Here is a 230,686-nt window from a genome sequence, read left to right as displayed (position 1 = left end):
ACAGCTTTTGACGAAGTCTTTCTTAAAAAACCAGCAGAACTGCGAAGATGAACTGCTTGATTACAATATGCTCAGCATTATGGCTGCGGTTGCGGAATACCGCGAACAGCTGGAGCATCTCGATACGTTAATCACGAGTTTTCAGACATACCACCCGAAAGACAGCGAATTAGAAACAGACGATGAGTAACCCGGTGCTTCAGCAGAACCGGGTTTTTTGTATAAAAAAACTTATGCCGCCAAATCGGACGGCATAAGTTTTTCGGTCAGTTTAAATTCTGGATCGTAAATAAGTGTCTGTACTGGCCTTCCCGCGCCATTAATTCCTCATGCGTGCCGGTTTCAATGACGGCGCCGTTTTCCATAACGACAATTTTATCCGCGTGCGTAATCGTGGACAGCCTGTGAGCGACGATAAATGTCGTCCGGTTTTTCGCAAGCTTGTCCATCGCTTCCTGAATGTAGTGTTCACTTTCAAGATCAAGAGCGGATGTCGCTTCATCCAAAATTAACAGCGGCGGATTTTTTAAGAAAACACGGGCGATGGAGATCCGCTGTTTCTGTCCGCCTGACAATTTGACGCCCCGTTCGCCGACTTTGGTCTCATAGCCTTCTGGGAAGCCCATAATAAATTCATGGGCATTTGCCGCTTTCGCAGCCGCAACCACCTCATCCAAAGACGCTCCCGGTTTACCGATGGCGATATTTTCACGAATCGTCTCACTGAACAGAAATGTATCCTGAAGCACCATTCCGACTTGATTGCGGAGGCTTCTCGCTTCATAATCGCGAATATCGGTGCCGTCAATGAGCAGGCTGCCGCCGGACACATCATAAAAACGCGGTATAAGGCTGACAAGTGTCGATTTACCGCCGCCGCTCATCCCGACGAGTGCCACGGTTTCCCCTTTTGTCACCTTTAAAGAAACGTCCCGCAATATCGATTCTTTCCCTTCTTCGTAACGGAAGGAGACATTTCGAAATTCAACCTCGCCTTTAATGCCGTCAGCTTTTACCGCATTCGGTTTATCAGTCAGTTCATACGGTTCGTCGATAAATTCAAATATGCGGTCCATTGAAGCGATCGACTGGGTCAGCGTCGTCGATGAGTTGATCAGTCTTCTGACCGGATTGTACATTCTGTCAATGTAGCCGACGAACGCAACCATCGTCCCTACGGTCAGCGGGCCGTTTATGACAAAATAGCCCGCAAACGCGATAACGAGCAGCGGCGCCAAATCCGTAATGGTATTTACGACCGCAAACGTTTTGGCGTTCCAATTCGTATGACGGATCGCTTTGTCAAGAAAATGTCCGTTCTTTTCATCAAAATTGGCTTGCTCATATTCTTCAATCGCGAAGCTTCTGATAACGGGCATTCCCTGAACTCTTTCGTGCAAATGCCCCTGCACCTGAGCGAGTGCCTGAGAGCGCTCGCGTGTCAGTTTCCGGAGACGGCCGTAAAAGTATTTCACTGAAATGCCGTATAACGGGAACAAAATGACAGAAATCAATGTCAGTTTGACATCCAATGTGAACATAATGCAGATGACGATCAGCACTGTCATCATATCAAGCCAGATATTCATCAGTCCCGTTATGACAAAGTCTTTTGTCTGTTCGACATCATTTATCACCCGGGAAATGACTTCGCCCGTTCTCGTGTTGGCATAAAACCGCAGGCTCAGTTTTTGAATATGGTCAAACAATACTCCCCTGATATCGTAGAGCACCCGGCTTCCCGTCCATTGCGCGAAATATTGCCGATAATACTCTACCGGGGGACGCAGAACTAAAAACAGCACGAACATGATGCCCATAATCGTGAATAGTGTCGATGTTTTAGCGCTTGCCGTTCCGCTCCCTTGAATAATGTCATCGACCACGTATTTTAACAGAAGCGGGAGAGCCAGCGGGATGGAGAATTTTATGATACCGATTAACACTGTGATAAAGATTTGTTTTTTATAGGGTTTTACAAATTGCATATAGCGTCTGATTACGCCCACACTTTATCCCCCTCTCTCTTTAAGGCGTGTGAGCCCATGTGAAAAACCTGTTGACACCCCAACAGGTTTTTATTGTATTCTTTATTTTGTATAGCGCAGATACCGTTCATACCACATATCAACAAATTCAGGAGCAAAAGGGCCTTTCCGCTGATGAATCCAGTGCAGCAGCGTATTCAGATACTCCTTCAGAATGCTGTCGATCTCTTTAGGATAATTCATTGATTTGCGGTGATCATCGTATTCATCCTCGTCCAGAATGTTATATGTCATATCCGGAAACACTTTGACATCCAAATCGTAATCAATATATTTGATGGCCTCTCCGTCATAAGCGAACGGCGAGCTGATGTTGCAATAATAGTGAACTCCGTCATCTCTCAGCATTCCGATGACGTTAAACCACTGACGGGCATGAAAGTAGCATATCGCCGGTTCTCTGGTCACCCACGTCCGTCCGTCGGATTCCGTCACCATTGTCCGGTCGTTAGCTCCGATGATACACAATTCCGTACTTTTTAAAATCGTCGTTTCGTTCCAAATTCGATGAAGCAGCCCGTTATGCTTATAGCTGTGAATTTGAATCGTTTCTCCTTCCTTGGGATATCCCATATTTCTCCCCTACTTTCTGTAAAGCCCTGCAGTCAATGCAGCCGCAATTGCTTTCCGACAAGTCTTTTCACTATTATAACGTTACGAATTAAAAAATGAAAATAAAAGAACCACTCCGCTTCCGGAATGGCACATTCATTTCTGCACATAGGAAGACGGCTTTTCCGTGCTGCGATAAGACTGGATGACTTGCTCTGTCTGCCTTTGGAATAACTCCTGTATGCCGGCCAGATCTTTTCGCTTTGTCGCAATTTCGTCCTGTACATTGTCCAGCTTTGCATCTCTTTCCAGACTGATGAGTTCCGCTTCCACCTGCCGGCAGCGGTCAAGTTCTGACTGCAGCTCGAGAAGCTGATCCATGATCTTCATCTGTTCACTTACAAGCTTTTCAAACTCTGACATCGGGTTCCTCCTTAGGCTTTTAGGTTGATACTACTTACCATTTCGAGTTTCTGCCGGAAAACCCTTTGACTCATTCTGTAGAGGAATCACAAGTTTTGTCGTTTTGATAAAAGAAAAAAGCACTTCCACCCGAAGATGAAGTGCTTTTTTGTTTCAGTGATTAGCTGTTTTGTTGTTTGTTTTGCTCAGCAGATTGGTTTTGCTTTCTCACCTGCTGCGCATCAGTTTCACTTCCGAATTCAGTACCGTATTGACCTTGGCCGGAAGCTGATTGCTGGTTTTGTTTTTTCACCTGCTGAACGTCAGTTTTGCTGTATTTTGAGTTTTCCATTGTTATCACCTCCACGCAATTTAGAATGCGCAGGAGACGATCAGGCTATTCATCTTTTTAAAAAAACTTACACGAGCAGAGAGCGTCCGCCGTCAATAATGATGGTCTGACCGCGGATCATGTCCGCTTTTGAAGAAACTAAAAACTCCACCGTGTCGATCATGTCTTTAATTTCGACCATTCTTCCGGCCGGCGTATTTTGACGGGCATCTTCAAGCAATTCTTCTCTGTTAGGGAAATGCTTCAGCGCGTCTGTATCAATCGCTCCGCCTGAAACGGCATTCACGATGATATTTCTCGGCGAAAGCTCAACCGCCAGATAACGGGTTAATGATTCTAAAGCGGCTTTTGAGACACCGACCGTCGTATAGTTCTCAAGATAGCGGATGCTGCCAAGTGAGCTGATGCTGACGATGTGGCCGCCTCCGGTTTTTTCCATCAGCTTTGCCGCTTCCTGGGCGCAGAAAAGCAATGCTTTTGCGTTAATATTCATTGTCCAGTCCCAATGCGTTTCTTCAAGTTCCATGACCGGTCTCAGCACGCCTGAAGCCGCGTTATTGACGAACACGTCGAGTCTGCCGAAGGCTTCGTCGATCTGACGGAACATGTCTTTGATTTTTGCCGGCTGGCCGACATTGGCTTTAACGACGAGCGTTTTGACGCCAAGTTTTTCAATTTCTTCAGCTGTTTCTAACGCCGCTTTTTTACTGCGGGCGTAATTGATTACGATATTGTAGCCTTTTTCCGCGAGTCTGATGGCTGCTGCTTTCCCGACGCCGCGGCTGCTTCCCGTGATTAATGCGCATTTATTTTGTTCCATTTTTCCTCAGCTCCTTGCTGCGTATAGTTCTTTTCATTCAACAAACAATAAAAGCATTACCTGTTGAAAGGGGTCTTTTCATATGTATGTCGGACGTGATATGGGCGAATTGGCCATGATGCCAAAAAAAGATTGGAAGGATTCAGAGCTCGCCTATTTCCATCATGCCTTCCAGCAAATTATGCCGTATTTAAACGAAGAAGGCCAGTCCAAATACCGGGAGCTGATTCAGGAAATTGAAGCCCGGGGCGGACTGAAACGGAATGAGGCGGATTACGGCCACGGCACACGCGTCAGCTATGACTGACGCTTCTTACCGGCGGCCGCCTTCGTCCGCCATTTTCCAAATCTTTTGATGGGAAACGGGAAAAGCGTATTCTTCGAGTTCCCCTTTTGTGACCCGTATTAATTCTGATGTGTCCGACACTTGTTTTACTTTACCGAAAAAGACCGAAATATTCCAGACGAGATGAGTGAAAACATGTTCTACGATGCCTTCCAGCTCTCCGATTTCAGCGGTTGCTCCCATTTCTTTTTCTAAAAAGGCTTCGAGCTGCTCTCGTTCGGTTTTGGTTCCTTTTTGGGTTTCGGTATTCGGAAACTCCCACAGATTGGCGAGCAATCCTTTTGGCGGCCGTTTATGAATATAGACATTGTCTTGGTCGTCTGTCAGCACAACGGCGGCCATTGTTTTTACTCCGGGTTTTTTCTTTTTGCTTTTAACGGGCAGCTCCCTCTCTGTCCCTTCTGCAAATGCCGAGCAGTGCTTTTGCACGGGACACAGCAGGCAGGACGGAGATTTCGGGGTGCAGATGATCGCGCCGAGCTCCATTAAACCCTGATTGAATTCAGATGGTTTTTCATGAGAAATGAAAGCTGATACCGCCTGTTCGAAAATCGTTCTGGTTTTAGGTTTTGCGATATCGTCCCATATGGAAAGAATTCTCGACATGACACGCATCACATTGCCGTCTACGGCGGGAATCGGTTTGTTGTATGCGATGCTGAGCACGGCGCCTTTTGTATAAGGGCCGACGCCTTTCAGTCCGCCGAATTCCTTTTCCTCAGCAGGAACGATTCCGCCATACCGCTCGTGCACTTCCTGTACGGCGCTTTGCAGATTTCTCACACGGGAGTAATAGCCTAACCCTTCCCAGGCTTTGAGCACTTTTTCCTCATCGGCCTCAGCAAGCGCCGAGACGGTCGGAAACTGCTCAACAAACCGCCGGAAATAAGGAATGACGGTTTCTACCCGCGTCTGCTGCAGCATGACCTCTGACACCCACACCCGATACGGGTCCTGATTTTCTCTCCATGGCAGAATTCTTTGTTCTCTTTCGAACCATGTAATTAAGTCCTCGCGAAATTTGTCTATATCTTTTTGTTTCATTTTTTCTTCAAGTGCGTTCATATCTTCTCCTCAGATGTTTCGGGTCCCGCTTTTCTTGACACTGTATTTTGGTGTAAACTAAGGGCACGTTACGATAATATGTTACATTAAATAGAGATAAAGAAAAAGCGGAAACATATGAAAACGGCTGATACACGCCATGATTGGGCAAACAGAAAATGGGGAATATCTTATAATGGAAATATGCGGGCGGACTGATTTTTAACGCCTGCTAGGAGGTCACCAATGGATACTGGCACTCACGTTGTCATGGGCATCGCGCTTGGCGGAATCGCAACTCTTGATCCTGCCGTCGGCATGCATACCCCCATGTCTCAGGCAGTTATGATCGCCGCTCTTGCCGGCTCTCAGGCACCTGATATTGATACCATATTGAAGCTGAAAAATAATGCTGTTTATATTCGAAATCATAGAGGGTTCACACACTCCATTCCCGCCGTTTTATTTTGGTCCATTCTGATTCCGGGCATTTTGTTTATATTTTACCCGGAAGCGAACTTGCTGCACCTGTGGCTGTGGACGCTTCTGGCTGTCGTTTTGCATGTATTTGTGGACATTTTTAACGCGTACGGAACGCAGGCCATCCGCCCGTTTTCGCGAAAATGGGTCGCTCTCGGTATAATCAATACCTTTGACCCGTTTATTTTCATCAGTCATTTGGCCGCGATTGCCGTGTGGTATATCGGAGGTCATCCGGGCGTGACATTTTTGACGCTGTATATCATCCTTGCGGGTTATTACGCCGTCCGGATTATCATGCAGCTGCGGATAAAGCTGCGGCTGCGCGAGATGATTGAAGAGGAGATTGAAACCATCATCATTTCGCCGACGATGAAATTCAGGCAGTGGCGTATCGCCGTAACGACGGCCCATGCCTTTTATGTCGGCAGAAGCCTTGACGGTCATGTTGTGATATTGGATACATTCAACCGTGTGCCCGTTCCGGAAACCGATGTGATGAAGGCGGCGAAACAAGATGAAAATATTGCAGCTTTTCTTTCGTTTTCCCCCGTTTACAGGTGGGAGGTCGATACCTTTAAAGATCATTATGAGGTGCGCTTTATTGATTTGCGCTACCGGAGCAAAGGCCACTATCCTTTTGTCGCCATCGTCCACCTCAGTCATGATTTAGAGGTTCTTTCTTCTTACACGGGCTGGATTTTCAGCGAGGAAAAACTGCAGAAAAAATTAAAGCTCGGCTCTGTTTAAGAGCCGGGCTTTTTTTGTCTTCTCACATATATAACGGCAAACACGAGACTGATCACCGATATAGCGGCCGCCGGTTTAAAATACGGCGGATAATACGTTAATTGAATATCATTTTTTCCTTTTTGCGCTTTAAATCCGATAAAGGAATAATCCGCTTTTTCAATCTGTTCTTGTCTGCCGTTTATTTTCAGCTCCCAGCCTTTTTCATATGGAATCGGAAGCATGATATACGGCGCGCGGGTTTTGTTTTCATACGAAATATGAAGCGTATTTCCGCGCCAGCTGAGGTCGGCTGGCGGTTCTTTTTCCGCTTTTCGGTATGCGCTTTTCAGCGTCGCGTACCGTTCTTCGTAAAGCGCCAGTCTGTCGAGCTGATACGATCCTTTCGGCAGCCGGATTTGGATGTTTTTTGTTTTCGGCACTCTGACGGTGAGATCGTTGACACCTGTTTTGTAAATGGATTGATTCGATTTTCTCGTTGTCGTGTAATCGTTCACTTTTAATGTAAAGCCCTGGTCCTTCGCTTTGTTCATTAAATAAAAGCTGACGTAATAATCTCCGCCGTCAGCCGCGGCGCCGTGCGGCGTAATGATCAGGCCGCCTCCGTCTTCGTTTACCGTCAGGATGCCGTCACGATAATCCGCATGTTCGGGGGCTATCTCTGCCTGACGGATGATATTTTCCGCTTCTGGCGGTTTTTTCGTTTTTGTTGTGTTCGATTCCGTGACGATCCCGTCAAGCATTGCCCGTTCCCTGGCTAGGGCGGGCGCTTTTTTCAGGTCGTCCTCGTTATATACTCGATCGGCTGTCCGTACGAACGGAAGTACATATTGATTTTGATAAACCGCATAGCGGGATGATTCCATGATCTTTTTGAACCCGTACGGCACGCCGGCCTCGTTTGTTTTTTCCGTCATATAATATTTTCCGTAAAGCAGGCTGTATAAATTAGCCCTGTTTCCTAATGTCGCATAGCGGCTTACGCTTTCTCTGCCCATGTCAATCTGGAGGTCATTCCAGTAGAAGGACAGCAGATTGCGGTTCAGGATGCTTGAGTAAACGCTGAATCCGTTGAACCCGTATATGATCGGGGTATTATTGAATACGCCGTTCATCCAATCTAAACGGGCAAAGGGGTCCGGGTCTTTTTCTTTCAGACGCTGAATGAGCTCTGCTTGTTCTTTGCCTTTATAGTCAGGACCCGTCATAAATGTATGTGATACCGTATAAATCTTCCCGCCTTCTGATAAAGCATATTTTTCATATGTATTGGCCGTCAGCACCGCAGTCAGCAGAATGACGCCATAAACGGCGGGCACCGCGCCTTTCAGTCTTGCCTTTGCTGCAAAAAAAGCGGCAATGGTCAGCCCCAGAAGAAGCAGGATGGGCAGGTAGGCGTGATCAGAAATATCCAGGCTGAACCGCCTCACCTGGCTCCAATAGAGCAGAACGGCGAGTATGGCGGACATCAGCATACTCTTCCTGCTGATATCCGAAAGCTTAGAAAGCCCTACTGCAACCGTTCCTGCAACCGTGAAGCACAGGACGTATTCAAACCTGTTTTGCGGAGCTGAAAAACCGTTAAAGGCGCTTGCCGCAAACGGACTGAAGTGAAACAGAATATACAGCAGACTGATTCCCGCAAACAGCCGGAACAACCGGTTTTTGTATAAAGAAAATGTAAATAGAAAAAGCAAAAAAGCCGCCGGCAGGATGATAATCCGGCTTGAAAATAAAATGTTGTCGGAAAAATCAAGCCAATCAATATGCTGTGAATACGGCGGCCGCAGATTATGAAGATATCCGTAAACGACAGGGATAAAGGAGACCGCGCTTATACCGAAGCCGAGCAGGCCTGACAGAATAAACATCCGGCATTGAGTGAGCCTTTTCGCCTCATTGTCTTCAAGACGGATGATCCACCGGAATAAGATGTAAATGCCGATGAAAATCAGATTAATATACGCAAAATAAAAGTTGTTGATCAATGTCAGCGCACAGGCGAAGATAAACCACGCCGGCTTTTTTTCCCTAATGATCTTTTCCGCGCCGAACACGAGCAGCGGCAGCCACACCATACTGTCAGTGAAAAAGTCCCAATACACCTCATGCCGGAAGTAAATAATCGAACTCCCATACAAAACGGCTCCAACAAAAGCAGGCACCGGCCGTTTGACGAAATAGCGGAACACACAGGCCGCCGTGAATATGATGAAACTCTGCTTGGCGATGCTGATAAAAACGGAGGCCTGAGCCCAAAACAGTGCATCTGCCTCGCCCGACAGCTGAATAAGCTGCAGAATGCGGACAGCGGCGGAAATAAACAGAAAAAGAAAAGAAGTAGAGAAATAATAGCCGAGCTGACTGTACACTCCCCCGCCCAGTCCGAACGAATAGCTGTAAAACAGCCTGCCGTTCATATATTGGTCAAACAGCAGCTTTTTGAAGACCGCCATTTGGGCGATCCCGTCTCCAGACCCCGTCATATAGCGGCCTGCCGACCACTCTTTTAAGAAAAAGACATGAGCGGCTGCCGCAGCCAGCACACAGGCAGCCGGCAAGATCCATTTATTTTTTTTCATACAACGTCTCCATACCCTGCGCACAGCGGCGGCTGTTTAATGGTTCCACTTGCGCTTTTTTGTATAATTCGTTTCATTTTGTTCTCCGTACGTAATATTCGCTTCTTTAATTAAATAGTGCGGGCGTTTTTTTGTTTCATAGTAAATCCGGCCGATGTACTCCCCGATGATGCCGAGACTCAAAAGCTGGATGCCTCCTAAAAACAGCACGGCGGAAATAATCGTGAAGTAGCCGGGTACGGACACGCCGTGTGTCAGAATATGAATAAATGTCGTGACAATATAAACCATCGACAGAAGCAATATCAGAATGCCGGTGAAAAAGCAAACCCTCAGCGGCTTGTTGTTAAAGGAGACGACGCCGTCCATTCCGTAGTTGAACAGATTGCTGAATGACCATTTGGACGTGCCGTTCTGCCTTTCGACATTTTCATAAAATACGATTTTCTGGTCAAACCCGATCCAGCAGAACAGCCCTTTTGAGAAACGGTTCCCTTCACTCAGCTTCAAAAGGGCATCAACGGCCTGCCGGCTCAGCAGGCGGAAATCTCCGACCCCGTCACTCAGATCCACTTCGACGGCTTTGTTGATAAATTTATAATACAGGGAAGAAAGCACGGAACGCACGGGGCTGTCCCCTTTTCGGTTGCGCTGCGCAATGACTTGGTCATACCCTTCTTCATAGCCTTGAATGAAGTCTTTCAGCAGATGCGTCGGATGCTGCAGGTCGGCGTCCATCACGATTACCGCTTCGCCCTGCACGTGTTCAAATCCTGCCAAGATGGCCGCTTCTTTTCCGAAGTTGCGGGAAAAAGATATGTATTTGACGCGATGGTTTCTGGCGGCCAGTTCTTTAATCTGCTGAAGCGTATCATCCGCGCTTCCGTCATTGATGTAGAAAATCTCATAGTCATAATGAATCGTCTGAAACTCTTTTTTTAAAGATTCATGAATGAGCTTGACGTTATTCCCTTCATTGTAAGACGGAATAATAATTGAGATTAACCTTTGTTTCATGAAGGCACCTTCTTTGTATTATTCTTTTTTAGTACGGCCTTAAAGGCATAGTCCGCAAAACTTCAGTAAGGCTTTTCCTTTTTTTAATGTCGTTTAAACCCATTTTTCGTTACAAGGGTAAGAAAGATGCGCGGTTTTTCGTGAATGACCCAATGGGAGGCATCATCGATGAATATTAGTTCGCCGTTTGGAATCATCCGTTTTGTTTCCGCGGCGAGCTTTTTGCTTAGCGCGCGGTCATTGACGCCCCATATCAATCGGTACGGAACGGGCATTTTAAACGGTACGGCAGGTCCTAAACCGCCGGCTCTGATCGCCCGGTACCAGTTCAGCATAGCTGTGAGCGCTCCTTTTCTGTCCCACGCCTGTTTGTAGCTGTCGACATCTTCCCGTGAAAAAAGCTCTGGTCGTTCGGATAAGCCGATCGCGTGATCCAATACCCGGTAATTGTCTTCAGATAATCTCCGTTCCGGCTTTTCGGGAAGCTGAAAGTAAGCGATATAAGAGCTTTTCTTCCATTGCGGCGGGTAGAACGGGGTGACCTTCCGCATAACCGCCGGATGCGGAATATTGACCGTGATCAACTTTTCAACATATTGCGGCCGGGTGGATGCCAAGTGCCAGGCCACGGCTCCTCCCCAATCGTGCCCGATGACGACGGCCTTGTCATTTGTAAAATGAGTGATCAGCCCGATAATATCGTCTCTGAGCGTATCAATGGTATAATTTTCAATACCCTCAGGTTTATCACTGAGATTATAGCCGCGCTGATCAGGCACGACAACATGGTATCCGGCATCGGCAAGCGGTTTGATCTAGCTCTTCCAGCCGTACCAAAACTCCGGAAACCCGTGCAGCAGCACCGCCAAAGGGCCGTCTTTCGGACCGGCTGAAGCGTGTGCAGCGTCACCCCGTTTGTTTCGATCATATGAAAAGTGATGTCATTCAATCGGTTCTCCTCCCCTTTGTTTTAATCTTCTTTCTGTTAAGGCTATGATCAGGGCGCTGATCGCGATCAATAATACGGCTTGAACGATCAGGCTGTACGGCTGAGTGAGCTGAATAAGCAGGCTGCCCGCAAATCCGGCTGCAGCCATCAGAAAGCCGAACAAAATCATGAGGAGCGCACTGAAACGGTTGCCTTCTCTCCACTGGGATTCATCCGCCATAGAGCGTTTCGTCCGATATCCGTACAGGCTGTTAATTGACTTCGGCGGGAAAAGTGTGACTAAAATGCCGGCCGCAGCCATCAGAAGGCCGCCGATTATCATTATCATATCCGTCACTCTCCTTTTCATTTCATACGAAAGGAAAGGCGGAAAGTTTCAGAAAAAAAGCATGCTCATCCGCCTGCCTGAATCTTTATTTTTGAGCTAAGTCGGCCGTCTTCACATAACCTGCTTTCCCGTCGTATGTGACGTACGCCCATTTACGGTCAAATCCTCCGTCATGGCTGAATCCCCAGCCGAGCACATTGACGGTTTCCCCCGCTTTAACGGAGCTTTTTTTGCCGGTTTCCAAAGTCGGCGTATAAAAAACGGTTTGTTTCGCGGTCACTGCCTTCATCGGCTGCTTCATCAGAAAATGGGTGGAGATATAGGCTTTCTGACCTTTGTAGTCAATCTCGGCCCAATCTGCCCCTTCAAGCTGTTTAACCTTTACGGCATCTTCTGAACGGAGCGTACCGACAATCACCCCTTGTTTATTTGGTTCTTTACGGACGTTAAGTTCTCCTGCTTTCACGATATATGTATCTGCTGCGGTGTCCAGTTTTGTCTGTTGAGCTGGTGCGGCATTCGCTGCCGGATCAAAAAAAACGGTGCCTGCGGCTAAAAATAAGCAAAGTCCTGCGGCCGGAATAAATGCGGTTAACCCTTTTTTCATGTTCATTGTGGTTCCTCCCCGCTATTTTATAAGTTATTACACATTTCCACACTCCGCGGGTTATCAAACATGTTTTTCCTATTTCTTTTATCAAAAGAAAAAACCGCCGGACTGTATCCGGCGGACGCACTGGTATGTTAATGCAGGAGACCCCTGCTTTGATCCAAATAATGAGAAACGTCTTCCCGCATGCTTTGGAACATATGGAGCTTGCTGCCGTATGATTCAATCCATTCCTTGACAACGCGTTCTGTCATTTGCTCTCCTTGATACGGGCGGCCGGCTTTTGCGTAAGTCGCTTCGAAATCTCCCCATAAGAGCTCAACCCAAGTTCGCGCTTGCAAATAGCTGATCATGTCATTTTTCTCAAGCAGCAAATTCGTCAGTTTGTCGATATATGTATTCATGTCTCTGTCTCCTTTCCTTGGGAAAACCTGCTGCTTTTACACAGCTTGTCACAGGCATATACTAACTTTACGTCTTCAGTCCAGAAGGCGCAACCTTTTGATATTGGCCGAGGGGGAAAACAAATGGTCCGGAACAAGGCAAAAGGATTTCCAAATCAGAACAACAATAAGTTTGAAGGCGAACCGCGGGCAAAGGATGACTACGCTTCTAAACGGGCCGACGGTTCAATTAATTCGCACCCGCAAGAGCGCATGAGAGCTTCAGGCAGACGATAACACATAACGTAAAGAGACCGGGAATGGCCCGGTCTCTTTTTTGCGGCGAAAAAAGGTCATAACGCCAAACAGATTCCATAATATGTTAAATGTTAAACCGAAAGCCGGTAGACAAAAAAGGAGGGGGTTTTATACAATGAAGACAGTTTCAAAACGATTGCTGAGCTTTACCGCATTCTTTCTGTCCGTTTCATTATTTGCTGTTTCAGCAGAAGCCCAAGGCAGTCCGCAGACATCTGTTTCAAGCAGCGGTGAGGAGTTTGACGCAAGTCCGAATCAGCCTGTAAAAACAACACAAACATCTCCCGCTTATGAAGGATCGTGCCTCACCAAAAGACAGCCTGCACAAAACAACGGCATAGCCGACATCAAGTCATTAAAGCCTTCCAGTATTATAGGGACAGACGAACGAATCAGAATTTCTCCGACAACATCATTTCCTTATCGCGCGACAGCACAGCTGACCGTTACATACAGCGGCAGCACAAGCACTTACGGATGCACCGGTTTTTTTGTCAATCCCGACACGATCGTCACAGCCGGACATTGTGTGTATGATCAGAAAAATGGATGGGCATCGAAAATCACGGCAGCTCCCGGCCGCAACGGCTCATCGTATCCGTACGGATCATATTCAGGCAAGACATTCTACAGTGTCAAAGGATGGACAGAAAACGGTGATACCAACTATGATTACGGGGCAATCAAAGTAGACGGATCGCCCGGGAATACTGTCGGCTGGTACGGCTACCGGACGACCAACAGTTCCAGTCCGGCCGGGCTGTCTTCAACTGTGACGGGATATCCGTGCGACAAAGTGTCCGGTTCCATGTGGTCTGACAGCAAGCCGATACGTTCGGCCGAGACATATAAACTCACTTACACGACAGATACGTTCGGCTGCCAGAGCGGATCGCCCGTTTATCACGATTACAGCGATACCGGCCAGACCGCCATTGCCGTTCATACAAACGGCGGGTCGACTTACAATCTGGGAACAAGGGTGACAAATAGTGTTTTCGACAACATTCAATATTGGTCAAATCAATAAAGTTTTTATTTTCTTTCTCGCCGCGGCTGTTTTATGCGGATGCGGCAAAGCGGATGATTCCGCCGCCGGCAAAAAAACACTGCCCGTCACTCTCCATTTTGAGGATGCTGACGGCTCACCTGCTGACGGTGTGACGGTAACAGTGATGAAAGCGGCGGAGTCAGATCATCAGCCGAATATAGACCGCGGAGAGACAATAGGCAAGACCGATCACCACGGCAATATTGCCTGGAAAAGCGGGACGGAAGGAACCTATGCCGTCGTTTTTGAAAAAGACGGCATACCGGAAACCCGGAATATTTCCTTAGTTGAGAGCGATAAACATACGGTGATCAGCTTTACATTGAAACATTAAAAAAGCTTGCAGGCGGATTATCCGCTGCAAGCTTTTTGTTATCCTTTATGCACTTGGTATTCATAGACATCTTTCTTCTCAGACAGATGAGCGAATGTGGAAAGCACAAGGCCGAGAGCGGTCATCAGCGCACCGCCTGCAAACAGCCATGAGTAAGATCCCGTTCCGCCGAGAATCAATCCGCCGAGCCAAGCGCCGAGCGCGTTTGCAAGGTTAAATGCGGAAACGCTCACCGCGGCGGCAATTGTCGTGCCGTTTTCAGATGAAGAAATAACCTTTGTCTGTAAAAGCGGCGGCGTGCCGAACGCGCATGCGCCGAATAAAAATGTCGCGGAAACGGCCGCGGCAGGAAAAACAGCGATATAAGGGAAGATCGCCAAGACGCCGATCAAGCCGATCATCACACCGATCATTGTGCGCGTCAGCAGTTTGAGCGGCACTTTCCCTGCGAAGAAATTCCCCGCCACTCCGCCGAGACCGTAGGCAAATAATGCGCCTGTAATGCCGACCGTGCCGAATCCCGCTGAATCTCTTAAAATCGGCTCAATAAACGTGTAAGCAATAAATACGCCGGAGTAGCCGAGAATGGTGATCGCAAAGGAGAAGATCACTTGCTTATGCTTAAAGACACTCCATTCATTCATCAGCATCGGAATCACTTTCGGTTTTCGATTCGGTACGACCAGCATCAGGCCGATCAGCCCGATCATGCCTAAAACGGAAATAATGAAAAAGACGGCCCGCCAGTTAAGAACATCCCCTAAATAAGAGCCGAACGGAACGCCGAGCATCAGCGCCACGGTTAATCCCCCGTTCATGGACGCAGCTGCGGCGGAACGTTTTTCAGGCGGCACCATTTCACTCGCAAACACCATGGCGATCGCAAAAAAGGCTCCGTGGATGGATGCGGATAAAATTCTTGAAATCGCCAGCACGGCGAAGTTTGGCGCAAAGACGCTCATCAGGTTGGCAAGGACAAAGATGCCCATCAAGCTGAGCAGCACCGGCTTTCTCGGAAGTTTAACCGCGATAATCGTTACAATCGGGCCCGTCAGGCAGACGCTTGCCGCATACGCGGTAACAAGCATACCCGCTGAAGAAACATGTATATGAAAGTCATCGGCAATCTACGTCAGAATACCCATGACAGCATATTCCGTATAACCGATGGAAAAAGTGCAAATCATTAAAACAAAAATCATTAATTTCACAGATGGCTGTTTCATTTTGATATTCAACGCTAATCGCCTCCTTTTACTAAAAAACAACGAATTCCATCTTAAAAGATATCGAAAATGAATTCAAACATTTTTTACTGAAAGTGTGAAACGAATGTGCCCGAAAATAAAAAGAGACCGGATCCGGTCTCTTTCGTTAACTTTTTTCTTTTAAAACGGAAATCGGCAGTGCTTCTTCCTGATCAGGCGACGAAGATCTGTGTCCCCAGGCGAATACGCCGTTCATGTAATCAATGCGGAACGTATCATCAGTACCTTCTATCTGATACTCCGCGCCCGGCAGAAAGTCTTCCGGGTTCTGCATGTAGGCTTTGGCCATCGTGATTTTCCGTTCAAGCACGGCCAGTTCATTTACAATGCCCATCTGTTCTGCTTTTCGCGCTTTTTCCGTCAGGCCCGCAATTTCCGTCTGTAGTTCATGAGGCGTCATTTGACTGTATCGTTTGTCCATTTCAGCTTACTCCTCTTCCTGCAAAAATTGTTCAATGTCGTCAATCGAGAATCCTTTTCTGAATAAGTACTGCTTGACCTTCATTCCGCTTTCATAGCTGCCGTCATAGCGGTATTTCCTGATTGCTTTTTCCGCATGAGTCTTCAAAGCTTCCATCTCAGCTTCGTCATCATTCTCATACTCCGTCTGCTCCAGAGCGGCATTGATGACGTCGAAAGGGAAGCCTTTTCGCTGAAGCTGCATCTGGGCCCGCTGTCTGATCTCTTTTGTGGACAGCTTTTTGTCTTTTTTCAGGATTTTTCCGATATGTTTCAGCGCTTCCTGTATCTGCTCATCAAACGTAAACGCACTGAGCGTCTCCTTAATGGTATACTCGTCTATTCCTTTCGCTTTCAGCTCGCGAAACAGGACGTCAGGCCCTTTGCCGTTTGTTTTTTTGTGGGTGCTCGCATAGGCTTCGGCAAATTCTTTGTCATTTAAGTAGCGGTAATCGTACAGTTTGTGGATGACTTCAGAAATAACCATCTCAGGTGTTTCTTTTTTTTTCAAATGGTCCCGGACTTCTTTTTCAGAGCGCATCCGGTATGATAAAAATTCGACGGCGCGGTTAAAGGCTTTTTTCACTTCATCGCCGTGACTGATTTCAAGAATGTCAAGCTCGTCCAGTTCTTTCCCTTTTTTCAGGTCAAAACGAACAAGCACGTCGGCGTCGACGCTGAATGCATATTTCTCATCAAGGAAGATGTTGAAGCGTTCGGTATTTTTCTTTTGGGTCGATATTTTTGTAATAAACGGCATCCCGATCTCCTTTCCCGCCCCGATTTTCAGGCGTTTTTCTTTTAGGCAAATGAGGTAAAGTATATTTATCAACGTGTAAGGAGAGATGGATATGAATATCGCGATGACAGGCGGCACGGGTTTTCTGGGCCGGCATCTGACAGGTGTGTTTACCCGCCAGGGACATCATGTCTATATTTTATCAAGAAAACAAAGAGAAACCGAACAAAAAAATGTGACATATGTTCAATGGCTGGCCGAAAACGCGGCGCCTGAGCGCGAGCTTCCCCCTATTGATGTATGGGTGAACCTCGCGGGCAAATCCATCTTTGACCGCTGGACGGACACAACGAAGGAACAAATCATCTCAAGCCGGGTAGAAGCGACGAGAGAAGTCAGACGGATTATCCGGCAGCAGGCAAAAAAACCCCGGGCTTTAATTCAGGCAAGCGCCGTCGGCATTTACGGCACAAGCACAGAGAAAACGTTCACTGAGCAGTCAGATACGTCAAATGAAGACTTCCTCAGTCATACGGCTCATATGTGGGAGCGTGAAGGCCAGAAAATTGAAGCGCTCGGCATTCGGACGGTATATGCCAGATTCGGCGTGATGCTCGGTGAAAAAGGCGCCCTGCCGCTCATGGTTCTCCCTTATAAGCTGTTGGCGGGCGGCACCGTCGGCTCAGGACGGCAATGGCTGTCATGGGTTCATGTCGATGATGCGGCGGAACTCATCGCTTATGCGGCGGAGCATGATGACTTGTCCGGCCCGATGAATGTGACCTCGCCGAACCCTGTTGAAATGAAGCAATTCGGTAAGACGATCGCAACCGTCCTGCACCGCCCCCACTGGATTCCCGTACCGGAATTTTTTCTGGAGAAGGCATTGGGAGAAATGAGCCTGCTGATCGTAAAAGGGCAGCGCGCCCTGCCTAAGCAGGCGCTGACATCCGGTTTTCAATTTACGTATGAAGAGCTTGATTTCGCTTTAAAGGATCTCTTACCTGCATAAAAACGGAAATAAAAGCCAATCCTATTGGTATTCTGTTTTGAAGGAGGATCTTCTTTTATGGAAAAGAAGCGCGAAAAACATCAGCAGGGAGCCAACCTGAAAAAAATGCAGGAAGTCCTTTATTCCGGTGAATTCAAAAAAGCGGAAAAAGCAGCCAAACGGAAATAAGCTGAATAAAGATCGGGACTGGGCAGATACTATGTTTGTTTGATATCACTTTTTTCAGGGGGCGATTGATATGGGCAGAAATCATACTCACAAAAACCGTGATAAAAACAAACAAAAGCTTCCTCAAGTTCCGGACGCTTTGAAACGCGAAACGGACGGCACATATGAGGAATATTCAAGCGAGCTTGCTGATTCCGCTGACCGCGAAGCGCAGGCGCGGATGAAAGCCGCTGACAACAGAGCTAAAAGCAAAAACCGCTAATACAAAATCCCCGCCTCTTGAAGGACGGGGATTTTTTTACAGTTCGGTAAACAGGCTTTTTGCCGGCGTCCGTTCTTTCGCCTTAGGCTGTTCATCCGGATAGCCCGTTTGAATGATCGCCGCAAAGCGCTCATTGTCTGCAAGGCCGAAGTCTTGATGCATCTGTTTGTCATACATGATACGGCCGCTTTTCCAAACCATGCCGATGCCGTTTTCATGTGCGAGAAGCTGAAGGTTTTGAATCATGCCGCTCAGCGCAGCGAAATCATCGTTTCTCGTAAATTCATTTTCATCTTCTTTTAAGACGACCAATAAAAATCCCGGAACGGCGCTGAGGTTTTTTCTCATGTTCTGCTCTTTTTCCTCGTTGAAATCATCTTTTATCTTCTTGAAAAATGAGACGTAGCTGTCCGCAAGCTTTGCTTTTCCCGCTTCGCTTGCCGCGTAAATAAAACGCCACGGCTCCGTCAGCCTGTGGTTCGGTGCGTAAACGGCCGTTTCAAGCATATCTAATATGACTTCAGAAGGTACGGTTTCCGGTTTAAACGACCGGATGGATCTTCTGTTTCTGATCGTATGTTTAAGTCTCTCGTTTTGCTGTGATTGTTCGGTTTTCGGCATGCCGATTCACCTTCCTATTCAATTGAAAATGATTATCATTTATAATATAACGGATAGAACCGTCTTTTGTAAACCGTTACGGAAGCTGAAGATTGATTGATTCGGCATACACAGCCGTTCCCGTCATCTGGATATTCATCTCTCCGTCTTCCTCCGTGATCCTGATTTCCACTTTTCCGTCTTTCCCTATTTCCTGACCTTGTTCAATCGTCAGCCATTCGGCACCGGAGCCTCCGTATTGCCGCATATAGGCTGCCATGACGCCTGAAGCGGTTCCCGTGACGGGATCTTCGGTCGTTCCGGAAAAGGGGGAAGAAAAATGGCGTCCGTGCAGATCGCTTTCAGAATGCACGGTTTCCAGAGAAAAAGGATGAACGCTCGCTTTCGGGAGATCGTGCAAAATGGCGGGAAATTGTGTGTTGTCCGGCACCATATTTCGTGATGCTTCCAGTGATCTCAGCGGAACAATCAGTGTCCAAATTCCCGTTGATCCGTAAACAATCGGAAGCTCATCGTGAAAATCCTCCGCCGTAATGCCGAGAGAGGCCGCAAGCTTTTCTTTGTCTCCCGTAAACGGCAGAAATTGCGGGGAAGCCTGTTTGAGCGTGATGTACACCCGCCCTTTTCGTTCAGCGGCTTTTACAGGAAGAATGCCGGCTTTCGTTTCAATTTGATACGTCTGATCAGCCTGAAGCTTTCCCTTTTCAATTAATGCATACAGAGAGGCAACGGTAGCATGTCCGCATAAATTCATTTCATGGCCGGGTGTAAAATAGCGGATTTTCAAATCGGCTTCTCCGCTTTTGCAGAGAAATGATGTTTCATTGTATCCTGCCATTTCGGCGATCATCTGCATTTCTTCATCTGAATAATCATCTCCGTTAAGAACGATTCCCGCGGGATTTCCCAAATCAGGAACATCGGTAAACGCTTCGTATTTCAATACGTCCGCCTGTTTCATTCATCAATCTTCCTTTCGCCTTATGATCATGTTATTCAGTATAACAAAAGAAGCGGGAATTTTCGGTTAATTACCCAGAAAAAAAGACGCCTTTTTAACGGCGTCTTTTTTTGGTTTTTCCGATCAGGCGGGTGACGAGAATCATCGTGACGGACAGCGATCTGTTTTTGCGGTACGCCAAGTATTTCCCGCGCCACTCCGGTTTGTATTTTTCTTTAAAGGCCCGCAGACCGCTGAAGCTGTACATATACCGGACGTTGTTAAAGATGACGGCCGCGATTCTTTCCGACCAGAAGGATGAAAAGGCCGTTCCTACGTTTGACAAAGGCGCCATGCCCATATTAAAGGTGGTGTACCCTTGTTCCTGCGCCCAGAGAAACAGACGGATGAAAAGCGCGTCCATGATACCGTTCGGCGCGTTTTTCCGATAACGCATTAAGTCGACTGATATCTCGCCTTCCTGATACATCGGCATAAGGTTGGCAAAAGCGATGATCTCCCCTTCTGTGTCTTTCACGTAAGCAATCGGGGCCTGTTCCAAATAATCCCGGTCGAAGAAACCGAGAGAAAAGCCTTTCTCTTTTTTCGGTCCGAGCCATTCGTCCGAAATATCTTTCAGTTTGGCGATAAACTCTGAGGAAAACGGCGGTTCCCCGACATGAAACGTGTAGCCTTCGCGGTCAAATTTGTTGTTAATCGCCCGCAGACCCGCTTTTTTCTTTCCTGACAGCGTAAATGCCTCCATATCCACGAGCGCCTCTTCTCCAAGCTTGAAGAAGTTATAGCCGAAGTCATGATACAGCGCCATGTCTTCACGTTCAATCTGATAGAACATGACACTCAGGCCCTGCTTATGCGCCTCATTCAGAAATTCCTCAATTACAAGCGGAAAAGAGTCTTTCTGGCCTGACGGATCACCGAGCACGACAAGCCTTCTGGAAATCTGGCCGAACAATAAAAGTGCTTTGCCGTCGCTTGAGAAATAAAACCGCTTATCCCCGAGAAAGCCGAGGTGGCTGAGCGCGTTTCCGCCTTCTTCCGCCAAAAAGGACTTCAGCCGCTCAGGATCGGCCTCTTCCCCGATCGGCTTCGATCTTTTATGATAAATTGCCGTAAACACAAGGAAAAACAAAGGCACAACAATAATGGCCGTCATCGTGGCGTATGTAATGTGCGAATTGTTATGGACGAAATAATCGTGGCGCAGCAGCCGATTCATTTTATCCCAGATAAAGCCGGCAATGAGATTGTAGTTGAACAAGGCGATAATAAACAGAGCGGCCGCAAAAATCATCTGGCCGAGCGTATACGATGCCTGTTCTCTGATAAACTGCCTCTTTAACAGCACAAGCAATACGATAACGACAGGCAGAATAAAGATCGCGCTGATGTTCAACCCTTTTAAGAAACTGAACACAAAACCGCCGACAAGCGCGGCGACCGCCATTGAATAAGAGCGTTTCGTCCGTTTGTATAGTTCAATCGGCAAAATTAAAAGAATCAAAGCCGCGCTTAACGATAACGCGTTAAACGCAAGAAGCGCCGGATGCGGAATATGCGGAATGACCGTCTCCCTGTCGATCGGCAAGGCGACAGACGCAAGCACGACGACTCCCGACACGAAAACCAAAAGCGCCAGCGAACCGTAAAGCATTCTGATTAAGATGGCGCGCTGCAATACGAGAAGCACGTTCGTCGTTTCCACGGCAGGAGCCATCTTCGGATTTGATTCCAGCCGTTTAAGCGTATTTTCCGTTAAGTCGCCGGCCGCAAAGAACAGCCCGAACACAAACGGAATAAATGAATACACAATCCGGTAGATGACGATGGATGTCACAACCGCCTCCTGCGGAAAGCCCATATTCTGCATGCCGAGCAGAAACAGAAGGTCAAACGAGCCGAATCCTCCCGGCACAAGGCTGATGATTCCCCCGATAGCGGCAATGGCAAATACACCGAATACATGGCGGACATCTGCTTGAATGCCCATGACATACAGTGAATAATACATGACGACGGCTGCCGCAAACCATTCGGCAAACGATGCTCCGATGTATGAAAAAACCGGATGCCTCGGCTTGGCTTCACCATCTTCTGTGTCAGCTTTTTTATTGTTGATCCGGGCGGCGATTAAAGCTGCCGGCACAATCAGCGCCACACCGGCGATGACAGCCCACAGCCACGGCTTCTCGCTTGTGATTTCACCCACCGGGAGCACCCGGGCGACGGTCAGAATACTGAAGACCGACAGCCCGAGCAGAGCTGAAGAAGTAAGCCAAGCGATTCCTGCGACAAGACGTTTTACGTCATTCGTGTGCTCTTTGTAAAGCATCGTCCGCAGTCCGACACCCGCCAGACCGCCGAATCCAAGGACATTGTTAAAGGAATTGGCGATAAAGGAAACCCTGAACACTTTCCAATTCGGAATGTTGAGACGCAGCGTCCGTTTCAGCACAAAATCATAAAAGGACATCGCACTGACGGCAAGGAGGCCGAGCAGAACGAGAATAAATAAATCGTAACGCTCAATCCCATTAATAATGTACAGCGTGCGTTTAAAAGAAAGATCTGTCAATTCCTTTTTGGACTGATAAATGACTAAAAGCAAAACTGCAATAGGAAATAATACTTTTAATATCGATAAGGCATTCTTTTTAGTCAGCAATGTTCTCTCCAATCATCATAAAATAGCTTATTTATTATAATTCCCCCAATAATCTCCAACATATTATACACTACCACCTCATATTCAAACAAAACTCGTCTGCAACTTTCTTTCTCAGATTAAAATCAGTAATATGGTATGCAGGAGTATTAACGAGGAAGTGAGACGATGGATTATAATCTGCATGATACAACGGTATTAGGCGGCGATATTTTTTCTCCTGAGGAACGGGATATTTGGGTTTTGTATATGAAAGTGATGACATCGGCGGGACTCGGCGATGTGTCGGAGTGGATGAAGCTTGATATGAGCATGCCGCAAATGAAAGTGCTGATGCTTCTGAACAACCACGGGACACTGAAGGTGAGTGAAATCGCGGAAAAAATGGGCGCTTCTCTTTCAAATACGACGGGGCTGCTTGACCGTTTGGAAAAATCAAGTTTCATTACACGCGCTCCGTCAGAAGAAGACCGCCGTTCAGTCGTCGTTCAATTAACGGAAAATGCAAAAGATATTTTCCGCAGCCTTTATCAAAAAGGACATGTAAAATTGAAGCGTTCATTGGAAACGCTGACCGTCGAAGAAAAACAAACGGTCAATCAAGGGCTCGCCATTTTGGCAAGAGCGCTTGAATCTTCCAATCAGGCATAGAGATGAAAAAGGCCTGCCGGGATCGGCGGCCTTTTTTTGTTTGACATTTAATTCATTCAAAATGAATAATATATTCAAAGTGAATTAAAAATAGGAGGATTGATCAATATGCCGGAACCATTGCAAACAGAAAAAAACCAGAGCTGGGCGATCACTCTCTTTACGATCGGTGTGTTCATGGCGGCGCTGGACAACGGAATTATTTCCGCTGCTCTGACGACGATTAACAGCTCTTTTGGTGTTTCCCCTTCATGGGGCTCGTGGGGAGTAACCCTTTACACCTTGGGACTCAGTGTCAGTGTGCCGATTGTCGGCAAGCTGTCTGACCGTTACGGGCGGAAAAAGCTGTTTATGATTGAAGTCGGGGTGTTCGGTCTCGGCTCTTTGCTTGTCGCACTCAGTCAAAGCTTCCCGATGTTTTTGGCAGCGCGGCTCATTCAGGCGCTTGGCGGCGGAGGGATTTTTATTATCGGCAGTTCGCATGTCTTGGCTGTGCTTCCGAAGGAGAAACAGGGAAAAGCTCTCGGGCTTTTAGGAGCGATGAACGGTATGGCGGCCGTCCTCGGACCGAATATCGGAAGCTTTTTGCTTGATGTAACCGGGTCGTGGCATTGGCTGTTTTTGATTAATCTGCCGATTGCCGCCGCTTTGGTTGTGTGCGGCGGTTTGTTTATCGCTGAAACGAAAGAGCCTGAGGTGAAAAAGCTTGATCTCGCCGGCACGATGATGCTGTCTCTAGCGATCTTATCCTGCATGATCGGTATTACGAATCTCGATGGGGCGAAGCTGTCAGAAAGCATAATGGACGTAAAGGTGTACGGGTATCTGTTGGGGGCGGGACTTCTCTTTGCGGCGCTGCTTAAAGTCGAAAAACGGGTTGAAAACCGCGGGGGCGATCCGATTCTCGCCTGCTCGCTCCTGCAGAATAAAGTGTTTCAATGGACGCTCGTCATCGGATTTTTATCAGGCGGGCTGCTCGCTGCGGTGATTTTTATTCCTTCTTACGCGGAGCAGTATTTGCATGTATCGGCGGAAAAAGCAGGTTATTGGATGACGCCGCTCGCTTTGGCGTCAGGCATCGGGGCATGGCTCGGCGGGGCGGTCACGGATAAAAAAGGGCCGGTCTTCTCTGCGGTTGTATCAGGCGTCATTGCCTTTACCGGATTCAGCCTGTTTCCGTTATGGGTGACGGATAAATGGGAATTTGTCACGGCGAGTGTGATTGCGGGGATCGGTTTCGGATTTCTGCTCGGAGCTCCGCTGAATGTGCTTGTATCAGAAACGGCGGGTCAAAACAAAGGGACAGCGCTCGGCACGCTGTCACTCGTGAGGCAGGTCGGGCTGACGCTCGCTCCGGCCTTATATGCCGGCTTCATTACAGGCGGCTTTGACCGGATCGGAGATGACATCAAAAAACGTTTAGCGAAAAGCGGCATTCCCGCTGATCAGGCGCAAATGCCCGATATCGGCGGCGGACTTTCTTCGTTGCAGGAACAGGTAAGCCGAATCCCCGTCCCCGCCGTCAAAAAAGCGGTTTCTGATGCGATTGAAGCGGGCGTTGCCAGCGGCTACCACCATCTTTATACGGCAGCCGCCGTCATTTCGTTATGCACGATTGTGTCTGCGGCTGTTTTGGCGTATTTCCGGAAGCCGGCATCCTCTAAGAAAAATGCCAGTCCATCCGCCGGGAAAGCTCAGTAATATGGGCGATGTGATGTTCAGAGTGCCAGACATATAATCCGAGCGCCTGTTCCAGCGTAACCGTCTCCTTAGATACAGGATGGAAAAATGTCCGTTTGAATTGAGCTTCCGTCATGGAGCGCAAAAGAGCGGCCCACCTTCTGTGCAGGATCGTTAACAGCTCAAGCGTATCCCCGCAAGCGGCGGTTTTGGAATCATGGAGATCGGCCCAGCCTTTTTCATCATAAGGACGGATTTCCGGTTCATCCTCCGTTAAGCTCAATTTAAACCGGATATAGCTGTTCATGTGGCTGTCCGCCAGATGGTGAACCACTTGGCGCACAGTCCATCCCCCTTCGCGGTACGGCGTATCGAGCTGACTGTCCGACATCTCTCTGACAGCTTGTTTCAGTTTGGCCGGAGCGTGTTCCAGCGTATTGATCCATTCTTGTTTCTGTCCGGCTGAAATCGATTCAGGCGGCTGATATTCTCCAATCGGATAGCTGAGGGTTTGTGTTTCCATATTGTTCATCTCCCATTGATCGTATTAAGAAAGTATGATGGTGATGTCGCAGCCTTCCGCTTTCGCTTCACGGAAAACCTGAAGCACACTCTCGGCGCCATTTTCAGTCAGCTGCTTGCTTTGTTCAAACTGCCTCCATTCCAAAACGAGCGGGTACTCCACCCATCCGGTCAGACAATCCCATAAAGCGTCCAGGTTTTCACCGTAGTATTCCGGAAGGGCAAGCTCCTTTTTCAATGTCTGGTGGAGGTCGCTGATACTTCTGATTTGTTCCCCGTTAATGACTGCTTTTTTCATGTGCGGCTCCTTTCTTATGATTTTATTCTATCAGTTTACCATTTTTCTCTTCAGAAATGGCCGGATTCTGCCCCGGTTTCAGCTGGACGATGTCCTCCTGTCTCGGACGGCTGCAGATTGGATTTGCCCGGCTGCGCTGCTTTTTTAACAGAGCTGATCCATATAAAGTAGGCGGCCGAAACGCCGCCTTTTTTCAGACTGTGCGGCCCGGGGACGCCGCCGTGCTTCTTTTGCTGTGCTTCGGCTGATACACTTTTCCGACAAACAGGTATCCGTACCTGAAATGGTTGCATCCCCACGATACGAAAATGGGACCGAGCGTGCAGATCAAAAATAACAGCAGGATGGCAGCCGGCAAGGGCATTGACCGCAGATAGCTTTCCAGGAGGTACCCGCTGATTAAAAAGTAGGAGTGGAGCAGATAGATTGAAAACGAATAGTTGCTGATCATCATCACCATCGCGGGCACTTTATTGAGCTTTGAAAACAGATGAAAGCACAGAAAAATAATACTGACCGCATAAATCATAATATCCGGACGCTTAGAAGAAATGGAGCTGCCGCTGACATATGAAACGGCCACAATCAATATCGCCGATACGGCCGCACTGAAGTAAACCGCATAGCGGTACTGATTGATGAGCGCTAAAAAACGCCGGTATTCCTTTCCGCAATAAAATGCCAGACAGAAATAAAACAGCCAGCCCGGAAACGGAACCCAAAAGAACGGAAAAATAGAATCAAGCCCCGATGACGCCGGCGGATGAAGAATTGAAAAATAGCCGAGATAGACGGCATTGATGATAAAAGAAACAGACAGCACCCATGCGGGAGATGTTTTGTTCAGCCAGCGGTGCAGCAGCATATGGAGAATGTAAAATTGAAAGATCACAAGAATGAAGTAGCCGATAAAGTTTCCCAAAAAGACATTTTCTAAAAATTTACCCATCACTGAAACGAAACCGGCGCCTTCTTCTGCCACGCTTTTCATTAAAATGGCATCCACCGCGGCAATAAACAGAAACGGCACGAAAATGACTTTTCCCCTTTTCTTTAAGAAACCCGCGGGCACGCCTTCCGGATAGGACCTGGCAAGCAGAAATTCCGAGATAAAGATAAACGCCGGCGTGCTGAACATCAGCAAGGTCCGGAACGCATCAACCGTATGGGCGGCGCTTGCTAAGGACTCTTCCTGAATCATCAGCACCATTGACATCACGTGCAGCAGAACGACACTTAAGCAGGACAGGCAGCGGATCACGAAAATTTCTTTTATCTGCATGCGGCCGCTCCTTTTTCACAAGCACGGCGGACTTTGGCGTACGCCTGGCGCAGCCGCTTTTCCCGCAGCTCGGGTGTGCTCGTTTTGACGGCGGACATAAAGTTCCGTTCGGCTTTTTGAATGCCGCAAAATTGCAGAATGCCTTTTTTCAGCGTAATCCAGTCCGCGTTTTTCCGGAACCACTTTAAGTGCCGGTTCGGGGAGTCCGCCGTATAAAACACCTGTGCCGTCTCTGCCCGGAGCAGTCCTTTTACACGGCCGTTTTCAAATGTGTAGGCTTCTCCGGCGACAAACACTTTGTCAAAAAAGCCTTTCAGAATCGCCGGAACGCCTCCCCACCACAGCGGGTAAATGAAAATGAGATGATCCGATTCTTTCATCAGTTTCCGGTATTTCTTTGTTTCAGCGTCCCGGTTCATATCCCTCCGCTTTTTTTCATCTCCGACCTTCAGCACGGGATCAAATTGATCGGCGTATAAGTCAATGACGGTATAGCTTCGTCCGCTGTCCTTTAAAGCCATGGCGACGTATTTGACGATCGCCGCATTGAAACTGTTCTCATCCGGATTTGCATACACAATCACCGTCTTCATATGTCCCTCCCAGTATTTTTTAATTTTTACAATGATTATATCATTATGCAGTATGAATAAGGCAAAGACATGATGAAAGGCTTTTTCGCCGACTGAAACGGCGGCCTTCCCTTCTGTCTGTTTCCGGCAGCATTTTGATTCGTTTTAAACAGGATTGAAATGCGGTATCCGACACTTCTGCGTTTTTAAGCAGCCGTATGGTATACTAGCTGTCAAATGAATGGGCTTGGAGGACAACATGAGAATTTTAAAGTACGCGATTTTAGGACTTTTGCGAAAAGGCGAATTGAGCGGATATGATATATCGAGCTATTTTAAAGAAGAGCTAGGCCAGTTTTGGAGCGCAAAGCACAGCCAGATTTATCCGGAATTAAAAAAGCTGACGGCTGAGGGATTCATTACGTTCCGCACTGCGATTCAGGGAACGAAGCTGGAGAAAAAAATGTACACGCTGACTGACAATGGAGAGCGGGAGCTTTGTGCATGGCTGACGAAAAAAGATCCGATTCCGGAAACGGTGAAGGATGAATTTATGCTGAAGGCTTATTTTATCTCAGCTTTGACGAATGAAGAAGCGGATGAGCTATTCACCGATCAGCTCGTAAAGCGAAAGGAGAAGTTGTCCGATCTGGAAAACAGTTATCATGAACTGATGACATCCTCCGAGGAGGCGGATTCCTTTTCTTCTCCGGATTTCGGCCATTATCTCGTGCTGACAAAAGCGCTGGAGCGGGAAAGGAATTATATTTCCTGGCTTGAGCATATTTTGGCTCTCATCAAAAAAGCATAAACAAAACGGGGCGGCTCTGTATGCAAGCCGCCTGTTTACGTTCTGAGACCCGCCGTAATAAACGAATCTGCCATTAAAATAAGAAAAAGCAGACTGAAATAAACAATCGAGTAAAAAAACATCCCTTTCGACCATTGCGTGTCATCCGCTGCTCGAAAACCTTTGACGCTCCGGTACAGCCAGATGGCTCCGAGCAGGAGAGCGGTCGCGGTATAAAACGGGCTGACATCGATATAAAGAGGGACGAGCAGCGAAACCGCAGTCAGAACGGCGATATAGCGCAGCATTTTTATTTTTGTGACACGATTGCCTTTTATAATCGGCAAAAGCGGAATTCCGTCAGCACGATACTCTTCCTTTCGCCTGATTCCGATCGCCCAAAAATGCGGCGGCTGCCACAAAAACATAATCGCATATAACAACACCGCCGGCATATCAATGTACCCGGTCAGGGCGCAATAGCCGATCAAGGGCGGAGCCGCCCCCGGAAAGCTGCCGACAAATGTGCCCAGACGGATTGTCTTTTAAACCAAAGCGTATAAACGACGGCATACAGCAAAAATGCAAGCAGGCCGAGAACGGCGGTCAGTACATGAAGCGAAGCAAGCATGATGAATCCGCATGCGCCGAGACAGGCGCCGTATAGGATCATAACCGGCGGCGGTATTTTACCCGTGACGCTTGCACGGGTGCGGGTTCGCGCCATCTTGGCATCCATGCCGCGGTCAAAGAAGTTATTAAAAACAGTGCTTGATGCCATGACAAGCGCCGTTCCGATCATGGCGATCGTCATAGCGGCAAATATACCGGGCCCTTCGCCCGTCCTTTCAGACTGAAGCCATGCGATCCAAAATCCGCCCAATGCGGCGAGTGAATTTGAGATGATAATTCCCGGTTTGGCAAGAATGATAAAGTCCTTGACCGTCACCCGGTTTCCGTTATGCTTCATCGGCTGTTCCGTCCGTGCTGCATTTGAATTCATTTGTTCGGGTTCTCCTTTTTCGGCTTATCATATCAGGAAGAATCAGGAATCACAATTCATTCTGTCTATTTTTCACACAATTGTAAATTATATATAAAAAGCCGCATCTTGACCGGATGCGGCTCATTTCCTTTACTATTCAAAATCTGCCCATAAAACTCCCTGATCCGGCTTGAAGCGAGCAGATCAATTTCAAACACGGGCATTAAGAAGGCTAATCCCGTATCGTTTTTGTTTTCGGGGAAGTTTTCAAATAAAAAACCTTGCCATTGATGGCAAGGTTTTTTTCTTACAGTGTAAATGCGATATCCGCCCCTGACACAGGGTCTTTGACGAATATGCCATCGTTTTTTTCTTCAATTTCAAAGCCGGCATCAGTCAGCGCTTTTGTCACACGTGACAGCTCTTCATGATGCGGAAGCACGATGGTGTAATAATCCAGCCCGCTTGCGTTTCCCGGTTTCGGCGGCGCGTGTTTTCCGGCCCATATATTCAGACCGATGTGATGGTGATATCCTCCCGCTGAAACAAACAGCGCGGACATGGCCGCGTAATTGCCGACAATGTCAAAACCGAGAATATCGGTGTAAAAAGCCTTGGCTTCCTGTAAATCCGTCACATGGAGATGAATGTGCCCGATAACGGTTCCTTCCGGGAGACGGCTTTTCCGTTCAGCTCCGGCTTCTTCCAAAAGCCCGTCCACATCGACGGGCGCCGTTTGCATGACGTAATTGCCCTCTGCATCGCGCTGCCACGTGCTGCGGGGACGATCGGCGTATATTTCAATGCCGTTTCCGTCCGGATCAGACAGGTAAAGAGCCTCACTGACCGCGTGATCCCCCTGACCGAGCGCGATGCCGTTTTCAATCAGCCGGGCCAATGCGATGCCGAGTTCTTTCCGATCAGGCAGAAGAATCGCGAAATGGTAAAGGCCGGTGACAGACCGCTCCGGCAGAATGACGGCGCCTGGATTTTCTTCAAGCACCAGCAGGACGCGTTTTCCGTCTGCTGACAGTTCTGCGGAACGATCGGTTTGCGAGATGACTTGAAAGCCGATCACATTTTGATAAAAGTCGAGCGACCGCTCCATATTTTTGATGGTCAATTTGACATAACCCAGTGCCGTATCTTGATGAATGCCGGTCATCTGAACGCCTTCTTTCTTATGCTGAAAAAGTTTCTCCCTTTTTTGATTTGAAAAGGAGCTGATCCAATGAAAGCAGACGGCTTCCTGAAAGCGCTAAGTGAATTGACGCAACCAGCAAGATGAAATCAAATTCCGATCCGCCCATAAACGGTGAGGAAAGCTTCGCCGTGAAGATGGCGCCGACTAATGTGATGGCAAACAGAACGCCGATAATGCGCGTTGCCAAGCCGAAAAAGATCAGAACCCCGCCAACCAGTTCAATCGTTGCGATGACATAGACCATAAAGGCCGGAATCCCGATGCTCTGGAAAAATTGCGTTGTGCCTTCTAAACCTTGAAACTTGGATAAACCGTGAACAAAAAAGATAATACCTGTTACAACTCTTAAAAGCAGTGTTCCTGTTTCGAATGATTTATTCATAAAATCCTCCTTGAAAATTATTATCACTTACTTTATGTAAGCTAGTATATATACATAACTTATTTACGTCAAGTAATTTCGTTACATTTAACGAAAATAACTTAAAAGTACTAGTTATCCCCGCAAAAAAAGACCTCCGCACTCTGTCGGAGGTCTTTGTTCCTATTTATGATTCCCTGAACTGGCTTTCATATAATTCCCGGTAAAAACCGTTCTGGCTGAGAAGTTCGGCATGGGTTCCTTTTTCAGCCATTTCGCCGTCTTTCAGCACAAGAATCTGATCGGCTTTTTGAATCGTATTCAGCCTGTGAGCGATGATGACGCTTGTTCTGCCCGCCATTAAACGGCCGAGCGCTTCTTGTATTTTCACTTCCGTCACCGTATCAATGTTGCTTGTCGCTTCATCCAAAATGAGCAGAACCGGGTCGGCCAGCACAGCTCTCGCAATGGAAATGAGCTGTTTTTGGCCTTGGCTGATGCCCGCGCCGTTTTGGGTAAGAACGGTATCGTAGCCTTTGGGGAGCCGTTCAATGAATCCGTGGGCATTGGCGGCTTTAGCGGCTTCCTCCACCTCTAAGTCAGATGCATCCAAGCGGCCGTAGCGGATATTTTCCCTGATGGTGCCCTGAAAAAGAAATGAATCCTGCAGGACAAACCCCATATTTTTTCTCAGACTGGATCTCGTCAGTTTTTTGATGTCCGTTCCGTCGATAAGAATTTTCCCTTCATTCGGCTCGTAAAAGCGGGCGATCAGACTTGTGACGGTTGTTTTACCCGCTCCGGTCGGGCCGACAAAGGCGATTGACTGTCCTTGCGGAACGCTGAAGGACAGATGTTTTAAGATCAGGCTGTCTTCCTGATAGCCGAAGGAGACATCTCGGAATTCAATCTCTCCCGTTTTGATCGGCTGGTACAGCGCATGCTCTTCGTCTTCCCGCTCCTCTTTTTCATCAAGCACGTCAAACACCCGTTCAGCCCCGGCGATGGCCGATAACATCGTGTTGAACTGATTGGCTAAATCATTCAGAGGGCGCGTGAACTGCCGTGAGTATTCGGCGAATACGACGATGGAACCGATTGAGATCCACCCTTTCAGCGCAAACAGCCCGCCGACCGCCGCTATAATCGTAAAGCTTAAATTGTTTAAAGAGTTCATTACTTTCGGAATGAATCCCGAAATGGTCTGCGCCCAAAATCCCGATGATTTTAACGCCGCGTTTTTTTCTAAAAATTGCTCCATGACGCGGTCTTCCCTCGAGTAGGCTTTAATGACTTTCGCTCCTGATATCGACTCTTCAATAAAACCGTTCAGCTCGCCGAGGTTTTTCTGTTGCTGCTTAAAGAGCAGTCCCGTCCGGCTGGTGATCCATTTAATGCTCAAAAACATGATCGGAATAATCAAGAGCGTGATCAATGTTAAAAGCGGGCTCATGTACAGCATGACGGCGATTGTGCCGACGAATGTAATGACGCTCGACAGCACCTGAATGACTGATGTATTTAAAGTGGAGCTGACATTTTCAATATCATTGGTGACCCGGCTCATCAAGTCGCCGAGCCGCTGTTTATCAAAAAACGGAATCGGCAGTTCATGCAGATGAGTAAACAGCTCGCTCCGCATTTTAAACACGGTGCTTTGAGAAATATTGATCATCCAATAGTTTTGAAACCATAAGGACAATGATTGCACGAGGTAAATCCCAAACAGTATGAACAGCACCCCCGCCAATCCGTCTGTCGTCCGCCCGACGATGAAATGATCAATCGCTTTCCCGATGACGAACGGTCCGAGGAGGCCAAATATGGCGCTTATGACTACCATGATGATCACGAGGGACAAAAGCCCTTTTTTCTCGGCTACATAAGACCAGATCCTGCGCAGCGTGCCTTTTGTATCTTTTGCTTTCGCGCGTTTTCTGCCGCCTTCATTTGATTTGAGCGGTATTTTCGGATATCGGAAAGGTTTACGAATGTCTTTCTGCACTGTCAGCTCCCTCCTTTCCGAATTGTGATTCATAAATCTGCCGGTACAAATGAGACTCTGCCATCAGCTCTTGGTGCGTGCCTTTTGCCAGCAGCTCGCCGTCTTCAAGCAATAAGATGGTGTCAGCCTTTATCGCGGTCGTTATTTTTTGTGTAATAATCAGTGTCGTACATTCATAAGACCTGATCGCCTTTAAAAGCTTTGCTTCCGTCTGAAGATCCAGCGCGCTCGTACTGTCATCTAACAGCAGGAGGGACGGCTTTCTGATAAAAGCGCGCTCGATGGAAATACGCTGCTTCTGCCCGCCTGACAAATTGACGCCCCGCTGTCCCAGCACCGTGTCGTATCCGTTTGACAGCTTCATAATGGTTTCATGGATTTGCGCGTCTTTGGCCGCTTCCATTACTTCATCTAGTGAAGCATCCTCCCGCCCCCATGCGATATTTTCACGGATTGTGCCTGAAAACAGGAGTACTTCCTGCGGAACATAGCCGATTTCCCTGCGCAGTCCACGAGCGGAGAATTCACTGATCGGTTTGCCGTCAATGAAAATACTGCCCGAATCAGCCGTGTACAGGCGCGGAATCAGCTGAAAGAGCGTTGATTTTCCTGAGCCCGTCGCGCCCATAATGGCAACCGTCTCTTTCGGATTGGCAGAAAAGGAAACGTGATGCAGCGCGTCTTTTTCCATGCCCGGATAGCGGAAGGACACTTCGCGAAACTCAACGCCGCCTTCAAGCGTCTGTGCCGGGTCGTGCCCCGTCCCCTCGCCGCCTTCTGTTTCCAGCACCTCGCCGATTCTTTCTCCGGAAGCTTTCGCCCGGGAAAATACCATGATAAGAAAAGGAAGGACGGACAGCGCGCCTGTAATCCGCGTCGCATAGTTAATGACGGAAACGACATCGCCGACCTGCGCTCCGCCCTGATCAATGCTTTTGGCGCCGAACCATAAGATAAATAAAATGCAAATGTTCATCAACAGCATTAAGATCGGCATCGCCGCTTCCACGAGCCGAAAAGCGGAGACTGTCTTTTCCATCAGCTTCGTATTTGATTGCAAAAAACGTTTCACTTCGTGGTTTGCACGGAGGAGCGCTTTAATCAGTTTGATCGCCGTCAGGTTTTCCTGCATGATCGTGTTGACCTGATCGAGCCGCTTTTGTACAGATCGAAACAGCGCGCCGCCTCTTTTCAGCACCCACAGTAAAAACAAAAGTAAAATCGGCACCGTGACCAGCAGAAAAAACCCGAGTTTCGCATTGACGGTCAGCGAGAGAATAATACCGCCCGCGATCATTAACGGCGCCCGGAGCATAAATCGGAGACTCATAAAAAGCATATTCTGGACCTGCGTCACATCGTTTGTCAGCCTAGTGATAAATGATGTGGATGAGAATTGCGCAAACGTCGAATAGGAGAAGGATTGAATTTTTTGAAAAAGTCCTTTTCGCGTATCATACGCATAGCTCTGGCTGATATGGGCGGAGTAGAAAGAATTTAAAATGCCCGAGGCGAATGAAACAACGGTCAGTCCGATCATCACGCCGCCCCACAGCCAGACCGTTCCGAGCTCCTGCTTCAAAATTCCTTCGTCAATGATTTTCCCGATCAGCAGGGGCTGTATCAGCTCTACCGCAAGCTCGATGAGCATGAAAAACAGAGCGATCCCCGCCAACAGAGAATACGGTTTTACATATGATAAAGCCTTTGACATGTGTAAGCCTCCAAATTCTTTGTTCAGTTGTATGTATATTTATTTTATTTGTTTGTCGTAAATGAATAAAGGATTAACCCTTGAACCCGCACTTTTATTATGTACTTTATGAAGAAAAAACGGAAATCATTGAAGACCAAAATTGAAGAATAAGGGATGCAGATATATGGAGGCTGTCTTTTCTTTTTACCAGCTTTCTGAACCGGAGCCTTGATTTTAAAATGAATTAGCGGAGCCTTTAAAAAGGCGTCCGCTAGTCATTTATGCTTTGTCATTTCATTTAACGAATAAAAACGAGAGCGACCCCGAATCCTTTATCAGCATCAAACTCTTTGATCACTTTCATGACCTGCCAGCGCTGGTCTGGAGAATCGGATTTTGTGGCAATCCCATTATGAGCGTGAATAAAATCTCCCGCTTCCACAGTCTCATCGCATCTGACAAATACCTGACCGATAAGCCCGACAATGTTCCACTCGTCTCTTTCTTGTCTTGAAGCGTAGTCTTCTTCAGGCCGAAAGTCCGGATTTTCTTTTGGCGCCATGACCGTATGGCCGTTTGCATCTTTCTGTTCTTCATAAACATAGCCGCCAAACTCATTCTTTACGTATCGTCCCGACCAGTGAAAACTCGACTCACCAAGAATTACTCCGGCAGTCTCGGAAATAACCCCAAGCATGAGATCACCCTTTTCAGCCGGTCTGATCTTATCACCTTCAAGTGTGACAAGTGTTCCCGTCGGAATCTTCTCCCCGCTCAGGCTCTCAAAGTACTCAGCGTAGTCAGAGAAGGTCGAGGAACCTGTTACGCCTCCCGAAGCCTTAATTGTTCCTTCTTTTGCGTGAAGCTCAATTTTTCTGTTTGCCGATGACGGAGTGCTGCCGGCACCCCAGCCCCATACAGTTGAGTTAGCTTGTGGGTTAATCGTATTATATGAACCGATTACCCCGGATTGAGAACCACCTGCAGCCTGTCCCCGGACAGAACCGACGACAAAGCCATTAGTTCCTGTAACGTGGGAATCTTTAGATGCCATAACAGAAGATCCTTTATGTTTAAACAACTCATACGGTGTTTTTTTACCGCCTACATTAAATGTTGTTTCATATCCCTGAAAATCAATATTTGATATATTCAGATCCGGACCCGAAGAATAGAGTCCGACCGTTCCGCTGCTGGCTCCCAATCTATGCCCGTATACATTGCTCACTGTGCAATTATCAACGCCGCCGCCAAAAGCAAGACCCGTCGTGCCGCCGTCAACTAGAAAAACGCCGTCAATCATGCACTTTCCTACCGCATTTTCTCCGCCGAGAACATAAAGATCATGAGCAGCGGAGCGGAACCCGCGGACCGTAATATTCTTCAGATTGACATACCGTCCTTTGTAATAAATCATAATGATCGTGTCATTGCTGTAATCATATGATCGATCTTCACAAATCGCCTGGAAATTCACTATATTAACTGAATCATAGCCCGAAACAACCAAAGCACTCGCTCCGACGCCTTTATATATAGAATTTTGTTTAGGATTTGTTGCCTGGCAATTTACTAATTGAACATCATGGGCAGTTTTTGATGTCGGCTCAGTCGATAAATGGTGGCCAATATGTCTAATACAAAAACCAATGGCATTTTCGTAAGCACGGCAATTAGCTAGCTGAACCCGTTTAGCTGCCGGTGCATAGTCATGCGCCTTAATTTCAAAACCGCGGGCGCCGCCAATTGCAACACAGCTATCTACAAATACATCTTGGGAACCGTCATCGATCTCAAAGCAATTTGAATTTGACGTGCCATTCCCATTTCCCATCGGGTGATAGGAAATACAATGACTAAAAGTAGTATGGTACCCGAAATGACAAGTAAAGTTATCATCGCCGGACCCTGTTGCTTCACAATGAGAAAACGTTACAAAGTTACAGCCATTGGGCTGATAATAAGTCGGGTCGTCCATTTCTCCATGTCTGTTATAGTTCGGGCTTGTAGAATCAAAGCCGTGCAGGCCGCCGTTCTTCGCAAACACATGTTCGACAAAAGAATAGTCCACATTCGCAAAAAGCAGACAGCTTGAAGTGGGCCCTTTCGGAATCTTCCAGCCGGCAGGACGCGTATCCTTATTCCAGTCCAGCGTGAGATGGCCGACGTAAATATTTTCATTACCGTTCGTATAGTCACTGTTGGTCAGAACAGAACGGCCGACAGGTGTTTCGTCTAATAACTTAATGACCGTTCTTTTCTTACCTGCTCCGACAAGCATTGTATTTGACGGAACAAACAATCCCGATGTTCTGAATACACCTGCGGGAACGGTTACGACATAACCTCCGTCGGCCATCGCATCATGAAATGCTTGCGTATCATCTGTTACTCCGTCACCTTTAGCCCCAAAATCCATAACGTTTCGCTCTGTAACGTGTTCAAACCTGTTTTCATACATTTTAAGTCTTTCGTTTAAGTTTTCATAAGTTGACGTGCCATCGTTAAGGGCGGCACCGATTTTGCTGTCAATCGCTTCAAAGTTTTGAGCAATGCTTTCAACTTCAACACCCTCAGTTTTATCAGGTTTGTAAAGTCCTAAGAAAGTCGTATAGTTTGTCATTGGTTTGCCTCCTATTTTTAATAGCTAATTAAAACACCGAACATCACAGAAGTCATTCACTCCTGCATGTACAGGTGGCAAAGGTATGACAAATTCAGACATTTTTTCAACACACATAAAAAGAGCGCCGGATAAACCAGCGCTCTTCCCGTTCTGCACACAGCCTGCTGCTGCGGTATGCTAACCGTTCAGTATTTTCTCAACACGCTCCCGCATTTGCGGCACGCCTAATCCGACGATGACCTGAAGCGCCCTGCCTTTTCTGACGACGCCGTGGGCGCCCAGCTCTCTGAAATCGGCATCACTTTTGACTTTTGAATCATCAGCGACAGTGACGCGGAGACGGGTGGCGCAATTGGTGACCTCCATAATATTGTCTTTTCCGCCAAGCGCCTCAATATACAAAGCGGCTGTATCCCGCTGTGTTTCGTCTGCCGCCGCTGTTTCTTTTGAAGCCTGCTTCCGTTCTCTGTACTCCTTTTTCGAATAGAGCTTTGTTTCCTGCCCTTCTTCTTTTTCTCTGCCCGGTGTGGCGATGTTGAATTTGAGAATGAGGAAACGGAAGACGAAAAAGTAAATGGCGGTAAAGCACAATCCGATGATGATCTGGTATACATACGTCATGCCGTGGCTTGACGCCAGCGGGATCCAGTTTAAGGTCGCCGTTTCAATCAAGCCGCCGCCCATATTTCCGACGACGCCGGCCATATACATGACGGTTGCCATAGAAGCGGCAAGCAAAGCGTGAACCGCAAATAAAAACGGCGAGATAAAAAGGAATGTAAATTCAATCGGCTCCGTAATCCCGGCGATAATGGATGTCAAGGTGACCGGAATCAACAGGCCGGCGACGATTTTTTTCTTTTCCTTTGAAGCCGTGGCGTAAAAGGCGAGCGCGATTCCCGGAATGCCGAAGATTTTCGAGTTGCCGTGAAGTGCGAAGCCCCCCTGCGGGAACAATTCTTTCAGCGGTTTGACGCTTTGGGAGTATTCTCCGAGATGCTGCGCCCAATAGGTGACGATACCGCCTTCAGCCACAGCCGGACCGTAAACAAACGGCGAGTAAATAAAATGATGCAGGCCCGTCGGAATTAAGATCCGCTCCAAGAATGTGTAAATCCACACGCCGATTGCCCCGGAAGAAACGAGAAAGCTTTGCAGTGATCCGATTCCGGACTGAACCATCGGCCATACGTATGCCACCGCGAGTGAAATCGGTATCATAATGAAAAAAGAAATAATGACGATGTACGAAGATCCTTGAAAAATTCCCAGGAAATCCGGCAGTTTTTTATCAAAATACCGATTGTGCAAATAAACGACAATAGATGAAATAAAGATGGCGCCGATAATATTCGTATCAAGCGTTTTGATGCCGGCGATCATCGTCAGCCCGCTCGTTCCGCCGACTTCCTGATTCATATCGACATGAAAAGCCCCGCCCCAAACCGTCAGAATCGCATTGATAAAGTAATTGAATGTCAGATATACTGTAAGCGCTTCCAAACAAGCCCGCGCCTGCGCTTTTTTCGCTAAAGCGACAGGTATGCCGATCGCAAACAGGAGCGGCATTTGATTAAAGACGGTCCAGCCGCCCTGTTCAATGACGTACCAGCATTGATACCAAAGCCCGTCAGGATCACCCAGCGGCCCCATCAGTGTTTTATTTTTAAAGAGCGTACTCAGACCGACAATAATGCCGGAAAATGCAAATAACAAAACAGGCACAAACATCGCGCTGCCGAAGCGCTGGACTTTTTGCATCATTTCATGTGACCTCCCGCTATTTATCAAAATTTTCAAGCTCTTCATAATCAACATATGCACGGAATAACGCTTCGCCCACCAGAAAAAACGGGGCAAATGCGACGATTTCCGTTTTATCGCTTAACGTCACCGGCTTGCTGGTCGCATAAAGGTTATACGGCGTTGTTTGCGCCAGTACGTTGTTTTTCAGATTGGTGATTGAAATAAACGGAACTCCCTTTGCGGACAGGGTCCTTACCTGCGGAATTAATTCGGGTGTTTCCCCGGATAAAGAAATGATGATGAATACGTCATCGACCTTAAAATCGTCACACATGATATCAAACTCTGTTATGTCCTGAATTAAAATCAGATACTTCCGCCGGGATACAAACATCCGCTGCAGCTCACGGGCGCACACCCTCTGAGCCGTGCCCGATCCGTAAACGAAAATCCGTTTTGCTTCATCTATCAGCCGGCACATCTCCGTCATATCTTTTGACTTCACGTATTTTACGTTGGCTTCAATATCATCCAGAAGCTTTTCAAACGTCATATTCTCGCCCTCTTCAGGCTGATCCTCCCATTTCAGAAAAACCCGGAATTCACTGTAGCCGCTGAAGCCGAGTTTTTGGGCCAGCCGCAGGATGGAAGACCGAGAGACATTGCAGGCTTTCGCCATATCATTGATACCGAGATGGTAGCACGTATGCTTATTGTTCAATATATATTTTAAAATATAAAAATCGTTGTCATTTAATTTCGCGTAATGCTGATTAACCAGTTCTTCAAGACTCATTCCAAAATCCCCCCGTTTTCTTTCTATTATATAGAATAACAGATGAAGAAAACGGGGAAGATTGTCATCAGGAAATATGCGACCGACTTACGTCAAGCTCAGGCCAGTAGTCTTTATTAGCCTCCATCAGATCTTCAAGGATCAGTCTTGCCACACGGGCATTCGGCACTGTTTTTGACAGGATCAGCGCCTGCCACAGCTTTTGAAATGACCGTTCTTCCCAAGCTTCAACCGTCAGTTTTTCGACAGATAACTGCTGCTCCATCAGGCCTTTTTGAAATTGCGGAATGTTCCCGACTGAGAGCGGTTCCGGTCCGTTTGAACCTACGAGACAAGGAATCTCAACCATGGCTGATGAATCAAAGTTTGCGATCGCGCCGTTATTTTCAACGATTAACAGCATTCTCTCCCCGGTGTTGTAAGCGATGGCCCGGGCAAGGTCGACGATATAGGAAGCATGATCGTCAATTTTAATTTCACTGTTTTCCGACGACTGTTCACGTGTAATCATGTCACATTGGCTGAAGATGAAAGCTTCGCGCCCTTCCATGACTTCGTTGGCTCTCGTATGATTCGGATTTGATTTTTTCACCATATCATCCGGGAATAAGTAATATTGCAGATACGTGTTCGGAAGCGTATCCGGATCGGCCGCCTGAACATCGCGCGCTTTTTTGAATGTGTCATTCCAGCTTGCTTCAGTCTGCTCTGCCTCTGTCTTCGGAACGTAGCCATATTCACGGACATGCTCTTTCAGCTTCGGCATTAAATCATTGCCGTGCTGATCTGTAATGGAAGTCCACCAGCCGAAGTGGTTCAAGCCGTAATAGCGGACGTTCATTTCTTTTCGGGAAGATAATCCGAGGATGTTCGCCATGCGATCCTCGATTCCGACCGGCATGTCGCAGATGTTCAATATTTTTGAATTCGGTCTGAGGCGCCGTGTAGCTTCGGCCACAATCGCCGCCGGATTGGAGTAATTCAGCATCCATGCTTCAGGCGAGTACGTTTCCATATAATCAAGGATTTCCAGAACACCGCCGATCGACCGCATGCCGTATGCGATTCCGCCCGGCCCGCATGTTTCCTGTCCGACCACGCCGTACTTCAGCGGGATTTGTTCATCAAGCGCGCGCATCGCATATTTCCCGACGCGGATATGCGCCATAACGAAATCAACATCCGTAAAAGCCGTCTCTGGGTCATCAGTCGCCAAAAATTCAATGTCCGGCGCTTTTTCTTTTAAGAATACCTCACACGCACCCGCAATCCGCTCCTGCCTTTCTTTATCATTGTCATAAAGTTTCAGCTTTCTGATCGGAAACTCTTCCAGGTGATTCAAAAGCATTAATACAATTCCGGGGGTAAATGTGCTGCCGCCGCCTGCAATAACGATTGAGAATGATTTGTCTGTCATGTGAAGCCCTCCTCTGATAACGTTTACATTTTATTTATATCATGAGAACCGCTTCTCTGTACCGGGTTTGGGAGAGTTAGATCATTTAATCATTTTTAGTTATTTTTCTCAAAAAGCGGGAAAGTTCTCACAGGAACATAAAAGGCCTGCTGTGATCAGCAGACCTGTTCTCAAAAATGCTCTTGTAAATCAGAAAGCAGCACTTCCTGCTCAAATTGAGGATTTCCGACCGGAAAAATCCTGGCTGTTTCTTCGTCTTCGTTGACATGCTGAATATAAATCGGGACTCCCTCATACGTCACATACGCCATGGCGGCGGATTCAGCAATGTCTTTCGCACGCTGTGTATTCACGTCTCAAACCTCCTTTGGGCCTCACACATAACGTGTCCGGCAGCCAAGGGAAGTATGCTTGTTTCTTACAATTGTCCGGCGGTGAGTTTGAATTTTTTGAGGCGTTTGTAAAACGTGCTACGCGGAATTCCCGCAATTTTGGCGGCCTGCGTGACATTTCCCTTCGCCGATTCAAGCGCGTTTACGATCATGTTTTTCTGGATGTGCTCCCGGATAGAGACAGGAGGCGCTTCTTCTTGAAAAGGCTGGGCCGCCTCTTTAAGACCTGACGCTTCAAGCAGGGCTGCGAGTGGACGTCCGGACAGCCGTCCGTCCGGGAACATGACGGAAAGACGTTCAAACACATTAAACAATTCTCTGATATTCCCCGGCCATTTCCAGCCCTTTAATATGTCTAAAAAGTCATCAGGAAGCTCCCCCTGCCAGCTGCGGTTTCGCTGAAATTCAAAGAAGAGGCCGGGAATGTCTTCAGTGCGTTCTCTTAATGGCGGAAGATGGATCGGACAGACGTGAAGCCGGTAAAATAAATCTTCTCTCAGCTTTTTGCTTTCGACAAGCTGTCTCAGATCAGTGTGGGCGGCGGTGATGATTCTGATGTCGATGGGAATTTCTTTTGTCCCGCCGACCGGGGTGACTTTCCGTTCCTGCAGCACCCGTAACAGAGCGACCTGCATGGAATGTGATATTTCTCCGATTTCATCGAGGAAAAGCGTGCCCTTATCGGCTTTTTGCAAGGCGCCGATCTGTCCTTTCCGTTTCGCTCCGGTGAAGGCGCCTTCCGTATAGCCGAACAGTTCGCTTTCAATCAGCTTTTCGGGGACCGCTCCGCAGTTGACGGCGATAAACGGGCCGTTTTTTCTGGAGCTGTTGTTATGAATCGCCCGGGCGGCAACCTCCTTTCCCGTCCCGGTTTCCCCCGTCAGACAGACGGTTGCGTCCGTTCGGGCGACAAGCTCCAGCTGCTGCAGCATATTTCGGGATGACCGGCTTTCGCCTGCGGCACCATGAAATATAAAAGCCGGCTTTTCTTCCCGTTTGGTTACATAAAAGCATGTGAAGCCGTTCTCCTCCCGTTTCGCCTGCTTGATTTGAAAGCCCTGTTCCTCAAGCTCACGCAGCATATGGCCGGTAAAATGCTGAACAGGGGGGCTTGCGGCGATAATCCGGTTGATTTCATTGCAAAGCACAATCGGCTCACGAGAACGGGTAAGCCCGGCGAATTTGCTGATCATGTCAAGCTCTGTCATCTTCATCTTTAAGGCAAGCTCCCGTTCCGCCGTATAGGCGATGGAGGAAGCAATTCCGAGCATAAAAGGCTGAGCGCGGGAGGCGGGGCAGGAAATATCAATGACACCCGCCAGCCGCCCGTCTTCATAACGGATCGGCGCGGCGGAACAGCTCCATTGATGGGAAGCGAGCGAATAATGTTCAGAACCGTGTACCATGACCGGCTCATTTGTATAAAGGGCCGTACCGATCGCATTCGTGCCGACCGCCTTTTCTGTCCAGCGGGCGCCTTTTAAGAAATTGATGCGGTTCGCTTCATGAATTGTTCGCGGGTGGCCGTCAACTGAATGGACAACGCCGTCGGCATCAATCAGGAGAACCATCATTTCCATTTCCCGCATCGCCGTTTTCATTTTTTCTGCATACGGTGCCGAGGCCGCTAAGAATAACGCATGCTTCTCGGCCTGCCTTTCTAAATGATCTGCCGGCATCACATTCGGCCCCTTTTCAAGATAAGGATTGACATCAGCTTTTTTGCAGCGGTGCCATGAGGCGGCCACCCGCTTCTGAATACAGGATTCATCAAGCACGCCTTCTTTCACAAAGCGCTTCCAGGTTTTAAAATCATTCCGAATGACATTCATTGTATTCGCTCCCCCCTGTTCAGACCATCTTTTCATATATTGTAGGGGAAAAGTAAAGCGCTTTCAACGAAAAATACCCCTTCTCAGTCCTGAGAAAGGGTATCCCGGCTATACGGAATGCACAGCGAGGCCGGTGACATTCAGAAGGGCTTCCTGAAGCGTTTCCGAAAGAGTCGGATGCGCGGTGATAAAGTGCTCCGACATATCCGCCGTCATTTCGCCGTTCATCAGCATGACCGCCTGCCCGATCAATTCCGTCACGTCAGGCCCGATCATTGACACCCCGACAATTTCTCCGAATTCCGGTTCGGCGATGATTTTCATTTTGCCTCCATGCTGATGTTTAATTAATGCCTTGCCGTTAGCGGAAAATGAACATTCTCCGATTTTTACATCTCCGTATTTCTCTCTCGCCTGTATTTCCGTCAGCCCGACAGCGGCCATTTCCGGAGATGTATAAATACAGCGGGGCACCGCCCGCATATTGGCTTTGCTGTCCTTTCCCGTGGCATGCGAAGCGGCGGTGATTCCTTCATGAATCGCGGCATGCGCCAGCTGCATTCCTCCGGCCGCGTCGCCGCACGCGTATATATGCGAAACATTTGTCTGCATATGGTCATTGACTTCAATGCCGCGCGGAGAATAAAGGATGCCGGCCTGCTCCAGATTCAGCTCTTGCAAACGCGGCTTTCTGCCGATTGCGACCAGAATGTGATCAGCCTGCGCCTCAATTTCTTTTCCGTCTTTTGTCCACACGGCGGTTTTTCTTTCCCTGTCAATCCGCTGGAAGGAAGCTTTCGTCTGAATATCAACTCCGCTGTCTCGTAAAGAGTCTTCAAAAGCGGCCGCGATATCTTCGTCTTCTGCCGGGAGCAGCCTGTCAGCCGATTCAATCATCGTCACTTTCGTTTTAAAACGGCTGAATAAAGAGGCAAACTCACAGCCGATCACACCTCCGCCGACAATGAGAAGGGAGGACGGAATCTGCTGTAAAGAAAGGACATCTTTGCTGTCGATCACCCAATCGCCGTCAAAGGGGGCAAAAGGCAGCCCCGCGGGTTCAGACCCTGATGCGATCAATATCCGGCCGGCTTCCAGAATTTCTTTTTCGCCTCCTTCCCCTTCAATCAGCAAAGTTTGATCTGAGAGAAATGAAGCAGTGCCGCTGATGACTCTAATTTTATTTGCTTTCATTAAGTATTGAATGCCCTGCACGAGCCGGTTGACGATTTGCCGTTTGCGCCCCTGCATCCGGGCCCAATTGAGCGTAATGTTTTGCGGAAGTTCGATGCCGAATGTATTTGCGTGCCTGATTTTATCAAGCACATTCGCGCTTTCCAACAGCGACTTTGTCGGGATGCACCCCTCATTGAGACACGTGCCCCCGAGCGGCCCTTTGTCTATCAGAACGACTTCTGCTCCCCTCCGCGCGGCAGCCACGGCAGCTGCATATCCGGCAGGCCCTCCTCCGATAATGGCTAGTGTCAATCTCTTCACCCCTCTCTATAAAATCAATCCGGCCGGCTCTTCAAGCAGCGCTTTAACCGTTTTCAGGAAGTCCGCAGCCGGAGCACCGTCACATACTCTGTGATCAAAGGTGAGGCTCAGCGGCAGCACGGTGCTTTTGACAAGCTCATCTCCTTTGAACGCCGGCGTTTCATAGCTTGCGCCCACTCCGAGAATACCGGCTTCAGGCGGATTAAGGATCGGGGTGAAATGTTCAATTCCATATCCCCCGAGATTTGTAATAGAAAAAGTCGACCCGTGAAGATCATCTCCGGAAGCATTTCCTTCCCGCGCCCGGCGTGCAGATGTGCTGATTTGATCCGCAAGCTCAAGGAATGAAAGCTTTTCCGCATCACGGATCACCGGCACGACAAGGCCGTTTTCAAGAGAAACTGCCATCCCGAGATGGACATGCGGATAGGTAATGATCCGCTCCTCTTGATAAGAGCTGTTCAGCTCAGGATGCTGTTTCAGCGCAAGCACCGCGGCCCGGGATACAAAATGCGTGACCGTCAGTTTAACACCGCTCCGCTTTTTCGCACTGTCGGCCAGCTGTTTCTGCCATTTCACAAGCTCCGTAATGTCCGCTTTCATGGTCAGTGTCAGCTGGGCGCTGTTTTGCAGGCTTTTGTGCATTCGGTCTGCAATCACTTTTCTCATTGCTGAGGCCGGTTTTCCCTCCGGCTGTGCCGTCTGAACCGAAGACCGCGGTTCAGCTTCCGTCTTCATCGCCTTTATGACGTCGGCTTTTACGATTCTGCCCCCGGGCCCCGTCCCGTTCAGCGTATCAACTTTCAATCCTGCCTTCTCCGCCATTTTTCGGGCCACAGGGGATATTTTCACGCGGTGTTTACGCTCTTTCCCGGCTTTGGGAGCGGGAATAGTTTCAGGTTCTGCTTGTGGTTCCCCGGCATTTTCAGGGGCCGGTGCCTCCTTCTCCTGCACCTTTTCACCGTTTTCCCCGATATAACAGATGGCCGTTCCCGGCGGAACTCCTTCTCCCTCTTTGACTTTAATGTGAAGGAGCGTGCCGCTTTCGGGCGCTTCTACTTCCATTTCTATTTTTTCAGAGTTGATGCTGGCGATGCTTTCTCCCTTTTCAACCGGATCGCCGACTTTCTTATTCCAGACTGATACTTCACCTTGCTTCATCGCCATTCCCAATTTCGGCATTACTACTTTTACAGCCATACTATATCCCTCCTTTAATTCATTGCCGGCTCGCCAAGCAATTCAAGCGTGACGCTGACAATTTGATCTGATGTCGGCAAATATTGATCTTCAAGCACTGGCGAAAACGGTACTGGTGTATGCGGCGCTGTAATTCGTTTAATCGGCGCATCAAGCAAATCAAAGCCCTTGTCGGCGACAATCGCTGCAATATCCGTAGCGATGCTGCAGCGCGGATTGGCTTCGTCAATGATGATCAGCCGGTTTGTTTTTTCTAACGATGTGAAAATCGCTTCCTCATCCAAAGGAGACAGACTTCGGGGATCAAGCACCTCAGCCTCGATGCCTTTCTCAGAAAGCTGTGCGGCCGCTTCAAGCGCGGTATTGACCTGTTTGCCGATTGCAAACAGCGTGATGTCGCCGCCTTCACGTTTGATATCCGCTTTTCCGAGCGGGATTGTATAATATCCTTCCGGCACCTCGCCTTTCATGCTGTAGGACGTTTTGTCTTCAAAAAAGAATACCGGATCATTGTCTTCTATTGCCGCCAGCAGCAGGCCTTTGGCGTCATACGGATTGGACGGAACAACTGTCTTCAGACCCGGGATGCTGGTGAAAAGGCCATACAGCGCCTGTGAATGCTGGGCAGCTGCCCGGAACCCAGCTCCGTATGTGGTGCGGACGGTAATCGGCACTTGCGCTTTTCCGCCGAACATATAGCGGAATTTCGCCCCTTGGTTGATCACCTGGTCAAAGCACGTGCCGATAAAATCATTAAACATCAGCTCCGCAATCGGTCTCAGCCCGGTTGATGCCGCAGCCATAGCCGCACCCATGTAGCCCGCCTCGGAAATCGGTGTGTCCAGCACTCGGCTGCGTCCGAATTCCTGTACGAGCCCCTTTGTGACCCCCAGTACACCGCCCCATGCTTCATCATCCTGTAAATGATCGACAGCCGCTCCCCCGGCGACATCCTCACCGATTAAAAGCACATTTTCGTCTCTTCTCATCGCAAGCTTCATTGCTTCATTGATCGCGTCTGACATGCTTATGACTCTCGCCATCTCACATTCCTCCTTTTTCATATGACACGTAGACGTCTGTCAACAGCTCTGACTCTTTCGGATATGGACTGTCTTCACTGAACGAGACGGCTTTTTCAATCGATTCGCTGACACGCTGTTCGATGTCGGACAGTTTATTGGCATCTGTTTCTTTTAAAAGATAGTTTTTAAAGCCTTGAATCGCATCCTTTTCTTTAATATGCTCAGTCCTTTCATCCTTTGTTTTATAGGTTTGGGCATCTCCTTCGAAATGGCCGTAGTTTCTGTAGGTCATACATTCAATCAAAGACGGGCCACCGCCGTTTCTTGCTCTTTCTATCGCTTCCTCGGCTGCCTGGTAAACTGCTAAAATATCTTTTCCGTCCACCTTGACCCCCGGCATGTTATAGGCAGCCGCCCGATCAGCGATTGAATCACAGGCTGACGCGTACTCAAATGTTGTGGCTTCGCCGTAGCCGTTGTTTTCGGCAACAAATACGACAGGAAGGTTCCATACTGCCGCTAAGTTCAGCCCTTCATGGAAGGTGCCTTGGTTATTTGCTCCGTCTCCAAAAAAGCAAACGCTTACATTGTTAGTCTGTTTATATTTAGCGGTGAGCGCTGAGCCGCATGCGAGCGTAAATCCGCCCCCGACGATTCCATTTGCCCCTAGCATCCCTTTATTGAGATCGGCAATGTGCATTGAACCGCCCTTTCCTTTACACAGTCCGGTCGCTTTCCCGAATATTTCCGCCATCATGCCATCCAGATCACAGCCTTTGGCGATACAATGGCCATGTCCCCTGTGCGTGCTTGTAATACTGTCGCCATCATGTAAATGAGCGCACACCCCTACAGCTACCGCTTCCTCACCGGCATACAAATGGACGAATCCGGGAAGCACTCCCTGTGCGAACAGTTCATGAACTTTGTCTTCAAAGCCCCTGATTTCCAGCATCTTTTGGTACATCCACAGCGCTTTTTCCTCAGTTAATGACAAGCCTTCTCGTTTTAACAATTCCATTTTTTGTGCGCCTCCTTCTATTTAGGGTTCACATTAATAAATGCAAAAAGTGTGCCAGCTTTTTGAGCCCGTAAAATCAATGGTTTTGTTTTTACACTGTGAGACAGTTTGAGACAGGTGTCTCATTTTGTCTCGATCTGATCCACCTGTCTCGTTTTAAGGCACACAAAAAGACCGGACATCACCCGGTCTTTGACAATGATCGACGTATTTATTTCCTCGGAAATGTTTTAATCGCTTCATTCTTCTGCACCTTTTGTCTGAATGGCTGTTTTCAGAAGAAAATCAATTGATATTTGACATAACCGAAACTGCCGCCCCCGTCCTTCTGCATACAGTCTATCGTGCCGTTTGCGTATGCATTTGCTGTGCTACAGTTCTTGCTTTTCTTCAACTGCCCGATTCAGCGCTTGAAGCATGTAGCCAATCCCTTTGTACGAGGACAGAGGCCAGCTGAGATGCTGATGTTCTCCGATGACGGCGTTTAGGACGCTTCGGTATTTTTTCCCGCCAAGCATGATAAGCTCTTTTGTATTAGAAAAGCCCTTTTCATAAAATTGGCGGCGCAGCTCCTCCGCTGTCATGATCTCCGGATGGCCTGTTCCAAAAGTAACATCGTAATTTTCGGGAACGGTATCATCAGGACGAAGGAATCCATGCTTCGCCGACAAAATCACCCACTCATCGAAAAATGCTTTCGCATACCGCTCGCACGCCTGATGAAACGGGCTGAGATAAGCGTCTTCCGCCCTTATCGGCCCTGTATCCGGATGGATGTCCCATATTTTTTTCTTGCCGCATGGGATGATGCATAGTCGTTTCATGTTTCTCTCCCTTGTGTTGTTTCTCATATCAATGTACCACTATCCGCTTATTTCTGCATGACTAATAATCAGGGTGCAGGCGGGGTAAAGGCTGCACACAAAAAGACCCGGAATTCGTATTGAAATCCGGGCCGAATGAGAAATTGTTTATATCACTGCTGCTCCATCCCATCAAGATACTTTCTCTCAAAGTCATCGAGCAATGCACGCACTTCATCTGTTGACTTTGTGTTCATGCATTGATTTCTTAATTCACTTGCTCCTCGAAATCCGCGGAGATAAATCTTGAAAAAGCGAGGAAGAGGTTTGTATGGACGTGCTTCTAATTTTGAATATTTATCGTGAAGATCCAGATGCAGCCTTAAAAGATCAAGCAATTCCTTACTGCTATGCTCTCTCGGCTCCTTTTCAAAGGCGAATGGATTTGTAAAAATACCTCGTCCGATCATAATCCCATCAACACCGTATTGTTCGGCAAGTTTTAAGCCGGTTTCCCGGTCAGGAATGTCCCCATTGATCGTCAAAAGGGTATCTGGCGCTATCTCGTCACGAAGGTTCTTGATTTCCGGGATCAGCTCCCAATGCGCATCTACTTTACTCATTTCCGCTCTGGTACGAAGATGAATGGAAAGATTGGCAATATCCTGCTTCAATACGTGTGTCAGCCAGCCGCGCCATTCGTCTACATCCGTGTAGCCAAGTCTGGTCTTCACACTTACCGGCAGTCCTCCCGCTTTCGCTGCTTGTATTAATTCGGCTGCAACTTCAGGACGGCAGATCAGGCCGCTTCCCTTTCCGTTCCCCGCCACATTAGGTACGGGACAGCCCATATTGATATCCAGGCCTTTAAACCCTAATTCCGCCATCCCAATGCTCATTTGACGAAAGTTTTCAGGCTTGTCTCCCCATATGTGGGCAACCATCGGCTGTTCATCCTCCGTGAAAGTCAAACGGCCGCGGACACTATCCCTTCCATCCGGATGACAATAGCTTTCTGAGTTTGTAAACTCAGTAAAAAACACATCAGGCCTGCCTGCTTCACTTACGACATGGCGGAAAACAACATCCGTCACATCTTCCATTGGTGCCAGCACAAAAAATGGCCGTGGCAATTCACGCCAGAAATTATCTATCATAATAATTCATATCCTTTCATTAGAGACTACGGCTGTATCATGTATTCCAAAATTAAAAAACTGACCATGCTTTCCTTTTACACTTATAGCACGCGAAAGCATTTCTTATCAAACGATAGTAAATTTTGAACATTTCACTTTTTACAAGTTAAAAAGTGAAAAAGCTAACTGAAATAGAACAGATCTAATAGAACACCTTCATTGAGTTAATGTAATAGAGTGTCACTATAAACACAGTCAACTCCTTAACCTTATAATAGGTTCGAGAGCGAAAAAAGTGTGATGATTATCTACACGTATTTTTTATTTATATTGTGGTTTATTAATACTAGCGCTGATCTTCCTCTTTCTTAGCAGCCTTACTTTTAAACTTTTTGGATAAAAAGTATTCCAACCCAAATAGAATATCATATGAGTTCTCCCTATTACCAATTCAAAATAATTATCCTGTTATCGAAGAGAAAATATTTAACACTGCACCATATCCGTATCTCAATATCATTTGCGGAAAAACTAATTTCAAGAGCTATTTGATTAAGCAAATTGAGTTTGGGGTAGTATATCTGATACTCAAGAGAATGTAAAAAGAAAAAGCCCTAACTTGCCGCTTGTGAATCACATGGAGTAAAGAGGATGAGATGAGATGAGATGGGAAGAGAAAATAAACTCGAACTTAAAAGAATTCAAGAACTTCAATCTGGATCATTTGGGATTTGGCTTATGGTTTAGAAATAACCAACGAACAAGCGGCAACCTGACAAAGATTGCTTTTTTCTGGCCTATACAGTATATGTACTAAGGGTCGATTGGCTTTCAATGGTTTCGATTCGGTAATCCTGATCCAGAGCCAATAAAATAGACTGCTGACTAAGTGTCGCAGTCTTCATTCATAAGATTAATAAGAAAGTGTTCATTTTCTTTCATAATTAAATAAGGCATCAGAAGTTATTGCTTTAATTTCGAATATCCTTTGTTATACCGGTGATTATTTGTATAACAGTGAAAACCCCTAAGAAAACAGTGACAATATTAAACCATGGATTTTCATAGAATGAAAGATATTTTTGAAAGAAATCCAGTTCAACTATGTTTGCTGGGAAGCCATTCATTTCTCTATACTTAGGACCCCATCCCGTTAATTCTACAAAATTAAAATAAAGCTGTGAAACTAAAAATGCCAAAACCGTTTGAAACCAACTTCTTTTATATAACGGTCGTTTTTTGTTTACTTTATCCATTTAATTATCAGTTTCCTTTTCTGCAATACTTTTTTAGCCAAGTGTCAATCTAAAATCATTATATTATGAAGCATGATTGTCGCAATAATTACTTATTAAGGATATAACCATTGTAGGTATTACTGTAATAGTTGTTATCGTTGGTCCCACTTGCGGTTCCACCTCGGCACTATTATTTAATTGTTGTAATGCTAATACGTTATTCATAATTAATCCTCCATTCTTCATTTGATAAATTTAACATTTGAATTTAGTCTTACATATAAATAAAGAACTAAGTCACCCACTTCATTCATTTTCCATTGACAATAAATAAGAAGTATGGGATAGTGAAAAGAATTTATATGAAAACTAAATTTATTCCTGTTTAGGCTTTCATATAATGTATGAAGACCAAGCGTACTTTTTTAGTGTGTTTGGTCTTTTATCCGCAGTTATTGCTAATAGTAGATGTGCCAACTACCGTTGTGATTAGTGTAAGTAAGCCACCTTTGCCTTTTGAAGCTTCTACTTCAGTTCCTTCATTCAGTTGTTGAAGTTCCAATACATCTCTCATTCAATTTCACCTCCTTTTTATTATTTATTACAACTATTGCTAATAGTAGATGTATCGATGAGTGTTGTCAAGAAGTGTCCACCCAGCTGTTTCTACTTCAGCACTAGAAATATGCAGAAAATCTTTTTTTGTTATGTTTGGTCTTTTATTAGCAGTTGTTGCTAATAGTAGATGTGCCAACTACCGTTGTGATTAGTGTAAGTAAGCCGCCTTTGCCTTTTGAAGCTTCTACTTCAGTTCCTTCATTTAGTTGTTGAAGTTCCAATACATCTCTCATTCAATTTCACCTCCTTTTTATTATTTATTACAGCTATTGCTATTAGTAGATGTATCGATGAGCGTTGTCAGAAGTGCCCACCCAGCTGTTTCTACTTCAGCACTCGCAGAAAATCTTTTTTTGTTATGTTTGGTCTTTTATCCGCAGTTGTTGCTAATAGTAGATGTGCCAACTACCGTTGTGATTAGTGTAAGTAAGCCGCCTTTGCCTTTTGAAGCTTCTACTTCAGTTCCTTCACTCAGTTGTTGAAGTTCCAATACATCTCTCATTCAATTTCACCTCCTTTTTATTATTTATTACAGCTATTGCTAATAGTAGATGTACCGATGAGTGTTGTTAGAAGTGTCCACCCAGCTGTTTCTACTTCTGAACCTTTACTCAATTGTTGCAACTCTAGTACTTCATTCATTTGTTCATCCACTCCTCTTAAATATCTTAACAGTTGTTGCTAATAGTAGATGAGCCAACTATCGTTGTGATTAGTGTAAGTAAGCCACCTTTGCCTTTTGAAGCTTCTACTTCAGTTCCTTCATTCAGTTGTTGAAGTTCCAATACATCTTTCATTTAGTTTCACCTCCTTTCAAGTACTCTTTCTTAGATTATCCTTCTCTCTCATTAGCAATGATTACTAAGGGTAGATAATGTAACTGAAATAGTTGTTAGAGTAACAGTCCATGCCGTAGGCTCCACTTCAGATTTTTCATCAAATTGTTGAAGTACCAGCACCTCTTTCATTTTCTTTTCTCACCTCCCTTCATAAGTTCTGTATATTAACTGCTTTAATTCTAATCTTCAATGATTATCATCGAATATAAGTGTTAGAGTTTTAATTGTTTAATAACAATTCTTTTTTTGTCTTTCTTAAGAAACTATCAATTTTTATTATTGGCAACCAATATAACGGATTTGAAAACTGGATAGAGTTTATGCCCAATATTATGCCAGCACTTCCGGAGTAGTAATCATCTGCTAAACGAAAGCTGAAGTTTCCAGGGAATAATACTTGATCATCTTTGCGGATAAGAAACAATTCTAGTTTTCTCAATGCCAGCTCAATATGCTGACTGATTTCATTTTTTTCCTTAGTCATTGGCGGGATTAACAAGAAACTACCGATCCCATCAAACAATCCACCGCTATATGCGATCCTTACTTTATTTAAATTGATTATTTGCTCTAATTCTTCTCTAAATAAATTATTATTTTTTACATAATTTAAATACCAAATAGCAATTCCTATTCCGATTGATCCCCCAGATAAATAGGGTAATAATCGAGGGTTTTGATCATCATATGTTTGCAAAGTATTCGTCTCTTCATCTACCTTACAATGTTTTAAATCTCGCTCAATATATTCTTTTGATTTTAAATAATATTTTTCATTCTTAGTAACTGAATATAATGCCGCATAGAATAAAGATATTCCTGACCAACCATCAATCAAACCTATAGGTACTGCTGCAAAATCAGTCACTGATAATTTATCATCTTCAATAATCCTTTTTTCTATCTGATCAGCAATTTTTTCAGAAGTAACCAAAAAATCATTATTATTTTCTTCCATGTATAAGCTAATTAATGAAAGACCTATTCCCGACAATCCTGACCTTAATGAAATATCTTTCATATCTTCATATGACAGATTATTGAATAAGTCCATAGCTTGCTCTATGTATCCCAATTCATACAATGTTGCTGCGATACCAGCTCGTCCTGTAAATAACCCAACATCATCATTAAGAACATTCAATTTTTCAAGTAAAACATTTTCAATCCAATCCCAAACTTCCTTGCTGACGTTTCCAGATCTGTACAATGCCAATGTAGCTCCAGTTCCCCCAGTTAGTACATTTAACTTTCCAGATGGCATTACAAATTGCCGTACATCGCCATGAATTAGCGAGCTGTTGGGCAAAATATTACTCTCTATACTGTTTCTCAATCCTTTTATTACTTTTGACATGTCCATTTCTTTTTGTATTTTACTGTCATAACTATTCTTGAATATCTTTTCTTTGGTGTCAGATAAGTATTTGTCACATAGATTTTCTGTATTTACAACATATTGATAGACATCTTTGCCAAACTCGTCCTCTATCCACATATCATGTTTCTTTTTAATGGTTTCTTCTATATCAGCAACCGGACCTATTGGCAGAATACAAAATCTTAAAACTTTCTTTAGTGCATACCAATCACGCTCTTTATGATTCTTATTTTTCTTATTTGTGTAGCCAATTGTTTGCAACGCTCCGTTTTCTTCAGAGAGAGCACTAGCAGCCTCAAAATCAATAATCTTAACATTTGATTCGGGGGTTATCATTATATTTTGGGGTTGTAAATCTCCCATACCAACATCTTTACTATGCACTAGTTTAATTGTTTTGACCAAGCTATTAATTATTTTTTTCACCTTACTAATGTATTCATTTTTATCATTTTCAACGTTGAACGGATAATTGATTGCACACCAGGTTTGAAGAGTTACACCTTCTACAAACTCTTCAACTAAAAATACATGTTTCCAAGCTTTAAAGTAATCAAGTACATTAACAACACCTTCAACATCTGTAAGTTTATTTAATGCTTCGTATTCTATATTCAATCTATCAATCGCATCATTAAATTGACCATCTAACCCTACTTTAGGTCTTCCTTCTTTGATTACTACTTTTTTTCCATCCAATTTCCTTATTCCAGTATATATACCGCCACCATTATTAAACCTAAGGACTCCTTGGAACTCATAATCATTAAAATTACTTACATCTTGAGTATCTAATAAGTTATTCTTGGAATCTAAATACTGATCAAAATCACTTACGAATTCAGGTATTTTATAATACGGCTGTCTATTATCCGGAATTAGGTTTCCATTTTCGTCTTTAATACAAAGTTCTCCTCTTTCATTGTAAATATTCTTAAACGCACCATATCGGTAATATATATTGCTGTCCTTCCACGATTTATCATTTAGTATGTATGGTCCATTCTCATAATGTTTTAATTCTTCATAAAGTTCATTCAATAACCTGAAGAACATGTTATTAGAGGAAGGATAGATAGCGATAAATTTTCCAGATGAAGTTCGATTACCATGCTTCGAATTCATATTAAATAGAGATTGTTTATCTTTAATATGTTTAAATGGTATCTGATGTTTAAATATAATTTGACTCACAACTTCTAATATATCCTGAGCATTATTCATTGTTGCACTTACGTGTATTTTCCAGCCTTGTTCTTTGAGGGTATGATTTGGATTATTATAAAACTTCCATGGTGATTTGTATTCTGTACTAACAGTATAGTAATTTGGTATATTATGTACTTCATATGGATCAGTCTCTGCATTTGGGCTTTTCTCTATATAGTATTTTGAATCTTCACTCATGTGTTGGAAATAAACTAATTTTTTGTCCATTTTGTTTTCGCCTCTCTTAAGCCGCTCTTAATTGGTTAATACTAATGGATCGGTACTATCTTCTTTAAACTGCTGCTCACAGAATTGATGATACAATTTATGACTATTCTTTAACTCCCAATGATTCCCTTGACCTGTGATCTCACCGTTTTCCATAAAAATGATATTGTCAGCATTTATAATGGTGGATAACCTATGTGCTATTATAATAGCGGTTCTATCCTTCATAAGCTTCTTCATTGCTTCGTTCACAATTCGTTCAGAATGACTGTCAAGACTTGCAGTTGCTTCATCTAAAAAGATTATATTTGGATTCTTCAGAAACATTCTCGCAATAGCAATTCTTTGTCGTTGTCCTCCTGATAAGTTCAGACCTTTTTCTCCAATATTAGTTTCTAAACTGTTAGGCAATTCACTTATAAATTGCCATGCATATGCCTTCTTACATGCTTCTACTATTCTTTTTTCATTTGGGGGATTTTCTAAACCAAAGATGAGATTGTCTCTAATAGTACCGCTTATTAAATCATGATTCTGTGCTACATATCCTATTTGGCTACGCCATGAATTTAATGAAAATAACTCAATATTCTCGTCACCAAAATAAATATTTCCGCTGTTGGGCTTGTAGTATCTCTCCAGAATAGAGATGATTGTGGTTTTACCACTACCACTAGGACCTACTAAGGCATTAACACTTCCTCTTTTTATTATTAAATTAATATTTTTCAAGGAAAATGCTTTATCCTCATTACTGTAGCAAAATGATAAATTTTCAATCACTAAATCTTTATTGGTTTCCGCTAATTCTTTTCCTTTATGCTGATCTTCTCCTTGCTCATATATCAATTGAGAAATTCTTTCTGTTGCACCTATTGTCTTTTGTATTTGAGTAAAGAATAGCCCAAAGTTATTAAGTGGACCCATGATATAGAACATAAGTGTCAGAAATGCTATAAACGTTCCTGGCGATAAACTTCCATTGGCTAATTTAACCCCTCCGAATCCAATTATGCTAATAATGATAAGCATCATCATTAAATTAATGATAGGGTTTAAAATAACCATCCATTTTGTCTGCTTTAGGCCTATGCTTCTTAAAGCTTCAACATCTTCTTTTCCTTTTTCTACTTGTAATTTTTCTGCAGTTGAAGATTTAACCAGTCTTATTGCAGATATTGTTTCAACAGCTCTTACATTTAATTCACCTGTTAAGCTTTGCGTCATTTTAGATAATTTAGATAAAATTCTTCCTAAAGGTATAAAAATTAATAAATAAACTGGAATTGCTACGACAATCACTAGTGTCAATTGCCAATCATAGTAAAACAACCAAAATCCACAAAAAAGCACTATTAATATAGCATTGATAAATTGCGAAAAAGAGTTACTTACTAAGTTGTAAATCACCGTAGTATCATTAACAAATCTACTTGCTATATCCGCAGAACGATTCTTATCGTAAAATTCTACAGGCAGTATAACTATCTTTTCCCATAATAAATTTCTGAGATTTGCGACAACATTATATCCTACTACACTTAACATATAACTACCAACTGCCCCAATTACTCCGCTGCTTAAAAATATCCCTAGCAGTCCTAATAGGTCCCACAAATTGATCTTTTCATGAATATTGTAATAGTCTATTAGACTTTTTAAATAATGAGGCACTAAGGTAGAAGCTATTGCGCTTAATCCACTTAAAAATATTGCCAATATAAATAATCTTATATTCGGTCTGGTTTTACTCAGTAAGAAGAAAAACTCTTTCGATTTAAAATTAGGGTTGGTCATCATTTTCACCTCTTTCGTTTAATTCCAATGTCTCAACTTTTTATATCGAATGACTCTTGAAATGACATACGCCATATCTTTCCTGATTTTCCTATAAACAATATTTCACACCCAATAACTGTAAGTCAATATATAATTTTACAAATTATAAAAAACAGGTCTTTGGTTATACATTATTCTACTTTTGTATATTACGAAATGTATATTCACTCTTAATATTTCTGCCCACAAAACCATAGGCGTAGTATAAAAGAATAAAAAGAAATTTAAATTAATCATACTAAAGGGACGTTTCCGGGGATAATCACTTCTAATTAGAAAAATATGCATTGACTGATTTACTTATATTTTATAAAATTGAATTAAATATACTTATATTTCATTTTTTTGGAATGTGAAGGGTGGGTTATATACAATCTTATAATGAAATGTATAAAGAGAAAGGAGTATAAAAAAATGAAGGATTTAAGAAGAATTTCGATAGTTTTCTTATTTGTAATTGTATCCAGTTTACAACCTGTTAGCTCTCGTGCTGAAGAATCAAATTATGATGAATCTATCATAATTAACCTCGACTCAAAAATTAGTGAATCGACAATAAACAAGGTTCAGGAAAAGTATTCAAATATAGAAACAAATTATATTAAAGAACTAGATTTATTGGTAATAAATAATATAAAACCAAGCCAATTCTCAGCAATCAAAGATATTGCTAAAGAAAAATTAGACGCAAATGAAATTATTGAGGATAAAGAAATTTCTCTTCCTGATAAAAGTAAACATATTCCTGCTAAAGTGGCACCTTCATCACAATTCACGGAAGGTAATGACACTCTTTATGACAGTTGGTTATGGAATATCAAGCAAGTTACAAATGATTATCGAAGTTATCATATAAATAAAGGATCTCATAATACAAAAGTAGGGATAATCGATTCAGGCATAGATTTCAATCATCCAGACCTCAAAAAAAATATTGTAGATACTGGAGAGTCTTTTGTTCCAGTTGAAGATAATACACAAGACTTTTATGGGCATGGAACTTCTGTGGCTGGAATAATTGCTGCTAATGGGGATGTAAAAGGAGTTGGACCAAATCTTGGTTTAGTGCCGTATAAAGTATTTGATAAAAACGGTAAATCTAAAAGAAGTTGGGTTATAAGCGCAATTGTTAAAGCTACGGAAGATGATATGGACGTAATTAATTTAAGTTTATCTACTTTTTTATCAAAAAAAGATAAAGATGATAGAGAGACTATAAAACTTTTTGAAAAAGCTTTTAAATTCGCTAGAAAACACAATACTTTAATTGTTGCAGCAGCTGGAAACCATGGATATGATATCTCAAATTCAAAAAAACTTGCAGAACAATTAGGTAAACCAAAGGACAATATCCTACATCTTCCTGGTGGAGATAACGATGTAATTACTGTATCTGCCACCACAGCGCAAAATACAAAAGCTTCTTACTCAAATTATGGAAAAAACATCTCAATTGCAGCCCCAGGTGGTGATCTGGATACAAATAAGATTGATCTATATAGCTTGGTATGGACTACTTCCCCTGTCAATATCCCGCAAACTCCGCTAAGTAAGTCACTAGGCTTTCAAAAGGGATATGAACCTACTTTAGGGACAAGTGTAGCAGCTCCAATAGTAACTGCTACAGCAGCCCTATTAAAGACAGAATACTACGAAAAATATGGAGAGGAAATGCCAAATCGTAAGGTTGAAGAAAACTTATATCAGAACACAGACCACGTTGAAAACTTAGATAAGAATGAAGTAGGTAGCGGTATCGTAAATGCTTACGAATCATTGCTTAATATTGAGAGATAAAAGATATTAAGTAGTTCTCGAACTTTCACTAAAAATACTTTGATTAATAAAAAAAGATTACTAGACGATAATGATGATGAAGTAGAGATGAAATAAATTGTATTTACGGGATATTGAGAATAACCAAATAAGTTGAGTTCACAAGCAACTTAATATTACTAAGTTGCTTGTGTCATATTTTATTTCAGCCTGAGTATTCAATTCTTTAGCTATTGTTGATTTCTTTATCGCACAAAACCCAGCATGTAGCAGCACCTTATAAACAGACCAATTCTTTCCCTTGCTTTAATCTATCTTCAATAGCCCACTTAACCTTCCTTAGCCTAAATCCCTCTATACGATTTTGTGTACGGACTAAATTTTGATTACGGGACCATGAACCAACTCATAAAGTTCTCCTAAAATTTGCAGGGCTCACTCTAGTTGGTTTTCTTTCTGCTTCTAAAATAATTCCCGCTATTCTTACTTCTTCTTTAGCAGTCCCAAACACTCTTTATCCCTCTTCACAATCAACAGTGCTTTTCTCTTTTTATTCGGCTTTATTCTCGGTGTTACTTTGTAATACCATTCCCAATCATACTTACAAAATCCACGTATGCAGCCCTTTTGCTGTCCTACCCAATCCAACAATTGTCTCATCAAAATAGGGACAGCGATACTTGAAGCAAGTAATGTAAACTAAAACAAGTCGCTCCAATAAATCCAATTATCAGACCTCTTTTTATATTGCTTTTCATTCAAATTCACCCTTAACAAACCATTTCATAATCATAGTGAACAATTAGCTAATTAAGCAAAATGTAACGATGCCAACTATTATTAATACATGAAAAAATGCACCTGTCATAGGACAGTTGCAAAGGCCTTACTAGAACTAGAGCAGCACATGTTGTCTACGCTAAGCCAAAAAGTGGTTATTACATTGTTGACTATTATCAAACCCCTAGTCCAATTAAAGATCATATTGATTTTATCTGCTGATCCGGATAAACGCATTGCCTTATCGGCACTTTAACATTGTATGAATCAAGCGATAGATCATTATAAGGAGCAATTATTCACGTATAGTTAGCAACAGGGGCTTTACTCTTTAAAAAAGGAGTTTACAAAATATTCACAGGAGTTACAAGTATTCACGAGACTTGAACGAGTCGTTATTGCTCTTCATATTTTGTCTGTAATACCGTTTCCAAACGAAAAAAAGAATATGTTTATGGAGCAGCATGATAGAACTTTACTGTTGAATCATGTTACAGCTTTAGGAATTGATCTAAAAAATGAGGGTTTCCGCACGTTTTTTCAGCTCTTTTCGTCAGTGAAAATAAAGTTCTCTGAGAAAAGACAGTCAGGGCAAAGGCTCCCTATGAAAAAGACCCGGAAATCCGCAAGGTTCATTCTGCCGAAATCCAGATCTGATCAGGAATCGTTTTTTAATTAGACGATTTCAATACAAGCTTCGCCACAGCTTCCACATGAGCCGTCTGCGGAAACATATCCACAGGCTGAATATATTCGACGCGATAGTCCTTCGACAGCGCCTGCAAGTCTTTCGCCAGTGTGGAAGGATTGCAGGATACGTAGACGAAGCGTTTCGGTTTTACTTTTTTGATGGTATCTAAAAATGTTCCGTCGCAGCCCGTTCTCGGCGGGTCGACGATGACCACGTCTGGGCGGAAGCCTTCTTTCGTCCATTTCGGGAGCCAGTGTTCAGCTGTTCCTGTGACATATGCCGCGTTTTTGATGCCGTGTTTTTTGGCGTTCTTCTTCGCATCGTCAATTGATTCTTTAATGACGTCCATGCCGCGGATCTCTTTCGCCCCGCTTGAGACCCACATGCCGATCGTACCGACGCCGCAATATGCGTCAACGACTTTTTCTTTTCCGGTCAGCTGCGCCGCTTTTTTCACTTCGTCATACAGCTTGACCGTCTGCTCAGGGTTGAGCTGGAAGAAAGCGCGGGCGCTTAATTCAAATGACACGTCACCAAGTACCTCTTGAATGGCATGGCTTCCGGCCAGCGCTTTTGTTTTGTCCCCGAAAATGACGGATGTGCGCGCGCCGTTGATGTTTTGAATAATCGATTTCACTTCGGGCAGACGATTCTGAATGGCTTTGACGATCTCGTCTTTATTCGGAAGTGTCTCTTTCGCCGTGACAAGCACGACCTGCACTTCGCCTGTTTCAAAACCGACTCTCGTCACGATGGTGCGGACATCGCCTTTTTTGGTCCGTTCGTTATAAACAGATACGTTGTGTTTTTCCAATATGCGGCGGACAATACCCGTTGTTTTGTTCGTCGCCGGATGCTGGACAATGCATTCCTTAATCGGAACAATTTTATGGGAATCAAGTCCGTATAAGCCGGCAATGATGCTGCCGCTTTGCGAGCGTCCGACTTGAAACTGGCTTTTGTTCCGGTAATTCCACGGGTTGTCCATTCCGATCGTTTCTTTAATGTTCATTTCTTCAACATTGAATCTCGTATGACGTTCCAAAGACTGAATGACGATATCGCGCTTTTCGCGAAGCTGCTGACTGTAGGCCAGATGCTGAAGCTGGCAGCCGCCGCATTGATCGTATACCGGACAAGGCGGCGTGACGCGGTGTTCAGACGGCTTGCGGATTTTTTTGACGCGTGCTTCTGAAAATTTCGGCTGAACGTTTGTCGCTTCGGCAACGACTTCTTCGCCGGGCAGAGCGCCGGGAACGAAGACAACCTTTTTCTTAAAATAGCCGACGCCCTCTCCATTAATGCCGAGGCGTTTGATGGTCAGCGGAAATGTCTGTCCGATTTTCAATTCGGCAGGCGCCTTTTTTTGATGTTGATTCACGTTTTATTCTCTCCGTTTCTATAATAAAGCCATCCTCATGGGAAAACGGCTGATTTGAAATATCACATCTTTTCAGTATAACATGCAGCCGGCGGTTCCTTCATGTTTTTCACCGGAAGTTTCCAAAAAATACTCGGAAGCGATCAAATGCCATCGGTAAGCCATCTTGTTTTTATTCAATACTTCTCCACAAATACAAGGACGCGTAGCTTAAATACGGCGCCCATTCCCTGCTTACTTGAAGCATCAAGTCTTTTGACGGTTTATCCTCAAGGGCGAAGCGGCGTTTGACGGCGTTTTGCAGGCCGATATCTGCCAAAGGAAACAGATTCGGGCGGCCGAGGCCGAACATGAGGACGTTTTGGACGGTCCATGGCCCGATGCCTCTGATGGTGATCAGCTTTTTCATAATGTCTTCATCCGATAACTGGGGAAGTTCCGCAAGATTGAGCGCTCCGTCTGCAATCATCCGTGAAAGGTCAATCGCATATTCCGCTTTTCTCATGCTGAACTGAAGCTCCCGCAAGTCCTGATACTCAAGCGCCGCAATCGTTTTCGGCTCGGGGTAGCACCAGACGCCGTCTTTTTGTTCGCCGAAGGCATGGACGAACCGTTCCGTTAAGGTAAAAGCGAAGGACAGGTTGAGCTGCTGGTGGATGATGCATTTCATGAGACAGTTGTACACATCGTATTCCAGCACGAGCGGGGTTCCCGCATGCTCTTCAAAAAGCGCAGACAGATTTGTTTTTGAAAAATGATCAAGCACAGGCTGAAGCGGCTGCTCCCACTGAAAAATGTGTTTGATCCGTTCAATCATCTCCTCGCGGTCCGTTTCGCCGCTGACGAGGAAAACCGGATCTATGGCGGTGCCTTTCGCTTGAACCGTGATGACCGACAGTTTGCCGTCCCGTGTTCTGAGCGGAACTTTAATTGACCTTGCTGTAAGATCGACCGCATTCAGCGGATCGAGTGACAGCCTTTCAAGCACTTTATCAAAATGATACGGCGGCGTGACCGAAACCGTTTCCTCCCACATATGCTCCACCCCTTTTTGTCCAAGTATATCACGAAGCGTTCCGACGGCAATTCGTATACTTTTCTTCATAACGCCGCATGATATAATGGCAGGCGGAGGGTTGTTTATGATACATATAACCGCAATCACAACACATAATGAGATATTAGATAATATCCCCCTATCACGTACAGAACAACCGGACATCGCATGGTACTGGATTGATTTTTTCGGAGCCGAGATGCATGAAACCGAGCTGCTGCGGGATTATTTCCATTTTCATCCGCTCGCGATTGAGGATTGCTTTCAGCACATGCAGCGGCCGAAAATCGACCATTATGACGGCTACCGTTTTTATGTGCTCCACGCCTTGAACCCGGACACACTGGAAATGGAAGAGGTGGACATTTTTCAGTCCGACCGTTTCATCGTCAGCTTCCATCTGCACGAATCGCCCGGCATCTCGAGAGTAAGAGAACGGTTTTTCGCTTCTCCGGGGTTAGCCAAAAAAGGGCCCGGACACATAACGTATATGATTATGGATCAGCTTGTCGATGAATATTTCCCTGTGCTATACAAAATTGAAGACCGGCTGAATGAAATTGAAGACAGCAGAACACATAAATCTTACGGCACTTTAATGAATGAAGTGTTTGAATTGCGGACTGATCTTTTGAACCTGAGGCGGACGATCATTCCGATGCGCGATTTAATGTACCGGATTTTGAGTCTTGACCATGTAAAAGAAAGCCGTGAAACAAAAGCATATTTCAGCGATATTTACGACCACCTGTTAAAACTGGCTGAGCTGATCGAGTCAAACCGTGATATGACGTCAGATCTGCGGGACAGCTATGTGACGCTGAATTCAAACCGGATGAACGCCATCATGATGACGTTAACCATCGTCTCGACCATTTTTATTCCGCTCACATTCATCGCGGGAGTTTACGGCATGAATTTCGATAACATGCCTGAGCTTCATTGGAAATACGGGTATTTTATCGTTTTGGGCGTAATGGCCGCTCTTGTGGCCGCCATGCTGTTTTGGTTCGCCCGGAAAGGCTGGTTTAATATTTTCAAGTAAGAACGGCTGCCGGCTGTTCTTTTTTTTGTGAAAACATGATATGTTGGAAAAAAACGTAAAGAGGTGTGCGCCGTTACCATTCTTTCTCACAAAACCATTTCTTCCGCCCTTCTGCTTCTCAGTGTCATGTCCATTGCCCCGCTGTATAACGGCTGTACGATGTCTGATTACATCTTTGAGTCGCTCGGCTTTTCTTCTTGGTCTGAAGATGGAGCCCATATCTCCGTCATTCCCGGGGTTGTGCTATACTTTGCGGCGTTAATCTGGTGTGCCGCCTCGTTCAGACGGGCGCTTCCCGCTGAGGGGCTGTTTCTGATCTTTCTCAGCATGGGGGTCTCTTCCAGCATCAGTCCTGTCACTGAATATGCCGCTTTTTCCTTAAAACAGTTCGCGCCTGAAAGAAAGGCTGTCGAATATCTGAAGCACCTCAGTGAATGCAGTCATCTGATTGAGCGCAAAAAAGCGAGCATGAGCTGCACGATTTATATCAATTATTATGGAAAAGGGGAACAAACCATATCTGTCACACCTGATCTATCTGAGAACGTAAAGGGCGTCACATTTAAATCAAAAACATTCACTGTAAAGCCCCGGTCGAAAACAATCATCAAGACGCGTTTTACCGGCTTTTATAAAGGGAAAGCCGCATCAGACAGCGGATGGTCTTCAGAACCTGACCTAAAAGTTGCAAGCCTGCACACAGCAGAATAAACGTTTTGCATGTATAACGATGGAAAACATTTCATTGGAGGGTCTGCTAATGAAGATCGCCATCGTCGGACTCGGCAATATGGGACGCCCCATCGCCGAAAATATAATGAAAGCCGGATACAGTCTGACTGTCTATAACCGGACGAAAGAAAAAGCGGCTGATCTGCTGGAGAAAGGGGCCGAATATGCCAAAACGCCCCGTCAGGCAGCTGAACATGCGGACATTGTGCTGTCAATGCTGTCGGACGATGAAGCCGTAACAGGTGTGACTTTCGGGGCTGACGGCATTATTGCCGGGTTATCTGAAAACGACATTCATATTTCAATGAGCACCATCAGCACGGCGCTGTCAGAACAGCTTTCCGCTGCGCATTCGAGCAGAGGACAGTCCTTTATTGCCGCTCCCGTCCTCGGCCGTCCCGATGCGGCTGAGAAGGCCGAGCTCCGCATCATCACAGCCGGTCCTCAGGAAGCGAAGAAAAAGGCCGAACCGCTGTTTAAAAGCCTGAGTCACAAGTATTTGACACCGGTGAAGAAACCAAAACAGCCAACGCGGCCAAAATCAGCATCAATTTCTTGCTCGTTTCTATGCTGGAAGCGTTATCTGAATCATTCTTAATGATGGAGAAGTACGGCTTGGAACAAAAACAATTTTTAGAAATCGCCAACGCGCTCTTTGGCTCTCCCGTCTATCAAAATTACGGAACCATTATGTCCGAGCAGAAATTCGAACCGGCCGGTTTCAAAATGTCTTTAGGCCTGAAAGATACCAATCTGGCGCTTGCCGCCGCAGAACAGGTTGCCGCAAAACTCCCTCTTGCCGAGCTGGCCAAGAGCCATTTTGAAAGCGGGGTCGAACAAGGCTTCGGGGATCTGGATTGGGCCGCTTTGATTAAATGCCTGAAATAACAAAACACCTCTCCATTAGCAGGAGAGGTGTTTTTTACAAGCGCGGCAGCTTCATTTCTTTCTCAAACATAAGGTCATCAATGCTTTTAAATGTGTATCCTTCTTTTTTCAAATCGGTAATCGCATCGTCCAGAGCTTCTGAATTGTCCTTTGAAACGGTGTGGAGAAGGTAGATCGCGCCGGGATGCGCCTGCTTGATCATGTGATCGTAGGCGTATTTTTTCCCTTTCTGCTCCTTAACCTTCCAATCGACAAATGCGACGGACCAGAAAACGGTTTGATATCCGAGGCGCTTCGTTTCCTTCAGGACATATTCACTGAATACGCCGCGCGGCGGACGAAGATACAGGTTGTCCCGCTTTCCGGTGATGTTGTAAACAGCTTCCGTGACGGAATCGAGTTCGTCCTGAATCTGATCACCCGTTTTTGTCGTCAGATCAGGATGATGAAAAGAATGATTGCCGATAATATGGCCTTCCTTTGACATCCGCTTAATCAAATCAGGCTGCTCTTTTACAAAATGGCCTGTGACAAAAAAAGTGCCCGTGACATGATGTTTCTTTAACACATCAAGCACCTTCGGGGTGTATCCATTTTCATATCCGTTATCAAACGTTAAATAAATGGTCTTTTCTTTCGTATTGCCTAAATAAAAGGCATCATATTTTTTGACCAGATTGTCCAGCTGCTTGCCGGCATCCGGCGGCTGATGATTGACGCTGCGTTTAAATCCCCAGTTTATCCGCTCATTCGGCACGGCCTCTGCGCTGTTTATGCCTCCCGCAAGTAAAACGGCCATGCAGCAAATTGAACAAAACCATTTCATGCACAGCACTCCTTCTGCATTTTTCCTTATTTTGCAGTAGGCTCTCCCCTTTTATACAGCCGCATTATGGAAAGAGAAAAACCCCGGCAGATGCCGGGGTTTATTCCCAATCCTTTTTAAACCGTTCGTATTTTGCTTCCAGATCATCAAGCATGCCGATGAGCCGGTCTATATCTTCAACGTCCGTTGATTCAGGGTCTAACGAATCAATGACATTCATAAACATATCGAGTCTGTTCTTCAAGTAATCGAGCTGCTGATCTTTGCTGTTTACTGCATTCCCCATACTTCCACTCCATTCATTTTTTATAATGGTAGCGTATTTTTTGCCGTTTTTCAATGGTTCCGCTACTTGCGATCTTGACAGATCAGGTCTAAAATTAACAGTTGGCAGACATTAGTATGCCCATTTATAAAGGAGTTAGATAGTCATGACACAAAACACAGCACTGCGTCCGATCACACCGGAGTACGACCCTTGGGAAGCGTACATGGATGTGGACCAGTATGGAGATATGAAACTGACGAACGTTGAATTCACAACGACGACCTTGTGTAATATGAGATGCGAGCATTGCGCTGTCGGATACACGCTTCAGCCGAAAGACCCGAATGCGCTGCCGATCGACCTTTTATTAAAGCGGCTCGAAGAAATTCCTCTGTTACGCTCCATCAGCATTACGGGCGGCGAACCGATGCTTTCGCTGAAATCGGTAAAGGAATATGTCGTCCCGCTTTTGAAATATGCGCATGAACGCGGTGTGCGCACACAGATCAATTCAAACCTGACGCTTGATATCGGGCGCTATGAACGGATTATTCCTTATTTGGACGTCCTTCACATTTCCCACAACTGGGGAACGGTCGAGGACTTTGCCGACATCGGATTTGCGATGATGGAGAAGAAACCGACATTTGAACAGCGGGCGCGCTATTTTGACAAAATGATTGAAAACAGCCGCACGCTGGTTGAGGCAGGCGTCATGGTTTCGGCGGAGACGATGCTGAACAAGCGCACGCTGCCGCATATCGAACATATTCACCGACAGATTACGGAAGAAATGAAATGCCAGCGGCACGAAGTCCATCCGATGTATCCGAGTGATTTCGCCAGCGCGCTTGAATCACTGAGCCTGAAAGACATGAGACAGGCCATTCATCATCTGCTCGACATTCGCGATGAAGAGACATGGATGCTGTTCGGCACGCTGCCGTTTTACGCATGCAGCCCTGATGAAGAAGACCAGAAGCTGCTCCGCCGCCTGCGGGAAGCGAAAAACGTTACGGTGCGAAACGACCCTGACGGCCGCTCACGCCTGAATGTCAACATTTTTGACGGAAATATCATTGTGACGGATTTCGGCGATACACCGCCGCTCGGCAATATTAAAACAGACAGCCTTCCTGAAGCGTATGACAAGTGGAGACAGACGAAGCTGAGCAAAGAGCTGAACTGCCGCTGCTCAAACGTGCGGTGCCTCGGCCCAAACGTCCTTGTCAAAAACAGTTATTATCAGGAGACAGATTTTTCATTACGCAAAGCCAGAGGTTAACAGTAGATGGAAATGACAATTACAGATATTTTTAAAAGCAAAGTGGTTGAGATCATCATCGTCGCTCTCGTGCTTTACGCCGGTGTTTTTCTGATCAACCGCTTTGTACAGGTGTTATTTAAACGCACTGATTTCCTGGAGGAACGGAAAGGAAAGACAATCGAAAGCCTCGTCCGGTCCATCACCCAGTATACGGCGACGATCGGTTTTATCTTTTACGTCATTTCATTATTTGTTCATGATTTCGGGCGAATTTTAGCCGGGGCGGGGGTTGCCGGTATCGTCATCGGTTTCGGAGCCCAGTCTTTAATCAAGGACATTTTGGCCGGTGTATTTTTAATATACGAACGCCAGCTGCATAAAGGCGATTACGTGACGATTAATAATCTGTTCAACGGCACAGTTGAAGAAATCGGACTCCGTTCCTTGCAGATCCGTGAGTTCTCCGGCAAGCTGCTTACCATTTCAAATGGTGAGGTCAGACAGCTTCAGAACTATAACATTGATTTTATGCGGATTACCGAGTCTGTCGTGATCAGCTATAAGGAAGACCCCGAGCGGGTATATGCCATCTTAGAAAAAGCCTGTGACATGCTCAATGATGAACTTCGCGATTCACTGAAACGGGATGAATTTCTAAATGCGGCGGAGCCGTTTCAAGTGCATGGAATCATGAGCCTGAACAAATTGACGAGAGGCATTGAATTTACCGTTAAAGGCATGGTTCAAGACAAAGAATACTTCTCGGCAAGCCTTGCGGTGAGGCGCGTTCTTGCCCGGGAGCTGTACAACAACAATGTGCAATTGCTTGAGGAGATGTATTATACAGAAAAAAGCTGATTCCCAAACCGGAATCAGCTTTTTCATTTATCTCGGCTGCGCTGTAATTTGAAAGCCGAATGTGACATGGTCCTGCACCGGAATCCAAGCGCCGATTCCTTGCGAGGTTACATTTTTGACGACAAGTTTCCGCTTGCTGCCTTTCAGCACCAAATACACTTCGCCGTATGTTACTTTTCCTTTTTCATTAACGGCCGGGGCATAGGCGTGTAAATAGCCGAGCCGCCGCGGAGAAATTTTATAGGTTTGATCGCGTTTTGTGCCTGCGCCGATGACTGTTTCAAATGCAAGCGGCAGTTTTGTTTTCTTCATCGCTTTTTGCATCATCATGCTTTTTACATCTTCTGCGTTCGGCACTTTTGCTGTGAGCCCGCCTTTGATTTTGTATTGCTGTTCTTGTGCGTATGAAATTTCCGCGGCTTGCTGCCCGCCCCGATTATCCGCTCTGTTTGTGTTGATTTTTTTATATTCCCAGTTGGCGACCGTTTCGTTCGACTGATAACCGAGCGCCCATTTCCCGAGAAATATTTTCGCCCGGTATCCGATGGCGAGCGGCGAACCGGAAACCGTGGTTTCATTCAGCATTTTAATCAGATGCGGATTTTCGATGTTGATCTCTGATGTATCTAACAATTCCTTTGCCAGTTTGCTCGGCTGAAGCATCGGCTGGTCCTGTGAAGCATTCGGATACGTATTTTCCTTTGAAATGCTTACGACAGAGTTGGGAACCTTAAACGGTTTCTTTGCACCGGCAGACGGCGTTGCGAAAATACTAAAGGATAACAGCAGAATCATTGTGGCATGAAACAGCTTTCTCATCATATCACTCTTTCTATAGCATTTTCCTTTAGTCTTTTCCTCCGCAATCGTTGTTATCCGCATTTTTTTACAGGTTAAAGCAGGAAAAATCCGATCGCCATAATGACATAAGCCGCAAGGAGCGTAGCCCCTTCAAACCAGTTCGAATCACCGTCATTTGAAATCATCGTCATCAAAAGGACGGATGATATCATCGCGACAAGCTCAGGCAATGTGAATACAAGCGGCATATTGACCGGGAAAAAGACGGAACAGATCACAAGCACCGGGGCCACAAACATGGCGATCTGCAAAGTCGATCCGACCGCGATTTCAACGGCGACATCCATTTTGTCTTTGTACGCCATAATGATGGCCGACGCATGTTCTGCGGCATTTCCGACGATTGCGACGATAATCACTCCGATAAACAGCTCGCTCCAGCCGAACTGTTCAGCCACCGCATGAAACGTATTGACGAGATTTTCAGATATGTAGGCGACGATAATGGTTGCGATAAATAAGACGGCTGTCGCTCGTTTCCCAGACCACTCAGGCTGCTCCTCTTCTTCCTTGGCCTCCGGCTGGTTCGGCTGATAAACACCGCGGTGAGTGACGAGCTTGAAATAAAGAGCCGCCACGTACAAAAGGATCATGATGATGCTGATGCCGACACTTAAATTAAGCTTGCTTTTTTCCCCCATATCCATGGAAAACACTTCGGGAATGACAAAAGCTACGATAATGGCAAATATCAGCAGGCCTGAATTATGCCGGGCATCATGAATATTGAATTCCTGCCGCTTGTATTTCAAACCGCCGATAAAAAACGACAAACCCGCGACGAGCAGAAGATTGCCGAGGACCGAACCGGTCAGTGACGCAAGCACGATGCCCGTCAGCCCTTCCTTTAAGGCAAAAAGCGATATAATCAGCTCTACCGCATTTCCGAACGTGGCATTCAGCAGGCCGCCGATCCGCGGACCCGCGATAATGGCAAGAGATTCAGTCGCTCTTCCCATATAACTTGCAAGCGCAATAATCGTCAAGCAATAAATAATAAACAAAACAGCTGACGGCCAGTGTATCAGGCTTCCGATAACTGAAAGCGGCACCCCCGCCGCAGCCGTAAAGAAAAAAATCCGATTCATATTCAGCGTGGCTCCTTTTTCGAATGAGTCTTTTTTATCCTTCTCAAAAACTCCCTCAATTACACTTCCGGAGAAACCTAAATTGGCATTTTCAGGTTGCCGGACGCGAAAAATCCGTGTGCGATCAAAACAGATACTGAAGAAGGAGAAAATACGCGATGTCACGACTGTACTTCTTTATTTTGGTTCTGCTTGTTTCCATCTCCGGTTTTTCCCAAGGCATGCTGCTGCCGGTGATTTCCGTCATTTTTGAAACGAACGGAGAATCAGCCGCCATAAACGGCCTTCACGCAACCGGCCTGTATATCGGCGTGCTTCTTGCGTCGCCGTTTATGGAAGCGCCGCTGAGAAAGCTCGGATACAAACCCCTGATGGTAACGGGCGGATTTCTTGTCATCATCAGCTTATTCAGTTTTATTTGGCTTCAATCCATATGGATATGGTTTTTTCTGCGGCTGCTTATCGGAATCGGCGATCATATGCTGCATTTTTCAACCCAAACGTGGGTGACTTCAAAGTCAACGCCTCAAAACAGAGGAAGAAACATTTCGCTGTACGGGCTGTCCTTCGGGCTTGGATTCGCTGTCGGTCCGTTCATGGTTCCTCTTGTGAAAACAAGTCCGTCCCTTCCGTTTATCGTATCCGGCTGTATCAGTCTTGCCGCCTGGCTGTTTGTGTTTGTCTTACGTAATGAGTACCCGCCGCAAGGTCCGGATGAAACATCCGGGGACAACAGCGCAAAACGTTTTTACCGCGCCGTTCTTTTCGGCTGGGTCGCTTTTCTTCCGGCTTTCGGCTATGGCTTTTTAGAAACGGCGCTGAACGGAAGCTTCCCCGTGTACGCCCTGCGCTTAGGCATATCCGTTGATGCCGTCGCGCTGATATTGCCCGCTTTCGCCATCGGAAGTATTGTATTCCAGTTTCCGCTTGGTTTATTAAGCGATCGGTTTGGGAGAAAACGTGTCCTGCTCGTCATTTTACTGATGGGCGCCCTGTGTTTTATGACGGCCGGATTGTTTCCGTCGCCTGCCGTTATCGGCGGCTGCTTTTTCATGGCGGGGATGGCGGTCGGCAGTATGTTTTCCCTCGGTATCAGCTATATGAGCGACCTGCTACCGTCCCATCTGCTTCCGGCGGGCAATCTGCTCTGCGGCATTTCCTTCAGCCTCGGCAGCATGATCGGGCCGGTGGCGGGCGGCTGGTATATGCAGCGGTTTGAAAGCGCCAATTTGTTTTATTTTATTACGGTGATCCTGATCTGTATTTGGCTTGCGCTCGTCTTCGGAAAAACAAAGCACAGCCCTGCATCTGAATCCCATTCTTTTCCGGTCTCATAAAAAAAGCCGCCTGTTCCAGACCAGGCGGCTTCTTTCTAGTGGTATCCGTTCTGCCCGTTCGCGCTTCCGCTTGTTTTATTCTTCGGGCCGTTTTTTGAGTTTTGTTTATTATGGCTTCCGCCTTTTTTCGTATGCTTGGTCATAATCGGTTCCCCTCCGTTTTCAGCTTGAACGTCATCCGTTCCTCTATAGCTTGCTCCCGCGGTAGGGATTTTCATCAGGAAGCTTTTTACGTTTATGTAAAAGCGCGTTGATTTCTCCTCCTAAAATCAGCAGTGTTCCCGTCAGGTAAAACCAAATCATAAGGACGATAATTCCCCCGATGCTCCCGTATGTGGCGCTGTAGTTGGCAAAGGTGCCGACGTAAAATGAGAACAGCATACTGACGATAATCCAGCCGGCTGCCGCAAATACGGCTCCCGGCAGCACAAAGCGGAGGGAAAGCCTTTTATTCGGCGCAAAAATGTAAAGCGCCGTGAACACGATTAAAAGGATAAGCGGACTGATACCCCAGCGGACAACCGACCACACCTTCAAAAACAGGCCGGGGGCGCCAATAAAATCTGCAGCCAGCAGTCCGATTTCTCTGCCGAACACCGGCAGAAGCAGTGCGATTAAAATCGTAACCACCATCGCGATAGTTAAAAAAATTGAGGTCAGGCGAAGGATAATAAATGAGCGGTTTTCTTCGACTTCGTAGGCATGGTTAAATGCTCTGACAATCGCATTCATACCGTTGGAAGCCGACCAGATGACGGCGATAATCCCGAATGACAAAAGCCCGCCGCTGCGTTTGTTCAGCGTTTGCTCCGTAATGGATTTCACCATGGACATGGCGCTGTCGGGCGCGTATTGATCGACTGCGCCGAGCACGTCTTCTGCCGATATGGGAAGATAGGCGGTGAGCGTCAGTATGAAAATGATTAACGGAAACAATGACAGCAGAAAAAAATACGCCAGCTCCGCCGATTTACTTTGTCCTTCATGCAGAGAAAACCTTGCAAACAGCTCCTTCATAAAACTCATGACATCCCACCTCAATGATCGTTTTTCGAAAAATGCTCCTTCGTTTCTTTTAACAGCTCAATGACCTGCGGTGTTGTCTGCTTCAGCTTAGAGATCTGACTGTTTAAAAAACTCAGATCGTCCGATACGGTATTGGCGATGTTTTTCACTTGATCCATTTTTGCAGAAGCCTCCTGTTTCAGGGCTTCAGGATTTTTCCGGTAAAATGCTGCACGCTGCCTGCACGCGTCCATATTCCGGAAACATGCTTCTCTTGTCGGCTTATGTAATAATGACAGTGCTCCGCCGGCGGCAGCGCCGATCAGAATCGCTTTTGCCATGAAGCGTGTTTGTTTCATCGGTCAATCCCCCTTATAAATGATGGTCTTTTTTAATTGTGTCCAGCAAATGACGGTATCCCGACTCGATCAACGCGTACACCTCGCTGAAATTCCCGGTATAGTACGGATCGGGCACGTCCGCAAGATCCGACTCCGGTACATAATCAAGCAGCCTTGCGATACGCGGCACCTCTTTTTTATAACCGGCCATGCTGCGCAGATGTCCGATATTTTCAGCATCCATCGCAATGACGTAATCGAAATCGGTCAGATCAGACTCACGGACCTGCCTTGCCGTGATGCCGCTTGTGCTGATCCCTTTCTCCTTTAGAATCTCCTCTGTCCCTTCATGCGGCGGATTTCCCGCATGCCAGGCGCCGATTCCCGCTGAATCAATCTTAATCTGATCTTCCAGCCCGTTTTTCTTTACCATATCAGAAAATACCGCCTCTGCCATAGGCGACCGGAAAATATTTCCCAGACAGACAAACAGAACATGTACCATATCGTAACCTCCCTATTCTTTCCCCATATTTTGAGGATCAAAAACCTTATCATCATCTTAGCAACTTTTCTGCGGCTGTGGAAATATGCTTTTATTCTAAATGAATTCTGTTAGAATAAAGGATACGAAAACGGTCATGAAAGGATGCATGAATTTGCCGAGCCAACAAACAGAAACGTTAAACAAGATGATTGAAGACATTTCGCAGAAGCTCAATATGCTCAATGTCGGCGTCATCAAAGCGGAAGATTTCAGTGATGAAAAAATAGAAGATCTTACATATCTTCATCAAATGGTCATGAAAAAGGAATCATTCAGCCCGAGTGAAATGCAGGCCATTGCCCAGGAGCTCGCCTCTCTCAGAAAATAAACCCATGTCAGACCTGCCGAAAACGGCGGGTCTTTTTGAATTAAAAAAGTGAAAAATAAAAGTTCATCGGTTTGACACATATAAAAAGAAGGAGTATAGTAACTGTGAACTTGGTATAACGATATACTAAATGAGCGGGCCGCTTATATTTTTTTATTTAGTAGAACGATATACTTGATTGGTATCAGCGTTACGCGAGTATATCCGTTTGTCTCTGCAGCCGTTTTATCAAACCAGTTTTCAGAGAAAGGCAGTGGTTCAATAAAGGGGAATGGTTCTAGGCTTTTATCAGTTTAAAAAATAAATTAATTCTTTATTAACCGCATTAGGGGATGTCATCATGAAAAACATATACACCAAAATGGCAGCGGGTCTTTATATCAACTATTTCCTGCTGGGCATGATCAATATTATTATCGCATCCAATATGGAGGCATTATCAAAACAGCTTCATACATCAGCAGCCGGAGTCAGCTATTTGGTCTCCGCCATCGGAATCGGGAAGCTGATTTCGCTTCTGTTTGCCGGAAAGCTCTCGGATACATTCGGGAGACGGCCGTTTATCGTGGCGGGCGCATTTCTGTATCTGATTTTCTTAATCGGAATTCCGCTTTCGACAAGCTATACGGCCGCGTTTATCTTCGCCATTTTCGCAGGGATCGCAAATTCCTTTTTGGATTCCGGGACATATCCTGCTCTTATTGAAGGATTTCCGAAAAACGCAAGCTCTGCAACCGTGTTAATCAAAGCGTTTGTATCCATCGGCGCGACGGTGCTGCCGTTTTTTATCGCATTTATTGCGGACAGACATTTGTTTTACGGCTGGACTTTTTTCGTGCCGGGCATCATTTTCTTCCTGAACGGCTTTTTCCTGCTGAAGGTGCCGTTTCCGAATCATAAGCAAAAAGACGACGGCGGCCTGACGGAAGCCTTTCCGCCGGATGACACGTTCAAATCACAGCCGTCGATATGGCGCGAAGGACTTGCCATTATTTTGTTAGGCTTTTCATCTACGGCGCTGTTTATGCTCGTTCAAGTATGGCTTCCTAAGTTCGGACAATCCGTTTTGGGCATGCCGGAGGTGCAAGCCGTTAAGTTGCTTAGCTATTACAGCATCGGGGCGCTTGTGTCTGTGTTATTGTTGGCCGTGCTGTTAAACAGAGTGATTCAGCCGATTACGGTAATGGTGCTGTACCCGGTGATCGCGGCAATCGCGCTGCTTGCTTTGATTTTCATTCATCAGCTGGCCGTATCGGTCATCAGCTCCTTTGTCATCGGTCTTTCAACTGCGGGTATTCTGCAATTGGCGATGACGGTTATGGCTGTTTTATTCCCTAAAAATAAAGGTACCATCACATCTTTTGTTAATATAGCATCAAGCTTATCTTTTATTGTCATTCCGCTTGTAACGGGAGCGATATCCAAAGCGGCCGGCCTGACCCCTGTTTTTCTGCTAGATATCGGAATTGCGGCTGTCAGCGCACTTCTCGCATTGTTTATCGGAATCCGCTTTAAGCAAGTGATGAAAGCCTGACTATTTTTTAAGGGAGAGGATTTATCATGCATACTATTACAATCAAAAACACGGTTATCGGCGAAGGCCTTCCGAAGATCATTGTGCCGCTGATGGCAGCCGGAGAGAAAGAGCTTCTTGAAGAAATGGAAGCCGTTAATAAGCTTCACCCGGATATCATTGAGTGGCGGGCGGATGTTTACGAGCATGTTGACAGCCTGGACGCCGTAAAAGACATGCTTGAAAAATTGCGGAAAGCCGCAGGCGAAACACCGCTGCTTTTCACCTTCAGAAGCCATAAAGAAGGCGGAAATAAAGTCATTGACGGCCGCTTTTACATTGAATTGCTCAAAACCGCAATCGAAACAAAACACATTGACCTTATAGACGTTGAATTGTTTACAGGCGATGCCGAGGTCAAATCAATTGTAAAAACCGCTGAAGAAAACGGCGTATATGTCATCATGTCCAATCATGATTTTCATCAGACACCGAAAAAAGAGGAAATCATTTCCCGGCTGCGCAAAATGCAGGCGTATGGCGCGCATATTCCGAAAATCGCGGTGATGCCGCAAAGCACTGAAGATGTTTTCGTCTTATTGGATGCCACACACACGATGAAAACACAATTCGCAGACCGGCCGATCATCACGATGTCCATGGCAGGCACGGGCCTGATCAGCCGCCTGGCCGGCGAAGTCTTCGGCTCGGCATGCACGTTCGGCGCGGGCAAAGAAGCATCAGCGCCCGGACAGATTCCCGTTGATGAATTGCGCAGTGTACTCAGCATTTTAAATAAAAATATGTAATCAGCGTTTTTCTTCCCCCGAGCGGGATGAAAAACAGATGAATGGACTAACGGAGGAATACATCATGAAGAAAGATTTAGGACGGATTAACGGAAAAACTCAGCTTATCGGATTATTCGCGACACCGATCGGACATTCTTTATCTCCGGCGATGCACAACCTGGCGTTTAAAAAATTAGGGCTGAACTACGCTTACCTCGCGTTTGAAGTCGGCAATGAACAGCTTGAAGACGTGGTAACGGGAATGCGCGCCTTAAACGTCAGAGGCTTCAATGTTTCGATGCCGAACAAGATGAAAATTCTCCCTTACCTCGATGAACTCGCGGATTCAGCGAAATTCACCGGTGCAGTTAATACAGTGGTTAATGAAAACGGCACATTGATCGGACACTCCACTGACGGTATGGGATACGTCCGCAACTTAAAAGAACACGGCATCGATATCACAGGCAAAAAAATGACGCTTGTCGGTTCCGGCGGGGCTGCCACTCCGATTGCGATTCAATCCGCATTGGAAGGTCTCGGCGAAATCTCAATTTTCGCCCGCAATGACGCGTTTTTCGAAAAAGCGGAAGAAAATGTCCGCATCATCAATGAAGAAATGAAAGGCTCTTCTTGTAAAGCGAATATCTTCCCGCTAGAAGATCAAGATGCGCTACGTGCTGAAATCGCCACAAGCGATATTTTCACAAACGGAACGGGTGTCGGCATGAAACCGCTTGAAGGCTTGAGCGTCATTGAAGACACATCCATGCTCCGTCCGGATTTGATTGTGACAGACGTCGTTTACAACCCCGTTACGTCGAAATTGCTCGAACAGGCACAAGAGGCCGGCTGCAAAACCATTAACGGCCTCGGCATGATGCTTTGGCAGGGCGCCATGGCGTTTGAATACTGGACAGGCCGTGAAATGCCGGTTCAGTATATTAAAGAGCAAATGTTTGAATAACCTATTGTAACAAAAGCGCCGAAGGACAATCCGTCTTCCGGCGCTTTATCATTTTCTCCCCCTCTCCCTTTCTTCTCATGCGCCAAAACGCTTATAATGGTTGTAACAATAAAAACCAAGTGAGGAATGCACGTATGAAACAGCAAAAAAAACGCCGGGTGACATTGCAGCAGGTCGCTGAGCATGCCGGCGTCTCAACATCGACCGCCTCATTAATCGTCCGCAATAATCCGCGAATTTCCGAAGCGACCCGTGAAAAAGTGCTGCAATCCATGCGGGAACTGGGGTACGTGTATGATCGGGTCGCCGCGAATTTACGATCACAGACGTCTACAACGGTAGGACTGATTATTACTGACATTTCCAATACGTTTTTCTCAGAATTTCTGATCGGCGTTCAGAATACGCTCGAGGAAGTCGGATTAACGGTGCTGTTAGGCACGACATTTGATTCTGTCGCGAAGCAGGAGCAGCTGATCTCGACTATGCTGGAACACAGGGTCGGCGGATTGATTTTATGTCCGGTTTCAGGCGCGGCCGAGGAAACCCTTTCCCGCCTTGAACAGCTTGACATTCCGGTCGTGCTCGCCGTCAGGGAAATCGCCGATGCCGACTGTGATTTTGTCGGAGCCGATTATGAAGAAGGCACCTATAAGGCAGTGCATCATCTCATTGAAAAAGGCCATCAGGAGATTGCGTTTCTGGGCGGCGTGAAGCACTCATCTACATGGACAAAACGGATGAAAGGTTTAAAAAAAGCGCTCCGTGAGGCCGATCTTGAAGTGAAAAATGAATTTGTCATTGACAGTGCACCGACCCGCGAGGCAGGCTATGAAGCAGTGATGGAGCTGCTCCGCCGGCCTGAGCGCCCGACCGCGATTTTCTGCTTCAGTGATTTGGTCGCGTTCGGTGTCATGCAAGGGATCAGAAAAGCCGGGCTCATCCCGGGCGAAGATATTGATATTGTCGGTTTTGATAACGTGCCGGAAGCTGAAATTTCTTATCCCCCGCTCACAACCGTTTCTTCCTTTCCGCGGCAGTCGGGAAAAGAAGCGGCTCAATTGCTGCATGATAAAATCGCCAGTTCCCAGCACAAAAAACAGCGCATTATTCTGGCGCCTGAGCTGGTCATTCGGGAATCTTCATCAAAAAAGCGGAACGCCTGATACGGCGCTCCGCTTTTATATTACGCAAGCAGTTTTAATGATTCGCGGTTGAATGCCGGAATGTCATCCGGAGTGCGGCTTGTGACCAGCTGGTTCTGGCAGACGACGACTTCTTCATCCACTACATTTGCGCCTGCGTTTTCCATGTCAATACGGATCGATGTAAACCCTGTCGCTTTGCGCCCGTCCAATGCTTTCGCGTTGATGAGAAGCTGAGGGCCGTGGCAAATGGCGAAAACAGGTTTTTTATCATCCATAAACGCTTTGGCAAATTGGACGAAACGGTCATCCGCTCGCAGCATGTCAGGTGAGAATCCGCCCGGGATCAGCAATGCATCAAAGTCTTTCGGATTCACATCATCGATGGACGCATCCACTTTCACTTCCGCTTCCCCTTGTTTGCCTTTTACTGTTTTTCCTTTTTCCTGTTCAATCACTGTTAATTCATGACCTGCATCTTTAAAAGCTTTCGCAGGTTCAGTATACTCGACATCCTCGAAATAATCCGTTAATACAACTGCAATTTTTTTACCCATAGTTACTACCTCCTGCTTTGATGAAGTCTACATAAATCCATGACCCCAGCCAGACTAATATCAAACATGGGAGACACGTTTGCCGCCCATCCGTATTACATAGGTCATTATCCTCATTTTTCATCTTTTTACAAGAATCATCATGAAATCTATATAAACTTTCACAAAATATTCTTACAATGGTACTGCATGACAAAATTTGTTGAAAGGTGGAGAACAGGTGAGAATACAGAAAAGACGATGCAGCGTCAATATGACACTCCGTATTCTGCTGCCCCTAGTTATGATACTTAGTCTAATCCTCCCAACATCACCCATTAAAGCAGAAGAAAACAAATCCTCCAGTGTGAATCTCAGCATTTTAGCGACAACTGACGTTCACGCTAACATGATGGATTACGATTACTACAGCGACAAACCGACAACGGAATTCGGGCTGGCCCGAACGGCTCAGCTTATTGAGAAGCACAGGCGCGAAAACCCGAATACGCTGCTTGTCGATAACGGAGACCTGATCCAGGGGAATCCTCTCGGTGAATACGCAGTAAAATATGAGAAAAATGATATTATCTCAGGTGCAAAGACCCATCCGATCATTCAAGTAATGAATAGTCTGCACTATGATTCAGGAACGCTGGGCAATCATGAATTTAATTACGGGCTTGAATTTCTGGACGGGACGATCAAAGGCGCCGAATATCCGATCGTCAACGCCAATGTAAAAACATTAAGCGGCGAAAACCGCTATACGCCTTATGTCATAAAAGAGAAAACCGTTACAGATGAAAACGGCGGAAAGCATCAGATAAAAGTCGGCTACATCGGCTTTGTTCCTCCCCAAATCATGACGTGGGATAAGAAAAATCTTGAGGGCCGCATTCAGGTCGAAGACATTGTGGAATCCGCAAAGAAAACCATTCCGAAGATGAAAGCTGAAGGAGCCGATATTGTCATCGCCCTCGCCCACAGCGGCATCGAAAAGAAAGCGCAGTCTTCCGGCGCGGAAAATGCCGTTTTTGATCTGGCAACAAAAGTCAGCGGAATTGACGCCATCGTATCCGGGCATCAGCACGGGCTGTTCCCTGATGCCGAATACAAAGGCGCTGATCAATTCGACGTCGATAAAGGCACGATTAACGGCATCCCCGTTGTCATGTCCAGCAGCTGGGGCAAATATGCTGGCGTCATCGACCTCCGGCTCCAGAAAACAGACGGCGCGTGGCATGTGGAAGATGCAAAAGGCAGCATCGAGCCGATTGCCGGAAATGTGACTTCGGAAAACGAAACCGTCGTCAATACCGTCAAAAAAGCGCATGAAGGCACGCTCAAATATATCAGAGAACCTGTCGGCCAGACAAAAGCCGATATCAACAGTTTCTTCGCCCAAGTCAAAGATGATCCGTCCATTCAAATCGTAACGGATGCGCAAAAATGGTACGCCGAAAATAAGATGAAGGATACGAAATATAAAGATCTGCCTATCCTCTCTGCGGGCGCTCCGTTTAAAGCCGGGGGGCGGAACGGTTCAAACTACTATACAAACATTTCCGCAGGTGACCTCGCCATCAAAAATATCGGCGATTTATACTTGTATGACAACACGGTTCAGATCGTCAAGCTGAACGGAAGCGAAGTGAAAGACTGGCTCGAAATGTCCGCGGGGCAGTTTAATCAGATCGACCAGGCAAAAGGCGGCAGCCAAGCCCTCATAAATGACGCCTACCGCTCATACAATTTCGATGTCATTGACGGCGTCACCTATCAGGTCGATGTCACAAAACCGGCGAAATACAATGAAAACGGAACAGTCATTCATCCCGACGCAAGCCGGATCGTCAACCTTTCTTATCAAGGGAAGCCCGTCAGCGCCAAGCAGGAATTTCTTATCGTCACAAATAATTACCGCGCTTCAGGAGGCGGAGGGTTCCCTCACTTAAGCAATGATAAAATCGTATATTCATCAGCCGATGAAAACAGACAGGTCTTAATGGACTACATCATCCAGCAGAAAACGATTAATCCGCAGGCTGATCATAACTGGTCCATCCTTCCGGTCAAAGGGACGAACCTGACATTTGAATCCTCCTTGGCCGCAAAGCCGTTTGCCGACCGTGCAGATGACGTTGCCTATATCGGAGAATCCAAAAACGCTGGCTACGGACAGTACAAGCTCCAGTTCAAGGATGATGAACCGGGCACAGATCCGCCGAAAGATGATCCGTGGAAGCTCACCGTTATGCATACAAACGACACGCACGCCCACCTTGATAACGCGGCGAGGCGGATGACGAAAATTAAAGAAATCAGAAGCGAAACCGACAGCAGCATTTTGCTTGATGCGGGAGACGTCTTCTCAGGCGATCTCTATTTCACAAAGTGGCAGGGACTGGCGGATTTAAAATTGATGAACAGCATGGGCTACGACGCAATGACCTTCGGAAACCATGAGTTTGATAAAGGACCGGGTGCTCTCGCCAGCTTCCTGAGCGGTAACGGAAGCGCGGTTGATCCGTCCGGAAAATATCATTTCCAAGCGCCTGATTTTCTGCTCGTCAGCGCGAACGTTGATGTGTCCAAAGAATCAAAGCTCAGTCCATTCATCAAAAAAGCAGACACGTTTACGGCAGGAAAAAAGAAAAAAGCAGGCATCTATCCATACATTCTGCTTAATGTAAACGGAGAAAAAGTCGCCGTATTCGGCTTAACGACAGAAGATACGTCCGTCACATCAAGCCCGGGAAAAAGCATAGTCTTTAACGATGCCTTCCAATCGGCGCAAGATACGGTAAAAGAGATACAGAACAAAGAACACGTCAATAAAATTATCGCTCTGACCCATATCGGGCATCAGCGCGATCTCGATCTCGCCAAAAAAGTAAAAGGCATCGACTTAATCGTCGGCGGACATACGCATACGCTTGTAGATAAAATGGAGATAGTCAAAAACGAAGAGCCGACCATCGTCGCACAAGCAAAAGAATACGGTGAATACCTAGGCCGGGTTGATGTCGCATTTGACAAAAACGGCGTCGTCCTGCCGAAACAATCCTCTCTTCAGGCGCTGCCTGTGAACGAGCAGACGAAAGAAGACCCGGATCTGAAAGAAGAGCTTGATCCGTTTAAAAAAGAGCTCATCTCAGTCAAAAATGAAAAAGTCGGCTCAACGAAGGTCGCACTTGACGGCCAGCGTGAGCATGTCCGCTCCAAAGAAACGAATCTCGGGAACTTCATCGCAGACGGCATGCTTCAAAAAGCGAAGGAAGCGGCCGGCGCCCAACTTGCGATTACAAACGGGGGCGGCATCCGCGCAGGCATTGATAAAGGAGACATCACACTCGGTGATGTACTGAATGTGATGCCGTTCGGCAACACGCTTTACGTCGCGGATTTAACCGGAAAACAGATCAAACAAGCCCTGGAACAAGGGTTAAGCGGAATTGAGGCTCAAGGCGGCGCCTTCCCTCAAGTTGCCGGCTTGACATACACGTTTACACTGAATAAAAAACCGGGACACCGCGTTCTTCAAGCCGCGGCCGTGCAGGATGACGGCAGCTTAAAGCCGATTTCTGATATGGAAACATACAGAGTCGCCACAAGTAACTTTGTCGGTGAAGGCGGAGACGGATATTCCGTCTTTAACGAAGCATCACATAAAGAAGACCTTGGCTTTGTCGACTATGAGGTCTTCATAGAACAGCTTGAAAAAGCAGGAAAAGCGGTTGAACCGAAAGTTGACGGCCGCGCACAAGAAGTGTACCTGCCGACGAAACAAAAAAACGGCTCATGGACCCTTGAAGATGACAGCGCATTTGCCGTCTATGCCAAAAACGCCAACACTCCGATCGTGTATTACGACAAGAATGACGGCGCCAAAAAGCAGATTGACCTCAGTGTGACCAAAAAACAGATCGGACTGTTAAAGGACAGAACAACTGATTCTTCCCTTACGATCCTGCATGACAAGTTCAGCATGAAAATGCCGATGGCAAACGCAGCCGCAGCTGATACAAGGTTCGGCGTATCGCCGAAAGGAAAAGTAAGCGGGTCGCTTTCAAATGTGTACGATTTTACAATGAAGCAGAACAACAAAGAAGTAAAAACATTCAAAGCGCCGGTAAAGCTCACCCTGCGCATTGAGAATACGAAAAAAGCGAAACAGCCGGGCATTTATCATGTAGACCGGAAAAAGCACGTCTATACAAAAACAGAAAACGGTTCGGTTTCACACGATCTCGTCACGGGCTATACAAATCATTTCAGTGAATACACCATATTAAACGCAAACACGAAGAGCGCGCCGCCGGCAAGCGGAGATCACGGCTCGGGAAAGCAGCCAAACGGACAAAACCCATCATCCGGCCCTGCGCAGGACGGAGTATCGCCGGGCGGCCTGCTTCCTGATACGGCCACAACTATGTATACCATTCTCCTTGCAGGGTTTCTCATCAGCGCGCTCGGAACGGCACTGTATCTGTATCAAAGAAGAAAAGCAAAAAAAGTGAACGAAGCATAAAAAAACCGCTTTTATCGGGCGGTTCGGCACAAGAGCTCCCCTGATCTGATATCAGGGGAGCTTTTCTGTCGGTCCCTTTCTGAGTCGACAGCCGCATGTCCGAATGATAAAATATCGCACAGACGTACAATCTATGGTATGACACTTCATGGCGGGTCTGGCTTTCCCGGCGCCGCCTGTTTGGAGGACTTTTATTGAAGATAACAGGAAAGATACGAAACAGCATGACTTACAAAAAAAAGCTGTTTTACGCAATAACAGCACTTTGTTTTATCGGCTCGCTCATTTTCGTCAATTACAACGCTTCTTTTTATGAGCGCCCGATTGCCAAAGTGACGAAAACAACATTGGAGCATCAATCTGACGTGCAGGACATGCATAAAAACAAAGATAGGATTTTCAATCAGAGGATCACAGCCAAACTTGAAAACGGCAGTCGGAAAGGACAGCTCATTCATTTGTCCAATCAATATTCATCCTCCGGAGCGAATGATCAGAAATATTCAATCGGCGATGAAGTATTCGTTTCTATTGATAAAGGAAACACGTCAAATAAGGATATATCGGGAAGCATTATAGATAAAAAACGGGATAAACAGCTTTTGCTGATCGCTTGGATTTTCATATTCACCTTGCTTATCGTCGGTAAAAAACAAGGCTTCTTTTCGATCATCAGCCTGATCTTTAACGCTGTTTTGCTGTCGTTTGCATTAGATTTGTACCGGAAGCACCAGAACATCGGGCTCATTTTCATCTGCGGTATCTGTATTCTCATCTTTACTGTCATATCATTGCTGCTTGTCAGCGGCTTTCACGCGAAAACATATGCGGCCATAGCCGCGACGCTCGCAGGCACATTTGTTTCCCTGCTGATTACGTATCTTGTGATGACGGCTGCCGGAGAGAAAGGGCTCAGATATGAAGAAATGCAGTATTTAACCCGCCCTTATCACACGGTGTTTATGGCTGGGGTATTCATCGGATCACTGGGAGCGGTCATGGATGTGGCCATTACCATGACGTCATCTGTCTTTGGGTTATATGAAGAAAACAAGAGTATCTCATTACAAGCGCTTAAACGGTCCGGGATGGAGATCGGAAAAGACATAATGGGGGCGATGACCAACATTCTGTTTTTTGCTTATATAAGCGGCTCTATTCCGATGATGCTTTTGTATCTGAAAAATGATTCACCGATAGGATTCACTCTTTCTATGAACATTTCCTTGGAAATAGCCAGAGCATTGGCCGGGGGGATCGGAATTGTTTTAACCATACCTGCCAGTCTGTATGCTTCTATCTTTTTCATTAAACGAAAGAAGGCAAGCTCATGAATGTCATCGTAATTCTTGCGGCGATTTTATTTCTATTGATGGTCATGATCGGCGGTAAAAAGGGAGCGAGATCATTTATTGCGTTATTTTTAAATTTCGGTGTTCTCTTTCTCACCATCATTTTAATGACAGACCCGCATATCAATCCGATTGTTTTAACATTGCTCTCTTCCGCCGTGATTTGCAGCATTACACTTTTTTATATTAACGGGGGAAACGTCAAAACCGTAACCGCCTTTATTTCTGCAATGCTGACGATTGTATTGCTGCTGTTTTTTATTATGGCCGTAACGAAACATACTTCGATTCAAGGATTTGGTGAAGAAGAACTGGGTGATATCGGTATATTCACGCTTTTTGTCGGGGTGGATTTTGTGAAGGTGACCGCTGCGATGATCATTATGGGCACGATAGGGGCGATTACCGATGTGGCGATTTCCATTACCTCGCCCATGAGAGAAATTCACAGCCATAATCCGTCCATGAACAGAAAAGATCTGTACAAATTCGGTTTAAGCATCGGGAGAGATATTTTAGGAACGAATACGAATACTTTATTCTTTGCTTTTTTCGGCAGCTATCTGGCTTTAATTATATGGTTTAAAGACTTATCATACTCTGCTGAAAAAATAGTGAACTCAAAAGTCTTCAGCGCAGAAGCCGTCACCATTCTTTGCGCCGGAATCGGGATCGGCTTGATCATTCCCGTTACGTCCTGGATCACCGCCTATTTTTTAGCGAAACAAAATAAACGTTAAAAGCTGCCGGCAGTTTCCCGGCAGCTTTTTTATCTTATACCCACTTCACAACGTCTTTTGAGACAGATCTTGTTTTCGGGCGCGGTTCTCTGACACGGTACCCGAATGCGGCCATGACGGAGATGTCGAAACTTCCGTCTTCAAGAAGCCCTTCTTCTTCAAGAATCCGGTGAATTTCTTTGTAATTGAAGCCTTCTACCGGGCAGGAATCAATGCCGATCTGCGCAGCGGCTGTCATCATATTGCCGAGGGCGATATATGTCTGCTTTGATGCCCAGTCAAACAGCGCACGATCTGATTCAAGCAGATTGAAATCATGTTTCTGGAATTCTTCCGTTTTGCTGATATAGCCTTCATACATATCATCCGGCATTTTTTTGACTTCCCGCAAGTGGTTTTTGACATAGTCGGCGTCAAAACGGATATCCTTTGCCGTCCGGGCAAGCAGAAGAACGAAATGGCTTGCGGTCGGCAGCTGCTTTTGCGCGCCCCACGTGAACTCGCGAAGTTTTTCGCGAAGCTCCGGATTTTGGACAACGACAAATCTCCAAGGTTCAAGACCGAGTGAGCTTGGGGATAATCTTCCCGTTTCTAAAATGAATTCAAAATCGCTTTCTGAAATTTTTTTCTCAGGATCAAATTCCTTTGTGGCGTGTCTGAATTGATACGCTTCGATGATCTCGTGTTTTTTATCTGACATTCTGATCTCTCCTTTACAATCTCGTATGTACTATTGTAGCCAACATTTTTAAAAGTACCAGTACGCACATTTTTGTTGGATAGTATCCATTTTGATACTGACAAAAAAACGGACTGCCGCGGCAGTCCGTTCTTATTTTTCTCTTCTCGCAAAGTCGACGAAACGAAATTTATCGAGCCTGTGCCGGCTTTCCGTATATTGAAAGAGGCTGGTGTCCTCCAAAAACACACGGTTTTTCACGACCGCCATATGGCTGAATCCGCCGAGATCCAAATACTTTCGGTCTTCTTCCCCTGCCGGCTCCACGACAATTTCTTTTTGCGCGTAGCTGATTGACAGACCGAGCTCTTCTTCGAGATACTCGTAAATCGAATCTTCGCAAATCGCCTTCGTCAAAAGAGGAACGTGCTTTTTCACAAAGTAATCCTTGTCCAAAATAATGTGTTCTCCGTCAATCCGCCTTGATCTGACGACTTCCCACACCTTTTCATCCGCCTTTGTGCCAAGCTCTTTTGCGGCTTCGGCGGGAGGCGGAATCAGCCCGAGACGGTGAACCGTCGTTTTCGTCTCTTTTCCGAGCGTTTCCGAAAGCTCCTTAAAGCTGATCAGGCCTGAGACGGGAAAACGCATTTTTTCTCTGTCTAATATGACGGAGCCTTTGCCTTTGATTTTCTGGATGTAGCCGTTTTGCGCCAGCATATTGAGCGCTTTGCGGACGGTTTCTCTTGATGCGCCGTATTGATCGCACAAATCATTTTCAGACGGAAGAACGTCTTCCGCCTTCCGCATGCCGCTTTCGATTTGCTGCACCATGTCTTTATAGATTGTGATGTATTTATTCACTTTCATTCATGACCACCCAGATTAGTGTATCACGCTTTGGTCAGATGATAAACGATCGATTCATACGGACGGAGCGTCAATCGTTCCGGCCGCCCTTCCCTCTGTTCATCATTCGTCAACAGCACCGTAAACCGCCAGCCGGCCATGTCTTCAAGCGGGAGCGTAAAATCCGCTTCTTTTCCATAGAAGTTGTTGATGCACAGGAGTTTTTCATCCTTGCCGTGTCTCACGTACGCCAGAACCGACGGATCGTCTTCAGCAAGCAGTTCAAACGTTCCTTCGGTCACGATGTCATATTCCTTTCTGAGCCGGATGAGCTTCTGATAATGGTAGAAAATTGAATCCGGGTCCCGCAAAGCCGCTTCTGCGTTAATGTCCTGATAATCATCCGCCGCGGGAATCCAAGGCGTTCCCGTCGTGAAACCGCCGTTCGGTTCGCTGTTCCATTGAACGGGAGTCCTTGAATTGTCTCTTGATTTCTCTTTTAAAATGGCGATAATGTCTTTTTCGGGCACGCCCTCTTCCTTCATCTTCTTGTAAATGTTCAGTGATTCGACATCACGGTATGAGCCGATGTCATCGAATTTCGGATTGCCCATGCCGATCTCCTCGCCTTGATAAATGTAAGGCGTTCCCTGCATCATATGAATCGCCGACGCCAGCATTTTAGCTGATTTCGTCCGGTACACGCCGTCGTCTCCGTATCTGGATACGACCCGCGGCTGGTCGTGGTTGCACCAGAATAAAGCATTCCAGCCCCCGCCTTTTTGCATCTCCGTCTGCCAAAACGCTAAAATCCGTTTCAGCTTCAGAAAATCAAACGGAGCGAGCGCCCACTTTTCACCATTCGGATAATCCACTTTTAAATGATGAAAGTTAAAGGTCATATCGAGTTCTTTACTTTCCGGGTTTGTGTACCGGATGCAGTGATCAGCCGTTGTCGAGGACATTTCACCGACCGTCATGCTGTCATATTTCGAAAACACTTCCCGGTTCATCTCATGGAGAAATTCATGCACACGCGGCCCGTCCGTATAATAAGGACGCCCGTCATGTCCGTCCTTGGCATCAGGAAACGATTGGTCTTTAGAAATGAGATTGATCACATCAAGCCGGAAGCCGTCGATCCCTTTTTGGAACCAAAAATGCATCATGTCGTAAACCCGTTTTCTCATCTCTTCATTTTCCCAGTTCAAATCAGCCTGCGACACATCAAATAAATGCAGATAGTGCTGGCCTGACGCCGGATCGAGCTTCCAAGCGGAGCCGCCGAATTTTGATTCCCAGTTGTTCGGCGCCCGGCCGTCTTCCTTTCCGTCTTTCCAAATGTAAAAATCCCGATACGGACTGTCAGGTGACGAGACCGCTTCTTTGAACCACCTGTGCTCGACGGATGTATGGTTTACAACAAGATCCATGACGACCTTGATCCCTCTTTTGTGCGCTTCATTGAGAAGACGTTCAAAATCCTCCATTGTTCCGTATTCTTCATAAATGGTGCAGTAATCACGAATGTCATAGCCATTGTCATTCTGCGGTGAATCGTAAATCGGCGTAAGCCAAATGACATCAATCAAAAGCTTCTGTAAATAATCAAGCTTCTCGATAATGCCGTTAAGATCGCCGATCCCGTTTCCCGTCGTATCATTAAAGCTCTTCGGATAAATTTGATACACCGCTGCCTTTTTCCACCATGGTGTGCTGTCTGTTTTCATTTTTCTTCACCGCCTGTATTCGTTTGATTTGAAAAGGGAAAGGGACAGCCTGAATGAAGGCGTCCCGCAGGTTATCTATTTTTTCCGCTTCAGCCGCGCATACCCGTATGTTCCCGCAAACGGGAGAATCAGCACGATCAGCATTCCGAGCGCAAACGGCCCCCAGTACCGGCTCATGATGGAGAAAATCCCCGGCACGCCGCCGACTCCGACTGAGCTTGCCAAAACGCCTTTAACGGAGATGTACATCCCTGCGATTCCCGAACTGATCATGGCGATCACAAACGGAAATTTGTAACGCAGATTTACGCCGAAAATCGCCGGCTCGGTAATGCCCAAATATGCGGAAATGCCGGCCGTCAGTGAAAGCCCCCGCTGTTTTTTATCTTTTGTAATCAGCATCATGGCCAAAGCCGCCGATCCTTGAGCAATATTTGACAAAGCGAGCATCGGCCATAGAAATGTGCCGCCGAGCTTTGAGCCGATTAATTGAAGATCGACCGCCAGAAACGTATGATGCATCCCCGTAATCACAAGCGCCGAATACAGCCCTCCGTACAGCAGGCCGCCAATGGCGGAGAATTGGCCGAAAATAGCGATCAATCCCGCTGTCAGCGCGTTTCCGATCGCAAAAGTGATCGGTCCGATGATGACAAACGACAGAAAACCGATGACCAGCAGCGTCACAGGTGCGACGACTAACAGCTGAATGCCTTCCGGCGTCCGTTTGGTTAAAAAGAGCTCAAGCCTGGCAAGTAAATAAGACGCCAGCAGAATCGGAAGCACCTGACCTTGATACCCGACTTTCTGCACCTCAAGGCCGAAGAGGTTCCACACCGGAATATCGCCGCTCTGCTCGGCAGCCCCGTAGCCCCATGCATTCAACAGATCAGGATGCACAAGCATCAGCCCGAGCACGATGCCCAAAAGCGGGCTTCCCCCGAACCGCTTCACTGCTGACCAGCCGATTAAAGCCGGCAGAAAAGCGAAGGCCGTCCCCGCAATCAGATTAATCATATTGGCGAGATCCGCCCATTGCGGATACACTTGGACAATCGATTTTGTGCTGAAGAAAATGCCTTCCGCCGTTAAGATGTTGTTCAGACCCATTAAAAGCCCGGCTGTGACGATCGCCGGAAGGATCGGAATAAAGATGTCCGCAAGCGTTTTCACAGCGCGCTGCAACGGATTCATTTTTTGCGCTGCCGCCTTCTTTACGTCATCCTTTGACGCTTCGCCTATCCCTGTTTCCTTCACTAACTCCGCATATACTTTGTTGACCGTCCCCTGCCCGATCACGACTTGAAATTGTCCGTTTACCGCAAAAGAACCTTTGACAATGTCTATTGCATCAAGCATTTTCTGATTCACTTTGGTTTCATCTATTAACGCAAACCGCAAACGCGTAACACAATGAGTCGCCGCCTCAATATTTTCGATTCCGCCGACAGCTTCAGCGATCTGCCGCGCAGCCCGGTTAAACTCACCCATGCCAACCCCTCCGTAACCGTTTTCATTTTGTCTTGTAAACTTGTATATACATGTTTATGACTCTATTGTAATGATGTATATACATGTCGTCAATCTATTTTTATAGCGCTTTCATCACAAATATACTGCGAAAGACCCTTACACAAAAAAATCCCCGCCGGGACGGGGTCTTGATTACTTGTTTTTCCCGGAGCATGTCCAGGCGGAATCACAACAGGAGCAGCAAAAGCATACAGTACTGTACAACTAAGTTAAAGAGGTGTGAAGAGATGCCATCCACTGTTATCAACCTGTACTATTTGAAGATTAACAGTATTTCTGGCAACGGATCTATTACGATTGGGGAAGCGGCATACAACAGTCCCACCACAAATAACAAATCACAAGGACTGAACTCTTCATTCGGCGATACGTCACCTATAGAATCGATGATGGAGAACTTGTTAAATGATCCTGATGTAAACGACCAGACAGCCATCGGAACCGCAGATACCGCAAATATTACGCCGGTGCCGCCCATTATAGATTAAAGGGGTTTTTATGAATGCCTTACCAAATTAACGTCGTCAATATAAAAGTAAACGGAGCAACGCAAAACGGAAACGTCGATATCGGTCAGACCGTACAAAACAGCCACACCGCCAACAGTAAACTTGTCGGCGCGAACTTTTCTTTAGGAGACTTTTCGCCGGCCGCCGGATGTTTGAATTCGGGCCATCTTGACCCTGACGTGAGCGATCAGGATCAGATCGCCAACCCGTCAATGCCGATCGCAAATCAAATATAGGGGAGCTATGCTGAAGTGGATATCGAAAAAATGAGAAAGTGGCTTGAGATTACGAATGAGCACAAGCCCAGCGACTTTTGGACCAATGTCCTGAAACGGAAATCTCCCGAAGAGTTTTTCTCCTTACAAAAAAACACCCTGATTTATGATATCTATCAGGATGAACAGTACACATTTGTCATTGTGGAATTGCCCGGTGTTTACGAAGAAGAATTAACATTGAGGCTGCTGTCAAGAACACGGCTGCATATAAAAGGAAACATCACGCCCCTTTTTCCCAAGGACATGGGAATCTGCCAAAACCGGTATTACGGGGAAATTGATGAGACGATTGATCTTCCTGAACCGGCTGAGCCCCATCTTTTACAGGCGCAGTGCGTCAACGGCCTGCTTCACATTTCCTATCCGCGTCTGATGGAACACATTCCTTTTCAGAAAAAAATATAAGGAGCCGGCTTACGGGCGGTTCAGCCATCTGTACACTTTCTCCTTATAATGAGAAGATGCGGGTTTTGAGAACATGGCTTTCTCCTCCGTCAGCTTGTCGAGCCTGACTTGTTTTTCCGTCCGTTTGTTCCGCAGGTGATCCAGCTCCGTTTCATTGCGGCACTTGGCGATCAAGTAATCGAGTGTCATCAGCTCTTTCTTCAGCGCGCCCTCATCCTCGGCGATCCCGGCATTTTTCAAGATTCGGTAGCCCATTCTGAGCGACTCCGGAAGATGTGCAGCATCGTCTTTCGGCAGGGGCTTTCCCATTCCTTTGATGCCGGCGAATTCTCCATCCTTAATGGCGCGCTTGATTTTATCTTCAGCCACGATATGGGCAATATCCATCATTTGTCACCTCTTTTTTTCGATTGAACCGGGTCATATCACACGGAAATGATGGTCCCAGTTTATCCCATCTTTATTTTTAAAGCTGTCATTCAACAGATAAACTGCCTTTGCGACAGCGTTTTTCGCCCTTTTTCCGATGAGCCTTTTCCACCTTTTCTATTTGCTGGTTTCATGGTATATTGATTACGTTCGTTTTTTCTATCGTTCCGTGTAAACCGTGATCGGAAAAAAGGAGTGTAACAATGAAAACATTTATAAAAGAAAGAGGACTTGCCTTCTTCTTGATAGCGGTCGTGTTATTGTGGGTGAAAACATATGCTGCTTATATTTTAAACTTTAACCTCGGCATAGACAACACGATCCAGAAAATATTGCTTTTTGTGAATCCGCTGAGCTCCAGCTTGTTCTTTCTTGGATTTGGACTTCTTTTCAAGAAAAAATTACAGCAGACAGCCATTATTGTGATTCATTTTTTATTGTCTTTTTTGCTTTATGCAAACATCGTCTATTATAGATTCTTTAATGATTTCATTACCATCCCGGTCATGATGCAGGCAAAAACAAACGGCGGCCAGCTCGGAGACAGCGCGTTTTCATTAATGAGATGGACAGACGCCTTCTACTTCCTGGATACCGTCATTTTGATTATTTTGGCCCTTAAGATGAAAAAACCGGCTGAAAAACCGGCGAAGAAATCATTCAGAATCGTTTTGGCTTCCGCCGTGCTTGTGTTCCTGATCAACCTGGCCGTCGCGGAATCCGACCGACCTGAGCTTTTGACACGCTCATTTGACCGAAACTATCTGGTGAAATATTTGGGCACGTACAACTTCACGATTTACGATGCCGTGCAGAATGTGAAGTCAAACAGCCAGCGCGCGCTTGCCGATTCAAGCGATGTAACGGATGTGGAAAACTACATGAAGGCCAACTATGACGTGCCGAACAACGTCTATTTCGGAAAAGCCGAAGGGAAAAACGTCATCTACGTCTCATTAGAGTCTCTGCAGTCCTTTATCATTGATTACAAAATTAACGGCAAGGAAGTGACGCCGTTCTTAAACAAACTGGCGCATGACAATCAAACATTCTACTTTGATAACTTTTTCCACCAAACGGGACAAGGTAAAACATCAGATGCGGAATTTATGATGGAAAACTCTCTGTACCCGCTGTCGCAAGGTTCGGTTTTCGTCAATAAAGCGCAAAACACGCTTCAGTCCGTTCCTGCGATCTTAAAAGGCAAAAACTATACGTCTGCCGCTTTCCACGGTAATACGCAGACTTTCTGGAACCGTAACGAAATGTACAAAGCGGAAGGCATCGATAAGTTCTTCGATTCCGCTTATTATGACATGAGCGAAGAGAATACGAAAAACTACGGCATGAAAGACAAACCGTATTTCAAAGAATCCATGCCGCTCTTAAAGAGCCTGCCGCAGCCGTTCTATACGAAGTTCATTACGCTGTCCAACCACTTCCCGTTCGGAATGGATAAAGAGGACACAGACTTCCCGGCAGGAGACTTTGGCGATTCAGTCGTCAATAACTACTTCCAGTCCGCGAACTATCTGGATGAATCAATTGAACAGTTCTTTAATGATCTGAAAAAAGACGGTCTGTACGATAAGTCGATTATCGTGATGTACGGAGACCACTACGGCATCTCTGAAAACCATAATAAAGCGATGGCGAAAGTGCTCGGCAAAGATGAGATCACTGATTACGACAATGCTCAGCTTCAGCGGGTTCCGCTCTTTATCCACGCTCCAGGCGTGAAAGGCGGCCGTAATCATAAATTTGCCGGCGATGTCGATGTCGCGCCGACCGTTCTTCATCTGCTCGGCGTCGATACGAAAGATTATCTCATGTCAGGTTCTGATATCTTATCGAAAGAGCACAGAGAAGTGATTCCGTTCCGTAACGGCGACTTCATCTCACCGAACTATACGAAAGTCGCCGGCAAGTATTACGATACGAAAACCGGAAGACTTTTAGATGATTCAGAAGTCGATAAAAAAGAAGACTCTCTCGTCAAAACCGAGCTTGAAATGTCTGATAAGATCATCAACGGCGATCTGCTTCGTTTCTATCAGCCGAAAGGCTTCAAGAAAGTGGACCCGTCACAATTCGATTATACGAAGCGTGAAGATTCTTCATCAGATGATCAAAAAGAATAAACAAAAGCCAGATCATATTATGATCTGGCTTTTTTATGTTCAACTTCCGGCTGCGGCCATTGAGCGCTTTTGCAGGCTGTCGGAAAGAACCGAATAAGCGACGACTTTCTTTTTCTGCTGTTTGACGACATCTACATGATCTTCGTAGCTGTATACAAACACCGTCACATCTTTTTTTCCTTTTCTCGTCTTAATGACAAGCGGATCGGCTCCGTTTTGCGGATGAAGATAACGCTCTTCATCACCCGGGTATATATAATGCCGTTCTATAAACACAGCTTCGTTAAAGTCATCAATCACCCGGCGTTTGTCTTCGCCTTCCAGACGTTTTCCGCCGAGGGATACGGCAGCGGACTCGTCACTGAGCTTTGAATGGGTTTCAAATTTGCGGAGAATCCATTCCACCGCTCCGGTAGGAAGGCATGTCAGTACAATCTTAATCAGGCTTATGACAACAATTGAAACAACTGCAATCCACGTCACCTTACATCATCTCCATACTTGTTCTACATGAATCTTAACACAGGAGGAAACGTTGTTTTTTGTACATTATGTGAAACTTGATAGATATGCAAAAAATCCGGATCGCATATATGATCCGGATTTTTCAAGTCTACTTCTGATCGTCACGGCGGACGGCCTCTCTCAGCTCCTCCGCGACAAATTCGACGTTCGGGCCGATAATGACCTGCGCCGTTTTATTCCCCGTTTTGATAACCCCTTTTGCTCCCGCTTTTTTAAGTGCCGCCTCATTAATGAGAGACGTATCATGTACGGTCAGTCTGAGGCGGGTCGCACAGTGGTCAATCGTTTCGAGGTTTTGTCTGCCGCCGAGCCCCTTGAGCATGGCATGTTCTTCAACGGAACCGGCCGTATCTTCACTAAGCACTTCCTCTTCCTCATCATCTTCCCGTCCCGGCGTTTTCAAGTTTAACGTTTTGATCAGTACGTAGAAGACGACAAAATAGAGCACCGCATAACAAATCCCGACAACGAGCAGCAAAAGCGGTTTTTCGGCAATGCCGTAGCTGAGGAGATAATCTATCGCCCCCGCTGAGAACGAAAAACCTGACCTGATTCCGAGAATATTGACGATAAATAAAGAGAATCCGGTTAATAAAGCATGGACCCCGTACAGAAGCGGTGATAAAAACATAAATGCAAATTCAATCGGCTCTGTAATTCCGGTAATAAATGCCGTCAGCGCGAGTCCGATCATCATCCCGGCCGTCGCTTTGCGCTTACTTGGCTTAGCCGCAGCAATCATTGCCAGACATGCGGCCGGAAGCCCGAACATCATAATCGGGAAGAATCCCGTCATATAAGTCCCGGCCGTCGGATCTTTTGCAAAGAAGCGGGCCAGATCTCCCGTTTTTCCGTGAAATTCACCAAACTGGAACCAAAAAATATTATTCAGCACATGATGCAGACCGAACGGAATCAAAAGACGGTTAAAAATCCCGTAAATCCCGGCGCCGATACCGCCAAGCCCGATCATCCATTCTCCGAATGATGTAATCACTGACTGAATCGGCGGCCACACAAAGCCGAAAATCCCGGCCAAAATAATGGTGATCAGCGCCGTTACAATCGGCACAAGCCTGCGTCCGCTGAAAAATCCGAGATATTCCGGCAGCTTCGTATCCTTAAAGCGGTTATACGTGTAACCCGCAATTAACCCCGCGATAATCCCCCCGAAAACGGCCATATTATTTGTCGAATTGATTGATTTTACAGCCGCCTCAAGCATTATATAGGAAATTGCTCCCGACAGAGCGGCGGCCCCGTTGCTGTCTTTCGAAATCCCGATCGCGATCCCGATCGCGAAAATCAGCGGCAGATGATCAAATACCGCTGTCCCCGCCGCGTAAATGAACGGAATATTTAATAAGTCCTCCCTGCCGATGGCCAAAATAATACCCACGGCGGGCAGAACGGCAATCGGAAGCATAAAAGATTTTCCGAGTTTTTGCAAAAATTGAAGCATTTTACCCATCCCCCTTCTTTTTTCTTAAATATAACACATAAGTTATCTAGTGATCTATACCAATTTTCCTTCATTTATTCAGACACGGCTTGTTGGTTTTCTATTTATAAACCAGTTGTGGTAAGCTTGAATAAGATGAATAAAAATAGAAAGCGGGAATGACAATGATTGTAACAAACGATCAAGAATTAGAAGGCCTAAAAAAAATCGGCAGAATTGTCGCGCTGGCACGGGAAGAAATGAAGAAAAAAGCCGAGCCCGGCATGAGCACGAAAGATCTTGACCTGATCGGAAAGGCGGTGCTTGACGAATACGGAGCCGCTTCCGCTCCGGAGAAGGAATATGATTTCCCGGGCGTGACGTGCATCAGCGTAAATGACGAAGTCGCTCACGGCATTCCGAGCGCCTCTAAAATCCTAAAAGCGGGGGATCTTGTAAATATCGATATTTCGGCGGAGTTCGGCGGTTTTTACTCTGATACGGGTATTTCATTTGTGCTTGGCGAAGGTGACGAACTCCTGCAAAAGCTCTGTAATTGCGCAGCTTCTGCATTTGAAAAAGGGCTTGAACAGGCGAAAGCCGGCAAGCGCCAGAACCAGATCGGCAGAGCCGTCTACCATGAAGCCCGCTCTAACGGCTTTACCGTCATTAAAACGCTGACGGGCCACGGAATCGGCAGAAACCTCCACGAAGCGCCGAACCACATCATGAATTACTACGATCCGTTTGATAATGCGCTTTTTAAAAACGGAACCGTGATCGCGCTTGAGCCGTTTATTTCCACGAAGGCCGAAACGATTGTTGAAGCGGGAGACGGCTGGACGTTTAAAACGCCGGATAAAAGCCTTGTCGCCCAAGTGGAGCATACCATCGTCATCACAAAAGACAAACCGATTATTTTAACGGCATTGTAATGTTTCATTTCCCTCCCAAACAGGTATACAACAACTAACCCGAAGGAGGGAGACGCATGAAAAAAGATAAAGAACAAATCAAAATCGAAAACGAAATACACGCCATGCACGGCGTAACGAAGCAGCAGATTTTAGAGGATTTCGAGGAATTTAAGGCGTACCTTCACCAGAAAATTTCCGCCGGAAAAAAACTAGGCCTGGATGACAGCAAAATCATCAAAAGCGCCGCCATCCTCGGGGACTATCTCGCCAAGCACGAGGAGCCCCGCAATGCGGAAGAAAAACTCTTACAAGAGCTGTGGGACATTGCGGATGACAATGAAAAACAGCATTTGGCCCAGCTGCTTGTCAAACTTGCCGGACACTGATACAGTGCCCGGCTTTTTATGTTCCGTTATAAGAGATGTGCTACACTGGAGATATGTCTGTGAAAGGAGCCATTTTTCAACATGTGGTTTATTATCTTCGGGTTTATTTTCTTTATTGAAAGCATCATTCTCACCGTTTACGGGGTGAAGAAAAAGAAGGGGCTGCTGATTTATTTCGGCGTCGTATTCGGAATCATGACGCTCGGCACGGTGCTGTTAAAATTGACCGGCCATTAAGCATGAAAAGACCGCCCTTTACATATATATGTAAGAAAGCTTTACATCTCTGAATCGAAAGGCTCAGTTTTTGCTTACCCCCTTTTCAGCGTCTTTTTATAGATGTTACAATGCCAAAAGTTTGGCAAAAACTGAAGAAACTCTCCTAAGCGGGAGAACGGAGAAAGGAGTTTTCTGACATGCATTATGGCAGTAAAGGCTGGTATGTAGAAGAGTTAAAGAAAAAAGGAATTACCCACTATGAAGGAAGAAAGCTTCAAAGCTTCAAAAAGTATTTCCTTGCCAATCTGCTCGAAACAAAGAAACAAGCATAACGTAAATCAGCCGTGCTGTCAGTCAGCACGGCTTTTTTTCTATACATTCATCAGTCTGTCTCTTTTTTTAAGGAAGGAGTCCCTCCAGCTTTCTGACAGCGCTTCTTCCCGCAGTACTTCTTCGATCGCCGCCAGATTGCCGGAATCGCGGTATTTCACTTCATTCGCATACCAGACGGAAATGCTTTCTTTGCCTCTCGACAGACGCTTGAGGACCGGACGCGGATCGACATATCCCTCTTCAAGCACCCTGAAATAAAAGCCGGTAAAGCCGGTCTGCTGTACACGGAGCACCATATCCTTGATGTCATATTTGAGCGCGAGTTTGACGCAGGGCTGGCGCGGCTGGCTCACTTGGACGACGGCTTCCCCCAGCTGAAACACGTCTCCGATCCACACGTCTTGCTCGGCCAGCCCTTTGACCGTTACATTTTCTCCGAACGCGGCGGCGGGAAGTTTTCTCTCAAGCGTTGTTTCCCAATATGAATAATGCTCGGCGGGATACACGCACACCGCTTTATCCGGGCCGCCGTGATGCTTCAGATCAGCTTGTCCGTCCCCTGCAAAATGGGTTTTATACAGCATGACGGGGGAATCCGCGGGCCGCTTTACGATGCCGGAATTGATTTGTCTGCCGGCAAATTCATGAATGGCGGGCTTTCCGAGATTGATAGATAAGACAGAATAGTCTTGCGTCACCTCGTTCACATCCTTTGCGAAATATCATATTTATCCTTTATCATAGTAAGAAAAAGGTGGTTTTTCCATGCTTCAATATCGTATGGTTGCAGACGGCCGGGTTCAGGGCGTCGGTTTTCGCTACTTCGTTCAGATGGAAGCAGACAGACATAAGATCGCCGGATGGGTAAAAAACCGTGATGACGGCCGGGTTGAAATTCTTGCCGAAGGCCCTGAAGAGTCGCTGAAAAAATTTGCCGAAGCGGTCAGAAAAGGGAGCCCCTTCTCAAATGTCACAGGCGTAACCGTCGAAGAATCACGCCATCTGAAAGGGTACCGCACCTTTTCCATCAGTTACTGATAAGGCTTGTCCTGGTAAAAATAATTCGGCTTCACAATCGTATTGTCATATGATTTATGGAAAATGTGGGTGGAAGCAGGCGAGATCGGCGGGATCAGCCAGGTCCAGTCTCCCGTCAGCTTTCTGCCCGCGTCTTGTTCCTGCTCTTCAAAGCGCTTAAATTGGTTCGCCGCCGTATGGTGATCCACGATACTGACGCCGTGTTTTTTATATGAATAGAGCACTGCCTTATTCAGTTCCACAAGCACCTGATCTTTCCACAGATCGGTATTCAGGCTGGCGGAAATCCCCATGACCGACGCGATTTTTCTGAGCAAGTCATACCGTTTTTCATCAGCAAGGTTCCTTGCGCCGATTTCCGTTCCCATATACCATCCGTTAAAAGGCGCCGCGTTGTACGACAGTCCGCCGATTTCAAGCTTCATATCGGCGATAATCGGAACCCCGTACCATTTGAGATTCATATCGGCAAACTCTTTGATATCCGGATGGGAGATCGGCACTTCTTTCACGAGCGTCTGAGGCAGGTCATACCAGACCGGCTGCTCGTCCCCTTTCATTCGGAAAAGCAGCGGCAAAATATCAAAATCGGTCCGCTTTCCGCGCCAGCCGAGTTTTTCACAGACAGCCGTCAGCTCATATGATGCCGGATCGCCGATTCTTCCTTGTTCTGTCTCATACCCCGCATAGCGGATGAGCTGGTGATTCCAGATTTCCACTTGTTTCTCCCCATTCTTCTCAGGGGGAAAAATCGTAATCGTCGGTTTAATTTTTCCGCCGTTCGTCGCGATTTCGATATGTTCAAATAATGCGTCGCGCACCTCTTCTTTCGTGCTCACGCCGCGCCGGTCAATGACGTTCAGCGATTGCCAAAAGAGACGTCCGATACAGCGGTTGCTGTTGCGCCACGCCATTTTCGCCCCGTGTTCAAGCTCTTCCGCCGTATGGACGTAACTTCCCGTCCGATCTATCTCATCTTTTATCGCGTGAAGACGCGCATTGGTTTCCGATTCCATTCCGAGTTCCTGATAGCAGACATCAATAAAAGCTTTCGCCTCATCCCAGAGTAATTCCGTATGTTTCAAAAAACTCTCTCCTTCAATTTACATCTGCTTCCCATTGTATCGTTTTTAGAAGTGAACACAATGGTTTTTTTGTATCATACTGGAAAGTACAAAGAAAAAACACCTGTGATTTTCGCAGGTGTTTTACAAAACGGAATGCAGTTTTTCAGCCAATGTAAGCAAATCCTCACGGTAGTTTTTGCCCGTCATCGGAATTCCGTGACCCGTCAAAAGCGCTTCCGGCTCCAGTTCGGCCAGTTTCCGGACGGATGCTGCCGCAGTCTGCGTATCCGCTGTGAAATACGCCGGCGGGCCGTGAAGCTCTTGCTTTTGAATGACAACGTCCGCAAGCGATTCCTGTTCAACAGTGATGACGGCATCACCGGCAAGCAGAACGCGGTCTTTTTGCCGGAAAAAAGAAATATGGCCGGGCGTATGGCCGGGCGTATGCACCCATTTCCATTCTTCAAGAAACGGAACGGTGCCGTCTGAAGGCAGGGTCTGAACGGACGGAATGCGGATCGCATGGCGCGGAAACAGCGGCGACAGCTTTGCGACAAGCCCTTTTTTCGCATCGGGCCTGGCAGGCGGATAATCCGCTTTTCCCGTCACGTACGGAAGCTCCTGTTCATGAATATAAACCGGCACATCCCACATTTCAAGCAGCTCTTCAATCGCTCCGACATGGTCAAAATGGCCGTGCGTCAGCATGACCGCCTTCAGCTGATACCCATCTCCGAACCGGCGTTTCATTTCTTCTGTAATCATCTCCGCTGATTGCGGCATTCCCGCGTCAACCAGAATGATTTCCCCCGGAGCTGAGGGATTTTCGATAAAGTAAACATTCGCAATCTGGACGGTCAGCCCGTAAACACCGTCCGCCGCTTTAAAACCGACACCGCTTTTCAATGAAAAGAGCGGCATAAACGGATCACTCATCATGGCACCTCCTCTGATGCCTTTAGTGTGCGACGAAGCGGATGTTTTATGTTAAAAAATCGTGATCGCGCCGATGATGAGCGCAAAGGCCGTCATGACGATAACGGCAAGAACCGCCCATTTCATCGCAAATTTCTGGTGTTCATCAATGGTTACCCCGGCAAGCCCGACTAATAAATGCGTCGACGGCACGAGCGGGCTTAACATATGAATCGGCTGGCCGATAATCGAAGCACGTGCGATTTCCACCTTATCCACGCCGTATGCCACGGCAGTTTCAGACAAAATGGGCAGCACGCCGTAAAAATAGGCGTCGTTGGGCATCAGAAACGTAAAGATACCGCTCGTTAAGGCAACAATCGCCGGAATAAATCCCCCCATCTGCTCCGGAATAAGCGATACGAGGGAAATGGCCATTTCATCGACCATCTTCGTCCCCGTTAAAATTCCGGTAAACACGCCTGCTGCAAATATCATCGAACCGATCGCAAGCACATTGCTCGAATGGGCTGAAATTCGCTCCCTTTGATCGTTAAGCCTCGGATAATTGACAATCAGCGCGATACAAAACGCAATGATGAACAGCACGGTTAAATTCACTTTTCCCGATACTAAAAACCCCACTAAAGAAAGTGTTAACAGCAAATTGAACCACCACAGTTTCGGCCGCTTCCATTCATCTTCCACTGCCGCAGCAGTTTCATTTGTATGGGACGGCTGCTTTAATTCGATCACCCCGAGCCGTTTCCGTTCTATTCTTCCGAGCACATAAGCGGACACCATCATACATACCATGCCGCTGGCAATGACAGGAAGCATCGGACCCGTCAGCTCTGCCGGGTCCACACCGAGCGCGCTTGCCGCACGCGGCGTCGCGCCGCCCCATGGAATCGTGTTCATGATCCCCATGCCGACACCGGCAATTCCCGCTAAAATAATCGGACGGATTCCGAGCATAATATACAAAGGCAGCATCGCGCTTGTCGTAATCATATACGTCGTCGAGCCGTCACCGTCCAGCGCGACGAGCATGGTCAGCGCTGCTGTTCCGACAACAATTTTGAGCGGATCGCCTTTGACCAGCTTTAAAATACGCGCAACCATCGGATCAAATAAACCGGTATCAATCATAATGCCGAAATATAGAATCGCAAACATAATCATGACTGCAATCGGCGCCACCTGTTCAATACCGGAGATCATCATCTCGCCGACCCGGTTAAAAGAAAAGCCGGCAATCAGCGCGAACACGATCGGCGTCAACACGAGCGCCGTTAACACCGAAAGCCGTTTTGTCATGATCAGCACCATAAAAACAAACATCATAAGAAAGCCTAAGATTGCTAACACAGTATGTCCCCCTTATCATGAATACGCTTACATTTTAAAGGCCCGATTCCCCTTTATCTGCCTTTTTGCTATCTTATGAGAATTGCATAATGAAGTAAATATTTTGGATTTTAAAGATTTTTAATTTTTTATAACCTTTTTGATCATTTTGTTCATTTATAAATAAAAAAGCATTCCGCAAGTCTGCGGAATCCTTATTTTTCGCTGCTCATCATCTCTTTATAAAACTCAGTCTGCTCTTCTAAAAAGCGTTTTGCGCCGCTGCTGTTTTTATAAAAGCTCTCCCAATCCCGTTTTTTCATCATTTGCTTCCACTCCGCGGATGAGGTAATCTGTTTCAAAGCCTGATCCCAATAAGCGATCTCGCCTTCGGTCATGTCTTTCGGCCCCATGATGCCCCTCCAGTGCGCAAAGACAAACGGCACCCCTTGCTCTTTCCAGGTCGGGACATCGCTAAAGCCGGAGAGCCTTTTGTCAGAAGTAACGGCCGCTAATGTGATTTTTCCCTTCTGATAGGCGGCTCTCGCTTCTGAAATGGTCATTGAGGCGGCATCTATATCGTGACTGATAAGCGCTTCAATAACCTCATTGCTGCTCCCGTATTGAAAAAAGCGGATATCAAACGGAGAAATTCCGGCCATTTCCGCGGCTCTCGCAAAGGAGAGCTGGTCATCATTTCCAAGACCTGGCGCAAATCCGATTTTTATGCCGCCCGGATGTGTTTTAATAGCACCGAGCAGCTGCTTCCCACTTTTTATCTTTGAATTTTTCGGAAGAGCGACAGTCTGCCACTCTTTTGCGATAATGGCCAAGGGCGTAAAATCAGCTGCCTTCAGCCGGCTTTGGCCCAAGATTTCATTGCTTAACAGCAGGCTTGAATTCATACTGATGACATCCGTTTTTCGTTCATTCACGTATTTCCACCCGCTGTCTCCGCCTCCGCCGGGCTTATAGACGATCTTTACAGGCCGTCCCAAAATATGTTTCCGCTCTATTACTGATTGCAAAGCCTTTGCCGTTACATCCCAGCCCCCTTGAGGCGCTGCGGGTACGACAATTTCAATCGGTCCCCCGGCTGAGCGGATGCCCGCCATCTGCCGTCCGTCCAAAGAAACCAGCGCCGCAAGCATAATAAGAAGCACTCCAAACCGCTTCATTTCTCCCATCCCTTATTCATGTGCTAAATAATATTTTCGTTCCGGCCTGCCGATAATGCCGTATTCTAATTCAGCGAGCGCTTCTTCCCGAGAAACGAGAAACTCGGCGTAGCGCCGCGCCGTTGTTCTGGAGGCGCCCATTTTTTCGCCCAGCTCTTCAGCCGTCATCCCTTTTTGGGCAGTCCGGAGCGCGTTTTTGATTTTTTGAAGGGTAATAGAGTTAATGCCTGTCGGCAGATCACTGAGCTGTTTTTGTTCTTTCTGACTGCTTCCGAAAAACATGTCGATTACGGATTGGCTCAGCTCCGGCTGTGAGTGCAGCCATTCTCTTTTTTCACGGTACTGCAAAAGCACATCTGTAAATTTACGTGCCGAAACCGGTTTTATGACATAGTGGGAAACGCCTGATCTGAGCGCTTCCTGCAGCAGCCTTGTTTCAGCAGAAGCCGTAATAATAATGATATCAACGGAAGGAAAACGGCGGCGGATGAGCGGGAGCAGATCTGTTCCCAGCTCATCCGGCATATAAATATCCAATAGCAGCAGATCAGGCTGCTGTTTCTCAAGCAGAGATAAGGTGTCTTTGGCGTTGATTGCTTTGCCGATGACATTGAACCCATCCAGATGTTCGATAAATTTTTCATGGATTTGCGCTATTCGAAAGTCGTCCTCTGCAATCGCGATGTTAATCACACGGATTCCCCCTTTGGCCTTTCTTTCGGTATAAACACCGTAAATACGGCACCGCCGCTCTTTTGCTGTGAAATCTCTATCCATCCCTGCAATTCACTGACGGCTTCCTTCAGATTGGCTAAGCCGTATCCTCTCCTTGTCCCCTTTGAAGAGTATCCCTTTTCAAATATCGTTCCTGTTTTTTCCTGAGGCACGCCGTCCCCTGAGTCCGCCACTTCTATGACGATATCCCTGCCGATATCGGTCATAAAAAAGGCAACCTCTTTTTTCTCTTTTTCGGCGACGGCGTCAAAAGCGTTATCAATAAGATTTCCGATGATCGTAATGAGCTGGGATGAACCCACATGCTCCGGCAGCGACTCTAAAAAGCTGTTTTCATCTATCGAGAGCTTCACTTTTTTCTCAGAGGCTTTTCCCATTTTTCCTAATAGTATGGCCTGAACACGCTGGGAATGAATGTTTTGAAATAGGATTTCATGCTGTTCATTTTGGATGGCATACTCTTCTTTAATCAGTTCAATGGCTTCCTCGTATTCTCCCAGCTCTAACAGACGGAGTATCGCGTAAAGCTTATTCGAGAATTCATGCGTTTGCGCCCGCAGATCCTCCGAGTATTTTTTCATTTCGGTCAGCTTGTTAATCAGCTTTTTGAGCTCCGTTTTTTCGCGGAAGCTTATGACCGCTCCGTATACTTGCCCGGCCTGCCTCATTTCTTTCACGTTTAAGATGAATACTTTATCTCCGGCACGCACCTCAACATTCGGCGGCACTTCTCCCCCTGACAAAACCGGCATGAGCTTTGCGCCGGGCATGATTTCTTTTATATGCCTTCCGATCATCGGCTCCGGAAGATGCAGCATATCAGCCGCGGATAAATTCATCATCGTTATCGCGCCCTCTTTGTTTACGGCGATAATTCCTTCTTTAATCGCAAGGAGCATCGCATTGCGCTCCCGATACAGCGCTGCAATTTCATGCGGTTCAAGGCCGAGTGTATCTTTACGGATGCTTTTTGCGAGTGCCGCCGCTCCCCCGATACCGATAAGAAATACCAAACATGCAAAATAGCCCAAATGCCGCAGATGCGCTTTCATATCTTTTTCTATCTCATCTTGTAAAAACTCGACTGTCACCGTTCCGACGACTTCGTTATGATTTTTTTCATCCAGAATAACCGGCGCGCTTCCCCGGACGGCTTTCATTCCATCGGAAACCGGAGATCCGCCGAACATAACGGTTTTATTTTGCAGATTTTGATTTTCTTTTGGGATGCTGCTGCGGGCCGAATGAAATGCAACATGCCCTTTTTGATCAGTAATGTAGACGGCGTGCGCACCTGCCTGTTCTTTCATTTGTTCAATGACGTCTAACTTTGTAAAAGCACCTTCGTCCGCAAGCCGGAATGCCTCTTTTACAGGCGGCATGTAAGAAATGGTTTTTGCTGTTTGCACCGCCAGCTGTTCAGCCTGCTTCTGCCCTTCATTTAATTGCTGAAAAGCAAATATAACGGTGAGCGTTCCGATGACAAGTATTAATAAAGCCGTGATTAATCCGGCTATTTTCATTTGCAGAGAGACATAAAACCGCTTCTCTTCCAACACAGCACCAGCCGTCCTTTCCTCCTAAAATGATACCACTTTTCAAATCTTTATTTCTCATTTTTATGAATTTTCGTGATCTTTTTCTCTTGTAATTCCTGTAAAAAAGTGCGATAGGTATCATTTTCCTCAAGAGAGATAAGCAGGACGACCTTTTTATAACCGCTGTGCAAAAAAGAGACTGACAGAAGCCAGTCTCGGGAAGTTTAATTACTGACGTATATCCAGTTGACAGAATGATTCTCTAAGATGGCTGAGATACATTTGAATGACCGGCAATATCAATCAACTTTCCTTTGACGGCCAGACGTCCTTCGGTATTTACCGCTTTGTCACATGTGATTAAAGTAATCTCTTTTTCTTTTGTCTCCTGAATTATGTTTGCTTCTATTTCTGAAATCGTGCTTTTTGATGTTACAGAATAAATATAGTCTTTTCTAAAATCGGTAATTACGATTTGCGCGCCTTTTTTTATGTGTAAAAGAGGGCCGAACAATAGGTTCTCCTGCCTCAGATGGTGACCAGCCAACGGGTAGTTTCCCTCTCCCATTTTCTGATCCGGCCGCATAGTTGCCGCGCCGATCAGCAGGTTTTCATTGGTTGTGCCTTTTAAAATCGGGAGCTCCAAATTGACGCTGCTGATGGTGATCCGTCCGATTATCGGTTTCGGTTTGCGGTTAAAACTCGACTGAACGGTTTCCCTAAAACCGGGAGGATGAATTGAATCAAATGCATAATCCGCTTTTTTCATGTTGTTTTTCCGCGCCTGTTCTGCGGTCAATTCAGCTTCACTATGGCTTTTACTGAGGTAAGCGATAAGGCACCCTTTCATGAGAGGAGAGGTGACAAGAAGCAGCCCGGATAGAATCAGAACAGCAATGATCGTTTTTTTAAACATGAAGAAAATTCCTTTCTTGTACATAATACGGGATGGGTACTTGTTGTGAAATGACTTTCGTTTTAAAAAAGCACCTGATCGATTCTTACATGATCAGGTGCGGTAACGTCTATCTATTTCTTGCCTTCTTCTTTCTTGATACAAGAGCCGCGGCTCCGCCGGCTAAGAGCAGCAGAATACCGGCCGTCACCTGCATCATACCGTCCGTATCACCGGTTTTCGGCAGGCTTTTGCCTGTATCCGGATGATTGGCATTACCATTGGTATCAGGGTGATGCCCGCCTTGCTTCGTTTGATGATTCGGTGTGTCTTTCCCAAGTGCGGGATTTTTTAATTTCTTATTCGAAACGACAACTTCAACAGCTTTTGACTGTCCTTTTTCAATTGTGAATTCAATTGGTTTTTCGTTCAGCTGATAGCCGTCAGGCGCTTTTGTTTCGATAAATCGGTACTGTCCCGGGGCTAAACCTTTCACCGTAAACTGTCCCTTTTTATCCGTTTTCCATAACGCCGGCCGTTTTTCGCTGGTTCCGCCGGTGTTTACCGGATGTCCGCCGGAATCTGTTATCTTGAATTCAGCACCCTCTAACACCTTATTTTTATCGTCATGATCCACTTTTGTCAGTGTTACATCGCCAGGTGTTAATTTGTTCTTCGCACTGATTTCGATTGGTTTTATGTCGGTATTTGTAACCTTGAATGATATTGGCGTTTGATCCAAACTGTAAAGTTCAGGCGCTTTTGTTTCGATAAATTGATATTCGCCCGCTTTCAGTCCCCGCACAATAATCCGCCCGTGCTGATCTGTAGTCAGACCCTCTGTCAGCACTTTGCCGTTTGCATCTGTCAGTTTGAACTCTGCATCTTTCAGGACTTTCCGTTTGTCGTCTTGATCGAATTTTGTGAGAACAACACTGTTCTTGATGTTAACTGCAGTCAGGACAGCCTGATCCGGTTTTCCGCTGTTCTCAGCCTTAATCGTAAACGGCACAGGTGTTGTTGACAGCAGATAACCATCCGGTGCTTGTTTTTCAACAAATTGATAGCTTCCCGGTGCCAAACCGTCGGCGTCAATCTTGCCGCCTTCTTTTGTCATCAGATCGTCTCTTACAGTTTTTCCATCACTGTCAGTGATTTTGAATACTGCACCGTCTAAAACATTTCCGTCTTGATCCTTCTTGACCAGCTGGACAGAGCCTTTGTAGTTGACGGCCGTTCCTGCGTCAGACGGCTTCGGCTTTCCTTCCGCCGATTCTGAGATCGTAAACTCCACTTTCTCCGTATTTAACACATAACCGGCTGGCGCTTTTGTTTCGATAAAAGCGTAGTGCCCCGGTGCAAGTCCGGATGTTTCTACTTTTCCGTCCTGATCTGAAACCAGATCTTTTTGAACTGTTTTTCCATCCTGATCGATAATCTGGAAGACTGCACCTTCAAGTTTCCGGCCTTCCGCATCTTCCTTCGTCAGCTGAACAGAGCCTTTATAGTTGACGGCCGTTCCTGCGTCAGACGGCTTCGGCTTTCCTTCTGCTGATTCTGAGATCGTAAACTCCACTTTCTCCGTGTTTAACACATAACCGGCTGGCGCTTTTGTTTCGATGAAGGCGTAACGCCCCGGTGCAAGTCCGGATGTTTCTACTTTTCCGTCCTGATCTGAAACCAGATCTTTTTGAACTGTTTTTCCATCCTGATCGATAATCTGGAAGACTGCACCTTCAAGTTTCCGGCCTTCCGCATCTTCCTTCGTCAGCTGAACAGAGCCTTTATAGTTGACGGCCGTTCCTGCGTCAGACGGCTTCGGCTTTCCTTCTGCCGATTCTGAGATGGTAAATTCTTTTTTCTCCGTGTTTAACACATAACCGGCTGGCGCTTTTGTTTCAATGAAGGCGTAATGTCCGGGTGCAAGTCCGGAAGTCTCTACTTTGCCGTCCTGATCTGAAACCAGATCTTTCTGAACCGTTTTTCCTTCCTTGTCGATGATTTTGAAGACTGCACCTTCAAGCTTCCGGCCTTCCGCATCTTCCTTCGTTAAAGCGGCTTTTCCTTGATAATTAACCATTGATCCCAATTCAACATCAGGCACTTGATTCTTTTCGTTCTTTGCGACTGAGAAGTGAATCGCTTTTGTGTTCACGATAAACCCTGAAGGAGCTTTCGTCTCCATCAGTCGGTAGTACCCCGCTGGCAAACCGTTTATTTCAACCTTCCCGTTTTTATCGCTTTCAATATTACTTCTTATTAATGTATAGGTACCGTCGCTTGATTTTTTCTCCAGCTTAAATACGGCACCAGCCAAAGGATTGTTGTTTTCGTCTTTTTTGATAAGCGTCACCTTATTTTTTTGATTTATGACTTTGTAGGGAGCACCCGCCCCGGAGGATTTACTGTCGACCGTTACAAGGACCCCGTTTACATAGGCGTCGCTGATGGTGTAGCCGTCCGGCGCTTTTATTTCTTTCAGTACGTAGGTTCCGTAACGGATATTCCCAAACGTAAGTTTACCGGCTTCATCTGTTGTGCCTGAACGCAGCAGCTGCTTGCCGTCTTTAGACCATAATTGAAAATCTGCTCCCGGAAGAGATGCACCGTCTGATCCTGTTTTGGATATCGTCATGCTTCCCTTCTCTCCTGATCCTGAACCGCCGCCGCTTGAAATGGCGACAAGCACTGAGCTGTTATTCTCCTGGGTCTGCTCCTTAACACTTGTCCCTGATATTGATACTTTGTTGTTGACCTGACCGCTGCTGCCGGAAATATTAATGAGAGAACGATATTGTATGACATACGCACGGTCTATTTGTTTATAGCTGCCTGTAAAGGTGAGGACAAATGATTGTTCACCGGTGGCATTGTCGGTTTTAACATCTAATTTATAGTCCTTATCTTTCTCAAGCTGCACATCACCCGCAGCAAGGTTTCCACTGCTGTCTTTCATAACGCCGTTCTCATCATATTTTGCTTGATATACTTTAAAAGAATCTTCATCTATTATTTGGTTCTCATCTGGGGTGTCTTTGACTTTTACGTCATCCAGTGTCGATTGGCTGGCATTGACATTGATGTTCCAATCGATATAGTTCCCGCTCTGTTTACCGCCTTTAGAAACCAGGTTTCCGCCGTTTGCGATTGATACTGAACCCGTCAACGTTCGGTCTGCATGGTCATCATTATAGTACTCTGCTTTGTTTGTGTATTGATTCTGTTTAATGACCTGACCTTTCAGTGACGTTTTGAATTCAATCAGATATGGTACAGAGTCCTCTGTTTTAAGATGTACGGTTAATGTATTTTTGTTGCCGTCTGACGGTTCTTCCACTTCGTATTTCGAAGGATCCAGCGCCTCTCCTTCAGTGATGGAACCGTTTTTACTGATGGTGTACTTTTTGACGGCAACCGACCCGTGCAAAAATTGCTGACCATCTGTTAGCGTATCTTTTATATAAGGATTCTTTGAAGGTTCGCCATTGTAATTGATGCCGACTTTCCATGTGATTTCTTTTGAAACGGCGTTGTATGAGCCGTTTTTGAATCCGTTATGGGAAGTCTGATTGTTCGGTGTGAAGCCGCTCGATTCCTTATTTGTGCGTTTGCCGCCATTTTGATCGGTCCATGTCGACTCCGCCGTATTCTTGATGTTTTCATTAGAAAAGTCAGTGTTGAATTTTGTCGTATACGTGATCTTAAACTGACTGTTTGTTTCTGCGTAATCCCCGATCAATGCTATTGTAAAGCCTTGATTTCCGGGTTTTTTTGTTATTGTATAATCTGTTCCTTCTTTCAGCGTTTTGTTCTCAGTCGTATCTTGCATGTGAAATGAATCATCAATGAGCGCCAGACCTCCGCTGGTGAATTGATCATCCAGAGTCCAGTCTTTCATTGTGTAACGGTTTTTATTGATTGTGATTGTCCAATCAACCGTCTTCTTCTCATAGTCTGCGTTTGAATAATTTTTGATCAGATTCTGCTGAATGGCTGTCCCCGGAGTTTCCTTTGATTCCCCCGTATCTGTAACTGCTGTGTTGGTGTATTTGACAGGACTGTCAATAATGACCCCATCGTTGACTTGAGATTGATAATTGATCTTATATGCTCCTGTGACAGTTTGCTTGAATTTGATCTCAAAGCCGTTCCCGTTATCAGTCAGCGTATAATCCCCGCCTTCTTTTAATGGGGCGCCTTCTTGTTCGCTGCCGTTTTGGCTGAATGTAATCGGAAGGACTTTCAAAGATCCGGGAACAAGGTGCAGATCGTCTGATCCGAACGTATCCTTGATGCCGGCTTTGGATTGATCAATCTTTTTCTCACCGTAATTGTACATAACAGCCCAGCTGAACGTTTGGGTTTCCCCTTTATAACCGGTCGAAGATTTTTCAATCATTTTTCCGTAGCCCGCCGTTACGGAGGCTTCCGCAGAAATCGGCTCCGCATTATCCCCGCTGAATGCCGCCTTGTTTGTCAGCGTGATATTTCCGCCTTTAGCAGGCTTTGCATCGTCATCAATAACTGTATCATAGATGAGCCGATAGGCTGAATCAATCGTCCCGGCGAATGTGACATTTCCTTTGTCGTCGACGGTATAGCCTGACGTTATCTCACTTCCTTGACTCACCGAGCCGTCAATATTCACATCGAGTTCATACACTTTCACAGAGCGGAAGGTCAAACCGTCCGGAAGACTTTCCGTCAATTTCGCATTTTTGACTTCTTCTTCCTTTTTATTAAGATCAACCGTCCACGTTACCTTTCCGGGGTTAATGCCTTTATCCAATGACCCTGATTTATCAATGGTTTTAGTGACATTCGGTTTAAAATAAACCGTTACTTCCGGGGTATCAGAGTTAACCGGAAACTTAATCTTTTGTGTGGTTGACCCTTTTATTTCTTTCTGATTGAATTGGGTGTTTACATACAATGACCCTTTGACATTAAAATCTTCTTTTACCTCGCCGTTAAACGTCATGATGACATGGCCGCTCGTATTAATGGAAAAAGTTCCGTACGTCATGTCGCCGTTGGTCAATGGCTGGTTCGTAATGTCATTGTGCATGATAAATTCTTTAGGCAGGTCAAATTCATATCGATCACCGTCGTTTATTGTTTTCCCCAGCTCATTCGGGATCGCCCATTGAATGGTGATATTTGCCGGAGAATTCGTATTCGCACGGTTGTTTTTGTCAAATGGTTTTCCTTTTTCATCCGTCAATTTCACATCAGTTAAAATATTTTGCGTAATCTGGCTTCCGCCTGATTGAAGACTTTTAACAGCAGATTTGCTTGAAATCACCATTTTTGATTGATTGCGTTCAGCAGAAGGGCTTGATTTCGTTGTCTGTTCTTTCTTATCCCTGCTGTCTGCAGATGTTGACTTTTTCTCTGCTTCTTCCTGAGGTTCAGCAGGTTTTGAAGAGGTGTTTTTTTCTGTTTCGGAATTCGTTGTCTCATCTTTCTTCACAGGTATGATCACCTGCTGGGTCTTGCCGGCGTCCAGTTGAAAAAGAGCTTTTGCCGTTTTCGTTTTATCTGTTACGTCAGGTGTAAACTTCGCCGGCAGTGTAATGGAGCCTTTGACATCATCGGCCTCCGCCTTTTCCTTGTTCACTTTCACCTCAAGAGTGCTGCTTTTTGCTTCAGCTTTATATATACCGATCACCCGATCAGCTGATTTCAGCTCACCTTCGATATCGTTATCTAATGTAAAACTTTCAGGGATCTTTAAGGTGATATTTCGGTCACTTGCATCTTCCTTGTTTTTCAGAGACCATTCGTATGTCAGTGTCACTTCATCTTTCGGTGCTAAAGCCGGCTCACTGCCTTTTGATCCGTCAACGGTCTGATGTTTGCCGTCTTTGACCGTGACTGAATCAAAGAATCCGCTCTCGCTTAGCTGCGATCCGGAAGCGGCTGCGATCGGAGTAAAGCTGACAACTTGGCTGAAGATGAAAAACAGCGTGAAGCATGTGATCAATGCTGTTCTCAGCCTTTTGCTTTTTTGCGGGCTGAACGAAAAGTTCCTCACTCCCAATGTCTTATTCCTCCCCTTTTATATAGACTTACGTTCGAACAAGCCCGTAAGCATGGGATTCTCCTTATCCGAACCAAACTACATTGTATGAAATCGACCTATACAAATTCTGTACATAGGATCATTTCAGAAATAACGCACAAAAAAAGACCGGCATCAGCCGGTCCAGTCCTTCACTTGTTTATAGCGTTCATATTCTTTTATCGCCTCTTCTACTTTTCCCAATTGATTAAATAACTGCAGTTTGTATTGTATAATTTTATCGTCACGGGGCTCTATTTTCTCGACCTGCAGGCAAACGTCCATTGCTTGATGCTCGTTCTTTTCTTGAATGAGAAAATCAATCAGTTCGTACGCCTTGCTGAGCCACAGATGCGCCAGACGTGTTTTTTCCGGCTCCGCCCACAGGTAGCCATTCTCCATCAGATAATGGTTCTCATATGACATGACAATGTCCATGTGCCGGGTTAATGCGGCTTGACTGAGCGGGGGAGCTTCTTTTAATGTATTTTCCCAGTCAACTGTATCAACCTTTACCCCTGAAAGCCGAAGAATATATCCTATATCGGTATTTTCTATGGATTGGCTGAAGGGAAGCTGACTGATTAATTTCCGTATCTGATATATTGTCGAGTAGAGCTGAGTGCTCGCTTTTGAAACTTCATAAGCAGGCCAAAACATCTCAATCAGCATGTCTTTACTGACCGTGCGCCCTTGATTAAGAAGTAAAAATGCATACAGTTCACGCGCTTTGGATGTTCTCCACTTGACTGTTATGTATGTTTTGACACCATTTAACGATTGATAAAAGTCCAGGTTTCCAAAACATTGTATAAAATAATCCGTCCCGGTGTTTTCGTCTGCCGTCCTGAGCTTTTTATTCATTCGGATTCGCTCAACGGTTGTCAGCAGCCTGGCATTGTCAACCGGTTTTAAAAGATAATCAACAGCATTTAACTCAAACGCTTTTATAGCGAATTCATTATAAGCGGTGATAAAAATAATTTGAATATTTTCATTAATTGCCTGAATTGATTCAGCAAGCTCAATACCGGCATTTCAATGTCAAGAAACACCGCATCAGCTGCTGAAAGCCCCGAATACTCCAGAACGTCCGCCGGATCTTGAAACATTAAAATAGATTGAAAGGCGTTTGTCCGCTCAAGCATATGATTAAAATGAAGCAATGCCAATTCCTCGTCATCCACAATTATCGCTTTCAAAACGCATCCCACCCGTCAATATAGATATCTGAAAATAATTTCAATTATACCATGCCCAACGCCCTATATAGTTGGATTCTTTTTCTTTCTCTTGTTGTTTTATGAAGTTTAGGATTACAATATTTATACATTGAATAGGATAATAGAATGACCCTGAATGGGATAAAGGAGTAATGATGTGAAAGAAAAATTCATTTCTATTTCGATTATTTGCGGCTACGCTGCCTTCTTTATCATTTTTATAGCCATGGATCATTTCTCCGGAACAACTCTCCCTAAAGCAGAACAGGGAGTGATCAATCTGAAGAATTGGGATTTTCATAAGGACGGGAATGTCCAGCTGAATGGGAAGTGGTTTCTGTATCCAAATCAAATGCTGTCACCGCGGGATCTTCATTCAGAAAAAGGAAAAAAACCTGTACTCGTTGATGTCCCTGTCAATGTGAAGCTGTTCAGAAAAACAGCCGATACGGATTACGGAACGTACAAACTGACAATCCGCTCAAATAAAGAGAATCAGGTTTTCGGAATCAGCACATCTTTTATCTACAGTTCAAACCGCCTTTATCTTAATGGACAATTGATCGGACAGAGCGGCAGCCCTTCAGAGAAAGCTGATTTTGAGGCTCAGAACAAACCGTATACTTGCTTTTTCATGCTTCACAAGGGTGATAATGAACTTGTCCTGCAATTTTCGAATTTCGGAAAAGTGCCTGGCTGGGGGATCGCAAAACCGATAACGTTTGGGACTCAAGAACAAATTATACGCGAAAATCAAATTTCCTTTCTTAATGATTCCATTATGATCACGGCTTTTTTCATTACCGGTTTATATTTTCTCGGTTTTTTTCTGCAAAGAACAAAGGCTAAACATTTATTGTTCTTTTCTGTGATGTGTCTGCTTTTTTCTGCGATTATTCTTATGATCGGAAAAGAAAGAATGATCTTTCTCATCTTTCCGTCTATATCATTTTCATTGCTGAATTTGTTGCGCAGCACCTCTTCCGTGCTTGTCAGCATTGCGGTTTTTCTCTATCTCTTTTATGCATACAGAGAAATTGTGTCAAAAACGACAATAACCATTTTAACTGCTTTTTCGGGGATCATCTTGGTCACTGATTTTATGTCTGTAAGTTTTATTGACCACCTCTCTTACATTTTACATTCGGTCCTTGCCGTTACGACTTTGTTTTATATTACATATATTTTTACGATTGCTGCCATACGGAAGATAAAAGGAAGCATGTACCTTACGCTGGCATCTGTTTCAATGAGCGCCTTTGTGATTCTTACGACAATTTCAGCTTACAGCGGCAGAACGGCTGTTTCTTTTAATTCGATTTATTCATTGCCGACAGTCATTGCTTTATTGGCACTGGTTCTTCTGATGGCGCAGCAATTCGCCGGGGCTTTCCGGGACAATGAAGTCCTCTCACGTAAATTAGTCAAAATGAACCAGCTGAAAGATGAATTTATCGCCAAAACTTCACACGAATTCAAAACGCCGCTGAACAGCATTATTAATATATGCCAGACGCTTGTAGCCGGCAGAAAAAAGAAGACGATAGAGGAAGAGAAAGAAAACATGCAGCTGATCATCAGGATGGGCTACAGACTTTCCAATCTCGTAAATGATATTCTTGATTTGGAAAAAATGAAGCAGGGTCTGCTGCAGATTCGTCCTGTTCCTGTTGATGTGCATGCCGCAATATGCAGTGAGATGAACTTCTACCGGCTTTTGTCCAAGCATAAAAATCTCGACATTCTTAATCATGTACCGGACGATCTCCCCTTTGTGCTTGCAGATGAAAACCGATTTCGGCAAATCTTAACGAATCTTGTTGAAAATGCAATCAAGTATACATCCGAGGGGAAAATTATTCTTTCTGCCGAAAGCCTGAATAACAGCATGATTCAAATAACCGTGGCCGATACCGGCAGCGGCATTCCTGAAGCTGATCTTGAAACCATTTTTGATTCTTTTCAGCAAGCGGGAGGAAATAACGAGGATGGAACGGGTTTAGGTTTAAGTATTGTGAAACAGCTCGTCAAGCTCCAAAACGGGGACATCTGGGCAGAGTCGGAAGAGGCGAAAGGTTCAGCATTTCATTTTACATTACCCGCCGCTCAAATTGATTCTTTACCGGAAGCAAAGATCGGACTTCCTAAATCGCAGCCCGGACAGAAAATGCCGGATATTTCTTTGAGAACGCCTTATCACTCAAAAAAAATCGATGCTCCGACAATTCTGATAGTCGACGATAACATCGAGAGTTTAAAAATTTTAACTGATATGCTTGAAGGTGTTCCTTATAACGTAATCGCAGTAAAAAGCGGAAAAGAAGCGCTTCAAGCTGTCTCTTCCTCGAAGCTTGATTTGGTGATATTAGACTTGATGATGCCCGACATGACGGGATTTGAAGTCTGCACAAATATCCGCGAAAGATTCAGTATGGTCGAGCTGCCGGTTCTTATCGTTACGGCAGCCATAATCAGCCATGACAAATACAAGGCTTTTCATGTCGGTGCAAATGATATTTTACAGAAGCCTTATCATTACTCTGAATTCACCGCGCGTATTAAAAATTTAATTTTGATGAAGCATACGGCTCACCAAGCCACAAATTTGGAAATGGCATTTCTTCAGTCGCAGATCAAGCCTCACTTTCTTTACAATGTATTAAATACGATTATCGCGCTTAGTCATTTGGATATTGAAAAAGCACGGGAAACCACTGCTGCATTTACAAACTATTTAAGAATGAGTTTTGATTTTCAAAATACTTCGGACATCAGCTCATTCAAAAACGAACTTTCTATCATTACGTCGTATCTGGCTATCGAAAAAACACGCTTCGGCAAGCGGCTGGAAATCCTTTTTGACATCGATGAGGACATGGACTTCAGCCTTCCGCCTTTAATGATACAGCCATTGGTGGAAAACGCCGTTCATCACGGGATCAGCAAGAAAAGAGGCGGCGGATGGGTAAAGCTGACGGCAAAAAAACAAAGCGAAAACACATATTTAATTAAAGTGGAGGATAATGGAACCGGCATCATGCCGGATATACAAAAAGATATATTGTCTTCCCATGTTGACCGCAGTGTCGGCCTGAAAAATATCAATCGGCGGCTGAAGCATTTTTGCGGAAGTGAATTGACTATTGAGAGCACACCGGATGCAGGCACCGCGGTTTCGATGATGATTCACATCACCGGCACAACGGATGATTCAAACTCATTAAAAACGTCTTCATCTGTTTAAGATACTGATTAACTTCAGAAGGATGAAATACTTCTGCCGGCTGTCGGGAAATTCCCGTCAGCCTTTATTTACTCAGAAAGACGAAAAAACAAAAAAGCTTGAAGAAAAAGTGATACCTTCTCCAAGCTTAGATGATTCACACCAGTCTGGCCGTTTTCACTTAAGAAATCGTAACTCCCGCGCTTGCATATCCCGCCACTGTATTAATAAGAGAAAGACCTGTCGCAGTGGCGGAGAATACCATTAACAGCCGGGTTTGAGGAGTTACCGCAATGTTCAGCCCTGTAGTGATTCCATTGCTGATGCTGCCGATGGATAATACGCCGGTAAGGGCAGGAGCCAAGGTGACAGATGCTCCGGGAATCGGTGTGAACGTATTGTTCGGCACAGTTGAACTGTATAATTGTGCAGTTATCGTGACAGTCGAGCCGACAAGTGACAATGCTGCGGTTGTACTGAAATAGGCGGCAATTGATGTAATGGTTCCGCTTCTCGGAGCAGAAAAAGCAAAGTTCAGCAGAGTCCCTCCGGCCCCGGTAAGATCAATTGCACCTCCTCCTCCGACATTGACGCCCGTCACAGAACTGCCGAACCCGACAAGGCTCACCGTTCCGATTAATCCGCCGGCAATGGTGGTCACGGCAGTTGGAAGGCCTGAAGCATAAGGAATGATCGCGCCTGCTCCGGTGGCTCCAGTGGCTCCGGTCGTTCCGGTTACTCCGGTTGCACCCGTTACTCCTGTGGCGCCAGTTACCCCTGTTGATCCAGTGGCTCCAGTATCTCCGGTCGAACCCGTTACTCCCGTGGCTCCGGTGATTCCCGTGGCTCCGGTGATTCCCGTGGCGCCTGTTACTCCTGTGACGCCGGTTACCCCTGTTGATCCGGTGGCGCCGGTGATTCCCGTGGCTCCGGTTACCCCTGTTGATCCAGTATCTCCGGTCGAGCCCGTTACTCCCGTGGCTCCGGTTGCTCCCGTTACTCCTGTGACGCCCGTTACCCCTGTTGATCCGGTTGCGCCGGTCGTTCCAGTGGCACCCGTTACTCCCGTGGCTCCGGTATCTCCTGTTACTCCTGTGACGCCGGTGATTCCAGTGGCTCCGGTTACCCCTGTTGATCCAGTATCTCCGGTCGAGCCCGTTACTCCCGTGGCTCCCGTTACTCCCGTTACTCCTGTGACGCCAGTTACCCCTGTTGATCCGGTTGCGCCGGTGATTCCCGTGGCTCCGGTTGCACCCGTTACTCCGGTCGTTCCAGTATCTCCGGTCGAGCCCGTTACTCCCGTGGCTCCGGTTACCCCTGTTGATCCGGTTGCGCCGGTCGTTCCGGTTACTCCGGTTGCTCCTGTGGCGCCGGTGATTCCTGTTGTTCCGGTATCTCCTGTTACTCCGGTGGCTCCGGTGGCTCCGGTGGCTCCCGTTACCCCGGTGGCTCCTGTTACTCCTGTTGATCCGGTGGCTCCGGTGATTCCTGTGGCTCCAGTGGGACCGGTGGCACCCGGGTCTCCAGTCGCTCCCGTTACTCCTGTTGCACCCGTTACTCCTGTGACGCCTGTTGCTCCTGTGACGCCGGTTACCCCGGTGGCTCCGGTGATTCCCATGGCTCCCGTCGCACCAGTTATTCCTGTTGCTCCGGTGACTCCTGTTATCCCTGTGGCACCCGTTACTCCAGTCGTTCCGGTTACTCCTGGATCTCCTGTTGGACCAGTTACTCCTGTGGCTCCAGTGGGACCGGTGGCACCCGGGTCTCCAGTCGCTCCCGTTACTCCGGTGGCTCCTGTTACTCCGGTGGCTCCAGTCAGCCCCGTTGCCCCAGTCTCTCCTCTTCCATGATAATGATTCGGATGACAGCACGGACACCATCTTTCATGACAGCAAGAGTTTTCGCAACAGCATCCTTCACAGCAATGTGCCCGATTATGATAGCTGCGCCTTTGATTTCTTCTTTTATGTTGAGAATGACAGCAACAATCATTACAATGCCGGCAGTCGCAATCCCAAGAATCACATCTGCTATACCAAGTATCTCCTTTTCTCATTACACCACCTCTTCTTGCATAATATTTTCACAAAGACAAATGGTGTTTCAAAATTCCCTTTAAAAATATCAACTGGTCTTTAAGTTTGCATGCTGCACAGCATTTACAGAAAAAAGACCCGACCGTATATCAGTCAGGCCTTTCACCTTTAAAATATCAGTTTGCTATTTTCATGAGGTTGTCGGAAAACTAATGCTGTTAAAATCAATATTGAGAGCTGTTGCTGTTGTTATATTACTAGCAGTTGTGAAAACAACTCTCAGCTGGTACGTGTTTGTTCCTGCGGTCGGAGCTGTATCTACTGTAGTATCAGCAATCGGAAACCTTTCAGTAGTTGCGCTAATAATAGATCGCGACAAAAGTCTTGTATGAATCTGTACTGCTCCCCTATATAATCTTATTTCAAAGACAAAGTTTGAATTGGCTGTAGATGTTACCTCGACGCTGACTGAATAATCCAGCTTTATATTCTGCAAAGCATTAACTGGGATTGCCAGCGTAGCAACAGGAATTTCTGTATTTAATGGCGGGTAAACAGTGAGCGGCCCGTTGGTTCTTGTGAAGAGCAAGGTCGGTGTACTGCCTGTTGAGCCTGTTGGGCCGGTTACTCCGGTTGAGCCTGTTATTCCTGTTGCACCGGTTACTCCCGTTGGGCCGGTTGGTCCGGTTGGACCGGTTGCTCCTGATGCTCCGGTTGGACCGGTTGCACCTGTTGCTCCGGTTACTCCTGTTGCACCTGTTACTCCGGTTGATCCAGTTGGGCCGGTTGCACCAGTTGACCCCGTTGGGCCGGTTGATCCAGTTGACCCCGTTGGGCCGGTTACTCCGGTTGCTCCTGTTATTCCTGTTGCTCCAGTTGGGCCGGTTGCTCCTGTTGTTCCAGTTACTCCAGTTGGGCCGGTTACTCCGGTTGCTCCTGTTATTCCTGTTGCTCCTGTTGATCCAGTTGATCCTGTTGATCCTGTTGATCCAGTTGATCCTGTTGATCCTGTTGATCCTGTTGCTCCTGTTGATCCTGTTGATCCTGTTGATCCTGTTGATCCTGTTGATCCTGTTGCTCCAGAAGCACCGATTTCTCCTGTTGGTCCTGTTGATCCTGTTTCTCCAGTTACTCCGGTTGCACCTGTTGGACCGGTTGCACCTGTTGACCCCGTTGGGCCGGTTACTCCGGTTGAGCCTGTTACTCCTGTTGGGCCGGTTGCACCTGTTGATCCGGTTATTCCTGTTGATCCGGTTATTCCTGTTGATCCAGTTGGGCCGGTTACTCCGGTTGATCCTGTTATTCCTGTTGCTCCTGTTGATCCAGTTGATCCTGTTGATCCTGTTGATCCTGTTGATCCTGTTGCTCCTGTTGCTCCAGTTGATCCTGTTGCTCCTGTTGCTCCTGTTGATCCAGTTGATCCTGTTGGGCCTGTTGCTCCGGTTGGACCCGTTGCTCCAGTTGTCCCCGGTGATCCTGTTACTCCTGTTGGCCCGGTTTCTCCTGTTAATCCCGTTGGACCGGTTACTCCTGTTGAGCCGGTTGCTCCAGTTGATCCGGTTAAGCCGGTTGGCCCGGTCGACCCCGTTGGGCCGGTTACACCTGTCGGGCCAGTTGCTCCGGTTGAGCCGGTTGGCCCGGTTGAGCCTGTTATTCCAGTTGAACCTGTCGGCCCGGTTTCTCCCGTTACTCCAGTTGATCCGATTTCTCCTGTTGCACCGGTTACTCCAGTTACTCCTGTTTCTCCGGTTGGGCCGGTCGATCCCGTTGGGCCGGTCGATCCCGTTGGGCCAGTTGCTCCGGTTGAGCCGGTTATTCCTGTTGGGCCGGTTGCACCTGTTGCGCCGGTTGATCCCGTTACTCCGGTTGGGCCGGTTGGACCCATTGTTCCTGTTATTCCTGTTGCTCCAGTTTCGCCGGTTGATCCCGTTGCTCCGGTTGGTCCGGTTACACCAGTCGGACCAGTTGCTCCTGTTGCGCCTGTTACACCAGTAGGGCCAGTTGCTCCGGTTGAGCCGGTTGGCCCGGTTGCTCCAGTTGTCCCCGGTGATCCTGTTACTCCTGTTGGACCGGTTTCTCCTGTTGATCCCGTTGGACCGGTTACTCCTGTTGAGCCGGTTGGCCCGGTTGAGCCTGTTATTCCAGTTGAACCTGTCGGCCCGGTTTCTCCCGTTACTCCAGTTGATCCAGTTGATCCGATTTCTCCTGTTGCACCGGTTACTCCAGTTACTCCTGTTTCTCCGATTGGGCCTGTTATTCCTGTTGGGCCGGTTGCACCTGTTGCGCCGGTTGATCCCGTTACTCCGGTTGAGCCTGTTGATCCCGTTACTCCAGTTGATCCGGTTTCTCCCGTTACTCCGGTTGGCCCGGTTGGCCCTGTTGCACCAGTCGGGCCAGTTGCTCCGGTTGAGCCTGTTGATCCTGTTGCACCCGTTGGGCCGGTTGGACCCGTTGAGCCGGTTTCTCCCGTTATTCCGGTTACTCCAGTTGAACCTGTTGCTCCAGTTGATCCTGTTACTCCGGTTGGGCCGATTTCTCCGGTTGTTCCAGTTGATCCAGTTGCACCAGTTACTCCGGTTGAGCCTGTTGGGCCCGTTGTTCCGGTTTCTCCCGTTACTCCGGTTGCTCCGGTTGACCCCGCTACTCCTGTGACGCCAGTTACCCCTGTTGCTCCAGTTGTCCCAGTTGATCCTGTTACTCCTGTTGATCCGGTTGATCCTGTTGCTCCGGTTGAGCCCGTTGCACCAGTTTCTCCTGTTGCTCCTGTTGTTCCTGTTGGACCGGTTATTCCCGTTGGACCCGTTGGGCCGATTTCTCCTGTTGATCCGGTTGCTCCAGTTGATCCTGTTGCACCAGTTGATCCTGTTGATCCTGTTGCACCAGTTGATCCTGTTGATCCTGTTGCACCAGTTGAGCCCGTTGCTCCTGTTACTCCGGTTTCTCCAGTTGCGCCGGTTGATCCTGTTACTCCAGTTGATCCTGTTACTCCGGTTGGGCCGGTTGCTCCTGTTGGGCCGGTTGCTCCTGTTGGGCCGGTTGCTCCTGTTGTTCCAGTTACACCAGTTGGGCCAGTTTCCCCGGTTGGACCTGTTACTCCGGTTGAGCCGGTTGGCCCGGTTGAGCCTGTTATTCCTGTTGGACCAGTTGATCCGATTTCTCCTGTTGCACCCGTTGGGCCAGTTACTCCAGTTGATCCTGTTATTCCTGTTGCGCCGGTTGATCCCGTTACTCCGGTTGGGCCGGTTGGACCCGTTGAGCCGGTTGCTCCCGTTTCTCCTGTTGTTCCAGTCGGTCCTGTTGCTCCGGTTGCACCCGTTGATCCTGTTATTCCTGTTGGACCAGTTGAACCTGTTACTCCCGTTACACCTGTTGATCCGGTTATACCGGTTGGACCCGTTACGCCGGTTTCTCCGGTTGAGCCGGTTGCTCCGGTTGTACCAGTTGATCCTGTTATTCCTGTTGCTCCTGTTGGGCCAGTTACTCCGGTTGCTCCGGTTTCTCCCGTTACTCCGGTTTCTCCCGTTACTCCCGTTGCACCGGTTACTCCGGTTGAGCCGGTTGGACCCGTTGGGCCGGTTTCTCCAGTTACTCCCGTTGCACCGGTTACTCCGGTTGGGCCGGTTTCTCCGGTTGAGCCGGTTACTCCGGTTGAGCCCGTTACTCCTGTGACGCCAGTTACCCCTGTTGATCCGGTGGCTCCGGTTGGACCTGTTATTCCGGTTAGACCAGTTGCGCCGGTTACTCCGGTTGCACCCGTTGATCCTGTTATTCCTGTTGAACCTGTTACTCCCGTTATACCTGTTGATCCGGTTGATCCTGTTGATCCTGTTACTCCAGTTGCTCCAGTTACTCCTGCTGCTCCAGTTGATCCTGTTGATCCTGTTACTCCAGTTGCCCCGGTTGCTCCGGTTGCTCCGGTTACACCAGTTGCTCCGGTTGGGCCTGTTACACCAGTTGCCCCGGTTGAGCCTGTTATTCCAGTTGAACCTGTCGGCCCGGTTTCTCCCGTTACTCCAGTTGATCCTGTTACTCCCGTTTCACCTGTTGGACCCGTTGGGCCGGTTTCTCCCGTTACTCCGGTTGCTCCGGTTGACCCCATTACTCCTGTGACGCCAGTTACCCCTGTTGCTCCAGTTGTCCCAGTTGATCCTGTTACTCCGGTTGAGCCTGTTGATCCTGTTATTCCTGTTGGACCAGTTGCTACTGTTGAACCTGTTAGACCAGTTAATCCTGTTACTCCCGTTTCACCTGTTGGACCCGTTGGGCCGGTTGCTCCGGTTGTTCCAGTTGCACCAGTTGGGCCAGTTGCTCCTGTTGAGCCTGTTGCTCCGGTTACTCCAGTTAGCCCGGTTATTCCAGTTGGACCCGTTGGGCCGATTTCTCCTGTTAATCCTGTTGGTCCGGTTTCTCCCGTTACTCCTGTTGAGCCGATTGATCCCGTTGCTCCTGTTGTTCCAGTTGGACCGGTTGAGCCTGTTGCACCTGTTGCGCCGGTTGAGCCGGTTGCACCTGTTGCGCCGGTTGAGCCCGTTACTCCTGTTGGTCCTGTTGTCCCCGTTGGACCGGTTGCTCCGGTTGACCCCGTTGATCCTGTTACTCCTGTTGGACCCGTTGGGCCGGTTGAGCCGGTTGCACCTGTTGGACCGGTTACACCAGTTACTCCAGTTACACCTTTTGATCCCGTTACGCCTGTTGCTCCTGTTGCGCCGGTTGGTCCTGTTGGGCCTGTTACACCAGTTGCTCCGGTTACTCCCGTTGCTCCAGTCGCCCCTCTTGCTCCGGTTACTCCTGTCGCTCCCGTGGGCCCCGTCGCTCCCGTGGGGCCTGTAATTCCTGTTGAGCCAGGGTCACCCCCGGTTTGCGCCAATGAAACGTCGTCTATTAATACTGTGCCAGAAGAAACTTTACTTAATATAATGACAGCAGAGGCTGTGCCAGAAGGAACCGTACTTGTTTTATAAATTTCAGACCATGTATGAAAGAGCACGTTCGGCAAATTTCCGGGTGTGATATTTTCTTGAATGGAACTGATTTCTTCACCTGCTGCACTGACAAATATGATCTGGAGGGTTACCTGGGGACTTGGCTCATTTCCTAGCGTTGCCAGTGATACGAATAGAGTCAGTGACTTGGCTGAAATTGGGACAATTTGACTGAGGTAAGCATATGGCTGAGTTCCAATAAATTGCGCTGAGTATCTCCCTGAATGTGCAAACAAACTGTTAATCTGGGTATTTGCCGAACTCCATCCTGCTAATGTGCCGGTTTCAAAGCCTCCGTTCATAATCGGATTATTCATTCAATCTTTTTCCCTCTCCTTCCAGTAGACAGCCTTACTTTTTAAGACAGCATATTAATACGGGCTCTCTTTTGACAACCTAAATAAAAAAGGTGATTTCTTTTCATCACCTTAGTCCGATCCTTGAACGGGGAATCCCGTCGCGATAAGGGAGCCGTTTTCCGCTGTCACTTGTGTTACATAATTCGAAGAAAGCACGGATAAAAAGAGCTGGTACGCGGCTGTTTCTCCCGCTGCCATTTCGTCGATGTACGTAAAAGGAATTCCTATGATTTGCCCGCCTGAAGAAAAGAGGTTCCGCTCTTGTCTCTGTGTTTGAATAGATACCCCATTTCTTTGCAGATCGACAGCTAAGACCAGTGAGAAATTAGACGCGAGCGGATCCAGTTCCACATTTACTTGTATGACGGCATCCGTTTTTACAAATTGATCCGTCGGCGCATCTATCACAGTGCTTAACACGTTTATCGGTGTTCCTTCTAACGGAATCGTCATTTGTTCTGTATTATTTTGAAAAGCGACAACCGGAACCGCTCCCGGCGGTCCCTCAGGACCCGGAGGACCGGGCGGACCTGCCTCCCCTTGCGGACCTCGGGAGCCGGCGGGGCCTCTTTTGCCTTCAGGGCCTCGCAGCTGGGGTGCGCACAAGGCGGATCGATTTTCATCTAAAGACGGAAACTGTTTTTTCGTCACTATTTCCGGCTGTTCATTATCACATAGTAACTGTTCATACCAGCGTTTCATATGTCTGCTCATATATTTGTAAGGCTTCTGTTTCAATATCATGTATTGATTACGGCTGCTGCTCATATTATCACCCCGGCAATATTGTATTCCAACTGAAGCCATCATGTGCTGGGCCTTCCCATCCCTTATAGAAACAAAAAAAAGGCAGACCTGAGTCTGCCTTTTTTCTTCTACCATAAACCTAAAACTTTCCACCATAATCCACCGATGACAAGCCATGTCACAATATGGACGATCGACAGGATAAAGCCGATGGACCACCATTTGCTTTGTGATATATAGCCTGCTCCGAAAAAGACCGGAGCCGCTCCTGAGCCGTAATGCGTCGTCGAACCGAAGAGGTTGCTGAAAAACGCCAGGCTGAGCGCTGCCAATAGCGGCGGCGCGCCCGCTGCCACGATTACGGCGAGAAATGCCGCGTACATGGCGCTGATATGCGCGGTTGCGCTCGCAAAGAAATAATGAGTGTAATAATATACGACAATTAAAATCATAAATGCCACAATCCATGAAAAACCGGAAACAGAAGATTTCATCATATTGCTGAACCAAGACACCATGCCGAGTTCATTCAGGAAATTCGCCAGCATAACAAGCGCCGCGAACCAAGTCAGCGTATCCCATGCACCTTGTTCCTTTTTGATGTCCTCCCATGTTAATACCTGTGACAAAAGCAAAACGGATAATCCGATCAAAGCCGTTGTCGTTGCGTCGATATTTAAACTTCCTCCGAAAATCCACAGCGCAAGCACCAATAAAAAGACGATGACCATGGAGAGTTCGGATTTTTTAAACGGACCCATTTCTTTCAATTTTTCCGTTGCGATTTTAGCCGCGTCCGGTGTTTCTTTAATTTCCGGCGGATACAGCTTATAAATGACAAGCGGCGTAATGATTAAGCTCGCCAATCCCGGTACAATGGCCGCGATTGCCCAGCTTGTCCATGTGATGTCCACCCCTGCGACATCATGGGCCAGCTTGGCGATCAGCGGATTCGCCGCCATTGCCGTCAAAAACATCGCAGACGTAATCAAGTTTCCTTGAAAACCGGTCTTTAATAAGAAAGCGCCGATTTTCCGCTCTGTTCCGTCTGCCGGCGTTGATCCGAATGTTTCGGATAATGATCTGATAATAGGAAAAATAATGCCGCCCGCCCGTGCCGTGTTGCTCGGAATGGCGGGAGATAAGATTAAATCACTGAAAAGCAGTGAATAAGAAAGGCCGAGTGTTTTCTTCCCGAACCGTTGTACGAATACGTAAGAAATTCTGGCGCCGAGCCCGGTTTTGATAAACCCCCGGGAAATAAAAAAGGCGATGACAATCAGCCAGATTGTCTTGTTTCCAAATCCGCTTAACGTATCTTCAATAGACAGCGTTCCCGTTAACGCGGTGACTGCCAATGCAAAAATTGCAATTGCGCCCATTGGCAAGGGCTTGGAGATAAAGCCGATAATTGTTGCGACAAAAATAGCGAACAAATGCCATGCTTTAGGTTCAAGTCCGGACGGCGCGGGAATAAACCAAATGATTAATCCCACAGCAACAGTAATAAGCAATGGAATGATTTTTACTGCCTGCTGTTTTTTTGCGTCTTTTTCTGAAGCCATTACAGGTCTCCTCCTATTTTGTTATCTTCCATCCCCTATCCCATTTTACTACTTAACTAAGTTAATAAATGTTTTTGTTAATTAAAAAACACAAAGGAATATTTTCCTTTGTGTTTCTTGTTTCTTATTTTAATATTCCCGCACCGGCATTAGATATAACATCGGATGTTACATTTGATGATGAGCCGATGGAGCCGTGCAATGACGGTGTCCAGCCGACGGACTGACTTAATCCGTTGGCGGCTGACGCGTTAATGGCGGCGCCGTTTAAAAGCGTGCCGTCTTCATGAAGCGCTTTTCCGCCGCTGAAAACGCTGATGACCTTATCAGCAGCCAGTCCCGGCACTTCAAAGACATTATTCTGGGCATATATTTTTGACGCATGTCCCGCGCCCCATGCATAGCTGAACGGGTATGCGGCGCTTTTCGAGCCTGCGTAAAAATTATTATAAATGTGAACCTGCCCGTACCGGACCCGCGGTGCGCGCTGGACGATGTTCTGGTAATAGTTATGGTGAATGGTCACCTTCAATTTTCCTTCATCTGACGTCTTGCTGTCGCTGTTTCCGATGACGGAGCCTTTGTCATGGTCATGATATTTATTATAGGATAATGTCACATAATTCGCCCCGTTGGCCATATCCGTCTGGCCGTCATGGTGCTGATATTTTCTCCCGTAATAGTAGGGAAAACCGCTGTCAGGATTCGATCCGTCATTAAAGGTGCAATGATCGATCCATATGTGCGTCGCCCCGTTAATGGTGATATTGTCATATTCCGAGTTCCAGTTGCCGCTGTCCCCGTCAGTCGGGTCCCATTGCGGAAAATAATCATAAGCGTCTTGAAATTCAATATTGCGGATGATGACATTGTCGACGCCATTCTTAATATTAAAATTTCCGCCTGTCACTTTGGCATTTGAGCCTGAGCCGATGATGGTCGTATTTGAAGGGATGTCAATCACGACCTGCGCTTTCTGTTTTTTTTGGGATCGCTGTCTGGCATCTTCCTGGGTGCCTGACGGCGCTTTTTTCCCCCATTTAGCCGGGTCGTACGCCTTCAGATATGCGTTTAGATCATATGCCGGATCTTTATAATCATTAAAGCCGAGCGTTTTATTGTTATCGTTTGTATTCATATTGATTGTGCCTTGTATGTAAATAATCTTCGGCGTGCTGTTGGCGCTTCCCCCTAATGCAGAAACAAGCTGCTTTCTGTTTGATACGGTGTATACGTTGGATGATGAGGCTTTCGCTCCCCCGGTTGTTCCGCCAAAAGCAGCTCCCCAGCCGTCATTTGTTCCTAACGTCTGCCGGCCTAGGTCAGCGGCATGGACGTCCGCTGGGATCATACATAAACAAACCGCCAGCATAAATAGCATTTTTTTCATAAATTGTGCTCCTCCTGATTTACATTCCAATTTATTGCAATCAAATTGTATCAAATCAGTTGAAAAACAGCACCGCAAATGTAGTGAAGGTGCCTTTCGGTTTTATTGCGGAACCCGCAAAAAAATCCCAAGGGACCGAAAACCCCTTGGGATCTAATTCAGCTTACGCCCATGATTTTACTTTTTCGTTATCCGTGACAAACAGAAGAACTTTTCCTTCATCTAAGCGCTTTTCAAATTGTGATGCTTCCTCCTCCGAAAAGCCGATTTCGTGAATTTTGTTGCGGAGCTCGTCGCCTTTTTTATTAAACATATTGCCGACCGCGTGTTTAATGCCCGTTTCTTTCGCTCCGATGGTATTGACATCCGTATTGTCGGCCAGGCGATCCGTTCTGTCGTCATCATGAGAAAGCACATATACGTCTTCTTTTGCGACACCCAATTGCTGAAGCTCTTTTACGTCCTGCATCAGTTTTTGATCATTTGTATATTCTCTTACTACCGGTTTCATTGATAAGTCCTCCCTTTTGTTTTTGTATATTGGTTGTTTACCCGCTTCATCGAGTATCAAACAAAAGAAAGAGAGTTCCATAAAAATTCAGGAAGATTGTCAGTGGATATTTTCTTCCGGGACATGTTACAGTAGGAGAAGACACTTTGTCAGAAAAATAAAAACCTTTACGAGCCGATCAAGCAGGGAGGTGCTTCCTATTCATTATTTTTCACCGGAACAGCGATTTAACGCTTGGGTTGTCAGTGATTTAGTGAAGCAGGTATTCCGCCGGCATACCCGCTGCCCGGACGGAATAAAAGAGCTTACGGCCTTTGCTGAAGATACCTTTCATATTAATATCGATTTCGTTTTCTCTATTATTATAAATATCGGTGATATAGAATCCGTTCTGCCGAAAGAAATTGAGAATACGCTCGGTTCTTATCTGACCGCGCTTCGGCCTGTGATCACCGCCGACATGCTTCATTCTTCTAAAACGAATGCCTATGAATATTTGGAACATGAGAAAAACACCGACATATATCAGTTATTCTTTTAAATGACGCTTATGAAGAAAGAAGGGCCCCAGCCCTTCTTTTTTTATGCCGGCTGACGGTTTGATTTTGTATTCGGGAAATGGTTCGTGTTACATTTGGAACAAACACTCATGTTGAAGGAGGATGTAGTATGACGAAAAATCAGCAGCAGATTCAATTGGCAAGACGCCCCCAAGGCGTTCCCGTCCATGACGACTTCCGATTTGAAACGATTGCCGTTCCCGAACCGAAAGACGGCGAAGTGCTTGTAAAAACGAGTTATGTTTCCGTTGATCCGTACATGCGCGGACGGATGCAGGATACCAAATCATATGTCGAGCCGTTCGCTTTAGATGAAGCCATAACAGGCGGAGTTATTGCCGAGGTTCTGACAGACGGAAATAAGCTAAAAAAAGGCGATGTTGTGATCGGGAATCTCGCGTGGCAGGAATATTCAGCCGTCAATGAGTCCGCCCTCCGCAAATTGGATACGGATATCGCACCCGCCCAGGCCTATCTCGGCATTTTAGGGATGACCGGACTGACCGCTTACTTCGGGCTGCTTGATATCGGCCGTCCGAAAAAAGGCGAAACCGTCGTCGTTTCAGGAGCTGCGGGCGCCGTCGGCTCAACAGTCGGGCAGATTGCTAAAATCAAAGGCGCGCGCGTTGTCGGCATTGCCGGATCTGACGAAAAAATCGCGTATCTGAAAGAGGAGCTTCAGTTTGATGAAGCCATTAACTACAAAACGGCAGATGATATTCAAAAAGCGCTTGAACATGCATGTCCTGACGGCGTCGATGTCTATTTTGACAATGTCGGCGGACCGATTTCAGATGCGGTGATGAACCTGCTGAATGAATTCGCCCGCATTCCGGTATGCGGAGCAATCTCTTCATACAATACCGAAAGTGAAGAGGAAGACATGGGCCCCCGCGTGCAGGCGAAGCTGATCAAATCAAAGGCGCTGATGCAGGGATTCATCGTCGGTGATTATTCTGACCGCTTTTCTGAAGGCGCGAAACAGTTGGCTGAATGGCTCAAGGACGGAAAGCTTCATTATGAAGAAACGATTACGGAAGGATTCAGCAATATTCCTGACGCGTTCCTCGGCCTGTTTAAAGGAGAAAATAAAGGCAAACAGATCATTAAAGTATAAATCAAAAAAACGGAGGGCTTTTTTGCCCTCCGTTTCTTATTTCTCAGATAGTCTTCCGCCTGAATAGACAGCCTCTTTCAGTTCAATTCCGAGTGACTTGGCCATTTTTTTCAGTTTGGATTCTTCCATCGGCGTGACAAGGCTGAGTACGGTTCCTTCTTTACCGGCACGCCCCGTCCGGCCCGATCTGTGGATATACCCGTCTTCATTCGGTATGTCCGCGTGAATGACATACGGAAGATCATCGATATCGAGTCCGCGCGCCGCAATGTCAGTGGCCAGAAGCAGCGGAAATTCTCCCCGTTCAAACGCTGATAATATGTTTGCCCGCTCCATTTTTTTCGCTTCCCCGTGCAGAATGCCGAGACCCACATGGTGATACGCAAGTTTTTCCGCATAGACGCTTAAATTCCCGATATCTCTGACGAAAACGAGCGCATGCATGCCGTTCAGCCGTGACAGCTTTTGCAGCAGCTTCACTTTATCCCGCTGATCGCAGACGAGGTATTGATGCGTGACCCGCGCCTTTTCCTCCGTATTCCGCTTCACTCTCAAAACGGACGGTTCGTGTGCGATCGCATTCAGCACCTCTTCTGTCTCCGGCTGCAGCGTAGCTGAAAAGCTTAAAAGCTGGCGGTCTCTCAGCGTCGTTTTAATGATTTTTTTCATCGTTTCGCGGTGTTCCTTTGTCACAAGCTGATCAGCTTCGTCAAGAACGATCGTCTTGACTTCATGCATTTTCAGCTTTTTCGCCTGAATCAATTCAAGCACCCTTCCCGGTGTGCCTGCAATGATATGCGGTTTATTTTTGAGCTTTTCCACCTGCTTTTTCACGTTTGCTCCGCCGATCAAAGACAAAGCGCGAAGATCAGAGCCTTTTTTCCAATCTTGAATCACTTGGAAAATCTGCATCACAAGCTCGCGGGACGGCGCTAAAATAATCACTTGCGGATGTTTTTGCTCCGGGTTGATCCGCTCCAAAACCGGAAGCGTGTACGCCAATGTTTTTCCCGTTCCCGTCGGGGATTCGGCGATGACGTCTTTTCCTTCCATGATCACCTGAGCGGCTTTTTCCTGAATGACGGTCGGCTCCTGAAAGCCTGACGCCTCCCAGTTTTCGGCGATAAATGGTTGTGTATGCTGTAAAAATGGCCATGTTTGGGTCATGTCGTTCTCCTCAATTCTTAAAATCTACTCCATAGTATCTCAAATGCACGCGCCAAACGCAATTTTCTTTTTCCTTCCAAGCCTTTTAACAAACGGTCTCCTCCTTTATAATCATAAATGAGAAAGACACATGACGAAACAGCGTGTCTGATAACGATAGAGGTGTAATGATGAGTATTTTATCCGTAAAAGATTTAAGCCACGGCTTCGGTGACCGTGCGCTTTTTAACAATGTATCGTTCCGTCTTTTAAAAGGGGAGCACGTCGGCTTAATCGGAGCAAACGGCGAAGGTAAATCAACGTTTATGAATATTATTACCGGAAAGCTTGAGCCTGATGAGGGAAAAGTTGAGTGGGCGAAAAACGTGCGCGTCGGCTATCTCGATCAGCATACCGTGCTTGAAAAAGGGAAAACGATCCGCGATGTGCTGAAGGATGCGTTCCATTACTTATTTGCGATGGAAGAAGAAATGAATGAGATTTATAACAAAATGGGCGAAGCGGACCCTGACGAGCTTGAGCAGCTGCTGGAAGGTGTCGGTGTCATTCAGGATGCCCTGACGAATAATGATTTCTACGTGATTGACAGCAAAGTCGAAGAAATCGCCCGGGGCCTCGGCTTGCAGGATGTCGGACTTGACCGTGACGTCACTGACTTAAGCGGAGGACAGCGGACGAAAGTGCTGCTCGCCAAACTGCTTTTGGAAAAGCCGGAAATCCTTCTGTTGGACGAACCGACCAACTACCTCGATGAGCAGCATATTGAATGGCTGAAACGCTATTTGCAGGAATATGAAAATGCGTTCATCTTAATTTCTCACGACATTCCGTTTTTAAACAGCGTGATCAATTTGATTTATCATGTGGAAAACCAAGAGCTGACGCGTTATGTCGGTGACTATCATCAATTCATGGAAGTATACGAAGTGAAAAAACAGCAGCTCGAAGCCGCCTATAAAAAACAGCAGCAGGAAGTGGCTGAGCTGAAGGATTTCGTCGCCCGAAACAAAGCGCGGGTCAGCACGAGAAACATGGCGATGTCCCGCCAGAAAAAGCTTGATAAGATGGATATGATTGAACTGGCGGCTGAAAAACCGAAACCGGAATTCCATTTTAAGCCTGCGAGAACGTCAGGCAAGCTGATTTTTGAAACGAAGGACTTAGTCATCGGCTACGATACTCCGCTGTCACGCCCGCTCAATCTCAAAATGGAACGCGGCCAGAAAATCGCCCTGTACGGCGCAAACGGCATCGGGAAAACGACACTGTTAAAAAGCCTGCTCGGTGAAATTCAGCCGCTCTCAGGCACGGTGGAACGGGGCGAACATCAATACACGGGCTATTTCGAGCAGGAAGTGAAAGAAACCAATAACAATACGTGTATCGAAGAAGTGTGGAGCGAATTTCCTTCCTTTACCCAATATGAAATCCGCGCCGCCCTCGCCAAATGCGGCCTGACGACCAAACATATTGAAAGCCGCGTCTCCGTTCTCAGCGGAGGAGAAAAAGCGAAGGTCAGACTGTGCAAACTGATCAATTCAGAAACAAACCTGCTTGTGCTTGACGAGCCGACAAACCACCTGGATGTCGATGCGAAAGAAGAGCTGAAACGCGCGCTGAAAGAATACAAAGGCTCTATTCTGCTGATTTCCCACGAACCGGAATTCTACATGGATATCGCGACGGAAACATGGAACTGTGAGTCTTGGACGACGAAAGTGCTGTAAATACAAAAAGGAACTCCCGCCTGTGCGGAAGTTCCTTTTTTTCTTAATGTCCGGCTTTTATTCCGGCGAGATGTTTGCGTCCCAGAAGCAAGATCAGCATACCCGCCAGCACGACCGCTCCTCCTACAAGGTACGGCGTGTGGGCTGTAAAACGCTCTGACAGCATTCCCGCAATCCACGGCGCAATGGCTCCCCCGATGAACCGGACAGAGCTGTATGCAGAAGATGCGATGGAACGGTCGACAGGAGCGGACCCCATGACGGCTGTCGTCATGATGGTGTTGACCATCCCGAGCACAGCGCCTGCGATGACGATGCAAGTAATGACAAGCGCCATGTGTTCTGTCCAAATGCCCATAATAAACAAAATCACGGCAAAAGAGATGAACAGAACGACGAGCGAACGGACTGTGCCGAGCGCTTTATGCAAGGCCGGCGCTGTAAATACAGACGTAACCGCAAGCAATAAACCCCAGCCGAAAAAGACATAGCCGAGACCGTGCTCATCCAGATCAAGCACAAACGGTGAATAGGCAAGCAAAATAAAGAAACCGAAGTTGTATAAAAACGCCGCCGACGCCATGGTCAGCAATCCTTTATACTTGAGCGCCTTCATTGCGTCAAACACACCGACGCGTTTCGCCGGTTTCGGCAGCTTCGGCAGCATGAGCGAAATCGCACAAAGTGCGATTAACATGAGGACAGACACTCCGAAAAACGGAGCGCGCCATGAGATGCTCCCAAGCTCTCCGCCTGCAAGCGGTCCGACGGAAATCCCCAGACCGAGCGCGGCCTCATACAAAATAATGGCTTTGGCGCTGCCCCCGACGGACACTCCGACGATGACGGCAAGCGCGGTTGAAATAAAGAGAGCATTCCCGAGTCCCCAGCCGCCGCGATAGCCGACAAGCTGAGCGATTGAACCTGAGCTTCCGCCAAGGGCGGCGAACACGATGATAAAAATAAGTCCGAGAAGCAGTGTCCATTTTGCGCCGATCCGGCTGGAAATCGCCCCGGAGAAAAACATCATAAAACCGGTCACGAGCAAATAACTTGTAAACAGCAGCGATACTTCACTAGGTGAAGCATGTAATTGTGCGGCAATTGCCGGAAGAATCGGATCGACAAGTCCGATTCCCATAAAGGAAATAACACAGGCAAACGCAACCGCCCAAACGGCTTTCGGCTGGCTGAATAAGCCTGTTTTCTGTTGTGATGATGTATCCATTTGATCAGGCCTCCTATTTGATCCATTAAAAGAAACGCTATATCCATAGCGTTTACAGCAAAATCATTCGATTGATTGAATGGCGCGGTCAGCTTTTTCTTTCATTCCGTTAAGGCGCTCTTTAAAATGCAGGAATGTGCTGATCTTTTCATCAATCATCTCAAGCTGGTGATTCAAAGCGTGCTGAATTTCTTCCAGCTTTTCTTTCCGTTCCTTCGGATCCAGTGACAATAAGTACCCCTCTTTGTTTAATTCCAGCTGACGGCTCATCTCCATAAACTGCTGAAGCTCCTGAAGGGAAAAACCGAGCACTTCTTTTGTGCTTGTTACTTTTTCAAGTTCCTCCATATCATCCTCAGAGTAAAGCCGGACGCCGCCTTCTGTCCTTTTAGGAGCAGGAATTAAACCAATCTCCTCGTAAAACCGAATGGTTCTTTTTGTCAATCCGCTTCGTTTGGCAACTTGATCAATCTTCATCCATTCCAAGGTGAATCCCCCTCTTGTCGTATCTGATACTATTATACACCTTTTGAACCTTAACGTAAACGTAAACTTTTAAAGAAAAAATTTTGTTATAATATGCTATCATTAGATATTTCGATGCGATTTGTGTTTAAACTTGGACGGTTTCGGACGCTTTGCTGGGATTGCTTTAGACGGACATGAACAAGAACATATCGCTCAAGCGGTATGTTCCGGCAGACATCTGTTTATGACAAAAAAGCCGGTATGACCTGGGGATCATACCGGCTTTTCTTAATTCTCAAGTTCTTCAATCATCAGTGACAGTTCAGTCCAGCGTTCCATCGCCGCTTCAAGCTCTTCAGCCGTTTTTGCCTGTTCGGCCATCAGTTCTTGAATCTTTCCGAAATCACTTCCCGCTTCGGCGATTTCCGCTTCCAGACGCTGATGCTTCTCTTCAAGACCGGCGATTTTGTCTTCGATGCCGTCCCATTCGATCTGATCCTTATACGAAAGCTTTTTGCGCTTTTTCTTCGGCTCTTCCTCCGCCTTTTTCTCTTCAGCCGGCTGTTTTACCGACGTTTTCTTTGCTTTTGCATATTCCATGTATTCGCTGTACGAACCTTGGAAACGGGAAATGACGCCTTGCCCTTCAAATACGATCAGGCGGTCAACGACTCGGTCAAGGAAATAGCGGTCATGGGATACCGTGATGACGACGCCCGGAAACTGTTCGATATAATCTTCGAGCACGCTTAATGTTTCTGTGTCCAGATCATTGGTCGGCTCGTCTAAAAACAGCACATTCGGCTCCTGCATCAGTACATTCAGCAAGTACAGACGGCGCTTTTCCCCGCCCGACAGCTTTCTGATATACGTCTGCTGCATCGGGCGCGGGAACAGAAAGCGCTCAAGCATTTGTTCCGCGGTGATGACATCGCCCTCCGCCGTTTTGACGATTTCAGCCGTCTCTTTTATATATTCAATGACTTTCATATCACCGTTCATTTCACTGTGATCCTGGGTGTAGTAGCCGATCCGGACCGTCTGCCCGATGGTGATATTGCCGCTGTCAGGCTGAACTCGGCCGGCGAGGCTGTTTAATAGTGTTGTTTTCCCGATTCCGTTCGGCCCGATGATGCCGATTCTTTCCCCCGGGATGACAAGCTCGTTAAATTGGCTGATCAGCGCTTGGCCGTTATAAGTAATGGTGACGTTTTCCGCTTCGATCACCTGTTTTCCGAGACGGTGGGAGCCGATCGCGAAATCGAGCGATCCGGAGACTGCCGGCCCTTTTTGCTCCTTGAGCGCCTCTGCTCTGTCCACTCTCGCTTTTTGTTTTGTCGAGCGCGCTTTCGCCCCTCTTCTGAGCCATGCCAATTCGCGGCGCAGAAGATTTTGACGTTTTGTTTCTTTCTGCTCTGCCAGTGCTTCCCGTTCGGCCCGCTTTTCCAGAAATACTTCATAGTTTCCCTTATACGTATAAAGGCTGCCTCTCTCAAGCTCGTAAATTCTGTTCGTCACCCTGTTCAGAAAATATCTGTCGTGCGTGACAAGCATGACGGCGCCCGGATATTGCGATAAGTAGCCTTCCAGCCATTCAATCGTTTCATTGTCCAAATGGTTTGTCGGTTCATCCAAAATGAGCAGGTCAGCCGGCTGGATGACGTTTTTCGCAATCGCGACGCGCTTTTTCTGGCCGCCGGACAGCTCGCTGACATCCTTCATTAAATCGGTAACGCCAAGTTTTGTCAAAACCGTTTTGGCTAACGTATTCGCTTCCCATGCATCATTCGCGTCCATTCTGGCCTGCGCATCAAGCAGGTGCTTCTGGCGCTGTTCATTTTCAGGCTCTTCATTCAGCGCCTGAAGCGCTTTTTCATACTCTCTCATCGTTCTCATGACTGCCGAGTCGCCGGAATAAATATGTTCAAGCACGGTTTGTCCGGCAGGAAGCTCGGGGTCCTGATGCAAAAATTCAATATGCACGCTTCCTGACGCCGTAATCTCGCCTTCTTCCGTTGATTCAAGGCCGGCAATGGTTTTCAGAAGCGTTGACTTGCCCGTTCCGTTCGGGCCGATTAAACCGATTCTTTCATTCTCTTCAATATGAAAGGAGATATGGTCGAATAATGTCTTATCTCCGTATGTTTTATAAAGGTTTTCCGCTTTTATGATGCTCATGGTTCCTATCAATCCTCACGTAAGTTCATGTGTTCATTTTAAATCAGGCGCTGGAATAAAACTAGTAAAAGGGCAGACAAATTTCTTGGAAGAGATCATTTTGTCCGAAGAATGTTTCCGCCTCTCCTTTTATACACTGGAGGTGAAGAGGTGATGACATGATCAGCGTCAGTTTGTGCGTTATTGTAAAAAATGAAGAGGAAGTGCTTGCGGGCTGTCTTGATTCCGTCAAAGACATTGCGGATGAAATGGTGATTGTTGATACGGGCTCAACCGACCGGACGAAAGAAATCGCGGCCCGTTATACGGATAAGATTTATGATTTTGAATGGGTCGATCACTTTGCAGCCGCCCGGAATTTTGCGTTTTCCAAAGCGGAAATGGATTATATTCTGTGGCTGGACGCCGACGATATTTTTTTGGAAAAGGACCGCGAAAAACTGCTTGAACTGAAGGCGTCACTTTCAAAAGAAGTTGACGCGGTATCCATGTATTATCACGTCGGCTTTGATGATCGGGGAGAGGTCAGCTTCAGATACCGGCGCAACCGTCTCGTCAAGCGGGAAAAAGGGTTTCACTGGATCGGAGCCGTGCATGAATATCTGGAAGTATACGGAAACATCATAGAAACCGAGATCGCCGTCACACACCGCAAATCCGAGAAGCAGCATTCGCCTCCCTCAGACCGCAACTTGAGGATTTACGAGAAAATGGCGGAAAACAATGAAACGATGACACCCCGCGATTTATTTTACTTTGCGAATGAATTAAAAGATCACGGCCAGTATCAGCGCGCCATTACGTATTATCACCATTTTCTTTCCACAAAACAGTGCTGGATCGAAGATGAGATCAGAACATGCCAATACTTATCCGATTGCTACAGGGCGGTCGGCCATGAAGAGGCAGCCATGACGTCTCTTTTAAAATCATTTTTGATCGATTGCCCGCGGCCGGAGTTCTGCTGCAGGCTGGGTGACTTTTTTGCTGAGAAACGGCAATACCGGCAGGGCGTGTTTTGGTATGAGCTCGCCCTATCCGCCAAAAGCAGCGATGCAGGCTTTACCCAGCTCGAGTTCTCCACCTGGTATCCCCATCTGCAGCTCTGCGTCTGCTACTGGCAGCTCGGCGACAGAGAAAAAGCGAAGATTCATAACGACAAAGCCGCCTCCTACCACCCGTCACATCCGAGCGTACTGTATAATCAAAACGTGCTCGGCACATAACATCAAAAAAAGAGCTGCCCCGTATGAAGGGCAGCTCCTTATTGATTACGCTGTCGGAATTCCTCCGCTTACACTATAAATTTGGGATGTCACATAGCTGGATTCCTCTGAGGCCAAAAAGACATAAATCCCCGCAAGCTCCGCCGGCTGGCCGGCACGATTTAATGGAACGGCCGGTGTTTCCTTGCCGAATTTCGGAATGTTTTCACCGGGCTGTCCTCCCGAAATCTGCAGCGGCGTCCAGATCGGCCCCGGCGCTACCGAGTTGACTCTGATTCCTTTATTCGCCAGCTGCTTTCCTAAGCCGACGGTAAAACCGATAATAGCATGTTTCGTCGCGGCATAATCCAATAGCATCGGGCTTGGATTATACCCTTCTACGGACGTTGTCGTGATAATAGACGCGCCTTTTGGCAAATACGGAAGCGCCGCCTTGACGAGCCAATACAGTGAAAATACATTGACTTCGAAGGTTTGATAGATTTGTTCTGTGGCAAGATCGCTGATATCATCCACTGCCTGCTGTTTGCCGGCGACAAGAGCGAGCGTGTCAAGACCGCCAAGCTCTTGATACGCTTTTTCCGCCAATTCTCCGCAAAACGCTTCATCGCTTAAATCACCCGGCAGCAGAACGGCTTTTCTTCCTTCTTTTTCAATTAATGCTTTTACTTCTTCGGCATCCGGCTGTTCCTCAGGCAGATAGTTAATGGCTACATCCGCCCCTTCCCGGGCATAGGCGATTGCGGCAGCCCGGCCGATTCCCGAATCGCCTCCGGTAACAAGGGCTTTTCTTCCCTTCAGCTTTCCTGCTCCTTTGTAGCTTGTTTCACCGCAGTCCGGCACAGGCTTCATCTCTTTCTGCAAACCGGGCGGTTCCTGATATTGTTTTGGAAATTCATCATGGTCATATTTCGTCTGCGGGTTGTGCAGATTTGCATCAGACATACAAAACTCTCCTTTATCATTGGTGATGTATTCGTATGTGTACCCTTGAGCATGACGGGTCAAACGTGTGAGGAGCAGTTTCCGAATGCTAAGATAAAACAAAAAAAGGAGCCCGTAAGCTCCCCCCCTTTTTTATGAATCTCCGAGCACGTTTTCAGCCATTTTCGCTAAATGCTGGGCGCTTCCCGAAATTTCCTGCATCGTTGCAGAAATTTGTTCAACCGCCGCCGCTTGGCCGTCTGTGTTCTGGTTGATGGATTCAATAGAATCCTCCAGCCCTTTCAGCAGGCTGTGGATTTTTTTCGTAATCTGGTCAATTTGGCCGACATTGTCTTTTGAATGAGTGGCAAGCTTGCGGATTTCGTCCGCCACAACGGAAAAGCCCTTGCCGGATTCTCCGGCTCTCGCGGCTTCAATAGCCGCATTTAAACCGAGCAGATTGCTTTGATCTGAGATGCCCTTGACTGTGACGGAGATGTCTGCGATTTCTCCCGCGCTTTCACTGACTTGTTTCGCCTGAGCGGAAATCCCGGACATCTGTGACGAAAAGCCGTTGATGGATTCTGAAATATCCGCGACCGCTGAAGCCGTCTGTTCCACGACGGCGGACAGGCTTTCAGCGACATCATGAAGCTTGGCTGATTTTTCAAGGCTGGTGCCGAGACCGACGCCGCCGATAACTTTTCCGTTTTCATCGTGAAGCGGAATCGCTCTGGCAATCAGCGGAAATCCGAACAGCTCTTTCGGCACCATGCTTGTCTTCTTCTGATTCATGCGGATCGCGTCTGTAATGATATCCCCTTTTTGCAGCGGGTCGCCCGGCTTTACGTTAAGAGAAAAAGTTTTAGCCGGAATGTTCACGATTAATTTTTCCGTATCATAAATCCCGATGGTGATGTCATCTTGGATCAGACTGTTTAAAAAAGGCGCAACTTTGACAAAAGCGTCAAGCAGGCTGTGCGTTTGCTGCTCCGTCTGTATACTCATTTCTTTCACTCCTTCTTAATATGGGAATTGCCGTTTTTCATGCTGAACCGAAATCCATTTCAGCGTGGTGAATTCTTCAAGGCTCCATTCGCCGTTCAGCCTGCCGAGACCTGATTGCTTCTCGCCGCCGAACGCGACATTCGGTTCATCATTAATGGTCGTATCATTGACGTGAATCATGCCGGTCTCGATCCGCTTTGCAAACTCAACGCCCCGCTCAACGTTTGCCGTATGCACGGCTCCGCTTAAACCGAACGGTGTCGCGTTTGCGATGCTGACAGCTTCATCCTCCGTTTCAAACGGCATGATGCAGACGGCCGGGCCGAACAGTTCCTCCTTCGCGATGCTCATATCAGGCTTCACATCTTTTAAGATGACAGGTTCAGCGATCGTTCCGCTGAATCGGCCGGACAAGACCGGAACCGCTCCCTCTTCTATCGCCTTTTCAACAGACCGTTTTAAACCTTCCGCCTGTCTCTCATTGATTAAAGGCCCGATAACCGTATCAGGGTCCATCGGATCGCCGACTTTCAGCGATGACACTTTCGCTTCGTAAAGCTCTGTAAATTTGTCATATACAGACGTGTGAACGAGCACGCGGTTCGCCGACATGCAGATCTGGCCCTGATGCGTAAACCGGCTGAATACGGCCGCATTGACGGCGTATTCGAGATCAGCATCCTCAAGCACGATCAGAGCGCTGTTTCCGCCAAGCTCCAACAGCGGTTTTTTAAAGTGCTTAACCGCAAGCTGTCCGATATAGCTGCCTACCCCTGTTGAACCTGTAAATGAGATAATTCGCGGCACGGGATGCTCGACAAAGCTGTCGCCGATCTCCCCGATATCCGTAACGATGACGTTCAGCAGCCCGTCCGGTACGCCGGCCGCTTCAAAAATTTTCGCGATAAGCGTGCCGCCGCAGATCGGTGTTTCTTCATGAGGCTTCAATACAACGCCGTTCCCCGCGCCGAGTGCCGGCGCAACAGATTTCATTGAAAGGAAAAACGGGAAATTAAACGGGCTGATCACCCCGACGACTCCGGCGGGTATTCTGTACAGCCTGTTTTCTTTTCCGTCAATCGTCGACGGGAGAATTTTCCCTTCCATCCGCACCGGAAATGTTGCGGCTTCTTTTATCATATTTTTAACAAGTCCGATTTCAAACTCAGCCTTCAGTCTTGTTCCGCCAAGTTCCTCCATGATTAAGTAAACAATCGCTTCTTCATGCTCTTCGATGAAAGATACCGCTTTTTCCAAAATGGCCCGCTTTTTAAAAGGGTTTACTTTGTCCCATTCTTGTTTCGCAAGAGCCGCGGCACGGTACGCCGCATCCACATCATCAGGCGTCGCTTTTCGGAATGAGGTGATGACTTTCTGAGTATAAGGATTTCTGTCTTCCAATACGTTCCGGCTGCTTCCATCCCTCCATCGGCCGCCGATAAACTGCTTATTTAGTTCTTCATATTGAAACATGTAAACATCTCCCTTTCACCGAAACTTGAAAATAGTTAATGGGTCATTTTTTGTATCGGTCTTAACGTGAGAAAATTGAACTATTTCACGATAAAATTACTTTCTCTTCCTCACATCGACGCTTTTGAGCTTTGTCCTTTTAAAGTGGAAAATTCTTTAATTGACTGCGCGAAATTTCAACAATATAATACAAACGTCAGTGTATATAATGATGAGAATATTATGAATTTTCAGGAGGACCCATATGTCTTTACTATTTCGGAAAAAGCCGCTGGCCGACTTAAAGGCACAGAGCAGACAGACCAGTCTGGCCCGCTCGTTAAGCGCTTTTGACTTGGTTTTACTCGGAATCGGCTGTGTTGTCGGCACGGGGATTTTTGTGATTACCGGGACCGTGGCCGCGACAGGCGCAGGGCCGGCTTTGATTCTTTCGTTTGTGCTCGCGGGGCTTGCCTGCGCGCTCGCCGCGTTTTGTTATGCGGAATTTTCTTCATCCATTCCGATTTCAGGCAGCGTATATACGTACTCATATGTCACCCTCGGGGAATGTCTCGCGTTTTTAATCGGATGGGACTTAATGCTTGAGTATGTCATCGCGCTCGCCGCCGTCGCAACCGGCTGGTCATCGTATTTCCAGTCGCTTCTCGCAGGCTTCGGGCTGCATCTTCCGGAGGCGCTGACCGCCGCACCCGGAAGCAAAGCGGGCGCCGTGTTTAATCTGCCGGCCGTTATCATTATTTTGGTCATTACCGCAATTGTTTCAAGGGGCGTGAAAGAAAGCACCCGCTTTAACAATGTCATTGTATTGATGAAAATTGCGATCATTCTGCTGTTTATCATCGTCGGTTTCGGCTACGTGAAACCGGAAAACTGGTCGCCGTTTATGCCGTTCGGAATGAAAGGCGTCATCGCGAGCGCCGCGACCGTTTTCTTCGCGTATCTCGGATTTGATGCCGTGTCAAACGCGTCAGAAGAAGTGAAAAATCCGCAGAAATCAATGCCGATCGGAATCATCGGCGCGCTCGCCATCTGCACCATCCTTTACATTACGGTGTCGCTCGTTCTGACAGGAATGCTTCCGTACACCAAATTAAATGTCGGAGATCCGGTATCCTTTGCGCTCCAATTTGTCGGCCAGAACAAAATAGCGGGCATTATCTCCGTCGGCGCGATTATCGGGATTACAACGGTAATGCTCGCTCTGCTTTACGCTCAGGTGCGCCTTACATTTGCGATGAGCAGAGACGGCCTTTTGCCCCGCATGTTTTCCAAGGTTCACCCGCGCTTTAAAACACCGTTTCAAAACACTTGGGTGACGGGAATTGTCGCTGCCGGGATCGCGGGTTTTATTGATTTGGGAACCTTGGCGCACCTTGTCAATATGGGCACTTTGGCGGCCTTTACGGTCATCGCGATCGCCGTCATCGTTTTAAGAAAGAAACATCCGGAGATCACATCTTCCTTCCGTGTTCCTTTCGTGCCTTTTGTGCCGATCATCAGCGCATGCTTATGCCTTTATCTCGCATGCAGCCTGCCGGGCGTGACGTGGCTCTCCTTTGTCATCTGGATCGCCGCCGGGATCGTCGTTTACATGGTGTATTCGAGAAAACACAGTTTGTTAAACAAATAAAAAGGGAGGCTCTTTTTTCGGTTTGAGAAAGAAGAGCCTTTTTTGCTCTTGATAATTCATTCACCTTATGAATAATATGGTGTATGCTTCGCTTACAGAAAAAGGAGGAGAATAACTGTGGCAATTGCCGCCCCGCTGAAAGAAAAACCTGTCCAACGTCCCGAGACAACCATGTATTCCATTTTATTGATTATCGGGATCTGTCATTTGCTGAACGATTCGCTGCAAGCGGTGATTCCTGCGATGTTTCCTATTTTGGAACGTTCCATGAGCCTTACCTTTACGCAGCTCGGAATCATCGCCTTTACGCTGAATATGGTGTCATCCGTGATGCAGCCCGTCATCGGCTGGTATACGGATAAACGCCCGATGCCGTATGCTTTGCCGCTCGGACTCACCTCAAGCATGCTCGGCATTTTAGGCCTCGCGTTCGCCCCGTCTTTTCTGACGATTTTATGCTGTGTATTCTTTATCGGCCTTGGCTCCGCCGTCTTTCATCCTGAAGGGTCGCGTGTCGCTTACATGGCGGCAGGCAATAAACGCGGCTTGGCGCAATCGATTTACCAGGTCGGCGGAAATACCGGCCAGGCGATGGCGCCATTGATTACCGCGCTGATTCTCGTTCCGCTCGGTCAATTCGGTTCTGTCTGGTTTACGCTTGTCGCCGCAATCGCTGTGCTGTTTCTCATTTATATCGCCAAATGGTACAAAGACCGCCTGATTCATTTGCGCGCCGCAAGTAAAAAATCGCCGGCCGCCGCTGTACAGACCGTGATTACAAAACCGATTATTCTTGCCCTTATCATGATTATCTTCTTAATTTTCGCACGCTCCTGGTATGTGAGTGCAATCGGCAACTTTTATACGTTCTATGCGATGAATGCTTATCATGTCAGCATTCAGCAGGCACAGAGCTACATCTTCGTCTTTTTATTTTTCGGCGCTGTGGGAACGTTTCTCGGCGGACCGCTTGCAGACCGTTTCGGAAAGCGGAACGTCATCATCGTTTCGATGATGGCATCGGCTCCCTTGACGATTTTCCTTCCGTTTGCGGGCCCTGTCATCGCTTATGGCGTACTGGCCCTGATCGGCGTTGTCCTGATGTCCAGCTTCTCCGTAACGGTTGTCTACGCGCAGGAGCTTGTTCCGGGGAAAATCGGCACGATGTCAGGGCTGACGGTCGGACTCGCCTTCGGAATGGGAGCGATCGGAGCCGTTGCGCTCGGCGCCCTCATTGATTCGGCGGGATTAACGCCGACCATGACAGCCGTCGCCTTTCTGCCCGTTTTAGGCCTGCTCGCCTTTGTCCTGCCGAGCGACAAAACCTTAAAAGAATGGCACTCATAAAAAAATCCCTGCCAAAAAGGCAGGGATTTTTATGTTTCAACCGTATAAAAATGAGTGTCAGGAACCGCATATCTCGGAATAAACCCGTCTCTGAAATCTGGGAACGCTTGTTGAATTTCATCAATCCATTTTTTAATATTTTTGATATACGGCACGTAAATATAGCTGACTGTCGCCTTGTCATCGATGTGATAGTACCAGCACAGATTGAATTCGTTCTCCGTGACGAGTGTAAAACCGGAAAAATGATAAAAAATCAGCGGGGTGTCATTGACATATACAGCTCCGTCGCGCAGGCTGACTTTATATTTCTCAATATTCCACAGCGCCGCATTCGCGCCGATCGACTCCGAGACATGGACGTGTTCAAATTGCGCGGGCCACTTTTCAACATACCTTTGATCACCGTATGTCTTTTTTTCTTCATTCATCTCCACGGTACAATAAGAGATACAATCCTGTCTCCATTGCCAGACCGCCCGGTACGCTTCCTCAGTATTCCGCGCGCCGACAAACCCGGTGTTGTACTGCCCGGTCAGCTTGTAATAGGACGCAAACCGTTTTGAATTGCGGTGATCCGTCAGAAAAAGAGAAGCATCCGGCTTTTCCGCAAACAGCCTATCCACATCTGAGAAGAAAAAGAGATCGGTATCCAAATGGGCAAAATATTCGGCTTCCTTATACTCCGTCATCACATGGAAAAGAAATGCCGGCTTCAGCGTCCAGCAATATTCATGAAACGTCCGGCCGCCCTTTGCTTCAAGCAGCTCCGGATCCTCCATTTCATGGAGCTGAACCGCCGTGACATGCTCCCACGGCACCTGCTGAAGCAGTTCATACGCCTTCAGGTCGACACACAGCACATACAGATGAAAATCACGGCAATGCTCATGGAGAGAATGAATCATCGGCATCAGTTTAAAGATATGCGTTCTTGAAACAATGGTTGAAAAATGATATTTACTCACCATATCACATCCAGTTTATTTAAGATCCACATGCAGTAAATCAGCAATCAGCGCTTTGAACGCCCTGGCAAAGTGCGTGACGCCCAGCTTTTTTTCCGCTTTTGACAAAAGCTTTTGGACCTCCGGCAGATGAAAGCTGTTCGCCGTGATACGCGGGCTTTTCGTCTTCCAGTCCGGGTCGAGGTTGCGGTCTTTAACCACGTGCAGCAGCTCGAGAAAGATGTGCAGCAGGCTTTCATATTTCTCATAATCAAGCAGTTTTTCGATGTCTGCCATAATGCTGTTGGTCAACTCCGCATCAAATGGGCCGTTAAATGCGAGGTGCACGTCAAGCGAATGAATATCATTGTACTTGTCGCACATGTACGCGATATTCGTCCTGATGTCATCAACGGAAGCGCAGTTGCTCGGATGCTCCTGATGGACGCTCATGATATCGCGCCGCAGCTGAAACGCCAATCCCGACTGATGAAGCCTGATGCCGAGATCATAATCCTCAAAGCCGTATCTGACAATGCCTTCATCAAACAGGCCGAGATCTTCCACGTGCTGTCTTTTCACTGATGAATTGTTCGTAATGAAAAAACGCCACGGCAGACGGTAGCCTTTCAAATCGTCCCCGTATTTTCCCAAAATACTTTTCAGCGCGCGGATAAAATCGGTATCTAAGTCAAAGCATTGGTCAAGAAAGCTTCCGTCTCTGATCGCACTTTCATCAAGAAGCGGCTCTTTATCTCCCGGCAGATCTTCATACAGTTCGGCTAGCTTTTCCTTATGCTCTTTTCCAAAGCGGTCATAATAAAAGCTGTACAGCCGCTTCCAGAACATACCGCAAACGACAAGATCGTCCCGGTTCTCATGAGCCTTGATATGCTTAGCCACCAAATCCTTTTCGGCAAGCATGTCACTGTCATGGAAAATCAAAATATCGCCTCTGGCATTGCGAACCGCCTGATTCCGTCCGTAAGCGATCCCTCTGTTTTCTTTAATTCTCACAAAAATCAGCGGAAAATTCGCGCTGAATGATTCAAGCATGGATAAGGTTCCGTCTTCTGAACCGTTGTCAGCCACAATTACTTCGAACGGCTCTGTGCATTCCTGTTCATTCAGGGAGAGCAGGCTGTTATACAGCCTCTCCTTGGAATTATATGCGGGAACAATGACGCTTGCCTTCACTTTTTGTTCACTTCCTGTATATGATCATTTATTTGTTATCATCCTCAGATGCAAAGCCGCTGAACTCCGGGCAGACGGCGCTGACCGTCCCGATCACCTGCTTCAGAATGTCCTGGTAAAGCTGATGGACAAACGGCAGGTCGGTCCGGGTCGTCTCATGAATCTGCCGAATGTCGTTGGCTGTGACGATCCGATATCCGCTGAAATGATAGAAAATCAGCGGACTTCCGTCTTCGAGCACAAGGCGCCCGTCCTTCCATGAAAACGTATGCCGTCCGTAATTCCAATGGCCGATATTCACGCCGGGCGTGGCAATGTCACACACATTCGGGAACAGATCAGACATGTAATCCAAATAGCCCTGATCTCCGAATTTTCCTTCCCCCGGCGCATTTTTGCATTCTTCCAGGCAACGTTCTTTCCACCACTTGAGACAATCTGTGCCGGCCCGGTCGGCTTTGAAGCTGAGAAAACCGGAATTATACCGGCCTAAAAGACGCTGCAGCATGTCAATTTCCTGTTTTTCAAATGAGGGGATGACGATATCGCCCCGTGACAGAAGCACCGAACAATCCGGCTGATTTTCAAAAATCGGGCGCGGATCAGCGAAGAAAAACAAATCGGCATCAATGTACGTGACACGCTCTAAGTCCGGATGTCCGTCCAGTACGAATTCGAGAAATACCGGCTTCACCGTCCAGCAGTATTCGCTCTGATCCCTCGTCCGCTTCAGTTCAAGGAGCTCCTCATTTTCCAGTGCCGACACCTGAATCAAGGTGACATTATCCGGCCGCATTGCTTGAAGCACGTCATAGGTGTCTTGATCCATGCACAAAGTAAAAATGGGGGCGTCCGCCTGAACCTCTTTCAATGAGCCGAATAAAGCGATGGCCTGATATAGCCTTCCTTTTGATAAAACTGTGCAATATGCGCTTGTCACGTCTTTATCTCACCTCTGTTTTTGTTACTTTTGAAAAAAGGCTTTATACCATTCAATCGTTTTTTCCAATCCTTCATCAATGGCATGCGCGGGTGTCCAGTTCAGAAGCTTCCTCGCCTTTTCAGCCGATAAATATTGATGCTTGATTTCGTGGCTTCCCTGGTTGAGCACCTTCGGCTTCAGATCACTGTCCATGGCCTTAAGAATTTTTTCTACCAGTTCCAGCACCGTCAGCTGAATCTCATTGCTGAAGTTGAACGCTTCTCCCGCAAGATTGAGCTCCTCCATCTTTTCCGCCAGCAAAAGGTATGCTTCGACCGCATCCTCGATATAAAAATAATCACGGATAAATGTGCCGTCGCTGCGGATTTCCGGCGCTTCACCGTTCAGCACGAGCTGAATCGTCTGCGGAATGATCCGGTTGAAATTCAAATCCCCGCCGCCGTACAAATTGCCGCAGCGCGTAATACAGACTGGAAGGCCGTACGTATTAAAATATGTGTGGCTTAACAGATCGGCACAGCTTTTTGACACGTCATACGGATGTTTGCCTTGAAGAGGCATGTTTTCATCGTACGGCAGTGTCGGCTGGTCGCCGTATGCTTTATCACTGGAAGCGACGATCACACGCTTGATAAGCGGATGTCTGCGGCACGCTTCAAGGATGTTCCATGTGCCGAGAATATTGGCTTCAAAAGTGGAAATCGGATTGCGGTTTGCGACACCGACGATCGCCTGAGCGGCTAAATGAAAGACCGTGTCAATTTCATATTCGCCAAGCGCCCGCTCAATCACATCCAGATCTTCAAGCGCGCCCTGCACGATATTCATTTGCTTCACTTGTTCTCCCTGATACAGATTTGATTTGGGCACAGTGTCACGGACAAGTCCTGTCACATTGGCCCCCTGATCGATCAGTTCCTTCACCAAGCAGCTTCCTAAAAGACCTGTACATCCCGTCACAAACACATTTTTATTTTTCCAGAAACTCAAACCTGATCACCATACCTTCCATACATGTTGTCCTTGATCCCACATCTTGTTGATTTCCAGCAGGTTTTTATACGTATCGATCGCCGTCCAGAATCCGTAATGCCGGTATACAGCTAATTCGCCGGCCTTCGCCAGCTCCTTCAGCGGTTCTTCTTCAAACATGACATCCCTGTCTTTCGGCAGATAATCGAATACCTTCGGGCTGAGCACGAAGAATCCGCCGTTGATGATGCCGTCGCTTGAGGTTTTTTCAGAAAAGCTTTTCGCCATGCCGTCTTCGACTCTCAGCGTCCCGAATTGCGAGGTCTTCTCAATACCGGTGACGGTTGCCGCAGCCCCTTTTGATTGATGATAGCTGATCAGATGAAACATGTTGATGTTGGCCAGTCCGTCCCCGTACGTCATTAGAAAGGTTTCATCCCCGATGATGTCCTTTGCCTGTAAAAGCCGCCCCGCCGTCTGCGTGTGTTCCCCCGTGTCTAAAAAAGTAATTTTCCACGGCTCGGATTTTCCCAATATCCGCACTTCTCCGGTAGAGCTGTCCAGCGTCATGCTGTGATTCTTCCAATCATAATCTAAGAAATATTCCTTAATCATCTCTCCTTTGAAACCAAGAAGCAGGATAAATTCGTTCACGCCATAGTATTGATAGAGTTTCATAATATGCCATAGAATCGGTTTTCCGCCAATCATGGCGAGCGGTTTAGGACGTTCATTGGTGATTTCGCTCATTCTCGTTCCTTTCCCGCCGCAGAGAATGACTGCTTTCATCTCTACCCCTCTTCTCTGTGAATATTGGATTCGAAACCGCCCGTACAAGAGAAACCCAACCCGATAATTTGTCCGATTCTCTATTACCGGTTTCAAAATCTACTGTAAGATATGAGAGATTGGCGCCCTTTGTGACCAAAAGCTCTCCCTTTTTTCAGATTAGTGAAGATACACACAAAAAAAAGAACCTTACGGAAGATATTCCGCAAGGTTCTTTCTATTATTTATTATCCTGATTGAGCTTTTCTTTGCCGTAATGATATTTTGACGGATCAACCGGCGTAAAGTCGTTCATTTTGTGGAATCTGAGCAGGTCTTTGTACATAACGCTGTCAGACAGCTTCAGCTGCTCTGTGACTCTGGCTTTCAGGTTTTTCGTTTCCTGATTGCCTTTCAGTTCTTTTCCTGTCTTCGTATCGTATACGACATTGGAAATAGAAGTATATTTCGGCGTGACGTAATCTCCGTTACGGAACGTCACCGTGTCATCATGGTCTTTCGAGAAGAGATCGGTACCGAAATTAATATATTTCTTAGAATCGATGCCTTCTAAGTGAAGGATCGTCGGCATTACATCCATTTCACCGCCGTACGTATGGTTCACTCCGCCTTTTTTGCCAGGGACGTGAATCATAAGCGGCACACGCTGGTTCTGCGCGTTTTGATAAGGCGTAATTTCTTTGCCGAGAATTTCTTTCATCGCGCGGTTATGGTTTTCAGAGATTCCGTAGTGGTCTCCGTAAATCATAATCACCGAGTTGTCATATAAACCGGACGATTTCAGGTCTTTAAAGAACTGTTCAAGCGCTTCGTCGAGATAACGTGCGGTCTGGAAATAGTCATCCACAGTCGCGTCTCCCGTTTTCGCTTTTTCGATCGTTGCGTCTTTTTCATCAAGCGTAAACGGATAATGGTTCGTCAGCGTGATTAAATGCGCATAGAACGGCTGTTTCAGCGATTGAAGCTTCGGAATGGATTCTTTAAAGAATGGTTTATCCTTCAGTCCCATATTGACAAGGTTGTCGTCAGACATATCGTATGTGCTGGCGTCAAAGAATTTGTCATAGCCGATATGTTTGTAAATCTGGTCACGGTTCCAGAATGATTTGTAGTCACCATGTAAAACGGCGCTTGTATAGCCTTCACTTTGGTCAAGGATGGCAGGTAGCGATTGATACGTGTTTTCTCCTTTTGTCACGAAGGCTGACCCTTCAGGCAGTCCGAACAGGCTGTTATCCATCATCAGCTCTGCGTCAGATGTTTTACCTTGGCCTGTTTGGTGGAAAAAGTTATCAAAGTACGTCATGTCTTCTCCGCCGCGGGCGAGTTTATTCAGGAACGGCGTGACTTCTTTACCGTCAAGTTTGTAATTGATCAAAAACGATTGGAAACTCTCCAAGTGAATCTTAATGATGTTTTTGCCTTTAGCCTTGCCGAAATACTCGGCGTCCGGCTTCGCGTAATGCGACGATGTGTAGTTTTCAACGCTCGTCAGGTCATCGCTGCTTGCATATGCCCGCTGCGTTTCCGTCTGTGCCGTCTGCACGCCGTCATAAATCGTGTAATTATAAAGGCCTAAGTATTTCACAATGTAGTTGCGGTCGAATGTTCTTGTCAACAGCTCCGGGCGGTCCTCTTCGGCAATCGCCAAGTTAATGAAGAACAAAACGATACCCGTAACGATAATTAATGACGTATAACGTTTTTTCAGCTTGAATTCCTTCAGCTCACGTCTCCACACCAGCAGTGCGATTAAAATAATAATGTCAACAAAGTATAAAATATCATGGCCGGACATAATGCTGAAGATGCCGTCTCCCATATTTCCGACATTACCGGATTGCTTTAAGTTAGGGAATGTCAAGAAATCATCGAAGAATCGATAGAATAGGATATTTGCATACAAAATAAACGTCATGATGAAATCAATAATCACCATAATAATCGCTGATTTGCGGCCTTTCGCAAACAATGCCAGTCCTAAAAAGAAAATGGCGCTTGAGAACGGATTGATCACAAGCAGAAACTGCTGTGTCGGCCCCTTCACCCCAAGGTTGAATTCAGCATGATAGGCTAAATACGTTTTGGCCCAAAACAAAATAATAGCCAGTACAAAAAAACTAAGTCTGTAAGAAAATAATTTCTTCATGGCAACCTCTACTTTCCTAAACACTTTAAATCTGTATTCTTACTTTTTGCTTCAATTCCTGCTTTCCGAGCAAAACGAAAGCATCACACAGCCCCATAAACACACCATTTTTAAAAACGATATATTTATCATTCGTGTCATGCCCATTGAACATCTTATCCCGCCAGCCATTAGACGCAGGATATCCGTTCTTCGTTTCACATTTTTTTCTGACATTAAAAGGATACCGTATCAAACCGGGTCTCCAAAATATGAGATACCAAATATAAGAATAACACAAACTTGTAAAAACGAAAAATGAATATCAAAGACAGCCGCCCACCAGGCGGGCTGAAGTTATTGTATGCAAAGGGTTTGAAAAACTTGAAGGTTTTTTTCGGCTGATGCAAAAAAAGGACTGGAGTGATCCAGTCCCCATATGCGTAATTTTTAAATTCCCGCCCAGACATCTTTTGCATAAATGCCTTTTGTCTGGAGATCCAAAAGCCACTCTTGTGCTTGCCGTTCATCTGTTCCGTGAGCCGACTGATATGCTTTTTGCAGCGTTTCCTCTACATCAGGCGCCATCTTGCTTCCGTCGCCGCATACGTATAGATGCCCTCCCCTGTCAAGGATCGAAATTAAAGTTTCGGCATCTTCCGCCATTAAGTGCTGCACATACGTTTTCGGTACGCCTTCTTTGCGGGAGAAAGCCGTATGAAGCGTCACGATTCCGTCTTTTTCATAAGCTTCAAGCTCGTCACGGTAAATAAAATCATAATCGTTTCTGCATCCGAAGTAGAGATGGGCCTCCCCCAGCTCTTTTCCTTCTCCTTTTAATGCCGCCCGCGCCTGCAAAAATCCGCGGAACGGGGCGACTCCTGTGCCCGGACCGACCATAATAATCGGTTTTTCCGGATCTTCCGGAAGCCGGAATTTTGTTTCCGGCGTGCGGACAAACATCACGATACCATCGTCAGGACTGCGATCCGCCAAATAGTTCGAAGCGACTCCGCGATACTCCCCCAAACCGCTGCGGGCGGGGCCGCGAACGACGCCGACGGTAATTGAAGCCTGCCCGGGATGTTTCAGCGGCGAGCTTGAAATCGAATAATAACGCGGTTTCAGCGGACGCAAAAGCTCCAAAAATCGTTCAAACGGAAGCTCACACGCTTCATATTTTTCAAGGAGATCGAGCATTGAGACGCGCAATGTCAGGATTTGCTCCTGATAGACACCCTCCTCAAGAAGACCTTCCAATTCATGTTTGTGCGGCGGGCAGACAGTATAAGCGGCCATTTCACGGATTTGAGCTCTTGATGCCGCTTCCTGCAATTCGACGCAGCTGCTCAGAAGATCGTGCAGCCTGACCGGCCGATCGAGCGGGAGATGAGCCGCGCTCTGTCCGCTGGCCGTCAGCAGCACTTGGTCGTTGCCGTTCAGATTGTACCGGCGGAGAACACGGCTGACCTGCTCTTTGCTGTTTACAGGCAGAACGCCGAGATGATCCCCTTCATTGTAAGCAGCCTCCTTCGGCAGAATGATTTCAATATGCCTTGTGCTTCTATCGCTTTCCGGCGCTTGGAGCTCCCTGTTTTCCGCAACGGATGCGTAAACCGCTTCATACGTCTGAGCCAAGGGAGAGCCGCCAAGCCCGCTCACAAATTGAAGGCCCAGCGTACTCCGCTCTTTTTCGGCATTTTCATTCAGCTTGAGACCGAACGCTTTCATGGCGTCCTTCCACATACTTTTTTTCCATTCATCAAGCTTTCCTTCAAAATCGCCGCTGACATCACCTTCACCTCGTGAGGAAAAGCGTTCCGCCCCTTTTTCAGCAAGCTTTTCATCAATAAGTCTCGGAACGGCCTGATATGTCGCCGCCCAGTTATGATCACCGCAGCCGAAGACGGCATATCGGACGCCTTCCAATTCCCCTTGTTTGACTTCTTCAAGCCATTGAACGAATTGTCCGGCGTTACTCGGAGGCTTTCCGTTATAAGAGGACGTAATGATCAAGAGAGCTCCTTCTTTCGGCAATTTTCCGATCCGGTCATTCAAAGGTGCCGTTTCAGTCCGGACGCCGTGCATCCCGGCAGTATCGGCAAGCTCCCACGCAACGCCTTCTGCGGTTCCCGTATCTGAGCCGTACAGAATCAGAAGCGGTCGGTTGTCAAGCCCGATAATGGAAGCGCCTTTTGTCTCCTGTTTTTCTTTTGTTACGTCTTCCGCCGCTTTTTCAGCCGCCGTGAAAGCCGCCGGAACGGCTTCTTTGCTCCGCGGCCGCACCCGGATATGAAAGTCGTTGGGCTTGAGCGTTAACGTCTGTTTAATATCCAGCTCATAATCGGTATGGTCTGTAAAGGTAAAATGCTGAAGAATCATCCCCAGTACAAGAGTCGCTTCATGCAGCGCGAACTGCATGCCGATACACGCCCGCTGACCGTTTCCGAACGGCTTGTACGCATGGTGGGGCACTTGATCAGGATGTTCAAACCGCTCCGGATAAAATTCCTCCGCATTGTCTCCCCACGCGTCTTTATCACGATGAAGCTGAGGAATTAAGACGGAAATTCTGTCTTTTGTCGTGATCGGATATTTCCCGCCGATCACCGTATCCTCTTTCGCATAAAGACTGAACGCAGGCGCGGTCGGCCATAAGCGCAATGACTCCTGCAAAATCATCCGGATATAGGTAAGCTCCAGCACTTGTTTATACGAAGGAACGGGATCGGTCAATACCCGATCAGCTTCCTCATAAGCTTTTTCCAAAACGCGGGGATGCTTCAGCAGAAAGTAGATGGCAAAGGAAAGCAGGCCGCTTGTCGTTTCATGGCCGGCAATTAAAAACGTGATGATTTGAAAGCGGATATTTTCATCATCAAGTTTTTCACCTGTTTCCGGGTCTTCAACATTCAGCATCCTGGCCAGCAGATCTTTTTCATCCCGGCCGCCGTCTGACCTGCGCTCTGCGATAATACTGTCTACCAACGAAAACATCGCCTGAATATCATGATGAAATTGGCGCTTCGTCCTGATCATGAGCTTATCCTGAACATCAAGACGCTGCATTTGGTGCATCGCTTCATCAAGTGCGCGCACCATGCTGTTAATAAACGGATGAGGCGTTTCTCTGTAATAGCTGTTAAACCGATAGTTAAAACCGCACAGTCCGATCGTATCGAGCGTCAGCCGGGTCATATCAGCAGGCACATCAACGGCCTCATCAGGATTCAGCCTTGCCCATTTTTGAATCAGCTGCACCGCGATATCAGTCATCATCGAATGATAATCTTTCATCGCGCGCTTGCTGAAGGTCGGCATCAGAATATTGTGCGCCTTTCGCCAGTTAGGCTCGTGCGTCCAGCTTGTAAACAGCCCGTCACCGGAAAACGCGCGGACTTTTTCCAAAGCCCCTTCAATACTTTTATCAAACCGCTCTTCGTCACAAACCTCTTTCACCAGTTCATGGCCGGACACGACGATAATGGTGCCCGCCGGTGTATGCAGCTGAAAAATGGGCCCCTGCTCTTTGGCCAGTTTGATAAGCGACATTGTGGGCTTGTCTTTATCAAGCAAAGGGAGATTGCCGAGCGGCCCGAACGTCTTCGGCTTCGGAATCGGACTTGTTTCCTTCATTTACAACACCCTTTCTTAAACGTTGATGCGTTCCTTCCAACTACAGTGCCCTTTTCACCGGCCGATTATCCGCCAGGACGGATCAATCCTCTGATTGACGATCGATTACGGTTTTTTCTATACTGGAGAGGCTTGTCAAATACAGAAATAAGGTGAGTTCACATATGGATTTTGAAATCAAGTTTTTATCGTTTTATGTCATTCAAGTGGAAGGAAAAGACGATCAGGCAAACAAACAGTTCAAACATTTCCAGACGCTTGATACGGAAGAATTTGAAGAAAGCGAGCTGAAGGATTTTCTTGACGGGGAATTGAAGAAAATCGTCAAACGGAAAGCCGAACGGCACCCGCAATCAGAGCAGGTCCCCACAAAAATCGGCCATTTTATCACGGAGCCGGGTCATGAGCTTGATTCAAATCCGAATTACAACCTTTTCAACCGCGCCCGGCTTGCGGATACGAAGGAAGCATTTATAGAAGCAAGTGAGCAGTTCGTCCGCACGTACCTCGATACAAGCGCCGTTCGCGGCGGTGTTTTCATTGTGGCATCGGCCGTGCCCCGCAAATATTTTGAGGACAAATTCGTCTTTATGATGAAATGCGATTTCGAGCCGAAGGTCGCCCGCATCTCAGACGCCGCGTCTCTCATTAAAAAAGTCGAAATGGCCATCACGACAAAGAATATGAAAAGCATTCAATATCCTTATATGCCGGAAGAAGGCATGACCGAAGAGCACGAGCTGAAAATCCATCAGGCCTCGCACGCCCGTTATTTCGAGGATTTTCTCAAATTTGTCGAATACGGCGAATCGATGCCGGAAATCATGAAAAACCAAGTCATAAACATGGTGCAGGAACACGTGTATGAAACCTTTGAAGAAAACAGTGAAGAGCTTCAGCAGTTTGAGCACGACATCGAAATTTGGGAAGCGAGTGAAAAGCGGGAAATTCAGGAGCGCCTCGACACCCATCAAGTCATCGAGGCATCCGCGCAGATCATTGAGCATACGCCTGAGGCCGAGCTGAAAATGAAAGTCGGAGAAACAGAGATTAAAGGACTGCTGGCCGATTTCGGCGAATCCATCCATCTCGCGAAAGTGAACGGACGCTATGTCGCGCTCATTGAAGCAGAAACGATTTCGTTTGAAAAAGGCAGTTCACCGGTGGAGTTTCACAAGCCTGAGGGGCTGCATGAGGTGATTGAGCGGATCCGGAATAAATCTGAACAAGACTGACAAAAGTCCAGACGCCATGTTCTGGACTTTCTTTATTTAATAAGGCTCTTTGAGCAGCCGATGGCATTCACCGATGATGTCTTGGACACCGGGTGTTCCCTTTATCTCGCGGCGGACGATTTCAGATGACAGATTCTGTATCTGTAAAGCCCGCTCCGCCCGTCTTTCGAAGTATGCTTGAAATGCAGTTTCATGGTTTTCATCATTTTGCAGTTCTTCACTAAGAACGATCGCGTCTTCAATCGCCATCGCCGCTCCCTGCGCCAATGTCGGCGCTCCTGCATGAACGGCATCCCCGCCCAGAACGACGCGGCCTCTGTGCCACGGTTCTTTGACCGCCATCTGCTCAATTTTATGAAACAAAACAGGATATTCCTTTGACATATTCCCTGTCACAAACTTCACTCCCGGAAATCCGTGCAGCAGGTCTTTCACCCGTTCAAAACGTGTATCCTCGTCATCCGTACAGTCAGCGTCATACGGCCGGATGATAAATACGTATCCTGTTTTTTCGGACAGCGGCACGACACCGACCTGCGTCTGCCCCTTTTTATACATCAGTGTCGAATCATGAAAAACCCGCTCGGGAAAAGAGATGAAAAATCTGTGCGCTCCCATGCCGAGATACTCCGTTTTCACTTCTCTTTGCAGCATTTGATCACGGACAACAGAGCGGATGCCGTCAAAGCCGGCGAGAATGTCCGCCGTCATCACGGTTCCGTCTGCGAAATGCACCGTTATTTCATCCGCCGTTTCTTCGTAAGACACGACTTTTTTCCCCAGCAAAATCGTGGCCCCCGCCGCTTCAGCATGCTTTCTGAGGATATCATTTAACGTTTGCCGCAATATATTATTCCTCCCCGGCAATGAATCATCTAAAAACGCCTCTCTCACTTTAAACAATAACGACCCGTTTTCATCATGCTGCTTCAGCCATTCCGTTTGAAAACCGTTTTGGCAGCATTCTTCATACACACCGATTTCACGCAGCACCCCGAGCGCATTTTGAGGCTGGAGAATGCCCGCTCCGCTTTTACGCATTTCAGAAGCCGCCTCGCAAAGGGTCACTTCAAACCCCGCTCTCCCGAGAGAAATCGCTGCACACAGGCCGCCGATCCCACCGCCCGCTATGATGATCTTTTTCACTTCATGGTTCATTACGATACCGCCTTCTTATTTATTATCTATTAACTATTAGCCACATTACTATATTGGCTGAAAAACTGTCAATCTTTATAGGTTGCCTTTTGAATCCGGCAGGCTTATACTTTGAATCACTAAAATGGTACGGAGGCTTACAAAAATGGAGTTGAGACATTTGCCGGATTACTCGCAGATTGCCGGACACGCTGAGATTTACGCCGATATGGATGCTGAATCATTGAAAACATTTTTGACGTTATTAGATATGTCGAAAAAAATGAATCAGGTCATGGAGCATTATTTCTCAAGTCATGGACTGTCCGAAGGCAAATTCAAAATTTTGATGTTTCTGTTTGACGCGCCCGGCCACAGCCTGAGTCCGACGGAGCTGGCGAAAGAATCCAATGTCACCAAAGCGACCATTACTGGATTGATCGACGGACTTGCCCGGGACGGCTTTGTGAACCGCAGGCGGCATACCGGCGACAGACGAAAAATCAGCATCGACCTGACCGAGGAAGGAAAAGAAAAGCTGATGCGGTTTCTTCCCGGTCATTTCTCCAAAATTTCAGGTGCCATGGAAAGCTTCACCGCAGAAGAAAAAGCGGAATTGACAAAAATGCTTGAAGTTCTATTTGATAAGCTTCTGCTGTTTTCCGGCGGCAGAACATAAAAAGGCGCCCCTTTTAGAGGGCGCCTTTTCCGTGCGATTAATCATCACTGTTTAAAATTCCGAAAAACCGGAGCAGGTTGATAAACAGGTTGATAAAGTCGATATAAAGCGTCAATGCCATCAAAGGAATCAAATCCGCCGTGATGTCCCGGTGTTTGATCTGGTTCAGATCGTATAAGATGTACATTGAAAACACAATCGTGCCGATGACGGAATACGCCATCATGGCGGCGGAATTCAGCGGGCTGAAAATATTAAAGATCCCCACCGCGAGAAGCGCGATAACAGCGACAAGCAAGAAGGACCATAAAAACGACAAGTCCTTTTTCGTCTTAGCGCCGATCGTGCCGAGCACCGCAAAAATCACAAATGAAGAGCCGAATGCCTCCAATACGACATAGGCGCCCGCTGCGGACGCATAATGGCTGATAATCGGAAACAGCGTCATTCCTGAAATGAAAGCGAATGTAAAGACAAACGCATATCCGACGGCTTTTTTACGGCGCAGCCAAAACGCGGCGAAGATCATGATAACCTCTAAGACCGACAGCGGAAGCATCAATGCCGGCGGAATGAACTGGCCGGTATACAGGCCGATTGTCGCAACTAACAGCGTAAACACAAATACCGTTATAATGCGCTGCATAATAGATTGTTTGCTCTCATAAGCAGCAGTTTGCATGTCAAAAGTCCTCCCAAAAAATGATCGTGATAGGTCTATTATAAATAAAATGGGAGAAATTTGCATGATTTTAAGAAGATTTTAAGGATATTCAAGCCTGGCGTTTTGCTGCGCACTCCTGCATATCCATGAAATCATGCAGTTTTTTCGTCAATCCCCCGTGCCCGAATCGGATATTCCCCTTCTGTCCCGGCGTTTTCGCAAAATCGAGAAACGCCAGCACATAAAGACGCCTGACGGGAATGGGAATGATGCCCGCATCATAAAACCAGCCGTCAATTGTGTTCAGCACTCCTTTGTTAATGCCGTATTGCTTCGTGCACCAATGCAGAAAGCGCACTTCAGGCAAGTGCAGATACCGGCTCTCCCGGAAAGGGACAGTTGAATGCTTCATATGTACCGCCTCCTGTCATCGGCTGTTTTTTAAGATTGCTGTTTAGCTTCTTTGCTCTTCAGGGAAAAGCGGTATTTCTCCACCTTATCAATTTGTGTTACTTGGGAATTATGAACCGTAATCTGAACAGTCCCGAAATCGATCGTTTCCAGCGCACTGATAATCTTTTCAATCACATGCGGATCTACGCTTCCTTTGGACGTCATCATGCTCCCCCTTTATGTCTGCCCGTTCGTCTTTTGACAATGGCTTTTTAATTCATACTATTCTGATAAGAAATATACACTTATACTATTATGTTTTCTTTCAGAAATCAATAACATTTACACAATTTTTGGATTTGATTTCTCCACTCTTTTCCTGCTTAAAAAAGAAAATCAGTTGACTGGCGGCCAGCTTTCGTTTGTGTACGATCAGCTATTTGTGCCGGTTCGATGTGCTGCCTAATTAAGTTTTTGAACATTTAAATTTCCCGCCATAAAAAAAAAGCGCCCCGCCTCTGGCCGGAGCACCTTTTTCTCACACTTTTGTTTCCTCAATAATACATGTGACACCCATGCTGGCGAGCGCTTGCTCCAGGCTGCCGTATGTTTGATACTCTGAAAAATCAAGTCCCAATTGGATTGAAGTCTGTGCCACATCAGGCCGAATGCCGGAAAATACTGTTCTGATGCCGAGGAGAAATAACGTTTTCGACAGCATGTACAATTGCTGCGCCACCATCGTATCGACAATGGGCACACCGGACAGATCAATCACAAGGTTTGTGATCCGTTTTGCGACACAGTTTTCCGGAACTGTCTCCAAAATCACACGCGCCCGTTCCGTATCAATCGCACCGATGAGCGGCAAGGTGCCGATCGTATCCGCAATCAAAATAACCGGACAGCTCAATTCGGAAATAAGCTCCTGCTGAGATGACAGCCTCGAAATCATTAATATCTGATACTGTTCGGTAAAATCCGTCATCAGCTGATCAATTGAGCCGTTGACAAGGTGATTCCAGCGGCGGGCATCCTCGCTTGTTACGATGTCCTGATGCTCATCCATAAAACGGGTGACCGCTTCCCAAAAGACGGTTCTTGAATTGCCGATCGCCTCAACGACCTCATGAACCTGAGCGTCCTGCTCCACTCTGCTTTTCGCTACCTGTGCGGCCCATTTTTCTTTGTTCTGCTGAAAAACGGCCGGATCTTCCAGCAAAGCGCTGGCGATGGTTGTGTTCGTAAACGTATGCTGCTCGATCAGCAGTTGTTTCTTTTCTTCACTTAATTGATCCTCGGAATAAAACCGCCCTCTCAGCTTCCGTCTCAGCTTGAGCCATTTTTCCGTCAGCTCGGCCGAATGTGTAATGATATAATCATGAAGTAATTGGTCTTTGTTCACTGCCGTCTCCTCTTTCAAGATATGTACTTTTATAAATTATAAATCGGAAACGCCGTTCGTACTAGAGGAATTAAAAAAAGCCGGCACATTGAAGCTTTTGGTTGCTTTTTTCGGTTGCGGGATACAATATAAAAAGAAATGAAACAGGAGGTCGTAAAATGATTAAAAAAATCGCGACAGTCGCCGTATACACTAATGATCAGCAAAAAGCGAAAACATTTTGGACGGAAAAAGCGGGGTTTGAAACCGTCGCTGAGCATCCGATGGGCCCGAACGCCTTTTGGCTTGAGGTAGCGCCTAAAGGAGCCGGCACTCATTTGGTTATCTATCCGAAAGCGATGATGAAAGGAGCCGAGCATATGAAGGCTTCTATCGTATTTGAGTGCGAAGATGTGTTTGCCGCATACGAACAGATGAAAAAGAACGGCATCACCTTTTTAGATGAACCGAAACAAATGGAATGGGGCACCTTCGTGCAATTTAAAGATGAGGATGGGCATGTTTTTCTCCTCAAATCGTAATCAGGTGTCTCAATTGACTTTGAGAATCATTTTCATTTAAAATAAAACGTGAAAATGATTGGAGAGATGCCAGATGTTCGTGCAAATCAGAAAAATGACCGTAAAAGAAGGACATGCCGACAAAGTGATCGAACGATTCAGCTCAGAAGGCGTGATTGAAAAGCAGGAAGGTTTGATAGACGTAACGGTTCTGGAGAAAAAAGTCCGCCGCGGCGATGAAGAAGTCGTCGTGTTAATCCGCTGGGAGTCAGAAGACCATTGGAAGCAATGGGAAAAAAGCGAAGACCACATCGCGGCCCACAAAGCAAACCAAGGCAAGCCGAAACCCGATTATATGCTTGGGACGGATGTCGGTATGTATCATGTCAAAGCCGTTAAAACAGGCGTGTACGGAAAATAATAAAGAGCATTTGCCCCAGGGCAAAGCTCTTTTTATTTTTTCTCCTCATATGGAAGGACGAACAGCGGTTTATCATGCTTCCATTCCGCATAAAATACATCCTCCGTTCTTTTGATGTTCTGCTTTTTCAGGTCCTGAATCAGCTGTTCTTCTTTCACCCCGGCTTCTTTCAGATTTTCATACAGCACTTCACCGTCAATGATCAGTGTGACCGGTAAAGAGACCTGCTTCGGCTTGATTTGCATGTCGCCGTTTTTCGTCGTGTCATACGGAAATTTCGGCAGGACACTGACCATCCCGTTTGTTTCTAAAATCGCGTATTCAGCTTCCTGTATGGAAAAGCAATTCGCCTGTCTGAGAAGGCTTTGCAGCTGATTAATATCCAGTTTATTCTTTTTCAGCACATCATATTTCAGTTTTCCTTTATGGATAACAATATTCGGCTCGCCTTCCAACAGCTTTCTGGAGCTTTTGACTTTCTGCGTAATCAGTTCGATGAAATAAATTAAAATACCCCATAACAGAGAAGCAAAAATGATTTCGACGATCCTGACGCCTTTATCATACACCGCATTTCCGACCAATTCTCCGAGGATGAGCGCGGAAATAAAATCAAACGGCGTAATCTGCGAGAATTGAGTTTTTCCCAGCAATTTTAGAATCACAAATAAAATACCCAAACCGCATACTAATTCCCAAGCCACTGTAAATAAATGTCCCATATCTGCACCTTCTTCTTAAAAGTCATTACCATTATGGACATTCGCCTGTTTTCTATACAGCGGCTGACAAACACAAAAAAACGCAGCCGAGGCCGCGTTTCTCTATTTCTGTTTAATGTTTTTGATTCGATCTCACGACCCTAACGCACGCCTCAGCGGCATAACCGGCGGCCGCTCCGAAACCGGCAAACATCGCGGCAAGCCCCAGGCCCATCCCTTCCCAGCCGCCGACACCGACCATACTGTAAACAACCGTACCAAATGCAGCAAGGCCGAGCACCGCCAAAAGACATTCGGGCCACATCTTTTTCGGCCATTTCTTACGGAGTAAAGCAGATATCCCAAAATTAAGACAGAACGCGGCCAGACAGATCAGATAAAAATACCACATGTCTTTTGCACCTCCGTCGTGAGGAGCTTTTTATTTGCTCATCTCTTTTTCAAATAAATGATAACCTGACGCCAATCCCTTTGATTCATATCCCATCCCGCTGTAAAAAGACTGAAGCGCCTTATTTTCGGACACGCAATCGAGCCGGATTTTCGTTTTTCCCGGACAAGACACACCCGTCTCCGCCCATGTCATAATCGTCCGTCCGAGCCCGGCGCCTGCAAACCGCCTGTCAATCGCCAGCCGGTGCAGATACACGGACTCTCCGTGGCCCTCATCGCCCCAAAGACGTCTGTCCCACTCGCTTGCTTCGGGAAGCAGCATGACGACGCCGGCCAGCTCTGCTTTCTGCCTGAATAAAAAAACATGTCCTTGGGCGATCGCCTTCCGCATATTGTGGGTATCTTCCCCCTGTAAAAGGCCGCTCCACTGGCTTGACCCTTTATCCCGAAGCCATTCTGCCGCTGACACGAGCAGATCCATGACCTCTTTTGCATCATCCTTCCGGGCGGGGATGACCCGGAATGCCCCCGCCGTCTCCTCCGTGATCGTAAATGGTGTCATAAAAGCCTCCTGTAATCAGAATATTCGACACCTTTATTATAGACCAAGCGCAGGACGGAAAAAAACAGCCGTCATGTTTGAGGGCCGTTTAAAAAATCTTCTTCTTATCACGTTCTTCTTTTAAAATCTCAACCGCTTCCCTGAAGCGCATGGAGTGAACGATTTCACGCTCACGCAGAAAACGGAGTGAATCATTCAGATCAGGGTCATCGGAAATATCAATAATCCATTGATACGTCGCTCTCGCCTTTTCTTCAGCCGCAATATCTTCATATAAATCAGCGATCGGATCACCCTTCGCCTGTATGTAAGACGCTGTGAACGGAACTCCGGCCGCATTGTGATAAAACAGCGCGCTGTCATGGTTGACGTAATGATCGCTGAGCCCTGCATCACGCAGCTGCTGCGGGGTCGCATCTTTTGTCAGCTTATAAATCATCGTCGCAATCATTTCTAAATGCGCAAACTCCTCCGTGCCGATATCCGTCAATAGGCCGATCACTTTATCAGGAATCGTGTAGCGCTGGTTTAAATACCGGAGCGCTGCGGCTAATTCGCCGTCAGCCCCGCCGTATTGTTCAATCAAAAACTTAGCCAGCATCGGGTTGCATGTGCTCACTTTAACCGGATATTGCAGCTTTTTTTCATATACCCACATTTACAGATCCCTCCTTATACTTGCCATGGCCAAGGACCGCGGCTCCAATCCCACTGCGCGTCGACCTGACTCACGCCGAATTGCAGAAGCGGTCCGTACTCAGGCTCAAACCGCTTTCTCAGCTGCCTTGAGTACCGGGAATATTCATGAAACTGCTGAAGCGCGAGGCGGTCGTGTGGATGCGTATCCAGATAAAGCGTCAGCTCCACCAGCACAAAGTCCGCCGCCTGGATTTGCTCCAGCAGCCGATAGTATTCATCATCAATCTTTTTCGCCATATTCGATTCCCCCCCGATAAGGATTATCATAGAAATCGTAAAGATCCTTCCAAAGGGTCCCTTTTTTCAATGCCTCCATCGGAGAAAACTGCTCCAAGTGATACGGCTGAAACCGCATATAAAGATGCGGCGGCGTTCTGAAGTATTTTCTCCCGATCGGCGGGCAGGGATCAAACCGGCTGTGGAAGGGCTTATAAGATTTGACCGGTGTAAACGGCTGATTTTCTTTCATTACGATCCTCCTTTCCTAAACACATGACCTTAATAGGTATGAATCCGTATCAGCTTTTATGCTCCGCAAGAAATAAAAAAAGCCCGTTAAAAACGGACTCAAGGTAACGCTCCGGAATTTGAAGTGAAAAAATCACAATGAAAACTCTGATTGAAAACGCTGATAATGTGTCAACGTATATTCCGTAATTTGCTGATCATATTCAGGATATTCATATCTCAATAAAACAGCGACTGACTTTGAATATGCTCTAAAGAGACCCTGACAGTCAAACAATGCCTTCCACACGCTTTCATAAGTATTGCCGACAAAAGTATTCAGCAGGATTTCCCAATCTTCCGCATTCATGTATTTTTGAATATACTTATAATTCTTCCCTACACTTAATGAAAACTGATTCTCTATCCCGATCTTCCACGCAATCATACGCAAAACATTAGGCCTTAGAATGTCATTCATATGATCCAGCGCAAACAGTATTTCTTTACGCATTAATCCTTTAATCACATAGGTTGAAACCATCCAAAATTCATTGCAGCAATCATCAAACTCTCTGGGAGTCGGTTTCTTTATATGATATTGTTCATCACTTGCAATAATCTTGCGCTTGATCCGGTCATCCTTGTCTAATAATATTTCCGCCAAACCATCACTCTGTGTAAAATAATGCTCTGTTTGATTTACAGGGATCAAAGTTAAATCGATTTTATGATGATCTTTAAAAAGCATTAAGTAGGAGAACCAGTCTCCGAGTTCTGGAGGGAAAAGTTCCATATCTTCAGGTTTTTGCATCATCATTCTTTCGCCAAACTGATCCAGCCAGCTTTCGTCAGATGTGAAGGAGTCCATATCGGTCACAAAATAAGAAATATCATAGTCTTGAAATCTGTCTCTCGGTACATTTTTATTGGTTCTTGATCCTTCCAAGGTCACAAGCCGGATTCGCTCGTCCTTCATCGCAATATCAAGAATCAATTTCATCATTTCGTTTTCACTTCTCACATGTAAAATCTCCCGCATAAAGAGAGCCTTTAGGGATGCTGTAAACGGCAGTTAAAATTCATAAAGAAAAAGTTTGTGAGCTTGCTTATAATTTACAGAAAAGCCCTATGTACTCGTGATTTTGCTCAATCGTAACACAGCTGCAAGAACATGAGTAGGGCACTCCTGCTGCTCAAGAGTGCCCTTCTCTTATGGTCAGATATATTGGCTGTCCCGATGATGATGATGGAACGGGTAGCCGCCGTAGCCTCCGCCATAGCCGCCAAAACCGTACCCCGGATATCCCCCGAAGCCTCCGTAGCCGCCAAAACCGCCGTAACCCCCGTAACCGCCAAAACCGCCAAAACCGTACCCCGGGTAGCCGTAGCCTCCGCCGAAACCGTACCCCGGATAACCTCCGAAGCCTCCGTAGCCGCCAAAACCGTACCCCGGGTAGCCGCCTCCGAAGCCTCCATAGCCTCCGCCGTAGCCTCCGCCGTAAATCGGTCTTCTTTCATTCATGATTTATCGCTCCTTCACATAGGTTACAGTCCAGCTTATGACATCAGGAACGAAACGTATGGGCATCCGCCCATTTTTAACGAAATAATCAAAAAACGCTTTACGGAGGAATCCGATACAGGGCGGCCGCACAGGCAAAATAAAAAGCCGGAACATGCACGGTCCCGGCCTTTTCGTCTTTATTCGCCTAAATCTACATTGTGATAAACCTGCTGTACGTCTTCCAGGTCTTCCAGCACATCAATCAGCTTTTCAAATTGAGCTTTCGCATCTTCCGGAAGCTCGATTTCATTTTGCGCAAGCATCGTCAGCTCCGCAACTGTGAACTCTTCAACGCCGGCATTTTTGAATGCCTCCTGCACGGCATGGAATTGATCAGGCTCGGCATACACGATAACACTGTCATCCTCTTCTAAAATATCGCGAACGTCCACATCAGCTTCCATCAGCAATTCCAGCGCTTCATCCGCCGTCTTGCCTTCAACACCGATAACGGCGGTCGCATCAAACATGTAAGCGACAGACCCGCTCACACCCATATTTCCGCCGTTTTTTCCGAATGCGGCGCGCACTTCAGGCGCCGTGCGGTTTACATTGTTCGTTAACGCATCAACAATGATCATTGAACCGTTCGGCCCGAAACCTTCGTAACGCAGCTCGTCAAAGTTCTCCTCCGCGCCGCCTTTCGCCTTTTCAATCGCACGCTCAATAATATTTTTCGGCACACTGTACGTCTTCGCGCGCTCAAGCACCACTTTTAAAGCCTGGTTCGATTCCGGATCAGGCTCGCCCTGTTTTGCCGCCACATAAATCTCACGGCCGAACTTCGCGTAAATCCGGCTCGTATTTGCGTCCTTTGATGCTTTCTTTTCTTTAATATTGTTCCACTTACGGCCCATTTTGTTCCACTCTCTTTCACGAATTGAATCTGTATGATAAATACTCTGTTTCTATTATACCTCAGCGGTTGGGTTGTTTCGAGTGTAAGACTTTAGAAAAAGCAGGGACGCTTAAAATAGCCGCGGCGCACTAAGCCGAATCTGAGGGTTACTGTACAAAACATAAAAAGCCTCCCTTCATACAGGAAGGAAGTCGCAAGCCAAAAGATTCATTTTATTCTTATTACCTATTTCCTACACTGTATATCCCGACTCACGTGGTAAAATTTTGATATCGAACAAAAGAAAGGATATGGTCATGAAAGTTTTCGAAGCAAACAGCCTACTGGCCGCCGCCAAGCAGCGTGCGAGTGAATACAAAGAACTCCGCGGCCAAATGGTCAATCTAAAAAAAGCCTTCCAAGGCATGGCTGATCTCGGTGACGGCGATTTCTCTGGCCGGGGCGCAAATAACATTAAAGCTTTTTTCAAGGACCACGCCGGCGTCACAGACAGCTGGCTTGATCTGATCGATATGAAAATCGCATTTCTCACAAGCCTTCCCGGCAAAGTCGAAAATGCCGAACTTTCCAATTCGCATGTGGAGGAATCATTTCTGGAGCACGAGCTTACCCACGCCCTCAGAAAATCAAAGGCGATTATGGAAGAGCAGAAAAAAGACATGCGCTCCATCCTCGGAGAGATCGAAGACATCATTTCGCTCGAATTGTTTTCAACCGAGAGCACAGATCAGAAGCTTTCCTCAGCTGACAAAAAAAGAAGCGAAACCATACATAAGCTCGGCAAGCTCGATCACGATCTAACGAAAGAATACGCAGAAACCGAAGCGAACGAACAGTTCATCAAAGCCGACTTTCAGCAGCTTCAAAATGCCACGGGCAAAGGAAAAAGCGCCACGCCGCTTCATTACAACGCCAAAGCATACCGAGAAAGCGACATCCATAAGAAAAAAGGCGAGATTGCAAGACATTCGGATGCTTATTTGACGATTAAGAAGGAAGAAGCGAAAGAGCGGGGAGATTGAAAAACTGAAAGAAAGATTGAAAAACTATGATTATGCGAATGCCGATGAATTCTATGAAATGGCCAAAACGATCGGCTATAAAAACCTGACAAAAGGACAGCAGCGCTACTTCACTCAAATTGAAAACACGCGTGAACTCACAGACGGTTTCAAAGGCGTTGCCGTCGGCCTTTATGATTCCGGAAAAGACGCGGTCACAGGCCTGTGGGATATGGTCACAGATCCGGGCGGAACCGTTAAAGCCATTACAGGAGCGGTGGCTCACCCGATCAAAACGTATGAAGCCATTTCAGCCGCAATTGAAGAATCGTACCAAAAAGACATGGTCAACGGTGACACCTACTCAAGAGCAAGGTGGGTGTCATATGCGGTGGGCACAGTTGTGACATCAGTTGTCGGCACAAAAGGCGTCGGCGCCGTCTCAAAAACAGGCACAGCAGCCAAAGTGACGACCAAAGTCAAAGCAGCAGCAAGCAAATCAGCAACAGCTCAAAAAGCCATAACGGTCTCAAAACAAACCGTTGATCACATCAAGCAAAAGGTCAACACAGGCATTGAAGTATCAAAAAAGCGCGTCAAAACCAAGTTGAATCAAATCGGAGATCTCACTCTAGCTGATATTCTCCCGTATCATCCGCGTCACGACTTAGTACCGGCAGGCGTCCCTTACAACGCAGTCAACGGGGTCACACTTAAAGAGGGACTGCAAAAATTCGCCAAGGTCATCCTCCCGAAACCGTACGGAACCTCCGCAAGCGGCAGACGGACACCGGCACCGCATGTACCGCCGGTAACGGTCAAATACGGCGAGCATTTTGCGAAATGGACCAGAAAGAAAGTATTGAAACCGAATGTCATCTACAAAACAAAAGAAGGCTACACGTACACCACTGACAACTATGGTAGAATTACAAGTGTCAAAGCAGACTTGCAGCTGGGAGAAGCAAAACGCAACCAATATGCACAGTCAAAAGCAGGTAAACCAGACCGTCTGACAGATGACGACGGAGGCCACCTAATCGCCACTCAATTCAAAGGCTCAGGCCAATTTGACAACATCGTGCCGATGAATTCTCAGATTAATAGGAGCGGCGGGAAATGGTATAAGTTAGAACAGGCATGGTCGCAAGCGCTTAAAGAAGAGCCTCCAAAAAAGGTTACGATCACAATTGAAAATGTGTATGAGGGTGATTCGTTAAGACCCACTTTATTTGATATAACATATAAAATTGGAGAAGAAAGAACAAAGAGCATCACAATTAGAAACCAAATTGGAGGCTGATGAAAATGGAAACTTCAAAAATGGAACAACTATATCAAAAGATTGCTGAAAAAATAAATGATATGATTCCCTCCGAATGGATGAGGGTTACTTTATATGCCGAAATTTTGGACGACTCCAGAGAAGTTTATTTTTTCTTTAACACACAAGAAGACGAAGAATATATTTATTCACACGATATTCCAGAACATTTTCAAGTAAGTAATCGAATTTACAAAAATATGCTACTAGACCTTCAAGATTTATTTGATGAATTAAGGGATGAATTTAAAAAGCAATCTTCAGATATTTGGACTAACCTCACACTAAATTTAGATAGAAACGGTGAATTCTCAATCGATTATGATTATGAAGATGTACTCGCTTCAAAATATACTGATACTGAGCGACAAGTAATTTGGGAATATAAGCACTTGGGAATTACGCCAATAAGCGAGAGCAGCAGAAAGTTCCTTGAACAATATCTAAATGAACAATGAAAAAATTGGTGAACTATATCAAAAGATTGCTGAACATCTAAATGAAATGATTCCATCTCAATGGGAAAAGATCATTTTATATGCTGAAATACTTGAGGACTCAGCGGATATATACTTTTATTTTACAACACCAAATAACAGTGATTATTTATTTTCTCATTATATACCTGAACACTTTGATGTGAGTGAAGAGATTTACGATCAACTGCTAATTGAACTTCAAGAGCTATTTGAAGAACTAAAAGAAGAATTTAAACTAGGCAACCAAGATATTTGGACTAATCTCACTTTAAAATTAGAAAACACCGGAAAGTTTTCAATTGATTATAATTATGATGATGTTTTATCCTCTGAACTTGATGACCTTCAAAGACGAGATGTTTGGAAATATCAAAATTTAGGGATATTGCCTAAAGATGAGAACGATAAAGAATTTGTAATAAACTACTTCGGTCTATAAATCAAAAAAATGGCTCAGCCCTTCTCTGCTGGGCTATTTTTGATAACTAGGATTTCTCGATGGCTGGAGGTGAAAGATTGGAGACTAAAAAAACGCAAGATTTGTACCAGCTTATTAGTCAGAAATTAAATGACATCATACCTTGTGAATGGACAAAAATTTACCTTTATGCAGAAGTATTAAATGACTCTACCATGGTTCTTTTTTACTTCAGAACACCAGAAAATAATCAAATTATTTATTCACAAGATATACTTAGCCATTACAGCGTAAGTAAAAATGTCTTCAAAACTTTATTAAGGGAAATCCGTGAAATTTTTGAGGAATTAAGAGTTGAGCACAAAAATAATATTGATCAGGTCTGGACTAACTTACATTAACATTGGAGAGCAATGGTCAATTCTAACTTGATTATAATGATGACGATATTTTGGCATTTGAGTTAGATGGGGATCAAAGAATTGCATTAAGGGAATAAAAACCCTTGGAATTTTGCCTGTAGACGAGGAAGAAGAGGATTTTTAATTACTTATCTAAATCAATAATAAAGACTGGAGGCATCATGAAACTGCAAAAATGGGTGAATTATATCAACAGATAGCTGAAGGCATTAACGAAAAAATCATTCCTTCTGGATGGTAAAAGGTCTTTCTTTATGCGGAAATTCTCGACGATTCATCTGAGGTTTTCTTTTATTTTAATACCCCCCAAAGTGAGGATTATATCTATTTTCAAAACATTCCAGAACATTTTCATGTCAATGAGGGGCTGTTATTTGACTTACATAACGTATTCAAGTTTTCTTTCAAAACAGGCAGCACCCCATAAACGGATGCTGCCTGTTAAATCCTTATGTATAGTCTGAAGAGGTCATTTATTTTGTTTTTTAAATATGAAAATAGATATGACGGTAAATATGATAGCTGTAATAACAATGATCCATAAGCTTGCAGCCGTACTGATAAAATGGCCGTTTAACTTGTAGACGATCCCGTAATGCTTTTCATATTCCTGTATTTGGTCCGCAGAAGCATGTTTAAATACTTTATCAACCGAGTCCGTCATAAACGCTTTTCTGAACAGAACAGCGGTGTGGCTGATAGGGAAATACATAATAATCTTCTGTACAAACACCGGTACGCCGCCGATCGGTACATATACTCCGCATAAAAAACCGATGGCTGTTCCGACGATCGTACTTAACGTTGAAAATGCATTTTGTGTGTGAATAAACAGCGTTAAAAATAAATTAATGGAGCTTGACAAAGCAACTGAAAGAATGATGATACCCAATACTTCAAGTATATCAGCTCCGCTTAAAAGCTTGCTGCCTGTTGAAACGAGAAAAATTTCACAGCCTAAAAAGGCGATGAAGGAAAAGATCAAGCCGATAACAAATGAATGAATGACGTAGCTCAATTGAATGGTCGCTCTGGATAAAGGAGCTGTTAAAAAGTCATACGTTCTCTTGCTTTCTTTATCTTTCACCATAATTCCGAAAGCGCCTAAAGTCGTTGTTACAGCTGTAATGGACAGCAATCCCGCCACCATCCATTCGTTCACCATGGCTTTGGAATCATCTGTCGAACCAACCAGCGCCTTAATGGCGTCCAGCTGTGTCTGCTGCAAGAACACGGCATATAACAGAATGACGATAAATACTGACAGCAGAGAAAGAAGCAAAAGCGTTCGATCACGGAAGTAGATTTTTATGTTTCTGCTGATTAAACTGGATAAAGACTTCATTTACGCAATGCTCCCCTTTACTGGCAAAGTGCTTCCTTGTTCTTCGATAATATGGATAAACACATCATCCATATTCCCTTTGATCACCTCGAAAGATTCGACTTTTCCTTCAAGACTTTTCAAAATGTCAAACGCATGGAGAGTGGACTCTACACGAAGAGAATAAATAGAGTTTTTAACCGTAAAGGCCAGTTGTTTACTTTCAAACCATGCCGTCGGATCAACGTCTTGCTTAAACAAAATATGCAGACTGTCAAACGCATATTGATCTTTCAGCTGACTCGGTGTGCCCTCTGCAATCAGCCGTCCTTCTTTGATGACCACAACGTTATCAGCCACAGCGGCCTCTTCCATGTAATGGGTCGTTAAAAAGATCGTCATGTTTGTTTCTTCCTGCAGCCTTTTAATCGCATTCCAGACAAATACCCTCGTTTGCGGGTCAAGACCTGTCGTAGGCTCATCTAAAAATAATATGGTCGGTTTATGGATGATGGCGCGGGCAATATCCGCTCTTCTTCTTTGTCCGCCTGACAAATCGCTGTATTTTTTCTCCTTAATATCATCCAATTTTAAATAGTCTGATACAAACTGATAGTTTTCCTGAACTTGTGCTTTGCTTAAATGATAATATTGTCCGCGATTCATGATATTTTCAAATACGGTCAATCGTTCATCCAAAATACTCTCTTGAAAGACAACCCCAATCTTTTTGCGGATATGATTGTTCTCTTTCCCCTCACCAAGCGTAAAACCGTCAATTACCACTTTTCCGGATGTCTTTTTGATCAGTGTACAGAGAATGTCAATAGTGGTTGATTTCCCCGCACCGTTCGTTCCCAGAAATGCAAACAGCTCACCGCGTTTGACAGAAAAGGATATCCCTTTAACTGCTTCAAATGATCCGTATTTTTTGCGCAGATCCGTTACTGTAATAATGTCTTGTTCTTCTCCCATTCTGTTCACCTCGAAAAGTAAGATTTTATGCCGTTGACCACTAACTTTATATCGACTTTGCCGCTAGGATTTTTCTCATTTTTATCCAACTTTATTATCTTTTTATAAATAATTATCTTGATTATGAAGGTATACGCACATAAAAAGGCTTCTTAAAAGAAGCCTTTTTATCGTTTTACGTTAATATTATGCTTTAATTCCCCAAGTCATTAACCATCGCCACTTTGTTGAGAAGCTTTGTAAGGATCTCCTGCACAAATAGATTTTTCTTTTTCTGCAAAAACGGTAGAAATTTTAGTCGCATTCGTTAAAAAGCCTTTAACAGTTATCGCAAAATCTTGCCTCCCTGCTCTTTTTAAAGGTATAAGATCATAGCGTGATGTTTTTCCCAATTCCGTTTTAATAAATAATTAAAAAAGGTTTCATTGGTGCTTATATGTGGCTTTTTCTTCAGCAACTAATGAAGACTTAAAGAACTCATTCTCTTTGTAATTCATTTGCATATGTTTCAGCCTTTTAAAAAAGTAATTTTCTAATTGTTTGTCTATACAATAAATAAAACAGCCTTTTTGTCCCCGGGTCATCAAAGTTCTGTATGTGTTGCGAATAATTTCGTCTGCAAGCTTCTCAGCTTCTTCTGAATTTTGCTTTAGCATTTTCTTCAAACCACGTAAGGAGGTATCTGTTTTCGCCCGCTTTGAATGATCAGTCAATACTACTCCATCCCTGCACACTAGATCATTTCCTATAATTACACCTACATAATCAAATTCCAAACCTTGGCATGTGTGTATACAACCTATTTCATTAATAGAATCTTCGCCAATTGCCCACGTGTCTGAGTTATTTAAATTCCAACTCATTCCGAATTGATATTCAGGAATCTCTATATCATGAAATTCTGTTTTAGCTTTTCCTTCCTTCACCCAATCCCAACAGTAACCAGCAACTATTCGAGCTTTATTATTAACTTTATTCAGATCTTCTATCTGTTTACGCAATTCATTTGGATTTCTATATATACGAAAATCGTAGTTCATTCCAATATAATTAGAATTCGCAGTTTCCCGAATTTGAAGAACATCATCTAACCAGCTTATATAACCATCTGAACCATTGCAACGAAACTGTGAATCCAGTTTCATATTTGTAACCTGAGCATCTAATTCTTTTGAGAATTTAAGGATTGTATCAGTACTGCCAATATCTTTTAACGTTACTCTTTGATGTTCATCTATGAAAAAAACAGAAAGTTTGGAAGCATTTATTATTTCCTTAATTTGATTTTCCCCAAGGTTATTAAATAAACCGGATTTCTCATTTAATCGATGCGCCTCATCAACAATTAAAACGTCAAATTCACCTGATGGAGCATTGACATAACTGCCCGATCCTTTAAATAAATTATCAATGTGCCCTTTCCGAAAGTTTTGTTTTAACTTAGTAGCATATACATTTCTGGGAGCTGCATTTTTTGTTACATATTGTGCAACGAGACTTCGGTTTGTTGCTTCTACTAATAAATTTACAGCAAGAACAGATTTTCCTGTACCTGGCCCGCCTTCTACAACTAAAACTTGTTTAGTGTTTGTACGTAATGCCTCATTCGCCAAATGTAAGGCCGTCTCATACACAACTTTTTGATTATCAATCATCATAAACTCTCGATTACCTTGAAGCATACTGTTTAACGAATCTTGAAGAGACTTTGAAGGCCGTATTCTTCCTTTATCTATTGTATATAGGATTTCTTTGCTGTCTCCATACTTAATATACTTTTTAATGAAATCACGAAGCTTACCTGAATCACCTTTGATAAAAACCGGAGCTTCTTTTATATAATATTCATATATTGAATCAGTTAATGGATCGTCTGTACCCTGATTCAAATAGTTATGTAAGTATGTACAAGGATATAGGTTGATATCTTCTTTTTGCGCATTTTCATTGTAATCCTTTATTAACGATGCGTATGACCAGGCTTGATAAGATGGATGGGTTGTTTCGCGAATTCCTTTATTTATAAACGTTTTAACGATGGCCTCTTTACTATCAATTTTCTCTACCTTCTCCCATTGTTTAAGTTCCACAATCACAACAGATGAACGATCATTCTTATCTGATCCAGATATAAGAAAATCAATACGCTTTGAAGTATTGGGTATTTTGAACTCAATAGCAATTCCTGCGTCCTTAGGAATTTCTCTATCACTTAATACCCTATACATATACTGCATAGAGTTATCCCAAGATCTAACCTCTCTCTCATTGATTTTGCCAATTTTATCATTGTAGTTTTTACAAATATTTGTTACCAACTTATCGTCAAACACATCACTTAAAAACTCTTCTTTTGTAGCTTCATAGACTATCATTGTTTCACCTTTTCATTAACTTTTTACGTTATCTCTATAATTCGCCACTCAAAATAACTAAATTGAGTTATATTGAGAATACCATTTTTCTTCAAATTAATCTGTTTTAATATGCTCTTTGTAATTAATAATTAAAAAGGATCCTTCACATACTAATATAAAAAAAGCAGCGTTCTCAAAAAGAGAACACTGCTTTATTTCAATTCGAGCTTTGCCACACACTCCACATGATTCGTATGCGGGAACATATCCACCGGCTGCACTTCGAGGGTCTGATATCCGCCATCCTCAAGCACCCGCAGGTCTCTTGCAAGCGTGCCAGGATTACATGACACGTACACCACCCGCTTCGGTTTCATCTCGATGATCGTCCGCAGGAGGGCTTCGTCGCAGCCTTTTCTTGGCGGGTCGACGACAAGGGTGTCGGCCGTGATGCCTTCTTCGTACCACTTTGGAATCACGGTTTCTGCTTCTCCGACTGCGAATTCCGCGTTTGTGATACCGTTCAGCTCAGCGTTGCGTTTCGCATCCTCGATGGCTTCCGGCACGATTTCGACGCCGTATACTTTTTTCGCCTGCTTCGCCAAGAAAAGAGAAATGGTTCCGATGCCGCAGTAGGCGTCGATGACGGTTTCTTTGCCTTGAAGCTCTGCGTACTCAAGCGCTTTGTCGTAGAGCACTTTTGTCTGTTCCGGGTTGACCTGATAGAACGATCTGGCGGAGATGGCGAATTTGACGTCTCCGATGAGGTCGTAGATGTATTCTTCGCCCCAGATGACGCTTGTTTCGTTTCCGAAGATCACGTTTGTTTTGTTTGGGTTGATGTTTTGCACGATTGATTTGACGTGCGGAAATTGCGCCGTGATGTCTTCGATGATCTTCGCTTTGTGCGGAAAATCGCTTGTTCTTGTGATGAAGACGATCATCATTTCGCCTGTGACGACGCCGTATCTCACCATGATATGGCGGAGCCAGCCTTTGTGGCGTTCTTCATTGTAGGCTTTGACGCCATAATTTGCGCAAATGTCTTTGACCGCTTGGACGGCTTCGTCGTTTTTAGATTGCTGAATCAGGCAGGCGCTCATGTCGATGATGTCATGGCTTCTTTGCTGATAAAATCCGGCGACGAGTCCGCCTTCTCTTTCTCCTACCGGCACCTGCGCTTTGTTTCTGTAGTTCCACGGGTCTTCCATGCCGAGTGTCGGGTGCACGATAACACTGGACAGATCCAGCTTGCCGATCCGTTCTAAAACGTCTTTGACTTGTTTCTGTTTAAACAAGAGCTGGCCCTCGTAGGTCATGTGCTGAAGCTGGCAGCCTCCGCATTGCTTGTAGATCGGGCACGGGGCATCCGTTCTGTGCGGGCTTTCTTCCTTCAGCTCAATCAAGCGGCCGAAAGCGAAGCCTTTTTTGACGCGTGTCACTTTGATTTGCGCTTTTTCCTCGGGCAGGGCGTTCGGCACGAAGATCGGGAAGCCCTGAATCTTTGCGACCCCCGCTCCTTCGTGCGTCAAATCCTCAAATGTCACGTCATAGTATTCATTTTTTTCTACCGGGGGTTTCATTTTCATCTATAATCACCTCTAGTTTTACCAATAGCCTTGTTTCAGCGTGCTGGCAAACCTTCAAATCTGTCAGGCCTTCAAAGGTTTCCGATCACGCTGAAAAGATGACAAAATCCTAAAACGAATACTGTTTTAGGATTTTGTCCGCGTATTAATCATCCAGCTGTTCAGCTTTCTCCTTCGGCATGACGACGTGAATATGTCTGTACAGATTCACGAATTCGCCTGGCAGCATGCCGCCGTATTCGCCGTCCAGGTTCAGCTGCATCTTTTCTGATACATTGACTTTCACACGGTTCGCTTTTGTGTAAATAATGTGCTGATCGTTAATATGATCGCCTCTGAGCGCCATGCTCGCGACTCTGATAAACTCCGCGAGATTGGCTTTTTTCAAAATAATTAAATCAAACATGCCGTCATTCAGGCTGGAATCAGGGGCCAGCTTCTCGAATCCGCCGACCGAGTTGGTCAGCGTCACTAAAAACAGCATGATTTCGCCTTGAAACAGCTTGCCGTCATATTCAATCTCGACTTCTGTCGGACGAAGTGAAGGCAGCATTTCCATTCCTTTTAAATAATAAGCAAGCTGGCCGAGCATCGTTTTCAGTTTGCTTGGCACATCATACGTCAGCTCCGTCAGACGGCCTCCGCCGGCGATATTGATAAAGTACTGTCCGTTCACCTGGCCGATGTCGATCGGGCGGGCCACGCCGTTAATGACGGTATCAGCGGCATTCAGTATATTTTCTCTCGGAATGCCCAGCGCTCTGGCGAAGTCATTTGTCGTGCCGACCGGAATGACGCCCAGCGTCGGTCGTTTGTCTAACGGCGCAAGGCCGTTGACGACTTCATTAATCGTTCCGTCTCCGCCGGCTGCGACAATTAGGTCAAACTCCCGCAAAGCGGCTTCTTTTGCGGCATGAGTGGCATCTCCCGCACATGTGGTGGCATGGGTGGAGGTTTCATAACCGGCTTGTTCAAATTTTTGCAGGACCTGGGCAAGATTTTTCTTAAAAAGCTCACGTCCTGAAGTCGGATTGTATATTATGCGTGCACGTTTCATTATCTCATCATCCTACTTAAGAGTATCCGATCCATTATTAACACTAACAACCTTTAATTATACTATGACTTGAGAAAATCGCAACAATATGTACAGGAATTGGCAGAAGAAAAAAGGCCCTGGCTCCATTTAAGGAGCCAAGGCCCGCTGTCTTACTCTTCTTCCGTTCCAGGTTTTTTCTTACGGAATTTCACCAATACTTCATATACGATCGGTACAATCAGAAGGGTAAGCAGAGTTGAACTGATTAAACCGCCGATAACGGTGACACCGAGTCCTTTAGATATGACCTGACTTCCGCCTTCGAAGCCCAATGCCAATGGAAGCAGGGCGCCGATTGTCGCGATCGCCGTCATCAGAATCGGACGCAATCTCGTAGAGCCGGCTTCAAGGAGCGCTTCTCTCGTCGATAAGCCTTCCGCTTCTTTATGGATGACGCGGTCAATTAAGACAATCGCGTTTGTGACGACGATTCCGATCAGCATCAGCATACCGATCATGGCATTCAGGCTGACTGTCTCTCCGGATACATACAGTCCGACTAATGCGCCGATGACCGTAAACGGAAGCGAGAACAGAATCGCAAACGGCGCTAATGCTCCGCCGAACGTGATCACAAGAACGAGGTATACGATGGCGACTGCGGCAAGCATCGCTAAGCCGAGTTTCGTAAAGGAATCAGCAATATCCGCTGATACACCGCCGGTATCGATCGATACATTGTCCGGCTTATCCAGTTTGTCAACTTTCTTTTGAACGGCTGATGACACCTTCGTGATGTTGTCAGAAGTGACGGTTGCCGTTACGTCAGCGTACACTTTGCCGTCGCGTCTGGAAATGGTGTCAGATGTCGTGCCGTTTTTCACTTTCGCCACATCGCCGATTTTTACTTCTTGGCCTGCAGGCGATGTGATGGTTTTATCCTCTAATTCTTTCACACTCTTATACTGGTCTTTTTCAGTCTTGATATTCACGTCAAGCTCTTTGCCGTCTTTTTTCACCGTTGTCAAAGGAGACTGTGACGTTTGAGACATCAGGGCCTGGGAGATTTGCGAAGCCGTTAAGCCGAGCTTGCTGAGCTTCTCCTGGTCAGCGACGAACGTGTACTCATCATATGTGCTGGAAAGGCCTGAGTTTACGTCCTTCAGATCCTTTTGCTTTTTCATGATGCTTTCGATTTCTTTGACCGTGCCTTTAATATCAGACTCTGAATCTCCGTACACATAGTACGTTAATTCATTGTTGTTGCCTGACGAACTGAAATTTTGCGTTTTCCATTCGCCGCGGCTGGATGTTTTTTTGATTTCTTTTAAGACATTGTCTTTTTCTTTGTCAAAATCAGGTGTGTCTTCTTCGTATTTCACGTAGAACAATGCGCCGTTCGAGCTTCCGCCGAGCGGGCTTTGCGAGCCTAATGAATACTGGACGGTATCGACATGTTTGCGTTTAAGCAGCATGTCTTCCGCTTTTTGCGCAGCTTTTTCAGCTTCGCTTTTCGTTTCACCCGGTTCAGGTGTATATGTGAGCTGCATCGTTTTGTCCGCTTGTGCCGGCAGATAGCTCGCGCCGATCAGCGGTACGAGGAACAAACTGCCGACAAGCATCAGAACCGCGATGATGGATGTAATCCATTTATGGCTTAATGACCAATTCAGCACTTTTTTATAGAAATCGGCCAATCTGCCCGGCTTATGCTCTTTCGCTTTAACAGGCGCGCCTGTGAGCGATTTTTTGAATAAACTGTGCGCAAGCATTGGCACCAGTGTGATGGAAATCAACAATGATGCGGCAAGCGCGAAAACAATTGTTAATGCAAACGGCATAAACAGTTCGCCGATCTGTCCGCCGACCATGGCAAGCGGCAGGAATACGGCAATGGTTACGATCGTTGATGACATGATCGGTTTAAACATTTCTTTCGTCGCTTCACGCACCAACTGTTTTCCGCGTAAAGGCTCATCTTTCAGCCTCATGCGGCGGTAAATGTTTTCGATAACGACAATGGAGTCATCGACTACCCGTCCGATGGCGACCGTCATCGCACCGAGCGTCATAATGTTTAAAGTGACATCAAGCTGATTCAGCACGAGAAGCGCAATCAGCAGTGACAGCGGGATGGAAACGATAGAAATCATCGTTGATTTAATATCTCTTAAGAATAAGAGAATGATCACGACCGCAAAGATCGCGCCGAAAATCGCTTTGCTTAACATCGTATCCACTGACTCTGTAATCGGCTTGGCCATATCAAGAGTCGAGCTGTACTTGAACCCTTTATGGTCTTTTTTGTATTGATTCAGTTCATCTTTAATCGCATCGGCCACTTCTACCGTGTTGGCGTCATTGGCTTTTACGATATTAATTCCGATGCTGTCCTTTCCGTTCGTGCGGGAAATGGATTCTGCTTTTTTCACATCTTTAATGTCGGCAATGTCAGAAAGCTTAACCGTCGGAACCCCTGCTGATGCGCTTTGCTGTGCCTGCTGCGCAGCCTGAGCGTCCGCCGCAGATGCCGCACCCGCGCCGCCTGCTTGACCTTGAGCTGCGGAAGAAGATGTGACCGGAATTCTCATATCTTTCAGATCTTTAATTGACGTAATATTTCCGTTAACGACAACTGATTTTTCCTTGTTGCCGAATGTGTATAATCCAAGCGGCGTATTGACGTCAGAGCCTTGGATTACTTTCTTGACGGTATCTTCATCAAGTCCGTACTCTTTCATTTTTTTATCTTTGAAAGAGAATTCCACCTGCTCTTCCTGCTGTCCGGAAACTTGCACGGACGCAACGCCCTGGATGCCTTCAAGCTTAGGAACGAGAGTGTTTTCCACGTTTTTGGTCAGATCTTCAAGCGAGCTTTTATCACTTGTCACACTGAGCGTCAAAATCGGGAAAGAGTTGATGCTGTAACGGGAAATGTCGGGCTTTTTCGCGTCGTCGGGAAGGCTGACATTATCCAGCGCTTCAGCGACTTCGGTTTTCGCCTTGTCCATATCCTTGTTGTAATCATATTCAATCATAACCGATGAGACGTTTTCAGAGGATGTGGACGATACGACGTTCACTCCTTCTAAATTCTGCACCGCCTGCTCGATCGGTTTCGTCACGTCATCCGCAACTTGACTCGGAGCAGCTCCGGGATAAGTCGTATTTACTGAGAGGTAAGGCATGTTGACGTCCGGTATGGATTCCTGCTTCATATTCAGACCGGCATACAGCCCTGCTACAGTAACGATAATCGTCATCAGCCAAACTGCGAATTTGTTCTTCAGTACAAAGTTAATAATGTGGTTCATCATGTCCTCCGTTATTTTTTATTGACTGACTGGTCATTCTATATAATACTAAACGGTATAACTCAACATCGTCAACCAATAAGGCAGTAAATTTTTCTAAATTTTTCAAGGATTAAGGGGAAGCACGTCATGAACGAAAAAAAAGAGAAAATCATTAAAACAGGCATCCATTTATTTGCCAAAAAGGGGTTTTCTTCAACTACAATTCAGGAAATCGCCGGTGAGTGCGGGATCTCAAAAGGTGCTTTCTACCTTCATTTCAAATCAAAAGAAGACCTTTTGCTGTCAGCATGTGAGTATTACATCGGCATGTCTATGGAAGAAATAAAGAAAATCAAAACAGAACATCAGCATAAACCGCCTAAGGACGTATTCCAAAAACAAATTGCTTATCAATTCCGGGAATTTATGGAGCACAAGGATTTTATCATTCTCTTGCTGAGCGAAAAGGTCATTCCCGAAAATCAAAAGGTAAAACAGTATTTTCATGAGGTCAATATTCAATTTAACATGCTGTACCGGGATGCTCTGCTCTCCGTTTACGGAGATGCCGTCACACCGTTTCTGGCGGATGCATCCGTTATGGCGCAAGGAATTGTAAGCTCTTATATCCATTTCTTGATTTTTAATGAACATACGGCATTTCAGACGGAAAATGTGGCGGCCTTTCTGATTGCCAGGATTGATGATCTGATTACGGGACTGATAAAAGACAATCCCGACCCGCTTTTATCTGAGGATATCTTTACTCAGCCCGCGGCGGACAGAGAAAAACTGCTCGCGGATATTCAAATGGCAAAAGCGCAGCAGGGGCTGCCTGAGGACGTTCTCGTATCGCTTGAAGTCATTGAAGAGGAATGCCAGAAGGAAGAGCCGCGAAAACCGATTATTAAAGGAATGCTGTCCAATTTGGCCGGCAGCGGAAATGAACAGATTGAAACACTGCGGGCTTCCATTGAAACTCATTTCAGCCTTACCATATAAAAAAAGCAGCGCCCTTACAGGCGGCTGCTTTTTTTTATCGTTTTTTGATTTCTTCAAGTAAGATCTTGTTGACCATCGGCGGGTTGGCCTGTCCTTTTGAGGCTTTCATAATCTGCCCGACAAGGAAGCCGATCGCGCGGTCTTTTCCGTTTTTGAAGTCTTCAATTGACTGCGGATTGCTGTCAAGCGCATCTGTGACCAGCTTCAGAAGCACGCTTTCGTCAGAAATTTGCACAAGGCCTTTTTCTTTGACGATTTTTTCAGCGTCGCCGCCTTTTTCAATTAATTCTTTGAAGACTTTTTTCGCGATTTTAGATGAAATGGTCCCTTTTTCAATCAGCTTAATCATGCCGGCAAGACCTTCCGGAGTCAGCGCGACATCCTCAAGCTCTTTTTGTTCGGCGTTCAGGTAAGCTGAAACTTCACCCATCAGCCAGTTTGACGCCTGTTTGGCTTCTGCGCCTTTATTGACCGTTTCTTCGAAGAAATCAGCCATTTCTTTCGTCAGCGTCAGCACCATTGCGTCATAAGCCGGCAGGCCGAGCTCTTCGATATACCGCTTGCGGCGCTCGTCCGGAAGCTCAGGAATGGTTGCTCTTACGCGTTCTTTCCATTCGTCATCAATGTAGAGCTCGACAAGGTCAGGCTCTGGGAAATAGCGATAGTCATCTGAACCCTCTTTGACACGCATTAAAATGGTTTTTTTCGTCGCTTCATCGTAGCGGCGCGTCTCCTGCTGAATGACTCCGCCTGACAGAAGCACCTGCTCTTGGCGTTTCTCTTCATGCTCAAGGCCTTTTTGCACGAACGCGAAGGAGTTCAGGTTTTTCAGCTCTGTTTTTGTGCCGAATTTCTCCCGGCCGATCGGACGGAGGGAAATGTTGGCGTCACAGCGCAGTGAACCTTCTTCCATTTTACAGTCGGAAACGCCTGTGTATTGGATAATTGATTTCAGCTTTTCGAGGTATGCGTAAGCTTCCTCCGGTGTGCGGATATCCGGCTCAGATACAATCTCGACAAGCGGCGTGCCTTGGCGGTTGAAGTCAACGAGGGAATAGCCGTCGCCCGTATGCGTCAGTTTTCCCGCATCTTCTTCAAGGTGAAGACGGGTAATGCCGATTTTTTTCGTTTTTCCGCCGACTTCGATTTCGATCCAGCCGTTTTCGCCGATCGGCTTGTCAAATTGAGAAATTTGATATGCCTTCGGGTTGTCCGGGTAGAAATAGTTTTTCCGGTCAAACTTCGTATCCGTTGCGATTTCACAGTTCAAAGCCATTGCGGCTTTCATCGCGAATTCGACCGCTTCTTTGTTTAAAACGGGCAGCACGCCGGGATAGCCGAGGTCGATGACGCTCGTTTGGGTATTCGCTTCCGCGCCGAATGGCGTCGGTGAGCTTGAGAAAATTTTAGATTTTGTTTTTAATTCCACATGGACTTCAAGTCCGATTACCGTTTCAAAGTTCACTTCATTTCACCCCTTACAGTTCAGGTTTCGCTTTATGATGATCTGTTGCCTGCTCAAAAGCATGAGCGACACGATATACAGTGCTTTCATCGAAGTGTTTTCCGATGATTTGCAGTCCGAGCGGCAGGCCGTCCGCAAATCCGCACGGCACGCTGATTCCCGGCACACCCGCGAGGTTGACAGGGATCGTTAAAATATCGTTGGCGTACATTGTGAGCGGGTCGCTCGTTTTTTCGCCGATTTTGAATGCCGGTGTCGGTGTTGTCGGTCCGACGATGACATCGTATTTCTCAAATACGTCTTCAAAATCTTTCTTAATGAGCGTGCGCACTTTTTGCGCTTTTTTGTAATACGCGTCATAGTAGCCTGAGCTGAGCGCGAAGGTGCCGAGCATGATGCGGCGCTTCACTTCGTTGCCGAAGCCTTCAGAGCGTGTCTGTTTATAAAGATCGATCAGGTTGTCCGCATTGTCTGTGCGGTATCCATAGCGGATGCCGTCAAAGCGCGCAAGGTTCGCGGACGCTTCGGAAGAAGACAGCAGATAATATGTCGCAAGCGCGTATTTGCTGTGCGGCAGAGATACTTCTTCCCATGTCGCTCCGAGTCCTTCAAGCACTTTTAAAGCGGCTAAAACGGATTCTTTCGCTTCTTTGCCGACACCTTCTCCGAGATATTCTTTCGGTACGGCGATTTTTAAGCCTTTAATGTCGCCCGTTAATGAAGAAAGAAAGTCCGGCACTTCGACATTGGCGCTCGTAGAGTCCATTTTGTCCGGGCCTGAAATCGCCTGAAGCAGGAATGCGTTATCTTCCACGGTTCTTGTGATTGGTCCGATCTGGTCTAATGAAGACGCAAAAGCGACCAAACCGTAACGGGACACGCGGCCGTATGTAGGCTTTAATCCGACGACGCCGCAGAAAGAAGCAGGCTGGCGGATGGAGCCGCCCGTATCAGATCCGAGTGAAAACGGCACTTCGCCCGCGGCAACCGCAGCTGCGGAACCGCCGCTTGATCCGCCGGGAACCGTATCAAGATTCCAAGGGTTTTTCGTCGCTTTATACGCGGAGTTTTCAGTAGAAGAACCCATCGCGAACTCGTCCATATTCAGCTTACCGATTGTGACAGCTTCAGCTGCTTGAAGGCGCTCCACTACCGTCGCATCGTAAATCGGATCGAAGTTTTCGAGGATTTTGCTTGAGCATGTTGTGCGAAGCCCTTTGGTCACGATGTTGTCTTTGACGCCGATCGGCATTCCGAAGAGAAGACCGTGTTCAGACCGTCCGTCAACCGCTTCGTCAAGCTCTTTCGCGTAAGCGCGGGCTCTTTCTTCATCAAGCTGCAAAAACGCCTGCACCTTATCATCCACGGATGCGATCCGTTTGTAAGATTCATCAACAAGATCGGAAATCTTGATGTCTTTTTTATGTATCATTTGTTTCAGTTCTGTGATTTTGTGATCAAATAATGACATACTGTCTCCCTCCTTTAATCCAGAATAGATGGCACACGGACATAGCCGTCTTTATGATCGGGAGCATTTTTCATGACATCCTCGACCGGAAGGCCTTTACCCGCTTCATCTTCTCTCATTACGTTCTTCATTTTCAGCACGTGTGTTGTCGGTTCCACGTTATCCGTGTCCACTTCATTAAGCTCCTCGGCAAACGAGATGATGCTGTCAAGCTGTTCTGTGAACATTTCAGCTTCTTCATCCGTAATGGCGAGTCTCGCCAAATGAGCGACATGCTTTACTTCTTCTATAGAAATTCGTGACATAAGATCCACCTCCGCATAATTCTCCGTTTCGTCATATAATACTGATCATATCAAAAACGAGCCCTCTAAAGCAACAAAACGCCGCCTTCTGAGGCATGATGAAACCTTCTCTATTTTATCCTAAATCGGGGAGAAAGAGAAACGAATTATATGTCAGAAAATTTTTACTTTTATAATTTATTGGTAGCGTTTTCATCTTTAAGCTGTTCTATGTTGGCGGGGATTTTTTCCTTGAATGGGGCGGGTTTCGAGAGTTGATTGATCGGGGATACTTTGTTAGGTTTAGTAACCATAGCCTGCACAAAATCATGCGAGCCGCATGTAATGATGACTAAAGGCTCACCGCCGGCGCAAAATTCCGGCACTACTAATCTACAGAGGTGATGCAACATTTACTTGAAAGAAGAGAGGGTCCAAAAACGTGAGTATTGAATTAATTATATCTCTTGGGATTTATTTTGCTGCCATGCTGTTAATCGGCTGGTACGCATTCAGGAAGACAACGAATATCAATGATTACATGCTGGGCGGAAGAGGACTCGGCCCGTTCGTAACGGCGCTGTCCGCGGGTGCTGCGGATATGAGCGCATGGATGCTGATGGGGGTTCCCGGCGCAATGTTCGCAACGGGCTTATCAACCTTATGGCTGGCGCTCGGTTTGACGATCGGCGCGTATTCAAATTATCTGCTGCTTGCTCCGAGGCTTCGCGCGTATACGGAAGTTGCGGATGATGCGATTACGATTCCCGATTTCTTCGATAAACGGTTCCGCCATTCATCATCATTGCTGAAAATTGTTTCCGCCGTGATTATTATGATCTTTTTCACACTGTACACATCGTCCGGAATGGTATCCGGAGGCAGGTTATTTGAATCGGCATTCGGCGCCGACTACAAATTCGGTTTATTTTTAACGGCCGGTGTTGTTGTGCTTTACACGCTGTTTGGCGGTTTCCTTGCTGTCAGCCTGACTGACTTCGTACAGGGAGCGATCATGTTTGCGGCATTAGTGCTTGTGCCGATCGTTGCTTTTACCCAGCTCGGGAGCGTTTCGACGACGATTGATTCGATCAACGCCGTAAACCCGAAACTATTGGATGTCTTTAAAGGCGCGAGCGTCATTAGCATTATTTCTTATTTGGCATGGGGACTCGGTTATTACGGCCAGCCTCATATCATCGTACGATTTATGGCGATTAAAGAAGTGAAGGATTTAAAACCCGCCCGCAGAATCGGGATGAGCTGGATGGCTATTTCAGTTGTCGGTTCATTGCTTACCGGGATTATCGGGGTTGCTTATTCTCATCACTTCGGAGTCTCCGTAAAAGATCCGGAAACGATTTTCATTATTTTTTCTAAAATCTTATTCCATCCGCTGATTACGGGCTTCTTGCTGTCCGCGATTTTAGCGGCGATTATGAGTTCCATCTCGTCACAGCTTCTCGTAACGGCAAGCGCCATTACGGAAGATTTATACCGCGCCTTTTTCAGACGGGAAGCGAGCGATAAAGAATTGGTCATGACCGGACGCTTGTCGGTATTGATCGTGGCCGTTATCGCCATTTTGCTTTCCATGAATCCGAACAGCACCATTCTTGACCTGGTCGGCTATGCGTGGGCAGGCTTCGGTTCGGCTATCGGCCCGGCACTCTTGCTCAGTCTGTACTGGAAACGAATGAATGAATGGGGAGCGCTTGCGGCGATGATTACCGGAGCCGCGGCCGTTTTGATCTGGATTACGACAGGGCTTGCCGCTTCAACCGGCGTATACGAAATCATTCCGGGGTTCTTCCTCAGTCTGATTGCCGGTATTGCCGTCAGCCTGCTGACCAAAAAACCGGCCGATGCTTCTTATCAGCTGTTCAGCCGGATGGAAGCTCTTTTGAAAAACAAGAAATAGACAAAAAGCCGTCAGATCTTATCCCTGACGGCTTTTTTCTTGCGCACTTGTCCTGCTATAAATACTGTGAGAAAATCATATCAATTTACTATAAGAAAAACTGCGGAGGTGCTGTGTAAATTGAGCTGGCCTATCGAACCGGACATTTTATTAAAGCTGGGCATTGCCACGCTGATCGGTATGATCATCGGTCTTGAGCGTGAGTTGAAAAATAAACCGTTAGGACTGAAAACCTGTATCGTCATCGCCGTCAGCTCCTGTATGCTGACGATCGTCAGCATTAATGCGGCATATCACTTTCCGAAATATTACCGTATCATGATGGACCCGCTCCGCCTTCCCGCCCAAATCATTTCCGGCGTCGGTTTTATCGGTGCGGGCGTGATCCTGCGCAAAAGCAATGACGTCATTTCCGGTCTGACGACATCGGCTATCATCTGGGGCGCAGCCGGGCTGGGTCTGGCCACAGGCGCCGGCTTTTATAAGGAGGCATTCGCAAGCCTCTTGTTTATCCTGATCAGCGTCGAATTTCTTCCGTGGCTGATCAGAAAAGTCGGTCCCAATCGCTTGAAGGAGAAAGATATCCGCGTGAGGATGTCTCTTTCCGACAAAGATAAAATGACCGAGATTCTAAAGGAAATGAAAAGCAAACAGCTCCGCATTCACTCGGTCCGGATTGACGATCTGCGTGAAACAGAAAATCCGATTATGGAAGTGAAAATCAGTGTCCATAAAAACCGCTACACCACTGACGTGTATTATGATATTAAAGAAATCCAGGGTGTCGTCGGAGTGAAGTGTGATACGTTATAAAAAACGCCGGACTGGATTCAGCCGGCGTTTTTCTTTTTATACGAGGGAGGTAAAGTTATATTCAGTAATCGGTGTTTTGTTTTCGATATCACGCCTGAAACCTTTCAGCATCTCAAGCTCTTCATCCCCGAGTGAGTCAAGATCAAACGCCTGATGCAATAATCCGTAGATCAGCATATGGCGCAGGCGGAGGAAATCCGGAATTTTTTCAAGCCATGCAGGATCAAGATCATTTTCTTCCTTGTACCCTTTCATAAAATGAGTCATAAACTCCTCTGTAAATGCAACCTTGTCTTCATACGGGATGACCGGATACCACAAAATATTGTACAGCAAAATACTGATATCATTCACAAACCAATTGTAGCCGCTGTCATCAAAATCAAATGCAGTGATTTTTCCGTTGTCCCAGTTGAAATTGCCATGGTGCAAATCGGCGTGCACAAGGCCGTAGTTTTCCGGGTTCTTCGGCAATTGCCGCAGTTCTTCCATTAAAGCATCCGCCCGTTCGAATACAAGATGCTGATCTTCGGGCACATATTTTCTTAGCTTCAGCTGCTCCTCTTCATCCCATTCTTGCCTTTTATATTTCGGGTCGCTCAGACTGTAGCTTTTCGTCAGCCGATGCATGTTCCCCGTATACTTGCCAAGCTCATAAAACAGAGACCCGTTCCAATCTGATTCCTCCACTTTGCGTCCGGGCGCTTTTTCATAGACTCTGAACAAAAACGCTCCGCCTTTTTCGTCCGGCACTTCTTCGACATCTCTGCCATTTAATGAAGGAATCGGTTTTGCTGCCGAAAGCCCGCCCTTTGTCAGATGATGAAGCCATTCCATTTCCCCGAAAATATATTCCGGTGTTCTGCGGATCGTATGCGTAATTTTTAAGATATAAGCTTGATTATCTTTTACAATTTCGTATACGTAGTTCTCTGCGTCCGCAATAAATTGAAACTTAGTAAATCCGTATATTTCACCGGCTTTGGCCAGCACCTTATCTTCCTCAAAAATCGCTTGAATATCTTTATGCATGCTGATTCACCCTCTTCTTAACTTTTGTCGGTGACGTGAGTACTCAGCAAATGTCATTCATCAACATTCCTGCCCTTCTTTTGTTCATAGCAGATTAGTAAAATCCGCCTATAAACGAATGTATTTTCCTGTTAATCCCTAATTATACAAATATCATAACATACCTCATCTCTCTCACCAACGATATACACAATAAAAAACCCTTGCTCATATAGACATGAACAAGGGCATCTTGGTTAATCGTAAATATGGACGGTCGGTTCTTTGTCACCCGCATTGCGGACGATAAGCGCTTCCTGGCCGTCTGATGAGGTGATGTTGATTTCGACATCGACTGAGCCTTTTGAATAATAATCCATCAGCTCACCCGTTAAGTATTGGGTAAAAGCGATGACTTCGCTTTTTCCGTAAAATTGCATCGGGATTTCAATTTTCATTTTTCTCATTTCATCATTTTCATACATCGCCGTTCCGACTACTCCGGTGTAGTTCGGGAAGTAGCTGTCGATCGCGTTTTTGAAGCGTTTAAACACTTCGGAATCGTCAGGGTATTTCTTTGCTGTGTCAGTATCAGCCGGATAGAACACGTACTTTTCTTTGACATCATCCCAGTTTGAAATGGTGGATGAGCCGGCTTTGACTTCTGTTTTCGCAATGTAATTCCCCGGTACGATTGATGTCTTCGGCGCTTGTTTATAAAGGGCGACGGTAATCGGCACATTTTTCAGGTTATCCATTTTCCGGAGACGGTTAACGACTTCCTGGGCGATTTCTTCACCATGACTGCGGATCGTTTTGTCGCTGAGCTCCACTTCCTGCTGCGGATCCCCTGTATTTTCGCGATAATAGTATACAGAGTTGAGAGCGAGACCGATCATGATACCGCCAAGCTGGATGCTGTTTTTATCTTTTCTTACTAAGTAATCCTGCTCAAGCATAGACGCTAAGTAAATCGGGCTGTTTTCGTTTTTCTCTTTTGCCGATCCCGAGTTTGGCAGCACCGGATTTAAGCCGAGATTCTGGAAGTTGGCGTCTGCTTTTTTCGCCTTTTTCAGATCACTGCCTTCTTTTTTGCGGTCAAGCCAGCTGAGTACCGTATCCTCATCTAAATACTGGCCTTCCTGATACAAATAGTCATCCGTCGGGAACGTGTCTTGGGCGAGCCGCATCAGTCCCGTCTCGAATTCATCGATGTCCAGCCTCGTATTCAGCCGGTCCGCGGTCAGCCCGCGCGCTTTTCCGGCCTTAAACGGAAGCACCATCTTATAGTAGCAATCAGAGATATTATATTTCGGTATGATCGCTTTTTCAGAAGACTTTGCCGTTTTCTGCGTGATCTCTTCCTCTTTGTTTCCCCCGAAACTCGGCGAACAGGCTGACAGCATCAATACTGCCGCCGTTGCCGTCGCCGCCAATGCCAACATCTTTTTCAATAGAAAACACTCCTCTTATTTCTTTAGCTCTCCCAATAGCTGTGCTTCATCCCATACTTCAATGTTTAATTCCTGCGCTTTTGTCAGCTTGCTTCCGGCCGCTTCTCCGGCAATCAGCAAGTCTGTTTTTTTGCTGACAGATCCCGTCAGCTTTCCGCCGAGCGCTTCAATCTGCGTTTTGGCTTCATTTCTGGACAGCTCTTCAAGCTTTCCGGTTAACACGATGGTTTTGCCGGCAAAATAAGAGTCGCTGTCCTCCGCTTTTACTTTTTTCGGGCCTTTATAGAGTGTGTTCACACCGAGCTCTTCCAGTTCATTCAAAAGCTCAAGCATTTCTTCTTTTCGGAAATAGGTGATGACGGCATCGGCCATCTTTTCACCGATTTCATCTACTGCCAGCAGCTCTTCTTCCGTGGCTTGTTTCAGATTTTCCAGGCTTTCAAAATGCATGGCGAGTGTTTTGGCCGCTTTTGAGCCGATAAAACGGATGCCGAGACCGAACAGCAGGCGTTCCAATGAATTCTCTTTCGATTTTTGGATGGAGCTGATCAGATTGTCAGTTGATTTTTCTCCCATCCGCTCAAGCCGGATGACCTGTTCTTTTGTCAGCTTATATAAATCAGCGACATTACGGACGAGATGTTCACGGAAAAGCTGTGTGATGACACGTTCTCCGAGTCCGTCAATATTCATCGCGTTGCGTGAAACAAAGTGGATCAGGCCTTCTCTGATTTGCGCCGGACATTCCGGGTTGATGCAGCGCAGCGCGACTTCTCCTTCAATGCGCACAAGCTCGCTTTCGCACTCAGGGCAGACGGTCGGCATATTGAATTCTTTTTCTTCTCCGGTCCGCTGTTCAATTAAGACATTGACGACCTCAGGGATAATGTCGCCCGCTTTTTTAACGACCACTTTATCGAGAATGCGGATATCCTTCTCTTTAATTAAATCTTCGTTATGAAGCGATGCTCTTGAGACCGTCGTTCCCGCGACTTTTACCGGTTCCAGAACGGCGGTCGGCGTAATGACGCCTGTTCTTCCGACATTCAGTTCGATATCGAGAAGTTTTGTCACGACCTCTTCTGCCGGGAATTTATATGCAATCGCCCAGCGCGGGCTTTTTGCCGTATACCCGAGCTCTTCCTGCTGGTCGAGCGAATCGACTTTGATGACGATTCCGTCAATTTCATACGGGAGGTCGGCCCGCTTCGCCTGCAGCTCCTCGATCATTTCAATTACTTCATCTATCGTGGCGCATTGTTTCCGTTCCTGGTTTGTTTTAAAACCGAGCTCATCCAGAAAATCCAGGCCCTGACTCTGTGTTTCCACACCCATTTCGTCAAGCTCCGCTATACTGTAGACGAAGATGTCAAGATTTCGTTTCGCTGCAATTTTCGGATCGAGCTGTCTGAGTGAGCCCGCAGCAGCATTCCGGGGATTGGCGAACGGCTCCTCTTCATGTTTCAGCCGTTCTTCATTGAGCGCTTCAAATGACTGTTTCGGCATGAACGCCTCTCCGCGCACTTCTATGGAAAGGTTTCGTTTCATTTTCAGCGGAATGTTGCGGATCGTTTTTAAGTTTTCCGTAATATCTTCGCCCGTTGTTCCGTCTCCTCTTGTCGCGCCTCTGACGAAATAGCCGTCTTCATAACGGAGAGAAACAGCAAGACCGTCTATTTTCAGCTCCACATTGTAAGCGACGCCGTCCCCGACAGCCTGACGGACGCGGCGGTCAAAATCGCGAAGATCATCATCGTTAAATGCGTTGCCGAGACTGAGCATCGGCGTGCCGTGCTGCACCTTTTGAAATGATTCAAGCACCGCTCCCCCGACCCGCTGTGTGGGCGAGTCAGGCGTTCTGAGCTCCGGGTGCTCTTCTTCTATCGCAATCAGCTCCTGCATCAGTCTGTCGTACTCGGAATCCGGTACGCTCGGTTCATCTAAGGTGTAATATTCGTAACTGTACTGATCGATGGTGCGGCGCAATTCATCTGCCCGGTGTTTCGCTGTTTCTTTGTCCATCATGTTCTTCCTTTCCTCTTCAGGTTACTGCTTTTCAATCGGCGCAAAGGCGGCCAGCAGCCGCTTCACGCCGACTGGGCTCGGGAATGCGATATCAAGCTCCGTGCTTTCGCCTTCTCCTTTTACGCTGACAACCGTTCCGGTGCCCCATTTTTTATGGCCCGCTTTATCGCCGACAGCCCAGCTGAGCGAGTCGCCGCCTGTTTTATTCGCGTAGGAAACAGGACGGGATACGGGCCCGCGTTTCGGCTGCATTTTTCTCCCCGGCTGCATGCGCGGGTTTTTCTTCTCATTTAGGTTCTCCAATAAATCGCCAGGTATTTCCCTGATAAAGCGGGATTCCGGATTCATATTGGTGCGTCCGAATAGGGTGCGCATTTTGGCATTCGTTAAATACAGTTCTTCTTCCGCCCTTGTAATGCCTACATATGCGAGTCTGCGCTCTTCTTCCATCTCAGCTTCTTCCATCAGGGAGCGGCTGTGCGGGAACACGCCTTCTTCCATGCCCATTAAGAACACGACAGGAAATTCAAGCCCTTTAGCGGCGTGCAGAGTCATTAACGTGACGGCATCCTTTCCGCCCGATTCCTCTTCCTTCTGGTCGAGCTGGTCAATATCCGCAATCAGCGCCAAGTCGGTCAGAAACGCGACGAGAGACTTGTCTTCGCTTTTTTGTTCGAAGTTTTTCGTCACAGAAAGAAACTCGTCGATATTCTCAAGACGGCTTTGGGCTTCAATTGATTTTTCAGCCTTCAGCATTTCTCTGTATTCCGTTTTATCGAGAATTTCTTCCATGAGTTCCGTAATGGACAGGTAATCCTGCATATTCGTCAGATTTTCAATCATTGCGCCAAAGCCGTCAAGCGCGTTTGCCGCTTTGGCACTGACGCCGATGAAATCAACCTGTTTGATCGCCTGGAACAGTGACATCCCGTTCATCGCCGCGTATGAAGCGATTTTTTCAAGCGAAGTGGCGCCGACACCCCGCTTCGGCACATTGACGATCCTTGTAAAACTGATATCGTCGTCCGGGTTTGACACAAGGCGCAGATACGCGAGAATGTCTTTAATTTCTTTCCTGTCGTAGAACTTTGTTCCGCCGACGATATTGTAGTTCAGTCCGGCTTTTAAAAGGGTTTCCTCAATAACACGGGACTGGGCGTTTGTCCGGTATAAAATCGCGATATCGGAAAGCTTCCGCCGGCCCGAGCTGTTCAGCTCATAAATTTTGCCCGCGACGAATTGGCCTTCGCCGAATTCATTGTCGCCGCTGTAATAAGAAAGCTTGACTCCTTCGTCATTCCCCGTCCACAAGTTTTTCGGCTTGCGGTTTGAGTTGTTTTTAATCACTTCGTTGGCCGCTTGCAGAATCCGCTTTGTGGAGCGGTAGTTTTGTTCGAGCAGAATGACGTTTGCGCTCGGGTAATCTTTTTCAAAAGAAAGGATATTCGCGATATCCGCGCCGCGCCATCTGTAAATGGACTGGTCGGAGTCACCGACGACGCAGATATTTTCAAGACGGGCAGCAAGCTGCTTAACAAGCAGGTATTGCGCTCTGTTCGTATCCTGGTACTCGTCTACGTGAATGTACTGGAATTTGCGCTGGTAAAACTCAAGCACTTCCGGCACACGCTCGAAAAGCTTAATCGTCGTCATGATTAAATCATCAAAATCGAGCGATTGGTTTTTCAGCAGTTTTTTCTGGTAATCGGCATACACGTCACTCGTGACCTGGTCATAGTAGCCGCCGGCCGTTTTTGCGAATTCCTCCGGTTCGATCAGCTCGTTTTTTGCGCTGCTGATGGAGCCTAAAATACTTCTCGGATCAAACTTTTTCGGATCGATATTCCGCTCTTTCAAAATCCCTTTAATAACGGAGAGCTGATCAGCCGTATCAAGAATGGAGAAGTTACGGTTGATGCCGATCCTGTCAATATCCCTGCGCAGTATCCGCACGCACATGCTGTGGAAGGTGGATATCCAGATTTCATCCGCGCCGGGCCCGAGAATGCTCTCGACCCGCTCCTTCATTTCTCTGGCGGCTTTATTTGTAAATGTAATCGCCAGAATATTCCATGGCGCGACGTGTTTTTCCGCCATTAAGTATGCGATTCTGTGCGTCAGCACACGTGTCTTTCCGCTTCCCGCTCCCGCCATCAGAAGCAGCGGACCGTCCGTCGTCTTAACCGCTTCCTGCTGAACGGGATTTAATCCGCTTAATAATTGATTGCTAATATAATTCATATCCGTTCACCGCCTATCAAACATATGTTCTATCATAAATCAAATTCGTCTGCTTGGCTACTTCGTCTTTACAGCCGCCACCGTTTTGAGCGCCTGATCAAAATCTTCATATACGGCATTTCCTACAACAATGACATCGGCATGGCGGCCGAACCGTTCCGCCGTTTCCGCATCTTTAATGCCGCCTCCGTAAAACAGGACGGACTTGTCCAGCACAGCTTTCGTTTTCTCCACCGTTTCTATGTCCGCCAGCATTCCGCTGTATTCCAAATAAAAAATCGGAAGATGAAGCAAATGCTCCGCGACCCGCGCATAAGCGAGAATATCTTCTGTTTCTATATGTGTATCCGCCTCCGTCAAAGCGGCCGCTTTACAATCAGGGTTGACGATGCAATAGCCCTCCGTCACGATTTCCTCCATGGACATCAGCTCGCCGTATTCTTTCATCGCCTGATGGTGCATGCCGACAATCCAGTCCGCATTTTTGCTGTTGAGCACACTCGGAATGAAATAAAGATCAAATCCGGGCACAATGGAATCAATCGTCGATACCTCAAGTACGCACGGCACTAAAAAACGCCGCACCTTTGACATCAGTCTCAGCACATTGTCCTCGGTGATATTGTCGCTTCCTCCGATCACAATGGCGTCAGTCCCTGATTCACAAAGCCGTTCCAGCTGTTCATCCGGTAAATCTTTATTCGGATCGAGTTTAAAAACGTGCTTCCACTCGTTAACATCGTACATGCGTTTTCGTTCCTCCATTCGTTTCTTGCCATTTAAACATTATAACAAATTCATTTGGCCCGGAAAAACGGAAAAAGACGTCATTCATCTGATTCATAAAAAAAGATGGCGCTCCGGCGGACGGGAAACGGCCATGTTTGAAAACAGACAAAATGTGGAATGTCAAAGAGAAAAAAGGCAAGGAGTCTGATTTCAATGGAACAAGCCATTATCGTACTGATATGTATATTGATTTTTATTATTTTAGTTCCCGCCGTATTGCTGCTTTGGATATACATAAGAGACGAAAAACAGGAAGAACATTCAGTGCTGCGCAATTATCCCGTAGCGGGAAAGCTGCGCTATATATTTGAAAAAATCGGACCAGAACTGCGGCAGTATTTATTCAGCAATGATAACGAAGAACAGCCGTTTTCCCGGAGAGAATATGAACAGACGGTCATGTCGGGAAAGTATAAAAGCAGAATGATGGGCTTCGGGTCAGAACGGGATTTCGATCAGCCGGGCTATTATATCCGGAATGCCCTCTTTCCGAAACAAAGGGAGGAGCTGCGCACAGATCAAACGCCGAAGAACGACACGATGGTATACAAGATTGACAAGGACAACCTGCTGAAACGCAGCGAACACCGCGAAAAAACAAAAGCGGATCCTTATTACCTGCATCCGGACGATGTACAAGTGATCGGCCGTGACACATGCAAGAAACCGTTTTATGTGAAAGGATTAATCGGACAATCAGCGATGAGCTACGGCTCACTTGGCGACCGGGCAATTACCGCCCTGTCAAAAGGGCTGCACCAGGCCGGAGGCACGTGGATGAATACAGGCGAAGGCGGCCTGTCTGAGTATCACCTGAAAGGCGGTGCGGATATTATCTGCCAAATCGGCCCCGGACTGTTCGGCGTCCGTACCGAAGAAGGAGAATTTTCGTGGGAAGAATTTAAGAAAAAAAGCCGTCTCGAACAAATTAAAGCCTTTGAATTAAAGCTTGCGCAAGGAGCGAAAGCAAGAGGCGGGCATATTGACGGTTCAAAGGTTACCGAAGAAATTGCCGCCATCAGAAATGTGCAGCCCGGACAATCCATAGACAGCCCAAACAGGTTCAATGAATTCTCAAATGTTCCGGACATGCTTGATTTTATTGAGGAATTAAGGACTGTCGGTGAAAAACCGGTCGGCATCAAAATTGTCCCGGGCAGCCGAAAAGACCTTGAAGATCTTATTTCCCGTATGAGTTCATCAGGCAAGCTTCCCGACTTTATTACCATTGACGGCAGTGAAGGGGGAACGGGTGCTTCCTTTCATGAGCTGGCGGATTCCGTCGGTCTGCCGATTATGACCGGCCTCCCCCTTGTTGACGGCCTTTTGAAAACATACGGTATAAGAGATAAGCTGAAAATTTTCGCATCCGGAAAGCTGCTCACTCCGGATAAAATCGCCGTCGCCCTCGCGTTAGGCGCGGATTTTGTCAATATTGCCCGGGGAATGATGTTTTCAGTCGGCTGTATCCGCGCTCAAGTATGCCACACCAATCATTGTCCTGTCGGAGTGGCAACAACCGATCCGAAGCTTCAGCGCGCGCTCAGTATCGAAGACAAACAGCACCGCGTCTGCAACTACGTGCTCTCCTTGCGTGAAGGACTGTTTCACCTTGCCGCGGCGGCGGGCATCAGCTCGCCGATTCACTTCTCAGCTGAACACATCGTATACCGAGAGGAAGACGGCAGCCTGAGGGAACTTCCCGGCCTTATGAATATGAATCAGCACGCATAAAAAAAACCGCCTGCCGTCATCGGCAGAGCGGTTTTTTACGTTGCTGAGGAGGATTCTCCTTTGTTTACACGGTCAAGCGCCATTTCATAGGCGTCGTTGCCATAATTTAAGCAGCGTTTCACCCGGGAAATCGTCGCTGTTGAAGCACCCGTTTCGCTTTCTATTTTGTGATACGTGTTTCCTTCGCGGAGCATTCTTGCCACTTCCAAACGCTGCGCCAGCGATTGGATTTCATTAATCGTACAAAGATCATCAAAGAAACGATAGCATTCCTCCAGATCTTTCAGCGATAAAATAGATAAGAATAACTGGTCCAGTTCTTTTCCGCGTAATTTATCGATTTGCATCGTCAAACACCTTCTCCTTTACTAATGGAAGCTGCATCGAGATCAGGCACGATATTAATCCATGTCTTTCCTGGCACAAACGGAAGAATCTCACCGCCTTTTACGGGCAGAATACGTCCGTCTTTATATTCCCAGTCTGACTCAATAACATCGCCGTGCTGAAGCAGGAGGCCCTTTCCCCCTGATTGAATATCGATGGCCCGCCTTCCATCTTTGTCTGTAATGCGATGGCCGGCTTCAACAATAAAAATGTTGTGCATGGCTAAAGGCTTTCCGGTCTCCCGGTCTGTCGCTTTCACACCATCAGAGCTTCTTGTATAAGCATCAGCTTTTTTATCATAATCGTATTCGACAAGATTTGTAACGTTTTGTGTTCCATAATCTATCCGAATATTGTAGGTTTCGTTTCCGGGTTTTGCGTCTGATGTCTGAAATGGAAGCGGTTTTGTTTTTTCGTTCAGCTTGTATCCCTTTTGTTCCGCCGCCTTTCTGATATTGTCATAAGACGTGTAGGAATTGTGGGGAGGCTTGCTGAAATCGGCTCTCCAAAACAGGCTTCCGTCAAAATCCAAACCGTTTATATAATCGTAAGCTCCGGACTCCAGCTGCTTTTTAGCGCCGGGACTCCAGCCATGATGGACAAATATGCTGTTAAATCCGCTGCTGAGGGTGACAAAATATTCCCTCGCGCTCCGCACAGGTCCGACCGTTTCCGGCATCTCACTCTGAAAAATCGCGAGAAACCGCGTAATCCGGCCCTCTGCCAGCGCTTCGATGACAACATCCGCCTTTGACAGCCCGGATTGGGGCCTCGCCTTCGGATGATTGTTCACTGCGACTGCAATCGGACGGCGTTCTGCAAGCTTCCGCTCAGTTTTCAACCCTGTTAAAGGGGCTTCCGCCTCTTTCGGCTGCACCTGATCGGCATCATTCTGCCGGCAGGCGGCAAGCAGCAAAAACGCAAAACAAAGCATACAAACGGTTTTCCATCTTTTCATATGTCGGCTCCCTGCTTTTATATTTTAACGCATTATCGATGGAAAGAGTACAGTTTTTTTCATCACGTCGAATATTCCTCTCGGCGTAATGCGAATATAAGGCAGGTGTGTGCTCTGCAAAAAGAGCAGCGTATAGATCGGATCGCAGAATCGGTAGCCCCGCTCCTCCAGCAGAATCCTCAGTTTTTGTTCTTTCTCAAGCACCTCTTCATAATTCTCCGCAGATGCGGAACCATTTAAGGCGAGGGGAATTTCATGAAGAATTTTCCCGTTTTCGGCAAGCACGATTCCCCCGCCGATTTCTTTCATCCGTGAGAAGGCGAGCAGGATATCTTCCTTATTTTTTCCGACAGCGATAATATCTCCGGTTGTCGTGTAGGAACTGACAAAGCCCTGCACCCGCTCGGCAAAACCTTTCAGCATTGTATTGACCCGCCATTTTCCATGCTTATCGAGAAGCGTGAGATAGCTTTCATCATGATCAAAAGAAAGCTGGTCAACAGAATTATCAATCGCAATCATATACGGCTCCATAATGACCGCGTTGCGCATTTTCACACCCATCGGCATTGAAAACTGTAAATCATCCATCTTCATATCATATGAAAGCTCAAGAGGGACAAGACCGCCCTTTTTCCAATCCGTTTCTGTAAACGCCTTCATATTTCGGCCGTCTTCTCTCAGCAGGATGCCTTTGGATATCACCGTAACCGGGTCCGGATTCATAGGGTCATCAAGAATGTTCAATGAGGCAAGCCGTCCCGGGCCGACTACACCGAGAAAGTCGTCCATCTGATAATACTTCGCGATATTAAAGGACGCCATATTGTAAGCGTCAATCGCCGGAACTCCTTCCTCCAGAGCGATTTTGATTAATTCATTCGTCATGCCGCCTTTATAAAAAAGCGGCGACGCCCCATCCGTCGTGTAAAAGAAATGATCATAATGCCGGAAGCCTTTTTGATGGAGGTCCTGCAGAATCGTCCTCAAATCAGGGCGGATGGATGAATGCCTGAGCGACACATAGTAGCCCAATTCAAGCCGTCTCATCACCTCATCGCCATTCATCGCCTCATGATCGGAATCAGCGCCGAACAGTTTCATCTTCGTAAGTGTTTTCTCAGAAGCGCCGGGGAAATGCCCTTCGATCCGCTTGCGCAGTTTCTTTGTCGCCTGCATGCAATGAAGCATCAAGTCATCCCCGTCCATGAGCCGCGGCCAGCCGGTCAATTCTCCGCCTTGAATGACATCCGGGTGCTCAATCCATTGCTTGCGGACATCAAAAGAAAGAAGCTGGTCCTCATTCAGCACTTCAGTCTGCAGATCATATCTGGACCACCAGAAATATTGCACCGGCTGTTTTTTCAGTTCTTCTAATATGGTAAGCGCTTTCTTTTTTCCGCTGTGCAAAAGGAAAAACAAGTTATCATTAACAAACGTCGTTGTTCCGAATTGAGACACATATTCGGCGAGCGTTTGGGGATTATATATTTGAAAAGGATGTGTATGCGGTTCAATGTAACCTGGCACAATGTATTTTCCTTCACAATTTATGGTATGAATGTGCTCTGCTGCATCAGGAAGCTCATCACCGACATATACAATTCGGTCTCCGTAAATCCAGATATTCTTTTTCAGCCATTGTTTTAAAAAAGGATTTAAAACGAGAGCGTTCCGTAAAAGTAGCGTTGGAAGCAGCTTTGAGTCTACAACATCCGCCTGTGATCTGATGTCTTTATTTTTCCAGTTAAAGGTACGTTCGGACATTCACATACTCTCCTTCGCTTATATTAGACTCATCGTATCACATCCGCACAATTATCGCACGGTTAAAACGTTACAAATTATTGAAGATGAACGAAAAGTAAAGGAGCTGAAATAATGAAACCGAATATCAGTTTATTAAACGCCGTTATGCGAATCACTTGCGGCCTTACCATTTTGTCTGCTGCGTCAGCAAAATACACGAGAAAACCGTGGTGCAAAATGCATCTTTTCTGTATGATGATGGGCGCAATGAAAGCGGCGTCCGGCATCCTCCGCTTCTGTCCGGTAACATATATGTTCCAGGCTGGAATGAATCAGGATGACAGCCGCCAGTAAGAAAAATAACAAGCCGTTTCGGCTTGTTATTTATTTTCTCCTGTTATAAAAGAGTCCGGCGAGTCCGAGAAGGATCGGATAACAGAAAGCCCAGCCGCTGAAGCTGTATATGCCGATACAAAGTCCGAGTGACGCCAGCGCGGACCACCAGCCGATACCGAAGCGGCGCAGCAGCTTGAGCCCGGCCGCCATCGTAATGACGTATGAAGCGATAAATGCGGCACTCGGGCCCTTCAGCAGCACTTCAGGATTGAGCTGAAACACCCATTGAATCAAAAGCACCGTAAAAAATATGGCGCCGAGCGTCGTCAGCACACGCACAGGGGTGCGGTTTTTTTGATGCAGCCGGTCAAAGTATTTCGGAATATGCCCTTCCCGCGACATCGCATACACCATTCTTGAAAAGCCCGCAATATTGGCATGAACGGTGCTGAATGTAATAAACAGCGCCAGACATGCGGTTATGTATACTCCCGTCCGCCCCGTTCCGTTTGCCATCAGCAAATTGAGAGACGCGATGCCTTTTTCGTCTCCGTAAGCATGGGTTCCGACCGTAACATAAGCAGTCAGCGTATATAACAGTCCCACACACGCGGCAGCCGCAAACAGGCTGATCGGAATATCCCTTTTCGGATGTTTAAACTCTTCGGCAAGCGGCGTAATCATTTCCCAGCCGACAAAGGAGAAAAAGATCATAACTGCGGCCGAGCCTGCGGCATGCCATCCGTGCGGGAGAAACGGATGAAAAGAGCCGGACGTGACATGCGGCAGTGAAACGGCAACAGCCGCGGCTAACAACAATATAATCAAACAAATGATCAGCGTGCCGATCCCTGCGGATAGCTGAAGCCCTCTTAAATGAAGAAACAGAGATAAAGCAAGCATCGCTGCCGCAATCAATGTAACGGCACCCGCACCCGCTCCGGTGACGCTTGTGATGTACTGAGCACCGGTCAGCGCGATAATCGGGACGCCGATCGGAACTGATCCAAGCATGATCCAGCCTGAAACCGCTCCGGCCTTTTTCTGAAAAGCAAGTTCCGCATATGCTGTAATCCCTCCTGCACTCGGCACTTTCTGCACCAAGGCGGAGAGTGTCCCCACAATCGGAAAAGCCGCCAATGACATTAAAAGCCAAGCAGCGAGCGAAGCAGGCCCCGCTGTATTTGCCGCAACAGAAGGCAGAATTAAAATCCCGCACCCCAAAACAGCCCCTATCGTCAATGCGGTTCCCTGCACCCATGTGAGAGAGCGGCGCAGCGTATTCATGGTGATTCCCCCTTTTTGAAAAGCTGGCTTTATTATAAAGAAAGAAAACGGTCTTCCATATGCTACAATTAAGCAAAAACGGTTTCTTTCATTTAAAAATAAAGGAATTACAGGAAGATCACTTAAAATGAAAAGGGGCAGCCTTATGGACCAAACAGACTTACATATTTTATCGCATTTGCAGAAAAACGCCCGGCTGACAATGGTGGAGCTCGGCAAGCTTGTCGGGCTCAGCTCTCCAAGCGCCGCTGAACGGGTCAAAAAACTTGAAGAAAAAGGCGTGATCACGGGCTACGGCGCCAATATCAATTTTGAGAAACTGAATAAGCACGTTACGGCTTTTATCCTGATGGAACCGAGAAACTGCAAGCATTATGCCGCATTTGCCGGCAAGCATCCGGATGTTATAGAGAACCACAGAATCACCGGCATGTACAGCTACATCACAAAAGTCGTGACAGAATCCGTCCATACGCTGGAAGACTTTATCGATGAATGCATGTCACACGGCAAGCCGACAACCTTGGTCGTCCTGTCTTCCTCAGCCTTTGAAGGCGCCCTTACGTAAAAAGAAACCCCCCGCATCTTCATGACGCGGGGGTTTTCCTCATTATCGCAGCGATGCTTTCAGCGCACGGACGCCGATATCGCTTCTGTAAAACAGTCCGGGTTTTGTCAGACCGGAAACGGCGCTGTACACTTTATCTCTCGCCTCTTCAAATGTCTCAGCAAATGCCGTGACATTGGCGACCCGGCCGCCGTTTGTGACAAATTGATCGCCGTCTTTTTTCGTTCCGGCATGAAAAACGGCGATCCCGTCTTCAGCGGATGTCAAACTGCCGATCGGTGTCCCTTTCGCATAGCCTTCAGGATAGCCCTCAGAAGCCAGCACAACGCTGACAGCGGCCGTATCCTTCCACCTTAGGTCAACATCCTTCTCATGAAGCAGATCCAAAAGCACCTGAATGAGGTCTGATTCCATTCTCGGCACCACAACCTGTGTTTCCGGATCACCGAAGCGCGCGTTGAATTCAATGACTTTTGATCCGTTTTCCGTCAGAATCAGCCCCGCGTACAGCACGCCTGTGAAGGAGCGTCCCTCTTTCACCATAGCTTTTGCCGCCGGCTTCACAATCGTTTCGACAGCGCTTTTGACGATGTCATCGGAAATGTGCGGCACCGGTGAGTAGGCGCCCATTCCGCCCGTATTCGGCCCTTTGTCTCCGTCGAAGGCGCGTTTATGGTCTTGGGCGATCACCATCGGATAGACGGTCTCCCCTTTTACAAACGCCATTAAGGAAAATTCTTCACCGGCGAGAAATTCTTCAATGACCACGGATGCGCTCGCCTCGCCGAATTTCTCATCCTCGAGAAAATCATGAAGGCATTCAATCGCTTCCTCTTCCGTCATCGCGACCGTCACACCTTTTCCGGCGGCAAGCCCGTCCGCTTTAATGACAATCGGCGCGCCTTTCTGCTGCACATATGCTTTCGCCTCTTCAAATGAAGTAAACGTCTCATACTCCGCCGTCGGTATACCGTATTTTTTCATTAAATCTTTCGCAAACTGTTTGCTTCCTTCAATGATTGCCGCTTGTTCGGACGGTCCGAAAACAAGGAGTCCGGCTTTTTCAAAATCGTCCGCTATCCCTTCAATGAGAGGAACCTCGGGGCCGATAATCGTCAGGCCGACATGATGTTCTTTCGCAAAGGCAATGAGTCCGGCATGATCGCTTTCTTCGATGCTGACCAGCGTCGCGCAGTCTGCCATACCGTCATTTCCGGGCGCGGCGTACACCGTGTCAGTAAGCGGGCTTTGCGCCGCTTTCCAAGCCAATGTATGCTCTCTGCCGCCTTTACCGATAATCAATACATTCACGCTTCGTACCTCCCTTAATGTTTGAAATGTCTGATGCCTGTGAAGACCATGGCGATGCCGTATTCATCCGCTTTTTTAATTGAATCTTCGTCGCGGACCGATCCGCCGGGCTGGATGATCGCCGTGACGCCCGCTTTTGCGGCTTCTTCGACCGTATCCGGCATCGGGAAAAACGCGTCTGATCCGAGCGCGCTGCCTTTTGCTTTTTCTCCGGCCTGCTCGATGGCGATTTTGGCTGAACCGACACGATTCATCTGTCCTGCACCCACACCGACCGTCATATGGTCTTTTGCAAGAACGATTGCGTTCGATTTCACGTGTTTGACGACTTTCCAAGCCAGCTTCAGATCTTCCCACTCCTGCTCGCTCGGCTCTCTTTTTGTCGGAATGCTGATTTTTGCGTCATCAAATCCGTGCACGTCTAAATCTTGAATCAAAAGGCCGCCCTGTACGGAAGTCAGCTGTTTTTCTTTCTTCCCTGCTGCATTCACGTCAAGCGTGAGCAGACGAAGATTTTTCTTCGACGTCAGCACGTTCAGCGCTTCTTCACTGAAAGAAGGGGCGATTATGATTTCTAAAAAGATGCCGTGAAGGGCTTCGGCCGTTGCCTGATCAACTTCACGGTTCAGCGCGATGATGCCGCCGAAAATGGACGTTTTGTCTGCTTCATATGCTTTATTGAACGCTTCCTCAATTGAAGCTCCCGTACCGACTCCGCATGGGTTCATATGTTTAACGGCAACAGCAGCGGGTTCTGTAAATTCCCGGACGATTTGAACGGTCGCATCCGCGTCTTTAATGTTGTTGTAAGAAAGCTCTTTGCCGTGAAGCTGTTTTGCCGCCGCAATGGAACCGGAGACAGGCAGTGCGCTTTGATAGAAAACAGCCTCTTGGTGAGGGTTTTCGCCGTAGCGGAGCGATTGTTTTTTCTCAAATGTAACGGTGAATTGCTCAGGGTCTTTCTCACCGGCCTCGTGTGTTAAGTAATCGGCGATTAATGCGTCGTATGCCGCGGTGTGGCGGAATACTTTGGCCGCAAGCTCGCGTTTTCTTTTAAGCGAAACGCCGCCGTGTTCTTTGATCTCATTGAGCACGGAGCTGTAATCGGCCGGGTCCGTGATGACCGTCACATCCTGATGGTTTTTCGATGCGGCGCGCAGCATGCCGGGACCGCCGATATCAATGTTTTCTATCGCTTCATCGTATGTCACGTCTTCTTTTGAAATCGTTTCTTTAAACGGGTAAAGGTTGACGACCACAAGATCAATGGGTGCAATGCCGTGTTCATTGATCTGCGCCATATGCTCTTCATTGTCTCTTACGGCAAGCAGGCCGCCGTGAATATTAGGATGGAGCGTTTTTAACCGTCCGTCCATAATTTCAGGAAATCCGGTCACTTCCGAAATGCCGATGACATCCACACCGTTTTCCTGGAGAAGTTTTTTTGTTCCTCCGGTCGAAATGACTTCGACGCCGAGCTCTGTCAGTTCCTTTACGAAAGGTACAAGATTTGTTTTATCAGAAACACTGATTAGTGCGCGTTTGATTGTCATGCCTTTTCACCTCTGTTATTTAGTCCCAGCAGCTGTTTCACAACGCTCGGATACCATTTGTGCTCAAGCTCGTGTATTGTATGTTCCATGTCTTCAAGCGTATCGTTTTCCTGTATCTCGAATGCTTTTTGCGCGATAATCGGTCCGGTGTCCATGCCTTCGTCGACGTAATGAACGGTAATGCCCGCCACTTTCACACCGGCACGATGCGCCTGTCCGACAGCATCAATGCCCGGAAATGCCGGGAGAAGCGACGGATGTATATTGATAATCCTGCCTCCGTATGCTTCAAGCAGCGTATCTCCGATCAGTCTCATATAGCCGGCGAGAACGATTAATTCAACCCCGTGCAGACGAAGCTGTTCAATAATGGCCCGTTCAAAGGCGGCCTTGTTTTCAAAAGCTGACGGTTCAAAGGCGAATGACGGGATATGTAAAGCCTCCGCCCTTTCCACCGCCTTTGCCTGAGGCTTGTCCGTCACGAGAAGCGATAGCTCCGCGTCCCACTTCTCTTCTCTCATGCGTTTGGCAATGGCCTCGAAGTTCGATCCGTTTCCTGAAGCAAATACCGCAAATTTTTTCATGAAAGAGCCGCACCGCCGAAAGAAATGCCTTCGCCGTGCTTGACCCGCCCGATCAAATAAGCCTTCTCGCCCTGTGCTTCAAGAGTGTCGATGACGTCTGTCAGGTTTTCTTCTTTAACGGCAAGGACAAAACCGATGCCCATGTTAAAGACGTTAAACATTTCTTCTTCTTTCAGCTTGCCGTGCTCCTGCAAAAACGGAAAAATCGGCGGGATCGGCCATGACCCGTGATCAATTTCCGCGCTCAATCCGTCCGGCAGCATCCGCGGAATGTTCTCGATGAATCCTCCGCCTGTCACATGCGCCATGCCGTCCACCTTACCGCTTTTTACCGCTTCAAGCACCGGCTTCACATATATTCTCGTCGGTTCCAGCAATTCTTCTCCGAGCGGCCGCGCAAAGGGTTCATAGACAGTATCCAAATCAAGTCCGCCGTCATCAAGAAGCACCTTTCTCACAAGGGAAAATCCGTTGCTGTGAAGGCCGCTTGAAGTAAGTCCGATTAAGAGATGCCCTTCCTCGATATGTTCACCGGTGACGATTTCGTCTTTTTCCGCGACACCGACTGAAAAGCCGGCAATATCGTATTCATCAGCCGTATAGAGCCCCGGCATTTCCGCCGTCTCACCGCCGATAAGCGCTGATCCTGACTGCTCGCAGCCATCTGCCACGCCCTGAACGATCTGCTCGATTTTTACCGGATCGGCCTTGCCGACTGCTAAATAATCAAGGAAAAACAGCGGCTCCGCTCCTTGGGCGAGCACATCATTTACACACATGGCCACCGCATCGACGCCGATCGTGTCATGCTTATCCATTGAAAAAGCGAGTTTCAGCTTGGTGCCGACACCGTCTGTTCCGGAAATTAAAACAGGCTTTTGATACGGGAGCTCTGACAGATCAAACATTCCGCCAAAACCGCCCAAGCTTCCCATAACTCCGAGCCTTTTCGTGCGCTCCACGTGTTTTTTCATTCGTTTGACGGCTTCATATCCGGCTTCGATGTCAACTCCGGCATTTTTATAAGCATCAGACATCCCTATCACTCCTTGTCAATTCGTTTCTCCTCAAAAGGCAGAAAGAGAAAGGCAGCCTGAAATCGCGCTGCCTTTATATCATTTTCAGACTTTATTTTGTCAGCACTGCTTCTTTTACGTGAGGAAGCACTGTATCCTGATAAATTTCCGTCGGATATTTGCCCGTAAAACAAGCGAGGCATTGTCCGCAATTGGTGTCTTCAAATTTCCGGCCGACTCCTTTTAACAATCCGTCTACACTTAAGAAAGAAAGCGTGTCGGCGCCGATAATCTGGCGGATTTCTTCGACTGAATGTGAGGAAGCAATCAGCTCCTCATGGGTCGATGTGTCGATGCCGTAGAAGCAAGGATGGGCGATCGGAGGCGAACTGATCTTTACATGCACCTCTGTCGCTCCCGCTTCTCGGAGCATTGTGACAATACGGCGGCTTGTCGTCCCGCGCACGATGGAATCATCAACCATGACGACCCGTTTTCCTTCAACAACACCGCGGACGGCTGACAGCTTCATTCTTACTCCTTGCTCACGAAGAGCTTGAGACGGCTGGATAAACGTTCTGCCGACGTAACGGTTTTTAATAAGACCGAGTTCGTACGGAATGCCCGTTGCCTCGGCATAGCCGATAGCTGCGGAAATACTAGAATCAGGCACGCCTGTGACGACATCCGCTTCAATCGCGGACTCTTGAGCAAGCATTTTCCCGAGGCTTTTCCGGGCGCTGTGCACGTTAATACCGTCGATATTGCTGTCCGGACGAGAAAAATAGATATACTCCATGCTGCAGATAGAACGGTTGATATTCATGGAGAAACGCTCTGATTTCAAGCCTTCATCGTTTATGATAAGCATTTCGCCCGGTTCTACGTCGCGAAGGTACGTCGCGCCGACCACATCAAATGCGCATGTTTCTGATGCGACGACGTAAGCGTCACCGAGCATGCCGAGTGAAAGCGGTCTGAGTCCGTTCGGGTCAAGCGCTACAATCATTTCTGTTTCTGTCATGATTAAAAAGGCGTAAGCGCCTTTCAGCATGGATAGCGAATTTTTGATCTGATCCTTCAGTGAAAAGTGGCCGCTGCGTTTAATCAGGTGAGCCAGCACTTCCGTATCGGAGGAAGTCTGAAAGATGCTCCCTTGGTTTTCCAGCTGCTGCTTCAATTGTGTGGCATTGACCAGGTTGCCGTTATGGGCGAGCGCGAGACTGCCGTTGTTTTGCGAACGGAACAGGAGCGGCTGGACATTTTCATATCCGCCGCCGCCGGCCGTCGCATAGCGGACGTGACCGATCGCGCCTTTGCCTTTCACTTTGCTCAGTTCGCCGTTTTGAAAAACTTCGGTAATAAGCCCCTGCCCTTTATGAGCCGTCAGTTTTTGGCCGTCGGTCGCCACGATGCCGGCGCCCTCCTGCCCTCTGTGCTGCAGGCTGTGCAGGCCGTAATACGTAATCTGCGGAGCCTCTTCATGCCCCCAGATGCCAAACACACCGCATTCTTCATTCAGGCCTTTGATTTCAGCAAGCATGGAATAGCTCCTTTCCACGCGCGCTCAAGTTCTTTCGTTTGCGCGTGAACCAATTGTTGTCCTTCTTGGCTTCGGATCGTCAACTGTCCGTCCCCTGTCACTTCACCGATATGAATGGCATCTGCCGCAGCCGCTTCAAACGCCGCCTTGTTTTCTTCCTTTACGGAAACGACGAAGCGGGATTGAGACTCACTGAACAAAAGAGCTGCTTCATTAAATGCCGTGATGTTTGCGCCGAGTCCGTCTGTCGTCATGACGCTTTCTGCAATCGCCACAGCCAAGCCGCCTTCTGACACGTCATGCGCAGATTGGACCAGACCTTGTTTAATGGCGTCCAGAAGCGATGTTTGGCGGGCTTTTTCAACGTCAAGATCAATTTCGGGCGCTTTGCCATAGATTTTCCCTTCAGTCATTTTCTGAAGTTCACTTCCTGCATACTCAGGCTTCGTTTCACCGATGACGTAAATCAAGTCCCCCGCCGCTTTGACATGCTGTGTCGTAATATGAGCCGTATCTTCGATTAACCCGACCATACCGATGACCGGCGTCGGATAGATGGCCGTGCCGTTCGATTCATTATAAAGTGATACGTTTCCGCCGATGACAGGTGTGCTGAGAACATTGCACGCCTCGCTGATGCCGTCGGCCGCTTTTTCGATCTGCCAGAAAATTTCAGGTTTTTCCGGGTTTCCGAAATTCAGATTATCCGTGACCGCAAGCGGCTCGGCACCGGAGCAAACGATGTTGCGCGCCGCTTCGGCAACGGCGATTTTTCCGCCTTCTTCAGGATCGAGATACAAATAGCGGGCGTTGCAATCCGTCGTCATTGCCAGCGCTTTTTTCGTACCGCGGATTCTGAGCACTCCCGCGTCAGAGCCCGGAGCCACCACCGTGTTCGTGCGCACCATGTAATCATATTGATCGTACACCCACTCTTTGCTCGCAATTGTCGGCTGCTGCAGCAGGGCAAAAAGCGTCTCTGTCGCGTCTTTTACTTCAGGCGCGGGAACTTCAGTTTCCTGAAACTCGCGGTAGTACGCGGGTTCTGCTGACGGCTTATGATATACAGGGGCTTCTTCCGCCAGCGCGTCGGCCGGAAGCTCGCAAACAACCTCTCCGTTATGGCGGAGGCGGAGCATTTTATCATCCGTGACATGACCCACGGAAACCGCTTCAAGATCATATTTATTAAAAATATCGACAATTTCCTGTTCACGTCCGCGTTCAATGACGAGAAGCATGCGTTCCTGAGACTCGGAAAGCATCATTTCGTAAGCGGTCATACCCGTTTCCCGCTGCGGAATGAGATCAAGGTTCATTTCAATGCCGGAACCGGCTTTGCTTGCCATTTCAGCGCTTGAACTTGTCAGACCGGCCGCTCCCATATCCTGAATGCCGACTAACGCGTCACACTGGATGACTTCCAGGCAGGCTTCAAGAAGAAGCTTTTCCATGAAAGGATCGCCGACCTGCACTGCTGAGCGTTTTTCTTCAGATGAATCTGACATTTCTTCAGATGCGAAAGTAGCGCCGTGAATGCCGTCGCGTCCCGTCTTAGCGCCGACGTACATAACCGTGTTGCCGACGCCTTTCGCCTGGCCTTTTTTAATATCCTTATGATCAATTAGGCCGACGCACATGGCATTGACAAGCGGATTGCCCTCATAGCTTGCGTCAAACTGAACTTCCCCGCCGACCGTCGGAATGCCGATACAGTTTCCGTATCCCGCGATTCCCGCCACTACTTCTTCAAACAAGTACTTCACACGCGGTGAAGTGAGTTCACCAAATCGAAGAGAGTTTAATACAGCTATCGGACGGGCGCCCATTGAGAAAACGTCACGGATGATGCCGCCCACTCCCGTCGCAGCACCCTGGTACGGCTCAAGCGCTGACGGGTGGTTATGCGATTCAATTTTGAACACAACCGCCTGATTGTCACCGATGTCAACGATCCCCGCGCCTTCTCCGGGACCTTGCAGCACGCGTTCGCCGGTTGTCGGGAATTTGCGTAAAATCGGCTTAGAATTTTTATAGCTGCAGTGCTCTGACCACATCACGGAAAAAATCCCGATTTCCGTGTAGTTTGGCAATCTTCCGATAATAGATTCAATGAGTGCGAACTCGTCATCACTGACACCCATTTGCTGATAGAGTTTCTCTTCTTTTATTTGTTCTTTACTTGGTTCAAGCAGTAGCGACATGAGTTTCCCTCCAATTTTTCACGATAGACTGGAACAATGTAAGACCGTCTGCGCTGCCGAGCAGGTCATCGACCGCGCGCTCCGGGTGAGGCATCATGCCTAATACGTTGCCTTTCTCATTCACGACGCCGGCAATGCCGCTGACGCTTCCGTTAATATCGCCGCCGTATGTGAAAGCGATTTGATTGTTTTCTTTTAATCTTTCAAGCGTTTCGTCATCACAGTAGAAATTGCCTTCGCCGTGGGCAACGGGAATCGTAATCGATTGTCCCTCTTTGTAGGAAGAAGTGAACATTGTTTCGCCGTTCTGCACGATTAATTCAACCGGGCGGCAAATGAATTTTAAATCTTTATTGCGTCTCATGGCGCCGGGCAGCAGTCCGAGCTCCTGCAGAATCTGGAATCCGTTGCAGACGCCGAGAACCGGTTTTCCTTCAGCAGCCGCTCTTTTCACGGCCGGCATGATGTTGGCGAATCTGGCGATGGCGCCGCATCTCAGGTAGTCGCCGTAAGAAAAGCCGCCGGGGATGAGCACGCCGTCAAACCCGTCAAGGCTTGTTTCCTCGTGCCAGACATACTCGACTTCTTCGCCAAGTTCGTCCTTTACGGCGTGATACATATCAATATCGCAGTTAGAGCCGGGTAACACAATCACCGCAAATTTCACTGTGCGACAACCTCCTCAACTTCATATCGGTAGTCTTCAATGACTGTATTGGCAAGGAGCTTCTCACACATTTCTTTAACGAGTTCATCAAGATCGCGGTCTGATTTTTCCAGCGTCAGCTCCATGTATTTTCCGATGCGCACATCCTGCACTTCATTGTAGGTCATACTGTGCAATGCATGCTGCACCGCGTTTCCTTGAGGATCAAGCACACTTTCTTTTAAGCTGACATAAACTTTCACTTTATACATTATGAATTGCCTCCCAGTCTTTTGAAAATCTCTTCATATGCGTCGGTTAAGCTTCCCAGGTTCCGTCTGAACAAATCTTTATCGAGCTTTTCGTTCGTGTCTTTGTCCCACAGCCGGCACGTGTCAGGAGAAATCTCATCCGCTAAAAGCACCCGTCCCTCTGCGTCTAAGCCGAATTCCAGCTTGAAATCTATTAATCTGACACCGCAGTCTTCAAAAATATGCTGCAGCTCTTTATTCACCTGTCTTGTAATTGATTTGATCGTTTCCACCTGTTCGGATGAAGCCGCTTTTAACAGCCAGATATGATCTTCGGTTATGAGCGGATCACCGAGTGCGTCATCTTTATAGTAAAATTCGATAATCGGCTGCGGAAGCTCTGTTCCTTCCGGGATACCGAGGCGTTTCGACATGCCCCCGGCGGCAATGTTTCTGACCACGACTTCAAGCGGTATGATGCTTACTTTTTTGATAAGCTGCTCTGATTCTGAAACACGCTCCACAAAATGGTTGTCAATTCCTTTGGCGTGCAGATGTTTGAAGATCAGGCTTGAAATTTCATTGTTCAGACGTCCCTTTCCAGTGATCTCCGCTTTTTTCTCGCCGTTAAAGGCTGTTGCGGAATCCTTGTAGACCACACGGAGAATCTGTTCGTCTTCAGTTTGATAAATTCGTTTCGCTTTTCCTTCATAAAGAAGATTATTTTTCGCAATATTCACGGAAGTCCTCCTAACCCGAATGTTGGGAATATTCAATCTATGGGGGGGGGGGCTGAAGAAGCCGCCTCCGGCTGGCTTCTTCTATAAACCTAAACGATCAAAGATCAAGTCGACGTTCTTCAAATGATAATTGTAGTCAAAGCAATCGGCAATCTGTTCCGGTGTAAGACGGGACGTGATTTTTTCCTCCGCTTCGACAAGCTGACGGAACGGCACTTGTTTTTCCCACGCTTCCATCGCTTTCGGCTGAACCGTGTCATATGCTTCTTCACGTGGCAGACCCGTGTCAATTAAAGCGAGCAGCACGCGCTGAGAATAGATTAAACCCAGTGTGCGGTCCATGTTGCGTTTCATATTTTCCGGGAATACCGTTAAGTTTTTGACGATATTGCTGAAACGGTTCAGCATGTAATTCAGCGCGGTTGTCGCGTCAGGAAGAATGATGCGCTCAGCTGATGAGTGAGAAATATCACGCTCATGCCATAACGGAACATTTTCGTACGCCGTCAGCATATAGCCGCGGATCACGCGCGCCATGCCCGTCATATTTTCAGACCCGATCGGATTCCGTTTATGAGGCATAGCCGATGAGCCTTTTTGTCCTTTTGCAAAAAATTCTTCCACTTCCCGTGTTTCACTCTTTTGCAGACCGCGGATTTCCACTGCGAATTTTTCAATGCTCGTCGCGATCAGGGCAAGTGCAGCCATGTAATCCGCATGACGGTCGCGCTGTAATGTCTGAGTGGAGATCGGCGCCGCTTTCAGGCCAAGTTTTTCACAGACATACTGCTCTACGAACGGATCAATATTTGCATATGTGCCGACCGCGCCGGAAAGCTTCCCGACTTCGATTCCTTCTTTTGCCTGCTTGAAACGTTCAAGGTTGCGTTTCATTTCTTCGTGCCAAAGCGCGAGCTTCAGGCCAAATGTCGTCGGTTCTGCGTGTACGCCGTGCGTGCGGCCCATCATGACCGTGTATTTATGTTCTTTCGCTTTTTCTTTTATAATGTCAACAAATCTCTCAATGTCCTTGAGTAAAATCTCATTCGCCTGTTTTAATAGATAGGAAAGAGCGGTATCCACGACATCTGTTGACGTCAGGCCGTAGTGAACCCATTTTCTTTCTTCGCCTAACGATTCTGAAACCGCGCGTGTGAATGCCACGACGTCATGGCGCGTATCCTGCTCGATTTCCAAAATGCGGTTAATGTCGAAAGACGCGTTTTCGCGCATGACTTTGACGTCTTCTTTCGGAATGACGCCAAGTTCAGCCCAGGCTTCACAGGCTAAAATCTCAACTTCCAGCCATGCCTGGTATCTGTTTTCGTCCGTCCAGATCGCGGACATTTCAGGTCTTGAATAACGTTCGATCATTATGCTCGTCCTCCGTCTCTTTTCATCCATATGTTCGTGATGTCCTGAATCCATTTTTCATCAGGCTCCCGCAAAAATGTCATATGCCCCATTTTGCGGCCTTTTTTAATCTCATGTTTTCCGTACAGGTACAGTTTGGCTTCCTTCAAAAGCTCCGGATGCTCCTCCGCCAGCTTCACTTCATCACCGAGAAGATTCACCATCATCCCCGGTTTGAGCAGATCGGTTCTGCCGAGAGGAAGTCCGCAGACCGCTCTGATGTGCTGTTCGAACTGGCTCGTTTCACAAAGATCGAGCGTATAATGCCCTGAATTGTGAGGACGGGGCGCCAATTCATTAATCAAAAGGTCTCCGTCTTCCGTGACGAACATTTCCACCGCAAGCGGTCCGACGAGCTCCAGTTTCTCCGCGAGCTGAACGGCAAGCGCCTCTGCCCGCTTTTGAACCGTTTCCTCCGCTCTCGCGGGCACGATGCTTTGGAACAGGATATTATGGTGGTGGATATTTTCAGCAGCTGGAAAGGTTGAAATCTCTCCGTGCACCGATCTCGTCACGATAACGGAAAGCTCCATTCGGAATGACACCCAGCTTTCAAGTATGCACGCGCCGTTTTCTAACAGTGCGGCCGCTTCATCTGTCTGTCCTTTTTCCTTAATGACAAATTGGCCTTTGCCGTCATATCCGCCCCGGCATGTTTTCAGCACCGCCGGAAGTCCCAATGACTGAACGGCTTCCTCAAGCTCCCGTCTGCTGTTTACGATCCGATAAGGAGCGACCTGACATCCAGCTGACTGGATCGCCTTTTTTTCCGTTTCCCTGTTTTGGGTGATGAGCAGCAGCTCGCTTCCCTGGGGAAGATATGCATGTTCTTTGAGCCAGTTGAGCGCCTCGTAATCAATATTTTCAAATTCGTAGGTAATGATGTCACTGACACCGGCCAATTTTTGAATCGCTTCACGGTCATTGTACTGGGCGGTAATCTCAATATCGGCGATCTGTCCGCATGGCGAGTCTTTTACGGGATCGACGACTGCGACTTTATACCCCATCTGTTTTGCGGCGACAGCCATCATTTTTCCGAGCTGTCCGCCTCCGATAATGCCGATGACGGCGCCGGGAAAAATCGTTTTTTTATCAGACAAGCTGATCACTGCTTTCCAGCACCGTTTGTTTTGTCGCATTTCTTCTCGCCTCTAGTTTATCCGCAATGTCATCGTCAAATGCCGACAAAATTTGCGCAGCTAACAGACCCGCGTTCACTGCGCCCGCTTTTCCGATCGCTGTCGTCGCGACCGGCACGCCGCCGGGCATCTGTACGATAGACAGAAGAGAATCAAGCCCGTTAAGCGATTTTGTCTGAACCGGAACACCGATCACCGGCAGTGTCGTTTTGGCCGCCGTCATTCCCGGCAGATGCGCCGCTCCTCCGGCTCCGGCAATAATGACTTTTAAGCCCCTGCTTCTGGCGCTTTCTGCATATTCAAACATCAAATCAGGCGTCCGATGCGCGGATACCACCTGTTTTTCATAAGGAATGTGAAGTTCGTCAAGTATGTCGCATGCATGTTTCATTGTCTCCCAATCGGAGGTGCTTCCCATGATGATTCCTGCTAGCGGCTGCATTCTGTTCCCACCTTCTCATGCTTTGTTTTTCAGAAAAAAAAGCCCGGCTCGTATTGCACTATGAGGAAGCAATACAAACCGGGCATGGCGCGTATCGGCAGTCGTTCGCTTCTGCGATATCCATGTCAGCTGTTTATCACTTTCCTGCATAGTCCGGCCGTTTACGGCAGCCGGGTAGAAACTTATGGGCCATATTCCCAAGATTATATGAGGTCGTGTTTTGATTTCATGTTTATCTTAACAACGGACTTGGATAATGTCAACGACATTATCGAACGATATAAAAATTCTTTCTTTTAATGTTCGTGTTTAGATCAATTTCCCTTCAAATACGATTTTTCTCCCGCAAGGAACGACTTGAATTGACCCATTTTCTTTCTTTTCTGTAAAGATCGGCTCTTCCATCCGCCGGACGGGCATATAGCCCTCTTCCTTCATTAAAGTGAGAATGGTGTCGATCGTTTCATGTTCCGTTACTTCAAACCGTTTCTTTTTTGGCTTTGTCATTCCTTAATTCTCCTCTTCTTCACTGCTTTCACCCAGAATCCGCCGTGGATCGTTTTGGGCTCAAAGGCGATGATAAACGCTTTTTCATCAAGCGTTTTAATCGTATCATAAAGCTGAAGCTCATATTTGCGCGGCGTCAGAATCTGCATGGCGGTCCGGTCTCCTTCAAGTCCGCCCGCCACCCAGCTTGTGACCCCGTATCCTTTTTCCCGAAGCTGTTTCGGCAGGTCCAGATCAAGCTCTTTCGTAATGACGTTGACTGTAATATAGCCGAGCGCCAGTTTTTCTTCAATTTTCATACCCACTATGACGCCGAGGCCGTAGCCGAGCGCATAGGCAATGACATTTTGAATTTGATTCAGATTGCCGAGCACGAGACTCAAGCCGGTCACATACACAAGGATTTCAATTGTACTGATGCCTGCGGCGAAATAGCGCTGCCCTTTTAAGGTAAGGATCATCCTGATCGTAAAAAAAGAGACATATATAATGTTAATGATGAGAATAATGAGAACCATACCTATACCGTTGGATAAAATCGTCTGCATCATTGATTCCCCCTCCTCTGATCTTTGAAAAAACTGACCGGGACGGCCGCGTCAATCTTTCAAGTTAAGGATAGTTTACCCTCTTTTGATCATTTTCAAAAGAAAAAAAAGCCCGCCCCGGAAGGCAGACTTTCAAACTCTTATCAGTGAAGCTCAGCTTTTTTCAATCGTTTGACGGCTTCATATTCCTTTTCTAGTTCACTCAGCGTATATCCGGACAGTTCCTGAACATGGTTTTGATAAAACCCTGAACGGATAAGCTTTGTCCTCAGATGCTGTTTTTTCCGATTAATGGCTTCTCGCAACAACGGGGCCATCCTCATCATCCTTTCCGAATCATAAAGATTAATGCCGTTTTCAACTTGCTGTTGTTCCCATCATATATCGGACGGCTGCTCAAAACAACACGCTTTATTAGAAATATTTGTAAACATTGTGAAAGACAAATTTCGACTTATAAAGGAATCAGCGAGGCGGTAAAGTACTCTGAAATAAGCGGCCATGTCACAGCCGTAAAGACGAGCATGATGATGACTGCCGCAGTAATACAGTACATCACGTCAGCCGCAGGCTTTTCAGCCGATTTGTACAGGATCTGCACAAACTGCACCATTGCCGAGACGGCCAGAAACAAGGTCAGCGCCGTAAACACCACGGTGATGACCGGCAGATTCAATATCGCGAAAATCATCCATACTATAGAGCAGGCGACAGCCGGAACCAAAAGCGAACCGACTCCAGCCGCCGCATCCCGCATCGTAATTTTCTGTTTCATCATATAGCGTGATACAAGCCAGACCGCGCCGGCCGCAGCTGCAAAAAAGACGAGCGAATACACGAGAACGACGGTAAAGCCGTCAAAAAACGTATGATGCCGTTCCCCGTAACCGAGCGGTCTCTGCTGGCTTGCCCTCAGCTGAAACCAATTTCCGATTGAGAAAAAGATACTGAATACAAGCATTGAAATAAGAGCATATTTAAAGCGGTAAAAGCCGTCTTCCCCAACGACCTTTACCGGTGATGTCAAAATGCGCAGCGCGAAACGGCAATAACGTTTGACCGCAGCCCAAGCAGAAGCGAGTTTTTCCGTAAAAGCCGGAGCCGGGCGCCGTTCCTTTTCTTTTTTCTTTTGTTTTTGATAACGTCCCGCATTTCTGGACATTCTCGACAGCGGTTCTTCATCAGTTCCCTGATGCTGTTTTTCTTCTTCCAACGTTTCTTTTCTTTCTTCCGTCATGTCAGCAACTCCTATCAAAAAAATACGGCGGAATTTGTTAAACAAGAAAATAAAACACTTATATAAGGTACCGAAGCGTCCTTAAACAGTCAAGCGGTTTCTTCACCCGGACACCCATATGACGTTTTATCTTATGTATTGGTTTTACGGAATAGGACAAAAACAAAAAACCGGCTGTCTTCAGCCGGTTTTTCCGTTATTTCAAGAAGATGAAATACAGTATAAAGATAACGAACAGCCCGTACATAATCGGGTGAACGCTTTTTCCTTTTCCTTTGCAGATCATTGTAATCGGGTAGAAAATAAAGCCGATCGCAATCCCCGTCGCAATGCTGTATGTCAGCGGCATCATAATCATCGTTAAGAATGCCGGCACAGCCACCTCGAATTTATCCCAGGCGATTTTACCGAGCGGCGCCACCATCAGCGCGCCGACAATAATTAAAGCCGGAGCCGTCACATTCGTAGTGACAACTGACAGAAGCGGCGAGAAAAACATCGCCAGTAAAAAGAGAATGCCCGTCACAACAGCCGCGAATCCGGAACGCGCTCCCGCCGCAACGCCTGAGCTTGATTCAACATAAGAAGTCGTTGTAGACGTACCGAGCACCGCTCCGATAACGATTGAAGTTGAATCCGCAAGAAGCGCTCTCCCCGCACGCGGAAGTTTGTTTTCCTTCATCAGCCCTGCCTGTGTCGCCACAGCCACCAGCGTTCCGGCCGTATCGAAAAACCCGACGAACAAGAAAGTTAAAATGACAATCAGCATTTGGACGGAGAAGATATCCGGAAGGTGCATCCACGCCTGTCCGAAAGTCGGCGCAAGACTCGGCACACTGCCGACAATGTGCGTCGGAACCGGAATCAGCCCGCAGATCATGCCGGCAACCGCCGTCAGAAGCATTCCGATAAACACGCCGCCGTTTACGCGAAGCACCATCAGAATGACCGTCACAATGACACCGAAAACCGTCAGAAGCACAGGACCGCTGTGAATATTGCCGATAGACACCAAGGTCGATGAGTTCGCTTCAATAATGCCGGAACCTTGCAAACCGACAAATGTGATGAATAAACCGATACCAGCGCCGACCGCCAATTTCAGCTCGGGCGGAATTGCATTAATGATTTTTTCCCGCAATCCCGTCAGCGAAAGCGCCACGAAAATAATTCCGGAAATCAAAACGCCGGAAAGCGCAGCCTGCCAGGAAATTCCCATACCGAGTACGACAGAGAAAGCAAAAAACGCGTTTAACCCCATACCCGGCGCAATCGCAATCGGATACTTTGCTATCAGCCCCATTAAAATACAGCCGGCCGCAGACGCAAGGGCTGTAGCGGTGAACACCGCGCCTTGATCAATTTTTAATGCTTCCGGAAATCCCTTCACACCGTTTAAAGACAATGTCAGCGGATTGACGAACAGAATGTACGCCATTGACAAAAAGGTCGTTAAACCGCCGATGATTTCATTACGATAGCTTGTCCCCAGCTCATCAAACTGAAAAAATTGCTTCAAGCCAATTGCCTCCTTCATTCTCTCCCATTTATTCTGCCCGTTATCCGCCAAATAAAAAACGCCCCAAATACATTGGGACGCTTGACTACATACGTTCAGTCTGAATAAATAAGAATGGATTATTTATATCAAACGATTGAGATTGATCCGTAGTCAAGCCATTTACGGTAGCTTGGTAGAAACTTGCGAGCCATATCCCCGCCATTATACGATATCTGCATATTTGATTTCTGAGTCTATTGTATCAATACAATTTTGAAAACTCAATATAAAAAACGAACAATCCCGTTAAAAAAAATTAGTTTATTCGTTAATTGATCAAAAATGGAAGACGGCAAAAGCCGCCTCCCTGTCATCATTTTCCGTCCGCAGGCCGTACCGGAACCGCGAATGTGATCTTGCTGTCACCTGCTAAAGTGTTCATGGCCGTTTGATTGACATACAAAGCATATGAATCGAATGAGAAATCGCGCAATGAATAGTCATTATCAGATGAATCATCCAATTCAAAAACGGATTCCATTTCACCCGTTTTAAGATTCGTGACTTTCGCCTTATTCCCTTTCAGATAATAGCCTTTTTCATACTCATCAAGCGATGGCCAGGTTTTCATTTTTTTCGTATCGCCGAGACCGATTGACTCACCGACATTCATCAGCTGATCTTCATCCGTCTTGCTTACATTAATTCCGCTGAATTGATAATTGACAATCACCCGTCTGCCTTGCTGTTTGATCTTTTTGATGGTGATGCCGACATGGTGATGTTTCGTTTCATAGCTGGCGGGCAGTTTTGTTTTCAGTGGGACGATTTCTCCCGGCTCTGATTCTGATTTTAAATTACCCGTTATGAAAAGTGTTTTCGCTTTCGGGTCTATCGGTTTGCTGAATTGAGTTTGGCCGCGTACTCTTTTCCCGCCGCCGGGAAGGTTCTTTCTGCTGCCAAGGTCAATATTTGACATCGTCATTTCATAATGGTTTCCTGCATCATCCGTTGCTTCGTCAATCGAGATGGCATCATTTTTGGCTGCATCGTGAAAGTCGACTGAATATAAGAGTGCCGATCCCATCGTTCCGTTTTCCGCCCGGATATCGAAAAAGCGGTATAATCCGTTATTTACATTGACGGCTTTCGTTCCTTCCAGGGAAACTGACTTTTGTTTTTTGATCGGGAGTGTAAAGCGCCAGTTTCCCGGGATGTCCTTGATTTTTGTAATGACAAGCGGAAGCTTATCACCGTCTTTCAGCTTTGAACCGTCCGTGAACAAGCGAAGCTGCCCTCCGTACCGACCGTCTTTCATTTTTTTCATATCAGTCCTGTCATAATCCTCAGATAATATATTCCGGGTATCTTTATAATCGACTTGAAGAGGAATACTCTCCTCATCTGATTTCAAATTGTCAACGATAAAGTTATAAACGAGCTGTCCGCTGTCGTAATATACACTTTTTACTGTCACCGTGATCCCGCGTGATTCCGCTTTCTCGTTCAGTTTTGTCACCAGATTGCTTTTAAACAGCGCAGAACCTGCCTTATCCTGAAACAGACTGTAAATTTGTCCGGCAGCAGGAATGTTTCCCATAGCCGTATTAACGGAGGGCATGAACAAGCCTGAAGACAGATACAGAAAAAACAAAGCAGCAGCAACCGCGAAGCCGTTTATCAGTTTTCTTCCCCATCTCCGTCTGACGGCGCCTTCTTTTCCGGCACGGACAGCCGCGCTGTGTATCACGTTTTTCAATTCAGCTTTCGGCACGTCTATGTCCTGATACAATTGCTTCATTTGATGCTTTTCCATATTTGTTTATCCTCCTTTTCCAGCTCTTGCTTCAATGCTTTTCTCGCCCTGTGCAGATGCGTTTTTACGGTGCCTTCCGCCATGCCGGTCTGTTCAGCGATAATGGAAATCGAAAAATCCTGAAAATAATAAAGCTGAATGGTCAGCTGTATATGTTCATCAAGTGTTTCCAGAGCATTTCGAAGGTCTATGTATTCTTCAACGTTCTTGTTCTCCGCACATGTATCGTGGTGCGGCTCAAACGGGATGACGTCACCGTGCTTTTTCCTCATCGCAAAAATCGTATTAAGCAAAATCCGGATCAGCCACGTTTTAAAATATTTCGGCTCCTTCAGCTGCGCGATATGAAGAAAAGCCTTGTAAGCCGTTTCCTGAACAGCGTCCAGGGTGTCTTCTTTGTGATGCAAATAGAGATAAGCTGTTTTATATAAAGTCTCCTGATGAGCTGTGATCAGTTTTTCAAAGGCTGAGGCATCACCTTTTTTCGCCTTTTTGATCAATCGTTCTTCCTTCACCTTATCCACCTCCTATGCTGTTAGATACGAATCGGGGCGAAACGGTTTCAAAAAGATGACAAAAAAAACGCCTCTTTTTTAAAAAGAGACGTTTTTTATCTTGATTTATTCCCACTCAATCGTCGCAGGCGGCTTACTTGTAATATCATACACGACGCGGTTGATGTGTTTCACTTCATTGACGATACGTGTCGAAATCACTTCAAGCACATCCCAAGGGATACGCGCCCAGTCAGATGTCATGCCGTCGATTGAAGTTACGGCACGGATACCGATTGTGTAATCATACGTTCTCGCATCTCCCATGACGCCGACGCTGCGGATGTCAGGAAGAACCGTGAAGTACTGCCAGATGTCGCGCTCAAGGCCGTGGTTTGCCACTTCTTCGCGCAGAATCGCGTCTGATTCACGAACGATTTCAAGTTTTTCTTCCGTTACTTCGCCGAGTACGCGGATGCCAAGACCAGGTCCCGGGAACGGCTGACGCCATACGATATCATCCGGAATGCCGAGCTCTGTGCCGAGCGCGCGCACTTCATCTTTGAAAAGAGTGTTAAGCGGTTCGATCAGTTCAAACTGCATATCTTCAGGAAGACCGCCGACATTGTGGTGCGATTTGATCGTTTGCGCTGTTGCCGTTCCGCTTTCAATAATGTCTGTGTAAAGCGTTCCTTGCGCAAGGTAATCGATTCCTTTCAGCTTGACCGCTTCATCATCAAATACGTAAATGAATTCGTTGCCGATGATTTTGCGTTTTTGCTCAGGATCAGAAACACCTTTCAGCTTATTTAAGAATCTGTCTTTCGCATCAACTTTAATGACATTCATATTAAAGCCTTCGCTGAACGTTTTCATGACGCCTTCCGCTTCGCCTTTACGGAGCAGGCCGTGGTCGACGAAAATACAAGTCAGCTGGTCGCCGATCGCTTTATGAATCAAAACGGCTACGACAGAAGAATCAACTCCGCCGCTCAAAGCGCAAAGCACTTGTTTGTCTCCGACTGTTTCGCGGATTTTTTGCATTTCGATTTCGATAAAGTTTTCCATTGACCATTCGCCTTTACATTCACAAGGACCGAAGACAAAGTTTTTCAGAAGGTCATTTCCGTATTCTGAATGGCGGACTTCCGGGTGGAACTGAACGCCGTACCATTTTTTGTCTTTTTTACTCATCGCTGAGTTCGGGCAGTGATGGCTTGTCGCATCTACCGTAAACCCTTCCGGCACTTGTACGACTAAGTCGCCGTGGCTCATCCATACCACTTGTTCTTCCGGAAGATCTTTGAACAGGTCAGGAGTTCCTTGAATCTGAATGTTCGCTTTTCCGTATTCGCGCTGGCTTGCCGCCTCGACTTTCCCTCCGAGGTAATGAGTCATCAGCTGCATACCGTAGCAGATGCCCAATACAGGAATATCGAGTTCAAAGATTTTTTCGTCACAGCGGAAAGATCCTTCATCATATACACTGTTCGGTCCGCCTGAAAGGATAATTCCTTTTGGATTCATTTCTTTGATTTCCTCAGCTGTCAACGTATGGGGATGCAGCTCGCTATATACGCCAAATTCACGGATCCGGCGGGTAATCAGCTGGTTATACTGACTGCCGAAATCAAGAACAAGAATCATTTCATTCACTAACTTCGTCATGGTTGTCACCTAATCTCCTCTAAGTTTTTGACACAGAAAAAACGGAGGACACACGTTCAGCCCTCTGTCGCGCAAGACTTGTCCGGAAGCCCGGCTTTTTAACGCTCCCGGGCTCCCATTTAACATTCATTTATTCTAACAACAGGACGATATGCGGTCAAGACTATCTTGTTTTAATTATATTTTCCCACAACTGTACCGATTCATTCCAAAGCTCTGCGGCATTATCGCTGCGGTATAAAGCACGCTCATAGCGCAGCGTCAGCTCGGACATGTCGTCTGTATGGTACGCCTCATCAATCCTCGCGGCAAAATCACGGAGCGTTTCTCCGTCTCCCCTGCTGAACCCTTTTCGTTTCAGCTGGCGGAGCAGCGCGGCATATGCGTCGAAAAAGACGTCTTCATCCGTGCGCCGCTTCAATCTGGCTGCTGCAACATGCGGAATCCAGCGCGCCCGCAGCACCCAGACGAGCGCGGCCGCGGCTGAAATCACGATGATGATAGCTGCATACGGCCACAGCTGTGCCGCGGTTTTATTGTGCATCACAGGATGCGGAGCCGCACTGTGCTCCCGCTTTTTCGGCGTTTCTTTTTTTTCGGGCTTTGTTTCCTGGCGCTGCTTGTCAGACGGTGTATCCGAATTCCCCGCTGAGCTTCCGCCATCTTTTCCCGCTGTATGATTCTGCTCTGACGTAAACTCCGTCGGATTGGTGAAGCCTTTCGTCGGCTCAAACGTCACCCAGCCCTGATCCGGAAAATATACTTCTACCCACGAATGGGCATTGTTGTTTGTGACTTCATAAAGATGGCCGTTTTGATCGCCCGCGCCTTTATATTCTCCGGATGTATAGCCTTTCACCCAGCGGGCGGGAATTCCCGCAGATCGCAGCAGCACAGCCATTGCCGAAGAAAAGTTATCACAATAACCTCTTTTCGTTTCAAACAAAAATTGATCCACATAATCCTGGTTGTGCTCCGGAACGGCGACATCCTGTGTATCATACGAAAATGCGGAAGATCCCAGATAATCCTCGACCGCCTTCGCTTTATCGAACATATTATGATGATCCCGCGTCAGCCTGTCGGCAAGCTGTCTCACTCTTTCCGGAAGGCTGTCGGGAAGCTGCAGATACCGGTCATTGAATTGATTCTGCTCACGGTATCGTTTCACTTTCACTTTTTTGAGGTCATTCAGTTTAAAGACGGGCGCGTGAAAAGTCACCGTGTACCGTCCCATATTGCGGATGCTGCCCACTTGTTCACTGATCGGCGTGATTTGCTCGGTGTTTCCGTTCATTTCAAGCTGAATCGAGTGCTTCGGTTTAATATTGGAGACGCCGATCGGATACATGACGTGATTATAAAGATAATTCTCATCAATGGACACCTGCGCCGTATAACGTCTCGTCTGCACACTCCGGTCAAACCATATATCTTCCACATTGCCGCCATTCAGTTTATAGGACATGCCCTGATCGGTCTCCACCCAGCCTTTTCCCGTGTATGTATCCTTCGTTTCCACCCGGAAGTACGCCCGCTCTTTTCCCTTCCATGTGAAAACCGGCGTATCGTCCTGCTGAAAAGGCCCGCCTAATGTTTCATCATGGTTGCCGTAGCCGATTTTGCTCTCAGCGGCGGGCACCTCTTTGTGATTTGTTATTTTTTTCAGAAACGGCACGGGGTCCGGCCAGTTCGGATCTGATTTCGGAGCCGCCAGACCGAATAGGACGGAAGCGCAGATAAACAGCGCCAGCGGCAGAAACCATTTGATGATCAACCTTTTTTTAAACGCTATGTGTTCCGTCAGGCGGATGCGCTCCATATTCAAAAGCCCCATCATCAAAAAGCCGATAAAGACAATCCGGATGACGGCGTATGCGGCATCATAGGGAGTAAACGTATCAAGCACGGTGATATAGGCCACCGTCATGATAAAAAAGAATAATATTTTCCGCTGATAGATCACCCAGTAATGCAGTAAATATACGAGCAGCCATAATAGCACAAAAAACAGCAATGTGCGGAATGACGGGTTCATATCATTCCATCTTCCGGTCCCGATGTGCCGGGCATTCAGCATCACGTCCCGCAAAAAAGAAGCGAGCCATTCCGGCTGAAAAACCGAACCTTTATAAAACAGCATATGAATACTGATCAACGTAAACAGAATGCAGGACGGCACGGTGACGTACCACCTCATCCGGAAGAATGACAGCAGAAATGCCAAACCGATAAAAATGATGAAAAAACCGGTATGTTTTGTATCCGTAAAATTGTGCAGCGGCCTGAGCCATTCCCATAACAATAAAAAAGCGAGAAAATAAAACAGCAGCAGACTCAGCCTGCTTCCCTGGTTCTCGTCATGCGGCATGGCGCGCCACCTCTCTTTCTAAACAACATGGGACACCCGTTTGTCCCTGATCATTTGCACCTTGATATTCTTCTGAGCGAAGATGAGAGCGAGATTCCGTTCTTTTTCCGAAAGCACGGCATTCGTTTCTTTCGCCAAAAACACCGTCATGTCAAAAGGTCCTGCCTCAGCCTGTTTGAGAAGCTCTTCTGTAAGGCTGCCCGTCACGACGGCAATAAAAGCTTTGCGGACACGCGGATCTGCCAGCTCTTTTCTTAAGCGTCCGCCGGCATCAGCTTCTTCCGATTCTGAAACTGCAGCCAGATAACGCAGCACATTTCTGAAATGCTGCTCTCCCTCCCGGACGGGAAAAACAGTCCGGTCGTTCCCCAATGAAATAAACCCCGCGGGAGAGCCCTTCACAAGCGCCGTGTAAAGCAGGGATGCCGAGGCTGAGACCGCGGCTTCAAACGAAGGGGACGGCGTGCAGTCCAAAAGGAGAACCATATTCATACTCTGCAAGGGGTCAAATTCCTTCGTCATCAGCTCATTGCGCCGCGCCGATGTTTTCCAGTCGAGTGCGGAAAACCGGTCGCCCGGCTGATAATTTCTGACGCTCGCGGCCATTGCGGAGCGGTGAGTCTGAAACGGCGCGCCGGCACCCGCACCCTCTTCTCCGGATACGGTCTGCGTCTTATAATGTACAGACCCGTACGCCGGGAAAACTAAGACCGTATCCGTTACCGAAAACGAGGCCGTCTTGTCCAAAAGCCCGAGAACATCTCCGGTCCGCACTCTTATCGTATGTAAACGATGCTCTCCGCGCGGAGCCTGCGGCAGCTCATATTGAAACGTCAGCTTTTTTTGAAACCACGGAAACACGAGCTGTTTCGCACAGCGCCTCTCGCCAAGCGTTTCCGGCATCACATCTTCAATGACCATATAAGTCAGCGGAAACGGCAGGCGCCTCGTCAGCCTGATGGTGACAGACAGCCTGTCACCCGAGGTTAATTGAGCAGAAGAAATCTCACGCGTCACCCGAAACGCCCGCAGCGGATACACAGCGACCAGCCCGGCGTAAACGGTAAACGGCAAAAACGCATAAAATAAAAACCAGCTCACAAATCCGCCCTGAAACATGGCATAAGAAAAGACCGCTGCCGTCAATACGGCCAAAATAAGCAGCTTCCAGCCGTATAGCAGCCAATGCACTTTCTTTCTCATTATCGGACCGACATCCTTTGAACGGGAACTTTTTCCGTCTGCATGATGTCTTCGATCACAGCTTCCGGCGTGACATCATTAAATTTCGCCTCGGCCGTTAAGATCATTCTGTGAGGCAGCGTATACGGAGCCAAATACTGGACGTCATCAGGAATGACGTAGTCGCGATCATGAAGCAGCGCGTATGCCTGTGCGGCTTTCATTAATGAAATCGAACCGCGCGGACTTACGCCCAAATGTACGGACGGATGCCGGCGGGTATGCTGAGTGATGCCGACGATATAGGCTTTAATGCCATCATCCACCCGCACCTGCTCCAGCTTTTGCTGAAGACTGATAAATTGTTCTTTAGAAATGACGGGCTCAATTGTTTCAAGCGGATTGCGCCCTTCCTGCAAAGACAGAACCTTAAGCTCCTCCTCGGCAGTCGGATAGCCCATCTTCAGCTTAAATAAAAACCGGTCAAGCTGGGCTTCAGGAAGCGGATATGTTCCTTCATATTCAACCGGGTTTTGTGTGGCCATGACGAAAAACGGCTCAGCCAGCCGCATTGTCTTTCCGTCAATCGTGACATTTCCCTCTTCCATCGCCTCAAGCAAAGAAGACTGCGTTTTCGGAGAGGTTCTGTTAATTTCGTCGGCCAGCACGATATTCCCCATAATCGGTCCCGGGCGGTATTCAAATTCCATCGTTTTCGTATTATAAATAGAGACACCCGTCACATCTGACGGCAGAAGATCCGGAGTGAACTGAATCCTCTTAAAGTCAGCTCCGATCAGCTTGGCCAAAGCGCGGACCATCATCGTTTTTCCGACTCCCGGCACGTCTTCCAGCAGCACATGCCCTTTTGCGAGAATGGCGGCCAAGCTGAGTATGGCGATATCCCGTTTTCCTATGATGATGTTTTCAATATGCTCAACGGCTTTCTCCAGCAGCGGATGCAGCTCTTCTTTATAAGCCATTCTTCTCCTCCTAGTCATCTCTCAAATTTCAATTATCGTAACCTAACTTTACCACAAAATATAAACAGTATAAAAAAACGTTTCCAGCGAATTGTTTCCAGTCCGCAAAAGGAAAAAAGCTCCCTTTAGAAAGGAAGCTTTATTTCAGCTGGAGAGGCTCCATATGAACATGTGAATGGTCGATGGCATGTTCATCTTTCATCTTTCATCTTTCGTTCTACCTCATTTGCGATATCATGACTCTCTTTAATATTCATATCAGACGGCACTTCAATGACGACATCAATATGAACGGAGCTGCCCAGATATCTCGCTTTAATATCTTTTAAACGGCTGACGCCCGCAATCTGTTCGATCGTCTTTTTATAATCAGAAATATTTTTGACATCAAAACCGTCAGTCAGCGAATGAGAGGATTCTTTGAAAATATCCCACGCGGTTTTGCAGATGATCAATCCGATGATAAACGCCGTGACCGTATCAACCCAAGCCAAATGGAACTGCGAAGCAAAAATTCCGATAAACGTGCCGATACTGACGAGCGCATCTGATTTATTATCAGCAGCCGCGGCTGAAAGGGCTTGGCTGTTTACCTTTTTGGCAAGCCCTTTTATATAGCGGTAGACAATCAGCATCACGACGGCGCTCCCCGCAGCCGTCCAGGCAGCAATCATATCCGGTGTTTCCTCTTTTACGGAAAAAATAGATTGTGCGGCGCTGAACAGCACTTGCATTCCGACAAGCATCATAATAATGGAAGCGATAAGTGACGCGACGGTCTCCGCCCGAAAGTGGCCGTAAGGATGATCTTCGTCAGGAGGTTTCTGAGAGATGCGCAAACCGATGAAAACAGCGGCAGATGCCACGATATCAGTCGTGTTGTTTAAACCGTCGGCTTGAAGCGCCTCTGAGTGAAACAAATAGCCGATCACAAGCTTCACAGCCGACAATACTGCATATGCGGCAATACTGACAATCGCTCCGGTTTCGCCTTTTTTCAATTCATGATATCTCTCCACTGAAAACCCTCCTTCCCGTTCATTTTTTCCTTCATTATCATACAAAGCGAAGGCACAGTGGGTCTATAGAAACATGATTCACTTTCCACAGAAAAATAGTAATCATAGAACATTTGTGCATACAGGCAAATTATTTTTATTCACGAAACCCCAGTCATCCCAATCGTACCAAGGCTTCTTGCCGCTCTGCTTATATGGAATTATTTTCAATACCATCAAAACATATAAATCACAGAAAATTATTTCTTTTCCTTCTGCTGTACGAACGAGAAAAAATGTCATATTTTCTTACATCATTTTCAAAAGTCATATGTATTTATGATAAAATAAAACTTGTCGGAATATTCAGCATAAACAAATTAAAAGGAGGCAAAGAATGAATCAGCCTAATTCTTTATCGAAGGGATTAAAAACCCGGCATATGACAATGATTTCAATTGCCGGCGTGATCGGCGCCGGATTATTTGTCGGAAGCGGATCCGTCATTCATTCCACCGGACCTGGAGCAATTGTCTCCTATGCATTAGCAGGACTATTAGTGATTTTTATTATGAGGATGCTGGGGGAAATGTCCTCCGTCAACCCGACAAGCGGTTCGTTTTCACAGTACGCACATGACGCCATCGGTCCGTGGGCCGGTTATACCATCGGATGGCTGTATTGGTTTTTCTGGGTCATCGTCATTGCCATTGAAGCAATTGCGGGCGCCGAAATCATCCAGTACTGGTTCCCCGGCATTCCGTTATGGCTGACGAGTCTGCTTCTGACCGTGCTGTTAACACTGACGAATATTTATTCAGTTAAATCGTTCGGCGAATTTGAATACTGGCTTTCCTTAGTGAAGGTGGCGACTATCGTTGTCTTCTTAATCGCGGGTTTTGCGTTTATTTTCGGCCTCGTCCCCGGCAGCAAACCGGTCGGACTTGAAAACCTGACGGGCAACGGCGGATTTCTCCCAAAAGGGCCAAGCTCCGTTCTGCTCGGCATCGTCGTCGTTATTTTTTCTTTCATGGGATCTGAAATCGTCGCAATCGCAGCGGGAGAAACGTCAAACCCGGTCGAATCCGTAACAAAAGCGACCCGCTCAGTCGTTTGGCGGATCATCATTTTTTACGTCGGCTCCATTACGGTTGTGGTCACGCTGCTTCCGTGGGATTCAGCCAATGTTCTGGAAAGCCCCTTCGTTGCCGT

General features: G+C 46.7%; 205 protein-coding genes, 10 pseudogenes and 2 riboswitches (2 of these 217 cut by a window edge). Of the genes and pseudogenes, 60 read left to right on the top strand and 155 right to left on the bottom strand.

What is annotated here, in order from left to right; translation table 11 throughout:
• A protein-coding gene (locus ACW5MY_RS04540) for an aromatic acid exporter family protein (RefSeq protein WP_013351499.1) crosses the window boundary here: on the top strand, positions 1–190 show its end. 875 nt of this gene lie to the left of the window's left edge; 190 of the gene's 1,065 nt are visible here — the last part of the coding sequence; the start codon falls outside the window, past its left edge; the stop codon is at positions 188–190.
• Positions 191–266: 76 nt separating this feature from the next.
• Here the strand turns inward: ACW5MY_RS04540 and ACW5MY_RS04535 are convergent, their stop codons facing one another.
• From ACW5MY_RS04535 to fabL, 5 genes and pseudogenes are all read right to left on the bottom strand, one after another.
• Complete coding sequence (locus ACW5MY_RS04535) at positions 267–2,009, bottom strand: ABC transporter ATP-binding protein (protein WP_013351498.1); 1,743 nt, start codon at positions 2,007–2,009, stop codon at positions 267–269.
• An 81-nt stretch (positions 2,010–2,090) separates the two neighbouring features.
• Entirely contained in the window at positions 2,091–2,621 is a 531-nt protein-coding gene (gene ntdP, locus ACW5MY_RS04530; RefSeq protein WP_003155475.1) for a nucleoside tri-diphosphate phosphatase, read from the bottom strand.
• A gap of 135 nt (positions 2,622–2,756) precedes the next feature.
• Positions 2,757–3,023: a YgaB family protein gene (locus ACW5MY_RS04525; protein ID WP_003155476.1), complete on the bottom strand. Its 267-nt coding sequence runs from the start codon at positions 3,021–3,023 to the stop codon at positions 2,757–2,759.
• Between the two features lie 160 nt (positions 3,024–3,183).
• Positions 3,184–3,336 (bottom strand): annotated as a pseudogene (locus tag ACW5MY_RS04520) (gamma-type small acid-soluble spore protein); the annotation flags it as partial.
• A gap of 85 nt (positions 3,337–3,421) precedes the next feature.
• Positions 3,422–4,174 (bottom strand): enoyl-[acyl-carrier-protein] reductase FabL, encoded by a 753-nt coding sequence (gene fabL / locus ACW5MY_RS04515; RefSeq protein WP_013351496.1) that lies wholly within the window; start codon positions 4,172–4,174, stop codon positions 3,422–3,424.
• An 82-nt stretch (positions 4,175–4,256) separates the two neighbouring features.
• On the opposite strand from fabL, the gene ACW5MY_RS04510 reads away from it, so the two are divergent.
• Positions 4,257–4,481 carry a hypothetical protein gene (locus tag ACW5MY_RS04510; protein ID WP_013351495.1) on the top strand — a complete coding sequence of 75 codons (225 nt, stop codon included), beginning with the start codon at positions 4,257–4,259 and terminating at the stop codon, positions 4,479–4,481.
• A 6-nt stretch (positions 4,482–4,487) separates the two neighbouring features.
• Here the strand turns inward: ACW5MY_RS04510 and mutY are convergent, their stop codons facing one another.
• The gene (gene mutY / locus ACW5MY_RS04505) at positions 4,488–5,585 is read right to left on the bottom strand and encodes an A/G-specific adenine glycosylase (protein WP_013351494.1); all 1,098 of its coding nucleotides are present in this window, start codon (positions 5,583–5,585) and stop codon (positions 4,488–4,490) included.
• A 225-nt stretch (positions 5,586–5,810) separates the two neighbouring features.
• Here mutY and ACW5MY_RS04500 point away from each other — a divergent pair, with 225 nt between their 5' ends.
• A complete protein-coding gene (locus ACW5MY_RS04500; RefSeq protein ID WP_013351447.1) occupies positions 5,811–6,794 on the top strand; it encodes a metal-dependent hydrolase in 984 nt (327 codons plus the stop codon).
• On the opposite strand, the gene ACW5MY_RS04495 is transcribed toward ACW5MY_RS04500, so the two are convergent.
• The 6 genes and pseudogenes from ACW5MY_RS04495 to ACW5MY_RS04470 form a co-directional block, all read right to left on the bottom strand.
• Positions 6,791–9,376, bottom strand: coding sequence for a YfhO family protein (locus ACW5MY_RS04495; RefSeq protein WP_013351446.1), 2,586 nt, complete (start codon positions 9,374–9,376; stop codon positions 6,791–6,793). The two genes, ACW5MY_RS04500 and ACW5MY_RS04495, sit on opposite strands and share 4 nt — an antisense overlap.
• A 36-nt stretch (positions 9,377–9,412) precedes the next feature.
• Positions 9,413–10,393, bottom strand: coding sequence for a glycosyltransferase family 2 protein (locus ACW5MY_RS04490; protein ID WP_013351445.1), 981 nt, complete (start codon positions 10,391–10,393; stop codon positions 9,413–9,415).
• Positions 10,394–10,476: 83 nt separating this feature from the next.
• Positions 10,477–11,342 (bottom strand): annotated as a pseudogene (locus ACW5MY_RS04485) (alpha/beta fold hydrolase).
• Complete coding sequence (locus tag ACW5MY_RS04480) at positions 11,335–11,670, bottom strand: SdpI family protein (protein WP_061573694.1); 336 nt, start codon at positions 11,668–11,670, stop codon at positions 11,335–11,337. Before ACW5MY_RS04480 ends, ACW5MY_RS04485 begins: the two are co-directional and overlap by 8 nt.
• Before the next feature lie 85 nt (positions 11,671–11,755).
• Complete coding sequence (locus ACW5MY_RS04475; protein ID WP_013351440.1) at positions 11,756–12,283, bottom strand: SH3 domain-containing protein; 528 nt, start codon at positions 12,281–12,283, stop codon at positions 11,756–11,758.
• A 131-nt stretch (positions 12,284–12,414) separates the two neighbouring features.
• On the bottom strand, positions 12,415–12,684 hold the full coding sequence (locus ACW5MY_RS04470; RefSeq protein WP_013351439.1) for a YfhJ family protein: 270 nt from the start codon (positions 12,682–12,684) through the stop codon (positions 12,415–12,417).
• A 123-nt stretch (positions 12,685–12,807) separates the two neighbouring features.
• Between ACW5MY_RS04470 and ACW5MY_RS04465 the strand changes: the two genes are divergently transcribed.
• The 3 genes from ACW5MY_RS04465 to ACW5MY_RS04455 all read left to right on the top strand — a co-directional run bounded on the left by ACW5MY_RS04465 (position 12,808) and on the right by ACW5MY_RS04455 (position 14,366).
• Positions 12,808–12,960 carry a small, acid-soluble spore protein K gene (locus ACW5MY_RS04465; RefSeq protein ID WP_003155495.1) on the top strand — a complete coding sequence of 51 codons (153 nt, stop codon included), beginning with the start codon at positions 12,808–12,810 and terminating at the stop codon, positions 12,958–12,960.
• Positions 12,961–13,096: 136 nt separating this feature from the next.
• Complete coding sequence (locus tag ACW5MY_RS04460) at positions 13,097–14,011, top strand: trypsin-like serine peptidase (RefSeq protein ID WP_061573696.1); 915 nt, start codon at positions 13,097–13,099, stop codon at positions 14,009–14,011.
• Positions 13,974–14,366 carry a DUF2606 family protein gene (locus ACW5MY_RS04455; protein ID WP_013351437.1) on the top strand — a complete coding sequence of 131 codons (393 nt, stop codon included), beginning with the start codon at positions 13,974–13,976 and terminating at the stop codon, positions 14,364–14,366. Before ACW5MY_RS04460 ends, ACW5MY_RS04455 begins: the two co-directional genes overlap by 38 nt.
• A 38-nt stretch (positions 14,367–14,404) precedes the next feature.
• On the opposite strand, the gene ACW5MY_RS04450 is transcribed toward ACW5MY_RS04455, so the two are convergent.
• The 3 genes from ACW5MY_RS04450 to recX all read right to left on the bottom strand — a co-directional run bounded on the left by ACW5MY_RS04450 (position 14,405) and on the right by recX (position 16,853).
• Positions 14,405–15,493: an MFS transporter gene (locus tag ACW5MY_RS04450; RefSeq protein WP_232469729.1), complete on the bottom strand. Its 1,089-nt coding sequence runs from the start codon at positions 15,491–15,493 to the stop codon at positions 14,405–14,407.
• A 247-nt stretch (positions 15,494–15,740) separates the two neighbouring features.
• Complete coding sequence (locus tag ACW5MY_RS04445) at positions 15,741–16,055, bottom strand: YfhH family protein (RefSeq protein ID WP_013351435.1); 315 nt, start codon at positions 16,053–16,055, stop codon at positions 15,741–15,743.
• A gap of 6 nt (positions 16,056–16,061) precedes the next feature.
• Entirely contained in the window at positions 16,062–16,853 is a 792-nt protein-coding gene (gene recX, locus ACW5MY_RS04440; RefSeq protein ID WP_289394218.1) for a recombination regulator RecX, read from the bottom strand.
• Positions 16,854–16,944: 91 nt separating this feature from the next.
• Between recX and ACW5MY_RS04435 the strand changes: the two genes are divergently transcribed.
• From ACW5MY_RS04435 to ACW5MY_RS04425, 3 genes are all read left to right on the top strand, one after another.
• Complete coding sequence (locus ACW5MY_RS04435) at positions 16,945–17,844, top strand: TIGR01777 family oxidoreductase (RefSeq protein ID WP_013351433.1); 900 nt, start codon at positions 16,945–16,947, stop codon at positions 17,842–17,844.
• Positions 17,845–17,901: 57 nt separating this feature from the next.
• On the top strand, positions 17,902–18,012 hold the full coding sequence (locus ACW5MY_RS04430) for a YfhE family protein (protein ID WP_003223230.1): 111 nt from the start codon (positions 17,902–17,904) through the stop codon (positions 18,010–18,012).
• Between the two features lie 70 nt (positions 18,013–18,082).
• On the top strand, positions 18,083–18,274 hold the full coding sequence (locus ACW5MY_RS04425; protein ID WP_013351432.1) for a YfhD family protein: 192 nt from the start codon (positions 18,083–18,085) through the stop codon (positions 18,272–18,274).
• A 36-nt stretch (positions 18,275–18,310) separates the two neighbouring features.
• Here ACW5MY_RS04425 and ACW5MY_RS04420 read toward each other — a convergent pair whose 3' ends face one another.
• From ACW5MY_RS04420 to mprF, 3 genes are all read right to left on the bottom strand, one after another.
• On the bottom strand, positions 18,311–18,895 hold the full coding sequence (locus ACW5MY_RS04420) for a nitroreductase family protein (protein WP_013351431.1): 585 nt from the start codon (positions 18,893–18,895) through the stop codon (positions 18,311–18,313).
• Between the two features lie 76 nt (positions 18,896–18,971).
• Positions 18,972–19,856 (bottom strand): PhzF family phenazine biosynthesis isomerase, encoded by an 885-nt coding sequence (locus tag ACW5MY_RS04415; protein WP_013351430.1) that lies wholly within the window; start codon positions 19,854–19,856, stop codon positions 18,972–18,974.
• Between the two features lie 94 nt (positions 19,857–19,950).
• Positions 19,951–22,521 carry a bifunctional lysylphosphatidylglycerol flippase/synthetase MprF gene (mprF, locus tag ACW5MY_RS04410; RefSeq protein ID WP_014469926.1) on the bottom strand — a complete coding sequence of 857 codons (2,571 nt, stop codon included), beginning with the start codon at positions 22,519–22,521 and terminating at the stop codon, positions 19,951–19,953.
• 168 nt (positions 22,522–22,689) lie between these two features.
• On the opposite strand from mprF, the gene ACW5MY_RS04405 reads away from it, so the two are divergent.
• Together ACW5MY_RS04405 and ACW5MY_RS04400 are read left to right on the top strand one after the other, a co-directional pair.
• Positions 22,690–23,172, top strand: a complete 483-nt coding sequence (locus ACW5MY_RS04405) for a MarR family transcriptional regulator (protein WP_013351428.1) — start codon at positions 22,690–22,692, stop codon at positions 23,170–23,172.
• Positions 23,173–23,280: 108 nt separating this feature from the next.
• Complete coding sequence (locus tag ACW5MY_RS04400; RefSeq protein WP_289394217.1) at positions 23,281–24,873, top strand: MFS transporter; 1,593 nt, start codon at positions 23,281–23,283, stop codon at positions 24,871–24,873.
• Here the strand turns inward: ACW5MY_RS04400 and bstA are convergent.
• The 4 genes from bstA to ACW5MY_RS04380 all read right to left on the bottom strand — a co-directional run bounded on the left by bstA (position 24,833) and on the right by ACW5MY_RS04380 (position 27,547).
• Positions 24,833–25,375 carry a bacillithiol transferase BstA gene (bstA, locus tag ACW5MY_RS04395; RefSeq protein ID WP_013351426.1) on the bottom strand — a complete coding sequence of 181 codons (543 nt, stop codon included), beginning with the start codon at positions 25,373–25,375 and terminating at the stop codon, positions 24,833–24,835. The genes ACW5MY_RS04400 and bstA overlap by 41 nt on opposite strands.
• Positions 25,376–25,399: 24 nt before the next feature.
• Positions 25,400–25,672 carry a ribonuclease inhibitor Barstar gene (locus ACW5MY_RS04390; protein WP_013351425.1) on the bottom strand — a complete coding sequence of 91 codons (273 nt, stop codon included), beginning with the start codon at positions 25,670–25,672 and terminating at the stop codon, positions 25,400–25,402.
• A gap of 193 nt (positions 25,673–25,865) precedes the next feature.
• On the bottom strand, positions 25,866–26,954 hold the full coding sequence (locus ACW5MY_RS04385; protein ID WP_289394216.1) for an acyltransferase family protein: 1,089 nt from the start codon (positions 26,952–26,954) through the stop codon (positions 25,866–25,868).
• Positions 26,945–27,547, bottom strand: coding sequence for an NAD(P)H-dependent oxidoreductase (locus tag ACW5MY_RS04380; RefSeq protein WP_462061677.1), 603 nt, complete (start codon positions 27,545–27,547; stop codon positions 26,945–26,947). The genes ACW5MY_RS04385 and ACW5MY_RS04380 overlap by 10 nt, the downstream gene beginning before the upstream one ends.
• Before the next feature lie 238 nt (positions 27,548–27,785).
• Here ACW5MY_RS04380 and ACW5MY_RS04375 point away from each other — a divergent pair, with 238 nt between their 5' ends.
• A complete protein-coding gene (locus ACW5MY_RS04375; protein ID WP_013351422.1) occupies positions 27,786–28,337 on the top strand; it encodes a PadR family transcriptional regulator in 552 nt (183 codons plus the stop codon).
• A gap of 35 nt (positions 28,338–28,372) precedes the next feature.
• Here the strand turns inward: ACW5MY_RS04375 and cyoE are convergent.
• From cyoE to ACW5MY_RS04240, 27 genes and pseudogenes are all read right to left on the bottom strand, one after another.
• Positions 28,373–29,319 (bottom strand): annotated as a pseudogene (gene cyoE, locus ACW5MY_RS04370) (heme o synthase).
• Between the two features lie 289 nt (positions 29,320–29,608).
• Entirely contained in the window at positions 29,609–30,466 is an 858-nt protein-coding gene (locus ACW5MY_RS04365) for a VOC family protein (RefSeq protein ID WP_014469921.1), read from the bottom strand.
• A gap of 16 nt (positions 30,467–30,482) precedes the next feature.
• A complete protein-coding gene (locus ACW5MY_RS04360) occupies positions 30,483–30,887 on the bottom strand; it encodes a DoxX family protein (protein WP_013351420.1) in 405 nt (134 codons plus the stop codon).
• A 166-nt stretch (positions 30,888–31,053) separates the two neighbouring features.
• Positions 31,054–32,871, bottom strand: a complete 1,818-nt coding sequence (locus ACW5MY_RS04355; RefSeq protein WP_013351419.1) for an ABC transporter ATP-binding protein — start codon at positions 32,869–32,871, stop codon at positions 31,054–31,056.
• Positions 32,852–34,585, bottom strand: coding sequence for an ABC transporter ATP-binding protein (locus ACW5MY_RS04350; RefSeq protein WP_462061674.1), 1,734 nt, complete (start codon positions 34,583–34,585; stop codon positions 32,852–32,854). Before ACW5MY_RS04350 ends, ACW5MY_RS04355 begins: the two co-directional genes overlap by 20 nt.
• Before the next feature lie 280 nt (positions 34,586–34,865).
• Complete coding sequence (locus tag ACW5MY_RS04345; RefSeq protein ID WP_014471580.1) at positions 34,866–37,190, bottom strand: peptidase G2 autoproteolytic cleavage domain-containing protein; 2,325 nt, start codon at positions 37,188–37,190, stop codon at positions 34,866–34,868.
• 180 nt (positions 37,191–37,370) lie between these two features.
• Entirely contained in the window at positions 37,371–38,957 is a 1,587-nt protein-coding gene (locus tag ACW5MY_RS04340) for an alpha-glucoside-specific PTS transporter subunit IIBC (RefSeq protein ID WP_014471579.1), read from the bottom strand.
• 16 nt (positions 38,958–38,973) lie between these two features.
• On the bottom strand, positions 38,974–39,735 hold the full coding sequence (locus ACW5MY_RS04335; protein WP_013351415.1) for a MurR/RpiR family transcriptional regulator: 762 nt from the start codon (positions 39,733–39,735) through the stop codon (positions 38,974–38,976).
• 67 nt (positions 39,736–39,802) lie between these two features.
• On the bottom strand, positions 39,803–41,152 hold the full coding sequence (gene glvA, locus ACW5MY_RS04330; RefSeq protein ID WP_462061673.1) for a maltose-6'-phosphate glucosidase: 1,350 nt from the start codon (positions 41,150–41,152) through the stop codon (positions 39,803–39,805).
• 170 nt (positions 41,153–41,322) lie between these two features.
• Positions 41,323–41,505 (bottom strand): H-type small acid-soluble spore protein, encoded by a 183-nt coding sequence (locus tag ACW5MY_RS04325; RefSeq protein WP_289394213.1) that lies wholly within the window; start codon positions 41,503–41,505, stop codon positions 41,323–41,325.
• Between the two features lie 65 nt (positions 41,506–41,570).
• Entirely contained in the window at positions 41,571–43,376 is a 1,806-nt protein-coding gene (locus tag ACW5MY_RS04320; protein ID WP_289394449.1) for a sigma-54-dependent Fis family transcriptional regulator, read from the bottom strand.
• A gap of 108 nt (positions 43,377–43,484) precedes the next feature.
• Complete coding sequence (gene lpdA / locus ACW5MY_RS04315; RefSeq protein WP_013351411.1) at positions 43,485–44,864, bottom strand: dihydrolipoyl dehydrogenase; 1,380 nt, start codon at positions 44,862–44,864, stop codon at positions 43,485–43,487.
• A 15-nt stretch (positions 44,865–44,879) separates the two neighbouring features.
• Positions 44,880–46,073 (bottom strand): dihydrolipoamide acetyltransferase family protein, encoded by a 1,194-nt coding sequence (locus ACW5MY_RS04310; RefSeq protein WP_013351410.1) that lies wholly within the window; start codon positions 46,071–46,073, stop codon positions 44,880–44,882.
• 14 nt (positions 46,074–46,087) lie between these two features.
• Complete coding sequence (gene acoB, locus ACW5MY_RS04305; protein ID WP_014469915.1) at positions 46,088–47,116, bottom strand: acetoin:2,6-dichlorophenolindophenol oxidoreductase subunit beta; 1,029 nt, start codon at positions 47,114–47,116, stop codon at positions 46,088–46,090.
• A gap of 1 nt (position 47,117) precedes the next feature.
• Entirely contained in the window at positions 47,118–48,119 is a 1,002-nt protein-coding gene (gene acoA / locus ACW5MY_RS04300; RefSeq protein WP_013351408.1) for an acetoin:2,6-dichlorophenolindophenol oxidoreductase subunit alpha, read from the bottom strand.
• Between the two features lie 371 nt (positions 48,120–48,490).
• Entirely contained in the window at positions 48,491–48,943 is a 453-nt protein-coding gene (locus ACW5MY_RS04295) for a DUF6884 domain-containing protein (RefSeq protein WP_013351407.1), read from the bottom strand.
• Between the two features lie 152 nt (positions 48,944–49,095).
• Entirely contained in the window at positions 49,096–50,079 is a 984-nt protein-coding gene (locus tag ACW5MY_RS04290) for a tRNA dihydrouridine synthase (RefSeq protein ID WP_013351406.1), read from the bottom strand.
• 953 nt (positions 50,080–51,032) lie between these two features.
• A complete protein-coding gene (locus tag ACW5MY_RS04285) occupies positions 51,033–51,317 on the bottom strand; it encodes a YfzA family protein (protein WP_014469913.1) in 285 nt (94 codons plus the stop codon).
• A gap of 63 nt (positions 51,318–51,380) precedes the next feature.
• Positions 51,381–51,524 carry a class III lanthipeptide gene (locus ACW5MY_RS04280; protein ID WP_181185673.1) on the bottom strand — a complete coding sequence of 48 codons (144 nt, stop codon included), beginning with the start codon at positions 51,522–51,524 and terminating at the stop codon, positions 51,381–51,383.
• Positions 51,525–51,741: 217 nt separating this feature from the next.
• Positions 51,742–51,873, bottom strand: a complete 132-nt coding sequence (locus ACW5MY_RS04275; protein ID WP_014469912.1) for a class III lanthipeptide — start codon at positions 51,871–51,873, stop codon at positions 51,742–51,744.
• A 148-nt stretch (positions 51,874–52,021) separates the two neighbouring features.
• Complete coding sequence (locus ACW5MY_RS04270) at positions 52,022–52,150, bottom strand: class III lanthipeptide (RefSeq protein ID WP_014469911.1); 129 nt, start codon at positions 52,148–52,150, stop codon at positions 52,022–52,024.
• A gap of 137 nt (positions 52,151–52,287) precedes the next feature.
• Positions 52,288–52,419 carry a class III lanthipeptide gene (locus tag ACW5MY_RS04265; protein ID WP_014469910.1) on the bottom strand — a complete coding sequence of 44 codons (132 nt, stop codon included), beginning with the start codon at positions 52,417–52,419 and terminating at the stop codon, positions 52,288–52,290.
• 20 nt (positions 52,420–52,439) lie between these two features.
• Positions 52,440–52,559: a class III lanthipeptide gene (locus ACW5MY_RS04260; protein WP_187265387.1), complete on the bottom strand. Its 120-nt coding sequence runs from the start codon at positions 52,557–52,559 to the stop codon at positions 52,440–52,442.
• 26 nt (positions 52,560–52,585) lie between these two features.
• A complete protein-coding gene (locus ACW5MY_RS04255) occupies positions 52,586–52,714 on the bottom strand; it encodes a class III lanthipeptide (RefSeq protein WP_014469909.1) in 129 nt (42 codons plus the stop codon).
• Between the two features lie 51 nt (positions 52,715–52,765).
• Positions 52,766–52,885 (bottom strand): class III lanthipeptide, encoded by a 120-nt coding sequence (locus ACW5MY_RS04250; RefSeq protein WP_187265338.1) that lies wholly within the window; start codon positions 52,883–52,885, stop codon positions 52,766–52,768.
• A gap of 91 nt (positions 52,886–52,976) precedes the next feature.
• Positions 52,977–55,574, bottom strand: coding sequence for a class III lanthionine synthetase LanKC (gene lanKC, locus ACW5MY_RS04245; protein WP_289394212.1), 2,598 nt, complete (start codon positions 55,572–55,574; stop codon positions 52,977–52,979).
• Positions 55,575–55,601: 27 nt separating this feature from the next.
• Positions 55,602–57,374 (bottom strand): ABC transporter ATP-binding protein, encoded by a 1,773-nt coding sequence (locus ACW5MY_RS04240; protein ID WP_014471575.1) that lies wholly within the window; start codon positions 57,372–57,374, stop codon positions 55,602–55,604.
• Positions 57,375–57,827: 453 nt separating this feature from the next.
• On the opposite strand from ACW5MY_RS04240, the gene ACW5MY_RS04235 reads away from it, so the two are divergent.
• A complete protein-coding gene (locus ACW5MY_RS04235) occupies positions 57,828–59,210 on the top strand; it encodes a S8 family serine peptidase (protein WP_013351403.1) in 1,383 nt (460 codons plus the stop codon).
• 1,430 nt (positions 59,211–60,640) lie between these two features.
• Here ACW5MY_RS04235 and rlmD (ACW5MY_RS04230) read toward each other — a convergent pair.
• The gene (rlmD, locus tag ACW5MY_RS04230; RefSeq protein ID WP_013351402.1) at positions 60,641–62,041 is read right to left on the bottom strand and encodes a 23S rRNA (uracil(1939)-C(5))-methyltransferase RlmD; all 1,401 of its coding nucleotides are present in this window, start codon (positions 62,039–62,041) and stop codon (positions 60,641–60,643) included.
• Between the two features lie 172 nt (positions 62,042–62,213).
• Entirely contained in the window at positions 62,214–63,077 is an 864-nt protein-coding gene (locus ACW5MY_RS04225; RefSeq protein WP_013351401.1) for a DNA-3-methyladenine glycosylase family protein, read from the bottom strand.
• A gap of 106 nt (positions 63,078–63,183) precedes the next feature.
• On the opposite strand from ACW5MY_RS04225, the gene corA reads away from it, so the two are divergent.
• The 3 genes and pseudogenes from corA to ACW5MY_RS04210 all read left to right on the top strand — a co-directional run bounded on the left by corA (position 63,184) and on the right by ACW5MY_RS04210 (position 65,763).
• Positions 63,184–64,143 (top strand): magnesium/cobalt transporter CorA, encoded by a 960-nt coding sequence (gene corA, locus ACW5MY_RS04220; protein WP_013351400.1) that lies wholly within the window; start codon positions 63,184–63,186, stop codon positions 64,141–64,143.
• A gap of 63 nt (positions 64,144–64,206) precedes the next feature.
• Entirely contained in the window at positions 64,207–64,854 is a 648-nt protein-coding gene (locus ACW5MY_RS04215; RefSeq protein ID WP_013351399.1) for a hypothetical protein, read from the top strand.
• 49 nt (positions 64,855–64,903) lie between these two features.
• Positions 64,904–65,763: pseudogene (locus ACW5MY_RS04210) on the top strand (NAD(P)-dependent oxidoreductase).
• A gap of 34 nt (positions 65,764–65,797) precedes the next feature.
• Here the strand turns inward: ACW5MY_RS04210 and pdaA are convergent.
• The gene (pdaA, locus tag ACW5MY_RS04205) at positions 65,798–66,589 is read right to left on the bottom strand and encodes a delta-lactam-biosynthetic de-N-acetylase (RefSeq protein ID WP_013351396.1); all 792 of its coding nucleotides are present in this window, start codon (positions 66,587–66,589) and stop codon (positions 65,798–65,800) included.
• Between the two features lie 100 nt (positions 66,590–66,689).
• A complete protein-coding gene (locus tag ACW5MY_RS04200; RefSeq protein ID WP_003155558.1) occupies positions 66,690–66,875 on the bottom strand; it encodes an SE1561 family protein in 186 nt (61 codons plus the stop codon).
• 145 nt (positions 66,876–67,020) lie between these two features.
• Here ACW5MY_RS04200 and yfkAB point away from each other — a divergent pair, with 145 nt between their 5' ends.
• Both yfkAB and ACW5MY_RS04190 read left to right on the top strand, forming a co-directional pair.
• Positions 67,021–68,142, top strand: coding sequence for a radical SAM/CxCxxxxC motif protein YfkAB (gene yfkAB / locus ACW5MY_RS04195; RefSeq protein WP_061573678.1), 1,122 nt, complete (start codon positions 67,021–67,023; stop codon positions 68,140–68,142).
• A 6-nt stretch (positions 68,143–68,148) separates the two neighbouring features.
• Positions 68,149–68,982: a mechanosensitive ion channel family protein gene (locus tag ACW5MY_RS04190; RefSeq protein ID WP_013351393.1), complete on the top strand. Its 834-nt coding sequence runs from the start codon at positions 68,149–68,151 to the stop codon at positions 68,980–68,982.
• 27 nt (positions 68,983–69,009) lie between these two features.
• Here the strand turns inward: ACW5MY_RS04190 and ACW5MY_RS04185 are convergent, their stop codons facing one another.
• Both ACW5MY_RS04185 and cax read right to left on the bottom strand, forming a co-directional pair.
• On the bottom strand, positions 69,010–69,804 hold the full coding sequence (locus ACW5MY_RS04185; RefSeq protein ID WP_088030488.1) for a YfkD famly protein: 795 nt from the start codon (positions 69,802–69,804) through the stop codon (positions 69,010–69,012).
• Between the two features lie 71 nt (positions 69,805–69,875).
• Positions 69,876–70,931: a calcium/proton exchanger gene (gene cax, locus ACW5MY_RS04180; protein ID WP_013351391.1), complete on the bottom strand. Its 1,056-nt coding sequence runs from the start codon at positions 70,929–70,931 to the stop codon at positions 69,876–69,878.
• 158 nt (positions 70,932–71,089) lie between these two features.
• Between cax and ACW5MY_RS04175 the strand changes: the two genes are divergently transcribed.
• A complete protein-coding gene (locus tag ACW5MY_RS04175) occupies positions 71,090–72,268 on the top strand; it encodes an MFS transporter (protein WP_013351390.1) in 1,179 nt (392 codons plus the stop codon).
• Positions 72,269–72,303: 35 nt separating this feature from the next.
• Here ACW5MY_RS04175 and ACW5MY_RS04170 read toward each other — a convergent pair whose 3' ends face one another.
• From ACW5MY_RS04170 to ACW5MY_RS04155, 4 genes are read right to left on the bottom strand one after another with little or no spacing between them, the layout of a single operon-like run.
• Positions 72,304–72,486, bottom strand: coding sequence for a hypothetical protein (locus ACW5MY_RS04170; RefSeq protein WP_142746853.1), 183 nt, complete (start codon positions 72,484–72,486; stop codon positions 72,304–72,306).
• Positions 72,455–73,294, bottom strand: a complete 840-nt coding sequence (locus ACW5MY_RS04165) for a YihY family inner membrane protein (RefSeq protein WP_013351389.1) — start codon at positions 73,292–73,294, stop codon at positions 72,455–72,457. Before ACW5MY_RS04165 ends, ACW5MY_RS04170 begins: the two co-directional genes overlap by 32 nt.
• Positions 73,295–73,305: 11 nt before the next feature.
• Positions 73,306–73,632 carry a hypothetical protein gene (locus ACW5MY_RS04160; RefSeq protein ID WP_013351388.1) on the bottom strand — a complete coding sequence of 109 codons (327 nt, stop codon included), beginning with the start codon at positions 73,630–73,632 and terminating at the stop codon, positions 73,306–73,308.
• A gap of 13 nt (positions 73,633–73,645) precedes the next feature.
• Positions 73,646–74,119 (bottom strand): low molecular weight protein-tyrosine-phosphatase, encoded by a 474-nt coding sequence (locus tag ACW5MY_RS04155; RefSeq protein ID WP_462061670.1) that lies wholly within the window; start codon positions 74,117–74,119, stop codon positions 73,646–73,648.
• Positions 74,120–74,273: 154 nt separating this feature from the next.
• On the opposite strand from ACW5MY_RS04155, the gene ACW5MY_RS04150 reads away from it, so the two are divergent.
• The 5 genes from ACW5MY_RS04150 to ACW5MY_RS04130 all read left to right on the top strand — a co-directional run bounded on the left by ACW5MY_RS04150 (position 74,274) and on the right by ACW5MY_RS04130 (position 78,926).
• Positions 74,274–74,489, top strand: a complete 216-nt coding sequence (locus ACW5MY_RS04150) for a DUF1128 domain-containing protein (protein ID WP_013351386.1) — start codon at positions 74,274–74,276, stop codon at positions 74,487–74,489.
• Between the two features lie 340 nt (positions 74,490–74,829).
• Positions 74,830–76,023, top strand: a complete 1,194-nt coding sequence (locus ACW5MY_RS04145) for an MFS transporter (protein WP_289394209.1) — start codon at positions 74,830–74,832, stop codon at positions 76,021–76,023.
• A gap of 26 nt (positions 76,024–76,049) precedes the next feature.
• Complete coding sequence (gene aroD, locus ACW5MY_RS04140; protein ID WP_013351384.1) at positions 76,050–76,811, top strand: type I 3-dehydroquinate dehydratase; 762 nt, start codon at positions 76,050–76,052, stop codon at positions 76,809–76,811.
• A gap of 64 nt (positions 76,812–76,875) precedes the next feature.
• A complete protein-coding gene (locus ACW5MY_RS04135) occupies positions 76,876–77,760 on the top strand; it encodes a shikimate dehydrogenase (protein WP_014469894.1) in 885 nt (294 codons plus the stop codon).
• Positions 77,761–77,894: 134 nt separating this feature from the next.
• Positions 77,895–78,926 carry a LacI family DNA-binding transcriptional regulator gene (locus ACW5MY_RS04130; protein ID WP_014469893.1) on the top strand — a complete coding sequence of 344 codons (1,032 nt, stop codon included), beginning with the start codon at positions 77,895–77,897 and terminating at the stop codon, positions 78,924–78,926.
• 20 nt (positions 78,927–78,946) lie between these two features.
• Here ACW5MY_RS04130 and ACW5MY_RS04125 read toward each other — a convergent pair whose 3' ends face one another.
• Entirely contained in the window at positions 78,947–79,462 is a 516-nt protein-coding gene (locus ACW5MY_RS04125) for a type 1 glutamine amidotransferase domain-containing protein (protein ID WP_003155578.1), read from the bottom strand.
• Between the two features lie 220 nt (positions 79,463–79,682).
• On the opposite strand from ACW5MY_RS04125, the gene ACW5MY_RS04120 reads away from it, so the two are divergent.
• The 3 genes from ACW5MY_RS04120 to ACW5MY_RS04110 all read left to right on the top strand — a co-directional run bounded on the left by ACW5MY_RS04120 (position 79,683) and on the right by ACW5MY_RS04110 (position 86,067).
• A complete protein-coding gene (locus ACW5MY_RS04120; protein ID WP_289394208.1) occupies positions 79,683–83,975 on the top strand; it encodes a multifunctional 2',3'-cyclic-nucleotide 2'-phosphodiesterase/3'-nucleotidase/5'-nucleotidase in 4,293 nt (1,430 codons plus the stop codon).
• A gap of 194 nt (positions 83,976–84,169) precedes the next feature.
• Positions 84,170–85,309, top strand: a complete 1,140-nt coding sequence (locus tag ACW5MY_RS04115; RefSeq protein ID WP_013351380.1) for a YibE/F family protein — start codon at positions 84,170–84,172, stop codon at positions 85,307–85,309.
• The gene (locus tag ACW5MY_RS04110) at positions 85,306–86,067 is read left to right on the top strand and encodes a YibE/F family protein (RefSeq protein ID WP_013351379.1); all 762 of its coding nucleotides are present in this window, start codon (positions 85,306–85,308) and stop codon (positions 86,065–86,067) included. Before ACW5MY_RS04115 ends, ACW5MY_RS04110 begins: the two co-directional genes overlap by 4 nt.
• Before the next feature lie 34 nt (positions 86,068–86,101).
• Here ACW5MY_RS04110 and ACW5MY_RS04105 read toward each other — a convergent pair whose 3' ends face one another.
• From ACW5MY_RS04105 to treP, 4 genes are all read right to left on the bottom strand, one after another.
• The gene (locus tag ACW5MY_RS04105) at positions 86,102–86,767 is read right to left on the bottom strand and encodes an NAD(P)H-dependent oxidoreductase (protein WP_013351378.1); all 666 of its coding nucleotides are present in this window, start codon (positions 86,765–86,767) and stop codon (positions 86,102–86,104) included.
• Between the two features lie 132 nt (positions 86,768–86,899).
• The gene (treR, locus tag ACW5MY_RS04100; RefSeq protein WP_013351377.1) at positions 86,900–87,616 is read right to left on the bottom strand and encodes a trehalose operon repressor; all 717 of its coding nucleotides are present in this window, start codon (positions 87,614–87,616) and stop codon (positions 86,900–86,902) included.
• 23 nt (positions 87,617–87,639) lie between these two features.
• The gene (gene treC, locus ACW5MY_RS04095; RefSeq protein WP_013351376.1) at positions 87,640–89,325 is read right to left on the bottom strand and encodes an alpha,alpha-phosphotrehalase; all 1,686 of its coding nucleotides are present in this window, start codon (positions 89,323–89,325) and stop codon (positions 87,640–87,642) included.
• Positions 89,326–89,400: 75 nt separating this feature from the next.
• On the bottom strand, positions 89,401–90,816 hold the full coding sequence (treP, locus tag ACW5MY_RS04090) for a PTS system trehalose-specific EIIBC component (protein ID WP_014469890.1): 1,416 nt from the start codon (positions 90,814–90,816) through the stop codon (positions 89,401–89,403).
• 269 nt (positions 90,817–91,085) lie between these two features.
• Between treP and ACW5MY_RS04085 the strand changes: the two genes are divergently transcribed.
• Genes ACW5MY_RS04085 through ACW5MY_RS04075 form a run of 3 tightly spaced genes read left to right on the top strand, consistent with a single transcriptional unit; the run spans position 91,086 to position 92,050 of the window.
• Entirely contained in the window at positions 91,086–91,346 is a 261-nt protein-coding gene (locus ACW5MY_RS04085; RefSeq protein ID WP_007408496.1) for a spore germination protein, read from the top strand.
• A 14-nt stretch (positions 91,347–91,360) separates the two neighbouring features.
• Positions 91,361–91,603: a spore germination protein gene (locus ACW5MY_RS04080; RefSeq protein ID WP_013351373.1), complete on the top strand. Its 243-nt coding sequence runs from the start codon at positions 91,361–91,363 to the stop codon at positions 91,601–91,603.
• A 15-nt stretch (positions 91,604–91,618) separates the two neighbouring features.
• Entirely contained in the window at positions 91,619–92,050 is a 432-nt protein-coding gene (locus tag ACW5MY_RS04075; protein WP_013351372.1) for an Hsp20/alpha crystallin family protein, read from the top strand.
• 9 nt (positions 92,051–92,059) lie between these two features.
• Here the strand turns inward: ACW5MY_RS04075 and ACW5MY_RS04070 are convergent, their stop codons facing one another.
• Complete coding sequence (locus ACW5MY_RS04070; RefSeq protein WP_013351371.1) at positions 92,060–92,437, bottom strand: DnaJ family domain-containing protein; 378 nt, start codon at positions 92,435–92,437, stop codon at positions 92,060–92,062.
• A 245-nt stretch (positions 92,438–92,682) separates the two neighbouring features.
• Between ACW5MY_RS04070 and ACW5MY_RS04065 the strand changes: the two genes are divergently transcribed.
• Complete coding sequence (locus tag ACW5MY_RS04065; protein ID WP_013351370.1) at positions 92,683–94,620, top strand: LTA synthase family protein; 1,938 nt, start codon at positions 92,683–92,685, stop codon at positions 94,618–94,620.
• A 39-nt stretch (positions 94,621–94,659) separates the two neighbouring features.
• Here ACW5MY_RS04065 and ACW5MY_RS04060 read toward each other — a convergent pair whose 3' ends face one another.
• The gene (locus ACW5MY_RS04060) at positions 94,660–95,103 is read right to left on the bottom strand and encodes a YfmQ family protein (protein ID WP_013351369.1); all 444 of its coding nucleotides are present in this window, start codon (positions 95,101–95,103) and stop codon (positions 94,660–94,662) included.
• 130 nt (positions 95,104–95,233) lie between these two features.
• Positions 95,234–96,607, bottom strand: a complete 1,374-nt coding sequence (nagE, locus tag ACW5MY_RS04055; protein ID WP_014469889.1) for an N-acetylglucosamine-specific PTS transporter subunit IIBC — start codon at positions 96,605–96,607, stop codon at positions 95,234–95,236.
• 164 nt (positions 96,608–96,771) lie between these two features.
• Between nagE and map the strand changes: the two genes are divergently transcribed.
• From map to ACW5MY_RS04035, 4 genes are all read left to right on the top strand, one after another.
• Positions 96,772–97,521, top strand: coding sequence for a type I methionyl aminopeptidase (gene map, locus ACW5MY_RS04050; protein WP_013351367.1), 750 nt, complete (start codon positions 96,772–96,774; stop codon positions 97,519–97,521).
• Positions 97,522–97,577: 56 nt separating this feature from the next.
• Complete coding sequence (locus ACW5MY_RS04045; RefSeq protein WP_013351366.1) at positions 97,578–97,889, top strand: DUF3243 domain-containing protein; 312 nt, start codon at positions 97,578–97,580, stop codon at positions 97,887–97,889.
• Between the two features lie 81 nt (positions 97,890–97,970).
• On the top strand, positions 97,971–98,126 hold the full coding sequence (locus ACW5MY_RS04040; RefSeq protein ID WP_013351365.1) for a hypothetical protein: 156 nt from the start codon (positions 97,971–97,973) through the stop codon (positions 98,124–98,126).
• A 179-nt stretch (positions 98,127–98,305) separates the two neighbouring features.
• Positions 98,306–98,440, top strand: a complete 135-nt coding sequence (locus ACW5MY_RS04035) for a YflJ family protein (RefSeq protein WP_003155609.1) — start codon at positions 98,306–98,308, stop codon at positions 98,438–98,440.
• 39 nt (positions 98,441–98,479) lie between these two features.
• Here ACW5MY_RS04035 and ACW5MY_RS04030 read toward each other — a convergent pair whose 3' ends face one another.
• Positions 98,480–99,139, bottom strand: coding sequence for an MOSC domain-containing protein (locus ACW5MY_RS04030; protein WP_014469888.1), 660 nt, complete (start codon positions 99,137–99,139; stop codon positions 98,480–98,482).
• Between the two features lie 67 nt (positions 99,140–99,206).
• On the opposite strand from ACW5MY_RS04030, the gene ACW5MY_RS04025 reads away from it, so the two are divergent.
• Positions 99,207–99,479, top strand: coding sequence for an acylphosphatase (locus tag ACW5MY_RS04025; protein WP_013351363.1), 273 nt, complete (start codon positions 99,207–99,209; stop codon positions 99,477–99,479).
• Here ACW5MY_RS04025 and nosA read toward each other — a convergent pair.
• The 9 genes and pseudogenes from nosA to ACW5MY_RS03980 all read right to left on the bottom strand — a co-directional run bounded on the left by nosA (position 99,473) and on the right by ACW5MY_RS03980 (position 114,423).
• Complete coding sequence (gene nosA / locus ACW5MY_RS04020; protein WP_013351362.1) at positions 99,473–100,564, bottom strand: nitric oxide synthase; 1,092 nt, start codon at positions 100,562–100,564, stop codon at positions 99,473–99,475. The genes ACW5MY_RS04025 and nosA overlap by 7 nt on opposite strands.
• Positions 100,565–100,687: 123 nt before the next feature.
• Positions 100,688–101,482 carry an MBL fold metallo-hydrolase gene (locus ACW5MY_RS04015; RefSeq protein ID WP_014469887.1) on the bottom strand — a complete coding sequence of 265 codons (795 nt, stop codon included), beginning with the start codon at positions 101,480–101,482 and terminating at the stop codon, positions 100,688–100,690.
• A gap of 51 nt (positions 101,483–101,533) precedes the next feature.
• A complete protein-coding gene (locus ACW5MY_RS04010) occupies positions 101,534–102,832 on the bottom strand; it encodes a citrate:proton symporter (RefSeq protein ID WP_013351360.1) in 1,299 nt (432 codons plus the stop codon).
• A 194-nt stretch (positions 102,833–103,026) separates the two neighbouring features.
• The gene (locus tag ACW5MY_RS04005) at positions 103,027–103,989 is read right to left on the bottom strand and encodes a tripartite tricarboxylate transporter substrate binding protein (RefSeq protein WP_013351359.1); all 963 of its coding nucleotides are present in this window, start codon (positions 103,987–103,989) and stop codon (positions 103,027–103,029) included.
• 12 nt (positions 103,990–104,001) lie between these two features.
• Positions 104,002–104,682 (bottom strand): response regulator, encoded by a 681-nt coding sequence (locus ACW5MY_RS04000; RefSeq protein WP_014469885.1) that lies wholly within the window; start codon positions 104,680–104,682, stop codon positions 104,002–104,004.
• The gene (locus ACW5MY_RS03995; protein WP_013351357.1) at positions 104,679–106,283 is read right to left on the bottom strand and encodes a sensor histidine kinase; all 1,605 of its coding nucleotides are present in this window, start codon (positions 106,281–106,283) and stop codon (positions 104,679–104,681) included. The genes ACW5MY_RS04000 and ACW5MY_RS03995 overlap by 4 nt, the downstream gene beginning before the upstream one ends.
• Before the next feature lie 241 nt (positions 106,284–106,524).
• Positions 106,525–107,178: a class A sortase gene (locus tag ACW5MY_RS03990; protein ID WP_013351356.1), complete on the bottom strand. Its 654-nt coding sequence runs from the start codon at positions 107,176–107,178 to the stop codon at positions 106,525–106,527.
• A 109-nt stretch (positions 107,179–107,287) separates the two neighbouring features.
• Positions 107,288–113,200, bottom strand: coding sequence for a SpaA isopeptide-forming pilin-related protein (locus ACW5MY_RS03985; RefSeq protein ID WP_065118527.1), 5,913 nt, complete (start codon positions 113,198–113,200; stop codon positions 107,288–107,290).
• Positions 113,201–113,356: 156 nt separating this feature from the next.
• Positions 113,357–114,423 (bottom strand): annotated as a pseudogene (locus ACW5MY_RS03980) (response regulator).
• Positions 114,424–114,670: 247 nt separating this feature from the next.
• Between ACW5MY_RS03980 and ACW5MY_RS03975 the strand changes: the two are divergent.
• Both ACW5MY_RS03975 and ACW5MY_RS03970 read left to right on the top strand, forming a co-directional pair.
• A pseudogene (locus tag ACW5MY_RS03975) lies at positions 114,671–116,539 on the top strand (sensor histidine kinase); the annotation flags it as partial.
• Positions 116,540–116,611: 72 nt separating this feature from the next.
• Complete coding sequence (locus ACW5MY_RS03970) at positions 116,612–117,688, top strand: response regulator (protein WP_227014232.1); 1,077 nt, start codon at positions 116,612–116,614, stop codon at positions 117,686–117,688.
• A 160-nt stretch (positions 117,689–117,848) separates the two neighbouring features.
• Here ACW5MY_RS03970 and ACW5MY_RS03965 read toward each other — a convergent pair whose 3' ends face one another.
• From ACW5MY_RS03965 to ACW5MY_RS03935, 7 genes are all read right to left on the bottom strand, one after another.
• The gene (locus ACW5MY_RS03965; protein WP_238703860.1) at positions 117,849–119,486 is read right to left on the bottom strand and encodes an exosporium glycoprotein BclB-related protein; all 1,638 of its coding nucleotides are present in this window, start codon (positions 119,484–119,486) and stop codon (positions 117,849–117,851) included.
• Entirely contained in the window at positions 119,483–119,692 is a 210-nt protein-coding gene (locus ACW5MY_RS03960) for a hypothetical protein (protein ID WP_014469881.1), read from the bottom strand. Before ACW5MY_RS03960 ends, ACW5MY_RS03965 begins: the two co-directional genes overlap by 4 nt.
• 201 nt (positions 119,693–119,893) lie before the next feature.
• Entirely contained in the window at positions 119,894–125,002 is a 5,109-nt protein-coding gene (locus tag ACW5MY_RS03955; RefSeq protein ID WP_462061897.1) for a beta strand repeat-containing protein, read from the bottom strand.
• A gap of 111 nt (positions 125,003–125,113) precedes the next feature.
• Positions 125,114–125,812 carry a hypothetical protein gene (locus tag ACW5MY_RS03950; RefSeq protein ID WP_014471557.1) on the bottom strand — a complete coding sequence of 233 codons (699 nt, stop codon included), beginning with the start codon at positions 125,810–125,812 and terminating at the stop codon, positions 125,114–125,116.
• A 107-nt stretch (positions 125,813–125,919) separates the two neighbouring features.
• Positions 125,920–127,356 (bottom strand): anion permease, encoded by a 1,437-nt coding sequence (locus ACW5MY_RS03945; RefSeq protein WP_013351349.1) that lies wholly within the window; start codon positions 127,354–127,356, stop codon positions 125,920–125,922.
• Positions 127,357–127,480: 124 nt separating this feature from the next.
• Complete coding sequence (locus ACW5MY_RS03940) at positions 127,481–128,746, bottom strand: pectate lyase family protein (protein WP_462061669.1); 1,266 nt, start codon at positions 128,744–128,746, stop codon at positions 127,481–127,483.
• Positions 128,747–128,909: 163 nt separating this feature from the next.
• Complete coding sequence (locus tag ACW5MY_RS03935) at positions 128,910–129,257, bottom strand: YflT domain-containing protein (protein WP_003155650.1); 348 nt, start codon at positions 129,255–129,257, stop codon at positions 128,910–128,912.
• A 190-nt stretch (positions 129,258–129,447) separates the two neighbouring features.
• Between ACW5MY_RS03935 and ACW5MY_RS03930 the strand changes: the two genes are divergently transcribed.
• A complete protein-coding gene (locus ACW5MY_RS03930; protein ID WP_014469879.1) occupies positions 129,448–129,798 on the top strand; it encodes a DUF3212 family protein in 351 nt (116 codons plus the stop codon).
• A gap of 128 nt (positions 129,799–129,926) precedes the next feature.
• Positions 129,927–130,934: an NADP-dependent oxidoreductase gene (locus tag ACW5MY_RS03925; RefSeq protein WP_014469878.1), complete on the top strand. Its 1,008-nt coding sequence runs from the start codon at positions 129,927–129,929 to the stop codon at positions 130,932–130,934.
• 36 nt (positions 130,935–130,970) lie between these two features.
• Here ACW5MY_RS03925 and ACW5MY_RS03920 read toward each other — a convergent pair whose 3' ends face one another.
• Positions 130,971–132,101: a DEAD/DEAH box helicase gene (locus tag ACW5MY_RS03920; RefSeq protein ID WP_014469877.1), complete on the bottom strand. Its 1,131-nt coding sequence runs from the start codon at positions 132,099–132,101 to the stop codon at positions 130,971–130,973.
• A 170-nt stretch (positions 132,102–132,271) separates the two neighbouring features.
• On the opposite strand from ACW5MY_RS03920, the gene ACW5MY_RS03915 reads away from it, so the two are divergent.
• Positions 132,272–133,828, top strand: a complete 1,557-nt coding sequence (locus tag ACW5MY_RS03915) for an ABC-F family ATP-binding cassette domain-containing protein (RefSeq protein ID WP_013351343.1) — start codon at positions 132,272–132,274, stop codon at positions 133,826–133,828.
• Positions 133,829–133,871: 43 nt separating this feature from the next.
• Here the strand turns inward: ACW5MY_RS03915 and ACW5MY_RS03910 are convergent, their stop codons facing one another.
• The 3 genes from ACW5MY_RS03910 to ACW5MY_RS03900 form a co-directional block, all read right to left on the bottom strand.
• Positions 133,872–135,056 (bottom strand): MFS transporter, encoded by a 1,185-nt coding sequence (locus ACW5MY_RS03910; protein ID WP_013351342.1) that lies wholly within the window; start codon positions 135,054–135,056, stop codon positions 133,872–133,874.
• Positions 135,057–135,119: 63 nt separating this feature from the next.
• Positions 135,120–135,542, bottom strand: a complete 423-nt coding sequence (locus ACW5MY_RS03905) for a MerR family transcriptional regulator (protein WP_013351341.1) — start codon at positions 135,540–135,542, stop codon at positions 135,120–135,122.
• A 270-nt stretch (positions 135,543–135,812) separates the two neighbouring features.
• Positions 135,813–137,702, bottom strand: coding sequence for an ABC-F family ATP-binding cassette domain-containing protein (locus ACW5MY_RS03900; protein ID WP_013351340.1), 1,890 nt, complete (start codon positions 137,700–137,702; stop codon positions 135,813–135,815).
• A 158-nt stretch (positions 137,703–137,860) separates the two neighbouring features.
• Between ACW5MY_RS03900 and ACW5MY_RS03895 the strand changes: the two genes are divergently transcribed.
• Positions 137,861–138,928 (top strand): tetratricopeptide repeat-containing glycosyltransferase family 2 protein, encoded by a 1,068-nt coding sequence (locus tag ACW5MY_RS03895; protein WP_013351339.1) that lies wholly within the window; start codon positions 137,861–137,863, stop codon positions 138,926–138,928.
• Between the two features lie 45 nt (positions 138,929–138,973).
• On the opposite strand, the gene ACW5MY_RS03890 is transcribed toward ACW5MY_RS03895, so the two are convergent.
• The 3 genes from ACW5MY_RS03890 to ACW5MY_RS03880 all read right to left on the bottom strand — a co-directional run bounded on the left by ACW5MY_RS03890 (position 138,974) and on the right by ACW5MY_RS03880 (position 142,333).
• Positions 138,974–139,873 (bottom strand): SDR family oxidoreductase, encoded by a 900-nt coding sequence (locus ACW5MY_RS03890; protein WP_013351338.1) that lies wholly within the window; start codon positions 139,871–139,873, stop codon positions 138,974–138,976.
• A 132-nt stretch (positions 139,874–140,005) separates the two neighbouring features.
• Positions 140,006–140,410 (bottom strand): methyl-accepting chemotaxis protein, encoded by a 405-nt coding sequence (locus ACW5MY_RS03885; RefSeq protein ID WP_373418726.1) that lies wholly within the window; start codon positions 140,408–140,410, stop codon positions 140,006–140,008.
• A 465-nt stretch (positions 140,411–140,875) separates the two neighbouring features.
• Positions 140,876–142,333, bottom strand: coding sequence for an aldehyde dehydrogenase family protein (locus ACW5MY_RS03880; protein ID WP_013351336.1), 1,458 nt, complete (start codon positions 142,331–142,333; stop codon positions 140,876–140,878).
• Positions 142,334–142,577: 244 nt separating this feature from the next.
• Here ACW5MY_RS03880 and ACW5MY_RS03875 point away from each other — a divergent pair, with 244 nt between their 5' ends.
• Together ACW5MY_RS03875 and ACW5MY_RS03870 are read left to right on the top strand one after the other, a co-directional pair.
• Positions 142,578–143,963 carry an amino acid permease gene (locus ACW5MY_RS03875; protein ID WP_013351335.1) on the top strand — a complete coding sequence of 462 codons (1,386 nt, stop codon included), beginning with the start codon at positions 142,578–142,580 and terminating at the stop codon, positions 143,961–143,963.
• 117 nt (positions 143,964–144,080) lie between these two features.
• Positions 144,081–145,310: an MFS transporter gene (locus ACW5MY_RS03870; protein ID WP_014469873.1), complete on the top strand. Its 1,230-nt coding sequence runs from the start codon at positions 144,081–144,083 to the stop codon at positions 145,308–145,310.
• Positions 145,311–145,339: 29 nt separating this feature from the next.
• Here the strand turns inward: ACW5MY_RS03870 and ACW5MY_RS03865 are convergent, their stop codons facing one another.
• The 7 genes from ACW5MY_RS03865 to ACW5MY_RS03835 all read right to left on the bottom strand — a co-directional run bounded on the left by ACW5MY_RS03865 (position 145,340) and on the right by ACW5MY_RS03835 (position 155,922).
• Positions 145,340–146,278: a putative nucleotide-diphospho-sugar transferase gene (locus ACW5MY_RS03865; protein ID WP_013351333.1), complete on the bottom strand. Its 939-nt coding sequence runs from the start codon at positions 146,276–146,278 to the stop codon at positions 145,340–145,342.
• Between the two features lie 15 nt (positions 146,279–146,293).
• The gene (locus ACW5MY_RS03860; RefSeq protein WP_462061668.1) at positions 146,294–147,454 is read right to left on the bottom strand and encodes a glycosyltransferase; all 1,161 of its coding nucleotides are present in this window, start codon (positions 147,452–147,454) and stop codon (positions 146,294–146,296) included.
• Positions 147,455–147,482: 28 nt separating this feature from the next.
• A complete protein-coding gene (locus ACW5MY_RS03855; RefSeq protein WP_013351331.1) occupies positions 147,483–148,394 on the bottom strand; it encodes a putative nucleotide-diphospho-sugar transferase in 912 nt (303 codons plus the stop codon).
• 24 nt (positions 148,395–148,418) lie between these two features.
• Positions 148,419–149,387, bottom strand: coding sequence for a GDP-mannose 4,6-dehydratase (locus tag ACW5MY_RS03850; RefSeq protein WP_013351330.1), 969 nt, complete (start codon positions 149,385–149,387; stop codon positions 148,419–148,421).
• 6 nt (positions 149,388–149,393) lie between these two features.
• Positions 149,394–150,158: a glucose-1-phosphate cytidylyltransferase gene (rfbF, locus tag ACW5MY_RS03845; RefSeq protein ID WP_013351329.1), complete on the bottom strand. Its 765-nt coding sequence runs from the start codon at positions 150,156–150,158 to the stop codon at positions 149,394–149,396.
• Between the two features lie 220 nt (positions 150,159–150,378).
• A complete protein-coding gene (locus ACW5MY_RS03840) occupies positions 150,379–152,307 on the bottom strand; it encodes an LTA synthase family protein (protein WP_013351328.1) in 1,929 nt (642 codons plus the stop codon).
• Between the two features lie 429 nt (positions 152,308–152,736).
• The gene (locus ACW5MY_RS03835) at positions 152,737–155,922 is read right to left on the bottom strand and encodes a bifunctional cytochrome P450/NADPH--P450 reductase (protein ID WP_013351327.1); all 3,186 of its coding nucleotides are present in this window, start codon (positions 155,920–155,922) and stop codon (positions 152,737–152,739) included.
• Positions 155,923–156,086: 164 nt separating this feature from the next.
• Between ACW5MY_RS03835 and ACW5MY_RS03830 the strand changes: the two genes are divergently transcribed.
• Positions 156,087–157,157 (top strand): DUF3900 domain-containing protein, encoded by a 1,071-nt coding sequence (locus ACW5MY_RS03830; protein WP_013351326.1) that lies wholly within the window; start codon positions 156,087–156,089, stop codon positions 157,155–157,157.
• 36 nt (positions 157,158–157,193) lie between these two features.
• Here ACW5MY_RS03830 and ACW5MY_RS03825 read toward each other — a convergent pair whose 3' ends face one another.
• Positions 157,194–158,315 (bottom strand): FAD-dependent oxidoreductase, encoded by a 1,122-nt coding sequence (locus ACW5MY_RS03825; protein ID WP_289394205.1) that lies wholly within the window; start codon positions 158,313–158,315, stop codon positions 157,194–157,196.
• 145 nt (positions 158,316–158,460) lie between these two features.
• On the opposite strand from ACW5MY_RS03825, the gene ACW5MY_RS03820 reads away from it, so the two are divergent.
• The gene (locus ACW5MY_RS03820) at positions 158,461–158,973 is read left to right on the top strand and encodes a MarR family winged helix-turn-helix transcriptional regulator (RefSeq protein WP_013351324.1); all 513 of its coding nucleotides are present in this window, start codon (positions 158,461–158,463) and stop codon (positions 158,971–158,973) included.
• Between the two features lie 37 nt (positions 158,974–159,010).
• On the opposite strand, the gene ACW5MY_RS03815 is transcribed toward ACW5MY_RS03820, so the two are convergent.
• From ACW5MY_RS03815 to ACW5MY_RS03800, 4 genes are all read right to left on the bottom strand, one after another.
• Positions 159,011–159,655 (bottom strand): Bax inhibitor-1/YccA family protein, encoded by a 645-nt coding sequence (locus tag ACW5MY_RS03815; RefSeq protein WP_013351323.1) that lies wholly within the window; start codon positions 159,653–159,655, stop codon positions 159,011–159,013.
• A 91-nt stretch (positions 159,656–159,746) separates the two neighbouring features.
• Positions 159,747–160,049, bottom strand: a complete 303-nt coding sequence (gene ribR, locus ACW5MY_RS03810) for an FMN riboswitch-binding regulator RibR (protein WP_013351322.1) — start codon at positions 160,047–160,049, stop codon at positions 159,747–159,749.
• A gap of 29 nt (positions 160,050–160,078) precedes the next feature.
• Positions 160,079–160,255, bottom strand: a complete 177-nt coding sequence (locus tag ACW5MY_RS03805) for a YezD family protein (protein ID WP_013351321.1) — start codon at positions 160,253–160,255, stop codon at positions 160,079–160,081.
• A 313-nt stretch (positions 160,256–160,568) separates the two neighbouring features.
• Positions 160,569–161,435 carry an STAS domain-containing protein gene (locus ACW5MY_RS03800; protein ID WP_013351320.1) on the bottom strand — a complete coding sequence of 289 codons (867 nt, stop codon included), beginning with the start codon at positions 161,433–161,435 and terminating at the stop codon, positions 160,569–160,571.
• Between the two features lie 158 nt (positions 161,436–161,593).
• On the opposite strand from ACW5MY_RS03800, the gene ACW5MY_RS03795 reads away from it, so the two are divergent.
• Positions 161,594–161,956: a VOC family protein gene (locus ACW5MY_RS03795; protein ID WP_013351319.1), complete on the top strand. Its 363-nt coding sequence runs from the start codon at positions 161,594–161,596 to the stop codon at positions 161,954–161,956.
• 73 nt (positions 161,957–162,029) lie between these two features.
• Positions 162,030–162,356 carry a heme-degrading oxygenase HmoA gene (hmoA, locus tag ACW5MY_RS03790; protein ID WP_013351318.1) on the top strand — a complete coding sequence of 109 codons (327 nt, stop codon included), beginning with the start codon at positions 162,030–162,032 and terminating at the stop codon, positions 162,354–162,356.
• Between the two features lie 32 nt (positions 162,357–162,388).
• Here hmoA and ACW5MY_RS03785 read toward each other — a convergent pair whose 3' ends face one another.
• The 9 genes from ACW5MY_RS03785 to ACW5MY_RS03745 all read right to left on the bottom strand — a co-directional run bounded on the left by ACW5MY_RS03785 (position 162,389) and on the right by ACW5MY_RS03745 (position 167,603).
• Positions 162,389–163,078, bottom strand: a complete 690-nt coding sequence (locus ACW5MY_RS03785) for a DUF421 domain-containing protein (protein ID WP_013351317.1) — start codon at positions 163,076–163,078, stop codon at positions 162,389–162,391.
• A 112-nt stretch (positions 163,079–163,190) separates the two neighbouring features.
• Positions 163,191–163,469 carry a YesK-like family protein gene (locus ACW5MY_RS03780; RefSeq protein WP_013351316.1) on the bottom strand — a complete coding sequence of 93 codons (279 nt, stop codon included), beginning with the start codon at positions 163,467–163,469 and terminating at the stop codon, positions 163,191–163,193.
• A gap of 30 nt (positions 163,470–163,499) precedes the next feature.
• The gene (locus tag ACW5MY_RS03775; protein WP_013351315.1) at positions 163,500–164,033 is read right to left on the bottom strand and encodes a GNAT family N-acetyltransferase; all 534 of its coding nucleotides are present in this window, start codon (positions 164,031–164,033) and stop codon (positions 163,500–163,502) included.
• 88 nt (positions 164,034–164,121) lie between these two features.
• Entirely contained in the window at positions 164,122–164,691 is a 570-nt protein-coding gene (gene cotJC, locus ACW5MY_RS03770) for a spore coat protein CotJC (RefSeq protein WP_013351314.1), read from the bottom strand.
• Between the two features lie 14 nt (positions 164,692–164,705).
• Positions 164,706–164,969 (bottom strand): spore coat protein CotJB, encoded by a 264-nt coding sequence (cotJB, locus tag ACW5MY_RS03765; RefSeq protein ID WP_289394204.1) that lies wholly within the window; start codon positions 164,967–164,969, stop codon positions 164,706–164,708.
• Positions 164,953–165,201: a spore coat-associated protein CotJA gene (gene cotJA / locus ACW5MY_RS03760; protein ID WP_013351312.1), complete on the bottom strand. Its 249-nt coding sequence runs from the start codon at positions 165,199–165,201 to the stop codon at positions 164,953–164,955. The genes cotJB and cotJA overlap by 17 nt, the downstream gene beginning before the upstream one ends.
• A 132-nt stretch (positions 165,202–165,333) precedes the next feature.
• Positions 165,334–166,203: an aminoglycoside 6-adenylyltransferase gene (ant(6), locus tag ACW5MY_RS03755; protein ID WP_013351311.1), complete on the bottom strand. Its 870-nt coding sequence runs from the start codon at positions 166,201–166,203 to the stop codon at positions 165,334–165,336.
• Between the two features lie 195 nt (positions 166,204–166,398).
• A complete protein-coding gene (locus tag ACW5MY_RS03750) occupies positions 166,399–166,704 on the bottom strand; it encodes a spore coat protein (RefSeq protein WP_462061667.1) in 306 nt (101 codons plus the stop codon).
• A gap of 179 nt (positions 166,705–166,883) precedes the next feature.
• Positions 166,884–167,603, bottom strand: coding sequence for a YebC/PmpR family DNA-binding transcriptional regulator (locus ACW5MY_RS03745; protein WP_014469866.1), 720 nt, complete (start codon positions 167,601–167,603; stop codon positions 166,884–166,886).
• A gap of 298 nt (positions 167,604–167,901) precedes the next feature.
• On the opposite strand from ACW5MY_RS03745, the pseudogene ACW5MY_RS03740 reads away from it, so the two are divergent.
• The 5 genes and pseudogenes from ACW5MY_RS03740 to ACW5MY_RS03720 all read left to right on the top strand — a co-directional run.
• Positions 167,902–169,909 (top strand): annotated as a pseudogene (locus ACW5MY_RS03740) (T7SS effector LXG polymorphic toxin).
• 5 nt (positions 169,910–169,914) lie between these two features.
• Positions 169,915–170,388: an antitoxin YezG family protein gene (locus ACW5MY_RS03735; protein ID WP_014472477.1), complete on the top strand. Its 474-nt coding sequence runs from the start codon at positions 169,915–169,917 to the stop codon at positions 170,386–170,388.
• Entirely contained in the window at positions 170,378–170,848 is a 471-nt protein-coding gene (locus ACW5MY_RS03730) for an immunity protein YezG family protein (RefSeq protein ID WP_014471547.1), read from the top strand. The genes ACW5MY_RS03735 and ACW5MY_RS03730 overlap by 11 nt, the downstream gene beginning before the upstream one ends.
• 59 nt (positions 170,849–170,907) lie before the next feature.
• A pseudogene (locus tag ACW5MY_RS03725) lies at positions 170,908–171,373 on the top strand (TIGR01741 family protein).
• Between the two features lie 51 nt (positions 171,374–171,424).
• Positions 171,425–171,646, top strand: a pseudogene (locus ACW5MY_RS03720) (immunity protein YezG family protein); the annotation flags it as partial.
• Between the two features lie 72 nt (positions 171,647–171,718).
• Here the strand turns inward: ACW5MY_RS03720 and ACW5MY_RS03715 are convergent.
• The 7 genes from ACW5MY_RS03715 to ACW5MY_RS03685 all read right to left on the bottom strand — a co-directional run bounded on the left by ACW5MY_RS03715 (position 171,719) and on the right by ACW5MY_RS03685 (position 181,847).
• Positions 171,719–172,594: an ABC transporter permease gene (locus ACW5MY_RS03715; protein ID WP_013351307.1), complete on the bottom strand. Its 876-nt coding sequence runs from the start codon at positions 172,592–172,594 to the stop codon at positions 171,719–171,721.
• Positions 172,595–173,548, bottom strand: coding sequence for an ABC transporter ATP-binding protein (locus tag ACW5MY_RS03710; protein ID WP_013351306.1), 954 nt, complete (start codon positions 173,546–173,548; stop codon positions 172,595–172,597).
• Positions 173,549–173,757: 209 nt separating this feature from the next.
• The gene (locus ACW5MY_RS03705) at positions 173,758–173,940 is read right to left on the bottom strand and encodes a hypothetical protein (RefSeq protein ID WP_127721167.1); all 183 of its coding nucleotides are present in this window, start codon (positions 173,938–173,940) and stop codon (positions 173,758–173,760) included.
• A gap of 30 nt (positions 173,941–173,970) precedes the next feature.
• Positions 173,971–175,923 carry a DUF2075 domain-containing protein gene (locus ACW5MY_RS03700; RefSeq protein ID WP_289394202.1) on the bottom strand — a complete coding sequence of 651 codons (1,953 nt, stop codon included), beginning with the start codon at positions 175,921–175,923 and terminating at the stop codon, positions 173,971–173,973.
• 194 nt (positions 175,924–176,117) lie between these two features.
• On the bottom strand, positions 176,118–177,494 hold the full coding sequence (rlmD, locus tag ACW5MY_RS03695; RefSeq protein ID WP_013351304.1) for a 23S rRNA (uracil(1939)-C(5))-methyltransferase RlmD: 1,377 nt from the start codon (positions 177,492–177,494) through the stop codon (positions 176,118–176,120).
• 145 nt (positions 177,495–177,639) lie between these two features.
• On the bottom strand, positions 177,640–178,551 hold the full coding sequence (locus tag ACW5MY_RS03690) for a diacylglycerol kinase (protein ID WP_013351303.1): 912 nt from the start codon (positions 178,549–178,551) through the stop codon (positions 177,640–177,642).
• A gap of 152 nt (positions 178,552–178,703) precedes the next feature.
• Positions 178,704–181,847 (bottom strand): efflux RND transporter permease subunit, encoded by a 3,144-nt coding sequence (locus ACW5MY_RS03685; protein ID WP_013351302.1) that lies wholly within the window; start codon positions 181,845–181,847, stop codon positions 178,704–178,706.
• A gap of 129 nt (positions 181,848–181,976) precedes the next feature.
• On the opposite strand from ACW5MY_RS03685, the gene ACW5MY_RS03680 reads away from it, so the two are divergent.
• Positions 181,977–182,831, top strand: a complete 855-nt coding sequence (locus tag ACW5MY_RS03680) for a TetR/AcrR family transcriptional regulator (protein WP_013351301.1) — start codon at positions 181,977–181,979, stop codon at positions 182,829–182,831.
• 34 nt (positions 182,832–182,865) lie between these two features.
• Here ACW5MY_RS03680 and gatB read toward each other — a convergent pair whose 3' ends face one another.
• Genes gatB through gatC form a run of 3 tightly spaced genes read right to left on the bottom strand, consistent with a single transcriptional unit; the run spans position 182,866 to position 186,072 of the window.
• The gene (gene gatB / locus ACW5MY_RS03675; RefSeq protein WP_014469865.1) at positions 182,866–184,296 is read right to left on the bottom strand and encodes an Asp-tRNA(Asn)/Glu-tRNA(Gln) amidotransferase subunit GatB; all 1,431 of its coding nucleotides are present in this window, start codon (positions 184,294–184,296) and stop codon (positions 182,866–182,868) included.
• A 13-nt stretch (positions 184,297–184,309) separates the two neighbouring features.
• Positions 184,310–185,767 carry an Asp-tRNA(Asn)/Glu-tRNA(Gln) amidotransferase subunit GatA gene (gene gatA / locus ACW5MY_RS03670; RefSeq protein ID WP_013351299.1) on the bottom strand — a complete coding sequence of 486 codons (1,458 nt, stop codon included), beginning with the start codon at positions 185,765–185,767 and terminating at the stop codon, positions 184,310–184,312.
• A gap of 14 nt (positions 185,768–185,781) precedes the next feature.
• Positions 185,782–186,072, bottom strand: a complete 291-nt coding sequence (gatC, locus tag ACW5MY_RS03665; protein WP_003155732.1) for an Asp-tRNA(Asn)/Glu-tRNA(Gln) amidotransferase subunit GatC — start codon at positions 186,070–186,072, stop codon at positions 185,782–185,784.
• Positions 186,073–186,493: 421 nt separating this feature from the next.
• Between gatC and putP the strand changes: the two genes are divergently transcribed.
• Both putP and ACW5MY_RS03655 read left to right on the top strand, forming a co-directional pair.
• A complete protein-coding gene (gene putP / locus ACW5MY_RS03660) occupies positions 186,494–187,972 on the top strand; it encodes a sodium/proline symporter PutP (RefSeq protein WP_013351298.1) in 1,479 nt (492 codons plus the stop codon).
• A 120-nt stretch (positions 187,973–188,092) separates the two neighbouring features.
• Positions 188,093–188,785 carry an MgtC/SapB family protein gene (locus ACW5MY_RS03655; protein WP_013351297.1) on the top strand — a complete coding sequence of 231 codons (693 nt, stop codon included), beginning with the start codon at positions 188,093–188,095 and terminating at the stop codon, positions 188,783–188,785.
• A 36-nt stretch (positions 188,786–188,821) separates the two neighbouring features.
• Here ACW5MY_RS03655 and ACW5MY_RS03650 read toward each other — a convergent pair whose 3' ends face one another.
• The 5 genes from ACW5MY_RS03650 to pcrB all read right to left on the bottom strand — a co-directional run bounded on the left by ACW5MY_RS03650 (position 188,822) and on the right by pcrB (position 196,263).
• The gene (locus tag ACW5MY_RS03650) at positions 188,822–189,817 is read right to left on the bottom strand and encodes a phosphotransferase enzyme family protein (RefSeq protein ID WP_013351296.1); all 996 of its coding nucleotides are present in this window, start codon (positions 189,815–189,817) and stop codon (positions 188,822–188,824) included.
• A gap of 236 nt (positions 189,818–190,053) precedes the next feature.
• A complete protein-coding gene (locus ACW5MY_RS03645) occupies positions 190,054–191,250 on the bottom strand; it encodes a CamS family sex pheromone protein (RefSeq protein WP_289394201.1) in 1,197 nt (398 codons plus the stop codon).
• Between the two features lie 15 nt (positions 191,251–191,265).
• The gene (gene ligA, locus ACW5MY_RS03640; protein WP_014469864.1) at positions 191,266–193,272 is read right to left on the bottom strand and encodes an NAD-dependent DNA ligase LigA; all 2,007 of its coding nucleotides are present in this window, start codon (positions 193,270–193,272) and stop codon (positions 191,266–191,268) included.
• A gap of 24 nt (positions 193,273–193,296) precedes the next feature.
• Positions 193,297–195,516, bottom strand: a complete 2,220-nt coding sequence (gene pcrA / locus ACW5MY_RS03635) for a DNA helicase PcrA (RefSeq protein WP_013351293.1) — start codon at positions 195,514–195,516, stop codon at positions 193,297–193,299.
• 57 nt (positions 195,517–195,573) lie between these two features.
• The gene (gene pcrB / locus ACW5MY_RS03630; protein WP_013351292.1) at positions 195,574–196,263 is read right to left on the bottom strand and encodes a heptaprenylglyceryl phosphate synthase; all 690 of its coding nucleotides are present in this window, start codon (positions 196,261–196,263) and stop codon (positions 195,574–195,576) included.
• 195 nt (positions 196,264–196,458) lie between these two features.
• Here pcrB and ACW5MY_RS03625 point away from each other — a divergent pair, with 195 nt between their 5' ends.
• Positions 196,459–198,039, top strand: coding sequence for an FMN-binding glutamate synthase family protein (locus tag ACW5MY_RS03625; RefSeq protein ID WP_462061666.1), 1,581 nt, complete (start codon positions 196,459–196,461; stop codon positions 198,037–198,039).
• A gap of 35 nt (positions 198,040–198,074) precedes the next feature.
• Here the strand turns inward: ACW5MY_RS03625 and ACW5MY_RS03620 are convergent, their stop codons facing one another.
• Genes ACW5MY_RS03620 through ACW5MY_RS03610 form a run of 3 tightly spaced genes read right to left on the bottom strand, consistent with a single transcriptional unit; the run spans position 198,075 to position 201,151 of the window.
• Positions 198,075–198,386: a YerC/YecD family TrpR-related protein gene (locus tag ACW5MY_RS03620; RefSeq protein ID WP_003155745.1), complete on the bottom strand. Its 312-nt coding sequence runs from the start codon at positions 198,384–198,386 to the stop codon at positions 198,075–198,077.
• A 2-nt stretch (positions 198,387–198,388) separates the two neighbouring features.
• Positions 198,389–199,384, bottom strand: a complete 996-nt coding sequence (locus ACW5MY_RS03615; protein ID WP_013351290.1) for a DUF3048 domain-containing protein — start codon at positions 199,382–199,384, stop codon at positions 198,389–198,391.
• Between the two features lie 24 nt (positions 199,385–199,408).
• Positions 199,409–201,151 carry an adenine deaminase gene (locus tag ACW5MY_RS03610; RefSeq protein WP_013351289.1) on the bottom strand — a complete coding sequence of 581 codons (1,743 nt, stop codon included), beginning with the start codon at positions 201,149–201,151 and terminating at the stop codon, positions 199,409–199,411.
• Between the two features lie 114 nt (positions 201,152–201,265).
• Here ACW5MY_RS03610 and ACW5MY_RS03605 point away from each other — a divergent pair, with 114 nt between their 5' ends.
• Positions 201,266–201,487 carry a YgaP family membrane protein gene (locus ACW5MY_RS03605; protein WP_013351288.1) on the top strand — a complete coding sequence of 74 codons (222 nt, stop codon included), beginning with the start codon at positions 201,266–201,268 and terminating at the stop codon, positions 201,485–201,487.
• A 30-nt stretch (positions 201,488–201,517) separates the two neighbouring features.
• Here ACW5MY_RS03605 and ACW5MY_RS03600 read toward each other — a convergent pair whose 3' ends face one another.
• Positions 201,518–202,756 carry an APC family permease gene (locus ACW5MY_RS03600; protein ID WP_013351287.1) on the bottom strand — a complete coding sequence of 413 codons (1,239 nt, stop codon included), beginning with the start codon at positions 202,754–202,756 and terminating at the stop codon, positions 201,518–201,520.
• Between the two features lie 145 nt (positions 202,757–202,901).
• Between ACW5MY_RS03600 and ACW5MY_RS03595 the strand changes: the two genes are divergently transcribed.
• Positions 202,902–203,324 (top strand): Lrp/AsnC family transcriptional regulator, encoded by a 423-nt coding sequence (locus tag ACW5MY_RS03595; RefSeq protein WP_014471543.1) that lies wholly within the window; start codon positions 202,902–202,904, stop codon positions 203,322–203,324.
• Between the two features lie 42 nt (positions 203,325–203,366).
• On the opposite strand, the gene purD is transcribed toward ACW5MY_RS03595, so the two are convergent.
• From purD to ACW5MY_RS03475, 24 genes and pseudogenes are all read right to left on the bottom strand, one after another.
• Positions 203,367–204,635, bottom strand: a complete 1,269-nt coding sequence (purD, locus tag ACW5MY_RS03590) for a phosphoribosylamine--glycine ligase (RefSeq protein ID WP_013351285.1) — start codon at positions 204,633–204,635, stop codon at positions 203,367–203,369.
• A gap of 14 nt (positions 204,636–204,649) precedes the next feature.
• A complete protein-coding gene (gene purH, locus ACW5MY_RS03585; RefSeq protein ID WP_013351284.1) occupies positions 204,650–206,188 on the bottom strand; it encodes a bifunctional phosphoribosylaminoimidazolecarboxamide formyltransferase/IMP cyclohydrolase in 1,539 nt (512 codons plus the stop codon).
• Entirely contained in the window at positions 206,185–206,772 is a 588-nt protein-coding gene (gene purN / locus ACW5MY_RS03580) for a phosphoribosylglycinamide formyltransferase (protein ID WP_013351283.1), read from the bottom strand. Before purN ends, purH begins: the two co-directional genes overlap by 4 nt.
• A complete protein-coding gene (purM, locus tag ACW5MY_RS03575) occupies positions 206,769–207,809 on the bottom strand; it encodes a phosphoribosylformylglycinamidine cyclo-ligase (RefSeq protein WP_013351282.1) in 1,041 nt (346 codons plus the stop codon). Before purM ends, purN begins: the two co-directional genes overlap by 4 nt.
• A gap of 91 nt (positions 207,810–207,900) precedes the next feature.
• Positions 207,901–209,331, bottom strand: coding sequence for an amidophosphoribosyltransferase (gene purF / locus ACW5MY_RS03570; protein ID WP_013351281.1), 1,431 nt, complete (start codon positions 209,329–209,331; stop codon positions 207,901–207,903).
• Positions 209,307–211,535, bottom strand: a complete 2,229-nt coding sequence (gene purL, locus ACW5MY_RS03565; protein ID WP_013351280.1) for a phosphoribosylformylglycinamidine synthase subunit PurL — start codon at positions 211,533–211,535, stop codon at positions 209,307–209,309. The genes purF and purL overlap by 25 nt, the downstream gene beginning before the upstream one ends.
• Entirely contained in the window at positions 211,519–212,202 is a 684-nt protein-coding gene (gene purQ, locus ACW5MY_RS03560; protein WP_013351279.1) for a phosphoribosylformylglycinamidine synthase subunit PurQ, read from the bottom strand. The genes purL and purQ overlap by 17 nt, the downstream gene beginning before the upstream one ends.
• On the bottom strand, positions 212,199–212,453 hold the full coding sequence (purS, locus tag ACW5MY_RS03555; protein ID WP_013351278.1) for a phosphoribosylformylglycinamidine synthase subunit PurS: 255 nt from the start codon (positions 212,451–212,453) through the stop codon (positions 212,199–212,201). Before purS ends, purQ begins: the two co-directional genes overlap by 4 nt.
• Positions 212,453–213,172, bottom strand: coding sequence for a phosphoribosylaminoimidazolesuccinocarboxamide synthase (gene purC, locus ACW5MY_RS03550; protein WP_013351277.1), 720 nt, complete (start codon positions 213,170–213,172; stop codon positions 212,453–212,455). Before purC ends, purS begins: the two co-directional genes overlap by 1 nt.
• 81 nt (positions 213,173–213,253) lie before the next feature.
• Complete coding sequence (purB, locus tag ACW5MY_RS03545) at positions 213,254–214,546, bottom strand: adenylosuccinate lyase (protein WP_014469853.1); 1,293 nt, start codon at positions 214,544–214,546, stop codon at positions 213,254–213,256.
• Positions 214,546–215,727: a 5-(carboxyamino)imidazole ribonucleotide synthase gene (gene purK / locus ACW5MY_RS03540; RefSeq protein WP_013351275.1), complete on the bottom strand. Its 1,182-nt coding sequence runs from the start codon at positions 215,725–215,727 to the stop codon at positions 214,546–214,548. The genes purB and purK overlap by 1 nt, the downstream gene beginning before the upstream one ends.
• Positions 215,681–216,169 carry a 5-(carboxyamino)imidazole ribonucleotide mutase gene (purE, locus tag ACW5MY_RS03535; RefSeq protein WP_013351274.1) on the bottom strand — a complete coding sequence of 163 codons (489 nt, stop codon included), beginning with the start codon at positions 216,167–216,169 and terminating at the stop codon, positions 215,681–215,683. The genes purK and purE overlap by 47 nt, the downstream gene beginning before the upstream one ends.
• 129 nt (positions 216,170–216,298) lie before the next feature.
• Positions 216,299–216,400, bottom strand: a riboswitch (purine riboswitch).
• Positions 216,401–216,478: 78 nt separating this feature from the next.
• Positions 216,479–216,676 (bottom strand): NETI motif-containing protein, encoded by a 198-nt coding sequence (locus tag ACW5MY_RS03530; RefSeq protein WP_013351273.1) that lies wholly within the window; start codon positions 216,674–216,676, stop codon positions 216,479–216,481.
• A complete protein-coding gene (locus ACW5MY_RS03525) occupies positions 216,673–217,227 on the bottom strand; it encodes a DUF2179 domain-containing protein (RefSeq protein WP_013351272.1) in 555 nt (184 codons plus the stop codon). Before ACW5MY_RS03525 ends, ACW5MY_RS03530 begins: the two co-directional genes overlap by 4 nt.
• Before the next feature lie 140 nt (positions 217,228–217,367).
• Positions 217,368–217,541, bottom strand: a complete 174-nt coding sequence (locus ACW5MY_RS03520) for a Fur-regulated basic protein FbpA (RefSeq protein WP_012116994.1) — start codon at positions 217,539–217,541, stop codon at positions 217,368–217,370.
• Positions 217,542–217,678: 137 nt separating this feature from the next.
• Entirely contained in the window at positions 217,679–218,461 is a 783-nt protein-coding gene (locus tag ACW5MY_RS03515; protein WP_061573925.1) for a hypothetical protein, read from the bottom strand.
• Positions 218,462–218,657: 196 nt separating this feature from the next.
• Positions 218,658–219,980 (bottom strand): NCS2 family permease, encoded by a 1,323-nt coding sequence (locus ACW5MY_RS03510; RefSeq protein ID WP_003155780.1) that lies wholly within the window; start codon positions 219,978–219,980, stop codon positions 218,658–218,660.
• A 130-nt stretch (positions 219,981–220,110) separates the two neighbouring features.
• Positions 220,111–220,212, bottom strand: a riboswitch (purine riboswitch).
• Positions 220,213–220,335: 123 nt separating this feature from the next.
• Positions 220,336–221,778, bottom strand: a complete 1,443-nt coding sequence (locus tag ACW5MY_RS03505; protein WP_462061665.1) for a DUF4179 domain-containing protein — start codon at positions 221,776–221,778, stop codon at positions 220,336–220,338.
• Positions 221,760–222,293, bottom strand: a complete 534-nt coding sequence (locus tag ACW5MY_RS03500) for a sigma-70 family RNA polymerase sigma factor (RefSeq protein ID WP_065118609.1) — start codon at positions 222,291–222,293, stop codon at positions 221,760–221,762. The genes ACW5MY_RS03505 and ACW5MY_RS03500 overlap by 19 nt, the downstream gene beginning before the upstream one ends.
• Before the next feature lie 105 nt (positions 222,294–222,398).
• Positions 222,399–223,940, bottom strand: a complete 1,542-nt coding sequence (gene guaA / locus ACW5MY_RS03495; RefSeq protein WP_038462632.1) for a glutamine-hydrolyzing GMP synthase — start codon at positions 223,938–223,940, stop codon at positions 222,399–222,401.
• 163 nt (positions 223,941–224,103) lie between these two features.
• A complete protein-coding gene (locus ACW5MY_RS03490) occupies positions 224,104–226,311 on the bottom strand; it encodes a DUF4129 domain-containing transglutaminase family protein (RefSeq protein ID WP_013351267.1) in 2,208 nt (735 codons plus the stop codon).
• 18 nt (positions 226,312–226,329) lie between these two features.
• A complete protein-coding gene (locus ACW5MY_RS03485; RefSeq protein WP_013351266.1) occupies positions 226,330–227,514 on the bottom strand; it encodes a DUF58 domain-containing protein in 1,185 nt (394 codons plus the stop codon).
• On the bottom strand, positions 227,514–228,476 hold the full coding sequence (locus ACW5MY_RS03480; protein ID WP_013351265.1) for an AAA family ATPase: 963 nt from the start codon (positions 228,474–228,476) through the stop codon (positions 227,514–227,516). The genes ACW5MY_RS03485 and ACW5MY_RS03480 overlap by 1 nt, the downstream gene beginning before the upstream one ends.
• 139 nt (positions 228,477–228,615) lie before the next feature.
• Positions 228,616–229,495, bottom strand: a pseudogene (locus ACW5MY_RS03475) (cation diffusion facilitator family transporter).
• Positions 229,496–229,871: 376 nt separating this feature from the next.
• On the opposite strand from ACW5MY_RS03475, the gene gabP reads away from it, so the two are divergent.
• Positions 229,872–230,686, top strand: the 5' portion of a protein-coding gene (gene gabP, locus ACW5MY_RS03470; RefSeq protein ID WP_289394198.1) for a GABA permease. 571 nt of this gene lie beyond the right edge of the window; 815 of the gene's 1,386 nt are visible here — the first part of the coding sequence; it begins with the start codon at positions 229,872–229,874; its stop codon lies off the right edge, out of view.

It is taken from the genome of Bacillus sp. Bwzl_19 (assembly GCF_054900515.1).
Note: the sequence above shows the minus strand (reverse complement) of the source record. Positions and strands in the feature narration are given on the sequence as shown.

Excerpts from the sequence above, each read along its gene's own strand:
- ntdP (WP_003155475.1), bottom strand. The coding sequence starts at position 2,621 with ATGGGATATCCCAAGGAAGGAGAAACGATTCAAATTCACAGCTATAAG.
- ACW5MY_RS03780 (WP_013351316.1), bottom strand. The coding sequence starts at position 163,469 with ATGTGGTATTTTTATCTGATCTGTCTGGCCGCGTTCTGTCTTAATTTT.
- ACW5MY_RS04420 (WP_013351431.1), bottom strand. The coding sequence starts at position 18,895 with ATGCCGAAAACCGAACAATCACAGCAAAACGAGAGACTTAAACATACG.
- ACW5MY_RS03700 (WP_289394202.1), bottom strand. The coding sequence starts at position 175,923 with ATGATAGTCTATGAAGCTACAAAAGAAGAGTTTTTAAGTGATGTGTTT.
- ACW5MY_RS03875 (WP_013351335.1), top strand. The coding sequence starts at position 142,578 with ATGTCTTTACTATTTCGGAAAAAGCCGCTGGCCGACTTAAAGGCACAG.
- ACW5MY_RS03625 (WP_462061666.1), top strand. The coding sequence starts at position 196,459 with ATGGAACAAGCCATTATCGTACTGATATGTATATTGATTTTTATTATT.
- pdaA (WP_013351396.1), bottom strand. The coding sequence starts at position 66,589 with ATGAAATGGTTTTGTTCAATTTGCTGCATGGCCGTTTTACTTGCGGGA.
- ACW5MY_RS04460 (WP_061573696.1), top strand. The coding sequence starts at position 13,097 with ATGAAGACAGTTTCAAAACGATTGCTGAGCTTTACCGCATTCTTTCTG.
- ACW5MY_RS03710 (WP_013351306.1), bottom strand. The coding sequence starts at position 173,548 with ATGGGAGAAGAACAAGACATTATTACAGTAACGGATCTGCGCAAAAAA.
- ACW5MY_RS04465 (WP_003155495.1), top strand. The coding sequence starts at position 12,808 with ATGGTCCGGAACAAGGCAAAAGGATTTCCAAATCAGAACAACAATAAG.
- ACW5MY_RS04085 (WP_007408496.1), top strand. The coding sequence starts at position 91,086 with ATGCCATCCACTGTTATCAACCTGTACTATTTGAAGATTAACAGTATT.
- ACW5MY_RS04385 (WP_289394216.1), bottom strand. The coding sequence starts at position 26,954 with ATGCAGATAAAAGAAATTTTCGTGATCCGCTGCCTGTCCTGCTTAAGT.
- purS (WP_013351278.1), bottom strand. The coding sequence starts at position 212,453 with ATGTATAAAGTGAAAGTTTATGTCAGCTTAAAAGAAAGTGTGCTTGAT.
- cotJB (WP_289394204.1), bottom strand. The coding sequence starts at position 164,969 with ATGGCGAAAAAGATTGATGATGAATACTATCGGCTGCTGGAGCAAATC.
- ACW5MY_RS04280 (WP_181185673.1), bottom strand. The coding sequence starts at position 51,524 with ATGAATAACGTATTAGCATTACAACAATTAAATAATAGTGCCGAGGTG.
- fabL (WP_013351496.1), bottom strand. The coding sequence starts at position 4,174 with ATGGAACAAAATAAATGCGCATTAATCACGGGAAGCAGCCGCGGCGTC.
- ACW5MY_RS03825 (WP_289394205.1), bottom strand. The coding sequence starts at position 158,315 with ATGAACCATGAAGTGAAAAAGATCATCATAGCGGGCGGTGGGATCGGC.
- ACW5MY_RS03730 (WP_014471547.1), top strand. The coding sequence starts at position 170,378 with ATGAACAATGAAAAAATTGGTGAACTATATCAAAAGATTGCTGAACAT.
- ACW5MY_RS04070 (WP_013351371.1), bottom strand. The coding sequence starts at position 92,437 with ATGGATATTGCCCATATCGTGGCTGAAGATAAAATCAAGCGCGCCATT.
- aroD (WP_013351384.1), top strand. The coding sequence starts at position 76,050 with ATGCATACTATTACAATCAAAAACACGGTTATCGGCGAAGGCCTTCCG.
- ACW5MY_RS04225 (WP_013351401.1), bottom strand. The coding sequence starts at position 63,077 with ATGTGGGAGGAAACGGTTTCGGTCACGCCGCCGTATCATTTTGATAAA.
- purN (WP_013351283.1), bottom strand. The coding sequence starts at position 206,772 with ATGAAAAAATTTGCGGTATTTGCTTCAGGAAACGGATCGAACTTCGAG.
- ACW5MY_RS03925 (WP_014469878.1), top strand. The coding sequence starts at position 129,927 with ATGACGAAAAATCAGCAGCAGATTCAATTGGCAAGACGCCCCCAAGGC.
- ACW5MY_RS04390 (WP_013351425.1), bottom strand. The coding sequence starts at position 25,672 with ATGAAAAAAGCAGTCATTAACGGGGAACAAATCAGAAGTATCAGCGAC.
- ACW5MY_RS03595 (WP_014471543.1), top strand. The coding sequence starts at position 202,902 with ATGGACCAAACAGACTTACATATTTTATCGCATTTGCAGAAAAACGCC.
- ACW5MY_RS04135 (WP_014469894.1), top strand. The coding sequence starts at position 76,876 with ATGAAGAAAGATTTAGGACGGATTAACGGAAAAACTCAGCTTATCGGA.
- cotJA (WP_013351312.1), bottom strand. The coding sequence starts at position 165,201 with ATGAAAGAAAATCAGCCGTTTACACCGGTCAAATCTTATAAGCCCTTC.
- ACW5MY_RS04240 (WP_014471575.1), bottom strand. The coding sequence starts at position 57,374 with ATGATGACCAACCCTAATTTTAAATCGAAAGAGTTTTTCTTCTTACTG.
- ACW5MY_RS04490 (WP_013351445.1), bottom strand. The coding sequence starts at position 10,393 with ATGAAACAAAGGTTAATCTCAATTATTATTCCGTCTTACAATGAAGGG.
- ACW5MY_RS04255 (WP_014469909.1), bottom strand. The coding sequence starts at position 52,714 with ATGAAAGATGTATTGGAACTTCAACAACTGAATGAAGGAACTGAAGTA.
- ACW5MY_RS03890 (WP_013351338.1), bottom strand. The coding sequence starts at position 139,873 with ATGTCTGATGCAAATCTGCACAACCCGCAGACGAAATATGACCATGAT.
- ACW5MY_RS03830 (WP_013351326.1), top strand. The coding sequence starts at position 156,087 with ATGGATTTTGAAATCAAGTTTTTATCGTTTTATGTCATTCAAGTGGAA.
- ACW5MY_RS04105 (WP_013351378.1), bottom strand. The coding sequence starts at position 86,767 with ATGTCAGATAAAAAACACGAGATCATCGAAGCGTATCAATTCAGACAC.
- ACW5MY_RS04310 (WP_013351410.1), bottom strand. The coding sequence starts at position 46,073 with ATGGCTGTAAAAGTAGTAATGCCGAAATTGGGAATGGCGATGAAGCAA.
- ACW5MY_RS03815 (WP_013351323.1), bottom strand. The coding sequence starts at position 159,655 with ATGCAAACTGCTGCTTATGAGAGCAAACAATCTATTATGCAGCGCATT.
- ACW5MY_RS03600 (WP_013351287.1), bottom strand. The coding sequence starts at position 202,756 with ATGAATACGCTGCGCCGCTCTCTCACATGGGTGCAGGGAACCGCATTG.
- recX (WP_289394218.1), bottom strand. The coding sequence starts at position 16,853 with ATGCCGTTTATTACAAAAATATCGACCCAAAAGAAAAATACCGAACGC.
- ACW5MY_RS04375 (WP_013351422.1), top strand. The coding sequence starts at position 27,786 with ATGAGAATTTTAAAGTACGCGATTTTAGGACTTTTGCGAAAAGGCGAA.
- ribR (WP_013351322.1), bottom strand. The coding sequence starts at position 160,049 with ATGAAGCATTCAACTGTCCCTTTCCGGGAGAGCCGGTATCTGCACTTG.
- ACW5MY_RS04155 (WP_462061670.1), bottom strand. The coding sequence starts at position 74,119 with ATGGTACATGTTCTGTTTGTCTGTCTGGGAAATATTTTCCGGTCGCCT.
- ACW5MY_RS03715 (WP_013351307.1), bottom strand. The coding sequence starts at position 172,594 with ATGAAGTCTTTATCCAGTTTAATCAGCAGAAACATAAAAATCTACTTC.
- cax (WP_013351391.1), bottom strand. The coding sequence starts at position 70,931 with ATGAATCGGATTTTTTTCTTTACGGCTGCGGCGGGGGTGCCGCTTTCA.
- ACW5MY_RS04200 (WP_003155558.1), bottom strand. The coding sequence starts at position 66,875 with ATGGGGAATGCAGTAAACAGCAAAGATCAGCAGCTCGATTACTTGAAG.
- ACW5MY_RS03970 (WP_227014232.1), top strand. The coding sequence starts at position 116,612 with ATGCCGGATATTTCTTTGAGAACGCCTTATCACTCAAAAAAAATCGAT.
- ACW5MY_RS03880 (WP_013351336.1), bottom strand. The coding sequence starts at position 142,333 with ATGTTTCAATATGAAGAACTAAATAAGCAGTTTATCGGCGGCCGATGG.
- ACW5MY_RS04125 (WP_003155578.1), bottom strand. The coding sequence starts at position 79,462 with ATGGGTAAAAAAATTGCAGTTGTATTAACGGATTATTTCGAGGATGTC.
- ACW5MY_RS04430 (WP_003223230.1), top strand. The coding sequence starts at position 17,902 with ATGGAAAAGAAGCGCGAAAAACATCAGCAGGGAGCCAACCTGAAAAAA.
- ACW5MY_RS04340 (WP_014471579.1), bottom strand. The coding sequence starts at position 38,957 with ATGATGCAAAAAGTCCAGCGCTTCGGCAGCGCGATGTTTGTGCCTGTT.
- ACW5MY_RS03910 (WP_013351342.1), bottom strand. The coding sequence starts at position 135,056 with ATGGATACATCATCACAACAGAAAACAGGCTTATTCAGCCAGCCGAAA.
- ACW5MY_RS04320 (WP_289394449.1), bottom strand. The coding sequence starts at position 43,376 with ATGAATGTCATTCGGAATGATTTTAAAACCTGGAAGCGCTTTGTGAAA.
- ACW5MY_RS03895 (WP_013351339.1), top strand. The coding sequence starts at position 137,861 with ATGATCAGCGTCAGTTTGTGCGTTATTGTAAAAAATGAAGAGGAAGTG.
- ACW5MY_RS03795 (WP_013351319.1), top strand. The coding sequence starts at position 161,594 with ATGATTAAAAAAATCGCGACAGTCGCCGTATACACTAATGATCAGCAA.
- ACW5MY_RS03990 (WP_013351356.1), bottom strand. The coding sequence starts at position 107,178 with ATGTTTAAAAAAACGATCATTGCTGTTCTGATTCTATCCGGGCTGCTT.
- ACW5MY_RS04065 (WP_013351370.1), top strand. The coding sequence starts at position 92,683 with ATGAAAACATTTATAAAAGAAAGAGGACTTGCCTTCTTCTTGATAGCG.
- ACW5MY_RS04290 (WP_013351406.1), bottom strand. The coding sequence starts at position 50,079 with ATGATAGATAATTTCTGGCGTGAATTGCCACGGCCATTTTTTGTGCTG.
- ACW5MY_RS04080 (WP_013351373.1), top strand. The coding sequence starts at position 91,361 with ATGCCTTACCAAATTAACGTCGTCAATATAAAAGTAAACGGAGCAACG.
- yfkAB (WP_061573678.1), top strand. The coding sequence starts at position 67,021 with ATGACACAAAACACAGCACTGCGTCCGATCACACCGGAGTACGACCCT.
- ACW5MY_RS03950 (WP_014471557.1), bottom strand. The coding sequence starts at position 125,812 with ATGAGCAGCAGCCGTAATCAATACATGATATTGAAACAGAAGCCTTAC.
- ACW5MY_RS03955 (WP_462061897.1), bottom strand. The coding sequence starts at position 125,002 with ATGAATAATCCGATTATGAACGGAGGCTTTGAAACCGGCACATTAGCA.
- ACW5MY_RS04400 (WP_289394217.1), top strand. The coding sequence starts at position 23,281 with ATGCCGGAACCATTGCAAACAGAAAAAAACCAGAGCTGGGCGATCACT.
- ACW5MY_RS04335 (WP_013351415.1), bottom strand. The coding sequence starts at position 39,735 with ATGAGTCTTGAAGAACTGGTTAATCAGCATTACGCGAAATTAAATGAC.
- rfbF (WP_013351329.1), bottom strand. The coding sequence starts at position 150,158 with ATGAAAGCAGTCATTCTCTGCGGCGGGAAAGGAACGAGAATGAGCGAA.
- ACW5MY_RS04130 (WP_014469893.1), top strand. The coding sequence starts at position 77,895 with ATGAAACAGCAAAAAAAACGCCGGGTGACATTGCAGCAGGTCGCTGAG.
- ligA (WP_014469864.1), bottom strand. The coding sequence starts at position 193,272 with ATGGACAAAGAAACAGCGAAACACCGGGCAGATGAATTGCGCCGCACC.
- ACW5MY_RS03515 (WP_061573925.1), bottom strand. The coding sequence starts at position 218,461 with ATGACGGAAGAAAGAAAAGAAACGTTGGAAGAAGAAAAACAGCATCAG.
- ACW5MY_RS03485 (WP_013351266.1), bottom strand. The coding sequence starts at position 227,514 with ATGAGAAAGAAAGTGCATTGGCTGCTATACGGCTGGAAGCTGCTTATT.
- ACW5MY_RS04110 (WP_013351379.1), top strand. The coding sequence starts at position 85,306 with ATGAATGTCATCGTAATTCTTGCGGCGATTTTATTTCTATTGATGGTC.
- ACW5MY_RS04270 (WP_014469911.1), bottom strand. The coding sequence starts at position 52,150 with ATGAGAGATGTATTGGAACTTCAACAACTAAATGAAGGAACTGAAGTA.
- acoA (WP_013351408.1), bottom strand. The coding sequence starts at position 48,119 with ATGGAATTGTTAAAACGAGAAGGCTTGTCATTAACTGAGGAAAAAGCG.
- corA (WP_013351400.1), top strand. The coding sequence starts at position 63,184 with ATGATACATATAACCGCAATCACAACACATAATGAGATATTAGATAAT.
- guaA (WP_038462632.1), bottom strand. The coding sequence starts at position 223,940 with ATGACGAAGTTAGTGAATGAAATGATTCTTGTTCTTGATTTCGGCAGT.
- ACW5MY_RS03690 (WP_013351303.1), bottom strand. The coding sequence starts at position 178,551 with ATGAAACGTGCACGCATAATATACAATCCGACTTCAGGACGTGAGCTT.
- ACW5MY_RS04235 (WP_013351403.1), top strand. The coding sequence starts at position 57,828 with ATGAAGGATTTAAGAAGAATTTCGATAGTTTTCTTATTTGTAATTGTA.
- purF (WP_013351281.1), bottom strand. The coding sequence starts at position 209,331 with ATGCTTGCTGAAATCAAAGGCCTGAATGAAGAATGCGGTGTGTTTGGC.
- ACW5MY_RS04005 (WP_013351359.1), bottom strand. The coding sequence starts at position 103,989 with ATGAAGCGGTTTGGAGTGCTTCTTATTATGCTTGCGGCGCTGGTTTCT.
- ACW5MY_RS04525 (WP_003155476.1), bottom strand. The coding sequence starts at position 3,023 with ATGTCAGAGTTTGAAAAGCTTGTAAGTGAACAGATGAAGATCATGGAT.
- ACW5MY_RS04480 (WP_061573694.1), bottom strand. The coding sequence starts at position 11,670 with ATGATAATGATAATCGGCGGCCTTCTGATGGCTGCGGCCGGCATTTTA.
- ACW5MY_RS04185 (WP_088030488.1), bottom strand. The coding sequence starts at position 69,804 with ATGATGAGAAAGCTGTTTCATGCCACAATGATTCTGCTGTTATCCTTT.
- rlmD (WP_013351304.1), bottom strand. The coding sequence starts at position 177,494 with ATGAAAATGAAACCCCCGGTAGAAAAAAATGAATACTATGACGTGACA.
- ACW5MY_RS03480 (WP_013351265.1), bottom strand. The coding sequence starts at position 228,476 with ATGGCTTATAAAGAAGAGCTGCATCCGCTGCTGGAGAAAGCCGTTGAG.
- lanKC (WP_289394212.1), bottom strand. The coding sequence starts at position 55,574 with ATGGACAAAAAATTAGTTTATTTCCAACACATGAGTGAAGATTCAAAA.
- ACW5MY_RS04250 (WP_187265338.1), bottom strand. The coding sequence starts at position 52,885 with ATGAAAGAGGTGCTGGTACTTCAACAATTTGATGAAAAATCTGAAGTG.
- ACW5MY_RS04495 (WP_013351446.1), bottom strand. The coding sequence starts at position 9,376 with ATGAAAAAAAATAAATGGATCTTGCCGGCTGCCTGTGTGCTGGCTGCG.
- ACW5MY_RS03935 (WP_003155650.1), bottom strand. The coding sequence starts at position 129,257 with ATGAAACCGGTAGTAAGAGAATATACAAATGATCAAAAACTGATGCAG.
- ACW5MY_RS04415 (WP_013351430.1), bottom strand. The coding sequence starts at position 19,856 with ATGAAACAGGCGGACGTATTGAAATACGAAGCGTTTACCGATGTTCCT.
- gatC (WP_003155732.1), bottom strand. The coding sequence starts at position 186,072 with ATGTCACGAATTTCTATAGAAGAAGTAAAGCATGTCGCTCATTTGGCG.
- ACW5MY_RS04380 (WP_462061677.1), bottom strand. The coding sequence starts at position 27,547 with ATGAAGACGGTGATTGTGTATGCAAATCCGGATGAGAACAGTTTCAAT.
- ACW5MY_RS04360 (WP_013351420.1), bottom strand. The coding sequence starts at position 30,887 with ATGAATAAATCATTCGAAACAGGAACACTGCTTTTAAGAGTTGTAACA.
- ACW5MY_RS03620 (WP_003155745.1), bottom strand. The coding sequence starts at position 198,386 with ATGCAAATCGATAAATTACGCGGAAAAGAACTGGACCAGTTATTCTTA.
- hmoA (WP_013351318.1), top strand. The coding sequence starts at position 162,030 with ATGTTCGTGCAAATCAGAAAAATGACCGTAAAAGAAGGACATGCCGAC.
- purH (WP_013351284.1), bottom strand. The coding sequence starts at position 206,188 with ATGACAATCAAACGCGCACTAATCAGTGTTTCTGATAAAACAAATCTT.
- ACW5MY_RS04170 (WP_142746853.1), bottom strand. The coding sequence starts at position 72,486 with ATGAAAATCCCTACCGCGGGAGCAAGCTATAGAGGAACGGATGACGTT.
- ACW5MY_RS04035 (WP_003155609.1), top strand. The coding sequence starts at position 98,306 with ATGCATTATGGCAGTAAAGGCTGGTATGTAGAAGAGTTAAAGAAAAAA.
- bstA (WP_013351426.1), bottom strand. The coding sequence starts at position 25,375 with ATGGAAACACAAACCCTCAGCTATCCGATTGGAGAATATCAGCCGCCT.
- ACW5MY_RS03820 (WP_013351324.1), top strand. The coding sequence starts at position 158,461 with ATGGAGTTGAGACATTTGCCGGATTACTCGCAGATTGCCGGACACGCT.
- purM (WP_013351282.1), bottom strand. The coding sequence starts at position 207,809 with ATGTCTGATGCTTATAAAAATGCCGGAGTTGACATCGAAGCCGGATAT.
- purK (WP_013351275.1), bottom strand. The coding sequence starts at position 215,727 with ATGCGACAAAACAAACGGTGCTGGAAAGCAGTGATCAGCTTGTCTGAT.
- ACW5MY_RS03605 (WP_013351288.1), top strand. The coding sequence starts at position 201,266 with ATGAAACCGAATATCAGTTTATTAAACGCCGTTATGCGAATCACTTGC.
- ACW5MY_RS03525 (WP_013351272.1), bottom strand. The coding sequence starts at position 217,227 with ATGATGCAGACGATTTTATCCAACGGTATAGGTATGGTTCTCATTATT.
- ACW5MY_RS03745 (WP_014469866.1), bottom strand. The coding sequence starts at position 167,603 with ATGGGCCGTAAGTGGAACAATATTAAAGAAAAGAAAGCATCAAAGGAC.
- ACW5MY_RS04040 (WP_013351365.1), top strand. The coding sequence starts at position 97,971 with ATGTGGTTTATTATCTTCGGGTTTATTTTCTTTATTGAAAGCATCATT.
- ACW5MY_RS03920 (WP_014469877.1), bottom strand. The coding sequence starts at position 132,101 with ATGACCCAAACATGGCCATTTTTACAGCATACACAACCATTTATCGCC.
- ACW5MY_RS03680 (WP_013351301.1), top strand. The coding sequence starts at position 181,977 with ATGAACGAAAAAAAAGAGAAAATCATTAAAACAGGCATCCATTTATTT.
- ACW5MY_RS03805 (WP_013351321.1), bottom strand. The coding sequence starts at position 160,255 with ATGACGTCCAAAGGAAGCGTAGATCCGCATGTGATTGAAAAGATTATC.
- ACW5MY_RS03835 (WP_013351327.1), bottom strand. The coding sequence starts at position 155,922 with ATGAAGGAAACAAGTCCGATTCCGAAGCCGAAGACGTTCGGGCCGCTC.
- ACW5MY_RS04510 (WP_013351495.1), top strand. The coding sequence starts at position 4,257 with ATGTATGTCGGACGTGATATGGGCGAATTGGCCATGATGCCAAAAAAA.
- ACW5MY_RS04160 (WP_013351388.1), bottom strand. The coding sequence starts at position 73,632 with ATGAAACAAACACGCTTCATGGCAAAAGCGATTCTGATCGGCGCTGCC.
- ACW5MY_RS03650 (WP_013351296.1), bottom strand. The coding sequence starts at position 189,817 with ATGCATAAAGATATTCAAGCGATTTTTGAGGAAGATAAGGTGCTGGCC.
- glvA (WP_462061673.1), bottom strand. The coding sequence starts at position 41,152 with ATGACAGACAAATCATTCTCAATCGTTATTGCAGGCGGCGGCAGCACA.
- ACW5MY_RS04045 (WP_013351366.1), top strand. The coding sequence starts at position 97,578 with ATGAAAAAAGATAAAGAACAAATCAAAATCGAAAACGAAATACACGCC.
- gatA (WP_013351299.1), bottom strand. The coding sequence starts at position 185,767 with ATGTCATTATTTGATCACAAAATCACAGAACTGAAACAAATGATACAT.
- ACW5MY_RS04425 (WP_013351432.1), top strand. The coding sequence starts at position 18,083 with ATGGGCAGAAATCATACTCACAAAAACCGTGATAAAAACAAACAAAAG.
- purB (WP_014469853.1), bottom strand. The coding sequence starts at position 214,546 with ATGATCGAACGTTATTCAAGACCTGAAATGTCCGCGATCTGGACGGAC.
- ACW5MY_RS03940 (WP_462061669.1), bottom strand. The coding sequence starts at position 128,746 with ATGAAAAAAATGCTATTTATGCTGGCGGTTTGTTTATGTATGATCCCA.
- acoB (WP_014469915.1), bottom strand. The coding sequence starts at position 47,116 with ATGGCGAGAGTCATAAGCATGTCAGACGCGATCAATGAAGCAATGAAG.
- ACW5MY_RS04025 (WP_013351363.1), top strand. The coding sequence starts at position 99,207 with ATGCTTCAATATCGTATGGTTGCAGACGGCCGGGTTCAGGGCGTCGGT.
- ACW5MY_RS04260 (WP_187265387.1), bottom strand. The coding sequence starts at position 52,559 with ATGAATGAAGTACTAGAGTTGCAACAATTGAGTAAAGGTTCAGAAGTA.
- ACW5MY_RS03615 (WP_013351290.1), bottom strand. The coding sequence starts at position 199,384 with ATGAAAAGATGGAAAACCGTTTGTATGCTTTGTTTTGCGTTTTTGCTG.
- ACW5MY_RS03750 (WP_462061667.1), bottom strand. The coding sequence starts at position 166,704 with ATGAATGAAAGAAGACCGATTTACGGCGGAGGCTACGGCGGAGGCTAT.
- cotJC (WP_013351314.1), bottom strand. The coding sequence starts at position 164,691 with ATGTGGGTATATGAAAAAAAGCTGCAATATCCGGTTAAAGTGAGCACA.
- purL (WP_013351280.1), bottom strand. The coding sequence starts at position 211,535 with ATGTCGCTACTGCTTGAACCAAGTAAAGAACAAATAAAAGAAGAGAAA.
- ACW5MY_RS03915 (WP_013351343.1), top strand. The coding sequence starts at position 132,272 with ATGAGTATTTTATCCGTAAAAGATTTAAGCCACGGCTTCGGTGACCGT.
- map (WP_013351367.1), top strand. The coding sequence starts at position 96,772 with ATGATTGTAACAAACGATCAAGAATTAGAAGGCCTAAAAAAAATCGGC.
- pcrA (WP_013351293.1), bottom strand. The coding sequence starts at position 195,516 with ATGAATTATATTAGCAATCAATTATTAAGCGGATTAAATCCCGTTCAG.
- ACW5MY_RS04365 (WP_014469921.1), bottom strand. The coding sequence starts at position 30,466 with ATGACCGGCATTCATCAAGATACGGCACTGGGTTATGTCAAATTGACC.
- mutY (WP_013351494.1), bottom strand. The coding sequence starts at position 5,585 with ATGAACGCACTTGAAGAAAAAATGAAACAAAAAGATATAGACAAATTT.
- ACW5MY_RS03490 (WP_013351267.1), bottom strand. The coding sequence starts at position 226,311 with ATGCCGCATGACGAGAACCAGGGAAGCAGGCTGAGTCTGCTGCTGTTT.
- ACW5MY_RS03885 (WP_373418726.1), bottom strand. The coding sequence starts at position 140,410 with ATGTCCGGGATTTCCGCTCAGGCGAAACAAGTCAGTGAAAGCGCGGGA.
- ACW5MY_RS04165 (WP_013351389.1), bottom strand. The coding sequence starts at position 73,294 with ATGAGTTTTATGAAGGAGCTGTTTGCAAGGTTTTCTCTGCATGAAGGA.
- ACW5MY_RS03505 (WP_462061665.1), bottom strand. The coding sequence starts at position 221,778 with ATGGAAAAGCATCAAATGAAGCAATTGTATCAGGACATAGACGTGCCG.
- treC (WP_013351376.1), bottom strand. The coding sequence starts at position 89,325 with ATGAAAACAGACAGCACACCATGGTGGAAAAAGGCAGCGGTGTATCAA.
- ACW5MY_RS04435 (WP_013351433.1), top strand. The coding sequence starts at position 16,945 with ATGAATATCGCGATGACAGGCGGCACGGGTTTTCTGGGCCGGCATCTG.
- ACW5MY_RS04500 (WP_013351447.1), top strand. The coding sequence starts at position 5,811 with ATGGATACTGGCACTCACGTTGTCATGGGCATCGCGCTTGGCGGAATC.
- ACW5MY_RS04350 (WP_462061674.1), bottom strand. The coding sequence starts at position 34,585 with ATGTCAAAGGCTTTATCATATGTAAAACCGTATTCTCTGTTGGCGGGG.
- ACW5MY_RS04345 (WP_014471580.1), bottom strand. The coding sequence starts at position 37,190 with ATGACAAACTATACGACTTTCTTAGGACTTTACAAACCTGATAAAACT.
- ACW5MY_RS03735 (WP_014472477.1), top strand. The coding sequence starts at position 169,915 with ATGGAAACTTCAAAAATGGAACAACTATATCAAAAGATTGCTGAAAAA.
- purE (WP_013351274.1), bottom strand. The coding sequence starts at position 216,169 with ATGCAGCCGCTAGCAGGAATCATCATGGGAAGCACCTCCGATTGGGAG.
- ACW5MY_RS03685 (WP_013351302.1), bottom strand. The coding sequence starts at position 181,847 with ATGAACCACATTATTAACTTTGTACTGAAGAACAAATTCGCAGTTTGG.
- ACW5MY_RS03900 (WP_013351340.1), bottom strand. The coding sequence starts at position 137,702 with ATGAGCATCATAAAAGCGGAAAACCTTTATAAAACATACGGAGATAAG.
- ACW5MY_RS04475 (WP_013351440.1), bottom strand. The coding sequence starts at position 12,283 with ATGAACATGAAAAAAGGGTTAACCGCATTTATTCCGGCCGCAGGACTT.
- ACW5MY_RS03945 (WP_013351349.1), bottom strand. The coding sequence starts at position 127,356 with ATGGCTTCAGAAAAAGACGCAAAAAAACAGCAGGCAGTAAAAATCATT.
- ACW5MY_RS04265 (WP_014469910.1), bottom strand. The coding sequence starts at position 52,419 with ATGAGAGATGTATTGGAACTTCAACAACTGAGTGAAGGAACTGAAGTA.
- ACW5MY_RS04470 (WP_013351439.1), bottom strand. The coding sequence starts at position 12,684 with ATGAATACATATATCGACAAACTGACGAATTTGCTGCTTGAGAAAAAT.
- ACW5MY_RS04405 (WP_013351428.1), top strand. The coding sequence starts at position 22,690 with ATGGATTATAATCTGCATGATACAACGGTATTAGGCGGCGATATTTTT.
- ACW5MY_RS04285 (WP_014469913.1), bottom strand. The coding sequence starts at position 51,317 with ATGGATAAAGTAAACAAAAAACGACCGTTATATAAAAGAAGTTGGTTT.
- ACW5MY_RS04295 (WP_013351407.1), bottom strand. The coding sequence starts at position 48,943 with ATGAAACGACTATGCATCATCCCATGCGGCAAGAAAAAAATATGGGAC.
- ACW5MY_RS03840 (WP_013351328.1), bottom strand. The coding sequence starts at position 152,307 with ATGAAGAAATTATTTTCTTACAGACTTAGTTTTTTTGTACTGGCTATT.
- pcrB (WP_013351292.1), bottom strand. The coding sequence starts at position 196,263 with ATGTACGATGTTAACGAGTGGAAGCACGTTTTTAAACTCGATCCGAAT.
- ACW5MY_RS03610 (WP_013351289.1), bottom strand. The coding sequence starts at position 201,151 with ATGTCCGAACGTACCTTTAACTGGAAAAATAAAGACATCAGATCACAG.
- ACW5MY_RS03520 (WP_012116994.1), bottom strand. The coding sequence starts at position 217,541 with ATGGCCCCGTTGTTGCGAGAAGCCATTAATCGGAAAAAACAGCATCTG.
- ACW5MY_RS04445 (WP_013351435.1), bottom strand. The coding sequence starts at position 16,055 with ATGGACAAACGATACAGTCAAATGACGCCTCATGAACTACAGACGGAA.
- ACW5MY_RS04145 (WP_289394209.1), top strand. The coding sequence starts at position 74,830 with ATGAAAAACATATACACCAAAATGGCAGCGGGTCTTTATATCAACTAT.
- treP (WP_014469890.1), bottom strand. The coding sequence starts at position 90,816 with ATGGGTGAGTTTAACCGGGCTGCGCGGCAGATCGCTGAAGCTGTCGGC.
- ACW5MY_RS03785 (WP_013351317.1), bottom strand. The coding sequence starts at position 163,078 with ATGGGACATTTATTTACAGTGGCTTGGGAATTAGTATGCGGTTTGGGT.
- ACW5MY_RS03775 (WP_013351315.1), bottom strand. The coding sequence starts at position 164,033 with ATGACACCATTTACGATCACGGAGGAGACGGCGGGGGCATTCCGGGTC.
- ACW5MY_RS04190 (WP_013351393.1), top strand. The coding sequence starts at position 68,149 with ATGGAAATGACAATTACAGATATTTTTAAAAGCAAAGTGGTTGAGATC.
- ACW5MY_RS03530 (WP_013351273.1), bottom strand. The coding sequence starts at position 216,676 with ATGACAAAGCCAAAAAAGAAACGGTTTGAAGTAACGGAACATGAAACG.
- ACW5MY_RS04175 (WP_013351390.1), top strand. The coding sequence starts at position 71,090 with ATGTCACGACTGTACTTCTTTATTTTGGTTCTGCTTGTTTCCATCTCC.
- nagE (WP_014469889.1), bottom strand. The coding sequence starts at position 96,607 with ATGCTTCAATTTTTGCAAAAACTCGGAAAATCTTTTATGCTTCCGATT.
- ACW5MY_RS04275 (WP_014469912.1), bottom strand. The coding sequence starts at position 51,873 with ATGAGAGATGTATTGGAACTTCAACAACTGAATGAAGGAACTGAAGTA.
- ACW5MY_RS04015 (WP_014469887.1), bottom strand. The coding sequence starts at position 101,482 with ATGAGTGATCCGTTTATGCCGCTCTTTTCATTGAAAAGCGGTGTCGGT.
- treR (WP_013351377.1), bottom strand. The coding sequence starts at position 87,616 with ATGAAAGTGAATAAATACATCACAATCTATAAAGACATGGTGCAGCAA.